This is a genomic window from Sphingobacterium sp. 18053 (assembly GCF_902706145.1).
In the GTDB taxonomy this organism is placed as follows: domain Bacteria; phylum Bacteroidota; class Bacteroidia; order Sphingobacteriales; family Sphingobacteriaceae; genus Sphingobacterium; species Sphingobacterium paramultivorum.
Genome location: NZ_CACSJW010000006.1, coordinates 173,014 through 403,699, shown reverse-complemented (window position 1 = coordinate 403,699; position 230,686 = coordinate 173,014). Strand labels below are relative to the sequence as shown.

At 39.1% G+C, this 230,686-nt stretch carries 183 protein-coding genes, 2 tRNA genes and 1 pseudogene (1 of these 186 cut by a window edge); 60 read left to right on the top strand and 126 right to left on the bottom strand.

What is annotated here, in order from left to right:
• Positions 1-810 carry the 3' portion of an amidohydrolase gene (locus GVK91_RS16850; RefSeq protein ID WP_159730367.1) on the top strand. Its footprint begins 540 nt before the window's first position, so the window shows 810 of its 1,350 coding nt (coding positions 541-1,350); its start codon lies off the left edge, out of view; its stop codon occupies positions 808-810.
• Positions 811-896: 86 nt separating this feature from the next.
• Here the strand turns inward: GVK91_RS16850 and GVK91_RS16845 are convergent, their stop codons facing one another.
• Entirely contained in the window at positions 897-1,934 is a 1,038-nt protein-coding gene (locus GVK91_RS16845) for an acyltransferase (protein ID WP_159730365.1), read from the bottom strand.
• Between the two features lie 215 nt (positions 1,935-2,149).
• Here GVK91_RS16845 and GVK91_RS16840 point away from each other — a divergent pair, with 215 nt between their 5' ends.
• From GVK91_RS16840 to GVK91_RS16830, 3 genes are read left to right on the top strand one after another with little or no spacing between them, the layout of a single operon-like run.
• Entirely contained in the window at positions 2,150-2,671 is a 522-nt protein-coding gene (locus tag GVK91_RS16840) for a hypothetical protein (protein WP_159730363.1), read from the top strand.
• A 21-nt stretch (positions 2,672-2,692) separates the two neighbouring features.
• On the top strand, positions 2,693-3,496 hold the full coding sequence (locus GVK91_RS16835; RefSeq protein WP_159730361.1) for a hypothetical protein: 804 nt from the start codon (positions 2,693-2,695) through the stop codon (positions 3,494-3,496).
• A complete protein-coding gene (locus GVK91_RS16830; RefSeq protein WP_159730359.1) occupies positions 3,471-4,898 on the top strand; it encodes a hypothetical protein in 1,428 nt (475 codons plus the stop codon). The genes GVK91_RS16835 and GVK91_RS16830 overlap by 26 nt, the downstream gene beginning before the upstream one ends.
• Here the strand turns inward: GVK91_RS16830 and GVK91_RS16825 are convergent.
• Positions 4,895-7,729, bottom strand: coding sequence for a collagen binding domain-containing protein (locus tag GVK91_RS16825; RefSeq protein ID WP_159730357.1), 2,835 nt, complete (start codon positions 7,727-7,729; stop codon positions 4,895-4,897). The genes GVK91_RS16830 and GVK91_RS16825 overlap by 4 nt on opposite strands.
• Before the next feature lie 85 nt (positions 7,730-7,814).
• Positions 7,815-8,426 (bottom strand): response regulator transcription factor, encoded by a 612-nt coding sequence (locus GVK91_RS16820; protein WP_159730355.1) that lies wholly within the window; start codon positions 8,424-8,426, stop codon positions 7,815-7,817.
• A 372-nt stretch (positions 8,427-8,798) separates the two neighbouring features.
• On the opposite strand from GVK91_RS16820, the gene GVK91_RS16815 reads away from it, so the two are divergent.
• Positions 8,799-10,736: an ATP-binding protein gene (locus tag GVK91_RS16815; protein ID WP_159730353.1), complete on the top strand. Its 1,938-nt coding sequence runs from the start codon at positions 8,799-8,801 to the stop codon at positions 10,734-10,736.
• Between the two features lie 37 nt (positions 10,737-10,773).
• Here GVK91_RS16815 and rfbA (GVK91_RS16810) read toward each other — a convergent pair whose 3' ends face one another.
• The 5 genes from rfbA (GVK91_RS16810) to GVK91_RS16790 all read right to left on the bottom strand — a co-directional run bounded on the left by rfbA (GVK91_RS16810) (position 10,774) and on the right by GVK91_RS16790 (position 16,338).
• Positions 10,774-11,631 carry a glucose-1-phosphate thymidylyltransferase RfbA gene (rfbA, locus tag GVK91_RS16810; RefSeq protein ID WP_159730351.1) on the bottom strand — a complete coding sequence of 286 codons (858 nt, stop codon included), beginning with the start codon at positions 11,629-11,631 and terminating at the stop codon, positions 10,774-10,776.
• Between the two features lie 30 nt (positions 11,632-11,661).
• Positions 11,662-12,519, bottom strand: coding sequence for a dTDP-4-dehydrorhamnose reductase (rfbD, locus tag GVK91_RS16805; RefSeq protein WP_159730349.1), 858 nt, complete (start codon positions 12,517-12,519; stop codon positions 11,662-11,664).
• A 6-nt stretch (positions 12,520-12,525) separates the two neighbouring features.
• Complete coding sequence (rfbC, locus tag GVK91_RS16800; protein ID WP_159730347.1) at positions 12,526-13,080, bottom strand: dTDP-4-dehydrorhamnose 3,5-epimerase; 555 nt, start codon at positions 13,078-13,080, stop codon at positions 12,526-12,528.
• A gap of 2 nt (positions 13,081-13,082) precedes the next feature.
• Entirely contained in the window at positions 13,083-14,138 is a 1,056-nt protein-coding gene (gene rfbB, locus GVK91_RS16795) for a dTDP-glucose 4,6-dehydratase (RefSeq protein WP_159730345.1), read from the bottom strand.
• Between the two features lie 199 nt (positions 14,139-14,337).
• Positions 14,338-16,338, bottom strand: coding sequence for a nucleoside-diphosphate sugar epimerase/dehydratase (locus tag GVK91_RS16790; RefSeq protein ID WP_235032943.1), 2,001 nt, complete (start codon positions 16,336-16,338; stop codon positions 14,338-14,340).
• A gap of 448 nt (positions 16,339-16,786) precedes the next feature.
• Between GVK91_RS16790 and GVK91_RS16785 the strand changes: the two genes are divergently transcribed.
• Positions 16,787-17,584: a tyrosine-protein phosphatase gene (locus tag GVK91_RS16785; RefSeq protein WP_235032942.1), complete on the top strand. Its 798-nt coding sequence runs from the start codon at positions 16,787-16,789 to the stop codon at positions 17,582-17,584.
• 5 nt (positions 17,585-17,589) lie between these two features.
• On the opposite strand, the gene GVK91_RS16780 is transcribed toward GVK91_RS16785, so the two are convergent.
• From GVK91_RS16780 to GVK91_RS16740, 9 genes are all read right to left on the bottom strand, one after another.
• Positions 17,590-20,370: a hypothetical protein gene (locus tag GVK91_RS16780; protein ID WP_159730343.1), complete on the bottom strand. Its 2,781-nt coding sequence runs from the start codon at positions 20,368-20,370 to the stop codon at positions 17,590-17,592.
• A 57-nt stretch (positions 20,371-20,427) separates the two neighbouring features.
• Positions 20,428-21,504, bottom strand: a complete 1,077-nt coding sequence (locus GVK91_RS16775) for a hypothetical protein (RefSeq protein ID WP_159730341.1) — start codon at positions 21,502-21,504, stop codon at positions 20,428-20,430.
• Positions 21,488-22,303: a molecular chaperone gene (locus GVK91_RS16770; RefSeq protein WP_159730339.1), complete on the bottom strand. Its 816-nt coding sequence runs from the start codon at positions 22,301-22,303 to the stop codon at positions 21,488-21,490. Before GVK91_RS16770 ends, GVK91_RS16775 begins: the two co-directional genes overlap by 17 nt.
• 91 nt (positions 22,304-22,394) lie before the next feature.
• Complete coding sequence (locus GVK91_RS16765; protein ID WP_159730337.1) at positions 22,395-22,976, bottom strand: hypothetical protein; 582 nt, start codon at positions 22,974-22,976, stop codon at positions 22,395-22,397.
• Between the two features lie 220 nt (positions 22,977-23,196).
• A complete protein-coding gene (locus tag GVK91_RS16760; RefSeq protein WP_159730335.1) occupies positions 23,197-23,724 on the bottom strand; it encodes a hypothetical protein in 528 nt (175 codons plus the stop codon).
• 235 nt (positions 23,725-23,959) lie between these two features.
• Positions 23,960-24,790, bottom strand: coding sequence for an AraC family transcriptional regulator (locus GVK91_RS16755; protein WP_159730333.1), 831 nt, complete (start codon positions 24,788-24,790; stop codon positions 23,960-23,962).
• A gap of 154 nt (positions 24,791-24,944) precedes the next feature.
• Positions 24,945-26,810, bottom strand: coding sequence for an acyltransferase family protein (locus tag GVK91_RS16750; RefSeq protein WP_159730331.1), 1,866 nt, complete (start codon positions 26,808-26,810; stop codon positions 24,945-24,947).
• Between the two features lie 160 nt (positions 26,811-26,970).
• Entirely contained in the window at positions 26,971-28,560 is a 1,590-nt protein-coding gene (locus tag GVK91_RS16745; protein ID WP_159730329.1) for a hypothetical protein, read from the bottom strand.
• Between the two features lie 29 nt (positions 28,561-28,589).
• Positions 28,590-28,778, bottom strand: coding sequence for a hypothetical protein (locus tag GVK91_RS16740; RefSeq protein WP_159730327.1), 189 nt, complete (start codon positions 28,776-28,778; stop codon positions 28,590-28,592).
• Positions 28,779-30,062: 1,284 nt separating this feature from the next.
• On the opposite strand from GVK91_RS16740, the gene GVK91_RS16735 reads away from it, so the two are divergent.
• Both GVK91_RS16735 and GVK91_RS16730 read left to right on the top strand, forming a co-directional pair.
• Entirely contained in the window at positions 30,063-30,236 is a 174-nt protein-coding gene (locus GVK91_RS16735) for a hypothetical protein (protein WP_159730325.1), read from the top strand.
• Positions 30,237-30,264: 28 nt separating this feature from the next.
• The gene (locus GVK91_RS16730) at positions 30,265-32,100 is read left to right on the top strand and encodes a hypothetical protein (RefSeq protein ID WP_159730323.1); all 1,836 of its coding nucleotides are present in this window, start codon (positions 30,265-30,267) and stop codon (positions 32,098-32,100) included.
• A gap of 456 nt (positions 32,101-32,556) precedes the next feature.
• Here the strand turns inward: GVK91_RS16730 and GVK91_RS16725 are convergent, their stop codons facing one another.
• Complete coding sequence (locus tag GVK91_RS16725) at positions 32,557-33,345, bottom strand: HAEPLYID family protein (RefSeq protein ID WP_159730321.1); 789 nt, start codon at positions 33,343-33,345, stop codon at positions 32,557-32,559.
• Positions 33,346-33,366: 21 nt separating this feature from the next.
• On the opposite strand from GVK91_RS16725, the gene GVK91_RS27645 reads away from it, so the two are divergent.
• Positions 33,367-33,501, top strand: coding sequence for a hypothetical protein (locus GVK91_RS27645; RefSeq protein ID WP_262886206.1), 135 nt, complete (start codon positions 33,367-33,369; stop codon positions 33,499-33,501).
• 18 nt (positions 33,502-33,519) lie between these two features.
• Here the strand turns inward: GVK91_RS27645 and GVK91_RS16720 are convergent, their stop codons facing one another.
• Positions 33,520-34,542, bottom strand: coding sequence for an endonuclease/exonuclease/phosphatase family protein (locus GVK91_RS16720; protein ID WP_200845646.1), 1,023 nt, complete (start codon positions 34,540-34,542; stop codon positions 33,520-33,522).
• A 340-nt stretch (positions 34,543-34,882) separates the two neighbouring features.
• On the opposite strand from GVK91_RS16720, the gene GVK91_RS16715 reads away from it, so the two are divergent.
• Positions 34,883-35,173, top strand: a complete 291-nt coding sequence (locus tag GVK91_RS16715) for a helix-turn-helix domain-containing protein (RefSeq protein WP_159730317.1) — start codon at positions 34,883-34,885, stop codon at positions 35,171-35,173.
• A gap of 6 nt (positions 35,174-35,179) precedes the next feature.
• Complete coding sequence (locus GVK91_RS16710) at positions 35,180-36,436, top strand: type II toxin-antitoxin system HipA family toxin (RefSeq protein ID WP_159730315.1); 1,257 nt, start codon at positions 35,180-35,182, stop codon at positions 36,434-36,436.
• A gap of 64 nt (positions 36,437-36,500) precedes the next feature.
• On the opposite strand, the gene GVK91_RS16705 is transcribed toward GVK91_RS16710, so the two are convergent.
• Positions 36,501-37,580, bottom strand: coding sequence for a mechanosensitive ion channel family protein (locus GVK91_RS16705; RefSeq protein ID WP_159730313.1), 1,080 nt, complete (start codon positions 37,578-37,580; stop codon positions 36,501-36,503).
• A gap of 800 nt (positions 37,581-38,380) precedes the next feature.
• On the opposite strand from GVK91_RS16705, the gene gldL reads away from it, so the two are divergent.
• Positions 38,381-39,193 (top strand): gliding motility protein GldL, encoded by an 813-nt coding sequence (gene gldL, locus GVK91_RS16700; protein WP_159730311.1) that lies wholly within the window; start codon positions 38,381-38,383, stop codon positions 39,191-39,193.
• A gap of 30 nt (positions 39,194-39,223) precedes the next feature.
• Positions 39,224-40,759: a gliding motility protein GldM gene (gene gldM / locus GVK91_RS16695; protein WP_159730309.1), complete on the top strand. Its 1,536-nt coding sequence runs from the start codon at positions 39,224-39,226 to the stop codon at positions 40,757-40,759.
• A 74-nt stretch (positions 40,760-40,833) separates the two neighbouring features.
• Here the strand turns inward: gldM and GVK91_RS16690 are convergent, their stop codons facing one another.
• The 10 genes from GVK91_RS16690 to GVK91_RS27640 all read right to left on the bottom strand — a co-directional run bounded on the left by GVK91_RS16690 (position 40,834) and on the right by GVK91_RS27640 (position 47,216).
• Positions 40,834-41,244, bottom strand: coding sequence for a hypothetical protein (locus GVK91_RS16690; protein WP_159730307.1), 411 nt, complete (start codon positions 41,242-41,244; stop codon positions 40,834-40,836).
• Between the two features lie 65 nt (positions 41,245-41,309).
• On the bottom strand, positions 41,310-41,870 hold the full coding sequence (locus tag GVK91_RS16685; RefSeq protein ID WP_159730305.1) for a CHAP domain-containing protein: 561 nt from the start codon (positions 41,868-41,870) through the stop codon (positions 41,310-41,312).
• Positions 41,789-42,175: a hypothetical protein gene (locus GVK91_RS16680; RefSeq protein WP_159730294.1), complete on the bottom strand. Its 387-nt coding sequence runs from the start codon at positions 42,173-42,175 to the stop codon at positions 41,789-41,791. Before GVK91_RS16680 ends, GVK91_RS16685 begins: the two co-directional genes overlap by 82 nt.
• Positions 42,176-42,203: 28 nt before the next feature.
• Positions 42,204-42,746 (bottom strand): DUF6266 family protein, encoded by a 543-nt coding sequence (locus tag GVK91_RS16675; protein WP_159730292.1) that lies wholly within the window; start codon positions 42,744-42,746, stop codon positions 42,204-42,206.
• Between the two features lie 85 nt (positions 42,747-42,831).
• Positions 42,832-43,476, bottom strand: coding sequence for a DUF6266 family protein (locus GVK91_RS16670; protein ID WP_159730290.1), 645 nt, complete (start codon positions 43,474-43,476; stop codon positions 42,832-42,834).
• Positions 43,477-43,847: 371 nt separating this feature from the next.
• Positions 43,848-44,153, bottom strand: coding sequence for a hypothetical protein (locus GVK91_RS16665; protein WP_153845434.1), 306 nt, complete (start codon positions 44,151-44,153; stop codon positions 43,848-43,850).
• A gap of 30 nt (positions 44,154-44,183) precedes the next feature.
• Positions 44,184-44,936 (bottom strand): LytTR family DNA-binding domain-containing protein, encoded by a 753-nt coding sequence (locus tag GVK91_RS16660; protein WP_159730288.1) that lies wholly within the window; start codon positions 44,934-44,936, stop codon positions 44,184-44,186.
• A 27-nt stretch (positions 44,937-44,963) separates the two neighbouring features.
• Positions 44,964-46,022: a histidine kinase gene (locus GVK91_RS16655; protein WP_159730286.1), complete on the bottom strand. Its 1,059-nt coding sequence runs from the start codon at positions 46,020-46,022 to the stop codon at positions 44,964-44,966.
• A gap of 82 nt (positions 46,023-46,104) precedes the next feature.
• Positions 46,105-47,010 carry a hypothetical protein gene (locus GVK91_RS16650; protein WP_153845431.1) on the bottom strand — a complete coding sequence of 302 codons (906 nt, stop codon included), beginning with the start codon at positions 47,008-47,010 and terminating at the stop codon, positions 46,105-46,107.
• Between the two features lie 80 nt (positions 47,011-47,090).
• On the bottom strand, positions 47,091-47,216 hold the full coding sequence (locus tag GVK91_RS27640; protein WP_262885289.1) for a hypothetical protein: 126 nt from the start codon (positions 47,214-47,216) through the stop codon (positions 47,091-47,093).
• 310 nt (positions 47,217-47,526) lie between these two features.
• On the opposite strand from GVK91_RS27640, the gene GVK91_RS16645 reads away from it, so the two are divergent.
• Entirely contained in the window at positions 47,527-48,150 is a 624-nt protein-coding gene (locus GVK91_RS16645; protein WP_153845430.1) for a hypothetical protein, read from the top strand.
• A 108-nt stretch (positions 48,151-48,258) separates the two neighbouring features.
• Positions 48,259-48,648 carry a hypothetical protein gene (locus GVK91_RS16640; RefSeq protein WP_153845429.1) on the top strand — a complete coding sequence of 130 codons (390 nt, stop codon included), beginning with the start codon at positions 48,259-48,261 and terminating at the stop codon, positions 48,646-48,648.
• Between the two features lie 44 nt (positions 48,649-48,692).
• Here the strand turns inward: GVK91_RS16640 and GVK91_RS16635 are convergent, their stop codons facing one another.
• The 4 genes from GVK91_RS16635 to GVK91_RS16620 are packed head-to-tail and all read right to left on the bottom strand — an operon-like array spanning position 48,693 to position 54,269.
• Positions 48,693-50,036, bottom strand: a complete 1,344-nt coding sequence (locus tag GVK91_RS16635; protein ID WP_194932856.1) for a RagB/SusD family nutrient uptake outer membrane protein — start codon at positions 50,034-50,036, stop codon at positions 48,693-48,695.
• Between the two features lie 28 nt (positions 50,037-50,064).
• On the bottom strand, positions 50,065-53,271 hold the full coding sequence (locus GVK91_RS16630) for a SusC/RagA family TonB-linked outer membrane protein (RefSeq protein ID WP_159730284.1): 3,207 nt from the start codon (positions 53,269-53,271) through the stop codon (positions 50,065-50,067).
• Entirely contained in the window at positions 53,264-53,890 is a 627-nt protein-coding gene (locus GVK91_RS16625) for a TlpA disulfide reductase family protein (protein ID WP_159730282.1), read from the bottom strand. Before GVK91_RS16625 ends, GVK91_RS16630 begins: the two co-directional genes overlap by 8 nt.
• A 1-nt stretch (position 53,891) precedes the next feature.
• Positions 53,892-54,269: a hypothetical protein gene (locus GVK91_RS16620; protein ID WP_159730280.1), complete on the bottom strand. Its 378-nt coding sequence runs from the start codon at positions 54,267-54,269 to the stop codon at positions 53,892-53,894.
• An 874-nt stretch (positions 54,270-55,143) separates the two neighbouring features.
• On the opposite strand from GVK91_RS16620, the gene GVK91_RS16615 reads away from it, so the two are divergent.
• Positions 55,144-55,629, top strand: a complete 486-nt coding sequence (locus GVK91_RS16615; protein WP_159730278.1) for a helix-turn-helix domain-containing protein — start codon at positions 55,144-55,146, stop codon at positions 55,627-55,629.
• A 309-nt stretch (positions 55,630-55,938) separates the two neighbouring features.
• Here GVK91_RS16615 and GVK91_RS16610 read toward each other — a convergent pair whose 3' ends face one another.
• Complete coding sequence (locus GVK91_RS16610) at positions 55,939-56,847, bottom strand: hypothetical protein (RefSeq protein WP_159730276.1); 909 nt, start codon at positions 56,845-56,847, stop codon at positions 55,939-55,941.
• Positions 56,848-56,954: 107 nt separating this feature from the next.
• The gene (locus GVK91_RS16605) at positions 56,955-58,586 is read right to left on the bottom strand and encodes a TlpA disulfide reductase family protein (protein ID WP_159730274.1); all 1,632 of its coding nucleotides are present in this window, start codon (positions 58,584-58,586) and stop codon (positions 56,955-56,957) included.
• 368 nt (positions 58,587-58,954) lie between these two features.
• Between GVK91_RS16605 and GVK91_RS16600 the strand changes: the two genes are divergently transcribed.
• The 5 genes from GVK91_RS16600 (at position 58,955) to GVK91_RS16580 (ending at position 66,373) form a co-directional block, all read left to right on the top strand.
• Positions 58,955-61,693 (top strand): TonB-dependent receptor, encoded by a 2,739-nt coding sequence (locus GVK91_RS16600; RefSeq protein ID WP_159730272.1) that lies wholly within the window; start codon positions 58,955-58,957, stop codon positions 61,691-61,693.
• 11 nt (positions 61,694-61,704) lie between these two features.
• Positions 61,705-63,057: a DUF4876 domain-containing protein gene (locus GVK91_RS16595; protein ID WP_159730270.1), complete on the top strand. Its 1,353-nt coding sequence runs from the start codon at positions 61,705-61,707 to the stop codon at positions 63,055-63,057.
• 155 nt (positions 63,058-63,212) lie between these two features.
• The gene (locus GVK91_RS16590) at positions 63,213-64,634 is read left to right on the top strand and encodes a DUF6850 family outer membrane beta-barrel protein (protein WP_159730268.1); all 1,422 of its coding nucleotides are present in this window, start codon (positions 63,213-63,215) and stop codon (positions 64,632-64,634) included.
• Positions 64,635-64,645: 11 nt separating this feature from the next.
• A complete protein-coding gene (locus tag GVK91_RS16585) occupies positions 64,646-65,764 on the top strand; it encodes a cytochrome-c peroxidase (protein WP_159730266.1) in 1,119 nt (372 codons plus the stop codon).
• A gap of 249 nt (positions 65,765-66,013) precedes the next feature.
• Positions 66,014-66,373, top strand: coding sequence for a hypothetical protein (locus GVK91_RS16580; RefSeq protein WP_159730264.1), 360 nt, complete (start codon positions 66,014-66,016; stop codon positions 66,371-66,373).
• A gap of 138 nt (positions 66,374-66,511) precedes the next feature.
• Here GVK91_RS16580 and GVK91_RS16575 read toward each other — a convergent pair whose 3' ends face one another.
• Positions 66,512-67,420, bottom strand: coding sequence for a DUF4625 domain-containing protein (locus tag GVK91_RS16575; protein ID WP_159730262.1), 909 nt, complete (start codon positions 67,418-67,420; stop codon positions 66,512-66,514).
• 241 nt (positions 67,421-67,661) lie between these two features.
• Positions 67,662-69,575, bottom strand: coding sequence for a nucleoside-diphosphate sugar epimerase/dehydratase (locus tag GVK91_RS16570; RefSeq protein ID WP_159730260.1), 1,914 nt, complete (start codon positions 69,573-69,575; stop codon positions 67,662-67,664).
• A 216-nt stretch (positions 69,576-69,791) separates the two neighbouring features.
• On the opposite strand from GVK91_RS16570, the gene GVK91_RS16565 reads away from it, so the two are divergent.
• Positions 69,792-70,892 (top strand): nucleotidyltransferase family protein, encoded by a 1,101-nt coding sequence (locus GVK91_RS16565; protein WP_159730258.1) that lies wholly within the window; start codon positions 69,792-69,794, stop codon positions 70,890-70,892.
• Between the two features lie 50 nt (positions 70,893-70,942).
• Here the strand turns inward: GVK91_RS16565 and GVK91_RS16560 are convergent, their stop codons facing one another.
• From GVK91_RS16560 to GVK91_RS16370, 39 genes are all read right to left on the bottom strand, one after another.
• Positions 70,943-71,896, bottom strand: a complete 954-nt coding sequence (locus GVK91_RS16560; RefSeq protein WP_159730256.1) for a sugar phosphate nucleotidyltransferase — start codon at positions 71,894-71,896, stop codon at positions 70,943-70,945.
• A gap of 162 nt (positions 71,897-72,058) precedes the next feature.
• Entirely contained in the window at positions 72,059-73,048 is a 990-nt protein-coding gene (gene gldN / locus GVK91_RS16555; protein WP_159730254.1) for a gliding motility protein GldN, read from the bottom strand.
• A 32-nt stretch (positions 73,049-73,080) separates the two neighbouring features.
• Entirely contained in the window at positions 73,081-74,379 is a 1,299-nt protein-coding gene (locus GVK91_RS16550; RefSeq protein WP_159730252.1) for an SUMF1/EgtB/PvdO family nonheme iron enzyme, read from the bottom strand.
• Positions 74,380-74,411: 32 nt separating this feature from the next.
• Positions 74,412-75,104, bottom strand: coding sequence for an outer membrane beta-barrel protein (locus tag GVK91_RS16545; RefSeq protein WP_159730243.1), 693 nt, complete (start codon positions 75,102-75,104; stop codon positions 74,412-74,414).
• A 207-nt stretch (positions 75,105-75,311) separates the two neighbouring features.
• A complete protein-coding gene (locus tag GVK91_RS16540) occupies positions 75,312-77,708 on the bottom strand; it encodes a polysaccharide biosynthesis tyrosine autokinase (protein ID WP_159730241.1) in 2,397 nt (798 codons plus the stop codon).
• A gap of 8 nt (positions 77,709-77,716) precedes the next feature.
• On the bottom strand, positions 77,717-78,499 hold the full coding sequence (locus GVK91_RS16535; RefSeq protein ID WP_159730239.1) for a polysaccharide biosynthesis/export family protein: 783 nt from the start codon (positions 78,497-78,499) through the stop codon (positions 77,717-77,719).
• 210 nt (positions 78,500-78,709) lie between these two features.
• Entirely contained in the window at positions 78,710-79,150 is a 441-nt protein-coding gene (locus GVK91_RS16530) for a WxcM-like domain-containing protein (RefSeq protein WP_159730237.1), read from the bottom strand.
• An 8-nt stretch (positions 79,151-79,158) separates the two neighbouring features.
• The gene (locus GVK91_RS16525; RefSeq protein WP_159730235.1) at positions 79,159-80,118 is read right to left on the bottom strand and encodes a glycosyltransferase family 4 protein; all 960 of its coding nucleotides are present in this window, start codon (positions 80,116-80,118) and stop codon (positions 79,159-79,161) included.
• Positions 80,119-80,151: 33 nt separating this feature from the next.
• Complete coding sequence (locus GVK91_RS16520; protein WP_159730233.1) at positions 80,152-81,054, bottom strand: NAD-dependent epimerase/dehydratase family protein; 903 nt, start codon at positions 81,052-81,054, stop codon at positions 80,152-80,154.
• On the bottom strand, positions 81,051-82,220 hold the full coding sequence (locus tag GVK91_RS16515) for a glycosyltransferase family 4 protein (protein WP_159730231.1): 1,170 nt from the start codon (positions 82,218-82,220) through the stop codon (positions 81,051-81,053). Before GVK91_RS16515 ends, GVK91_RS16520 begins: the two co-directional genes overlap by 4 nt.
• A complete protein-coding gene (locus GVK91_RS16510) occupies positions 82,220-83,797 on the bottom strand; it encodes an alginate lyase family protein (protein WP_159730229.1) in 1,578 nt (525 codons plus the stop codon). Before GVK91_RS16510 ends, GVK91_RS16515 begins: the two co-directional genes overlap by 1 nt.
• Positions 83,766-84,233 (bottom strand): serine O-acetyltransferase, encoded by a 468-nt coding sequence (locus GVK91_RS16505; RefSeq protein ID WP_159730227.1) that lies wholly within the window; start codon positions 84,231-84,233, stop codon positions 83,766-83,768. The genes GVK91_RS16510 and GVK91_RS16505 overlap by 32 nt, the downstream gene beginning before the upstream one ends.
• Positions 84,234-84,236: 3 nt before the next feature.
• Positions 84,237-85,373: a glycosyltransferase gene (locus tag GVK91_RS16500; protein ID WP_159730225.1), complete on the bottom strand. Its 1,137-nt coding sequence runs from the start codon at positions 85,371-85,373 to the stop codon at positions 84,237-84,239.
• 156 nt (positions 85,374-85,529) lie between these two features.
• Positions 85,530-86,690 (bottom strand): glycosyltransferase family 4 protein, encoded by a 1,161-nt coding sequence (locus GVK91_RS16495; protein ID WP_159730223.1) that lies wholly within the window; start codon positions 86,688-86,690, stop codon positions 85,530-85,532.
• Positions 86,691-86,743: 53 nt separating this feature from the next.
• Positions 86,744-87,916, bottom strand: coding sequence for an alginate lyase family protein (locus GVK91_RS16490; protein ID WP_159730221.1), 1,173 nt, complete (start codon positions 87,914-87,916; stop codon positions 86,744-86,746).
• Between the two features lie 56 nt (positions 87,917-87,972).
• Positions 87,973-88,908, bottom strand: a complete 936-nt coding sequence (locus GVK91_RS16485) for a glycosyltransferase family 2 protein (RefSeq protein ID WP_159730218.1) — start codon at positions 88,906-88,908, stop codon at positions 87,973-87,975.
• Positions 88,896-90,128: an O-antigen polymerase gene (locus GVK91_RS16480; protein ID WP_159730216.1), complete on the bottom strand. Its 1,233-nt coding sequence runs from the start codon at positions 90,126-90,128 to the stop codon at positions 88,896-88,898. Before GVK91_RS16480 ends, GVK91_RS16485 begins: the two co-directional genes overlap by 13 nt.
• A 92-nt stretch (positions 90,129-90,220) precedes the next feature.
• Entirely contained in the window at positions 90,221-91,729 is a 1,509-nt protein-coding gene (locus GVK91_RS16475) for a lipopolysaccharide biosynthesis protein (protein ID WP_159730214.1), read from the bottom strand.
• A gap of 53 nt (positions 91,730-91,782) precedes the next feature.
• The gene (rfbD, locus tag GVK91_RS16470; RefSeq protein WP_159730212.1) at positions 91,783-92,661 is read right to left on the bottom strand and encodes a dTDP-4-dehydrorhamnose reductase; all 879 of its coding nucleotides are present in this window, start codon (positions 92,659-92,661) and stop codon (positions 91,783-91,785) included.
• Positions 92,654-93,226 (bottom strand): dTDP-4-dehydrorhamnose 3,5-epimerase, encoded by a 573-nt coding sequence (gene rfbC / locus GVK91_RS16465; protein ID WP_159730210.1) that lies wholly within the window; start codon positions 93,224-93,226, stop codon positions 92,654-92,656. Before rfbC (GVK91_RS16465) ends, rfbD (GVK91_RS16470) begins: the two co-directional genes overlap by 8 nt.
• A 151-nt stretch (positions 93,227-93,377) precedes the next feature.
• Positions 93,378-94,268, bottom strand: coding sequence for a glucose-1-phosphate thymidylyltransferase RfbA (gene rfbA, locus GVK91_RS16460; protein WP_159730208.1), 891 nt, complete (start codon positions 94,266-94,268; stop codon positions 93,378-93,380).
• A 15-nt stretch (positions 94,269-94,283) separates the two neighbouring features.
• A complete protein-coding gene (rfbB, locus tag GVK91_RS16455) occupies positions 94,284-95,330 on the bottom strand; it encodes a dTDP-glucose 4,6-dehydratase (protein WP_159730206.1) in 1,047 nt (348 codons plus the stop codon).
• A 9-nt stretch (positions 95,331-95,339) separates the two neighbouring features.
• Positions 95,340-96,551 (bottom strand): UDP-N-acetyl-D-mannosamine dehydrogenase, encoded by a 1,212-nt coding sequence (gene wecC / locus GVK91_RS16450; protein ID WP_159730204.1) that lies wholly within the window; start codon positions 96,549-96,551, stop codon positions 95,340-95,342.
• A gap of 9 nt (positions 96,552-96,560) precedes the next feature.
• Entirely contained in the window at positions 96,561-97,682 is a 1,122-nt protein-coding gene (wecB, locus tag GVK91_RS16445; RefSeq protein WP_159730202.1) for a non-hydrolyzing UDP-N-acetylglucosamine 2-epimerase, read from the bottom strand.
• Positions 97,683-97,693: 11 nt separating this feature from the next.
• Positions 97,694-98,980: a nucleotide sugar dehydrogenase gene (locus tag GVK91_RS16440; protein WP_159730200.1), complete on the bottom strand. Its 1,287-nt coding sequence runs from the start codon at positions 98,978-98,980 to the stop codon at positions 97,694-97,696.
• 25 nt (positions 98,981-99,005) lie between these two features.
• A complete protein-coding gene (locus GVK91_RS16435; protein ID WP_159730190.1) occupies positions 99,006-99,512 on the bottom strand; it encodes an ArsR family transcriptional regulator in 507 nt (168 codons plus the stop codon).
• A gap of 202 nt (positions 99,513-99,714) precedes the next feature.
• A complete protein-coding gene (locus GVK91_RS16430) occupies positions 99,715-100,191 on the bottom strand; it encodes a hypothetical protein (RefSeq protein ID WP_159730188.1) in 477 nt (158 codons plus the stop codon).
• 270 nt (positions 100,192-100,461) lie between these two features.
• Entirely contained in the window at positions 100,462-101,460 is a 999-nt protein-coding gene (locus GVK91_RS16425; RefSeq protein WP_159730186.1) for a mannose-1-phosphate guanylyltransferase, read from the bottom strand.
• 6 nt (positions 101,461-101,466) lie between these two features.
• The gene (locus GVK91_RS16420) at positions 101,467-101,889 is read right to left on the bottom strand and encodes an adenylyltransferase/cytidyltransferase family protein (RefSeq protein ID WP_159730184.1); all 423 of its coding nucleotides are present in this window, start codon (positions 101,887-101,889) and stop codon (positions 101,467-101,469) included.
• A gap of 106 nt (positions 101,890-101,995) precedes the next feature.
• Positions 101,996-102,460 (bottom strand): adenylyltransferase/cytidyltransferase family protein, encoded by a 465-nt coding sequence (locus GVK91_RS16415; protein WP_200845645.1) that lies wholly within the window; start codon positions 102,458-102,460, stop codon positions 101,996-101,998.
• Between the two features lie 168 nt (positions 102,461-102,628).
• The gene (locus tag GVK91_RS16410; protein WP_159730182.1) at positions 102,629-104,149 is read right to left on the bottom strand and encodes a lipopolysaccharide biosynthesis protein; all 1,521 of its coding nucleotides are present in this window, start codon (positions 104,147-104,149) and stop codon (positions 102,629-102,631) included.
• A 296-nt stretch (positions 104,150-104,445) separates the two neighbouring features.
• Positions 104,446-104,967: a 3'-5' exonuclease gene (locus GVK91_RS16405; protein ID WP_159730180.1), complete on the bottom strand. Its 522-nt coding sequence runs from the start codon at positions 104,965-104,967 to the stop codon at positions 104,446-104,448.
• A 140-nt stretch (positions 104,968-105,107) separates the two neighbouring features.
• On the bottom strand, positions 105,108-105,869 hold the full coding sequence (locus tag GVK91_RS16400) for a glycosyltransferase family 2 protein (protein WP_159730178.1): 762 nt from the start codon (positions 105,867-105,869) through the stop codon (positions 105,108-105,110).
• A gap of 181 nt (positions 105,870-106,050) precedes the next feature.
• Complete coding sequence (locus GVK91_RS16395) at positions 106,051-107,139, bottom strand: glycosyltransferase (protein WP_159730176.1); 1,089 nt, start codon at positions 107,137-107,139, stop codon at positions 106,051-106,053.
• A gap of 3 nt (positions 107,140-107,142) precedes the next feature.
• The gene (locus GVK91_RS16390; RefSeq protein ID WP_159730174.1) at positions 107,143-108,225 is read right to left on the bottom strand and encodes an EpsG family protein; all 1,083 of its coding nucleotides are present in this window, start codon (positions 108,223-108,225) and stop codon (positions 107,143-107,145) included.
• A 53-nt stretch (positions 108,226-108,278) separates the two neighbouring features.
• Positions 108,279-109,346, bottom strand: a complete 1,068-nt coding sequence (locus GVK91_RS16385) for a glycoside hydrolase family 99-like domain-containing protein (RefSeq protein ID WP_159730172.1) — start codon at positions 109,344-109,346, stop codon at positions 108,279-108,281.
• 97 nt (positions 109,347-109,443) lie between these two features.
• Entirely contained in the window at positions 109,444-110,067 is a 624-nt protein-coding gene (locus GVK91_RS16380; protein ID WP_159730170.1) for a DapH/DapD/GlmU-related protein, read from the bottom strand.
• 111 nt (positions 110,068-110,178) lie between these two features.
• Positions 110,179-111,144: a lipopolysaccharide biosynthesis protein gene (locus GVK91_RS16375; RefSeq protein WP_235032941.1), complete on the bottom strand. Its 966-nt coding sequence runs from the start codon at positions 111,142-111,144 to the stop codon at positions 110,179-110,181.
• A gap of 113 nt (positions 111,145-111,257) precedes the next feature.
• Positions 111,258-113,786: an SLBB domain-containing protein gene (locus GVK91_RS16370; RefSeq protein ID WP_159730166.1), complete on the bottom strand. Its 2,529-nt coding sequence runs from the start codon at positions 113,784-113,786 to the stop codon at positions 111,258-111,260.
• Positions 113,787-114,149: 363 nt separating this feature from the next.
• On the opposite strand from GVK91_RS16370, the gene GVK91_RS16365 reads away from it, so the two are divergent.
• From GVK91_RS16365 to GVK91_RS16340, 6 genes are all read left to right on the top strand, one after another.
• Positions 114,150-115,043, top strand: coding sequence for a DUF5106 domain-containing protein (locus GVK91_RS16365; RefSeq protein ID WP_159730164.1), 894 nt, complete (start codon positions 114,150-114,152; stop codon positions 115,041-115,043).
• 3 nt (positions 115,044-115,046) lie between these two features.
• Positions 115,047-115,535 carry a S24 family peptidase gene (locus tag GVK91_RS16360; RefSeq protein WP_159730162.1) on the top strand — a complete coding sequence of 163 codons (489 nt, stop codon included), beginning with the start codon at positions 115,047-115,049 and terminating at the stop codon, positions 115,533-115,535.
• A 471-nt stretch (positions 115,536-116,006) separates the two neighbouring features.
• A complete protein-coding gene (locus GVK91_RS16355; RefSeq protein ID WP_159730159.1) occupies positions 116,007-116,921 on the top strand; it encodes an NAD-dependent epimerase/dehydratase family protein in 915 nt (304 codons plus the stop codon).
• 266 nt (positions 116,922-117,187) lie between these two features.
• Complete coding sequence (locus GVK91_RS16350; protein ID WP_120335714.1) at positions 117,188-117,457, top strand: PqqD family protein; 270 nt, start codon at positions 117,188-117,190, stop codon at positions 117,455-117,457.
• Positions 117,454-119,082, top strand: coding sequence for an ABC transporter ATP-binding protein (locus tag GVK91_RS16345; protein WP_159730157.1), 1,629 nt, complete (start codon positions 117,454-117,456; stop codon positions 119,080-119,082). Before GVK91_RS16350 ends, GVK91_RS16345 begins: the two co-directional genes overlap by 4 nt.
• 179 nt (positions 119,083-119,261) lie before the next feature.
• Positions 119,262-120,176 carry a hypothetical protein gene (locus GVK91_RS16340; protein ID WP_159730155.1) on the top strand — a complete coding sequence of 305 codons (915 nt, stop codon included), beginning with the start codon at positions 119,262-119,264 and terminating at the stop codon, positions 120,174-120,176.
• A gap of 240 nt (positions 120,177-120,416) precedes the next feature.
• Here the strand turns inward: GVK91_RS16340 and GVK91_RS16335 are convergent, their stop codons facing one another.
• On the bottom strand, positions 120,417-121,916 hold the full coding sequence (locus GVK91_RS16335; RefSeq protein WP_159730153.1) for a S41 family peptidase: 1,500 nt from the start codon (positions 121,914-121,916) through the stop codon (positions 120,417-120,419).
• A gap of 190 nt (positions 121,917-122,106) precedes the next feature.
• A complete protein-coding gene (locus GVK91_RS16330; RefSeq protein ID WP_159730151.1) occupies positions 122,107-123,387 on the bottom strand; it encodes a replication-associated recombination protein A in 1,281 nt (426 codons plus the stop codon).
• Positions 123,388-123,701: 314 nt separating this feature from the next.
• Here GVK91_RS16330 and GVK91_RS16325 point away from each other — a divergent pair, with 314 nt between their 5' ends.
• The 3 genes from GVK91_RS16325 (at position 123,702) to GVK91_RS16315 (ending at position 128,299) form a co-directional block, all read left to right on the top strand.
• Entirely contained in the window at positions 123,702-124,805 is a 1,104-nt protein-coding gene (locus tag GVK91_RS16325) for a lipopolysaccharide assembly protein LapB (RefSeq protein WP_159730149.1), read from the top strand.
• 207 nt (positions 124,806-125,012) lie between these two features.
• The gene (locus GVK91_RS16320) at positions 125,013-127,133 is read left to right on the top strand and encodes a carboxy terminal-processing peptidase (RefSeq protein WP_159730147.1); all 2,121 of its coding nucleotides are present in this window, start codon (positions 125,013-125,015) and stop codon (positions 127,131-127,133) included.
• Positions 127,134-127,468: 335 nt separating this feature from the next.
• Positions 127,469-128,299, top strand: a complete 831-nt coding sequence (locus GVK91_RS16315) for a universal stress protein (protein WP_159730145.1) — start codon at positions 127,469-127,471, stop codon at positions 128,297-128,299.
• A gap of 145 nt (positions 128,300-128,444) precedes the next feature.
• Here the strand turns inward: GVK91_RS16315 and GVK91_RS16310 are convergent, their stop codons facing one another.
• Positions 128,445-128,852: a DoxX family protein gene (locus GVK91_RS16310; protein WP_159730142.1), complete on the bottom strand. Its 408-nt coding sequence runs from the start codon at positions 128,850-128,852 to the stop codon at positions 128,445-128,447.
• 223 nt (positions 128,853-129,075) lie between these two features.
• Between GVK91_RS16310 and GVK91_RS16305 the strand changes: the two genes are divergently transcribed.
• Positions 129,076-129,906 carry a universal stress protein gene (locus tag GVK91_RS16305; protein WP_153845362.1) on the top strand — a complete coding sequence of 277 codons (831 nt, stop codon included), beginning with the start codon at positions 129,076-129,078 and terminating at the stop codon, positions 129,904-129,906.
• A gap of 41 nt (positions 129,907-129,947) precedes the next feature.
• Here GVK91_RS16305 and GVK91_RS16300 read toward each other — a convergent pair whose 3' ends face one another.
• The gene (locus tag GVK91_RS16300; protein WP_159730140.1) at positions 129,948-130,850 is read right to left on the bottom strand and encodes an LD-carboxypeptidase; all 903 of its coding nucleotides are present in this window, start codon (positions 130,848-130,850) and stop codon (positions 129,948-129,950) included.
• Positions 130,851-131,173: 323 nt separating this feature from the next.
• On the opposite strand from GVK91_RS16300, the gene metG reads away from it, so the two are divergent.
• Positions 131,174-133,243 (top strand): methionine--tRNA ligase, encoded by a 2,070-nt coding sequence (gene metG / locus GVK91_RS16295; protein ID WP_159730138.1) that lies wholly within the window; start codon positions 131,174-131,176, stop codon positions 133,241-133,243.
• 77 nt (positions 133,244-133,320) lie between these two features.
• On the opposite strand, the gene GVK91_RS16290 is transcribed toward metG, so the two are convergent.
• From GVK91_RS16290 to GVK91_RS16250, 9 genes are all read right to left on the bottom strand, one after another.
• A complete protein-coding gene (locus GVK91_RS16290; RefSeq protein ID WP_235032940.1) occupies positions 133,321-134,115 on the bottom strand; it encodes a GLPGLI family protein in 795 nt (264 codons plus the stop codon).
• On the bottom strand, positions 134,112-136,904 hold the full coding sequence (locus tag GVK91_RS16285) for an outer membrane beta-barrel protein (RefSeq protein ID WP_159730120.1): 2,793 nt from the start codon (positions 136,902-136,904) through the stop codon (positions 134,112-134,114). The genes GVK91_RS16290 and GVK91_RS16285 overlap by 4 nt, the downstream gene beginning before the upstream one ends.
• Before the next feature lie 218 nt (positions 136,905-137,122).
• Positions 137,123-137,563, bottom strand: a complete 441-nt coding sequence (locus tag GVK91_RS16280) for an Rrf2 family transcriptional regulator (protein ID WP_153845359.1) — start codon at positions 137,561-137,563, stop codon at positions 137,123-137,125.
• A 293-nt stretch (positions 137,564-137,856) separates the two neighbouring features.
• The gene (gene pafA / locus GVK91_RS16275; protein ID WP_153845358.1) at positions 137,857-139,500 is read right to left on the bottom strand and encodes an alkaline phosphatase PafA; all 1,644 of its coding nucleotides are present in this window, start codon (positions 139,498-139,500) and stop codon (positions 137,857-137,859) included.
• 141 nt (positions 139,501-139,641) lie between these two features.
• Entirely contained in the window at positions 139,642-142,443 is a 2,802-nt protein-coding gene (gene uvrA / locus GVK91_RS16270) for an excinuclease ABC subunit UvrA (protein ID WP_159730118.1), read from the bottom strand.
• A 569-nt stretch (positions 142,444-143,012) separates the two neighbouring features.
• The gene (gene typA / locus GVK91_RS16265; RefSeq protein ID WP_153845355.1) at positions 143,013-144,818 is read right to left on the bottom strand and encodes a translational GTPase TypA; all 1,806 of its coding nucleotides are present in this window, start codon (positions 144,816-144,818) and stop codon (positions 143,013-143,015) included.
• A 78-nt stretch (positions 144,819-144,896) separates the two neighbouring features.
• A complete protein-coding gene (gene kbl, locus GVK91_RS16260) occupies positions 144,897-146,087 on the bottom strand; it encodes a glycine C-acetyltransferase (RefSeq protein WP_153845354.1) in 1,191 nt (396 codons plus the stop codon).
• Between the two features lie 482 nt (positions 146,088-146,569).
• Positions 146,570-147,817 (bottom strand): ABC transporter permease, encoded by a 1,248-nt coding sequence (locus tag GVK91_RS16255; protein WP_088159803.1) that lies wholly within the window; start codon positions 147,815-147,817, stop codon positions 146,570-146,572.
• A gap of 154 nt (positions 147,818-147,971) precedes the next feature.
• Positions 147,972-148,397: a DUF2147 domain-containing protein gene (locus GVK91_RS16250; RefSeq protein ID WP_153845353.1), complete on the bottom strand. Its 426-nt coding sequence runs from the start codon at positions 148,395-148,397 to the stop codon at positions 147,972-147,974.
• Between the two features lie 386 nt (positions 148,398-148,783).
• Between GVK91_RS16250 and GVK91_RS16245 the strand changes: the two genes are divergently transcribed.
• Together GVK91_RS16245 and GVK91_RS16240 are read left to right on the top strand one after the other, a co-directional pair.
• Positions 148,784-149,125 carry a phage holin family protein gene (locus GVK91_RS16245; protein WP_153845352.1) on the top strand — a complete coding sequence of 114 codons (342 nt, stop codon included), beginning with the start codon at positions 148,784-148,786 and terminating at the stop codon, positions 149,123-149,125.
• Between the two features lie 264 nt (positions 149,126-149,389).
• Complete coding sequence (locus tag GVK91_RS16240) at positions 149,390-151,306, top strand: heavy metal translocating P-type ATPase (RefSeq protein ID WP_159730116.1); 1,917 nt, start codon at positions 149,390-149,392, stop codon at positions 151,304-151,306.
• 111 nt (positions 151,307-151,417) lie between these two features.
• On the opposite strand, the gene pgi is transcribed toward GVK91_RS16240, so the two are convergent.
• A complete protein-coding gene (gene pgi / locus GVK91_RS16235; RefSeq protein WP_159730114.1) occupies positions 151,418-153,088 on the bottom strand; it encodes a glucose-6-phosphate isomerase in 1,671 nt (556 codons plus the stop codon).
• A gap of 218 nt (positions 153,089-153,306) precedes the next feature.
• Here pgi and prfB point away from each other — a divergent pair.
• The 8 genes from prfB to GVK91_RS16195 all read left to right on the top strand — a co-directional run bounded on the left by prfB (position 153,307) and on the right by GVK91_RS16195 (position 167,526).
• A protein-coding gene (prfB, locus tag GVK91_RS16230) for a peptide chain release factor 2 (RefSeq protein ID WP_153845349.1) occupies positions 153,307-154,390 on the top strand; the annotation gives its coding sequence in 2 pieces (ribosomal slippage) (positions 153,307-153,366 and positions 153,368-154,390; 1,083 coding nt in all).
• Positions 154,391-154,843: 453 nt separating this feature from the next.
• The gene (locus GVK91_RS16225) at positions 154,844-156,289 is read left to right on the top strand and encodes a glycosyltransferase family 2 protein (RefSeq protein ID WP_200845644.1); all 1,446 of its coding nucleotides are present in this window, start codon (positions 154,844-154,846) and stop codon (positions 156,287-156,289) included.
• Between the two features lie 34 nt (positions 156,290-156,323).
• Positions 156,324-157,625 (top strand): nucleotide sugar dehydrogenase, encoded by a 1,302-nt coding sequence (locus tag GVK91_RS16220; RefSeq protein WP_159730112.1) that lies wholly within the window; start codon positions 156,324-156,326, stop codon positions 157,623-157,625.
• Between the two features lie 211 nt (positions 157,626-157,836).
• On the top strand, positions 157,837-158,379 hold the full coding sequence (locus GVK91_RS16215; RefSeq protein ID WP_120335693.1) for an RNA polymerase sigma factor: 543 nt from the start codon (positions 157,837-157,839) through the stop codon (positions 158,377-158,379).
• A gap of 139 nt (positions 158,380-158,518) precedes the next feature.
• Positions 158,519-159,628: a FecR domain-containing protein gene (locus GVK91_RS16210; RefSeq protein ID WP_153845347.1), complete on the top strand. Its 1,110-nt coding sequence runs from the start codon at positions 158,519-158,521 to the stop codon at positions 159,626-159,628.
• 237 nt (positions 159,629-159,865) lie between these two features.
• Complete coding sequence (locus GVK91_RS16205; protein ID WP_159730102.1) at positions 159,866-163,264, top strand: TonB-dependent receptor; 3,399 nt, start codon at positions 159,866-159,868, stop codon at positions 163,262-163,264.
• An 11-nt stretch (positions 163,265-163,275) separates the two neighbouring features.
• Positions 163,276-165,081 (top strand): RagB/SusD family nutrient uptake outer membrane protein, encoded by a 1,806-nt coding sequence (locus GVK91_RS16200; RefSeq protein ID WP_159730100.1) that lies wholly within the window; start codon positions 163,276-163,278, stop codon positions 165,079-165,081.
• A gap of 63 nt (positions 165,082-165,144) precedes the next feature.
• On the top strand, positions 165,145-167,526 hold the full coding sequence (locus tag GVK91_RS16195) for a PQQ-binding-like beta-propeller repeat protein (protein ID WP_159730098.1): 2,382 nt from the start codon (positions 165,145-165,147) through the stop codon (positions 167,524-167,526).
• Positions 167,527-167,722: 196 nt separating this feature from the next.
• Here GVK91_RS16195 and GVK91_RS16190 read toward each other — a convergent pair whose 3' ends face one another.
• Together GVK91_RS16190 and GVK91_RS16185 are read right to left on the bottom strand one after the other, a co-directional pair.
• The gene (locus GVK91_RS16190; protein WP_153845343.1) at positions 167,723-168,358 is read right to left on the bottom strand and encodes a carbonic anhydrase family protein; all 636 of its coding nucleotides are present in this window, start codon (positions 168,356-168,358) and stop codon (positions 167,723-167,725) included.
• Between the two features lie 82 nt (positions 168,359-168,440).
• The gene (locus GVK91_RS16185) at positions 168,441-170,030 is read right to left on the bottom strand and encodes a GrpB family protein (RefSeq protein ID WP_159730096.1); all 1,590 of its coding nucleotides are present in this window, start codon (positions 170,028-170,030) and stop codon (positions 168,441-168,443) included.
• Positions 170,031-170,901: 871 nt separating this feature from the next.
• Here GVK91_RS16185 and GVK91_RS16180 point away from each other — a divergent pair.
• The gene (locus tag GVK91_RS16180) at positions 170,902-172,206 is read left to right on the top strand and encodes a S41 family peptidase (RefSeq protein ID WP_159730094.1); all 1,305 of its coding nucleotides are present in this window, start codon (positions 170,902-170,904) and stop codon (positions 172,204-172,206) included.
• 422 nt (positions 172,207-172,628) lie between these two features.
• On the opposite strand, the gene GVK91_RS16175 is transcribed toward GVK91_RS16180, so the two are convergent.
• The 5 genes and pseudogenes from GVK91_RS16175 to GVK91_RS16155 form a co-directional block, all read right to left on the bottom strand.
• Positions 172,629-173,141, bottom strand: coding sequence for a DUF6252 family protein (locus tag GVK91_RS16175; RefSeq protein ID WP_159730092.1), 513 nt, complete (start codon positions 173,139-173,141; stop codon positions 172,629-172,631).
• Positions 173,142-174,215: 1,074 nt separating this feature from the next.
• Positions 174,216-174,398 carry a hypothetical protein gene (locus tag GVK91_RS16170; RefSeq protein WP_159730090.1) on the bottom strand — a complete coding sequence of 61 codons (183 nt, stop codon included), beginning with the start codon at positions 174,396-174,398 and terminating at the stop codon, positions 174,216-174,218.
• Between the two features lie 178 nt (positions 174,399-174,576).
• A complete protein-coding gene (locus GVK91_RS16165) occupies positions 174,577-174,720 on the bottom strand; it encodes a hypothetical protein (RefSeq protein WP_159730088.1) in 144 nt (47 codons plus the stop codon).
• Positions 174,721-175,016: 296 nt separating this feature from the next.
• On the bottom strand, positions 175,017-176,264 hold the full coding sequence (locus GVK91_RS16160) for a hypothetical protein (RefSeq protein WP_159730086.1): 1,248 nt from the start codon (positions 176,262-176,264) through the stop codon (positions 175,017-175,019).
• A gap of 146 nt (positions 176,265-176,410) precedes the next feature.
• A pseudogene (locus tag GVK91_RS16155) lies at positions 176,411-176,598 on the bottom strand (IS66 family transposase); the annotation flags it as partial.
• A 57-nt stretch (positions 176,599-176,655) separates the two neighbouring features.
• Between GVK91_RS16155 and GVK91_RS16150 the strand changes: the two are divergent.
• Complete coding sequence (locus GVK91_RS16150; RefSeq protein WP_159730084.1) at positions 176,656-176,841, top strand: hypothetical protein; 186 nt, start codon at positions 176,656-176,658, stop codon at positions 176,839-176,841.
• Between the two features lie 121 nt (positions 176,842-176,962).
• Here GVK91_RS16150 and GVK91_RS16145 read toward each other — a convergent pair whose 3' ends face one another.
• The 3 genes from GVK91_RS16145 to GVK91_RS16135 all read right to left on the bottom strand — a co-directional run bounded on the left by GVK91_RS16145 (position 176,963) and on the right by GVK91_RS16135 (position 179,997).
• On the bottom strand, positions 176,963-177,085 hold the full coding sequence (locus GVK91_RS16145) for an NADPH-dependent FMN reductase (protein WP_262886208.1): 123 nt from the start codon (positions 177,083-177,085) through the stop codon (positions 176,963-176,965).
• A gap of 217 nt (positions 177,086-177,302) precedes the next feature.
• A complete protein-coding gene (locus GVK91_RS16140) occupies positions 177,303-178,208 on the bottom strand; it encodes a leucine-rich repeat domain-containing protein (RefSeq protein WP_159730082.1) in 906 nt (301 codons plus the stop codon).
• 505 nt (positions 178,209-178,713) lie between these two features.
• Positions 178,714-179,997 (bottom strand): OmpA family protein, encoded by a 1,284-nt coding sequence (locus GVK91_RS16135; RefSeq protein ID WP_159730080.1) that lies wholly within the window; start codon positions 179,995-179,997, stop codon positions 178,714-178,716.
• Positions 179,998-180,263: 266 nt separating this feature from the next.
• Here GVK91_RS16135 and GVK91_RS16130 point away from each other — a divergent pair, with 266 nt between their 5' ends.
• Positions 180,264-181,106: a hypothetical protein gene (locus GVK91_RS16130; RefSeq protein ID WP_159730078.1), complete on the top strand. Its 843-nt coding sequence runs from the start codon at positions 180,264-180,266 to the stop codon at positions 181,104-181,106.
• Positions 181,107-181,611: 505 nt separating this feature from the next.
• Here GVK91_RS16130 and GVK91_RS16125 read toward each other — a convergent pair.
• Positions 181,612-183,057, bottom strand: a complete 1,446-nt coding sequence (locus GVK91_RS16125) for a S41 family peptidase (RefSeq protein ID WP_159730076.1) — start codon at positions 183,055-183,057, stop codon at positions 181,612-181,614.
• Positions 183,058-183,067: 10 nt separating this feature from the next.
• Positions 183,068-183,664, bottom strand: a complete 597-nt coding sequence (locus tag GVK91_RS16120) for a hypothetical protein (protein WP_159730074.1) — start codon at positions 183,662-183,664, stop codon at positions 183,068-183,070.
• A gap of 340 nt (positions 183,665-184,004) precedes the next feature.
• Between GVK91_RS16120 and GVK91_RS16115 the strand changes: the two genes are divergently transcribed.
• Positions 184,005-184,418, top strand: a complete 414-nt coding sequence (locus tag GVK91_RS16115) for an ester cyclase (RefSeq protein ID WP_235032939.1) — start codon at positions 184,005-184,007, stop codon at positions 184,416-184,418.
• A gap of 2 nt (positions 184,419-184,420) precedes the next feature.
• Here GVK91_RS16115 and GVK91_RS16110 read toward each other — a convergent pair whose 3' ends face one another.
• Positions 184,421-184,990, bottom strand: coding sequence for a Crp/Fnr family transcriptional regulator (locus GVK91_RS16110; RefSeq protein WP_159730070.1), 570 nt, complete (start codon positions 184,988-184,990; stop codon positions 184,421-184,423).
• A 701-nt stretch (positions 184,991-185,691) separates the two neighbouring features.
• Here GVK91_RS16110 and GVK91_RS16105 point away from each other — a divergent pair.
• Complete coding sequence (locus tag GVK91_RS16105) at positions 185,692-187,668, top strand: M48 family metallopeptidase (RefSeq protein WP_159730068.1); 1,977 nt, start codon at positions 185,692-185,694, stop codon at positions 187,666-187,668.
• 268 nt (positions 187,669-187,936) lie between these two features.
• On the opposite strand, the gene GVK91_RS16100 is transcribed toward GVK91_RS16105, so the two are convergent.
• Entirely contained in the window at positions 187,937-188,224 is a 288-nt protein-coding gene (locus GVK91_RS16100; RefSeq protein ID WP_159730066.1) for a hypothetical protein, read from the bottom strand.
• Positions 188,225-188,231: 7 nt separating this feature from the next.
• Entirely contained in the window at positions 188,232-188,492 is a 261-nt protein-coding gene (locus GVK91_RS16095) for a helix-turn-helix domain-containing protein (RefSeq protein WP_159730064.1), read from the bottom strand.
• Between the two features lie 118 nt (positions 188,493-188,610).
• Between GVK91_RS16095 and GVK91_RS16090 the strand changes: the two genes are divergently transcribed.
• On the top strand, positions 188,611-189,150 hold the full coding sequence (locus GVK91_RS16090; protein ID WP_159730062.1) for a GNAT family N-acetyltransferase: 540 nt from the start codon (positions 188,611-188,613) through the stop codon (positions 189,148-189,150).
• Between the two features lie 222 nt (positions 189,151-189,372).
• On the opposite strand, the gene GVK91_RS16085 is transcribed toward GVK91_RS16090, so the two are convergent.
• Both GVK91_RS16085 and GVK91_RS16080 read right to left on the bottom strand, forming a co-directional pair.
• Positions 189,373-190,599: a site-specific integrase gene (locus tag GVK91_RS16085; protein ID WP_159730060.1), complete on the bottom strand. Its 1,227-nt coding sequence runs from the start codon at positions 190,597-190,599 to the stop codon at positions 189,373-189,375.
• Positions 190,600-190,929: 330 nt separating this feature from the next.
• A tRNA-Glu gene (locus tag GVK91_RS16080) sits at positions 190,930-191,001 on the bottom strand.
• A gap of 140 nt (positions 191,002-191,141) precedes the next feature.
• On the opposite strand from GVK91_RS16080, the gene GVK91_RS16075 reads away from it, so the two are divergent.
• On the top strand, positions 191,142-193,658 hold the full coding sequence (locus GVK91_RS16075) for a family 20 glycosylhydrolase (protein WP_159730058.1): 2,517 nt from the start codon (positions 191,142-191,144) through the stop codon (positions 193,656-193,658).
• Between the two features lie 245 nt (positions 193,659-193,903).
• Here the strand turns inward: GVK91_RS16075 and nagB are convergent, their stop codons facing one another.
• Positions 193,904-195,859, bottom strand: a complete 1,956-nt coding sequence (gene nagB / locus GVK91_RS16070; protein WP_259255412.1) for a glucosamine-6-phosphate deaminase — start codon at positions 195,857-195,859, stop codon at positions 193,904-193,906.
• Between the two features lie 114 nt (positions 195,860-195,973).
• Positions 195,974-197,122: a methionine aminotransferase gene (locus tag GVK91_RS16065; protein WP_153845339.1), complete on the bottom strand. Its 1,149-nt coding sequence runs from the start codon at positions 197,120-197,122 to the stop codon at positions 195,974-195,976.
• Positions 197,123-197,194: 72 nt separating this feature from the next.
• On the opposite strand from GVK91_RS16065, the gene GVK91_RS16060 reads away from it, so the two are divergent.
• Positions 197,195-197,878 (top strand): peroxiredoxin, encoded by a 684-nt coding sequence (locus tag GVK91_RS16060; protein WP_153845338.1) that lies wholly within the window; start codon positions 197,195-197,197, stop codon positions 197,876-197,878.
• 153 nt (positions 197,879-198,031) lie between these two features.
• Here the strand turns inward: GVK91_RS16060 and radA are convergent, their stop codons facing one another.
• The 3 genes from radA to GVK91_RS16045 all read right to left on the bottom strand — a co-directional run bounded on the left by radA (position 198,032) and on the right by GVK91_RS16045 (position 202,531).
• Complete coding sequence (radA, locus tag GVK91_RS16055; protein ID WP_159730056.1) at positions 198,032-199,417, bottom strand: DNA repair protein RadA; 1,386 nt, start codon at positions 199,415-199,417, stop codon at positions 198,032-198,034.
• Between the two features lie 232 nt (positions 199,418-199,649).
• Complete coding sequence (locus tag GVK91_RS16050) at positions 199,650-200,810, bottom strand: dipeptidase (RefSeq protein WP_159730054.1); 1,161 nt, start codon at positions 200,808-200,810, stop codon at positions 199,650-199,652.
• Positions 200,807-202,531, bottom strand: a complete 1,725-nt coding sequence (locus GVK91_RS16045) for a serine hydrolase (RefSeq protein ID WP_159730052.1) — start codon at positions 202,529-202,531, stop codon at positions 200,807-200,809. The genes GVK91_RS16050 and GVK91_RS16045 overlap by 4 nt, the downstream gene beginning before the upstream one ends.
• A gap of 197 nt (positions 202,532-202,728) precedes the next feature.
• Between GVK91_RS16045 and xseA the strand changes: the two genes are divergently transcribed.
• Positions 202,729-204,015: an exodeoxyribonuclease VII large subunit gene (xseA, locus tag GVK91_RS16040; RefSeq protein ID WP_153845334.1), complete on the top strand. Its 1,287-nt coding sequence runs from the start codon at positions 202,729-202,731 to the stop codon at positions 204,013-204,015.
• Positions 204,016-204,057: 42 nt separating this feature from the next.
• On the top strand, positions 204,058-204,279 hold the full coding sequence (xseB, locus tag GVK91_RS16035; protein ID WP_075990493.1) for an exodeoxyribonuclease VII small subunit: 222 nt from the start codon (positions 204,058-204,060) through the stop codon (positions 204,277-204,279).
• Here xseB and GVK91_RS16030 read toward each other — a convergent pair whose 3' ends face one another.
• From GVK91_RS16030 to purD, 10 genes are all read right to left on the bottom strand, one after another.
• Positions 204,280-204,657, bottom strand: a complete 378-nt coding sequence (locus GVK91_RS16030; protein ID WP_153845333.1) for a hypothetical protein — start codon at positions 204,655-204,657, stop codon at positions 204,280-204,282.
• Positions 204,658-204,704: 47 nt separating this feature from the next.
• On the bottom strand, positions 204,705-205,349 hold the full coding sequence (locus tag GVK91_RS16025) for an MgtC/SapB family protein (protein ID WP_120335676.1): 645 nt from the start codon (positions 205,347-205,349) through the stop codon (positions 204,705-204,707).
• Between the two features lie 85 nt (positions 205,350-205,434).
• On the bottom strand, positions 205,435-206,148 hold the full coding sequence (locus GVK91_RS16020) for a pirin family protein (RefSeq protein WP_159730050.1): 714 nt from the start codon (positions 206,146-206,148) through the stop codon (positions 205,435-205,437).
• A 98-nt stretch (positions 206,149-206,246) separates the two neighbouring features.
• Positions 206,247-206,993 (bottom strand): aspartate/glutamate racemase family protein, encoded by a 747-nt coding sequence (locus GVK91_RS16015; RefSeq protein WP_153845331.1) that lies wholly within the window; start codon positions 206,991-206,993, stop codon positions 206,247-206,249.
• Between the two features lie 56 nt (positions 206,994-207,049).
• Positions 207,050-208,033, bottom strand: coding sequence for a DUF4973 domain-containing protein (locus tag GVK91_RS16010; RefSeq protein ID WP_159730048.1), 984 nt, complete (start codon positions 208,031-208,033; stop codon positions 207,050-207,052).
• A gap of 15 nt (positions 208,034-208,048) precedes the next feature.
• A complete protein-coding gene (locus tag GVK91_RS16005) occupies positions 208,049-210,106 on the bottom strand; it encodes a RagB/SusD family nutrient uptake outer membrane protein (RefSeq protein ID WP_159730046.1) in 2,058 nt (685 codons plus the stop codon).
• 11 nt (positions 210,107-210,117) lie between these two features.
• The gene (locus tag GVK91_RS16000; RefSeq protein WP_159730044.1) at positions 210,118-213,207 is read right to left on the bottom strand and encodes a TonB-dependent receptor; all 3,090 of its coding nucleotides are present in this window, start codon (positions 213,205-213,207) and stop codon (positions 210,118-210,120) included.
• A 13-nt stretch (positions 213,208-213,220) separates the two neighbouring features.
• Positions 213,221-214,687 (bottom strand): IPT/TIG domain-containing protein, encoded by a 1,467-nt coding sequence (locus GVK91_RS15995; protein ID WP_159730042.1) that lies wholly within the window; start codon positions 214,685-214,687, stop codon positions 213,221-213,223.
• A gap of 734 nt (positions 214,688-215,421) precedes the next feature.
• Positions 215,422-215,493 (bottom strand) — tRNA-Glu (locus GVK91_RS15990).
• A gap of 88 nt (positions 215,494-215,581) precedes the next feature.
• Entirely contained in the window at positions 215,582-216,856 is a 1,275-nt protein-coding gene (gene purD, locus GVK91_RS15985) for a phosphoribosylamine--glycine ligase (RefSeq protein ID WP_120335670.1), read from the bottom strand.
• A gap of 123 nt (positions 216,857-216,979) precedes the next feature.
• Between purD and GVK91_RS15980 the strand changes: the two genes are divergently transcribed.
• The 7 genes from GVK91_RS15980 to idi all read left to right on the top strand — a co-directional run bounded on the left by GVK91_RS15980 (position 216,980) and on the right by idi (position 225,485).
• Positions 216,980-219,664 carry a carboxypeptidase-like regulatory domain-containing protein gene (locus GVK91_RS15980; protein ID WP_159730040.1) on the top strand — a complete coding sequence of 895 codons (2,685 nt, stop codon included), beginning with the start codon at positions 216,980-216,982 and terminating at the stop codon, positions 219,662-219,664.
• Between the two features lie 36 nt (positions 219,665-219,700).
• Positions 219,701-220,465 carry an enoyl-CoA hydratase/isomerase family protein gene (locus GVK91_RS15975; RefSeq protein ID WP_159730038.1) on the top strand — a complete coding sequence of 255 codons (765 nt, stop codon included), beginning with the start codon at positions 219,701-219,703 and terminating at the stop codon, positions 220,463-220,465.
• A gap of 17 nt (positions 220,466-220,482) precedes the next feature.
• A complete protein-coding gene (locus GVK91_RS15970) occupies positions 220,483-221,166 on the top strand; it encodes a hypothetical protein (RefSeq protein WP_159730036.1) in 684 nt (227 codons plus the stop codon).
• 32 nt (positions 221,167-221,198) lie between these two features.
• Entirely contained in the window at positions 221,199-222,935 is a 1,737-nt protein-coding gene (locus GVK91_RS15965; protein WP_159730034.1) for a phospho-sugar mutase, read from the top strand.
• Positions 222,935-223,477, top strand: coding sequence for an NUDIX hydrolase (locus GVK91_RS15960; RefSeq protein WP_159730032.1), 543 nt, complete (start codon positions 222,935-222,937; stop codon positions 223,475-223,477). Before GVK91_RS15965 ends, GVK91_RS15960 begins: the two co-directional genes overlap by 1 nt.
• Positions 223,478-223,556: 79 nt before the next feature.
• The gene (locus GVK91_RS15955; RefSeq protein ID WP_153845321.1) at positions 223,557-224,870 is read left to right on the top strand and encodes a nicotinamide mononucleotide adenylyltransferase; all 1,314 of its coding nucleotides are present in this window, start codon (positions 223,557-223,559) and stop codon (positions 224,868-224,870) included.
• A 75-nt stretch (positions 224,871-224,945) separates the two neighbouring features.
• Positions 224,946-225,485 carry an isopentenyl-diphosphate Delta-isomerase gene (gene idi, locus GVK91_RS15950; RefSeq protein ID WP_159730030.1) on the top strand — a complete coding sequence of 180 codons (540 nt, stop codon included), beginning with the start codon at positions 224,946-224,948 and terminating at the stop codon, positions 225,483-225,485.
• A 75-nt stretch (positions 225,486-225,560) separates the two neighbouring features.
• On the opposite strand, the gene GVK91_RS15945 is transcribed toward idi, so the two are convergent.
• The 3 genes from GVK91_RS15945 to gcvP form a co-directional block, all read right to left on the bottom strand.
• Positions 225,561-226,388 (bottom strand): N-acetylmuramoyl-L-alanine amidase, encoded by an 828-nt coding sequence (locus tag GVK91_RS15945; RefSeq protein WP_159730028.1) that lies wholly within the window; start codon positions 226,386-226,388, stop codon positions 225,561-225,563.
• Between the two features lie 209 nt (positions 226,389-226,597).
• Positions 226,598-227,254 (bottom strand): hypothetical protein, encoded by a 657-nt coding sequence (locus tag GVK91_RS15940; RefSeq protein WP_153845319.1) that lies wholly within the window; start codon positions 227,252-227,254, stop codon positions 226,598-226,600.
• 211 nt (positions 227,255-227,465) lie between these two features.
• Positions 227,466-230,339, bottom strand: coding sequence for an aminomethyl-transferring glycine dehydrogenase (gene gcvP / locus GVK91_RS15935; RefSeq protein WP_159730026.1), 2,874 nt, complete (start codon positions 230,337-230,339; stop codon positions 227,466-227,468).
• Positions 230,340-230,686 lie beyond the last annotated feature (347 nt).

The window sequence follows — 230,686 nt, the reverse complement described above, 5'->3', positions numbered from 1 at the left end:
ATTGAACCGACATCCAAACTAGACTCTTTACATCATCTGCAACTGGCACTTGAAAACAAGAAAAATGGATTTGGAGCTGAATTGGTTGCTTTTCCACAACACGGTGTCTTCTATACCGATTCGGTACCTTATCTCAAGGAAGCGGCTAAAACCAATATTGATTTTATCGGTGGGGTCGATCCTTTTTCCATCGATGGCGCTATTGAAAAAACAATGGATTTTACGGTTCAACTGGCATTGGACAACAACAAAGGAATTGACATTCACTTACACGAGTCTGGAGAATCGGGTTTGAAAACTGTAGAATACTTAATTAATAAGGTAAACGAGAACCCTGTTCTCAAAGGCAAGACCTACCTCAGCCATTGTTTTGTGCTTGGTCGACTGGAAAAAGCCAAACAACAAGAAATGGCCGAGAAACTGGGTGCCGCACAAATCGGTATCGTTTCTACGATCCCATTTGGAGGGTTGATTATGCCTATTCCGATGCTCATGGAAAATAATGTTAAAGTCATGACGGGGAATGACAGTATTGTCGATCATTGGAATACTTTCGGAACAGGCAGCGTGCTACAAAAAGCTAATCTTGCAGCTCAGGTATACGGCCAGGCTACTGAATATGCACTATCCCGTATGCTGAAACTTGCTACCGCAGGCCCTACTCCATTGGATGACAAAGGCAATATGCAATGGCCAAAAGTCGGAGACAGTGCAGATATTGCATTCCTTGACGCAAGTTGCTCAGCGGAAGCTATTTCAAGAATATCGCCCGTAAAATCACTTATCTATCAAGGAAATCTTGTTTTCTAGCCGTAAGACAAGCCAATAAACGACGCAGGCAGAAAACATCTCCTATGAAAACCAGAAAGGTTCGGGGTATAATACCTTCGGACCTTTTATTTATATTTAAAACGCCTCATAATCCATGGTTCAATCCGATCGCTCAGGAAATAGGCAAGTGCGAGCATAAGCACTATAACAGCTGAAAGGAGCAAGTACTTATTGACATGCAGGTAAAGGTGATTAAAAATAATAAAGCCTATGTGTTGGTGGATTAAATACAGCGGGTAAGTCAACATGCCAATTTTAACAAATTTGGACGAATTGATCGCCTGCAGCTTTTTACAGGAAACCAGTAACATAAGCAGGTAAAACACAACAATGGAAGCCCCAATAATATAAGGGGAAAAATCACTGTGAAAAGTACGTTCCAACCAATGGATCCGACCTATAGCGCCATCGATGGAAATATACAAGCACCAAGGTAAAGCGACAAAATGCTGGACTTTTGGTCCATGCAGAAAAATCTGACAGAATATAATTCCCGCAATAAAATACGCACTCCAGTCGAGTAAAAAAAACTTGTGGAGCCCATCATAAATTTCCGAAGGCCCAACAAAAAAGCGTAAGCTGGACAATAGCAGCCAAAAATAAACCAAGTAATCCAAGCTTATTTTTTTAAATCGATTTAGAATTAGAAATAAAGCGATGATCAGGTAAAATTTCAACTCCACATAAAGTGACCAATAAGCGCCATCGACATCCCCCTGTCCCCATAGTTTTTGCACCATAGTCAGATTGACCAATAGTTGGGTAAATGTGACATGATAACGTGGTGCGCCCCAAAAATAAGAAACGATAAAAGTCAACAGCAAACAAATCCAATACATTGGATATAAACGCTTGAAACGGGAATAGCAGAACTTACGTAGCGAAAGATGTTTAATGGAAAAAGCGATCACAAAACCACTAATGATAAAAAATAAGTCTACCCCTAGATAGCCGTATTTAAAATATTCTCCGACTCCATCGAAACCCAATAGCGACATATTCCCGGCTGCATACCCCCGATATAAATAATGATATAATACAACGGCGGATGCTGCGATAAAGCGAAACAGATCGATTTGATAGATTCTTTTGGACTCGGACATTTGAGAGCAAATATACGCTGTTTCCGGAAAATTTTAAGGAGCAATATACTCGCTATATAACAGATGCCATATAACAGCTATTATTAAAAGACACCGGCAAAAAGCGCCTGCTCTCACTCAACTTTATAACATCATTATGTGACTTGTTTACATTGCATTTAGCGCGGTTGCTGAGTAACTTTACTAGAGTTTAATCCCATAAAATAGAGGAAATTATGAAAAAGAACCTATTTATACCCCTCATTGCACTTGCAGCCATATGTTTTGGACATCAAGCCAAAGCCCAAGTGACAGCGACCTCCCAACCTGTTACTGTAAATATCAACTTGACAGATGCTATTTCAATCACATTAGGCGCAAGCCCAACAGTCAATTTTGCATACACCACTGCGGCCGACTATACCGCATCGAAAACTGTTGAAAAAGCAGGCCACTTTACCGTCGTTAGCAATAAGCCGTATAACCTTACCGTTGTCGCCACGGGAGCATTTACACCTGCCGGAGGTCCTGCCCTAAATGTTGTAACAGTTACAGTTCCGGCAGCGAGTGCCAATGGAGGTACCCCAGTGGCGAACGTACCACTTAGCACTACTGCTGCATCATTGGTTACTAATTCAACAGCTTCTACAGGAGCAAGCTACACAGTGGATTATACCATAGCCAATCCTGCATCCCTGTTGAATCTTGGGGCATCTGCTTACAGTACTACGGTCACTTATACAGCGACGCAACTCTAATTAGAAAAATAATTTTCGCTTGTGAGATATTATTTAACATTATTAGTCCTTTATATCTGTAATACCCTGACCTATGGACAGGGTATTTCAATTTCTCCCTCCCGCATTTTTTTTACTGGCGAACCGGGACAGACAGTTTCTCAGGTGATTACTTTTAGCAACACCTCGAACGCTGAGCTCAATTTTGTCGCCAACTTGAAAGATTGGGACCGCGATTCTATTGGGGTAAAAAAATATTATTCTCCGGGTCAAAAAGAGCAATCAAATGCGGCCTGGCTTACGCTATCAGAAAATACTGTGCGCCTGGCTCCGGGGGAGACCAAATCGGTGAATCTTTCCATGACGATCCCCAAAAACCCAGCTCCGCAGCAGCTAAGCAACACCATGCTTTTTTTTACACAAGTGAAAGAACAAAAGGCCGCACTGCAAAATGGCCTCAATATGAACGTGCTTATTGAAGTAGGTATTCAGGTTTACCATACCCCTTCCGGATTAAATCCTGGAGATCTGGAATTCCTTGCTTTTGAGGACAGACATTTGATTCCGACTCAGACGGGTAAGTCTGTGCGCCGCATGGATGTACACGTTAAAAACACCGGACAAATTAACAAGGATGCATATGTACGTTTTGAGCTAACCAATACAGAAACGGGAGAGGAAATCCCTATTAAAGCCGTCGCTATCGCGATGCTCCCTAATTCGGGACAGTGGGTACAAATAGACCTTCCAGAGAAACTTGCTGCCGGCCGCTATCTTGCCGTTGCAATATTAGACGCGGGCAGCCAATATGATTTGAAAATTGCAGAGAAAGAAATTACATATTAAGCGGAATTTTGCGGTTTACTTCCTAGGCTTATTTAGCTTCTATGGGCATCGTACTTATGCACAGACGACGACTTCCATCACCTTACCTCAAGCGAACATACAGGCTAGAACCGACTATAATACGACTATTAATGCGGGGACCTATAACAGTGTCATCACCTTACTTCCTTCTTTTTCCGTAAAATCCACTGCAGCAAATTTTACCAGCACGACAAGTGGAAGCTTTCCGGCCAGTTTAGTGCACATGAAACTTTCGAGTATTGGCAGTCTTGTATTACTTGGGTTGGGCACAAATAATGAAGTCGCCCTATCAACTAGTGGCGGTGTACTCTATGCGGCTGTAGCTAGCGTCGCTTCGGGCGCGGTAACCGCCAATGCACGTATTGCTACTGCGAGCCAGACTTGGACTTCTGGGGTATTTACAGATGATGTCAGCTTTTACACGCAAGGATTATTGGCGGGGTCTATCTCTCCAGCAAGCTTCACGCTATCCATCACCATCCCCGGATTTATCAGTCCACCAAGCAGTATAGGAACAACCAATATAGCTGTAAACGATCTTAGTTTTTACCGTTCTGCCAATGGGATCAGCGCCAGTCAGGTAATACCAGTATCAAGCACCGTACCTTACGTCCCAAGTATCCGATCAAGCAGCGCTCAATTTAGTTTTAGTACAACCTTTGCCAACAACGCTTCGCCTGTTTCACCTGTCTCCACAGTGAGCGCTTCACTCAGTGGTGTCGCAACAGCAACCTCGGCCATTTTGTCGACCAGTGACCAAACACTTACAAGCGCTGCCGGAATAGCCGTTCCTGCCAACAACAGCAGTTCGATCACACATACGTACGCCATTAGCGCCGCATTCCTAAAAAGCAACTTTATACAAGCCGGAACCTATACCGCTCCCCTCACCTACACCTGGAACAAGTCGTCCTCGGCCACCTATCCTACAACACCGGTACAGGCGCAGGCTAGCGGAAATTTGACAATTGCTGTCAGCGACTTGGGAGAAATCATCGCAAATCAGCAGTCTGTTAATCTTCCTTTTACGACAACCAGTAATTATGTTAACGGAGTTAGTACGAATATGCCCACCCATATAAAACTGAGTAAGACCACGCCCTACAACTTGTATGTACGCGCCACTTCTTCTAGTTTTACCTCCGGCGTCAACAGTATTCCATTAAGTGTTTTGCGTATCGGTCCAATGACTGGTCAGACTGGAGTAAATACAGTCACCCTCTCCACAACAGCCCAACAACTCATTCAAAATGCAGACCCTGTCATTGATCGAACACTTGACATGCAATACAGCATTCCAGCATCCCAGACTAGTAATCTTTTTGGCAAACCAGCCGGCACTTATATCACGAATATCATCTATAGCTTTGTAGCTCCTTAAAATCTTTTAACACCGACTTTACGCCTTTGATCGCTGTATCGAAGGGAGGGCAGCTCAGTCAGTCCTTCAGCTTTCACTTCTGCTTCGCAATTTGAATTTTCAATAACAAAAGGCATTCCTTCCGTCTCAACCGTCAATTTGTAAAAACCTATAGGCAGATAGAAAACATATTCTCCCTCTTCGTTGGTTAATGTATTATATCTCTTGCCCTGTCTATCATTCGCGGTAATTCGGATACCACTCAAATCAGGCTTTGATTCCAGATATTTACTGGCGATTAGCTGCAGTTTACCCTTTGCGGACTTTGTTTTGATCAGTGGAATATCCATGGACTGGTTCTTGGTCAGTACAACCGTCGATGGTCCCTGAGAAACCCAACCTTGATGGTTTTCTGTTTGAATGGAAAAAGAGCCAGCTTCCATGTCAACAAACTTGACCCGCCCCTTTCCATCTGTTATGGCAGCTTCTTTTCCGATTCGAATCAACACAGATTCTACAAATGCCTCATCATCATCCCGGATTCCGTTGTTATTTTTATCGTCAAAACAGGTCAGCTGCAAGCGATAGCCCTTATAATGCCCCCTATGGCCAAAATTCTTTTCTATCCCTATTCGAATCTGTCTATTGTTAAACGAATAGCGGTCCAGGGGTTGCGGTTGCGGCGGATTTATTGGATCTGTTATAAACAGTAATTTCCCTTTAATAAACGTATAAAAAATATCTGCAGTGAGACTCCAGTTGTCCTTCATTCGCCAACGTGCATTCCCATTGATGGACAAATTATTGCTTCTCGAAAAGCCATAATAACTGTACATGGTCGCAAGCTGTACCTGTAAATTATGACCGAATGCCTCGAAGTGTGTGTTAGGTCCCAGTGAATACATCCTATAATTAGAATTGGCATAGGTAGCCAAAAGATCACTCAAATAATAGGGGTTGATCTGAACAAATGCATTAAAGCCGAAAAGTGCATTGTCGTAGTTACCCGATACACGTAATGAATGAAAGGGTGCAATGGGCTTTTCAGCTGTATTTTTGTAAGTATAACCATAGTCTGTTTGGAGCGAGAAACGATGGCTTTGCGTAAAAAAATTAAGGTCTGCAACAGTTCTTAAGGAACTGGACTTCCAAGCTACAGCAGCCTTTCCCAAACCCAACCAGCTGTGATAATCTGCACGCTGCTTCATCCAATAAGGCCTCAAATCAACATTTAACCTCCCTAATGCAGTACGATACCCCAGTTCATAAATTTCAATACGATTGCTGTTGTTAAAAAGGTAGTTCCTATCCCCAACTTGATACTTGGGTTGGTTATCCATAAAACTCATCCTGATCGATATGTTCTTGGCTTCATCCAGCGGAATGACAACACGTGAATCCGACTGCAGGAGTCCCCTTCTGAGCCCAACATAATAAGGAGAACTATAATAATTGATACTTGATACCTGCACTTCATTAAAGATTCCATTATAATTCACACCTGCGGCCAAACCGAATTTATGCCCTCCTGCGTCCAATTGTTCTACACTTGTCCCTGCTTCCCAAGTAAGATTTTGTTTTTCCGTCCAGTCATTGTATCCCTTTCCGCTAAGCAGATGGCTTCGGACATTTCGATAATTGTCTTTGCTGTGCAAATAAGCAAGGCTACTTTCTTGGTTTTTCTCGGATGTAAACGCATACTTTAGCCCCAAAACGCCACCCCCAGGCGAAAAATTATTCATCTGATTCCAAAGAAAATAATTGTTTTGGACAGCGTATACATTGATCGAACGCGATTTATCAAATTTATAGTTTGCTCTAAGTCCGCGACCATTAACATATTGATCAAGATTTTCGTAAATATTACCCGCTTTCAGCCCCCATTTTTCCGTTTGATAATTGAGATAAGTATCATACATATTAAGAGCACGTTGACTTCGAAAATAATCAACATTCATGCGATAGCTCAACGAGCTCTCTTTACTCAGCTCAAGATTTCCATATCCCTGCAGTTGATACACGGAAATATCCTGCCCCATATTGAGATAACGTAGGGCGATCATATTATTATAAGGCTGATTCTGCAAGTTCATGGCCGAACCGAACCGTTTTACGCTCCCTACTGTCATGATGCGAACCCGGCTCGATGCCAGTTGTTTACCACCCGCCTCGACAGCTATCATAGTCAGTTCTACATCAGTAGCTATTTTTTTTGTGCGCATACGAGCTGTAAATGTCAATAGCGATTGTCCGCCCGCAGCCAATGTTATTGGCAATGTTTCGCCGTTGATTTCCAGTTCGGAAGGAAGGTTGCCAAATTGCAGTTGAAATGTAAGTGGTATCAATCCCGTATTAAGTGCACGCACCAAAAACTGAGTTTGTCCAGTTGACTGATCAATAAAATACTCGGACAGCTCAGATTGAATCAGTAAAGCCGCTTGAACATCCAGTTTTGTATAGAAAACCTGAGGTGGCTGAATAATTAGAGTGGTGTCTTCCGAATTCAGTCCGACACTAAATTTTTGTATTGCATTCGAGATTGTCCGTCGATCAGTCATGTATTTCAGGGGAAACATTTTCGTTTCATGTGCCTTAAGCTGTATTAATGGTGGCAATTTGATCAGACCTTGTAAAGCCTTCGTATCATTGGACCGAGCAGTGAGTTCAACTGTTCTATCGGTGTAGTTCACAATGGTTAATTTGTTGGAGAATGTTTGGGACGAAGAGATTAGGATGGAATCGTACTCGAAATGGAAGGCAATATCGTATTGTTGCTGACTTTTCGCTATGGATAAGAAAAGAGCAGAGTAGCAGAAAAGAAACACAAACACTAAAAGGCTTCTTATTGGCATAGCATATCATTAAAGTAGCTATAAAAATCAGGCTAAATTTAAATAGATCGAAATTTAGGAGGTCACATGTTCATGTAATGAATTATTAAGCCGTCAATTGCGCAATCAATTCACCTTTACTATTGATCTGAAACTTTCTATATATTCGCTTGATATAAATACGTACCGTGTCCAACGAGATTGCATATTTTTGGGCAATCATTTTATAGCTAAGGCCTTCAATAATACCATTAGCGATCTGCAACTCGCGCGCAGTCAGCAAATTTTCGGATTGTTTGGCACTGAAGGCCTGTTCAATCAAAGCGCGATTAACAAAAGGGCTAATAAAAGAACCATTTCCCAATGTCATTGTTATCGCATTTTTTAAAGATTGGAGACATGTTTTCTTCAACATATACCCCACCGCACCTTGCCTAAAACAGCTACGCACCATCCTTACATCACAATTATTGGTCAGAACCAGTATTTCAGCCCTTGGGAACACGCTTTTCACCCTTTCGACAATTAAGCTATCCTGATGATCAATGTCGACAATCATAACATCAGGAACTTGATTGCGCCCTGAAGACGCAAGTGTATCCCGATCAAAGAGTACATGGATCGGGATTGTTGATTCAGCTATATTTTTTTCCGAGATGATTTTTTTTGTTTCCACCCGTTCTTGCTCATCCATGTCTATTATCCCAACTGTAATCATGATATTTCACATTTTAATTAAACTGAACACTATAAACCCTACCGATTTCCACGCTATTTAGAACTCTATGCTATCAATCTATTGTAATATAGACAAACCGATCCTTAAAATTGTTTCTAAAGAAAAAAAATAATCATAATAAAATTTAAGACGAAGTGAAATTAATCACTTTAGAAATGAATTTCACAATAATTTATATACTGGCCAATAAATAGATTAAATACGATTTATATAAATATAATTTTTATTATTTAGAAATCTAAATTTCTTCGACTGAAAATTAAATGTCACAACATCATATGCTATTCACAGCTCTACAAGTCGTGGTCCACACATTACTAAAAACTTAATTATATTTGAAAAAAAATCCCGATGGGTCGTCTATCTATCCTATTTATTGTTACTTTAACAGTGTTGTTTATCTTTCCTGCACATGGCCAAAATAGTGGTTGGGACAAGTTAGACAAGCAGCTGGCGGAAGCAAGCAGCGATTCTACACGAATATTGGCTTATTATAAAGTTGCTTCAGAAATTTACCGCAGTAATCCCCAAGAAGCACAGGAGATCGTTTCCAAAGGGCTAAACCTCATCAGCGAAAAGAAATTCGAACCCTTACAAATCGATTTATTAAATCTACAAGGTGTCATTTACCTGAAACTTAACAACTTCGATGAAAGTGTAAAAACTCATTTCAAGGTACTCAAAAAACGGGAAGAACGAAACGATAAGAAAGGGGTGATGCTTTCTTACCTTAACATAGGAAATGTTTTCAATAAAAGTTATGATCCCGACCAGGCCTTAAAATATTATCAACGGGCACTTGATCTCGCAAAGGAATTGCGCGACACTAGGAATCGTGCCAACATATCGACTAATATTGGGAATATATATGCCCAAAACGCCTTGAATGGAGAGAAGAAGCAGGATGTTGCCCATGCAATCGATTATTTGGTAAAAACGGTTGAATTCTGTAAAGCCAATGCACCCGAAGTTGACCTTTTCAATACCTACATTTTATTAAGCTATCTCTATCTCAAGGCAGATAAGCTCGAATGGAGTACATACTATACCGATCTTGCGATTGACATTACCGCGAAGAAAAAGGATCCTGTCGGCGAAAGTTATGCCCGCATCAATCGGGCGAACATTTACGTCAAAGAAAAGCGGTTTGATCTGGCCGCAAAAGAAGTAGCTCTTATCAAAAGTGTGATCGCAGAAAGCGGCTTCACAAATCTGACGGAAGATCTTCAGGGAGATTTCGATAAAATAGCGAAAGCGATCAAAGAGCAGGATGCACATTTAATACTGAGTGATCAGGATAGTTCGGATCGAAAGTTTCACGAAGATGCTGAGGTTTTACGCGTCCGTATTCGGGAAGAACTTCGAGAGAAGTATGAAAGTGAAAAGAAGGAACTTGAGAATAAAAACTTGTTATTAAAAAACGTGAGTGTAGAACGTGAAGCACATTGGGTAAAATTGATGTGGCTAACAACCTTTTTTATTCTTTTAATTATCTCGATTATGGTGTTGTTGTTGATCAGAAAGAATAGATTATTACGTGAAGAAAAACGGAAAGTCGATCAGCAGGCCACCGAGATCAGGCATCAACATGAAGAACTCCTCCATGCCGATCGGTTTCGATCCAGTATATTTTCCGTTGTGTCGCATGATCTTCGCAGCCCTATTGCGACTTTCCAGACTCTACTCTCTGTAGCAAAAATCGTAGATCTGCCAGCCAATGAAATCAAAGAAATGCTGCTCAACATTGGCTATCAGGTAGAAGTTGCTTCAAAGATGCTAGATGATCTTTTAGTCTGGTCCTCGCAACAGATGGCCGATGACAAACTCGAAATCCAAACAGTATATCCATTACAGGTGATAGAAGAATGTCAGCAATTGTTTGCGGATAGAATTCACCTTAAGAAATTAAATGTAACGATTGACATCTCTGCCGAATTGGCCATCAAAACAGATTTAAAGCGGTTTGAGTTTATTATCCGCAATATCTTCAACAACGCCATCAAATTTAGTCTCAGCGGAAAATCTGTTGTAATTGGTCAGCAGGAGAATCCCCAAAGCATTATTATCTCTATTCGAGATGAAGGTCTAGGCATGGACGCAGCTACTATCCGTTCACTTCAGGACAAGGGATTTCAAAAGAGTTTCGAAGGCACTTTTCATGAAAAAGGGGCTGGAATAGGACTTCTATTATGCCACGAATTTGCAAAGCGAATTAACTGTACAATTTCTATCGAAAGTACGATTGGGTTTGGAAGTACATTCTATATTCAGATATCAAAAAATGGATAGCTTAGTTTTGGTATGCATTCAAGTTTCATTAACCGGCTTATTTTATTCTCTTAAGATATTCACCGTAACCGGACTTACTCAGCGGAGCTGCTATCTTTACAAGTTGTTGGCGATCGATATAGCCCATTCGATAAGCTACTTCTTCTATGGCACCTATTTTCATTCCTTGCCGTTCTTCGATCACTTGTACAAATTGCGCCGCCTGCATCAAGGACTGAATAGTCCCGGTATCTAACCACGCTGTTCCTCGATCAAAAACACCAACTTTGAGTTTGCCTTGGCGAAGATATTCTTTATTGACATCCGTAATTTCCAGCTCTCCTCGTGAAGAGGGTTTTATACTTTTAGCAATAGCGACGACATCATTATCATAGAAATAAACACCGGGCACCGCATAGTTGGATTTAGGTTCTTTTGGTTTTTCCTCAATTGAAACAACATGCTTTGCATCGTCAAATTCAACTACACCATAGCGTTCCGGATCCTGTACTGGATATGCAAAAACGACTCCACCGTCTGGGTCAGCGCAGGATTGTAAAAGTTTGGACAACCCGGAGCCATAGAAAATATTATCGCCTAAAATAAGAGCAACTTTATCATTTCCAATAAATTCCTCCCCCAATAAGAACGCTTGTGCTAATCCATCCGGACTCGGCTGTTCTTTATATTCAAATCGACAGCCCAATTGTGTACCATCGCCCAGTAATTTTCTGAAATTCGGAAGATCCTGAGGCGTTGATATAATCAAAATCTCACGTATCCCCGCCAGCATCAATGTTGAGAGGGGATAATATATCATGGGCTTATCGTATACAGGCATTAACTGCTTGCTTACAGCCAGTGTTAATGGATGTAATCGTGTTCCTGAGCCGCCTGCTAAAATAATTCCTTTCATAGTACTTGTATTTAAATTGAGAACACTCTCTTAATTTTTAAACTCTTCGGCTAACATGTTAGCCAGACTTTTTTCCCACTCGGGCACTTCAACCGCAAAAGTATCCGTGATCTTTGATTTATCGAGCAAAGAATACTTTGGCCTACGCGCAGGTGTTGGGTATGCACTTGTGGGAATCGGGTTTACCTGACAATCAAACGAACGAAAATCACGTATCGCTACAGCAAAGTCATACCAAGAAACCGCCCCCTCGTTGCTATAATTATAGATGCCGGATTCAAATCCGGAAGAATCTGCAATTTTTAATATTGCAGCAGCAAGATCTTTTGCATAGGTGGGGCTTCCAATTTGGTCGTTGATTACATTGACTTCATCACGCTCAGCCATTAAACGGCACATCGTTTTTACAAAGTTTTTTCCGTAAGAGGAATATACCCAAGAGGTACGTATGATGATTGCTTCAGGACACCATTTCTGAATCGCCTGTTCTCCGGCCAGCTTAGTTTGCCCGTATACATTGATAGGTGCCGTTGCAGCCATTTCTGTTAAAGCCACATTAGATGTCCCATCAAAAACATAATCAGTTGAAATAGCGATAAGTCTTGTATGATTGATGTGGCAGTATTGTGCAATCTCTTCACAGGCTAAATGATTGACCAGATTCGCAGTCACCTGATCCTCCTCCGCTTTATCTACGGCTGTATATGCACCTGCATGAATAATGAGATCAGGTTGATATATCGCCAAGATTTCCTGTATGATCTGGATTTGATCCAACGGTAATTGTTTCCTATCCAAAAAATAGCACTCTTTTTCTGTATCCTCCAGCAAAAGATCTTTTAATTCTGACCCAACTTGCCCCGAAGCCCCTGTTATAACAATCCGCATATACTCTTAAATTAATTTCAGGCGTAATCCTTCAAAGGATTGTGCCTCCTGGTCTTTTTTTGAGAGAATCATTCGTTCATGGGGAATTTGCCAATCTATCGCCAATTGCGGATCTAAAGGATTTATACCATCTTCTGATTCTTTATGATAGTTATTATCACATTTATAGAAAAACACCGCATGTTCTGACAATACCGAAAAGCCATGTAAGAAACCTCTCGGTACAAATAGCTGCTTTTTATTATCAGCTGAAAGTTCTACGCTAATATGTTGTCCAAACGTAGGGGATCCTGGACGAACATCGACAGCGACATCCAATACGCTACCTTCAACAACACGGACTAATTTTGCCTGCGCATGCTCACCGCCTTGCAAATGTAGGCCGCGTACGACACCAAACTGCGATTTTGACTGATTATCTTGCACAAAGTGTGGCTTATAACCTAATATGGAAGTTAGTTTCGTTTCATTAAATGATTCAAAAAAATAACCTCTTTCATCCTCAAAAACAGTCGGTTCAAGTATAAAACAGCCCTTTAATTTAGTTTCCGTATACCTCATCCTTATGCGTCTTTGTATTGATTGTCGTAATATTTTTTATAATCCCCAGATGTCACATGTTCCAACCATTCCTGATTAGACAAAAACCAATCTATAGTTAACGACAGTCCTTCTTCAAAAGTTACTGAAGGCTTCCATCCCAATTCCTTATTGATCTTCGTAGCATCAATGGCATAACGCAAATCATGTCCCGGTCGATCTTTAACAAAAGTAATCAATTGTGCTGAAGAGCCCTTGGCACGATCCAATTTCTCATCCATTTGTTTGCACAGCTCCTTGATCAGATCTATATTTTGCCATTCGTTGAATCCGCCCACGTTATAGGAATCTCCATTTTTCCCTTCATGAAAAACGAGATCAATGGCTTTTGCATGGTCGATCACATACAACCAATCGCGGGTATATTTTCCATCACCATAAACAGGGAGTGATTTATTATTTAAAATATTATGAATACAAAGCGGAATCAATTTCTCGGGGAAATGATTAGGACCATAATTATTGGAACAGTTTGTCAAAACAATAGGCAAACCGTAGGTATCATGGTAAGCCCGCACAAAATGATCCGAACTTGCTTTGGAAGCTGAATACGGTGAGTGCGGATCATATTTTGTTTCTTCCGTAAAATATCCGTCGTTACCGAGAGCGCCAAAAACCTCATCTGTTGACACATGATGAAAACGTTTTCCTTCAAAATTATCCTTCCAAATTATCCGGGCCGCGTTCAATAAATTGACCGTTCCTATAACATTGGTCATAACGAAAGCCATTGGATCGACAATTGAACGGTCGACATGGGACTCCGCTGCCAAATGGACTATGCCATCGGGCTGATATTCTTGAAAAATAGCCAATACAGCATGTTGATCTGTAATATCTCCCTTCACAAAGGTATAATTGGGCAAATGCTCTATATCCTTTAGATTCTCCAGATTACCCGCATAGGTCAAAGCATCCAGATTAACAATCCGATATTCGGGATATTTTAATACAAACTCACGTACAACATGCGAGCCTATAAATCCTGCTCCTCCAGTAATTAAAATTGTTTTATTCATATAATGACTATCGAATGTTTAGGCCATTGACCTAGGAATGATGAATTCACCAAATAGTTCGCTAAAATTAGGATGATTTTTGTTAATTGACAAGTTTTAATCCTTGAGTAAACATAATCATTAAAAAAAACCCTCCAAAAGAGGGCTTTTAATTTCTTATATTTCAATTAGCCAACAACTTAGCTGATTTATACTCAGATTATAAAACATTCTTTACTAAAGAATAAACTGGCACCTCTGCCGGCGCCTCATCCAGCATTTCTATTTCTTCCTTCCCCTCCTGTACATCCAGCACTTCATATTCTGAATTTTGAGATTTAAACTCTGGAACAATCTGTTTCATTCCGGCGACAAGCGCCATAAAATCTGGCAGTTGGGTGTCCGCATCCAAAATCTGCTGACAGATCGCATTAATGCGCTGCGCTTTAAGGGGCAATTCACCGTGATTTACTTTTGCGATCATGATCTTTGGATGGTGCGTCTTTACTGTATTCTCATTGTTTGCCAGCAGTTCTTCGTATATCTTCTCTCCTGGGCGCAATCCCACAATTTTGATATCAATATCTTCAGGGTAACGGTAGCCTTTCAATTTAATCATGCGTTTAGCCAGATCAATAATCTTAACAGATTTTCCCATATCGAATACAAAGATCTCGCCTCCTTTTCCCATCACACCGGCCTCCTGAACCAATTGACACGCTTCGGGTATCGTCATAAAGAAACGGGTAATTTCAGGATGGGTCAGGGTTAGCGGTCCCCCTTCTGCCATTTGCTTCTCAAAAAGCGGAATCACAGAACCGTTTGAACCAAGCACATTTCCAAATCGGGTAATAATAAAACTCGTTTTGGATTTACCGCTGCAGCTGCTCACATAAATTTCTGCCATACGTTTGGTTGCTCCCATAACATTGGTTGGGTTAACAGCCTTATCCGTAGACACCATGACCATCTTTTTAGTTCCATATTGCATACAGAGATCCGCCACATTTTTGCTACCCAATACATTTGTCTGAATAGACTCGTACGGGTTAGCCTCCATTAGAGGAACGTGCTTATAAGCAGCTGCATGAAATACCAAATCGGGCTTGTATTGCGCAAATATCCGCTGCATAAAGGCATAGTTACGCACATCACCTACCACGCAGTGCATCTGCTCAGGTTGTGTAGCCTTAATCGATTGTTGGATATCATATAGCGCCGACTCGGCTTGGTCTAACAGAATCAACGCCTTATAATGACGTCTGGCGATCTGGCGGGCCAGCTCCGAACCGATAGATCCAGCAGCACCGGTAACCAGGATCACTTTTTCTTGCATTTCTTCTTCGATCTCGGGGTGATCCAATTTGATTGGCTTACGACCCAATAAATCTTCAATCTTCAATGGCCTGATTTCACGTTTGGCACCTGAATTAAGTAAAATCCTGGCCGAAGGCATAATCTTCAATTCCAGTCCAATATTTTGGAACCAATCCGACACATATTCCAATCGTTCGGGATCGTTGTTTTCAACAGCAATAATAACCTGCGAAATCTGATTTTTTTCAACAAATTCTTTTGATATTTCTGTAATATCACGAATTTTCAATCCTGCAAGACGCTTGCCAATACGCGAGATCTTATCTTCCACAAAAGCGACAACCTGATATTTGATACGCTGATCTTCTTTTAACAAGGAATAAGAAACCAAGCCCGGGCGTGAAGCCCCGAAAATCAGTACATTTTCACCTTTCCGAGCAGGTAAAAAAAGATACTCATAGATGGTGCGATAAACGACGCGCGCGCCCACCATAATAACCAATAAAATACAAGCCTGCATGGTCAAAACGCCATAGGATAAGCGAAGATAATCACCTGCCACCGTACCTTTCTCAAAAACAGCCTTGATCAAAAATGTGAGCACCATTAAAATCACATAGGATGAAGCCACTGTTTTAAAGATTTTGATCGTATCACGAATTCCAGTTTGTCTTACAATACCCTTAAATGTATTGTAACAAAGAAAAGCAATAAGATAAACAGGAAGTACCAAGACCACCTTTTTCAACATCAAAGCTACGTCAAATACTCCTCTGAAGTTGTTAACAACATAATTTGAAAACACATAACTCGCAAACACAAACCACATATCGATCAATAAAATAACCCATCGCGGATTGTCCTTTCGAAGACGTCGTCTTAAATCTCCCAGAGAACCCATCATAAATTTCACTTTTTTATTTTTATTTTTTTATAATCCTTTATTAAGGCTTTTGCCTTAAACCCAGTATATATGGCTTTTGCAATAATTGTAAGAGAACGCCAAGATACTTAAAATTTAACAAGCAATTAAACAATCTCCTAAAATATCAATAACAAAAACCTATTCTTTGTTATTTGTCCACTATGGGGGGACAAGCAAGTATTATACCGAAACTGTTACAAAGGCAAATTAAAATATAAAAACATAAACAAAATTACGTGCAAGATTGTTCCGCTCAAGAATGCTTTACTCAAGCTATACATCCATTCCGATAAACAAAAAAACTGGCATATTGTTTGTAAAGTTCTTTTGGGGATATGAATTTCAGATCTAAATGCCAGCACCATCATATATTGAACACCAACAAAAGCACATGTCCCTTTTAATTTAGTATTTTAAAATCAACATTATGGGCTTCTTTAGCAATTTGTTCGGTACCAATAAAAAATCATCTATCAGGCCTTTGGCACAACTTGAGTTCCTGGAAGTGGACATGCACAATCACTTACTACCCGGTATTGACGATGGTAGCACTTCTGTACAAAACTCGCTCACTTATATTGATGGGTTACAACGATTGGGATTGAAGAAGTTTATTTGCACGCCACATATTATGGCGGGTGTTCATCCCAATACCAAATCGAGTATTGAAGAAGCACACAGCAATCTCGAAAATGGCCTGAAGAATATTGGCAGCAAGGTTGAAATTTTCGCAGCGGCTGAACATATGATTGATGACGGACTTTCTGATCTTGTCCGGGATAATGAGCTTTGTGTTATACCTGGAGGCTATGTGCTTATTGAGATGTCCTATTTATCCGAGGCGAAGGCTCTTTTCCATACCATACGAGACGTTCAAAAACTAGGTTATAAGCCCGTTCTAGCACATCCGGAACGATACAATTATTACCATAGCAATTTTAATATCTATAAGCAGATTAAAGATGCAGGCTGTTTGCTCCAACTGAACCTGCTATCCATCAGCCGTTATTACGGTGTCGACGTCAAAGCAATCGCGATGACTTTATTGAAATCAGGTATGTATGATTTTGTGGGCACTGACCTTCACCATGAAAAACACCTCAAAGCCCTTACGGATATTGCTGAAAAATATCCCGTACGAGAAATGTTAAAAACATCCCCCATTTTGAACCAGTCATTGTTAGATCATATCAGCGATGTCAAGTCTCAGCATATCGCCGGATAGGAAACTTATTGTCCAAAGCGCTTGACATTGACCTTTTTTGACTTCACTTTTAAAACAAAAGGCTCAAGGACCAAGTCGGCATCAAGTTTCACCGTTCCCGATTGTGCCTCTTGATCTGTAAATACGTTTATCGGGAAGCTCGCATTATCCAAATAGAAACTATAGGCACCCTCTGGTAGACCAGACTCAAAATGTCCATCCTTATCCGTATACATTTCGATGATCCTTCCGTTCCTGTCTTTTGCCAACACTTTGTAAATATCTAAATTCAGATCAGTCTCCAAGCTAAGCCCTTGGGTATACTCGACACGAACAGCTCCCTGTACCATTCCACCGCGCTGGAGCGGAACCTGGATTTCTAGATTTGACCGCTGTATCGCGATCTCTTTCGAAACCGCCATATACTGTCCCTGCTTTGGCGAAAAAAACAAGTATGATCCATATGGTAATTTTTTAAAGGAAGCATATCCTGCTTTATCCGTTACAAACAAAACCCCTTTTACCGTAAAGCTATGGTCAACCATCGGAATATCCCCTTGATCAAATATTCCATTAAAATTTTTATCATAAAAACAGAAGACACGTAAATTCCCGGTCTTGATTACTGGACGATCAAGATTTGATCCTTTTAAGTTTTGTCGAACACCAATCCGTAAATTATTGAAATCATAGTTATATCCTGTTTTCATGACACTATAATTGTATTGAAAAAGTCCTGTAAGCAAAGTGTTTTTTAGCACACGATAATTTACACTCGCATTCCCCCCAAAACTATTTCCATAACTGCTACTCAGATTCGCCCGGGCATTGGCCGTCCACTGTAATCTCTCCTGCAGCAACGTACCGCTTACACGGGGTCCTAAAGAAAAACGATTTCCAAATGAACGTCCTATTAATAGTGCACTCACCAGATCCGAAATTTGAAAAGCACCCTGCTGATAAGAAGCTGAAAGTCCCAGACTCTTATAGTTGTAATTTAAATCTGTCCGCACCGCAAAAAGCCCAGCAGCTTGATCGGTCATCGACACAAGCCCTGTCTCAGTCGTTACATTCAGGTTGTGCTGTAGGTTACGCGACCGCACATTCACAGTTGACAATAGTCGCCATGAGGTTGACTTCAGTTCACGGGTACCTGCGGCAAACATATAGGTTCCAATCTCGCGATTATAGTTTGGCAATACGGATAGCGTCACAAATGAACTCAAGGGCATATACATACTTAAATCCCATCGGGAAGATTGGCTTGCGTAATTGAGAAAATGTGTATTTAGATAACTTGGGTTATACCGGTAAAAGGTATAGCTTAGTGCAGCCGATAACTTACCCCAATTTCGATTTAAACGTTCGACAAACTGCAAAGAACCACGACGATTACCTGTATAATAAGGAGAACTATAAAAATTGTCTGAGCTAAAACTCCATTTGGCAAAACGCTGGTCCATTCGCATACCCAATGCCCATGAAGGCATGGATGAATCTGGCCCTACTTGTCGACCGTTTTGGCTTTGAAGTCCAGCGGCGACAAAACCGCGCAGTACCGTGTTACCTGCATATTTTTGTTTCAGAAAGTCAAAAGAATTTGCCCAAAGCAAACTAGTTGTACTATCTAATCCATTGCGATCGTAGAAGATTTGTCCTTCATAACGCCGGTGCTCAAGTTTATTTTCGGCCAGCACTACCTTTCCAAAAGCTGTATAACCGGGATCCCTGGAAGAGCTGTAATCCAGCAGGTCCACAGCCCGCTGTAACAGGCCTACTGTAAAATTGGCGGCACGGACCGTATCAACATGGTCAAATTTGATTCCTCTTCCAAAAGCCGAAGCCTCCATACTTTCCTGCAAATTTCCGACCGTGTAGGTATTGTTCCCTTTCTGGAAGGCAGCAAAAGTATTGCTTAACGTAGGCCGGTCCATTCCACCGTTTTTGGTCAAATAAGCACTATATCGAATCTGTCCATTGGCCAGACGATACTCCCCCTCCGAGCGGAAATAAAAAGCTTGTTGTTCGCCAAGCAGATTATCGAGCTGCAAATCAAAAAAATTACGCGAGTATGCGGCCAAATTACCTCGGTTGTCAAATAATTGCTGGTAATTTCGATCTGCCGCAATATTTGACAATAGCACCGATAGATTCCCAAACACATCGCCATTATCGTATAGCCCCGTGATATTGAGCGTGTATTGCGCCCTGTTTAACATAAATTTCTCCACAGCAAAACGGAGTATGAAAAGCGTATCACGCCCTGCCGAAAGGAAAAGGTTTTCTTCCTTAAATTTGGTATTTCCGATTCGATCCGGGGAGGAAAACAGGATTTTGATCTGCTCATCCGTTGTCCCATTATTTATAACCCGTGTCCGGATAAAGATTGAGTCGCCCACATGCTTCAAATACTGCTGTTCCGAAACATCCTGCAAGATTACTGCTTTTTTAGGTGGCACATCGATAGCCATTGTCTTATTGTCGACCATATTACCCTGTGGATCCCGAAGCTGAACAACTACTGCCTGCCCCCTGAGCTGTGCAGGTGTCTGACTTTGTAAACGTTGGGTAATAAAGCGTTTTTTTCCTGCGGGTACAGTAAACGTTAAACGATCCGAACCAAGAGCGCGTAAACCTTGAGGCAAGATCAAGTTGATTTCTCCAGTAAAATCCTTTTCACTCGTGTTGACCAGCTGCAGATCAATACTATTGAGACCTGCTTCCAAACGGAGCTGATCAGGCAAAATCAGGTGCACAGTTTTTTCCTGCTGTGCCCAAACAAACTTGATCAACAGCAATAACAGCACGAAGACTGTAAATCTAATCTTATGATAAGAGCATTTAAACACGCGATGGAGATCAAACTATTGTGGAATCAATAAATAGAGGAGGGACACACTATAGCTTCCTGATTTAGAAGCCGACACCTGATCAGCGGTAAGATTCGCTTTATACTCTACATTAAACGTTTGCGCTTGCTTTTTATCCATCGAGGCCGCCGATACCGCCACCTGCTCTTGCGTTGTTAAAAACACTTTTGGATTAGATTTTATCCTATTTAATCCTGTTCCAGCAGTCAACCGAAGCGATAGTACCGACAACGGAAGTGTACCACCACCATTGCGGACAAGCTCACTGTCAACCGACTTAACACGGAGCTCGTAGTCCGTGATAGAGTTCACGCGGATTGCATTTGCAACCAACGAACTAACTCCCTGTATATAATCTTTTTGTGTCGAAAACTGTAATGTGGCATTAGCGGCTTCCGCGGCAACCTCTAGACTATAGTCGGGCTCCATATCGACCATTCCACCATCGGTAAGGCGGGGAGGCAATTGCATTTCATAATTAATTTCTTGCGTTCCCAAAACTTTTCCACTTTCGCTATACAGCGTAAACAACAAGGGAATTCGGTACTTCAGGTAGGTATACTGATCCGGACTCAGATAATCATCCAGATATTTACCTTGAGCAATGGTCAAGGCACTATAAAGCTGATATTGCAGATAATAATTTCCATTGGAACTGATGGGTTGTTTCGCCCGATTAATCAACAGCACATCGTTACTATTTTGCAAAATAATCGGAGTCCGGCTTGCACCGATCCCATCTAGGCGAAAATTCGCATCATTGTTGTCGCCGGTCCACCGCAGACTTATTTTATCTACGGGAAATGTATTTCCACTACGGTTCTTTCCCCCAGCAATGGTACGTATTGGTGCCAGTAAACGGACCGCGAGAGACCAATTTTTCTCGTTCACGTTGAGACCATTCAGGTCAAATTGGAATATATTAAAGCGATCCGGCGTTGTTTTACCCAAATAGGACGTCACTTCGAAATAGTTATCCGACCAGACTGAAAACCGCAATTGCGCAACAAGAGGCATGGCTGAAAACAGGCCCCAAATTAAGAGTACTCCTATTTTAGTTCTTTGCCACATGTTTAAATTCCAATTCCGCGATCTTCACCACATCCTGATCGCCATAAAATGCCAATACTGAAACAAGGTAATTCCCAGATTTCAACGATTTGGGAATTGCAATATATTGTTTACGCTTATCTCCGGGCAGGCAGTAAAAATTAAGATTGTCCACCACTTCCTTTTCGCCAGTTTCCTGATTTAAAAACTCGGCACGCAACCTTCCTTCCAGCCAGATATTTCCGGTCACATCGTAACTGACCTCCAAAAACTGTCCAACAGAATCCACATCTTTATAAACTAGATTCGTAATTTCAAGATCTGGCGCTTCCCTTCCATTGAAACGATGATAAACCTTCACACCGGAGCGTACCGCCAAACGGATATTAGCCCCTTCCTGTTTTTCTCTTGCTCTAGGGTTCAATTGCGTGACAAAGAGCATTGCTGTATGAATTGGCACCTCGGCAGTGAATTTTGCATCCTTAGGCACCTGCATATTCAACTGCAATCGTTTTGATTCACCGGGTTTAAGCGAGAAATACGATTCAGATACCGACAGCCAGCTCGCACAGCTTGTTGGCAGTGTCCCTTTTGGGCTCAGCTCATTATCACCAACGGCTGAATATGACCAGTCTTCAAAAGAAACACCCAATTCGAGTGTATAATCTTTACTCGGATTTGTTACGTCAACATATTGTGTTTGTGCCTGTCCGGCATCGCCCACAAAATATAATCTAGGCGGGCCAACAGTCAATCCCGTTTGAGCAAAAGCTATTGTAGCCGTAAAAAGTAAGGAAAATGAGGCAATCAGGTTCTTCATAAAAATACAATTTGGGATAAAAATACATAAAAAAGCAGGTATCTTCCGATACCTGCATCTATATGATTTTCATAGCGTAGTATAGGACCTACTAGTTTGCTGCAATAGTGTATACCACATCGATGGTATATTTTGCTTTTGTATCCTTACCGCCGTTACCCAACAATTCTTTAACTGTAGCTTCATTAAGTGGTTTACCAATGTATTTTACATCCAATTCTTTGTTCAATACAGAAGATTCCGCTGTACTTGTGCTTCCAAAAGGACCAAACTCCATGTTCACATCTGTGGGAGCAGACATTCCACCCACTTGAATTTCAACTAATTTTTTAGCATCATAACTATTAACACCATTTCCAGCTACTTTATTGAACTGACCGTTGGAAGACAATGTTGCTTTTATTTTGTAACCAGAACCTACCGAAGATACTTTCAATTGTTTTGTAATCGATTTACTTACCCCATTTGTATAGTCAGATGCCTTTTCGTATTTCAAGGTTACTTCGTCATCATAACCAGAAGTCGGCTGACCTTCTGATCCAGCACCGCTACCAATTTCAATAGACTGAAAAGGATTCAATTCTACATTCACTTTTACTTTTGCTTGTGATTGAGCGTTAACTGCTGTAACTGAACCGATGATTGCTGCTGCGAAGAAAATAATTTTTTTCATTTTGTTTTTTTATAATTTAATATGACTTATTCGTTATTATTTATCCTTTTTGGACAACACAAAAGTACAGCAGGAAATGAGGGAAAAAGTATGAATTTAAACCCGAAAAGTATAAAAAAGGGAATGCGTAAAATGTTGTAGCTGTACAGCTACAAAAGCCTGTAGCGTGATTACTACAGCACGGAGTGTCTACGGCAAAAGAATTGAATTTAGGGGAATATTATCTTGTTTCGATGCTATAAAGAACATCGTTTGTAAAAGTAACCGTGTTATTTTTCTCTACATATTGCATTAAGCCATCAGCTCCAGGCCCAGTGTAGGTAACATCGAACAGTCCATTGAAGGTGGGTGAATCTGAAGAAATGATCGTTTCCTTATTTGTAGAAAGGATTCCACTAGCTGTATTTACCGCTTGTCCTATATTAGTGGTAGTAGCTTTAACACGAATCAATGGCGCGGGAATTTTTTCTGTTTGCGCTTGGCCGAGTTTTACAAAGTCCTGATTGGCCAATTTGACCTTAACTTCATAGCCCGAGGTACTAAATACGGAAAGATGTGCTTTTTGGACTGACTCAACACCATTTTGATAATCTGTTAAGGTATGGTAGGCCAAGGTAACGGTCGATTGATCTGGATTAATGACAAGGTGCTGTACATCATGGAGCTCAATGTTCAATCGCACACCTGTCTGTGCGGAGGCTGTGCCACCCAAAAAAGCCAACCCCAAAATCAATACTACCTTTTCCATATCCTAATAAACTGTCCTCTTAATGGTCCTATGAATCATCTCTAATATTCATGCTTATCCTGAGCACCTATGAATCTTTAGCAATTTTGACGCCAGAAGAACATGAATTTTCACAATGTTGATATTTCATACACTTTCGTTGTTCTACTATAAATATACCTTTTATAAAAAAAACGAAAGAATAAGAACAATTCTTTTTAATAGGAAAACATGTATTATTTTTAATACAGAAAGGTTATTGTTGCCAGCGCTTGCGGTATTCTGTCGGCGTCAGGTTTGTTTCTTTCAAAAAGAAGGTACTAAAGTTATTCACGTCTGCATACCCTAATTCCCAAGCTACTTGTTTGATACTGAGTGACGACTCCACAAGAAGCTTTTTACTGACACGGAGCAATTCCTCGGTGATGAGCTCTTTGGGCGTGGTACCCAAGGTTTCTTTGGTGAGATTGGTCAATTTTTTACTCCCAATATTCAGCTGATCTGCGTAAAAGGCCACTTGTTTTTCTGTTTTCACATGCTTTTCGACCAGATCCTGAAAACGTCTCACCAAGGAAACTTCTGTACGCTTACCTAGTAATTCTCCCGATTGCTTGTCTTCCGCATAAATCGCCGCGAGGAGCACAATCTGTTTCACAATGTTATGTGCCAAGTCCCGATAAATTGCCTGATTGTAATTCTGCTTGGAAAGCTTCAGCTGCATGCCGACAAATTCATAATAAGTCGCATACTCTTTGGGCACACTGAGTATTCTATAGGTATATTCATTTTTGTTAAATGATTTGAAGTTGCGAAGGAAGGCGGTGTCGACTTCGGTGCGTGCAAAAAAGCTTTCCGAGAAATAAATAATCAAAAAGGCACGCTGTTCACTTTGATTTGCATCTATCGTTATTCCGCGAGGAATCAAAACCAGACTATATTCCTCAATCTCCGTCGTCTGTTTATTAATAAGCATGCTGCAGCCACCATTTGATACAAAAAGAACGACAAAGTTTTCCTTGGCCGTTGCATCCCTAATTTCCGAAAAGTCTTGCTCTAAACCAATTACCCGATGAACTCCAAATTCCATAATTAATATTTACGACATGTACTGCCTGAAAAAAGTTTCACTTGCTTAGACAGGGAGCAATTTAGCAAATAAATCCTGAACATAAAAAACACGGTTCATATTGTATACAAACCAATGATCCGGCAACAGATAGCCCCAGCAGAGGAGTCTCTTTTTAAAAATAGTTTTTTTGCTTAAGGTACTTGGTCACCTGACTGGCTCCGGCAGGACTGAGATGATGTGTATCAAACATATAAGGCCCCCCCAAGCTATCGCTGTCATGCATCAATTCTTTCAGCTGATAAATATCAATATAACGTCCCTTAGGAATGATTGTCTTTAAGTATGAATTTACCCGAGCACCAACAGGATTTACATAATGACTTTCATCCAAAATTTTATCTGTTTTCATCTTCAAAGCAACTTTGTGGTATGGAAGCAAATATTCTTCTGTCTGTCCGATAAAATAATAGTCCAAGCCATACTGTTCAAAAATACTTAGCATCTGTCCGACGCCCTGTCCGATCTCCCCTTTTGTATAATTCATCTCTTTGTAAGGATACATGAGCCAATGCACCGAAATAAAGACTCTATCGATATGCTGGTAATTTTCAGGAAGGTACTTTTTATAAAAATAGCGCCATAAATCGACCGATTTGCCGTAGCCCCTAGGATTAGGAAAGGGAAAGGTAAGACTAAGACTAATCTCCTGTAATCTCTGGTTCTTATTCAACTCTTTTCGAAAAGCGGTCGAAAGCTCTGCCGCATGGCTATCCCCCATTAATAAAATATTCTGTTTGGTAGAATCAATCGCCAAACACTGATCAGCATCAAAGAAATTGTAATTTTTACTATCTGTGATATAGCAATTACAGGGATTTAGATGCGTATGCTCATCGTATTCAAAATAATTAGCATATTCTGTACCTAGTAAACGAATCCGCTCCCATAAGGGCCATTTCGCACCAAGATACAACAAAACAGCCAATCCTGTCAAAGCAGGGAAAGCAATCCTCAAAGAACGCACGTTCATCTGTTCTTTCTTTTTTTCAACCCAATAATAAGATAGCGAAGCGAGCACGACAGAAAGCAGCAGGGGCACGACTATACCGAATTTGTATGGAAATGCAAATTCATACTTTCTATATAAAACATAGACAGGCCAATGCCAGAGGTATAATGAATAGGAAATATTCCCCAAGAATTGAATACCACGATTACGGAGCCAGGCCAATTCCTTCGCCAACCCAAGAATAAGTGCCGTTGCCAAAGTCGGCAATAGCGCAAATACAGAGGGCCAGGGATATTTTCCTGACGACCAGCTTATCGAACAAATCAATAGTATTAACAATCCATACAATAAAACAGAAGACACGCGATTCAAAGTCCTCCTAATTTCTTTCGTATATAAAAATGCGAGTCCGCCTAGCATAAACTCCCAACCTCGGGCTGGCATCAGGTAAAAGGCATAATCTGCCTTAGTCGTTAGCCAGTACATACATAGAAGGAAAGAAAGTAAGGTCAATCCTACATAGATAAAACGGAATTGCAAAAATTTATACAGATATACCTTTCGAAGTGCAAGGAGCAGCAATGGATACAGCACATAAAATTGCATTTCCACCGCCAGAGTCCAGGTGTGAAGGAAAATATTATCGACTGCTTCCGGGGAAAAATACCCCCCAGAACGAAGAGCATAATAGATATTGGAGAGAAAGGATAGCCCTAGACCAATATATTTGGCATTTAACCTAAGATCCGAAATAAAGTAAAAAAAAGGGATAAACAGCAGCAGACAGACACTTACCACTAACAAGGCCGGTACAATCCGCTTTATACGTTTTTCGATGAATTTCTTGTACGAAAACTCATCTTTGTCCATGCCAGATAGCAAAATCTGTGTCATCAGAAAGCTCGAAATCACGAAAAAGATATCAACACCAATAAATCCACCGGTGAAACCTGGGATTTCATAATGGTATAGCAACACCGCCAAAACAGCTATTGCTCTTAATAGTCCAATATCGTAGCGAAAGGTCATCTGGTCGATCCAATATGATGGATCGTCTAATTTAGGAAAACATTCCTAAAAAACCTGATGCAGCGATAGCATAGGCTGGAGCAGAAACAAAAAATGCATTCCCCAAACGGAGGAATGCATTTTCACCAAATTTATTATCCAAATAAATTATAATTTTTGCTTAGTTTTTCACACAACGGATTTGTGAAGCTCTACCTTCCGGATTAGCAAATTGAGCACTAATATATGCCGGTTGCGCAGTACCATCTCCTGTTTTATAGAAGGCCCAATGTTTAAAGGTTCCATCTACATCTTTAACAACATATGATCCTTCGCTATTATACGTCCAAGTTACACTTGTGTCGTCATTTGAGTAATAGCCCATAAATGGGAAGAAAACATATTTATCTCTATTTACACCCGGATTATGACTACCACTGCCCGCTGTACTAACGCCGAAGAACACACCTTTAATAGTATTAGCAGTGCCGTTGTAGTTATCTTGCCATCTTGAAGGAGGATTTCCATTTGCAGCAGCGGTGCTATTTACTAAATTTGTAATCTCAGTTGTCGTAGGCAATCTCCATGTACCTTCAGTTTTAACCAATGCACACGGGTCCCCTCCGCGCGCTCCCGCTGTACCATTAATTACATCACTTGGTTGTTGATTATAATTTATTTGATCTGCACGTACGACTTTTGGTTTTATGCGGTCAGAAAACCAATAATTTCCTGCGGAGTTTTTAGCACCAAAGCTATACGTGCCCGTTGACGGATCATACTCCAAGTTACCATCAGACCAGACTTCTCCACCAGCTTCAATACCCTGTTTAGCACCTAGATTTAGCTCCAATACATATTGAACACCTTTTTTCAAAGTCAAGCCAGTTAATGACACATTTCCTGCTTTATTATTGATTGTTACATTCGCCAATTTCACTTCACCAGCACCATTTGAATTATCAACAGCGATCATTACAGGACTGCTTGTCCAAGTCTGTGCTGCTGCCTGCGTTGGGAAAGTAAAGCCTTTTGCTGCAAGTTCAGCTCCAAAAGTTACAACCCCTGTCCCCTCATCGAATGTATAATTATAGTTTGGTTTAACTGTACTACCGCTGATAGCGTTAATTGTACGGCCACTACCCGCATCAAATTTCACAGTCACCTCAGTAAGTTTGTGTTTCAATATCACGTCTAGCGTATTATTACCGACAGTTACTGTCTGTTCAATAACTTGTGACAACGGATCTTTATCCTCCCCTGTCGCAGCAGGATTACCATAAGCTGAAACAACAAACTTATAATTTCCGGGTTCAAGTTCAAACTGATTACTTTTACTACTTACACCCTTAACTGTCTGCACCAATGTTTCATTATTAGCATCAATTTTTTTATACGCACGAATGGTGTAGTCACCATTAAAAGCTACAATCTCTCCAGCACCAGTTGAACTTGTCGCGGCCTTAGTTGCAGAAGCACGCAATGCAGTCCCTTGAGAAGCTTTCACTTCTGTCAAGGTAGCTCTTACGACAAGATCCTCACCAAATGGAACTGTCACTTGCTGCACTGTTGATGTTGCAGCACTGGAACTACCGATTGATGCTTTGGCTAATTTAGAACCACCTTCTGGCCCAATACCGTTCATTTTAACATTGACAATTGCTTTTCCTGTTGATAATTCAGCTGTATTATTATCCTTTTGACAAGAAAAGATAAACATGGTCATCGCCGTCATGAGCGATAATAAAGTTTTAGTATTTTTTAGTTTCATAACTAATTAATTCGATTGAAAAATAAATTTTAGTCCCAATATTCATTACTCACTTCATGAGACTGTGTTTCTCTGCTTTCCCATTGCTGTCTTGCCCCAGGATCTACCGAAGCAGCCGCAATACCATATTCCAATTCAACTTTCTGTGCATGTAGGCGGGGTGCCTCATAAACCAATTTGCTATTTGAAATAGCGAAGTTTTCTTTGTTCATTTTCATTTTTTATATTTTAAAATACGCTAATTTTTATTTAACCACACGATTATATTACACAACTAAAACAGTTATACTGAATTGATAAAGAATTGATTAAAACAAAATAATATGACACTCCTTATTCAGAAGCTGCACGAAAGTAGATAATATTTGGATTTTGATACAGGAATTTGAGCAGTGTTTCTTTTCCTGTAGCGAAGCCACTACAAGAGCACTCAAAACGCACAATTTCTAAGACATTTATATGACAGTAAGAATGAAATCTATCATTAAACACCAAAGAAGAAAAGAAAACAAAAATTGACTTTCAATTGGTTCTTTCAAAAAGAACCAATTGATGAATTAGACAATTATTAACATATAATATTAAAAGAAAATGTATGAAAAGGATAAAATAAATACGAGTAATTTTAACCAGCAACCAAGCACCAATTATAATCTTCTAAATATATTATTAACAAAAAATCAAATCTAAGCATATTTAAGCAATTAAAGCCGCTTAGCTATTCTCGCATCAATTCAAATTGATTGCACATACAATTTACTATACAGAGAAATAACATTAAAGTTAAAAAAGCAATCAAATAAGCACTAATAATTGGAAATAATTGACTAAAAACCAATACACATATAAAAAAATTACAACACACAAAGCAGGAGGAAACTAAAAAAAACAGGACGAAAGATCACAAACATTAAGAGAACAACAACCATTCACATAACACATAAACAGAGTTTAAAAACATTCATCATCAATCAAAAATTGACCAGAAAAATACCACTGTTCAAACATATTAATTATAAAACAATTAATAATCAAAAAGAATTTTTAACAAAAAACAAAAACAAAACATAAGTTAACTTGTTAGAGGAAATACCAAGATGATAATTATAGCTATAAAACTTAATAATCAAGCTTTTAAAAAAAAATAAAACAGAAGACTAACAAAATATCGATTATAATTATTAAATTTAAGAAAGCACTTATTTTAAAAAATTTTACATTTTTTTTTGCACAAGTTGATATTAAGTCTTAATATTACAATATAATTCAGAAAAGTATTGCTAGCCGATAACAGCATAAAGTATTAACAATTAAATCAGAAACACACAAACAGATAAAATAAATATCAAAAACACATTCGTGAGTACAGCATTACTTGTCTATACGCAAAGACAAAGCTGTTCAGCAACGATTGTATTTTTGAACATGAAAAAGGGTTAAAATTGTCCATTAAATTTAAACCCCACGCTGGCGACAGCGTGGATTATCCAAATAATATTATCATGAATAAGAACGCAAAAAAAATGTACATTGCTCCGTCCATCGTGGAGCACGTAGTTGAATTGGAACAAGGTATTGCAGCAGCGTCACCTACAGGAAATGCCGCACCAGGCGCACCAAATCTTAATGAAGAAGAAGGCGCAGGCGGTAGTGGGTGGAACACTGACAGCTTCTAATCAATTACCTTAATCAAACAATTCAATTATGAAAACAACCAATAACAATTTAGCGAGCAAGTTTGCTCTTGCAGCATTCTTAGCGCTTGGTACCTTGGCGGTGACAAGTTGTAACAAGGATAAAAATCAGAATGGCCAGGAAGTCCCATCCGATCAAAGCCAGCTAGTCGTTCGTATCGCTGGCATCAGTGACGGCGAAAGCACGGTCAAAAAAGCAAGTACATCTACAGGCAAATCTAGTAGCAATTCAATCGAACTGGTACAATCCAATGGCTTTGATGCCATCGTAGCAGTAGACAACAACGTGCCTTCCAATGATGCTTCTGCATTCTCTCCAGCGACATTAAGAGCGTCAAACGGGCTAAAGGCTGCTACGCCACTAGGATCTACGACCACATATCGCTTATACTTATACAAAAACAATGGCGGCACCTATACTTTCACAAAATCTGTGCAGTTTACCCCTGGATCAGAAGCTCCGATTCAGGTGCCTAACGGATCTTACAAATGGGTAGCTTTATCTTACAACAACACAGATGCAATACCAGATGGAGATGCATCCAATAATCTTGTATTGCCACAAAACAAAGATGTGCTTTACGCAACGTCAGGTGCAACAGATATCACCATTAATAGCAATACAGCTCCCTTGAACATCACTTTTAACCGCCTTTATTCCCGAATCGCCATCGAGGTTAACACTTTAGGTATGTTTGCACCGATAAACTCAGCTACTATAGCAGTTACAGGTCAAAATGCAAAAGCAGCAACTATTAATCTGGCAACTGGCGCGCTGACAGTAGCGGCATCCGGCGGAACACCGGCACTTACAGAAGTGAATTTCACAAATCTTGATGGCAATGCAGCCAGGAAAATTGCCTACTATTATACAGCAGACGAAACCACTCAAAACTTATCTGTTTCTGTAACAAATCTAAAGATTCAGCTTGATAACAATACGGAACGAACCTTTGGCACAACCACACTTACACAAAACAAAGCGATTACTCCTGTACGCGGTAAAAATCACCGTTTCTTAGTAGGTATTACAGAATCTGCATTAACGTTTGGTTCTGGCGCGGGATTGGCTCAATGGTCAAGATCAAATTTGTACTATAAACCAGGTGATGCTACACCATACCGTTTTTACCACACCAATCCGCAGACAAATGATCCTAACAGTTTCTTTTCTTTCGGAGCCCATCTTCCACGTGTATTAGCAAGTGCAAATGCGGCCGTAGACGCTTGTTCACTCGTTTATCCGGCAGGCCTCTGGAAGACACCTACCGCTGCACAATTAGGCAATGTTATTTCTCCCGCTTCACTTGGCGGCCTATTGGGCGATCTTGGGTTAACAAATGTCGCTGGAATTGACCTTTTGGTAGGTGTTCAGGATGCATTAGCAGGCCAGGTACCAAACTCAACACCAGCAGCTACCTATTCTGAATTTACGCCTACGGCCGGGGTCAACCTTTCATATGGAGCAGCTGCTTCATCAGTAAATAAATTGCGCTTCAACTATAATGGCTATATGAACACATTAGGGGTAATAAATAACTTGATTACTCTCGAGCTAGGGAATACTTATGGCAAGTATAATGCATTCTGGACAAGTGAAAACTTAATCGGATCGCCTATCATCAATCTCGGTGTAAAATATCATCTAGGCCATACAATTGATCCATTAATCGGTAGCGACACTTACAAAGCGTATAGAACGACAAGCCTTTTGAGCGCAGGTCTTCTCGGAGCAGTAAGCGTTATCAACTCTCCATTAATGAACATCCGCTGTGTACGTGATGCAACATGGGCAGCAAAAAGTGCAGCAGCGAATTATGAACCTATGCCAGTTTATCCGAACTAATCACAGGTTGATCGTCTTCACTTAACTATTTTAGTTAAATAAAAATAACAAACAAGAGTCGTTTCTATGAACGGCTCTTGTTTGTTACATTCGTGCAACCCCTAAAGCAATTTTTAACAAGGCCATCTTTACATAATTACTAGAATTTCTAAATTCGTTCAAATCATTCTTATGCAAATTAGCCATATACATGCCAATTAAAAAGCTAAAAATTTATAGCCCTTCATTTACACAATAAATTTTCGCAGAACTATAGCATTCTTTTTCCCGGAAATTTTCATATTATTTTTTTACTTTTGGCCCGTCAAGTCATTTTTTTTGCGTTCGACTTGATAATATTAATGGATATAATGGGGCGAAGGCGTTCGCCCCATTTATTTGTTTCATTAGACCGTCACCGATTATCTTTCTTCAAGTTGCAAAAAATAATAAAACAAGACCTTCATTTGATTTACCTTATAGCTGATAAATTAATCGCCAAAATGAGCTAAGAGCCTTTTCACGCCCGCTAATTGGCAGTCCCACCGCCATACCAATAGCCAATTTGCTGCTCAGTCCCAGCTTGATCTGAGGATGCAAGACAGTCTCAATATGCTCAGAAGCAATTCCCTGATTGACCTCAACACCGATAAAGTGATCTGTCTTCGGTATGGTATAATGAAATGAGGTATTCATTTGCCAGACCATATCCATCTTGCATGAAGCATAGTGATAAGTGAATTCCGGCCCTGTATAAATCAATGTATGCCAATTACTTTCCCAGTTTTTGGCGGCTATAAAAAATGGATTAAAAGCTGTACCTCCATCCACAAAATTAAAGATCTGCGTATACCCAACAGCTAAAGTTGTCGCATGTTTTTTTGAAACATAAAAAGAATATTGCGAAGATAAACGCAACCTTTCCAACTGATTGCTCGAGGACACATTAGCCATGCGGCTTTTTGTATAGGCAAAATCAGTTTCCGCTTCTAATCCCAATCGATCTATAGGTGCAAATTCATATTCTAGGAGGTAGCCAAATTCATCAGCCGTGTGCATCCTTTTAATATCAGCACCGACATTAAATTCCTTCTCCCCTTTCCGCGCGCCAAGATCCCGTACAAGATCATTATATAAAGGTTCGGCATGATGAACCTTATCTGACAGGGATCTATTTTCTTGCGCAAGAGCGACGACCGAACAAGTTATAGCACATATAAATAAACATGCGTGCAAGCACCGAGAAGTAAGTTTATTGTTTTCCATATACAAACCTCCGTCTGAAATATGGAAAGACTTGGGAATGGAAAGACGAACTGGTCAACTGCTGCTCCGGGGAACCCTAAGTCTAATATTTCCAATAATGCCCTCGGCTATTTTTCCGTAGCCCCTGTTAAGGAATATGAATTGCTGATTCCGTAAAGGATATCGATAACTTTATCAATTCCGATTATCACTTTCTTCCTTTTTTCCATCAGCAATCATCTCGTTGACGTCGGCCATATCCCCAGCTTCCAAATGTTCAATATCTTCAGCCTGCTCTTCGGAGTAGCGATCGATAAAGAATGTACAGCCCATCGGAAAATGATCGGACCCAACAGAAGGATAAATAAACAGCTTATCGATAAATACGGTCGGACTATGAAACAGCAGGTCCAAAGGCACTCTGAAAAACCAATAATTGGCATGAAAAGTCGATAAAATCCCTCTACCAATGCGTGCATCGATCAATTTGCTGGTTTTCTTGAACAAGAGCGAAGATTTGGCCCAGGCCACATTGTTAAAATCCCCCGTGACAACCACGGGCATTTTATAATCCCGTACCCGTTTGGCCACACTGAGCAGATCGCCATCCCTTTCTTTGGAATTCTCCTCTTCAGTCGGACTTGGTGGCGGCGGATGAACAGCAAAAAAGATAAAACGATGTCCATCGGCGGTTTCCAGTTCTGCTTCAATACTCGGAATATCATCTGCAACAAAATAATGCACCTGACATTTGTTAATCTTCAGATTGGTATAAAAATGCATACCGTAGGTATTGTCCAGCGTTACCTTCTCAAAATTAGGGTAATCGTTTTCCAGTACACGTAAGGCTTTTTCCCATGCGGCATCACTTTCCATGGTCAAAAAAATATGCGGCTGTTCTTTTTGAATCAGGTCAATAAAACGATCATAAGCCGTATTGAATTGCAGCACATTACAGGAGATCACTTTGATACTATCAGATGCATCTTGGCCCTTTTCATATTTTTCGCGACGCCAAAATTTGGTGTAGCGTATCAATATATAGGCATGGTATACAATCAGGGCCAGCTGTACAGCCTGCAACCACCATATCCATGAATCTTTCCCCACGAGATAAAAACCCATTGCCAATGCCGGCACCTGAAATACCAGCAGCTGCAACTTGACAAATTCAGCTACCCGAAAAATCCAATGTTGGCTTTGGATAAAAGGTAACACACTCAGTAAAATTAATAACCCTGAGAAAACAGTATAGAAAATCAGCATATCGTTCGCGCAAACATTTTAAACAAACTTAAACAAATTACGGTTATTTTCAACAGACCATCATCTATCAAGCGCTCCGCAGTTATTACATACCCTATTGCATGCTCTCCTGATAATCCACCCTTGTTCTGGCTAATGCATTTGGAAAGTTCGTGTGGATATAGGCAATCATCTGTTCACGGATAAAACAGCGTAAGTCATAAAATAAAAACCAAAGCTAAAAATACTTAAAACGATTGTTATTTCAATCATTTTAAGTATTTTTGTCTATAATATCGAACAAATATAATATATGAGTTCTAAGAAACAAATCATTTTCCCGAAGTTAACCAAACTTATGGAACAAGTAGGCGAAAATATAAAGTTAGCAAGAAAGCGTCGTAAATTAACAACTATTCAAGTTGCAGAGCGGGCTGGAATTGCACGTTCAACCTTATACCTTATTGAAAAAGGAGATACAAGCGTAGCATTTGGTGCATATTTAAATGTGCTCCGGGTATTGGGGCTACAAAATGATGTATTGCAATTAGCAGCAGACGATGATTTAGGAAGAAAACTACAAGATCTCGAATTATTAAAGTAGCAATCAATGGCAGACAACAAATTTGATATATACGTATATGCGCACTGGAAAGGGATGGCGGAACCTAAACTTATAGGGATACTTTCAGCACACTTTGCTAAAGGTAAAAAGGCATTCAGTTTTGAATACGATAAGATATGGTTGAAATCGGAACAACTTCAAATCTTAGACCCTGAAATACAGTTTTTTTCAGGAACACAATATGCTAGCGAAAAAGGAAACTTCGGTATATTTCTAGACAGTATGCCTGACACGTGGGGGCGAACACTAATGAAAAGACGCGAGGCTCAATTGGCGAAAGAGCGTGACGAAAAGCCCCCTTTTTTGTATGATATTGATTATTTATTGGGGGTCTATGACGAGAGCCGTATGGGAGCATTACGCTTTAAAACGAGTAAAGATGGCCCTTTTTTAGATGATAATAATCAAAAGCCAACTCCTCCCTGGTCATCGGTCAGAGAGCTACAGCATGCCGCTGATCGGCTGGAAAATGACAAAAGCAACGACGATTTAAAAGAATGGCTGACTATATTGATGGCCCCCGGATCTTCATTGGGAGGAGCCAGACCTAAGGCTAATATTTTAGATGATAATAATGAATTATGGATTGCCCAATTTCCCTCTAAAAACGATATTTTTAATAAAGGAGCCTGGGAGTTCTTGTCATATCAACTCGCCATTGGAGCAGGTATAAAAATGGCTCCATCCAAAATGGAAAAGATAGCTGAAAATTATCATACCTTTTTTACTAAACGATTCGACCGTGAAAAAAAAGATCGTATCCATTTTGCTTCGGCAATGACTATGACCGGCAATAATGAAGATACAATTCGTGACAATCCTGCGAGCTATCTGGAAATTGCAGAATTTATACAAACAAATGGAACAATGATTGAAGAGAATTTGCAACAGTTATGGAGAAGGATTGTTTTCAATATTGCGATATCCAATACCGACGATCATCTACGAAACCACGGTTTCATTTTAACAGATGAAGGCTGGATTTTATCTCCAGCGTACGACTTAAACCCCTCAATTGAAAAAGATGGTTTATCATTGAATATCGATATGGAAAATAACGCGCTGGATTTTGATCTAGCGATAAGTGTGGGCGATTTTTTTAGACTGGACCAAACCCAAATGAATAGTATTGTAGCAGAAGTGCTGGAAAGCGTAAATCAATGGGAAAATGTTGCAGATAAGATTGGCATATCAAGAGTAGAAAAAGAACTAATGAGTAGAGCATTCAAAACACATTTCTAGATCATCCATCACCAATACCTATCATTTTCAATAGACCATCATTTATCAAGCAATCCTCAGCTACTCAATTTTTTTCTGAACCCTCCTGATATTCCAGCCTTGTTTTGGCTAATGCATTTGGAAATTTCGAGTGGATATAGGCAATCATCTGTTCACGGATAAAACAACGTAGGTCAAAAGCCTGACCCGAATTGCGGCAACTCATCAGGCATCGAATCTCCATGGTACGCTCTTTAAAGTCAGTTACCTGAAGGACATTTACTTTACCATCCCAAAGTGGGTGTCCGGTTAATAAAGTCGTTAATTTTTCACGCAATTGTTGCACAGGAACGGTAAAATCTGTGTAGATAAATACGGTCCCCAATATTTCGGAAGTCGTGCGTGTCCAATTTTGGAACGGCTTTTCTATAAAATAGGTGATGGGCAACACCAATCGGCGTTTGTCCCAAATATTGACGACAACGTAGGTCAGATTGATTTCCTCCACGCGCCCCCATTCCCCCTCGACGACCAAGACGTCATCCATACGTATGGGTTGCGTAAAGGCAATCTGAAAACCAGCGAGGAGATTTCCCAAGGACTTCTGTGCAGCAAAACCGATGATAATACCGCCGACCCCTACTCCAGTGAGCAGGCCTGCACCTATTTTCTGCATGCTGTCAAAACTTAATAGGATAATCGCCAGGGAGATCACGATGATCAGGGTGACCACGACTTTTCGGATAAAGACGATTTGCGTCCTGATCTTTCGTTCGCGCAGGTTATTTTCCTTGTTGATATCAAAACGATGATAGAGGTAATCTTCAAAAACCTTGATCCCCTGTATCAGCACAATGGCAAAAAAACTGACCAGCAAAAGTTCATTGGTTTTGCTCACCACACGCAGTGTGCGTTCGTTAAATTGGGTAAAAGGCAATAAACTGTTAAAAACAATCAATGGTATAAACACACTCAGCACACGGTTAAAACGTCTGACAAAGGAACGGAATAAGCTATAAGATTCCTGTTGGATGGCCTGTTTGCGCAAAAGTGGTATAAAAATCAGCTTGATCAGGAAGCCGATCAAAAATGAAAATAGAATTAATGCAATATTCCAGAGCCATGCGGGCCATTTCTGTGAAAGTTGAATTAATGTTTCGTTCATCAAGCTGTTCTTTTTTTGTATTTAAGATTTGTTTCTTATTTAAAGTATAACTAATAAGCTGGACTAACGTTTGTTTTAATTTGAGAAAGATTGAAGGAATAGTGAAGAATACATTTATTATTTGCCAATCTTAGATAAGCACTGATCGCCGCCAAAAAAACATCTATCGAACAAATATTCACACCTTCCATACTATTAAACCAACACAAAGACGCTATTATTAATAAACAACAACAAAAACATCAAAAAAACACCTTTATATCAGAAATAAACAGAAAGCAAATACAATAAAACATTAAAAAATGACATAAAAACAAACTAAAAAAGGAATAAAAACAGATTTTTATTTAAAAAATTTGATAAAAAATAGATAAAAATTGAAAATACAATAAAAAAAGCATATATTTACAGCACCTAGATAGGTTTATAATTGGTTATTTAAAGGTTTTCATTCTCCCCGACTGAAAACCTTTTTTTTATTTTATATTTAACCATCAAAAAATGTGTTCTTTGAACATTCTCCAAAGCAAAATACAATCAATCTCTAGCAAATCACCAGAAATATGTCCAAGAACTTGATCCCCTTAACTTAAATTCTCAGTATCTAAATATTTTGCTAGTGATGAATAGCCTTTTGGTATGTTTTTTGAGCCTACAGAGCCAATTGTAGGCAAGAAACAACTTATGCACATCATCTGGACGATATACTATAGAAAACACATTTTCCGTTCATTAATGATGTATATTAGTTAGAAGCATAAGCTTTCCAAGAAAAATTAAACCAAAACATAGAGATAACAATGAGCAAGAAAAAAGACAATTCTAGATGGCTGAATGTGGCCATATCCTGGGGAGCGAGTATCGTCATCATCGGGGTACTATTTAAGATTCTACATATCGGCGGCACCACAGCCAACTATATGATCGGAATCGGTTTAGGAGTAGAAGCCTTCCTTTTCTTTTTAATGGGTTTCAATCCGCCAGCACCGGAACCAGACTGGACCCGGGTTTATCCTGAATTGGACGACAATTTTAATGGCGAGCTTCCACAAAGAGGAAAAACTGTTGTTGCCCAACCTGCAGGTCCATCGGCCACAGCCGCTTTGGATAAGATGTTTGCCGATGCCAATATTGAACCCGCAAGCATTGAAAATCTCGGTCGTGGCCTACGTGATTTTAGTGAAAAGGTATCCGCCATCAATAAACTTTCCGATGTTTCACTTGCGACAGAGGAATTCACGAATAAGCTCAGAACAGCAACTTCAAAATTTGACAACCTGAGCCTAGCGTTTGAAAAAGCTTCGCAAAACCTAGTCGCCATGTCGAATACCTCTGGCGATACGTCCAATTACCACGAACAGGTAAAAAGTCTAACAACCAACCTAAGTCAATTGAATGTAATGTACGAACGTGAATTACGCGATTCGGCCTCACATTTACAATCGATGAACAAGTTTTATGAGAACCTAAGCTTTACCATGCAGAACTTCAACGAATCGCTGGACGATTCTAAAGCATTTAAAGATGAAGTGGGCCAGCTAGCGAAAAACCTCAATGCCTTAAATGCCATTTATGGCAATATGTTGAGCGCGATGAATCAACCGCGTGTGTAATTAATTCTTGTATCACTTAAATCAAAAACAATGGCATTAGGAAGAGAAACTCCAAGACAAAGGATGATTGGCATCCTCTATCTGGTCTTGCTCGCCTTATTGGCGCTCAATGTACCGGATTCCATCTTGGATGCATTCAAAAATATCAACAACAGTCTCGAAACATCCAAATCGAATGTCAGCACAGCGGTTCAACAACTGTTCTCCGCATTCGAAAACACCAAATTAAAGGAAGAGCCGGCACGCGCCAAACCAATCTACGATAAGGCAAAAAAAGCACAGGCTATCATTGGGGAACTCAATCAGTATATTGGTTCCTTAAAAGAAGAGTTCGTTAAACAAGGCGGTGGATACGATGAAGAAAAGGGTGATCTGGCACAACGTGAAAACGAGGATATCTCCCCCAATCTCATGATCAATGAGAAAAAAGGAACCGTCTTAAAAGACAAAATCAATACAACACGTACCAAACTATTGGCCCTACTGACACCTGAAGAACAAAAGATGGTTTCGTTCTCTTTAGAGGCTAAAGATCCAGAGAAGTCTGTAAACGGCAAAAAATCCTGGGAAGAAATTAATTTCGGTAGTGGCACACCTTTGACCGCAGCGATGACCATTTTAACTAAAATTCAGACCGATGCGCAGAATGCAGAGTCCGATGTGGTTAAGCTTATCTTGGGCAAAATGGATCAGGCCGTTGTGAACTTAGACAAATTTGCAGCGGTTGCTGTTGCTCCGACCTCCTATTTGGTCCAAGGGCAACCTTATAAAGCCGAAGTATTTCTGACGGCATCCGATTCCAAATCTGAACCGGCCATTTCGGTTAATGGATCATCGCTTCAGGTGGTGGATGGAAAAGGTGTTTATTCGATCAACACCAGTCGCGAAGGTATCTATACCTGGACCGGTGTGATTAAAGTCAAACAGACAGACGGGTCTTATAAAGAATATCGTACCCCTGTACAGACCTACCAGGTTGCGCGTCCTTCAGCGGTCGTATCGCCAGACAAAATGAATGTACTTTATATCGGTGTGAACAACCCGATATCGGTATCAGCTCCGGGTACTCCGACAGATAAAGTGCGGGTGAGCATGAGTGGCGGCAGTATTTCTAGTGCCGGCGGTGGTAAGTATAATGTGAAAGTAAGTTCTCCGGGTACAGCACATATTTCGGTTTCGGCTGAGGTAGCACCAGGAAAAACACAGACATTGAGTTCGACAGAATTCCGTGTGAAACGGATTCCAGATCCTATTGCCAAGTTTGCTGGTAAAACAGGCGGATCAATGGCTACCGTAGCACTTAAAGCACAAAATGCATTGTTTGCGAAACTGGATAACTTCGATTTTGATGCTACTTTCAGAGTCACCAAATTTACCATGATCATTGCCAAGCCTCGTGCGGATGCAATCGTGTTATCGACTTCGGGCGGGCAGTTGAGTTCAAGCATGTCTTCAGCCCTCAATGGTATTGTACCTGGCACACGCGTCATCTTTGACAATATCGTCGCTGTAGGTCCCGACGGAACTTCCAGACAGCTCAATGCAGTTGCGCTGACCGCAAATTAATGTAACCGACCTACATCTACTTAACAAGCAAATGCCCCTGCATAGAAACAGGGGCATTTATAAAAAACGAAGGCCTACTTTCTTATCCTTTTCCAAGCCAGATAGCCCAGCCCTACCAAAATAGCCATCAGTACAACGACGATCAAAATCAAGGATAACCAATCTTTTTCCCTTTTCACAATCAAATCAGAAGCCGCTGCCTCCTCGCTGTTTGCCCGCTGAAGCTGCAAATTCTCTTCAGTTCGCTTTATGTTCGACTGCTCTGCGAAAAGTCTTCCTCCCTTAGCCCATAATCCGCTATCTGAATGAAACCATAATGGACTGTCCGTACTAAAATACCAATAGGAAGATAAACTATCCTGCTGTTTCTGATGATAGGCCAGATCCCAATGTTCATATTGACTATAGCGCTGCGTGGATTTCTGTTCCAATTGCTTTTTCCCCTGGAAGACGCTGCAGCTGATGACTACAGCAGTGCTTATCATGAAGAGGAAAAAAATTAGGCTTCCAGCTACCGAAATTTTGTATTTATTCATTGACAGTGCCCTCCTCAATCGATCCAATTTGCAATGGCATAAATGGTTGTAAGGGGCCGCCGCCGTGATTCCACCCGGTCGTGGCTATTTCCTTCTACCGAGATCAACATCGGGCCATCAATTGCTTTGACTAGCCCTACATGATGGATACGTTTCAATTGGCTGCTATAGATCGCGAACAAATCGGCTTGCCGCACATCTCCTTCCAATAACTGCGCTTTGCTATAACGACGCGCTTTGGGAAAGAGCGCGGGGCTCCATGCACTGCGCGGCATTGAAAGACCAGCCTGACCATAACACCAGCTGGCAAATGCTGCACACCATTCATAACCCTCACCTAGGCCTACATAGGCAAGGTATTTGGAAATCTCCGGTCCCTTATTTTCACCCCCTGTCTCCCTTACACCAATTTCATTCACTGCAATTTCATCGATCTGCCGCCTCAGCAGATCAGTTTTACGCACACGAGCATAAACATTGTTACACCTTCCGTCTAAAACAGCATTTCCAGTAGCAGGAGAAATGCAAAGAGCAATAGAAAGAAAACCGAGAAATAAAGAATGGATTGTTGCCATGAGTTTAATTGATTAAAGTGATAATAAATATCCTGTCTATAATATTTGAAGGGTCTCCAGAGGTATTCCAGCAACCAGGTGCAGCAACAGATAAAGACCATTCCGGTCATTAGCCCAAAATACAACAGGGACAGTACCCCCAGATCAAGCGCTGCTGATGCCGGGTCGAAAAATTGCAAGATACTTCCAACAAAAAGGAAAATAATGACCAATAATATGCTTGCCATACCGAGCAGGTACTTGGGCTCGATTGGCAGTTTTTGTGTTAGACTATACCATGGTCCTTTCATTTCTACACTGTTCATAGTGATATAATTTAATGATAGAAAATTGTTATACGTTTCCCGCATATTGACTGCGCGAATAGCGGTTTCTATTTCGATCGCGCACCAAGACAAAGACATCAAGCCGGACATTTTGCATGTAATCAGGCAGTTCGAGTCTTAAGCCTGAACTCGAGCGCGTAACCAGCATCTCATTACGTATAGCAACTCCTGCAATCGGATCATAAGCCACCAACAGCAGCTCATCATCGTGGTTCAAGGGCGTGATCTCACCACCGTCGAAATCTAGCCTCAATGCATCATTTTCCAGCATAATATCTTCTACCTTTATCCCCTGTACGGAACCATCGGAGAGCAGAATGAAAGCTGGATCAACATATAGCTCTGGGTAGTCACCTTTGACCGCATATTTCATCGCATGCGCCATCGCTAGGTTGCGTGCAGACAGATGCTTTGCTTTTTCCCGGCGTACATACTGTTCAAATCCATCCTTAATGACCGATGCCAGCGGCTTTAGATATTGGCTCGCCAGATAAAACTTTTGTTGCGTCAGCAGCATGCCTATTGTCTTATTTTGTTTTCTTTTTTTCATCTAAAATTGTACTACTAATAATAACATACATTTTTTCCTTCCAAAATCTGCCAGGGGCACAGTTACCCCTGGCGATTATTCCAGCCTAGGCAAGCATTATTTCACCGAGATAGCTGCTTCTGCTGATTTTGGTCTTTGTCCGGTCGGACATAAAGTACCAGATATGCACGGCGTCACCCAACAGATGCTCAGGCACTCCAAATGTGACCGTTCCATCTTGCCTTTTCGGCACTGTTGGCGAAGTCATGAATTCATCCTTTGCCGGATGGTAGCAGATCACATAAAACAGATCGTCTTCTTTGGTTTGGTAAACATCGTTGATGCCCGTCGACCAAACCACTGTAATGACATCTGCATCAAAACCAGCTTCTACTGTTCCGCCGCCACCATAGATGCCATCCGCAATTCTGATCTTGCTATAGTCCAAGCTCAGATCAGGATAGACACCCTGAATAGCCAGATCCTGATTCAGCTGAAAAGCATAGTTGAGCGGAGTGAGACGGTCTGCCTTTTTCTGGCCAAAACCGATTTTTAGAAAGTTATTAATCGGCAGCAGAAAACGCATCAGTGTCTTAAATCTTGCCTGCACGATGAGCTGTGCTTCCGTATAAGGTTTGTTGCTCTTTTTAGCGAGCCCTCTGATGTAGTTGATGCTCTTCCAGCTGGCACCAATCACTGAGCCGGCCTTACCACTGAAGCCCCCATTTGCTCCGTTTACAATTGTTCCCATTTTTAAAAATTTTAAAGATTAAAAAATAAATCGCCAAGATTTTTATACCGGTATTTTTGCTTGACAGAACAAACATAAAGCATTCATAAACAGAAAAATATAGGACAGAATAGATTGTCCGACGCTTGTCCGAAGGTTGCCTATCAATTGTCCGAAGACCGCCAAAAGCCAACGCCAACGCCGCTGCACAGACCATTGACAGGGCTGCTTATGACCTGGGTTTGAGGTTAACCTACCAGATACCGACAAAGCCCCTAGTTCCGACCTAGTTTAGTAGGTAAACACTAGGTCTAAACTAAGTGCAGGCTAGGGATATCAGCGAACAAAGGCCATGGAAGATGCGAATAAAGGCATAAGCAGGTGTGAGGCTCCTAGCCATTTAAGTAACGTTTGAGCCGGAGCACGTCGTCAAGCTTAAAATACTTTTTGCCCCCTTTATCGCGCTGGTACACCTGAATAAGGCCTAAGTTTTGATACCGCAGCAACGTACGGTCCGATACGCCTACGGTGTCTTTGACAAATGCTGCATCACGAAGTTCGACAGTGGTATCCGCTGTCTGAAAGCTATCCTGTATTGCTCTTTTTAATACTTGTATTTCTGTAAAGAGTATATGTAAAGCCTGCAAGAGATGCGCATCTGTCTTACGGCCTATATTGTTAAACGAATCTTTTCTCATATTTTTAATTGTTTATAATGACAAATACGCTTATCCACCAAGGATATTGGAGTTAATGAAGCTAAAGAAGTCTGCATACAGTTTCTTATCACCTACAGGAAGTGTTTTTTTCGTCCCTTCAGTCATCAAGACACCGCCGACCCCATAGCTGTAAAAAAAATTGATATTAATTACAATGCTCTGATGGCATTGCTTAAACCATCTGACCGGCAATCGCCCCAATACTTCCCGCATGGTACTGCTGCAGCTGAGTGTTTTACCCCCGATCATGTGAAATTTAACCTGGCCATTGGTACTTTCCACATAAACAAGTTCTTTCATACGAACCTCCGTACGCTGATAACGCACCGGCCCTTTGATCATAAAATAATAGGTATAATTTTCCAGTGAATCGTGATCAGAGAGTGGGATCAATTTAGCGAGCGCTTCATCCACCCGGCGCAATGCGGCATAGAAACGACTCTTAGACACGTCTTTGAGCAGCACATCAACGACACCGAAATCATATCCCGGATCCTCGTATTGGCGGTGTGCTGTATAAAGAATTGTTTTTAGATTTGAGCTGGGCAAGGTTCTTAAAAAATCAAAAGCGTTGGTCTTCCCTAATTCGACATCAAGGATCATAAAATCCACTTTGTTGGCACGCAGAAAAATTTTGGCATCCTGCGGATCGCTAAACGTTTTGGCAATCTGCACATAGCCAATCTCTTCGACCATCTCAAGCAGATGGTCGATATGCGGTTTCTGGTCATCGATGATGATTCCAATCCATATTCTATTCATATTTTCCGTCATTTTTTGTTCCTTTAATTATCTGTAGCGCTGCACACTTAGCATGAGTTCATAATGATTAGCGTCTTGATGTTCTTCCATCGAAAAATCCGCTCCAAAGAGATATTCCATGCGTATTCTTATGTTCCGAAGTCCTACATCGTGACTTGGCATCATCTGAGGTCCGCTTCGCTTTTTATTTTGAATCGTAATCCGATAACCGGCATTACCGACAAGAATGTCGATTTTGGCTGGGTGATCTTTATCCCACAGGTCCGCATGCTTAAATAAGTTACCAGCGAGCGTCTGCAATAATGTAGGTGCAATACTAAATCGCATCAGGTTACCCGAGCAGGAAAGATTTATGTAAAAAGGATTTGATTCGACTTTCTCCTGTATGGACAAGTACTGCTCCAGTGCTTTCACTTCATCCGCTAATAAAATATGGGTTGCCCCCTCCACGTGATGAGCCTCCATATAGAATTTCATTAAGCGATAAATTTCCGAAAGCTGCATACCCAACTCAACATCATATGGGTCTACCTTATTTTTTAAATGGCTAAAGATATTCGCCATCATATGCGGATGCACCTGTGCAGATAAGGTCGTATATTGAAAAGATTTCATCGTTGATTCTGCGGCGAGACGTGCGTTTACAGCTTCAAGCTTATCATCTGATTCACGAAGCTTACTCTTATAGTAATAATAGCCCACCGCCATCACCGTATAATTACTATGCATGACGAGAAAGGTCTGAATATACTTCGCCCAACTAAAAGCGTGTTTAGTTATGACATACCTATTATTTATAATCTCCAGTCCAAATCTTCCATACAATTCATAGTACACAATCAGGGCGGAGATTAGATAAAATCCGCTCATCAATAGCACAGTTCCAAGTATATGACCCTGATCGAAAATATATATCAAGATCAGATATACCGCATAGAAGATGACGGCACAATAAAATACGGTGATGAAGGAAGCTCCCAAATTCAGTCTGGAATTGCCCAGTGCATTTACCGCAAAAAAATAAAAACTATATCCTATCCAGAAGTAGCAGTGCAACAACCACTTTCTTTTAAAGAACCTATTCATATTATTGGTTTATATTGATAACCTAAAGATAATTACAACATCATATTTAGACAAGTGTTCCGATATATTTCTACTAAAATCGTTACAGGGGATAACTCAGGTAAGTAAACTTATCAAGCAGCAACTGTTTCTCTTTCATGCTAAATGAAATTATACGATTAGTTGCCGGCCAGGTTGCTACATCCGAGCTTGGTGACATGATTTTGTGTAGGTAAAGCCAGGCCTCCCAGGCCTCCGGATATTCTAATAAGGTTTCCTCAAAATCTTCATAAATGATGCGGCTAAAATAGTCCTTAAACTGCCTGGCGCTCGGAAACCAGTTTTCAAACCAATGACTCAATTCACAAATAACAATAGGCTCATTTTCTGCCGCTATTTTGGCAATTAAAACTGTTATATTTTTTTGAAGCAAAAAAGCCATACTTAGAATCCCATGCTTTATCTTAATGCTGCCATTTAGAAAAGGGATTTCGCTTAATTTTTGCGCCTGGAAATCTTTTGCGGCATTTACCCCTCCATCAAGGTAGCAGAATATATGATACCCAAGATCCATCTGCTGCCGTAACTTAAAGAAAAGATGTGGATCCTCGGCTTCCAGAAATACAACTTGTTTTTGCCAACGGTCACCGAGCAGAGCGGCGTAATGCTGTGACTGCTGCAACATGACTTCTTTAGCCACAGGAATACAAAGTTTATAGCCGCGCTGAACCAAAAAGGCAGGGACGGCCCGATAGTAGCCAAAATGAAAACTTAGAATAAATTGAGCGCGCTCCGGAGAAATCCAATAGGTTTTGTCCTCGAGCAGAAATTTAGTGGCGTCCGTTTCTGCCTGCCGCCTTGAGAAATTGATCGCCGCACGGTGTAGATTTTGCTGGATATCGAGCTGATGGATACCCAAAAGATGTTGCACATTGGCCGAGAAAAAAACAAAGTCCCGCCAGTCCTTTTCGGTGTACCCGTTCATGGCGGCTTTCCAAGTAAATTGCATATAAAAATACGTTAGGGTTAATATTGGGAATATGCTATGCCCAAGGATAAGGCACAGCATACTCAATTATTATCATGTTCTTAAGGGAAAACGATATTGCATTTCCCTCCATCTTCCTCTTCATCAATACCTAACATGAGGTCAGTGATGGTCAGAGGTTGTGGATTATATAGACCAAATTGGGCCAATAGTGTTGTTATTTCCACGTTGTTTCTCGTAAAAAATAAAACCATAGGCTGTTCTCGCAACAGCTTTACGGCTTCAGGCACTGAAGACTGTGGATCGATCGGGAGTAAAAATTCAACTAATAATTGGAGAGCTAAAGGACATCGCCTTCATCTGCCATTTGGTTCCTAAACTTTCCATTTTGTCGATAATTTGGGTGGCAAAAGAGATTTTTCTAGAGGCAAAAGGCCTTATAAGGGTAGTTTCTTCAATGATTTTAAATCATCGTAGTTTTGTTAGCGCAACATATATTATTGACAGTAAACCAGATAAACCAAAAAAAACTTTATTATGTCAATTAAGCATAACACTAAGGCGGGATTCAAACTATTATTTGATTTTTGGGGGAAATATCACACAATAGATCATTTTCACTATCAGTGGGCAAAGGACAACCTCAAAGTCAAGATCGTCAAACGAGGCGAGCAACTCAGTCCAGTTAACCTTCATTCGGAGATGACCTATTTTGTCGCAAAAGGCCTCCTGGCTCGGGTCGAAGAAAACAATGAAACCGGCAAGCGCAAGATTATGAGCCTGGCTATTCCGAACATGGCTTTAATGACGACCAATCACCTATATACACATCATCTACACAGCGGGCATATTGTGGCACTCCGTTCGGGAATTATTATTGCGATCCCACACCCGGTACTACGCCAGTTTCAGGAACAGGAAAAATCTATTGATACGCTAATTGATGTACTGAGCAATAAAAAGAAGAGGCAGCTGATTTTACTTAGACAGGCCAGCTTGGGCTATTCTCCTTTTGAGCGCTACCTTAACTTTACCCGGTTGTTGCCCGAAATCAAAGCTGCGACCACTCAAGTCGAGCAGGCAGATCTGCTCGGCATTTCCCGCCACACGGTGCAGCAGGCCCAGTATTTTCTGCTCACGGGCAAATATGCTCAAAAATAGCTCCTATAATACAGGCCTATATCAGACTTATTTTGCGTGCAACTTTGTATAAGGAGCTAGCGAAAGGTGCTGGCTTTAATAAACATTTTATAAACTAAATTTTTTGCCATGGCAACAAAAAGAAACAGCTGGCTACGTGCCGGCACATTAGCAGTATTAGGATTGGGGCTCGCTTATGGAGCGCAAAGTTTCACAGAAAAAGAAGATGTGAAAATTGAAAACAAAGTATCAAAATCACTTGAAGATCCGACTTGGTATAACAACGAGCTGGTCAATTCAGATCCAACCAATCCAGCGAATTATGCTTTGACGCCTAAATTTGAGTGTGGTGATGATGACCAGGAGATCTGTTCCATCAAAGCACCAGACAACGGTTCGGGTAAGCCCGATATGTCGCATCAAGTGTCTCCCGGCGTAACAGTGGAGGATCAGATTGAAGATGCTGTATCCACCTCCAACACCAACACTACTGTGCAAGCATTTCGTTCCAATCAGTAAACAGAAAAGCAGGCTTTCCATTAACGGAAGCCTGCTTTCGTTTCTCACCGTGGGTTTTGTTCAATATTACTCTGACTAATCACTTCCGTCGGAATAGGGTATAGGTAACGTGCGTCGTTAGCCGGTAGCTCATACCGCTTTGTCTCCCCATTGGCCGTAACCTCCCGTACCAGATTTACGGCATGGTCCGGTTCTAGGTTTAATCGCTTCAGATCCGACCACCTTACACCACGAAACAACATTTCCTTGCGGCGTTCATTGAGAATAAAAAGCAATAAATCTTTCGGATCTGACAATTTTAATTCGGTAAATGAACCCTTTCGAATCCGATTTTCCAACAGTTTATTCATATCTACCAAGGCTTCTTCAGTAGCTCCTAGACGGACATTGCATTCTGCCCGGATCAGAAAAAGCTCATCATTGGCAAAACCTGCAAAATAAGTAGCCGAACGCCCAGAATAGTAGCCTTTGAAAGCATATTCTGTTGCATTCACGGATTTAAAATAAATGAGTTTACGGAGATCATTAGCATCAAATAGGTCATATACTTCCATGGGTATTCTGGCCCGACTGCTGTTCAGTGCAGCGCTTCCCGAAATTGTTGATCCATAGTAGATCATTTCTACATTTTTTGGCGTGATGGGGTAATTAAGCTTAGCATCAATAGTATTAAAATCCATCAAATCTGCATTTATTCTCAGGCATTCATTGGCATAATACCGTGCTTGCTCATAGTCTGCAATACTCAGATATATTCTTGCCAATGCGGCATACGCTGCTCGTTTGCTCGGTCTATTAATCTCAGCGGCCTGATCCCTCAAATATGGGATTGCCCCTTTGATATCATCAATAATCTGTTTGTACGTTTGATGTACCGTAGCACGTGTAACAGGAACATTAAAATCGGAAGTCAACCGTATCGGCAGCCCAAAAGGGCTATCCACAACCTCATTATAAAGCGGGCAATACAACTGAGCCGCATAGAAGTGTGCCAGCCCACGGACAAATAGGGCTTCGCCTTCAATATCTTTATTTTTGATTGGCTGCAGACGCTCAACACCTTCCAGCACAATATTGGCGATCATAATGGTATTATAACAGGCTCTCCAATAGGCGACATCCGTTGTGATCATTTCTTTATCCCATCGATAAGCCTCCTGAAAACTGGCCAGCATATTATTATAGGTATCATTGTTCAGATAATAGTCATCTGTACCCAGCTCAATCAGTCCCGGATAATAGAGATTGATCTGAGACTCAAAGTCCAAAAGTGCTCTTAAGTCCTCTTCCTTGTCGGGAGTAGCCGCAGATAACTGTGGCTTTTCGTCCAAAAATTTAGTACAAGACTGGCAGCAAAGGCTCCATAGAAAGATGCCTATCCACATCATATTTTTCATTATAATTCCTCCCTTTCTGTTAAAAATGAATTGATAACCCCAAGCTATAATTTCGCGCAGGAGGCATATTGTTAAAATCGGGGTCTATGCCCCATTTGTTGGCTTTCCATAGCAGCGCTACATTGTTGGCAGAAGCATAAGCCTGTACGGGAAACTTACGCATGAGCAGCCATTGATATTGCAAACGAATATCCTGCAAGCGTATAATATCCCCCCTACCAATATTGGCTTCCGAGTAAGCATAGAAATCATCACGGTTTGAATTGGCCGGATAAGTCATCGATGGAACGGTTGTTTGCGATTCATCTCCCGAATGCTGCCACCGTTTGGCATAATCTCCATGTGTGCGCCAACCATTGAAAAGATCAAGGTACCGGATTGTTTCCTTTTGGAAGAAGTGGCCAAACTTGTAAGCGATATTGACACTCAAAAGCCAGGATTTCCAAACAAAAGTCTGGTTGAGCGATCCGTAATATGGCGGGATTCCCGAACCTTGGTACACCAGATTTTGGATAGAGTCTGCCAGGATTTTGGTATAATCCTTAGAAATAGCGCCTTGCAGCGATCCCTGCGGATCGCCATTTTCAGGATCAAGTCCCATAAAGCGGTAAGAGAATACAGGATAAAGCGCCTTACCTTCGACTGGAGAAACATTTCGCCCAGAATAAGCTGTAAAGTTCAAAGCACGCCAGGTACCGCCATAATATTTGTCTACTTTATCCTTGTTGATTGTAAATAGCACCTTCGCGTTCCATTTAAGGTTTCCATCCAATATTTTTGCATTGAGATCAATATCAATACCCCTTCCCGAAGCAATAGCCACATTCCTTCGCACAGTACTAAAACCATAAGTCGGGTCGATGGGATCCGAGGCAAAAAGATCCGTTGACTTTTTAAAATAAGCATCCGCGGAAAGTACAATACGATTATTAAACAAGGAAGCATCTAACGCTACATTGAACATGCGGACATCTTCCCATCGGAGCGATGGATTGGGCAGCAAAGAGACGATGGCACGCGGAAAAGTACTGACATCTGTATTTAGTCCCGACATATAACTGATAATAGGCAAACTGGTGGTCATACCACCCGAATTACCACTATGCCCCAATGTAGACCTCATTTTCAAGCTATTAACCATTTTATTCTTCGGGAAGAAAGCTTCGTCCGACAGCTTCCATGCTAGTCCAGCCGACCACAAAGGATTCCATTTGTTGTTGGCATTTACTCCGAACAGGTTAGAGGCATCTTTCCGGCCGCTCACCGAAAAGATATATCGTCCCCTGTAAGTATAGGAGGCATTCCCAAATAGCGATACATATCGACGCATTCGTTTATCAAACCCGTTTGTATAGGGAATACGGCTCAATCCACTCAGACCATCATAGATCGGATAAGCACTTATCGGATCTATCAGTTGGCTATTGTACAGATTTTCATCAAAACCATAGGTTGTAAACAGGCTGCTTTCTTCCGTACGTGCCGAAACTTCAGCGCCGCCAAAGAAATTCAGTTCATGTAGGTCACTCCATGTGTGTGCAAAATTGAGCTGTACTCTTCCTTTATGGCTGGTAAAATCATTGTTTCCATTGGTCAGTATCCCTCCCAACGGCACAATCCGTTTTACCGTCCCATTATCGATCTGCGTAAAACGGTTGATCAGATCCCGCGTGAAGAAAGACTCCTGTCCGCGTAAGGTTCGATTCGCACCCAATTGACCTTCAAAGCCGTATTGGCCAGTAATCTCCAGACTATTCCACAGCTTGACCGACAGCTTAAGCCCTGCGTTCCAATAATTGGTATTATTATTGGCTCTGGATGTACCAAATTCGTCCAAAGGTCGATAAAACCAGTCCAGCAGCCCCTCATTGCGCGTAGCTACGGACTCCATATACCTAAAATTATATTGTGATGGAATCGCCAGCGGATTTCCGGCATCATCCATCAACTGTGCGTAAGGATATAGATTTGTCCTACCTCCGCCAACACCTATTGGATAATCAATGAGGTCCGGATTATAGCTATTCTTCATATTGGAATAAAGCAGGTTGCTCTCCAGCCTAAAGCGTTTCCAGAAATTCAGCTGATAAGTTCCATTGATCACCAGCCGCTGATTATTACTTTCCCTTTTGCTGAGTGTATTTCTATCGTAGCCGATCCCTACTCGGTATCCACTCTGCTCAGCACGACCAGATAGCACAATATTATTTTGGCTTAAGACACCATTGCGATAGACGTAGCGAAGCAGGTCTTTTCGATAATCCTGTGTCTTATATTTTTCGATATGCGCATCCATTTCCTCTTGCGAGACCAGTCCTTTGGAAAGATCATACAGGCCGTCTACAACTGGAGAAACAATACCCCTATTCGAATTTGTACCATTCAATATGGTATTATAAAATCCCTTGTCAAAAAGCATTTTTTCGACATCGATAAACTCTGCCGAAGACATTTTAGGTAAATACATCAGGTCAGGTTTTGCGGCAATGGTCAGATTGGACGAAAAGTCCACCGCCGTTCCTTTCTGCTTATTATGATTTTTGAGTTTAATCACGATAACGCCATTCCCGGCTCTTGCCCCCCAGACTGAGGTGGCTGCCGCATCCTTAAGCAGCGTAACGGTCTCCACATCATTCGGATTAATCGCGTTTATATCACCCTCAAAAGGCAGATCATTGACAACAATTAGTGGTCCCATGAGCGCACTGGAAAGGGTATTGATACCACGAATATTGATCTGATTGGTACCATCGCGCCGATCCATCTGCAGAGCTGAAAAATTCCCTTCCAAGCGGTCAAGAATATTGCCCGATGATAGTCTCTGCGTTATGATCTTATCATCTACCTGTGCAAAAGCCCCGGTAGCACGGTCTTTGGGAATGCGCTGATAGCCTGTCTCGACCATCACCTCCTCGAGCTGATTCGTTTTCTTGGTAAGAACGATCCAAAAGTTCCTATTTTTGGATTCAGCAAGCGCCAATACACGCGTTTCATACCCCATGTAGCTGACAGATAGCCGTTCACTAAGATCAGTCGCTGGTACTTTAAACTTTCCTTCGCGATCTGTCCTCGTTTGCATCTTTGTTTTCAACAGCGTAATGCTTGCGCCGGCAATTGGGTGGGTTGACTCATCTACTACCGTTCCAGTATAGTTGTGCTGCGCTTTTAATTCCACCTGCAGGAAGCATAATGTAACGCACAGCGCATAAATTAACCATCTATTCATAATTACCTTGCCCCCTCAACAAGTCGATTACATCATCAATCTGTTCTTTATTTACGAATGTATGACCTGTAATTGCCAGCACGGTACCGCGTGGCGAGATCCATACATATCTCGGGATTGATGCATGCGGGAACAAGCGTATCAAGTATTCATCATCATACACCGTAGGGAGCACACTTCCACCTATCCGGGATAAGGTTTCCTTATAGGTCTTTTTAATTTTTTGGAGGTCATCCCTACGATGTTTGGTATTGACAAGGACTATAGATAACGTATCTGCATACCGTTGGCTCAGCTTCTCCCCTTTTGGCATCTGAGTGAGACACATTCCGCACCATGAGGCCCAGAAGTCCAAGATGACCAGCTTACCTTTCAGATGTTTTAGATCTGTAGTGATTGACTTGCCATTCGTGTAAACTTTATACTGTCGGGTATAAAAATCTTCGGGAACCCGATCGCCTACATTGATCGGTGCAACTGCAGGAAGCCCATTGGCCCCGCTGTCCTTGCGGGGCGTCTGAGCAGATAAACTAAACATAGAAACCAAACACAGCAGCATCGCTCGTGCTCGTTTGCTCTTAAAAGCTTTGTATAAATTGTATAGTGTTGATTTCATCATCTTAAGGTTTTGGTTGGTTAATGGATTGAAAAAAATCGTTGATTTTTTTGGTCAGCTGGAGTTCCTTCATATTGGCTTCCAGAGTTGACAGTTTTAATTGGGTTGTATCTAAATGGCGGCTATGCGTCAGGAAATACGCCATCAGAGCACGCAGAATATCCGACAAAAACAACGTTTGCTGTAGAGCCTCTAATTTGCTTTCGGCATCTGTCCCGAGTGTTTTACATTTCAAATCCAATGCGAAGAGGTTTTCGCGTATTGTGGCTAGCGGATAATTATCCCAAAAGTTTTCGATACATTTCAATGGATCATAACTGTCTTCATGGATCTCATAGAATGGCCTATCAAGACGCAGGAGATCTTCATAAATGGCTTTCATGTGTTTAGTTTTTAGCTGTGACCATAGCGCATAGCTCTCCCTGTCCGACCGAAATCAGCTTTTTGTAGGAACCTTAATGGACTCAGGTCACAGCGGTGAAAAAATAAGAAATAGGTTATCGGGCGCGGTGCAGGACAGTTACACGTAATTTGATAGAGACGATACCGCGTCCGTTGGTAAATAAAAAACCGACCTTTTTTATAGAATTTCTATAATAGTATTTTTCTCAAATCTTTGCTTTTGAAATCGGAAACCCTTACTTTTAAAGTGCGAAGATAAAAGAGATGGGGGCTGTTCAATTTAGAGCGTAGATATAAAGAATAGGCCGGCAAAATCAACAATTGGTATGCTATAAATAGGCTATTAAGGCTTTTTTATATCCATTCGATACCCAGGGGATATCGGCCACTGTTGATTTTAAGCTTTTAAGAAGCTATTCAGGTGGGCAGTATTTGTTCTTGGTGAGCAGTGATACTGCAAGCTCGTTAAGCTGATCCTTGATCTGCCGTCGTTCTGTAAATGTTCTTAGCTCTTTTGATCTCATAATCTTACAATTTGGTTAACAAAAAGAGTCTCAAAGGGGAAGTAAGACGCAAGCATCTATAAATATAAAAGAGGCAAGCCCCACTATCTTCCACTGAATACGAGGTACGACGAATACCCATGACGCAGTTTCCAATAGGGGAGCTTGCCCCTTCCTTTTGCGAAAATACAAAAAGCACAGGGGGTTCGCAAACCCTACGTCTCGCGTCATTGAAATTTCGTCGTTTCCGTATTCGAGACTAAATCAGATTAACTGATTATAAGGCAAATATAAAAATAAAAATCAATATTAGTCCTATTTGAGACTTTTTATTTTAAAAAACGAATAAAAATGGCTGATTATCAACTAAATAAACTGGAAGAATTCTTCAAATATATTTTATCCATACTTAAGAAAAAGATTAAAAATAAATCTGAATTAAAAAATAAGTCTAAAGAAATATCAAATCTTCTTAGTGAGAGCTCTCCCAAACTAGATGGCAGAATCTTTCATAAGACCTTGATTTTTTTAGGAGAAGATATTGATACTTTCTGTAACAATTATTTTAATAAACATGAGGGCCATATTTTAGCGAGTCTAAAAAAGAATGAAAACTTATTTCACGATTTGATCAATCCTTATATAAATAGCCAGAATCAAATTAGTGATAGCTCTAAAATTATTGCGAAGAGATTTAATAGACTTTTCTCAGGAGAACTTAAAGAGCTATATGCAGATGAAATATATGGCCTTTCTAAAGCTCTAGCGTGCAAACCAAGTCAACTCTTCGACTACTTCTATGGCGAGGGAGAGCGTCCAGTAATTGGATTAAACTAAGAAAGCTCTTCACAAAAAAAGGAAAAACAAACATCAGAAAGATATTTTTAATTTTTTCAATTTCAAAAAAATATTTCTATATTGAATAAGCTGGTTGAAATATACCAAAATCTAGCGAAGCGGCTTAATCTATTAGGACGCTTTATTATTAACGATAAGATTTTTTCATATATTTAGTTTAAAAAGGCACTCCTCTTTTATCAGCAATGAAAGGGGAGTTTTTTAAAGGACAACACAGTTTAAATGAAAAAGCCACTCCCTTCCGGAAATGGCTCAAAATAAATATCTATAAACTTTAAAAGTATTTGATTACAGCTTTTCGATCTCCTCAATAGAAAGGCCTGTTCCTTTGGCTATATCAGCTATTGCAATACCCATTTTCTTAAACTCTAGTGCAATGGCAATAGCTTCCTCGCGCTTACCTTTTTCAATGCCTTTCTGAATTCCCTTTTTTTCCGCTTTATCTAATAAATATTCTTGAGTGCCCATAGTATCGCTCCTTCCTATTTTTGTTTTTATTTCTTTTTCAAATATACCCAAAACTTCCTCATTATCAAAACTTACGTAGTAAGTTAGGAAATCATATAGCCCTTGCCGGGTATCCTTATCCATATCTCGATTTAGCATCTCGTCATAAAGATCATGCTTAATAGCTTTCAGACCTTCGTCACTTATTTTCTTATTCTTGATAGCCAAAAGAGCAGTAAGGACAATCACTGAAAATGGATTCTCATTTGCTCGCAAAACCGACTCTTCCTGATCCATGATCTTGTAACTGTTAAAATCATAGCGCAATGACGTGCCCATAAATTTTTGCCTATATACCGCTGGCCGATAGCCTTCATTTTCATCTGCCAAAATTGCAATTGCAGTAATTGGAACTTTGTAACGATCCCATATTCTATAAAAATAGTGAAACATGCGCTCGGCCAAATCGCCATTTCCCTTGCTGCTCTGGATCTCCACATGACAGAGCACAAACTGTTCGCTCCCGTCATTTAAATAGACTTTGACGAGCTTATCGACATAACGGACTCCCTTACCGTTGCTTTCCGGAGGGAATAATTGCTCAAACTCTTTGTCAAGATAATCAAAGGGTCTGCTCAAATCAAAAACAGCATCTGCATCCGGAAAAATAAATCGTAGAAAATGCGAAAATGTTTGCTCCAAAATAGATTTCCACAAGGGATCATCTATACGCCTTTTTCTTGGACTCATAATTATTTATCAACTGGTTAACAGTACAAAGATAGGAAACAACAATATAAAATACTAATATAATTAGTATTTTGATTTAAAAAGTAAAGTTATTATTGCACACCGAATTAGTTGATCCCTTGCATCTGTTGATACGTAAAAAGCTGTGGGTAATTTTTTGGAAGTTCAGTTGTCAGATTATGCATTTGGAAATTATCACTTCTAATTCTACCATCAGGATCCATCAGTACATACCTCGGAATTCCGTTAAATTTAAATAATTCGCGCAATGCTCTATATTCATCGGCAGAAACCCGATAGGATTCAAACATGCTATTTTTAACGATATAATCTTTATAAAACTCCATATCTGGAGTTCCATCGACGTCGGTCACAAAAACAAACGCCAAATTCGGATTATCTTTGAGTTTTAAGCGTTTCCCTTGCGACGATTCAATACCGGAGCGGCATGGGCCGCACCACTGTGCCCAAAAGTCCACAACAACGACTTTACCACGGTATTTATCTGTCATGCTCTTAAAGATAGCTGCAGCATCAGTAGGAGGCAGCAAATAGCCGTTTTTGGATTTCTTCACCCGTTCAGCCAGTTGGAGCGCTTCATGCCTTAAATCTCTATTTTTTAACCCGGCCAATAATTGTTCTGTAGTTTTTGTTATCCCTGCTGTATCAGCTGCACCATTTAATGCAGACTTCAAGGTACGCAATTTGGCAACTTCGGAGACCAACGTATTGGCTATCGTTGGGTTAGATTTTTGATTTGCCGAATCCAATACCAAATATAAATTCCCTTTACGTTGACTATTTAAGGCATCATAATAGACATCACGACTAAATAGTGTCGAATACTCAAATCGGTTGATAAAGGTTGAAAACTCATCCTGCACCAAAATAGCTGGATCATTTAGGTCTAAGCGAGCTATAAAATTAAAATAATCACTGGGTAGCGGCTCTTTTAGGAAGGCATTTGTAGGATTGTTCCTTAGGTAATTCTTTCGATACATTTGCAGATCCATCAATTGCACTGCATACATGAGCGCAACTTGCGTATGGACCAGATTTTTTACTTTTGGTGAAAAATCTGTTTTCTTTAACCGCCCCTTTACTTCATTTTGTACCGAATCCCAAGCTGTCAAGAGTTGCTTTTTGATTTCTGAAATTGGTTGCTCTTTCAAACTACTTTCCATACCCTGATAAAAGGCACGGAGGTTATTTCCCCAATCAAAGCCTCCGAGCTGCTGATTCTCGGCAGCAAGAGGACCTTCAAAACCCATTAATGCTAAATTTTGATCTGCTGTAACGCTAAATCGCAACGCTAGCGTTTGTCCCGGTTCGATATAAAATTTAAATTGGTCATTTTTAAAAATAATGTAACTAGTTTTCGGATTCGTAGCCAAGAAGCTCGCCTCAAAACGACCATCAGGATAAACCTGTACGGTAGTCGGATAATCTTCACGAGTCAGCTCATTACTGCTATAAATAATACCACTTGTAAATTCTAATGCAGGACTATAACCTTCGATAAATCCAATTAGACGTACAGTATCAAATTGGAAAAAATTGTCTTTATACGACACTAGATTTTTTTTCACTTGAGCATTAGACAACTGTTGCATTATCCAGTCATTTGGATCGATTTTAAGCGATTTTTCAACTGATGATTGAGCTGTAGCAAATGATAAAAAGAAAAAAGAAAAAAAAGAAAGCAATGAAAACTTCATAACTAGGCCACTGGTTTCCATAAAGTTAATCATTTATTTAGACAACAACGAATAAAATCGTTAATGTGTGAAATTTGCCGAATCATAGAAATAAACCAATTTATACCCCAATTTGGTATAAAAGATTTCATGAAGACCCGTATCATTTATTTTTAAATAAATAACAAAATCTTATCGATATTGAAACGAGTTATGATTACGGAAGTTCCAAATCTACATAGAACTGAGTTTTTTGCATATTTCGCTCATAAATAAGCAATATTCAGGAAGATGTTAATTAGATTGATTAAAAATAATTTTAAAAAACCTTTTTTTTAAAGTATTTTTGCCACTGTTCATCATTCGGTTAAAAATCACACAAACTGGATTTTGCGTTTTTCTACGTACTTATGAAAAAAAAATTGACAGTATTTGCGCTATGTGGAATGGGGCTAATGGCTGAAGCTCAGGAACGATTTTATGGACTAGTGAAAGATGAGCACGGACTGCCGCTACCCTTTGCATCAGTAACGCTTCTAAATAACAATACCAGCTACATGTCCGATCGATCGGGAAATTTTGATTTCGACGTACAAGCCCGAGATTCTATCCGCATCAAAGTTGTTTATCTCGGTAAACAGTCCGCTACCCTCAATTTCCCGCGCGAGCAACCTCCTGCGCGAAAAACCATTGTCCTGCGTGATCTTTCTCTCAAGCTAGAAGAAGTCAATATCTTACCAGATGTTAATGACAAAGGGCGTTCAAATTCTTCCATCCAGATTGATCGGCAAGCTATCGATCAGCTGCAGGCATTTAGCCTCGTGGATGTCATGAATGCATTACCTGGGAAGAAAACAGTACCACTGGACTTAAATAGTCTATCGACACTCACCTTACGGGGCGGTGGACTTTCGGGAAGTGCATTTGATCTCAATAATTCACAGGGAATTGCCATTATTATTGACGACATGAGACTATCCAATGATGCCAACTTACAGACCCGCGGACTTTCCCGTGGAGGCCTAAACGGAAGCACGATCACATCCTATGGCTATAGAGACAGCTATTTCGGCAATAAAGGAGTACAAAGCTATGATACACCTTTTCAAGGAATTGATCTGCGCGATATACCCGTCAATAATATTGAAAAAATAGAGGTCATCCAAGGTATTGCCCCTGCCCGTTATGGAGAAGTGACCAATGGCGCTGTTATTGTCGATCGGCAGGCCGGTAAAAGTCCCTATGTTGCCAGTTTTAACATTAACGGCGGTTCTACAAGCAGCTCCATAAGCAAAGGATTTTTATTATCCCCAAAATGGGGTGCTTTAAATTTCAGTACAAACTGGACCTACAGCAATGCTGATCCAAAAGATAAAGTGAAATCCTTTCATCGCTACTCCCAGAGCATGCTTTGGACCAATGTTTTTGGAAAAGTAAAAAATACACTCTCTTTTGATTATACAGGACGAAACGATAGCAGACGTCAGGATCCGGACGACAATTCACTCCGATCATCCAAGTTTACCAACAATACATTTTCTTTCAATAATAGAATGGGTATACAGATCGGGCAGACATGGATGAAAAACCTAAAGGTCAACAGCAGCATCTCATTGGGAAAACAGGAGTCCTATGCAAGCTATGCGATAAACCGGGGGCTTACACCGATTGCTTCGCTGGATACCACGGGAATTTATGAAGGAAAATATGTCGTTTTATCGACCATGACAGAAGAGCTGATTATTGGAAAACCAGTTACTGCGGCGATCAATCTATCAGCCAACGGCGAGGCACAATCAGGTGAAGTACAGCATAATTTTAATTATGGCATCAGTTTTAACTATTCTAATAACGGGGGCCAGGGCGTGGTATCTGACCCAGAAAGGCCACGCCTGATAGGTAGCAATCAGCAAAATCTGAGACCCTATTCTTTTGAATATATTCCTTCGTCCAAAAACTGGAGTGCCTATATTGAAGATCAGGTCAATATAACTTTGGGGAAACGCACGCTGTCTAATCAAATCGGGCTACGGTATGATGTACAGAACGGCTATGGTACCTTGCAGCCTCGCATTAATTCACGCTTGCAATGGAACAAGCACTGGACCTTTACCGGAGCATTGGGCATCGCCAGCAAAGCCCCTTCACTCGCCCAGCTCTATCCCGGACCTACCTATATTGATTACGATCTTATCACAGCAAGTACAGGAGGCGTAGACCCCTCGCTTTACCTCTTGTATACCGATAAGATACAGATTGACAACAGCAAACTTAAACCCTCCAAATCTTTGCAGATAGAATTCGGTGTGGTACATAATAACCGCTGGTTTAACTCGTCCCTCTACGCCTATTACAAAAAAAACAGCGCTGGTTTTTATGCGACCACCAACCTTCGCCGATACGAGCTACCCCAGTATACTGTTTGGTTAAACGAAACAACCAATAAGTTTGAATATGCACCTACAGGCGCAACTCTTGTCACCGGTGGATTTATAGACCATCAGCTGACTAACGGTCTGAGTTCTGAAAGCTACGGCTTTGAATGGTATTTATCAACGCCCAAAATTCCAGCTATAGCAACCTCCTTTTCACTCAACACATCCTATAGCTATACCAAAGCGACCAATGCCGTTAATGAGGCTGTCACACCGGCAAATAGGATCTATTTTGATGACAACCGTTACATCAAAACCTTGTATTACGAGCCATCACGGGAATCCGCTAAATCACTGCTATCAAAATTTAACACGGTTACGCATTTTTCCCGTATCGGATTCATTATCAATTTTTCATTGGACATCAACATACTAAACCAGAGCAATACCTTGAGCAGCTCGGATCCTGTAGCCTATCTAACCGATAACATACGCTACCACAAACTGACAGCTGATGAAGCCAATACTGCACCTTTCAATACCCTCATACGGCAAACCAAAGACAGTAAAAAGGTAAATACACCTTTTGTATACACAACGATGAACATGGGATTTGAAAAGGAAATTCGCAAAAATTTTCGGGTTAACATGCGTGTATACAATCTTTTGGACCTTCGTCCTTATAAGCTCACTACACTTGATAACGGCATCGACAACATATTCAACCCAAATACCAAACCAAGCCTAACAATAGGCACAACATTAAAATTTTAACATACAACAACATGAACAGAAACCTTATCATCATCGCCATGCTTCTTTTGACTGTCGTAATTGGCTGTAAAAAGTCGGAAGACGACCGCGTCCAACCCGTTTCGCTCAACTTAACGATTCAGGCTCAAGAAGGCGATGTTTCTTTTGACGTTTCAAAATCTACCGTCAAAATTACCAATCGCTCCACCAGCGAAGCCTATAACGCAGAAGGGGCTACTTCAGGAAAAATAACGTTCGCAAACATCACACCCGGTTCTTATGACATCGCTGCTGTACTGGTCGTCAGTGCACAGGAATATACGCAAAAAACAGGGGTTTACACCGAAGAAGATGTGACATTTAATGCCGCTTTGGAGCGTTTGGATGTTAGTTCCAATACAGAAAAACAACTAGATCTGGTCATTGGTAAAGTAGGCAATTGGGTATTCAAGCAAATCTACTATGCCGGATCTGACCCCAGCAAAGGAGCTATATTCAGAGACCAGTTTTTAGAAATTTACAATAATTCAAATACTTTGCTATATGCCGACAGCCTCTACATTGGTCAGGTCGAGGGGAAAAACAACAACAACTCAGGCCAATATTTTCAATCTGGGAGCAATCAATATGACTGGAGCCAATCTATTGGTATGACTGTAGGCGCAGGATTAGACGCCAATAACGACTATGTCTACGCCAATACACTATTTATGGTACCAAGTGATGGTACGGGCAAAAAGTATCCCGTTCAGCCAGGGCAGAGCATTATCATTGCTGCAACCGCAATTGATCACACCAATTCTTACGCCGACAACAACGGAACAAGCGTGATTATTACCGACCCCAATTTGACCGTGAATCTCTCCAATGCCGACTTCGAAACAAACTTAATCAGTTATTTAGGCGGTGTACCTTATAAATATGATATAGACAACCCAAAAGTTACAAATCTAGATGTTGCCTATTTTGTATCAGGAAACGACATGGTGTTGAACGCTTTGGGTCGCGATGCCTATATCCTATTTAAAGCCAACCAAAATTTGCCTGCGGTAAAAAATCTGCCGGCATTTGCTACACCAGATCAGCGCGAGATAACTGCTACCACGAATAAATACCTCCAGATTCCCGTCAGTTATATCGATGACGCTGTAGAAATCATGCATCCGACAGAGAGCAAACGCGTACCAAAACGCCTCCCTAACGTATTGGATGCCGTTCGCACATTTGTTCCGGCCGGGCAGTATTCAAGCCAGTCTTTGGTGCGCAAAACACTCAAAACTGTCAACGGACGTCGTATCTTAAAAGATACCAATAATTCCAGCGAGGACTTTGGTTATTTGAATAAAGCAGATGTATCCAAATCTGCAAGTTCTTTTATTGATTAACATATTCAATCATTGGGACAGCTGAGGCTGTCCCAATATTTTTTGTTATGCGCTATTTCAGCTTTTTATTTTTGTTGTGCTGCTGTAACTTGACTCTAGCACAAAAAAACTATCATTCAGATACCGTTCTGTGGCAGCAGGCAGGTACACAAACAATGCAATATCTCTTTGATCATACTGTTTTGCTACAAGATACCACCCGAAATAATTTTGGAGATATCTCAGTTTATTATGACTTGAAAAACCAAAACTACCGCAGCAGCCAGAAAGCCCAAAGGACTACTATTGCAGCCCTCGAAGCCCGGGGAATCAACTACCTAACGGACAAAATAGTCGTATCAGGTAGGTTCAGTTACGCAAAATCCTGGGAAGACAGTCTAGCCTATTTTTTAGGCGGATTGGACGACAATCGTATTCCAGGCTATTTTTACACGCCAAAAGCCGGAAAATTTGAACGCCAGACCTATGATGCCCAAGCACAATTGGGTTACAAGCTAGACCAGCATTGGCAAGCCGGTATACAGGCCAACTACACACATCACTGGGCAACACGATCAGTAGATCCCAGAATGGAGCATTATAGCATGAAATTTCTATTAAAACCAAGCTTATCGTATGTAAGCGGCAGCCAGCAGCATTTTTCAATCACGGGTATATGGGGCTACGGTAAAGGAAGGACAGATCTTTCCTACAAAAATCAGAAATTAAATCAAGGTATCTCCTATCCCGAATATCACTATTTTTCAAGTTTTGGATATGGCTCAATCAAAGCACTTGATTCCGCATCCATTCAACAATACGATCGCTATCGCGGACTAGAATTAGCGGGCACATTAAACAAACCCCAATGGATATTATACTGGGCCGCAAGTTATTTACAACGCAAAAACGAGAATACAAACGATGTACGTCATCTGCAAGACTATCTGGTTAAGCAGACGTTCGACCTTGATCAAATTGCTATAGATCTGCTCTTTCGGGACAAACGCGTCAACGGTAATCTCGTACGTTTCAGATTAACCAATGAGAGTGGACAGGATGGAATTTATCATAAAGGAAGCAATTACTTCTTGACGCGCTGGAATAGCAGTCTGCTTTACAGTAAAGCGTTTTCGTCACTCACCAGCACGCCCAAGGAAGTTGGTATTTCTATAGAAAGTCTTTACGACAAACGCGACGATGCGCTTACAGCACTCGCAGAACGAAGCTGGATAGCCCTTTCCTTGCCCTTATCTTGGACAAAAATCGGACAATCTAATGATCGGTTTCGATTACAGTTTACCCCTTCTTACCGACTTAAGTTAACAAACAGTCTACAAATACCAAGCGGTCAGTTGAATTCATTTACAGCAGGTATTGCTTATCCCGAATTCTACTATTATGATACCAATGTGCTCGGCATACAGACAAGGCTATCTTATCTGACGAGCAAAATATGGCGTACGGCAAGGACCTCATTTTTTGTCGATTTCCAATTTGAAGCTTCAGACAACTCAAGCCCAAAATTAATGGAAGGCACAACAGCCTTTCGCGGCAAAAATACGAATTTGCGCATGGGAGTCAATTTCTATTTATAAAAGAGAGAATAATGAATAAAAGTATTGTGTTAGTAACGTTGGCATTAGGAGCGATTCTTTCCTCCTTTGTCTATTCACAGCAAGAAGAATTACGTCAGTTATACACGCGACCTCTAGGGGAATGGCCGATTCCCACCATTGACCCCGGTGTAAAATGGACAGAATTTAAATCACTTCCAAAAGTTGATTCAACCTATTTTGCCCTTATGGAACGTCCCGATGTCAAATTGGGTAAATTATTGTTTTTTGATCCTATCCTGTCCGGGAGCAATCAGATTTCCTGCAGCAGTTGCCATAATCCGCAAACCTCATGGGCAGACAAACTAACGGTCCCAGTCGGCAACGACCATATCGAGGGACAGCGCAACACGCCTTCCCTGTTAAATGTTTATGCCCGTAAAGCCCTGTTTTGGGATGGCCGTGCAGGTTCTTTGGAAGAGCAAGCATTAGGGCCCATAGAGGCCCATCACGAGATGAATATGGACCTCACAAAGCTCATCCCAAAGCTTAAGTCCATCCCATCCTATAACAAACTTTTTGAAGCAGCATTTGGAGAAGCTGAATATTCGATGCCCGAAGTACTAAAAGCCCTGGCCGCATTCCAGCGTACACTTAGCAGCAGAAGGAGTCGATTTGACGAATTCCTGGATGGCAACTATAAGGTTTTAACTGATCAAGAAATCCGAGGTCTACATCTTTTCCGTACCAAAGCCCGTTGCATGAATTGTCATAATGGACAGTTTTTCACGGATAATTTATACCACAATATAGGCTTGACCTATTACAAGCGAAAGTTTCAAGATCTTGGACGTTATGAGATAACAAAAGATCCAAATGATGTCGGTCGCTTTCAGACACCGTCCCTCCGAGATGTGATGAATACCGACCCATGGATGCATAACGGATTATTTTGGAATATGACCGGATTATTAAACATGTACAACAGTGGAATGCAAATGAATTCAGCAACAGCCGAGCAGAAAGCAAAAGATCCACTTTATCCAGTCACAGATCCCTTGATGCAGCCCCTGCATTTGAGCAAGTCAGAGATCAAAGACATTGAAGCTTTCTTGCACGCTATTACTGCAACAAGTTATCGCATGAGACGCCCAGAGAGTTTACCTCGTTAAAAGTATGGGCTAAAAAGTAATGATTTGTGCTTTGGTTGTCGGTGCTAGCGCTAGTGTCAGCGGAGATTGCGATATATCAAATCACAAAAGTAAAGTTGTTTTAACCTGGAACAAAGGCGCTTCAAATAAAGTCGAGATTTAACGGTATGTTGAATAATACAAGAATAGAGTAGCTCTTGTCAAAAGGATGCCTCTTCTGAATCGGAGGCTCTTATCGATATTGAAACGAAAGATGCTGCCTGGACGAAATTGAGCATCCCGGGACAGCTTAGAGGTACATCGGCTATTTACGGTAATATTGACGATACCTTGGTGGTAGCCACCATTCGACAAGTCCGATTTTATTATGAAATCATCGACAAAGAATATGGACGCCCTTTGATGCAGCCAGATAAACTAGTAAGAGTCACTGATAAAGGCGAACAGAAGCTCGATTTTCCTTTCCGTCGACAACTGAATTATATTTACCACGACAAAAAAAACCGACTTTACATTGGTGCTGAAGGAACACGTTTTGAGTGGACAATTAAAGGCAATGAGCGTACTTATCCAACTTCTACCGATACAGCGATCATTTACATCAGCAAACTCCCTATTAGCGCACAATGATATAATTAGCTATACCACCAGTCGCAATTCCTTCAAGTAAAACCGCTAATTCACCATGCTTACATAGCAATTATTAAAAAAGTAAAAGCCTTCCTTTAATTGGGAAGGCTTTGATATATTTAACTGGGCAAATATCTTCTAATACGAAATAGTAATCGGAATAGACTTAATAGTACTCATATTAAACGTGGTATTTTTATATAATATCACGAGATTATACTGACCAGATTGCCATTGTCGGTCACCGCTAATCTGACTGCCTAAACCATCTTTCTCGGCACCGATTAGAATATCATCACCACTTATCGTACCATTGACTAACTTATAGGTATTGACTTTTGATGCTGGCCCCAGATCTTTATGCTCCACTTTAGAGATAATGATAGCCTTCGTCAAATCAAGTTTATCAACCGTTTCAGGAAAATGATTCAGCGTTCGTCTGATCAATGCCGTATATAAAATACCATCCCCTTGGATCTGCTTGATCTGTGCACGTGCCGTAAACTTATCTCCTTTTTTGAAAACCAATGGATTCTCTACATAGGTATTCATATAATATACCATATCATCGTTTCGGGAGAAGATATCACGGTCCACAATCGGGTCAACAGGCATATTAGCCGCATCGAAGATCTGAAAATCTTCCTTTAACTCAAGCTTTGATCCATTAACATCGTTGACGATAAAGAAAAAATCAAATTTACCCTCAGGCGCTTCCACTGGAATGGTAAAATGCTTATGCACATTGGCATTTTTTAATCCTGTAAACTCTTTCCAAGCAATTTCCATTTTCCAGGGCGATGAGTTCGTCAGCCCAGCCTTCGGTAAAATTTTGACTTGAACGGACTCGATTTTATCTCCGGCCAGAATATCCGCATTAAAATGGAAATCCCGCCCTCGGATTGCTTGCTTATTATTGGCATAGCCAATTTCTACGTTTTCTGCTTTTGGTGAAACAATCTCGGTTGTCTCCCCCTCTTTTTTACAGGATACAAAAAGCTCGGATACGAGCATAAATGCTAGGATAATTTTTATGGGTTTGATCATATAGTACAGTTTTTATTAATGCAATACAGTTGCAAATATAATAAAACCAACACAAAAGCAACATAGTTGTATTAAAACAACTGTCTTAACTTTTTACTATTGCAAAAAAAGCTGGAGATAATGGAGGCCTAGCATTCATAAGGGATGAGGCCATGCTGGCACAGAACCCGGGATATTAAAATTGATAATAAAAAAAGCCAGTCTGCGATTGCTCTCGCAGGCTGGCTTTATTGTGATAGACTTACTTATCCAATGCTATAAAAATAGAATTCTGAGAACGAAATTCTGGTACGATATCTTTAACCAACTGTACTAATTTCATTTTATCATCATTCGGATCAGCTGTTTTAGCCAGTGCACATAGTTGCTCAATTCGCGCTTTTTGCAATGCGAGGTCTGGGGTGTTGACCTTTGCAATCATAATCTTCTCATGATACGTCTTTTCGGTATTCTCCCCATTCGCCAGAAGCTCTTCAAAAATCTTTTCACCTGGACGAAGGCCTACGATTTTAATATCAATATCTTCGGGATAATTGTAGCCTTTTAAGCGGATCATCTGCTTCGCGAGATCCATAATCTTAACAGGTTCGCCCATATCAAAGACAAATATTTCACCGCCTTTACCCATTACTGCAGCTTCCTGTACTAATTGACAAGCCTCAGGAATAGTCATAAAATAACGGGTGATATTCGAATCGGTAATCGTTAAAGGCCCCCCCTTCAGCATTTGCTTTTCAAATAATGGAATTACCGAACCATTGGATCCCAATACATTGCCAAAACGCGTGACGATAAAATTGGTCTTGGAGTTTGTATTCACCGTCGATATAGCAATTTCAGCTACACGTTTGGTAGCCCCCATGACATTGGTCGGGTTCACTGCCTTGTCCGTGGAGACCATAACAAATTTAGATACACCGTACTTATCTGCCAGCTTCGCTACATTATAGGAGCCCCATACATTTGTTAAAATTGATTCGTATGGATTTGCCTCCATCAAAGGTACATGTTTATAAGCGGCCGCATGAAAGACATATGTCGGTCTGTAGAACTGAAACAGTGTATCCATAAAGAGAGCATCCCGGACATTACCCACTATAAATACACAACGTCCAAAATTTGCAGATGAGCTCAACTCCTGTTGAATATCATACAAAGAAGATTCCGCTTGATCTACCACAATAAGTTGTTTTAAATCGGTATGAGCGAGCTGACGAACCAGTTCTCCACCAATAGAACCTGCTCCCCCCGTCACCAATACGATCTGCCCCTTCATCTCTGCAGCAATAGCAGGATTATTCAGGTCGATTGCTTTACGTCCCAGTAAATCCTCAATCCGTAAACTGCGTATTTGTCTTGTCGCGACCTCGCCCGCCATCAGCCGTGCTGTATCTGGAATAATTTTAACAATTAATGGGATTGGTTCGGCCAACTTAAAGACCTTGCTTAATCTTTCGGGAGCTCTATTATCGACTGCCACTATAAGTTCTGCCGCATTTCCATGTCTATCGACAAATTCTTTATTCAATTTATTAATATCATGGATTCTGAAGCCTTGAATTCGATTACCAATACGATGCGGATTATCGTCCATGATCGCTACAATCCGGTATTTGTTACGCGAAGTCGTATGGATAAAGTGGAAGGTCGTATTTCCCATATTTCCTGCGCCAAACAAAATAACCGGAATACGGTTGTCTTTGTTGCCCCACATCAGCTCGTGATATAATGCCCGATAAAGCACGCGACTAAAGGTCATTCCAAAACCAGCTATTAATGCATGGAAAAGTAATTGAGTATCGGAAACAGGAAAAGAGACATTTAAGAACGAAGGTTGTGTCCACTCTAATATTTTACATACAAGTACTGATGAAAAATAGGCCATCCCAATCGCAAATACCATACGTTGTAATTCGCGAATGCCAGTTTTATGAACAACGCCCTTAAATGTGCCCATAGTAAGAAAGCACACTAAATATAGGGTAGATACTAGTATTAACTGTATTCGCATCGCGCCAATTTCCACTCCCCCCCGATGTTTAAAAATCAAGACATAGCTGGCAAGAAAGGCCACAACCACTATCATCATATCCAATAACAGAATGATCCAACGCGGTTTGTTGATGGACAAACCCTCCCTCCATAAATTACTCATGTAAAATTAATTAAAGTTCCCTTTCACGGCTTAAGTGATTGCAAATTTACTAAATTATTAGCTACTTATCATGCAAAGATTCTGCCATTATTAATTCATTCTAGGCAAAGTTGACTGGAGTTCCGTAATCTTAAATATCACTTTTTTATTGCAGCCAGATCGCTAAGCATAGTATATTAATCATTATATTTGATCAACGTGTATTTGTAAAACCAAATGAACAATCAACTAAAGGGTATATTTTTTCAATTGTTACGCATGGGTCTTTGGGGAGAAGGTAAACTCACTTTGACCCAATCGCTGACATCAGACGATTGGTCAACCATTCGAAGATATGCTATTAATCATACCGTTGAGGGAATTATTTATGATAGTTTCCCCTTTCTGGAAGAACAACAGCTTCCACCACAAGCACTTCGGTTAAAGTGGGCCGTACGGATGGATCAGATCGAGCGGCATAATGAAAAAATGAATGAAGTGATTGCTGAACAATTTGTTCTTTTAAGCGATAAGGGTATCCATCCTATATTACAAAAGGGACAGGGGGTAGCCTCTTATTATCGAATTCCCAATCACCGTATAAGTGGTGATATTGATTGGTGCTTTGAAGCCGATGGATATACAAAAGCGCGTAATTTTTTAAAAAACAATCACCCAAATTTTCAAGATACTGCAGGATTCAGCCTGGAATATGACTGGAAAGGAATTCATATAGAGCATCATAAAAGAACATTTGATTTCCGAAGTCCCCTAAAGAAAAATTATCTAAGAAAGTTATTGTTAGACTATAAGTATAAACAAGAAACGGTCAAAATCAATGGTATTTCTGTTCGTTTATTGGCACCAGAACTTCAACTTCTTCAGGTCAATGTCCATATTTTAAAACATTTGATCACTTATGGAATAGGTTTACGTCAGTTTTGTGACTCGGCACGTTTATATTATAGTGTGTCAACACAAATTGATCCAACGGCTTTAGGATATATCTATCAAAAAACTGGAATTTTGAGATGGATACACTTACTTCATCAGATACTTGTTGAATATTTGGGACTGCCAAAAAGCTCGCTCCCATTCCCTTATCCCGAAAGCATAGATGCCGATTGGATGCTGGAGGAGGTTTGGTATTCGGGCAATTTCGGCGTACATGATGATCGATTTGAAAATAGTAAAAAATCGAAGCACTTTGCAATGCCAGATTCTCCCAAACGTTTATGGCAAAATTTCAAACGTTATGTAAAATATGCCCCCGAAGAAGCGATTGCTTTTCCATTAGTCCACACTTATTCTAAGTTTTTAGGGAAGGACAAAGATTAAAGAATAAGCATATCCTCTTTTAATTAAGAAGATATGCTCAAACTATTAGTTTAGAAGTCCAAATAAATACTTTCATCCACCACTTTCTTTTCTAGCCACAATCGTTGTGGGTAATGCCCTTCGGAGATCAACTGTTCAATACTCTGTTGCACTTGCCGTTTGTCCTCTTTATACGTCACACCAAACCATTTTGCATCAGTAGGCAGTACGAAGAAATTCGCCAATCCTTGTTTCACCATATAATCAGGTAAATCTGGAATAAAGAATTCTGATTTTGGATTTTCATGATTTTGCTCTACAAAAGTTGGAAAAAGTGCACGAGCGATTTCAAATATCCGAGGTGTGAATCCCCAAAAGTTCATTGACACTCGAGTATTGTCAGGTAATATCGTTTCGATCTCTTGCTGTTCGAAGACAATATCGGCATCTTTTCGGTAGATGTTCGTTCTTTCTGTAACACTTTGTAAATGATTATCCTCATTCACTTCACATATACCACGAGACACATAACCGAAATCGGAAAGTGTATTACCTACTTCAAACCCCACTAATGCCATCTGTTGATCAGTAGCCTGTTCCCTAAGAAAAGAGGCCATTTTTTGGAATGCATCGTAACCATAAAAATCATCCGCATTAATCACACAAAATGGACCATCTACTGCTGACTCTGCACTCATCACAGCATGACCGGTACCCCATGGCTTCTGACGTTCGACAATACGATTTACGCCAAACTTACTGAGATCAAAATCCTGATAAACATAGGTTACCTCAATAGTGTCCGGTAATTTATCGCCCACATTACTTCGCATTATGTCCAGAAATTCTTCCCTAATTACAAAAACTACCTTCCCAAATCCTGCGCGAATCGCATCATAGATAGAGTAATCTATTATTTTTTCACCAAATGGCCCAAAACTCTCGACTTGTTTTGCTGAACCATAACGGCTTGCCATCCCTGCAGCCAAAATAACTAGAATTGGCTTTTGCGTGTTATCTTTCATTTTGTTTAATTGTAAGTGATATCTCTGATTGGTATTAAATCAATTGTCATCAATATTAATACCAGCCTCTGCATTTTTCATATTAATAAATCATGAATTTTAAAAACAAAAGCGAGTGTTTCTATTGAAATAGAGACACTCGCTTTACAAACGCAGGGTACACTATAATTTCTCTTCTGTCGTTTTTTTATTTTCCGATTGATTACCCTCCAATTCTTCAGCCTTAACCCCTTTTGGATTACTCCATAGTTTTTTCTTATAGGCATCCAATTTCTCCTCTACTTTCTTTCCGTCTAATTGTTGTCCGCCATTTTCAGTTTCTTTGAGATTTTGCAACATTCCTGGAGATGACTCACGTACGATGCTACTAGCAAACTTATTCTGAACAAAGAAGTCATCCATTGTCATATCATAAAGACCTTTATCTGGGTCAGAAATATCTACTTGTATCAAACTATAGCGCAACTGAGGAAAATAAAGCCAAAATGCAGGAGTAGCACCTACCGATTCTGCTAGTTCCGCTGAAGTCGTTATATTCATCAAAGGAGCTACACCAATAATCCGTGTTTCCAATCTACTGCGCTGCTTATCAAAAAAGATATCCTCTTTAATTCTAAATTTGGTCACACGAGCTGGATCAAACTCATTCAATGCCATTTTGGAATCTATTTGATTTCCCTCTCCGTCGAAGATTGGGACAAGTACGCTATCCGCAAATCGGGCCATTCCTTCCTGGGCACTTAGTCGGCCTTTGAAAGAGTCATCATCTGGACTATAAAGAGATAGTTTTCCTTTTTCAATTGCTTTCATAACAACCTCTATTAAGGAATTCCCCGGGATCGCTAGAATATTATTTTTTTCATCTTTGAGATCGATATCACGCCAAACGCGTTTATAAAAACGGATATTCTTTTTATTTACCTCCGGATAAGCAAAAGGAACAGCGTCTTCCATATTATTTGCCTGATAGAATCCATCGGTCAGTGGAATTGTGTCCTGGATGACTTCTCCTGACGTTACAGGAGTAGTTGAATTGACATTATTTAAAATGTTCTGATTTTTGGGCACCGTATCTATCGTTGTCTCTTGTTGAGCAAACAATGACCCAACTCCAAAAGTCATCGCTACTATCAATACTATTTTTGTTCTCATTGTTATCGATTTTTGGGTTCTAAAACAGCGGGTTAATACTTACGTGTTTTGCTCTGTACCGTAGGCATTTCAAAAGCAGACATCACACAACGGAAACCGATATAAGAATGCGGTTCGTAGTCTACGGAATAATTGCGTGTTTCACTATTTAACTGCTCTCCATTATCTTTCCAAGATCCACCGCGTACCACTTTCCGCTTCAATGCATCCCCATCTCTAGCATCCGCATCATATAAGAGAGCTGGATTTAAGTCGTTGACAAATACAACGGCGGAGGGACTATAAGCATCCAAGGTCCATTCCGACACATTACCGGCCATATTATATACACCAAAAGCGTTCGGCATATAAGATTTTACAGGAAGAGTAAAGGTAGCTCCATCACGCGAGTATGTTCCTTCACCTTGTTTAAAGTTGACAGCCAATTTTTTCTTACCTTCTGTTCCATCAATAGTCATTCGTGAACCTGCGATGGTATCCTGGGGATCCAACTTGCCAGAAGCCGCATATTGCCATTGCGCTTCTGTTGGCAAACTTAAGCTTAGCTGATAACCGTTGAGATAAGAATTTTTTAATACTGTTGCCGCCATCTCGTTGGCCCGCCAGTCAGTAAATGCGCGCGCTTGTCTCCAAGTGACACCTACGACGGGATAGTAATCGAAAGAAGGATGTGTAAAATAATTAGCGTCTAGGGATGCTAACTGCGCATTCGGAAAATCTTTTGTCCAAATGTCTTCAATAGGCATCACCGCTACAGTATCAGTCACATATTTATTTTTAACATTACCTTTTGATTGAAGATAAGAGAAACGATATTTTATAGCCTCCGGGTTTAGCGCCCGCCTATTTCCTTGCATTTCAAGCATAGGCGCAATACGCTCTTGAATGCTTGGGTCATTGCTTTTCCATATCGGAGATATTTTTTTGACCTTTGTCCAATTGATACGCTTTTGGCCAACCTGTTCACCTGCAATCTCCAAGAAATACTGATCATCATTGAGGTAATCCGTTACAGCCACAGAATCTGCTACCCAATTTACGAACTCACGGTATTGTTTATTAGTTACTTCTGCTTCATCGATAAAAAATGCACTCACACTCACATTTTTCCCCACGTTACCACTATCTAGCGATCCTTTGAAAAGAATTGTACCGGAAGGTACATAGACCATGCCAGGAGGCGCCGGCAGTTTCCCACCTTTAAAGGCATTAACTTTTGGAGCCTTATACATGGCAGAATTAGATTTACAAGATACAAAACCAATCAGGATAGCTAAAGAAATTAATCCTAGCAGCCGATTGCCATTGGCCCATTTAGATATGTTTTTCATTTGTTTATTTTTGACTAGCATATTTGATTGACTTAGTTGCGGTTAAACAGCGCATATTTCACACCTAGGGATACGAATCCGTATTGATCGTTATTTTTATTTTTGATTCCATCCAGGTTATCGTTGAATGTCAAGGTATGTTGATAGTTTACGTTGATAGCCCATTGAGGACCATATAGTGTACGACCAAAAGGAATATCAACACCCACATTGAGTGGCACTACAAAATGGATTTCGCCCAACTTGTCAGCAAGCTCTCCACCATTGGACGCTAAATAATTTGCGTAGAATTGTGATATATGTCTATTAATTCGGTTTTTTACAAGCCCTGCTCCCGCTCCAACATAAATATTAGAAAGAATACGAGATAGCGTATTTGCTTCTAGGGTATAATAACTATAGTTATTCGTATTATCTAGAAAATGTCCCAAACGTAATTTACCATTAATATTCCCAGCGAAATAACGGTTTTTAAAATCACTATCGTAACCGTTTCCAGCTAATTTCCCTTTCTCCCCATGTAAACCCACCGAGATATATGGTGTAATCAAATAATCCAGTTCTCCGTAAAAAGCAAATTTAGATTCTACATTTCCCAAATCAGTTAAATTGATCGTCGAGCCCGCACCAGCCCCAATACTAATCGGACGTGAAAATTGGGCTGAAACAGATCCTATTGATAATAGAAATAGACCAACAAATGTGTATAAAAGTTGTTTTTTCATTGATATAGTTTATTTATAAGAGCATATGTTTAATATAAGTATATTCGTTTTTAATGTATTAAAAATCTAGGTAGCTTTATTATTCGACTAGAATCTCTGTTATTGTTCAAAATTGTTTAACCGAAATAATTATTATAAAAAACCCCAAGCCGACTATCCGACTTGGGGTTCCACAACAATAAGGCCAAAATTTAGATTAAAGTGGCATTATTTTATATTTAAACGATCTTTGATGTCTTGCCATACTTTTGCTATTCCGGTTTTCTTCTTACCTTTATCACCATATCCATATCCGTAACCATAACCATAACCATAACCGCGAGCAAAATCAACATCATTGACTACCGCAGCCAAGTTCTTCAATTTGCCATCGACATACAACTCACGAGGTACCTGCAGCAAGCGCTTGTCTAAATAATTGACACGAGACACATATAATGTTAAATCAGCATTGTGAGCAATTAATAAGGTATCGGTTACCAAACTTACTGGCGCAGTATCTACCAAAACATAATCATAATGTTCACGTGCATATTTAATCACATCATCGAAGTGCCCATTCATTAATAGCTCAGCAGGATTTGGCGCAATATAACCTGAGTAAACCACGTCAAAATCATAATTCCCTGGTTTTTTGATAATAATATTGTCAACATCCATATCGGGGTTAATCAAGAATTGTGTAATTCCCACATTGGTATGTTGCAAATGGGATAAGCCAAGGTAATCCAATACTTTAGGACTCCGAATATCTGCACCAATCAAAAGCACTTTTTTTCCAGACATGGATAAAATCTGAGCAAGATTTGTCGTCACAAAAGACTTTCCTTCACCAGATATTGTTGATGTTACAAATACTACTTTTGAAGAATTTTTGTTATCTGCCCCAAACATAAAATTCATATTGGTGCGAAGAATACGAAATGCTTCTGCTAGTGAGGAACGATCATTTAAATGTACGATGGTATCTTCTGCAGTAGGGATTTCACCAAGCACCGGTATTTTAACAATATCCTCGATATCTTTACGCGAATGGATTTTATTATCCAATAAAAATTTCAAATATAGAACAGCAAGAGGTATTAACAAGCCCAAAATGACTGCTCCGAGAAGTACTATCATTTTACGAGGTGAAACAGGCACTCCATTTCCATAAGCTGCATCTATAATTTTCAAATTATCCGGTGTAGCAGCAGCTTTGACTTCACTTTCTTCTCTTTTCTGTAAAAGAAGAAGATACAAAGACTCTACGATTTGCTGTTGACGAGAAATCTTTTTGAACCCTTGTTCTTGATTCGGAATTGCGTTAATACGACCACGAATCTCATTCGATTTCTGAAGAAGACTATTTAGAGACAACTGAGTCACACTTTTATAATTCTGCAGTGATTGTCGAATATTTTTATCATTTTCAGCAATATTCTCATTCAGTGCTACTACAGCTGGGTTTTTATCAGAAGCTGATTTTAGTAAATCATCCCGTTCCAAGACGAGCTTATTATAAGCTGCTATCGACGCTGCAATGGATGCATCCTGTAAACCAATATTGGAAGGTAATAGCTTACCCACCGTTTGATTTTTAAGATGATCATTCATATAATCAACTAATTGCAACTGCATACGATATTCCAGCACTTTCTTATCATTATCTGTAGCTGTATTTAAGAAAGCACTTGCTTCGGCAGCCATGTCCACCATGGAATTTGAAGATTTAAAATCAGCCGCTTGCTCATCAGCACCAGATAAATCTTTGGAAATTAACATCAAGCGTTTGTTAATAAAATCTGATGTCGCTCGCGTTGTCCGCAATTTATCTTCAGTCAAATCATTATTGTAAACTTCTATTAAACTATTTAATATTAATTCTGCCTTTTTACTTAATGTTGAAACCATCGCAAAGTTTACGATATAGGATTGCATTTCTTTACTTGGTACAATAGTGACTGCTGAGAGATTTGCATCGACGGCCCAATCTTTAGGAATTACCGAAATTCGATAATTAACATCACTTTCGATAGGATTATCCAAATTACGTTTAAATACAATTGTATTTTTACCAACTCTTGCTGCTTTATCAAAAACAACACTAACTTTTTTATTATTAGAAAGATCAATTACTTGGAGCTGTTTATCACTTAAAAACTTGATGTCGAGCCCAAAATTCAAAGTATCCTGATCGCCTAAAGGTTCAATTACAAAAGGCATATTTTTCTCCAACACCTCCGTTAAACGTATATTCCCTTTTACTGAATAAATAATATTTAGATGGTGTTTATCAACTACCTTTCTCATCAACCTTCGAGATAATAGAACCTGAATTTGGTCGGTTACGAAGGCAGATCTACTTCCTCCTAGTCCTATTGAACTACTCAATTCTGCTATACCAGCCAATTCGCCGGCAGATGCGCTTTTCTCATCTTTCAAGAGGATTTTTGCTGTAGTATTGTAACTCTTTTGGGCATAACGCAGATATAATACTGATATACCAAGGAGCAATATGACCGATAGTACAAACCACTTCCAATAATAAGCATACTGCTCAAAGAGTTGACGCAAATTGATTTCCTCTTCTTGATTTTCTTTTATGTGTATTGGTTGTTCCATTGCTATTGTTAACGTGTAAGGACAGATATTACGGTTATTAGTAAACTGGCAACTGAAATAATAATATTTGAGTTAGCGCCAAGCTTCGAATTATTAATTTGGGCTTTATTTGGCTCTACATAAATCACATCATTCTGTACCAAATAATAGTAGGGAGAATTTAGGGTTTCCTGTTTTGTCATATCCAACCTATGTATGGTCTTTTGTCCATCTATTTCTCGAATAAGCATCACGTTATTACGGACGCCACGAATAGTCATATCGCCAGCCATTCCAAGAGCATCTAAAACAGTAACGCGTTCCGTTGGCATAATAAATGCCCCCGGCCTCGTAACCTCGCCTAATACCGATACTCTAAAATTATTGAAATTTATATTAACACCAGGATCTTTAATATAAACAGTCAACTCAGAACGTATTTTCTCTATTGCCTCCAACCTTGTCATACCAGCAACATGGATTTTACCCAGCATCGGTAAAATTACCTCACCATTTTCATCAACCGTATAAGTTGGTCGAAGTGCAAGGTCAACTTGTTGCGTCATATTCGTAGGAGTCATAGTACTTATTGGATTGAAAGCAGCAACTGCTTTAGGATCCGCTGCCGTGACTGCTATTGTCAATATATCCTGTGGCTGAATTTTAGGTATATACTGTTGATAATTGGTATTTATGGTTGACGAATCTGGTTGCAGATATACCATATTCTTGCGAGAACCACAAGAAGAAAAAAGCATTGTGTACATTACCAAAATACATAAGCTTAAACCACACGTTGAAAAAAATTTCATACACTATATTACTTTACTAAACTATATCGATTATTTAAATGACAAAAATATTTTATATTAAAATCTTAGTAAAAGGGCGTTTCTAATATTGATTAAGGTCCGCCGTCAGATTGACAAAATTTATGCCCAAATTACAAAACATAATTAAATTATCATTTTTTAATTGAGCAAATCATTTTAAACACCTCAAAATAAATGATTTGAACCATCTTATTTTACACTATTAGAAGCATGTTGAAGATTTACAAAATAATCTAAAGACCAAGTGTAATCATCATATTTGGCATTATCTACCCCATAATCTGCAAATACTAAAAGTTCACTATTCGGCTCAACAGCCTGAAAAGCTGTCCCATACCCCGAAGGCACATGTAATACCTGTTGGTCTAGAGCATTTAAAATACTTTTCTCTATAGGGCAATTGGGTGAAGGACTGTCCCAATCGTCTATTTTCACAATATCTACACAAAAAGAACCTGACAAAACATAAAACCATCGCTGCTCTATCCGATGTGCACGCCAACCACGGATTAAGGTTGTATCAGCATTCTTAATGATATAAAAACGCTTTACCAACTTCATATCAAAATCGTTGACAAATCTGATCTGTCCCCGATGATCCTTAGCGACTCCGCCTTGTATTGTTTCCATTATTTTTTCTATTTATTTACGAACTTTCTAATTGCCCAAGTTTTTATTATTAGATATAAAATACTCAACCCAGACAAGAGCGTCAATGCAAAAAACCACTGAAATGTGGTGTCATAAGATGCGACCTTAATAACGACTAAACCAATTATTATTTGAATTATCCCGTACATGAATGAAATCAACAACTTATTCATGCCCGCTTCATTACCTAAAAACTGATAAAGATGAGAACGATGTGCCTCAAAAATATTTTCCTTCAAATACAAACGGCGAATAATAGTCCAGACCGCGTCGATGCCATATACAGCGAGAAAAAGAAAATATATCAAATTACCTGTTTTTAAAATTAAGGTTCCTAATGCAAAAAGTAAGATGAAGGCAATAGCCACGGAGCCCACATCACCAGCAAAGCACTTGGCTCGTTTCCTAAAATTAAAAAATGCAAAAACTAATATTCCTAGCATAGTATAAGCCAATAAATCCTGTGCTATAAAAGACATTCTATAGTTGACAATCATCAATAAAGCCCCGACAGCCAAACTATAACAAGCAGTGATCCCGTTAATACCATCCATAAAATTGTAGGCATTAATCACCCCCACTACAACGATAAACAGAATCAATAGATAATACCAAGGCATTTCAAATACATCCAACTGGTAAGCCATTAATAATACTGAGGAGAAATGGATAAACAAGCGAATTTTATTGGAAAGGGTAAAAATATCATCTAGAAAAGAAACAACAGACATCATGGTAAGTCCTAAGAAGAACCAAGGATACTGAAAGCCAGATTCAATAAAATAAATAAAAGCGGCCAGATAGAATATCACACCTCCACCGCGCAAAGTGATTGCAGAATGCGAGGAGCGTTCATTGGGTTTATCAATAATATTAAAACGATCTGCAATACGAAAGTAAAGCAATTCCAAAATAAATAATATGATGAATATAATAATGTATGTCATTTGTTAACTTGTTATCCTAAATATAAAATACACCTATCCTCTAAAAGATTTAATCGTTTTTGACAGTCCTTCTTTAGCAGTTACAGGTAATTTACTAATTTTCAGCACCTTTTTTATTTTTTCGTTAGATACAACATAAGATTCTGTTAATTTTTTCAAACGCTCCGAATTCAAAGGCAAAGGCAAGATATCTCCGATTTTCACAATCCCTTTTATGATTTTCTCCCATATATACCATAATTTCGGTTGCTTTTTTAGGGTATCAGCAATTAAGGAGACTAGTTCATTGGTTGATAAAGCCTCATTATCAGCAAAATTATAAATTCCAGAAGACGCGTCCTCCTTTAGCAACAACTGACTGATAAAGAAATTTAAATTATCTATGCTTAAAAAAGAGCGTTGATTATTAAAAGATGCCAAGGGCCAAGGAATACCTTTTTCAACGATTTTATATAACAAATTCAGATTTCCTTTATTTCCTGGTCCATGGATCATACATGGTCGAATAATGAATAGGCGTTTCCCCACAGATAATTTCTGGCTAAGCAAATATTCTTCAGCTTGCTGCTTCGACTTTCCATAAGGAGTAAGAGGATTAGCTCTTACATCCTCTGTCAATATACCATCGACTGTATCCGCAACAGCCTTTACAGAACTGAAATAGAAGAAGTCCCTTATATCGGAATCCATAAACTGCTCGAACAGCGCAATTGTTAAATCACGATTTATCTTAAAGTATTCGTCTGGTGCTGATGTATTGGAAGTATCATGTGCTTTACCTGCTAAATGGATAATTGCTATCGCATCGGTATCCATTTTTGTTCTCCAAAAAGGATCACGCAAAGACAATCCCTTTACCTTTGCATTTTGCCCCTCCAAATAAGCAGCAAGGTTCTTCCCTACAAAACCTGTTGACCCCGTAATGATAATTTTCATAAATATTCAAGCATTGAGGAAGCCATTTCCTTGTTAATTGCAGTACGTCTAAATGTATCAATAAAATGTTGTCTTCTACCTCTCATATAACTATAGTTCTGTAACTGTTCCACCATACCATTTACATCGCAGGGATTAAACAAAATTTTATTTTCTATATTTTCAGAGATAAAGCTATTTGCATAACCACCTACCCCGGCAATCATAGGTTGGGGAAAACAGGCAAGTTCGAATATTTTTGAAGGCAAAACTTTTTTAAAAGCATCATAATCGTTGAGATGCACAAACGTAAAATCACATTCTTCGTACATTTTTATAAGTTCATTCCTTTTGACTGGAGGGAGAAACTTTACATTGTTTAGATTATAAGCCTTCACTTTTTCTATCAACCTATTCTTTATTCCACCATCCCCGACAATTATAAATTCGTAGCCATCACCCAATATCTTCGCTGCATCTGGAACAATCTTATCCAATCCCTGACCTTCCCCTAAATTACCCGCATAGAGAATTGTTTTAGGGTGAGCTGCGACAATATCTTCTTTGGTCTTATTTTCGATAAAGATATCGTCAATTCCATTTGTATAATAACTAAAATGTGTTGTATTATATGAATTAAAATAAGGTTTAAAACCAGCTGATATTAGATTAATATGGTTGGCATAATAGAAAGTTTTCCTTTCTATCTGTTTGACAATAGGTAATGCAAGAGTTTTTATAAATTTATTTTGTAAAACATCCTGTAGTGTATCGTAGAAGATATCACGAATATCCAGATATAGTGGAGCCTTTAATTTCTTAGCAATGGTGTAGCCTAGATATGCCGTAAACATCCTCGATGAAGAAGCTATAACCAAATCATACTTTTTTCCCTTTACTAAACTTTTTACCTTCTGATAATATGCTTTGAACGATAGTACTTGATCCTTCATACCACTTTGATGTTTAGGTATAGCTACACGTGTAATTGTATAATTATCCCTTTGTTCAAACTCGGGAGCTTCTGCCTCAAATGAACTATACCTATTTGGAAGCGTTGTAATTACATCTATTGTCGCCTCCCCCTGAGCTTGTGCAGCCAACTCTTTCACTAGCGGACTATTCCGAAATGAACCTGCACAGAGATCAGGTTCGAAGTAAAAAGTTAGATATAATATTTTTTTCATTATGAGCTTTTAAACAAAATTTTAGTTGATATTTCTTTTCTAAAAGAAACCACAAATCTTTTAGCTTTTTGATACTTATTATATGATTCTGCATATTCATAATCTTCAATGGTGACAATATTGCCTCCTACAAAGACAACTGTTATTACATCATCTATAATAAATTCATTATCATTAATCTTTACGAATTTCCTATCTGGGTGTAAATGAACATATCCTTTTGCATCACAATCCTTAGTTAAATAATCACTAATTTGAATTTCAGTTTCTTCAAAAATAAAACTGCGCGTATGTATAATTCCCAAATTCTTATAGCCATCATGACTAGCTATATATTTTGTATTTTCATCCTTGTGGATTGTAGTTTTCGCCCGATTTCCTACACGAAACCCTCCCCAAACATCAGATTGATTTATATTATTTACCTTTACAGTATTATGTGCCTCAGTGGATCGTTCTAAATTCCTTCTTGCTCCAATTTGATAGGTAGATGTGCCTTGCTCAACAAATAAAGGCTTGCCTTGGCAATATAAAATGAAACTTAATGCATCTGCGTGAGCATGACCTGGCTGATAAGAAGCTCCGATTTGTCCCAAATCTAATTTAATTTCATAATTTTCATTTACAAAACTTCTATATCCTGATTCTCCTAAAGGTATATCTTCTGATTTTATACTAAGTGTATCGGCATATTCGTTCAATGTCTGAGTACTAAAAGTAATGTCTTTCGCAGCATCGTTAAAAAGAGGAAAATCACCATTAGTAAATTGAATTTTGTTAGCCCAAGAACACATTTTAAAAGCGATGTCTTTACAAAAAGAAAGAAATTCTTGCTTTTGATTATTATACCTACTATACCAATCTATTAATTCCAAAACTCTATAGAGAATAATGTTATGATACATGGGGCTAAGTTCGAAATGAGCTCCATCCTTTAAAATTTGCTCGTTTAACTGCTTTTTTAGGATCATTATAGCTTTATCCCGCCAAACTGTATTCTTAAAGAAAGCTCCTCCCAAGCATAGAGCAAAAGCATTCTCCAAAAGATGGTTCCCCAATATATGATACTCCAAATTATTGCTCAAAAAACTTAACTCCTTATAAAGATAATTAAGAACTTTTTGATCTTTAATTTCATTCGTTCTAAAAAACCTAATAATATTGATTGCTCTTAAAGACACAGGATAAGGTTCTAAATTTCTCTTATTTTCTAAACTGTAATCATAAAATGCATGTAAGAGGCTTAATTTTTCGTCGTCGAACAAATTCCTCTGAAACAAATAGTCAAAATATTCTAAATTATAACACCATAATTTCCCAAAGTCCAAAAAATTCCAATTGATATTATTTCTAAAGTCCTTTTCTAAATTCAAAAACACAAAGTGTCCACCTCCAAAATAATTCTGCTTGATAGATTTATTATTAAAGAAAATAATAGTATCATCAATTTCAAATATCTCTCTTTCAGTATTGACCATCTTACTTAATTTCAATCTATTATTAAACTGCCAGTACAACTGTTTAATTTTTAAATGTCTTAAAGTATTAGCTATCTGTTTGAATTCTGTCAATCTCATAATATTTATAGATTCTGTTTTGAGCTATTATTCTAAATGGATTTCCAACCACGGTACAGTTGTCAGGAATATCTTTATTAACAACTGTATTTGATCCTACAATAACATTATTTCCAATAGTTATTTCTCCAAAAATTACTGAACCGGTACCTATATATACATCATTACCAATTTTTGGAACTTTCTTATCACCAAAATTTCTACCAATGGTAACATTCTGCGCTATAGTTACATTATCACCAATTATAGTATTGTGATGTATAACAACTCCCAAGCCTAAATAACCAACTTTAAATTTGCAACCAATTTTAGCAGAAGATGGTATCCAAGTAGAAAAAGTAATCCTATTGATCGCCGAGATTATAAGACCAATTGTTTTAAAACCTTTTCGGTGAAAAAAATTCCCTATACGGTAAAGCGTAACTGATAACGACATTATTTATTTATTTTTTAATGAATAGAAAATACTCTCTACAAACTTTTCATAATATTTATCGAAAGTAAAAACTTCTGTTATTTTTTTAAAGGATGAGATTGCCATAGAATTTCTTACAATAGGATTGTTATAAAGGTACATGACTTTTTCTTTTAGAATTTTCTTATCCAAATTCTGAATCACGTAACCATTATCATCATCAACTAGATCTAACTCTGTTCCATCAGCTTTTCCTGTTATAATCGGCAATGAATTTATCATACCATCACATATGGCCAATCCTCCTAAGCCTGGAAGCACCATTAAATGGCAATTTTTTAAAACTCGACTCGCACCTTCATTAATCCTGCCGTGGAATATGTAAAAATTTTTATCTATATTTTGAGTCTCGATATAATTATGTAAGGTTGCTTCATGGGGACCGCTTCCAATTATATGTAAGCGAAATCTATCTTTTTCTAAATTTAACTCATTAATTACGTCAAATACTAACTCTAAATTTTTCTCAGCAGTAATAGTACCGATAAATGCAATATGAAAGAAGTTATCTTTATTTAGTATTTCGGTATCATTATATTTTTGAATTTCTTCTAGTTTTTTGTTTGTGTCTAAAACATTAACACCGATAAATATTTTATCTCGATCGATGCCTCTTCCAAAAAAATAATTGTATCCTTGAGTACTATAAGTAAATATTGCATCGCTACGCTTTTCAATAAATAACTCCCATTTATTTATAAATTTCCTAAAACCTTTATATTCCTTATTTTCTAACTGGCCTAAACTCCACCATATAAATTTCTTTTTAAATAACTTTGAGTAAACAAACGCAATTGTAGAGTTGAAAATTGAAGAGGAACCTTCTGAAAAAACCACATCAGGGTTCAGCTTAATCAATTTAAAAATCAATAAAGGCCAGATAGCAAAACTATTTTTTCCAATAGATAATCTAAATTCTTTTATAATTTCTCTGGCAAAAGAATATTCTGATAAATTTGTATTCACCAATTTAGTTCCCATTTTTCCTTTACCATAATAAAGGACAAAGTCAAACTGAGCATCATTTGCTAATTTTTGATACAATGGTGCTCTATAATGCATTATAACCTGATAAAGAACTACTAACTTAATATTTTTCATTAAAAATTTTTATTACAAATGATTAAAATGCAAATTCAAAAATAGTCGAGTATACTTAAAATATTATTCAGTGAAAAGACGAAATCCTAAGATTATATAGTTGCCGAATTTCTATTTTTCACTTTGTTAAAACTAAATCTCAAAATAATTACTCTATTATAATTTATATAAATCATAATAACTTTGTGAAATTTTAGCCCATTGAAATTCTTGAGCTAGTTCCATTGCTTTATCGCCCATTTCTCTCAAAATGAATGAATCCCTTCCAATTAATTCAAGAATTTCAACAATTTCAGATTCGGATCGGTGATCTATTAAAAATCCTTCCTGACCTTGAGTTACTATGCCATCTACCCCTGTATTTTTACATGCAATTATTGGCAACCCTGATGCCATCGCTTCAAAATAAACTCTTCCTAACGATTCTGGATAACTTGGCATAATAAATAAATTGTATTGTCGTAACTTGTATGGAAGATCATCATTATTTATAAACCCCTGCAGATGAATTTTATTTTCTAAACCAAATTTTTTAATAAGTTGCTCCAAAGATTCCTTCTCTGGTCCATCTCCATAGATATCGAAGATATAATCATATTTAACTTTTTTCAGTCCCCTAATTACTAAATCTATATTTTTGAGTTTTAACAGCCTAGAAACGGTAATCAGGCGAATTGGAGCTGTAATCTCTTTTCTATCATGCTTAAAAGCATAAAAAGATTCTTTAACACCGTGAGGAATAAAAGTAATATTATTTTCACAGACCTTCTCACCGTCTACTATTTGTTTGGAACTTATAGCTATCAATGACTTTGCTTTGTCCAAATTCAATTTTACCAAACGATCCGGTGTATCGGTGAGCCCCCTTAAAGTAATTATATATGGAATGTTATATTTTCTACTAAGCTCTCTGGCTATAAATGCATCGACATCAGAATTTTGCGCATGCAAAACAGTCGGTTGGTATTCTTGAATTTCTTTCCTTATTCTTTTCCTATGCATATACAAACTCACCTTAATCAATAGATCTCGAAAAAACACCCTTCTTGGTAAAAGAAGAACGGGTAACAAAAACAAATTTCTTCCTCTTAAATTAAAATCACTTTTTTTCCCTAGCTCATAATAGGATCTCCACTTGGTTGATACTCTCGCTAATAACCTGTTGGCAAATGGAAATACAAAAAAATATTTAAATGAAACATCAGTATATCTTGATACAACCTCTTCTTCGGTAACCAACAAAATATCATTCTCAGTCTTCTTATGTTCTATTGCTGGAACAGGAAGAATTCCTGTAATTATAAGCACTCTAGCCATATAAATTCTTTAATTAACACCCTAGCTCAATAAATATATTTTATATAATGCTATTATTTACTACGTGAAGTAAGTATTTCTAAATAATTGTCAAACCTTTCGACAGAAAATCTGACAGAATTTTCATCCTCATTTTTCATCATCGCTCTTCTAGGAGTAGTAATACCTCCCTCTGAACTATAATTCCAAACCAATTTACCTGTTTTATATCGGTCTAGCCATTCAAATGCTTTTTTTAAGCTTTCTCCCTTAGGGCCATTATAATTAAATAAATCGAAGCCCAATTTTTTACCAATTTCATCTAATTCATTAAAAGCTTTCAAGTTATATTTCAAATACCCCAAAGGAGTAGCCCTTCTCAATTCATCTTTCATTTCTCCTTGGTTTGATATCTGATCTATAACTCTCTGATAGGCTTCATTTTTAAAAATTCTCGTCGCTCTTTTTCTATCATTTAAAAACATAGCAATATCACATCTAAGTAGAGTGTAATAAGTTCCTCTATTATTTTTATGCAGTGCATTTATCTTACCTTTAGGACTTTCTTCAATCCATCCAAGAAAATCTCCAAACCAACTATTTAAGTTTCTACTTAACTCCTGTGAGAAATTTGGGGATGATTTCATAAGCTGAATACCTTCCAATACTTCGATAAACATTACCGCTTCCATTATTGATCCACCAGTTTCATTTTTTCCAGGAGTTACCTGTGAAAAATTAAAATTAGGCTCCATTCTAGTTTTAGGATCTACAAAAAAGCAATTCAAAAGCGTAGTAGCCCACAAAACGTACTTTTCGTCATTCGTATAAAAATATGCTAATCCCAATTGAAAGATATCGCGATTTAACCCTTCTAACATTGGTCGGTCCGAAATTTTTTCGTTATAAGGATTTCTCTTTCCGTCTTTGAGAATATAAGGTAGGCCATTTTTTGTTTTAGGATTCGGCCACATATACCCATGATAGCTTATAAAATTATTTTTGCTTATTCCGGGTAAACTTGCTCCATTATACGTAACAGAATATGTTTTTCTATTTGTTAATATTTGATTACTTCTTTTTACTAGCTCTCTTTTTGCATCAGCAATTTTTTTTACATTAGTATCTTCTTCTTTCAACTGACTTAGCTCCTCAAAATTTAGAGTGATTGGAGAAATACTTTGACCATATCCTTTTACATATAAAAGGAGTATAATTCCAATTAAAAAGATTATTCTATTTTTCATGTCCTTATCATCTAAAAGTTATGTTCTATAATTATTTAATGTAAATGGAGTAAATACTAATCCAGTTTTAGCCAATTATGACTGCGATCTTTATTTATCTTCCTACTATATCTTATTTTCGAAAACTTTCTGATAAAAGTTACATAACTTGTAAATAATCCAGCAAAATCACTCAACTTCAACTTCAAAAGTAAAAATACTGCAAGCTTAAAATTGGACAAATGCATCTTGAGCCTCGTTTTAGTTAGACTACCTATATTTTTATTAATATCAACATACTCATTTAACAATTTTGCGGTTACGGCATTTTTTTTAAAGACACTAACATTTCCTTTTCTTTCTCTATCATGGTGAATAAACGCACCAGTAACAAAAGCAACTATCTCCTTATTATAAATAACCCTTTGGCAATAATTATTATCCTCCCCGTAGTGAAAGAATATAGGATCAAATCCCCCAACACGCTCGATAATTTCTTTTGTAAGCATCCATGCGGCTGCGTTTATTTTAGGAACTGAGTAATAATCCTTTAAATTATTTAGAATAAGGTCACTAACATAGTCAATATTAGAAGTATTCAAAACGCTGTATGAAAAGTAATTAAAATCTAATAAATTCCCAGGCCCATTTAAATGAATTGGTGAGGCAATCGCAATACCGTATTTATCCTGTACTTCTACAAGCCTACTAACAGTATTTGTATGGACCCAAGCATCTTGATTTAGAAGAAAAAAATGAGTTCCACCGTTTTTATAGGCATATTCAATCCCTTGATTATTTGCTTGACCAAATCCTCTGTTATCACTGTTCGCAATTAGGTAAGCATCAGGATAATTCTCTTTAATATATCTGACGGTTTCATCATTTGAACAGTTATCTATTATCACTGGATACAGCTTCAAAGATGAATTACGCAGACTTCCTAAGCACTTGTCCACCCATTTCATTGCATTATAGGTTACAATTATGCAATATACTTTTACATTTTCCATCTAATCATCTTATTTGTTTGAAGATATTTTGAAATTAAAATTATTAAAATTATAGAGACAGAACTTTCTGTTTTCCAGAAGCTATAATAAAACAGTCCGTGTAAAGGGATTTGATATAAAACTCCTAAAATTAAGAGATCAGAAAGTGTGAAAAGTTTCTTCCCCATAAAACGTCTAGCGATTAGAAAATATACAATAGAATATAGCAACATACCTCCCAAACCAGTATCGACAAAAATATCGCCGAGAAAAGTATAAAATATACCAATATTCATTCCTGTTTTGTACAGAATCAAATCTCTATATTCATTTAAATCAAAACTCCCAAATAATAAGCTTGAGGTTAAAGGGAATATACGATAAGACGTATATTGATGAAAATCTAGATTTTCAAAGAAATAACAGAAATTCAGATAGGATTGTCCAGCATATGTAATTAAGAAATTCTCTGTTTCGCCACCATGAGCAACTGCAGCTCTACCAATAGAAATAAATATTAAATAGCTAGCAAGTAAGCCTAATGTTACTAAGGACACAATTGTAATCAACTTTTTCTTTCTTTTGGACAAGTGAGACCAGAATAATACTAGACAAAAAATAAACGTTAGCACCCAGTACATCAAATTAGTCCTTCCTCCAACTAAGAGACCTAAATAAATTGCACTTAACGATGAAATTAATAGCAAGACCTTTAATGTGCGTTCTTTTTTTATAAAAGAATATGCATAAAAAAACATTATTAAAACTGTATAACATAAACCTCCTAACCATTTTAATAGAGAGTGGCCAATATGCTCAATTACATTATAGGAGGTAAAAACACTCTCATCTTTATACATTGCTATCCTTGTATCGACTAAACCAAAAGCCAATGCCTCTTTTATCTTAGTAACCAAAAAGATGCAACCAATAATCAATATTATACTTAAACACCTGCCCACTAAAATAAAACGTCTTAAAAATACAGTATTACTATTAGGCTCAATTATAATATTCTTTTTGAAAAACGGTATAAAATAAAAAAGCAATAAAACACAAAATACTATACTGGACACCAAATTCGCATACTGGTATTCCAGATTACTTTGCGAATTATACAAAATAATAGAAAAAAATATAGAAAAAGTATAAACACCAATTAAATAACTAGCTATTTTGAATTGTTTAGCTCTTGCTATAAAAAATAAAATAACAAAATAACAAAATACTACATATATCATTCGTATTGAATTTATTTGTCCAATAATGAAAAATTAATTATATACCAACTTAACCTTAATTCTCTAATTAATTTCAAGTTCGGTTTCATAAATTAATTGGATTTACTTAAAGAAACCATATTTAATAACGTTTTTCTATGTTTTCCTTTTATCAATAAAAACCATACAAACATAAACATAGTTATTCCCAACGCTCCAACTTTTATTAATATTGTAAACCATATTGATCCAGTTATATACCCTGATAAAAAATTTATGATAAAACATAATCCACCAAAAAGAGCCCATACAGGAAAAACTGTTTTGAAAAAAACAGTTTTAGTATCAATTTTAAATTTATTCGGTAAAAAATAAATATAATAAAATAATGTATGTACCAATTCGTGAATGGCGAATCCTATCACTACTCCACCAACTCCATAAATTGGCACAAAAATTACATATGCTCCAATTGCTAATGCCATAGCAACGGCTCCCATTGTAGCAACTGATTTTAACTTCTTCTCAGTAAATACCACAGAGGTCATTACGTTTCTATGACTAAGGAGTAATGTTAATAACCAAAGAATCATCCATGGTGCAAGTTTAACATATTCTATTCCTACGTATATAGTAAATATCTCTTTTATCCCAATGATTAGCATGAACACTATAAAACTTAAAACAATCGTTACATATCTAGTACCATCATTTACAATTCTATTGATACCTGCCCAATCGGATTTTACAGCCATCTTTGTAACTATGGGTAGTAAAACTTGCATAAATGAGCCTGAAAGAATGGTTACTACGGACACAATTGTGTTCATTATATTAAACTCTGCGACAGCTCCAGGTCCAGATATATTACCCAGTATAAGAGGACGAGAATTAAACGCCAAAAATTGAAAGATACTAAATGAAAAAATGGATAAGGCATATGGGTAAACTGACTTAAACATATCCTTGTCATAAGAAAAGTTAAATTTCAAATTTGGAGCCATTTTTCTTGCTTTCAAAACCGTTAAAGGTAATATGATCGTCGCCAAGAAAATATAACCGAAAAAGTAGAATTCAATGGACGTTTTAAATAATACTGTTATAGCCAGAATTATAAATTGCAATAATTTTAGAAAAGTGCTACGTTTTTTTATCCAGTTTATAAGATCGTAAGCCCTAATAAACTGATCAAAACAAGATGAAATCCAAGAAAATGTAGCATTAATAGCTAGGATCCACAATAGATTTCTCAATGTAATAGCTTGTTCAGGAGAAACTTTAAAAAAAGTGTCCGCAAAGAAAGACAATCCAAAAAGTATTACGGTATTTAATAATCCAAGTGTCAGATAAAAAAGATGGGTTAAACTGAACAATTTTTGGACATTATCATCTTCTTTCTTAGCAAGAAACTCAGAAAAAAAACGAACATTAGAATTAGTCATACCCATATCCAATAGATAAATATAGACATTAACTGATAAAGCAATTCCAATAAGGCCATACTCTTCTTTTCCAAAATAACTAATAAGGAACGGAACGGACGCTATCGAATAAAGGATACTTACAATATTGTTAATAATAGTCCATGCAACGCCAGAAATAATAACTTTCCCCTTTCCCATCTTTCAATTTTTGAAATTTATATTGTTTTGATTTGTTTAACTTTATACCAATTCTAGTTTTTGTCGCGATCTGCAATATTTCTAACACATCTAGCTACCGATTCCCTCCAATGAGGTATTTCTATATCTAATATTCTCTTAATTTTGGTTTTATCCAATACTGAAAAACTTGGTCTAGATACTTTACTTGGAAATTCATTAGAATGACAAGGATGTATTTTACAAACATGTTCAAAACTTTCGTTTATAGCCAATGCAAAGTCGTACCATGAACATACACCTTCATTTGAAAAATGATATATTTGGTTTTTAAACGCTGAACTATTTTTGTCTATAATAATAAGAATCACATTTGCTAAATCTTTAGCATACGTAGGTGTCCCGACCTGATCAAAAACCACATTGATAGTTTCTCTTTCTGCAGTAAGCTTCTGAATCGTCTTTAAGAAATTTTTACCATACGAAGAATATAGCCAAGAGGTTCTAAGGATAATATATTCACAACCTGAGTCTACTATCGACTTTTCACCGTTTAATTTTGTTTCGCCATAAATCCCTAAAGGATTTGTGCAATCTATTTCGACATAAGGGATATTGTTACTACCATTAAAAACATAATCAGTTGAAATGTGCATTAATAAGGTATTTTTTTCTTTGCAGACTTCTGCCAAATTTCTAACACCTATATGATTAACAAGATCGGCCATCTCTCTATCATCTTCTGCTTGATCTACATTCGTATAAGCAGCACAATTAACAACTATATCGATTTCATTACGTTCCAAATAAACTGATATTTCCGATTTATCAGTTATATTCAATTCACTAGCATCAGTGAAAAAATACTTGTTTGCATGTTCCCATTTTTCTGAAAGTTCTCGTATTTCACAACCTAGTTGCCCGTTTGCACCAGTAATAAGTATATTATGCATAAAGATTTTCTGTATAATCAAACAAATAATCTGAATCCTTTAATAAAGGATTTTTTATGTCTTTAGTAGAAAGTATTATATCATCTGTAGGAATCTGCCAATCAATTTCTAACATTGGGTCGTTCCATAATAATCCACCTTCAGATTGAGGAGCATAATAATTATCACACTTATATTGGAAAATGGCCTCCTCGCTTAAAACAACAAAACCATGGGCAAATCCTCTAGGAATGAAGAACTGGCGTTTATTTTCTTCAGAAAGTTCTACAACTATATGTTTACCAAACGAAGGTGATCCCTTTCGGATATCTACGGCTACATCTAGAACCTTTCCTTTTACTACTCTTACCAATTTTGATTGAGCATCAGGAGCTTTTTGAAAATGCAAACCTCTTAGAACCCCATAAGTTGATTTAGACTCGTTATCTTGGACAAAACTTGTTTTTAAAACATTCTTTTCAAATTCTTTTTGAGAAAAAGATTCAAAAAAATATCCTCGCTCATCAGCAAAAAACTTTGGTTCGAGAATTACAGCTCCTTCTAATTCTGTTTGTATTATATTCATCTCTGATTCTTCTTATTTAAAGTTCTATTTTAAAATAATTTAAAAAAAATATGCCAAGCAACTTTGATCTATATAAAGAGTTGATATCCCATTTCTGATTCATCAAGCCTGGCTTCCAACACAAAAAACACCTAAAACTATCTAGTCATTATTAATCATGTAAATCTTTTAACTTTAAAATCTTCAATAAATATTGTCCGTACTCATTTTTTTTCATGCTTTCTCCCATTTCTCTAATTTTTTCATCATTTATCCATCTATTTCGCCACGCTATTTCTTCAAGACAAGATATTTTAAGCCCTTGCCTTTTTTCGATCACTTCTATAAAAGTAGATGCTTCGGACAAAGAATTATGAGTACCCGTATCCAACCATGCAAAACCACGACCAAATAATTGAACTTTGAGTTCTTCTTTTTTTAGAAAACGCTGATTTACAGATGTAATTTCTAATTCACCCCTTTCCGACGGCTTGATTTGCTTAGCTATCTCTACCACATTATTAGGATAAAAATACAGGCCGACTACGGCATAGTTTGATTTTGGAACAGCTGGTTTTTCCTCTATACTGATCACATTCCAATCATTATCAAACTCTGCAACACCGTAACGCTCTGGGTCATTAACATAATAGCCAAAAATTGTAGCTTTTTGGTTTATATCGGCATCAATAACTGCTTCTTTTAACATAGCTGGCAATCCATGGCCATAAAAGATATTATCCCCCAGAACTAAACAAACACTATCATCCCCAATAAATTCCTCGCCGATGATAAATGCTTGTGCCAATCCATCAGGTGATGGTTGTTCAGCATACTGGAAGCTCACTCCATAGTCTGATCCGTCACCTAACATGCGTTTAAAAGCTGGTAAGTCCTCAGGAGTAGAAATGATTAATATATCCCTAATTCCCGCTAACATTAAGGAAGAGATAGGGTAATAAATCATTGGTTTGTTATAAACCGGAAGTAACTGCTTACTGACCCCTTTAGTAATAGGATATAATCGCGTGCCGGATCCACCAGCTAATATAATTCCTTTCATAACCCTGCTCCTCTATTATTGGTATTGTTTTTCGTAGTAATTTTGATATTCTCCAGATGTCACCTGATCCAACCAATCCTGATTTTCTAAGTACCAGTCTATTGTTCTTGATAACCCCTCTTCAAATGTAACTGATGGTTGATACCCAAGCTCCTTATTAATCTTCGTCGCATCAATAGCATAACGAAGATCATGGCCGGGACGGTCTTTAACATAAGTGATCAGTTGAGTGGCTTTGCCTTCTTCTCGTCCCAACTTCTCATCCATTTGTTTACACAACTCCTTGACTAAATCTATATTCTGCCATTCATTAAAACCTCCAACATTATAAGATTCTCCTAATTTTCCTCTATGAAAAACCAAATCAATGGCACGTGCGTGGTCAATCACATAAAGCCAATCTCGCGTAAACTTTCCATTACCATAGATAGGTAATGGTTTATTATTTAAAATATTATGTATACAAAGTGGAATCAGCTTCTCTGGAAAATGATTTGGTCCATAATTGTTAGAGCAATTTGTCATAACTATAGGTAAACCATAAGTATCGTGATATGCCCTCACGAAATGGTCTGAAGATGCCTTCGACGCCGAATAAGGCGAATGCGGATCGTAAGCAGTTTGCTCTGTAAATAATCCTGTATCACCTAACGTACCATAAACCTCGTCTGTAGAAACGTGATGAAAAAGCTTCCCGGAAAAATCTTCCCCCCAGATCTCTTTTGCTGCATTCAGCAGATTTACTGTACCAATCACATTTGTCATCACAAATGCTAAAGGATCAGAAATTGATCGATCAACATGGGACTCGGCCGCAAGATGAATAATTCCATCTGGCAAATACTGTTTGAATATATCCAAAATATGCCCCGCATCCGTAATATCTGCTTTAACGAAGGTGTAATTTGAACACCCTTCAATATCTTTTAAGTTTGCCAAATTACCTGCATAGGTTAAAGCATCCAAATTTATAATTTGATAATCTGGGTATTTTAAAACGAATTCACGAACCACGTGTGAACCAATAAATCCAGCCCCTCCAGTTATAACGATAGACTTCATACCAATAACCTATTTATTTGTCACTCCACAGAAATCAAGAACAACTTTTCCTTCTGCAATTTCTAACGTCTTAAATTCGTTGTGTGCGACCAAGAAAACTATAATATCAGCTTTAGCAATGGCATCCTTGTAATCCGTCAGTTTGAAAACCTTATGTTCGTGAACATTGGGCTCAACAATATACATATCAGCATCTCCTGAATCCTGCAATACACGCTCTGCAATGTGGATAGCTGGTGATTCTCTTAAATCATCAATATTTGGTTTAAAAGCTAAGCCCATAATTGCAATCGAAGGTTGACGACCGTACTTGATTTCGAACTCCAATCGTGCCGTTTTTACTTTTTCAGCACACCAGAAAGATTTATAATTATTTGTTTCTCTAGCCTGTGCAATCATACGTGATTCCATCGGAAAGTCTGCCGTGAGGAAGTAAGGGTCAACCGCAATACAGTGCCCACCAACTCCACACCCAGGCTGTAAGATATTAACACGCGGGTGTCTATTAGCCAAACGAATTAAATCCCATACATTAATGTCCGCTTTGTCACAGATTAATGAAAGCTCATTGGCAAACGCTATTTGAGAATCTCTAGATGCATTTTCAGTCAGTTTACACATCTCAGCAGTACGTGCATTTGTCGGATGCAGTTCTCCTTTTACAAACTGACCATAAAATGCTAATGCCTTTTGAGTAGAAGCCTCATTTACCCCACCAATAACACGGTCGTTATGCACCAATTCGTACATGACATTACCAGGAAGAACACGCTCTGGACAGTATGCCAATGAAATTTTCCCTTCCAGCTCAGGGCGTTTTGAAAAAATCAAAGCCATCATCTTTTCTGTTGTTCCAACAGGCGAAGTTGATTCGATTACATATAAATCTCCTTCTTTCAACAATGGTATAATACCTTCAGTTGCTGCCTGAACATAAGAAATATCAGGTTGATGGTCGCCCTTAAATGGCGTAGGAACAACCACTAAATAAGTATCAGCCTCAACAGGTTTTGTATCTGCCTTTAAGAATCCTTCTGCCACAGCTTTCGCTACGGCCTTATCCAAATCGGGTTCAACAATATGAATTTTACCTGCATTGATCGTATCCACAACATGTTGTGAGATATCTACCCCATGCACAGCGATGCCACTATTTGCGATTAATGCCGAAGTAGGCAATCCAATATATCCTAAACCTACGGTTACTACTTTTGCTTGCATTGATATGATTTAATTTAAGTTTTTAATAAAGTTAACAATTCTTTCACAGGCCTTACCGTCTCCGTAAGGGTTGTGCAATTCACTCATTTGTTTATACCGATCAACATTACTCAAAAGGTCTTGTGCTTCTTTCACGATCTTTTCCGTATCAGTACCAACGAGGATAACGGTACCAGCATCAACTGCCTCGGGTCTCTCTGTCGTGTCACGCATAACCAAAACCGGCTTTCCAAGACTCGGCGCCTCTTCTTGTACACCGCCTGAATCTGTAATAATTAGATATGACTCATTCATCAACCATACAAATGCAGGATAAGCCAAAGGATCGATCAAATGAATATTGTTCACATCTGATAGGATCTCATAAACAGGTTTCTTCACATTTGGATTCAAATGTACAGGATAAATAATCTGTACATCTGTATTTGACAATGCAATTTCCTTTAAAGCCTGGCAAATATTGATAAAACCCTGACCGTGGTTTTCGCGCCTGTGCCCTGTTACTAAAATCAATTTCTTCGCAGGATCAACCAGGTCTTTCAAACGATTGATCTCAGGATTATCTAAATCCTTTACACGGCTCGAGCTTTCAAATAAAGCATCAATAACAGTATTACCCGTAACTAAAATGCCGGAATCTTGAATATTTTCACGCAATAAATTCTGACGTGACGCTTCAGTAGGAGCGAAGTGAAAATCGCAAATACGCCCAGCAACCTGCCTGTTGATTTCTTCAGGAAATGGCGAACGCTTATTATGTGTACGGAGCCCAGCCTCAATATGGCAAACCTGTGCTCCGGCATAGAAAGCGGCGATGCTAGATGCCATAGTAGTAGTAGTATCGCCGTGTACATAAACATAGTCTGGTTTAAAATCTTCCAACACCGCTTTCATTTCAGTGATAATATCAGCTGTTAATGAATAGAGATTCTGATTCGGCTTCATTAAGTTCAAATCATAATCAGGCTTAATATCAAAAAACTCTAATACCTGATCCAACATCTCACGATGTTGAGCAGTAACACATACTTTTGTTTCAAAAGAGCTGTCTTTTTGGAACTCTTTAACCAAAGGAGCCATTTTAATAGCCTCAGGCCTAGTACCAAATACAATTAAATTCTTAATTTTCATAAATATAAATATTACAATCTAGCATCAACAAGTGATCTATCCAAACAGGCTTTCAGATCAAATACAACAGAATTATCTTTCTTCAGAGATTTTAGATCTAATGTCAAAAATTCATTATGAGAAACTGCTACAACTATGGCATCGTATTGATTTTCAGCATTAATCTCATTTAAAATATCGACACCATACTCATGTGCTACCTCTGTGGCCGCAGCCCAAGGGTCATATATGTCAACATCCACACCATATTCCTGCAACTCTCTGTAAACATCTACAACCTTAGTATTACGAACGTCAGGACAATTTTCTTTAAATGTGACCCCAAGAATTAATGCTTTGGCTCCACTAACAGAAATTTCCTTCTTAATCATTAGTTTGACCACCTTTGAGGCGATAAATTCTGCAACGGAATCATTCACGCGACGACCTGATAATATCACATCTGGATGGTAGCCTAATTGAGTAGCTTTATGAGCTAAATAATAAGGGTCTACCGATATACAATGCCCGCCAACCAATCCCGGTTTATATTTTAAAAAATTGAATTTAGTGCCTGCAGCTTCAAGTACGTCATTAGTATCTATTCCAATACGGTCAAAGATCAACGCCAACTCATTAACAAATGATATGTTGACATCGCGCTGCGCATTTTCGATAGCCTTTGATGCCTCTGCCACTTTAATGTTCGCTGCTTTGTGCGTGCCGGCCGTGATAATGGTTTTATAGAGTTGATCAACTTCTTCAGCAATCTCCGGAGTGGATCCTGAGGTTACTTTTTTTATCGTCGTCAACGTATTAACTTTGTCCCCTGGAACAATACGCTCGGGAGAATAGCCAACAAAGAACTCTTTATTGAAAGTGAGCCCCGAATACTTCTCCAGAATCGGCACACAATCTTCTTCTGTACAACCAGGATAAACAGTAGATTCATAAATAACAATATCTCCTTGTTTTAACACCTTACCCAGCATTTCAGATGCCTTCAGCAAGGGCGTCAAATCGGGCGCATTATAACGATCTATTGGCGTTGGAACCGTAACGATGTAAATTTGGGCTTCCGCAAGCTCTTCAAGACTATTTGAAGCCCTATAACCTGTTGAGAAATTATTTTCTTTCGCTTGTTCCAATGCAAGATTCAGTTTCTCCAAATCAGCTTCTAAGGTCCTATCTTTTCCAGAATTTAATTCCTGCACTCGCTCTTGATTAATATCAAAACCAAGTACTGGAAAATATTGAGCGAACTCTATAGCCAATGGCAAACCAACATAACCTTGACCAATAACTGCTATTTTTTTCATTTATTTCTTTTTTATATAACGAGCTTTATTTTACAGAATATAGAATGATCCGATGTTTTTCGGGCAAATCTGTTGTATGTAAAACAATTGTTTTCTGCAACTTTTTCCCAACCTTGTCCGCTAACAGCAATAAATATGCCTGATTTATATTTTCACCTAAAATTAACACATCAATTTTTTCAGAATCTATCCCTGCAGCATAGTCGCCAACCAAACTAACTTCCTGAATATCTCCTGCTTGTTGTAGTATATTATCTACAATTTCATCAATTCCCAAATAAGTATGAATTAATTTTTGAAGTGGTTTAAACAAGGAGTGTTTAATATTAGCCCGATATAATATTCTATTCTTCGCTGTACTTTTTTCTAAATACCCCGCCTCGGACAATTGGTTCAGTTCCTTTCGTATTGCATTGGTTGATTCCTGAAACTCATCAGCAAGGCCGCGTAAATGCGATTGATTACTCGCCGATACAAAAAATTTGATCAGTAATTTCAGTCGGGTCTTGGAAGTAATCAATGAATCCAACATTGGTATAGCTTTAGATTGAGTAACAAAAGTACTCAATCTAATTGATTGTTGCAAATTATTAAATTGTTAACACACGATAACAATGGCATTTCTCATTAGGCATCCACGTGGAACATTAGTTTAAATAGACTCAACTACAGACACCTCGATAAAGAGGCGCCTTAAAAATGAATACACAAAATTCTAGATTTATCGCAAATGATCACACGCTCACACCTTGGTAAAGATCGGTAATGGATAGTGTTGTTGTAAAAAGTTCAGGTTTACTCTGTTCAAAATTCATGACACCAGAAATACTTACCCGCCCTCCTTTCAAGTCTTCTAGCCTTGAGCCTCGTTTGACTACTTTAAATCGCACCGAAACATCAGATATCGCCCCTTTTTGCTGTTCAAATGGCACAACGAGAATCTGTTCTAAATTAACGTTTAAAGCGGTATTAAGGGGCTTCACCTTCCGTATAACAATATTCTTTAGTTTGTCATCATGTCGCTTGGCCTTGAAAACAAACACCCCACTCTTAACATTGCGATCACCGCTATATTGCCCTGGTCGATCTTGGAACATGTAATTAACGGTCATATCAACCCTTCGGCTAAACCGTTGCTCCAGTTGTCTTTTCCGCATCAAAAAATAAATGGTGATCAATACTAAGATAGAAAGCGTTATAGCAAGTGTCATAAGAATATGTTAAAATAAATTTAAATGGCTTTTTAATTTCGGTATACGATTCCGATTACATTCAAATATAGTCCAACAGCTTCTTTTATCATCAAAATCTACCAGGGACAAACAAGGGACATTTCACAAAAACCTAATAATCAACAAAATACAATACATTGTTTTATTATTAACAAATAGTTCTTTTGAAAAATAAATTAACAAAAAGATGAATTTGGGTTAAGGGAATATGAATAGGGAGCGCACAATTACATCGCCCCCTGAATGATTTTAGTCAATCAATTTGGATTGATGACGCTCAAGCGTGTTATATATTTTTTTGACATCTTGGGATTTCTCTTTCTGCAAGACCAGAATGGCATCTTTGGTGTGAACCAGAATACTATCGCGTAAGCCAACAAAAGCAGTGTAGACATCTGTACCAATGACCATATTGCCATTTTCATCCACAGGGTGTCCTGTTTGCTTTAAATAATCGTACATCGATTCAAATGACCCTAAGTCCGACCATTGAAAACTAGTCGCTACAACCCTAATTTTTTTGGAACGTTCCATTACGGCATAATCGATGGAAATCGAAGGAATCTCTTTAGATAATTGTAAATCTAATTCACCGTCCTTCCGGTGCTGCCAAGCATTGAAAGCAGTTGCGTACACTTTAGGCTCGAAAGTCTGCAATTCGGCAAGCAACGTATCTGCCCGAAAACAAAACATACCCGAATTCCAGAGAAAGTTACCGCGCTCTATAAAATCCTCCGCGGTATCCTGATTTGGTTTTTCTCGAAAAGATAGCACCTTGTCGTCCTTATATTCAATATAACCGTACCCCGTCTCTGGGCGGGTCGGCTGTATACCAAATGTAACAATGTACCCCTTGTTAGCCTTTTCTATCCCAGCTTTGATCGCTTCAGCATAAGCATCCTCGCCAACAATCACATGATCTGAAGGTGTTACAATTAAAATATCATCGGGCTGAGCAGCAAAGGCAGCGAAAGCAATAGCGGCAGCTGTATTTCGGGGTGTAGCCTCCACAATGTCAATATAGTCTATCTTATTGTTTTCCATGACTTCACGGCTCAGACTATGGTTGTCACAGTTCCCTACAACAATCACTTGTTTGCAAAGGGATTGATTACGCTTAACCGTCATCTCAAACAATGAGCCATCCTTAAATAAATCAAGGTATTGTTTAGGGTAGCTTTTACGTGAAAGCGGCCATAATCGACTACCTACCCCACCCGTCAAAATAACATGTATAATACTGCTCATAATATATTAATGTTTCTCTGCTTCTTTATCAGCAACAACTCTTCGTAAACCTGCGCTTGAAAAACGATGTGTGCGCTTGTTGTAATAGATTTCGATATTTTCTTCTACACAATATAACCGGCCTGAAAAATCAGTGTCGCGATATTCCTCACCAATAATACGCATATTGATAGGAAGAGCTTTGATCATATCAATTAGATCTTGCTCGGTCTCGTATGGAATAATTTCATCCACATAGCGACAGCCTTCCAACTGAATATAGCGTTCTACAATAGTTTGTGTTGGTTTTGCTTTTTCCGGGAAAACTTCTGAAGGGTCGGTATTGAGCCCAACAATTAAATAGTCACAGTGTCGCTTTGCTTCCTCCAACATCATAATATGACCGGCGTGCAATAAATCAAAAACACCGAAAGTAATTCCAATTTTCATCGTATAATTTATCCTTTAATGACTGATGAGAGCTCTCAGGCTCGGTTTCATCTAAATATCTTTTTTATAGCTGAGAGAGCTCGCAAGCTCGGTTCACCACAGCTGTTTAAATAGATTTTAATACTGTCTCTTCCCCGGAATCGGCATCCGCTACTATTTTACGAAGCCCTGAGCTGGAAAACCGATGGTCCCGACTATTAAAATACAATTCAATACCTTTTTCTTCACAATAGGCTCTTCCCGTAAAATTCTTTTCACGATATTCGTCGCCAACAATACGAACATCTATCTTAAAGGACCGAAGAATATCTTCCAAGTCTTGTTCCGTTGCATAGGGAACAATCTGATCCACATATTTACAGCCTTTGAGCTGTATATAACGTTCGACAACCGTTTGTGCGGGTTTATTTTTCTCGGGACGATCCAAAGTAGGGTCGGTCTGAAGACCACATATTAAATAATCGCATTGTCGTTTTGCATCCTCAAGCATCTTAATATGCCCGGCATGCAACAGGTCAAAAGCACTAAAGGTAACACCAATACACATGTCTTTAGCAGGTATATTTATCATAATCAAATCGAATTTAAATGAATAGAGAAATTACGTTCGTCTATCAAAGATAAAATATATTAGTATAACACCATACAATCACTTTTCGTTCGTTTCATTTTAACATTTATGCAAAAAAACTGAATCAATAATGGCCGATTCCTCCTGTGACCAATACAAAGTCTTTCCTTATTTATTATCCCTAAATCTAGACATCAAATCTTTAAAACCCGAAAGTTTTAAAGGTATGTTACTTAATTTAAAAAGATAAAAAATGCAGCAAAACACTGCAAAAACCGAGGAAATAGCAATATAAAAAATACAATGAAAATAAAGAGTCTGAGAATAAATAAAATAAAAAGATACAAACACAACTAAGCAAATGACAAAAGGAACAACGGTATAATTGACAAATAATTTATAGAATCCATAATCGAATAGTTTTCTTAATGGAAAAAAAAGATAAATATAAGCGCCCAAATTTATGACGATCCAAGAATAACCAGCCCCCCTAAATCCAAGAACATGTATAAAGTAATACAGTAGTGGAACTCCCATGGTAATTTGAAATACACCTTGATAAACAGTATATTTGGTTTTACCAAAAGCTAAAAGGGCATAATAAAACAGCAACTGCATTGATAAGAATACTGTACCAACTATTAATGTGCGGGCCAAAAACTCCATATCTTCCCTATATCCTTCCTCGATTCGATTACCTAGCCAAAACCTGAAAAGATCTGAAATATAGAAATACAACGAGAAAGACACTATGAAAACGATAACATTTAGTATATAATTTGATATTCTGAATAGACTTTTCAACCCATCCATATCTCTTTCGGAAACTAATTTTACAAAAGTCGGAAACAATGATGTCGCTAAGGGCATACCTAATAATGTAGGGGATTGGGCAAGTGAAGATGCCAAAGTATAATAACCAAAGACTTTTAAGGTAAATAATGAACTTATCAGTATTTTGTCCATTTGCGTATTAACAGCGGAAATAATGGAAATGAGACTCATACCACCTATATAAATTAGAATATGTTTTGGAAGCTTTACAAATTCTAAATACAATACTTTTATTCTTTTTATAAAATAAGACAATACGCTATATCTCAACAAAAACACATAGCCTACGTTACAGATAATCTGCCAGAAAAAATAACTATATAAACTATTTGAAACATATCGAAGGATAATAACTACCACACCTGTTCTTAACAAAGCCCAAAAAAATTGATACATATTCGCTCTAGCCTGATACCCCAATCCGAATAGTGCACCATAATAAAGCGAAGAACATAGATGAAAACTCACACCAAATGATATAAGCATAACATACTTTGTCAAATCCTCAATCGGAAATTTATCGGTTTGCAGCCAGTGAACGGCAATAAAATTAGAGGTCAATAATAATCCTAACAATACAGTCCCACATATGATGAAATACTTCTTCTCAACTAGTTTAAAAACGGAATACTTATAACCATCTGAAAAAGAAGCTGAGAACTCTTTAATTACTGCTGAAGACAGTCCTAAATCAGCTAGACTGATGATACTAAGTACAACAGTATAGAAGCTAATAATGCCATATGCCTCAACACCTAGTAACTGGATGTATAATGGAACAAAAAGATAAATTGATAATATTCCCCATAATTTGTTACCATAGTTGGTCAATACATTTAAAACAGTTGATTTCATGCCAGAATTGCAGTTAGCTTAAAATATTTTACGGAATCTACTAGTGATGCACCCCATCCAATATATTGAATTTCTCCATATTCTTCGTTGTCAATATCTTCGGTAAAATTTAATAAATTCATGCTATCTATATATCAGTGAATATAGTACTTTACTATATTTTAACCTTCCCCTAAACTGCTTGAACTATTATAGATCATCTTTCTAGGCTGGACTAATAATAAAATACGATTAATAAACAGGCAATCTACGATTAACAAGATAGTTCTCAATAGTTAAGATCAATCGCCTTAATATTATGCCATGGAGCGAACATCAATATGCCTTAAGTATAAATTGGCACAAGCTCGTGCATCAGACAGAGCTTCATGATGGTTTAGCTCTATTCCTAACACTTCACAACAGGCATTTAATCGCGCTGGCTTAAATCCTTTACCTTGATAAATTCTAAATGTACATTCCCATTTCTCATTTAAACCAAGGCTATCGTAGGATAAATTATAATAACTCATAGTTTTTCGTAGCACACCACGATCAAACAACTCATTATGGGCTACCATAAGTCTATTATTGATAAATGGAAAAATTTGGGGAAATAGATCATTAAAAGTCGGTGCGGCAACAGTATCTTTTGGCCTAATCCCATGAACTCTAGTAGTTTGCCACATATATTGATTATTCGGGGGCTGGATAAGTGAATAAAATTCCTCAACAATCATCCCGTTCTCAACAACTACAAGCCCTATAGCACAAGCCGAATTCTGATTGGCAGTCGCTGTCTCGAAATCTATTGCGGTGAAATTTAATCCTGATTGCATGATCACTCCTTCTAAAAGTCGCAGTAAAATTACTAATTTTAATTTAATAGTATACGCCCTATAACTCCACTCATTGCACGTATTCAAAATTTTTCTCAGTTAAGCATCGTTATAATTAATGTATTCCCAGCGTTCCTTATCTATTTAACAAATTTGAGAAAAGATCTTATTAAAGTATGAGTCAAAAAATAAAATGATGAGAGTAACGATAGACCCTCATTCTCTCTAAAAATTCGCCAGACCCACTTGATAGCATTTATCTTATTTGATGAGATTGAACCTTCTCTAACTCTATATAACATCTGTATAGTCCCGGTATTTCTGGCTTCTCTACGCGTTAACCTTAAAACTTTAAGCCAAAGAGCATAATCCTCGTGGCCTTGTTTTTCGAAATAAAATTTTTCAAGCTTTTTCGAATCAACCAAAACCGTCGAGCAGGCCAAAATATTACCTTTTAAGAGTCCAAAATATTCAACCTGCCGTGGAGCTCTAATAATTCTATTTCTTGAGTTTCCTTGCTCATCAATTTTTTCATAGTCTGAATAAACAATTACAGCCTGTTCATTTTGTATTAAGCTGAGTTGCTCCTTCAATTTTGATGAGAGCCAAATATCGTCGCTATCTAAAAAAGCAATAAACCTGCCCCTTGCCGAACGGATTCCTAAGTTCCTTGGTTCCGCAGGAGATCCCGAAGGTTCCTTCGTTTTTAGTACTTTAATACGAGCATCTTTATGACAATAATCCATCGCGATAGAATAAGTTCTGTCAGAAGAGTGATCGTCAATTATCAATAGCTCCCAGTCTTCATAACTTTGGCTCAGTACGGATTCAATACTATATCGAATAAACCTTTCCACGTTATAGGAAGGCATTATAATTGAAACCAAGTTATTCTTCTCCATTTATCAATTTTAATCTATTTATCTTTATACCCAACGAAATTGTTATTGTAATAACTATTTCCAAAAGGTCCAATCCCTGCAATATCCACGCCGACAGGGGCAACTTTTGATTTTTTTCGCCTTAGCTCCAAATCCCCTACAATATTTCAACTTAGATATGCTACCTCGCCGCACCATCAAACTATCTTAACAAACTTTCGAAGGAATTAACCAATGTAGATTCGTTATCTTCCCAGTTTCTTTTGCCTTTAAAGTTCCCTAGGTTTGTTTTATATTTATTGATTAATTCAGGATTGGAAATTGCATCAGCGATTAATTTTCTAATTGCCTGCTGATCATAAGGATTAACGGTAAATCCAATTTCTTCATGTTTTACCACATCTGCTAAACATGTATCAGTTGCAAAAATCCCCGGTCGACAATACTTAAAACACTCATAAAATTTATTTGAAATAGCGTATTTCACATTATAGTCAAGCGACGGATAAACCGCCCAAACCAGATCGGACACTTCATATATATCTCTAATATGGTTATACTCATAGCTACCGAAAATCTTTACTTGAGTATTATCACTTGTATATGCTTTAAGCCGAGCGAAATCGGGTCCATCGCCCCAAAAAAGCACTTCTACATCTAGCCCTACAATGGAATCAACTAAATTTTTCATCACGTCGAAATATCGGACTGTTCCAATGAATGAAATTTTCAATTTGTCACTTTCATAGAAATATTTCTTCTCAATCAATGCATTTTCAGTAATCGGAAGATTTTCAATAACAACTTTTGAACCACTGAAAAAATCATAACGCTGTTGAAAAAAACGTGATGCGAAAATGATAAGATCTGTATTCTTTAAACTTCTTTTTTCTAACGCGTCCAAAATTTTACGTACAAAACTGCTTTCCGCGGTAGGTAAATCTAAGTTCTCATAAACTAACTTTTGATCTTTTGACTTCAGTAGGCTACATAGCAATAGCATATCCCAATGTGAAGCAATTAAGATCTTGGGTTGTAAAGAAGCATTTATTCTTTTTAAATAAAAGAAATAGGAAAACAAAGCAATAAGCTTTTGTAAAGGATTACCGTAGGCGGCCTTCTTTTCAAAAACATGATATTTAATGTCTTTGTCATCTATATCGAATCTTCCATCCCTATTCCAGGCAGCAATATGTACCTCACTCTGGTTCAGCCGTTTTCTTAGACTTTCAACGATTCGAATATTTCTGGTATTGATAGGGTAGCTTGAATCCACTAATAAGACTTTCATAATTTATTGAAACAAGTAATTTTTATAATCATAATAGTCCTTTAAACTATCGGTATGCAGGTAACGATAAAGTAAAACGATTCCGTATAAGAATAAACCGGTAAGCAAGATCAATCTCATTTTCCGTGTCCGGCAAAAACTTATGAGGATTGGCACGATAAATATCTGAAACTCTCTATATATATAAGACAATCTATGAGAAAGTATATCGAAATCATTAAAAATCAAACTCAAAACAATTCCAAGAAAAAATCCATTTCGAAAGAAAATATACAATTTCTCATCTCTTATAAGATCTTTTTTGTTAATGGACGTATATAGAAACAGGATTCCAATCCGAAAAATCAGCCCAATACTAAGCCCTACCTTCTTTGTGTACTGACTATCGGCAACAGACATATAGGAATTTAAACGCATTTTTATAATCGATTCAGGCAGAAAATTTACCATCGTTTTAGTAAATGAGATGTTCAGGATCACCATTAAAGCTAAAATGGAAACAGAAATAAAAATAATTCTATTATTAATATTAAATGAAACCAAATAATATGCTGGAAGAAATACAAGTGATGATGCATGGATTGTCGCAGCAAAAATTACCAATAATAGAAATGGTATGATCTGCCGTCGCATTATAAATGGGATAGTTAAATAGCAGACTCCCATTGCAAAACCCTGTCTGATCCCATCAAAATCACGTTCCAAAAACATCCCCACAAAATACAATAAAAGAGAAGCAAATAATAAGGGTGAATATTTATGAAAGATATAATATTTAAAGCAAAAATTAACAAAGGAAAGTATAAACCAGAATCCAACAAAACCAAAGCAGAGGTTTTTAAACAACTGCATAATATAGATGTATCCAACCTCTACACCATTGACGTTCATTATCGACCAGTTCATGGAATTATTGTAGTAATACCGATAAGTACTATAATCTGTCCCTACGTTATATTTCAATCCAGAAAACAAACAAAAAACGATGAAGCTCAGAATATAAGCCAAATATTTTTCATTGGTCCAATCGAATACTTCTAAAATACCCAAAAAGAAAAGAAATGATAAAAACAGAAGGAACTCCATAATTAAAAACCTTTTAGCATCAACTTAACTCACGTAAAAAAATGAATTTTAATTTACACCTTGTCACATTCACTTTTTAAAACCTTAAGATACTCTTTCCCAAATCTAAGATCAGGTTCTAAATGGTTTCCTTCTCCCCATTCATTCCATGATTTTACAAAGGCAATCCTATGCTCAGCAGGCTTATCTTTGATGGTGTCAAAAACTTCTCGGACATGTTTTCTAAATAATTCCGGAGTTGAATTGTGTAGAATATAAGCTCGTTTACCGCTTCTTGGCGAATGATCCCAATTTGGAATAATTGTTGGTATACAATCCAATTCGCGGTCTTCTTCGCCAGAAAAATTTCTACTTGCTACTTCATAATCATATACATTGAGAGAGCCAAATAGTTTACTATATCCCTTAGACAGAATATTTACTTCCTTCCTTCTATAATCATAAAGCCGCACCACATTGATTGCATCAAATCCCATTTCCAGAATCAATGATTTTTTCTCGATTTCTATCGTTTGACCTACAAAATAAAAATCACCCAGTCCAGCCTCCGCTGCTAGTTCCCGCCAATAACTGATAAATTCAGCGGCATCAGGTATAAGCTCTGGCTTGTAAATCATAAACAAAGGTTTATCGTCCACACGTATATACCTTGAGTCTTGAAAAGCTGGTAGCATTTCTTCAAAATGCATTTTATAATCTGCTTTTCCGGGGTAAGTTTGCTCCAACAAAATTTTATTTTTTGCGCCATGCCATACACCGCTCCACGTTTCATTTGCCCATCCTAAACAAAAAGGAAAATCTGGGCACCCTGTTTTTAGTACCTCATCGAATACCCGGTCTAAAATTCGTTTCCCATTGCCAAACCAGTAATGCCAATAACAAAAGCCTTCAATTCCATATTCCTGTGCCATTTTAGCTTGTTCCACTCTCGTCTCAACTAATCTAAGATCATAATAGCCCAGGTCTGCGGGAATCCGTGGTTGGTAGTGATCTTTAAACAATTTTTCAGCTTTTCCAACGTTGGTCCACTCTGTGAAACCTGGCCCCCACCATTCATTATTCTCTTTCGTCGGATAAAACTGTGGTAAATATGAAGCAATTAACCGTATTTTATTTTGCATTTTTCAATAACTCTATTAAATAATTAAAATTCTTTTTTAAGGATTTAGAGAATCCCGTATCTGTCCGTTGAATTCCCAGGATTTTTTTTAAGGAGCCTCAAATCTCATCCAACCTCCTAATAATCTTGGCTGGATTACCTCCAATTACACAATTATCTGGAAAAGTCTTCGTAACTACTGAATTTGCACCAATAATACAATTATCTCCGATGATGACGTTAGGCAAAATAACAGCTCCCTCACCAATCCAAACATTGTTTCCTATTATAACTGGTCCTTTTGAATAAAGCTTCCTATTTGAAGGAGGACAATCTAATTCATCAACTATGACCTTGCCATGAGAATGATCACTTATATAAACTTTGCTTGCAATAAGCACATTACTTCCTAAAATTACTTTATTAATTGCGCAAATATGACAATCTTTCTGAATTGACACATTATCACCAATAATAATCTGAGGAGCAAATTTTTCCCCTAGATAGCTGTCAAAAGCATCAAGCCGCAAGCGTTGATCACAATTAAAGCCCTTTCCAATTTTAATATAGCACCCTCCCGTCAAATACATTGGAAAACGAATTAGCGCTGTGTGGCTTGAATCAAACTCATTGCAGATCCAAAGCGTATATATTTTATCCAATTGTCTTTTAATCGATTTGAAAAAATTCAAAGTAAAAACAACATGGAACATACAAACAATAAACTTTATTAGTTTCAACATAATAGATACAAAATATAGCACCTGAACCGTTAATTAAAATATGGTTTGGAATCTCAAGAAATCGTATTAGTTGTTTCAATCTTAATATCAACAACTATTAATGTTATTTTTTCATGCTTGGTTCATTATACCGATAAACAGTTTTCGTATTAAAAGAAAAAACACAATCAAGAATCCTGAAATAAATGCTCCCAATAGAATTCCTTTTAAGTTTCCTATAGCTTTTTTTTCTAACGGATAAATTGGTTCATCAACCTTTTGAATAAGTGGAGACTCCTGCAATAATCCCAATTTTGCTATTTCCAGATTCTTTACCAGTTCAGCTAAGATAGCTTTATTTGTTTCGGCAGAAACCTGAGATCTTTGTGTTGGAACTAAACGTTGTGCCTGTCTAGTGGGATTCAGATTTGGTGTCGCGTCAATAGTAAATGCCGCAACGCTAATATTTCTATTCATTTCAGCACGAACAGAATCTGTTTTCCTCTGAAGGACACTCACGTTCTCCAAAGCCTTCTTGGTTTTCGTTTCTACATAAAACTTATTAACCTGATATACAAGACTTTCGTTAAACTCTTTAGAAAACACCTCATCTTCCGATTTAACATCGACCTTCACAATTGACAATTTTGCATCAAGCTTATCAATCACTAAATTATTTTTATTGATCTCAATTGTTGCCTGATTTAGAATACTATCTTTTGCTCTTTGTAAATTCGCATTGTTATGCGCTTTAAACCGAATGTCTAAAAGCTCTGGATGCCTTTCCTTCCACCGGTCTTTTGCTTGACTCAATTCCAAATATCGATCCAATAGGATTATTGAACTATCGCTTTCAGATGGCATCAAAAGAGTTGCTTCAATCATTTTCCTTGATTTATATAGCTCCTGTAGATTATCTCCCTCAAAAATCCCAGCATCCCCCTTTCCTCCAATATCTATACCTACAAGTGCTGCCATACTAGCGTACTGTCCTAATGCACCACCTTTATTCGGAGACTCCAATACAAAAGTGGTTGTAGCCGTGTATATAGCTTTCTTAGACTTAGCATAAAAAAATCCTGAAAGACCACCAACCAAAACGACCGGGAGTATAATATACCGTCTTGAAACCAAATAGTTAAACCATTCTTTAATCTTTAAAATGAGATCCTTTAAAGTTATATCTTGTTTATTTCTAGTTTCAATCATATCTACTTAAACAAACTAATAATAATAGCCAACGTAGAGGCAATACCAGTACCTATTCCTATCCAAGCTTGTGAACTTAGCTTTTCCCTAGGAGCGCGTTTAGGAACCACAATTTCAGCTCCGGGTTTCACATCAGGATACCCGCCATCCTTTCCCTTAACAGCACCATTTGCATATTGAACAAAAACACGTTTCTTCAATGCATTGTCAGTAAATCCTCCAGCCTGATTTACATAATATTTTAAGCTTTTACCTTTAACATAGACAACGTTGTTAGGATTCAAGACCTCTCCCACAACTTTCACCGTTTCCAATTCCTTCGGCACATTGATAATATCGCCGTCCAAAACCAGAAGGTCTCCCTTTTCATACGGCTTCTCTAAAATTTTATTCAATTCAATACCTACAAGGTCACTCGGCTCAATTTCAGAAGCCGACATTCCTTGTTGCGACACCTTTGCCAAAGCGGCACTTTTTGCTTTGGAGCCATCATTATTCTTGTCAGCATCTTTATCTAGACTAGAATCTTTTTTATTACCATCTTCGTCGAAGTCGCCTTTTTCCAGTTCCTTCTTCAAACGCTCTTTTTCCTTTTTCTCTTCTGCTTTCAATTTAGACATTCCTGTACGTTTCAGAGAAGCTCCTTCCGTATACGCATAAGGAGTTAAACCACCAGCACGCTTGATCACGTCAGAAATACGCTCATCTTCACGTGAGATCGTATAAAAACCGGGATAAAGTACTTCGCCTTCGATTTTGACCTGACGTTGGGTACGGAAACCGGCATCCCCCAAAATGGAGATAACATCATAGGGCTGCAGCGTTAGGTTAGGATCTGTGAGGACACCATCTTTAATATCCACCAAAATAGTCTTCGAAGAGCGATGGTCGGTCACATCTAAGTTTTGTATGCGTCGAGCAATTTCTATCCGTGCATTTTTAGCCGCTTCGGTAAATCCACCCGCTTTTTGGATGATATCGCCCAATGTAGCATTGCTCGCAAATGGGAAATCTCCAGGAAAACGTACCTCTCCCTGAACAGTAAATTTATATTCGTCCCTTAAATCAAAAATGGACGAAATCTCAATCTTATCTTCTCTTTTGAGCGGAATATCTGCTGCAGTGCCGGCCAATATGTCACGTACATTGAAATTGATCAGTTCGGAGGTATTATCAGCTTTTAAACGATTAATTATACCACGTTCCAAAAAGGCGTCTTCGCGTACGCCATCAGCCATTTCCAATACCTGTTTTAACGTCATCCCTGATTCTAAACCAAAAATACCCGGACGAAACACCGCGCCTAAAACACTGACACGGTTCGCGAAACGCTCCAATATAGGTTCTACAATATACTGATCCCCGCCTTTGGGTGTATAATTTGCAAATTGATCGGCATAAATGTCCTGTATACTGCGTTCCCGGCCTGTTGTTTGAAGAACTTTAATTTTGGCACTATAGGCATTTTCTGTAAAATCTCCAGCATAGCGCAAGATATCCAATAGTGATTCGCCTGCCACCGTTTCAAAAATTGCGGGACGCTTGACTTCGCCTTCAAACTGCACTCTGGCACCGTATACGGGTATATGAATAATATCCTGATCCTGCAGACGGATATTTCCCTGTTGTATGCCATTCGCCAAGAAATCATATACATCAATCGTGCTCACCACACGATTACCGCGAATCACCTGAATTTTACGATAAGTTCCGTTTTTATTAGGCCCTCCAGAGGCATATAACGCATTGAATACCGTCGCTAAAGATGGTAAACTATAGGTTCCAGGTTTCGTCACGGCACCTGTCAACGTCACGCGAATGGTGCGGATATTGCCAATATTAACGCTCACCAGGGTTCTTCCCGAACGTACCGCAGGATAAGTCCCACTCAAACGTTGCTCAATCTTGCTTTTTGCCGCCGCTACAGATAAACCTGCTACATTGATTTGTCCGACATATTCCACTTTAATGGTTCCATCTGGACTTACCGGAAGCTGATAGGATGCTTCATTATCTCCTGTAATATCTAACAAGATTTCATCGTCTGGACCAATAATATACGAACTTGGGGTGGCCATACGCAAATTTGGCTCAAAGGTAGTCGCATTATTTCTAAAGAGATCGGAGCCAAATATTTTAAGCTTTCCTTCTTCATTTTCGACGGAATCACGTTTATTTGACTGTTTACGCTGTAACGAATCAGTATTGGTATAACCGTCAACCTGACGACCATTACTGCGGCTATTAGCTGTGCTATTTGTCCTTCCTTTTAATTGTTCAGGTTGCTGCTTCTTGCGCTTAATGGTAGCCAAACGTTCCTTGAGTTTCTGAACCTCAACAGCAGATACACCCTGTGCACGCGCAAAACCATCCAATTGGCTTTCATCATAGCCCATTAGTGCCGCCTGTTTCACATATTGCTCAATCTGAGCATCACTTAGATTATCAACTTTTATATTGGCAGGGTTGGTCTGAGCCTGTACAGTGCTCACAAATCCTGCTATACATAACCATAATATTATTCTTTTCATTCGATACGTCGGCATTTTGCCGCAAAATTAGTAAAACTATTTAATTAAATGGTTTGAAAATTTACTCAATGAAGGCCCTAATTTCCATCTTTATCTCATTTAACCTATTTATCTGGGGGATTCATCAAATTTTCATAACGTATTTATAACAGCATTCGCTACTTACTAACTTTAAATTATATATATTAAACACTTACTTCCCTTTCTATCTCGTCACCTTATTCTGAGTCAGTTTCAAGATACTAGGAGATTATTCCCTAATCTCCTAGTATCGTCAATAGAAAAAGCTACATAATAAGAATATATTCGTTCAAGTAGAATCCTGAAAGTTTTATTAACTTCGTAAAGTTAAGCATAAATTAAATGAAAAGTCCAATCTTTAGCTTTTGGCTACCCATATGTGTAGCAATCCTGTTTTGCTGTTCTTGTAAGGATAATACAAAAAGTAAACAGCAAAATGAAAAACTTCTGATTACTGCAGACAGTACTTTATTACATTTCTGGGATAAATTTGACATGAAGGATACCGCCCAGGTAAAAAATCCTGAAAAAGGGGAACAACAGCTTGCTGATTTTATTCAACTACTGTCACAAAATCCTGATTCAGCCACAAGGGATAAAGCTGTAGATCTGATGTTGGACAAAGCAAAAACCAATCGGACAAGCTTTGATTATTTTATTAAACAATACGAGCATTATTTATACGAAGGCAATTCGCCTATGCGCAATGATATACTCTACGAATCGGTATTACGCTATCTGATCAAAACAGATTTGCTTTCAGACCTTGAAAAAGAAGCCTATAGGCCTACGTACAAATTGGTACTTCGAAATAAAGAGGGACAAGCCGCCGAAGATTTCAGTTATGAACTGGCAAATGGCAAAAAACAAAAGTTATCAGATACAAAAGTAAAATATACTTTCTTAATCTTCTACGATCCGGATTGTTCACATTGCAAAGAAACCATCCATCAGCTTCGTGATACGCCACAATTGGTACAGCTCTTTGCTCAACTTCAGGTGCAGGTAATCGCCATCGATCCTTGGGGTGACCGCACGAAATGGAAGAACTACGAGTCACAACTGTCTGACAAATGGATCAACGGTTTTGATGCTGAGAGCAAAATATTGTCTTTCAATTTATACGATCTCAAAGCCTCACCCACGATTTATCTCTTGGATGAAAACAAAAAGGTATTATTAAAAGACACTTATTTGCAGCAGGTCATTGATTATTTTGTAAAAACCAATTCTTAGTTGATGTCTGAAAACACAAGCGACAACAAAACACGGGTTATTTCAAATGAAGACTATTTTGCCGAGGTGCAACGCATTCTTCGTGAAGGCAAGGAGGTCCGTATACGCGTGAAGGGGAATAGCATGCGTCCATTTATCCGGGATGGAGATACCGTATTATTGCGGGCTTATCAGGGGCAATCGCTTGCTTTAGGCAGCAATATACTAGCCAAAGACAAGGGTAAATTTGTCTTTCACCGTTTTATAGGTAAAAAAAATGACCTATATATATTAGCGGGAGACGGAAATCTCGTACTCCGCGAATATGTCGGAGCAACGGACATCATCGCCATTGCTTATATACATTATCCACAAGTTGGGGAAGACGCCATTAACATTGACCGAACTTGGGCAAGGATACTTGGACTGGGCTGGTATCACACTCGCTTACTACGTCGCATTCTTACCAAATTAAAATTGATTAATTCCAGCAAGAATAGATCAAATAAATAATTCACTTAAGTCGTAGGTAAGATTCTTCAAAAAATAAATAGCTCTTTTAAAACAGTCGGATAAAAATCTAGATTCAAACGCACTAACTTTTGAATAAAAGACCTCTTTCCTATTTCGCTATTGAAATAAAACGCTAAACTTTAAAAAAATTAACATTAAACTGTAGCAATTTAGATAGAATTAACGTTGAGTCAATAAAGATAAGTAAATATATGTATATTTGCACTAATTACTCTAGCTCGAATTATGAAGAAAGTTTTTTACAAGGGTAAAATATCCTTTAAATCAACAAATGTTTCTCCGCGCTCAACAAAGCCATAACACCTTATTTAAAAGATACTTACAACTTAACTTAGCACTAATAAACTAGTTAATTGATCTTTTAAAAGATTCATAATTCGCAGCAGCAGATAATTAAATATATTTATTTAGCTATATAAATATCATAGAGAAAGAGTTAAGGGTATTAAGATGAAAGTATTAATTTTAGGGGGAAGTCGCGGATTCTTAGGGAGTCATTTAAAGAAGAAGCTCAAGGATCCAATTCTATGTGAATTTGTTTCCATGAGAAATCTGGACTGGTCAAGGGACAATTTTCCAACAGATTGTATCATCAATTTAGTAGGAAAAGCCCACGATTTTACGGGTAAGGCAACGGAAAAAGATTTCTTTTTTGCAAACTTTGAGTTGGCAAAAAAAGCGTTTAACATATTTGCTGCCTCTCAAGCCAAGTTATTTATTCATATTAGTTCACTGGCAGCTATCGAAGAAGTCGAGTCTGCAAAATCGCTCTCGGAAAATACAACCTATAATTCTGTCACTCCGTATGGAAGGTCCAAACAAGCTGCAGAAGAATGGTTAATGAGCCAGGAGCTGCCTTCGGATAAGAAATTAATTATTTTACGTCCTCCGATGGTGCATGGTGCTGGTGACAAAGGCAACTTAAAACAGTTATTCTCCATAGTCAGTAAAGGGATTCCTTATCCATTAGTTCGATTTAAGAATAAACGCTCTTTTCTTTCCATCGATAATTTTTGCTTCTTTATCGAACAAATTCTTTTGCAAAACGAAAAATTGAGTTCAGGCATCTACCATCTATCCGATGATGAAACTTTATCTTCAAATGAAATTGTGAAAATCATGAAACAGGAAACGGGGTTGAAAGTCCCGTGTTTTCCGCTACCAAAGCGAATCATTTCCTTCCTATCTAAGCTAGGAGACCATACTAGGGCGTTTCCATTAAATACATGGCGCTTAAAAAAAATGACAAGCACTCTTGTAGTTTCAAATAAAAAAATAAAGGTTGCTCTGGAGATAGAACGCTTGCCCAAAACAGCCAAGGAAGGTCTGCGTGATACCATACGTGCATTAAAGGAACAACATTAAAATTATTTCTTTTATTATTTCATTATGGACTTATGGTGGCAACCATATATATAAGCCATTGTATAGCGTATGAAAAAAGATGAAAAATTGTGTCTTAATACGATCAATTATATTGTATTTAAGACACAATTTATTTATGTTTGATAGGATAAGGAATTGATGAAATTGCAGACTATTTGCATTTAATAGCTCTTTCATGCAATTTAACAGCAGGCGACCTGTAAAAAAGCAAATCAAGTTTAACTTGTTAAAGATATTTAAAGCTTATGAAATTAAGATCAGATTTAGTTTTGAGAACAATAGGTTCAGATCATTTGATCGTGGACCCCAGCCAGGATATGGTTGATCTATCAACAGTATATACCTTGAATAGCTCTGCAGCATGGTTGTGGGAACAACTCAAAGGAAAAGAATTCACGATTGACACTATCGTTGATTTACTTTGTGAAAATTATGACGTGGACATCGAACAGGCAAAATCCGATGCAGAAATTCTTCTTCAAGACTTCCAAAAACAGGGATTATTGGAAAAATGAATAACAATAGCCTGAAGCAACACCTGCGCTGGGCTTGGTCAATCACCCAGGGATACCGAAGCAAACTGTTCCTTTATTTCATACTGGAACTGATATGCATTGGCCTTTCCCTCGCTTTTGTCTTTTTATCCAAAAAGGCTGTCGACACGGCCACATCTCATGGGGATTTACCGCTGAAATGGCTGCTTATTGGCATCGTGGGAAGTATTGCCTTAAATGTGGGCATCAAGGGGTATTCTGGTCGCATGATGGAACAGATCAAATTGATGCTTACGCTCCAGCTCCAACGAACGATGCTCGACGCGCAAATGCTCTCCGTTTGGCAATTAGTCAAAAACTGGCATACTGGCGATATTCAGATCCGCATCCAGACGGACTGTGAGGAAGTCGCCAATACCATCGCCAATACATTCTTGTCTTTTATATTGACCACAATCCAGCTATTGGCCTCAGTCGGTTTTCTTTGGTATATGGACCCGATGCTGGCACTGATGATCCTGGCCATATCCCCACTTTTTGTGTTTTCAAAATTGTATTTCCGCAAGATGCGTAAGCTTAGCAAGGAAGTCAAGGAGGAGGAAAGCAACTTTTCAAAGGTGCTGCAGGAAAATCTTCGTTTTCGACTCCTCATTCGGGCGATGGGAATCTTCCCTAAAAGAAGAGAGAAACTCCTAGCGAGCCAGCATCAATTATTATTGTTGAAAATACGCCAGCTCAACTTCTCCACATACACTCAGGGAGCCATGAAAGTAGCCATGAATGCCGGTTATTTAATCGCTTTTATCTGGGGGATCTATCGATTACAGGCGGGGCAGATTTCATTCGGAACAATGACCGCTTTTCTACAATTGGTAGCACGGATTCAATCGCCAATCCTCGCACTGATTGCTTATATCCCAGGCTTTGTACGCTTCCGGGTATCTGCAGATCGCCTATTGGAATTGCAAGCTGGAGAAATCGAACCACAGGTAACACAACAGCGTCTCCATGAGACACAGGAGCTTCGGATCAGCGACCTCTCCTTCCGTTATGAAGATAAATGGGTGTTACAAAATTTAAATCTTTCCTTAAAGGTGGGTGAGCCCACCGCTATCATCGGACCGAGTGGAAAAGGAAAGACAACATTGATCCGCTTACTGCTGGCATTGCTAAAAGCTGAAAAAGGACAAATTAGGCTTTTAGATAAGGATGGTGAAAGAGAGTTAACGGCCAGCCATCGGATCAACCTCGCTTATATTCCGCAGGGAAATTCACTATTCAGCGGTACCATTCGTGAGAATTTACTCCTTCATGTCAAAGAAGAAGGGGCAATGGATATGCAAAAAGCACTTTGGCTTGCTTGTGCGGAATTTGTATTTGACCTACCCGACGGAATTGATACGGTCGTCGGTGAATCTGGCATTGGCCTATCAGAAGGGCAGGCACAACGCGTTGCTATTGCCCGCGCACTCATGCACGACGGTGATATATGGCTCTTCGATGAGGTTACTTCCGCATTGGATAAGACGACATCGGATACGTTAATTCATCGACTATTGGAACATGGAAAGCACAAAATCTGCTTGTTTGTAACACATGACCTCCACCTGGCCGAAAAATGCCAGCAACGTATTTATCTCGACTAATCCTAATTCGAGCAACATAGTGGATCAATAAGACGCATATCGGCACAATAGCCAAATGAAAAGAAGTAGCTGACAACAGCTATGAAATAAAAAGAAATGACCGGCAGATACTTAAGTCTGAATTTCTAACAAGTTTTTAAAAGACAAATCGGGCGAGCCCACGAAATAATTATTTAAACATGAATTTGACGACATCATCCGAATTATCCCAGACACGCTACCGCATCGCGGAATTAATACTGGAGTTTAATCATCCTGCAGATTATCCTATAGCCCAGCTTCTTCCTTCGTTTCGCGACTTCCAATGGCTAGACCCCACCGACAAAACAGACATTAGTATCACTGTCAGTGTAGCAAAAGCACCGATACCTGAGGATATGGGTATACTTCGGACAGACGAGTCCATTGCATGGGGAGATCGATTTCGTTTTTATGAAAAAGAGGATACTTTCATCACAACAATCAGCAACGAACAGGGCAATGGGATCTGGTACCTCCAAAGTGACCGCAACTTTGAACGTTCTTTACTTTATGTTCCTGCAAGCACAGCGGATGAACAGGGTGGCGTTATTACCTGGATGGCGATGATGATCTTTGGGCAAGCCAGCCTGCTGCATAACACCATCATGATCCATGCTTCTGTTGCAAACCACGCCGGCAGAGGTGTAGCATTTTTAGGCAAGAGCGGTACCGGTAAGAGTACACATAGCCGCCTTTGGTTAAAACATATCCCAAATACCTCTTTGCTCAACGACGATAATCCAGCTATTCGAATAACCGATGAAGGTGTATTAATTTATGGAACACCTTGGAGCGGCAAGACGCCGTGTTATAAAAATGAACAACTGCCCTTACAAGGATTCGTTCGCTTGCAACAGGCTCCTAAGAATGAGTTCGAATGGCAAACTGGACTTAAAGGCTTTATCGCTTTATTGCCGAGCTGTACTTCCATACGTTGGAACAAGGAATTATTTTCCAACATGAACACCATTTTGGAAAAAATCATCGCTCAGGTTCCCGTTGGCTACTTAAAATGTTTGCCAGATGCTGCCGCGGCAGAACTGTGCCATTCTTATCTTTTTTCGAACGAATAAAAGGGATCAGATTCGTACTTTGTTCGTACCTGCTTCGGATGCGCACAGACTTTGACCCGATATGCAACAGACCTTGACCAGATCCCGAACAGAAATTATCTGGTCAGCATCTGCACAAAGTTTCTACACGTATTGATCAGCCCCGAACGCTGTCCGAACACAAGGCGAATAAAGCTATAAAAAAATCCCCCAAAGGTCTTGATGACAGATGGGGGATTTTTTATTATCAATGTTTCTTGATTAACGTTTCTTGATCATGCCACGGTCTGGTCGTATATTAACCTCGCCTTGGTCAAGCGTGCGGTAGCCCTTTCGGCTTACTGCATTGATAGAAGCTTTGGTGGTAATACCCGGTGCAGCATCGTTCAATGCTGTCGCCAGCATGGTCTCCTTCTTATCGCCTACATCGACAAACACGTAATCTGTTATATTGCTTTTATCTGGAACCAACCCATCCCAATAGTCTGAAAAATTCGCAGAATTCTTCAGAAGAAAGGAAACTGGCCAGAAAGATACCTTCTTTTGGACAACCTGTTCAAAAAAGCCTACAGGTTTACCGTATGTACGCGCACCAGAGGCTATGATCTGCACTTGCAGATAGGGCTTGAGCACATTAATTAACATTTCCGCTGCCGATGCTGTACGATCACTCACCAGGAAATAAACTTTACTCAAGTTCAGATTGCTCTTGCCTTCAAACTTGGTATCCTGAAACATTTTATTGATGCTCGGTGTCGCTTTAATATAATCGTTCACCTCATAGGTTAGCATCAGCTTTCCTTTCGTAATAGCTCCCCCAATTTTATCGGCAACATAAGCGGAAGCGTCAACATAACCACCGCCATTGTAGCGTAAATCAACAATTAAACTTTTAACCTGCTGAGCCTGGAATTTATCAAAAGCTGCATCAATCTTTTGTTGATTGACATTATTATTCTCAATTTCCTCAAAAGATGATAAAGCGAGGTACCCAACATTATTTCCATTATACGTGTAGATCGAATCTTTATAGATCGGGTCAATGGTATAACCATTCGCGTATGTAAGATCTTTGGTCGTTGTTGTCCCGTCTTGATGTTTCACTTGAAGTTTAAGTGTACCAGCGTCCAAAGCAGCATTCAGCTTATTCATCATTTTGTCCCGAGCACTTGCATCATTAATCGAACAACCAGTCGTCGTACAGGTGACGGCGATAGAATAATCAGAATCACCGTTGACTGCCGTAATAAAATCGGAACGCTTAAAACCTGCCTTTTGGGCCGGAGATCCGCCTTCTACAAAATAAATAATGGGCTGTGCCGTTTTTTCATCTTCCGTGCCCAACTGAACATAGATGCCGTACCCATCGTTCGTATCCATCTTAAGCCTGCCAGAAGCGGTTGTTCCGGTGTTATATCCATCTAGCCCCAACATATAGGAAAATCGGTCAAAGACTCCATTTGGATAAGCCGTATGTGCTGGCGTCATCTTCTTCAGCGCATCGAGCACCAAATCTGCTGAGCCATATTTATCCGTGAATTGAGAAGGATCACTGGTATAATCAGGAATGGATTTATCCCAAAGTGAATATAACTTATAATACTTATAGATATCATCCTTGATCAGCTGCGCTTCGGTGCGCTCCACTGGTTCCGGCTCGGGCTCGGGTTTAGGATTATCCTTTTTGCAGGAAAAGACAAAAAGTCCAGTCAGTGCTATGGTGGCCAAACGTCCTGTTTGTTTTAAAGGCTCTAAGTTCATAGTTGAAACATTTGTAAAACAAACATAAATAATTTAAGTTGATCCGCAATAAAAAAAACACGCTAACTATGGAGAGTGCCAGCGTGTTTACTACCTATTGAAAAACGTTATGAGAACAAGCAAATCCATTAGATCGTTTTAACAAAAGTCAAAAATACTTTCTATGCTTAGTTTTTCAAGACATATTGATTTAATACTTATATTTCTCTTTCCATTTGTCCCTTAAACTCTGTCTCAATTTTTCCTCCTGCGAATTTTGCCCAGGCTCATACAATTTGACTCCACTGATTTCTTTGGGAAGAAATTCCTGAACGACAAAATTCCCTGGATAGGCATGTGAATATTTGTATTCGGCGCCATAATTTAAGTCCTTCATCAATTTAGTCGGCGCATTGCGGATATGCAGCGGTACAGACAGATCTCCAGTTTGTTTTACCAGGGCCTGTGCCTTATTGATTGCTTCATAGGAAGCGTTGCTTTTAACTGAAGTAGCCAAATAGATAACCGTTTGCGAAAGAATGATACGTGATTCGGGCCATCCAATGACATTGACTGCCTGAAAACAATTGTTTGCCAACAACAAGGCATTCGGATTGGCATTGCCAATATCTTCAGAAGCTAAAATCAACAACCTCCGTGCAATAAAGGATGGATCCTCCCCGCCTTCGATCATCCGTGCAAGCCAATATACTGCTGCATTCGGATCAGACCCGCGGATTGATTTAATAAAGGCCGAAATAATATCGTAATGCTGTTCACCCGCTTTATCATAAATGGCCATATTTTGCTGTACCTGCTTCAATACAAAAGCATTTGTAATTGGCTCTTTGTGCAATACAGCAGCATTCACAACCAACTCGAGAACATTCAACAATTTACGTGCATCGCCACCGGACAACCGCAACAAGGCCTCATATTCTTCTACAACAATAGCTTGTTTCTGTAAATATTCATCTTCATGTAATGCTTTTTGAATTAATCCAATCAGATCTTCTTCCGAAAGATGTTCCAATACATACACTTGGCAACGCGAGAGCAATGCGGAAATGACCTCGAACGATGGGTTTTCTGTTGTTGCACCAATCAGTGTCACAAGCCCGCGTTCAACAGCCCCTAAAAGTGAATCTTGCTGCGACTTGGAAAAACGGTGAATCTCATCAATAAATAAAATGGGTTGATCTTGGTTGAAGTTCATCAACCGTTCGGCTTTTTCGATGACTTCACGAATATCTTTCACCCCTGCCTGAATTGCACTTAATGAAAAGAACGGCCGATCCAGCTCTCTTGCGATCAGCAAGGCCAAACTTGTTTTTCCGACCCCGGGAGGTCCCCACAAAATCATGGATGGAATATTTTTTTGCTGGATCGCATGGTAGAGTACTGCATCTGGGCCCACAATATGTTGTTGTCCCACATAATCACTCAATTGCCGCGGTCTAAGTCGTTCTGCTAATGGAATTCGTGTCGCCATAACACAAAGTTAAAAATTAAACGGCACAGCGACTAAATATTTTAGCTTTATTCATCCAAACTCTTCTATTATGAGTTCTGCAAAGCGATAAGCATCAAGCTTTCACAAACATAGTTTTGAGGGTTATCATTCGCCGTTCGATATTACTTTAACATTTTTTCACACAATTTTTCGTCATATTTGCTCTATTATATATGTAAATTGCTTTTGGCAGAGCATAACCAAACGTACAGGTTTATCGAATCAAGTAGTAGATTGCTCAAATATGTCCTTTAGCTAAATTTATGTAGACGTTAATAATAACGTAATATTTTATGAGAATGACAAAATACTGGATTTCTATATTTACCGCTTTGGCTGCATTCATGAATATACCATGTCAGGTAATCGCACAGGATGCCGCCAAAGATTATACTGGCGCAATAAAACAATACGATGCTACCTTTAAAGGTATCGGTCCAGAGGTCTATTTTTTACCACCTCCAAAAACAGCCAATGAAATACTAGCAGAGCATTATGCCGACAAGAAGTCTTTCAGCAAAGAAATTGCCCGGCAGCTCCTGCTCCAGCGTCTATTATTGCAACTGCGGAGTACCAATAACTTGGGCCATTTTCAATATTTGATGAACCCCATGCCTACTGCGGCAAATAGCTGGGATAGTGCTATAGAGACGCAAACAAAAGCTGAAAACTGGATTGCTGGCTATGCGCTTGCCAATGAAGCAGCCTTATTTTCAATTAAAAATAACGATAGCAGCAATGCCTCAAAATTTTTATATCAGGCGCTTTCCTTGGCAAATCGTACCGATAACAGGGATGATATTGCTACAATTAATATGAACATCAGCAATTTCCAGCTGTATCGTGGAGACTTTGTACGTGCTGAAGAGAGCGCACAAAATTATCATACCTATGCCATGAAGAGCAAAAGCTATGCAGACCAAGCCAACGCCTGGCTTTTAATTGCTATGGCACGAGCCGGTCAGGGAAATTATAAAACTGCCGAGAATAATATTATCCGCAGTGCGATCCCTTTACTCAATAAGGCCAAAGCCTATGAGGGGAAGATTTTTGCATGGGAAATGCTTGCTGAAATTTATTTTAAGCAAAATAAATTTACCGAGGCTCAGTGGTTTCTGCTACAAGCCCGCGACTTGGCCAATGCAAAAAAACTGAGTAGCGAGCTCGCTGAAATCGAATACTTGCTGGCCTCCTCCAAGCAAAAAGATGGTAATTATAAGGTGGCGATCAAAGAATTTGTGCAGGCCGCTGAATTGGCTTCAGATGAAAATAACAAACAGCTCTCACTCGCTATATTGGATAAACTAGGCGAGGTCTATCTTGTGCTAAAAGATTATCCATCTGCTGATCAGACCTACAAAGCCTATACACAGTTAAAAAATGAATTGTACAATTGAAACATTTAAAACAATCTACCCCTTCTATTGGTCTGTTGAAAGAGCAGTCTACAAAGAGATTTTAAGCTTTTTGTAAATATTGAAGGATAAATCAAATAAATTTTTAGATTCTGCGATAATGTGCTACGAATTTCACTAAATTTAGCACGCTCATCAATAGGAGCTGAATATTTTTTAAAAAGAATGATTATTAAAACCGTCGAAAATATGTTTAGGAAACTCATATTTGCACTTTTTGTTGTATCCATTGTTTCTTGTGGTTCAAAACCACGAGTGGCGCTTCCTGATGATGGAGGGCTTAAACCAAGCACACAACATCAAATTATCGCTAAAGAAGTCTCGGGATTATTGGAAAATGCGAGCTACAAAAAGGTCAAAATGAATGATTCGATATCGGGTATCATATACGATAATCTAATCAAAACTTTGGATCAAGGAAAAAATTATTTGCTTCAAGCGGATATTGATGAATTTCAAGCGTACAGAAACAATCTTGCGCAGGATATCAAAAATGGAGATCTTTCTGCTGCATTCCATATTTTTAATGTCTATTCAAAGAGATACCTGGACAGAATGCAATATGCGCTTTCAGAAATCGATAAGAAACAGGATTATACGAAGGATGAGTATTACCAACCTAACCGTGAAAAATTAGGCTGGTTCAAAACAGCAGATGAAGCCAACGACCAATGGCGTAAACGCGTAAAATACGATCTGCTCAACTTAGAAACCGCGAGTGGTAAATCGACCGACAGCGCGAGGACCAAACAGGTGGAAACACTAAAAAAACGCTATATCAATTTGATCTCGCAGGCAAAGAAAACCAATGCCAACGATGCTTTTCAAGTGGTCATGCAAGCATTGACAGATGCTGTTGACCCACATACGTCTTATTTTAACCCATCATTTGCACAGGCCTTCAATGAAGGAATGGCCAATACGTTTGAAGGAATCGGAGCACGACTTGTCGTCGACAACGAGGCCGTAAGCATCTTCGAAATTATCCCTGGTGGACCAATATTCAAAGACAAGAGCATTCATGTCAATGATAAAATCATTGCTGTAGCCCAAGGAAAAGATGGTGAATTCGAAGACATTATTGGCTGGAGACTTGATGCAGCCGTAGCAAAAATCAAAGGTCCAAAAGGAACCATTGTTCGCCTGAAAATTATACCTGCTGGTCAGCCAATGAACTCTCATCCGCGCATTGTATCTTTAGTACGTGAGAAAATCGTCGTTGAAGAAGAGTCTGCGAAAAAAGAGATTATGAACGTCAAAGGTGCCGATGGAAAAACGTACAAAGTGGGTATCATCAATATTCCGAAGTTCTACATGGATTTTGAAGCTTACAGAAGACGCGATCCAAACTATAAGAGCACAACGAGAGACGTTAGGTTAATCTTAGACACCTTGAAACAAGAAAAAGTAGATGCTGTGGTTATCGATTTGCGATTCAATGGTGGCGGTTCCTTACCGGAAGCAATTGATTTAACAGGTTTATTTATCGATAAAGGTCCAGTTGTACAAGTAAGAGACACCAAAAATAACATCGATGTCGAAGAAGATAAAAACGCGGGTGTATCCTGGGATGGTCCATTGGGCATCATGATCAACCGCTTCTCGGCTTCGGCTTCTGAAATCTTTGCCGGTGCTATCCAGGATTATGGAAGAGGTATTATCTTAGGATCTCAAAGTTATGGTAAAGGAACAGTACAATCGGCAATCGACATGTCACGCGTTATCAGCCCGACCAGCCGCTTACTGTTAAAGGCCTCAGGTGAAAAAGATCCAGATACCCCAGAAGGTGCTCCTCAATATGGACAGATCAATATCACACTAGGTAAATTCTATCGTGTAAACGGTAGTAGTACACAACATAAAGGGGTTACACCAGATATCGTATTCCCTTCGCAGTTCTCCGCAGAGAAATTTGGCGAGAGCTCAGAAAAATCAGCGCTCCCTTGGGATCAAATCCAATCGAGCAACTTCAAAAAAGTAGCTGATCTAAGTGCTGTTGACAAAAAATTAGAAGCGATGCATGAGGCACGCATTAAAACCTCATTGGAATATAAGTATCTAAAAGAGGATATTGAAGAAGCTCAAAAAGATGAGGATGTTAAAATTCCATTGGAACTAAACAAATTCAAGAAAGAGAAAGATGACAACCTCAAGAAAAATAGAGACCGCATCAACGCCCTATTGAAATTGCAGGGTAAACCAGCATGGGAGGAAGGTAAATCCCAACCTAAAATCGATCTTGACTTTGTGAAAGATGAAAGTGCCAAAGTGATGACCGATTATATCATCAACTTTCAAGCAAAAAAATAGAACGTATTCTCTCTCTAAAAAAAGGCAACCGTAATCCCGGTTGCCTTTTTTTTTCTGAAAGTGTCTGATCTTATTGGCCAGAAAGAACCTTCAGTTCGCTTTCATCGCTGTTGGAGTCTTACGAAGCCATGAAGGTTTTATGACACTCATCACAATAGGAAGAGTTTAACATTAAATTCACGTTTTCTTTGTAACTTATCGCTACATTCATTGTTTTAGTAATATACCGGTACTGCTTGAAGTCCGAATGATTCCCATAGCTCATACGCTAAAGATTTTGCAGGACAGGATGCACCAACCAGGTTATAGAAGTTAAACGTATAAAAAAGAACATCATGAAACGGATCCTCCTGTTAACTGACTTTTCAGAAAATGCTCTTCTTGCAGCAAAACAAGTTGCGCTGTGCACAGAAGCCTGGAAAACTCAAAAGGTTATTATCTACCATACTTACAATAGTGTTACCATTGTCAATAACGAACCTATTGTCATTGTCAATGATGAGGTAAAAGAGACCAAAGAGAAAGAACTGACACAATGGTTTGACCAAATTAGATTATTGTTCCCTCCACAAGTGGAACTAACGCATCAGATGGAAGATGTTGATCTGCCATTGGGAGTCAATGACATGTGTAAATCGCACGACATTGACCTTGTCGCATTGGGTATCACCGGACAAACAGGTTTTGCTAAGATCTTGGTCGGAAGTAATGCCATTACACTGATGGACATCTGCAATAAGCCCATGCTTATCGTTTCCCATAAGGTAAATCCTGCAGTCCCCAAAAATGTGTTGGCTACAACCGACCTGAAAGAGGTAGACAGAAAGCTGGATTTATTCAATTTAGATCAGGTTTTAGATACTTTCAATGCACAATTGTATGTTTTGAATGTTGCTAAAAAAGAAGGTTCAGCCGCAGATTTGGCACAGGAATTAAAGCATCTCCATGAACGCCTGGACAAATATCATCCGATTTATGACTACATCAGCCATGATGATATTGCACTAGGTATTGAAGAATATGCCAAAGAGAAACATATTGATCTCATACTTTCATTCCATAAAAAGCAAGGACTATTAGCGAGCCTATTCAAAACAAGCATTTCTAAGAAAATAGCCTGGAATGGCGCTGCCAACTTACTGGTTATTCCCATGGATAGATCCTAGAAATCTGTGCTTTGTAAATATCAACAACGATGGACTCGTTGTCCAACAGAAACAAATTATACGACAAAACGCCGCAATTTAGAATACATTGCGGCGTTTTTGTCGTATAATTCTTCCTCTGGGAAATCTCTTACCGGGGAGTCTCTTATTTCTTGTCAACCGAATGTTTACCCGGCCCAATAAGGATAAGTCCTAAAAACACAAAGCAAAGCTCAATCGCATGTGATGCACCAGAGATACCATCTCCTTTAGAAAGATGCATTAATCCAGCGATAACCATCGTAAATGCAAGCAATAATGCCGCTGGTCGGAAAAAGAGCCCCAGCAATAAAAATAGGCCCCCAACAGTTTCGGTCGCAGCTGCCATAAACCCCCAAAAGGTAGGCATAAAATGAATACCAATATTACCCATAGATTTTCCTACACCTGCCCAGAGCTCAGGACCGCCCTGTAATTTGGGCAGACCGTGCATGATCATCATCACCCCAAGTCCAACACGCACGACCAAAAGTCCCGTATCCCTATATTTACCCAATGAATTCCAAATTGCCATAAAAAACGTTTAATTTATTAAAACTTGAATTACCGATCTCCCTAAATTAATGAAATTATTTAAATTGAACAGCTCACAGCACTCACCATAATAAATAAAGCTATTGCATTTATAATACTTAATGCGTAATTTGATGACTATAGACCCGATTATAATGCTTGGAACGGCTAAGACAGCGTAAAAAACCTTAGCTGCGGATTATGGATCAACAAATAACTAAAGGATGAAAAACCTACTCTTGTTAACAGACTTTTCGGACAATGCCTATGCTGCTGCTCGATATGCCGCACAATTAGCTCCACTTTGGGGCATTGAAAAAGTTGTCCTATACCACACATACGAAGTAATCCCTACCGTAGGTACTGAACCTGTTGTCATCAGCAATTCAGAAATCTTGGAAGAAAAACAAAAAGATCTCAATACCTGGCAACAGGAACTGATGTTGCTTTTCCCTGAGGGCATTGCCTGGAAATCAGTTCTTGAGGAATATGAACTTAGCTATGGTGTAAACCGTACCTGTGCTGAGGAGGACATTGACCTTGTTATCGTCGGAACTGCAGGTAAAAGCGGCTTAAAGAAACTGCTTCTTGGAAGCAATACCCTCAAGCTGATCGAAAATTGTCACACACCATTACTGGTGGTCCCCGCACGAGCAGAATTTCGGGTACCCAAAAAGATGTTGATCGCCACCAATCTAAAAGAGGTAAAACTAAAATTAAACCGTCTCCTGGTTAATGCTTCTGAAGTATTACGTAAAAGTGAGGTCTATGTCGTCCATGTGACCAAAGAAGATCCGGCAAATAAAGCCGTTAATGCAGAAATAACAGCCATGCAGGATTTACTGGCACCTTACCACCCAATCTATAGCTATATCCTCAATGCAGACATTGCTTCAGGAATCAACCAATACATCAACGAAAATCATATCGACATGATGGTCACTTTCCATCGGGACAAGGGCTTATTAAGTCGAATTTTCAATACGAGTATAGCGCAAAAGATGGCCTGGAAGAGTCAGGCTGCCATGATGGTCATCCCTGTACATTCGGGATAATCAACCAATAAATAAAACAATGAGATTCTGTTCAGCTTCCCCTACAAATAGGTTAACTGAACAGAATTTACTGTTGTATTCAAGGCTACTTTTCGCCCAAATACCAGGGCGTGATTATCATCAATATGCCCGGCAGGGTAGCCAAATGCTACCGGAAAATCATATTCTTTAACTATATCCCACACAATTTCCTCTACACGCTGCCCAAAAGCAGGATCATTGTCTTTCATAGCAGAAAAGCCACCTACAATTAGACCATTCAAGTTTTTTAATTTCCCCGCGCGCTTCAATGCCCTTAGCATTCTGTCTACGGAGTAATAGGCTTCACCTACATCCTCTATAAATAAAACTTTATTTTTGTAATTGACATCCGAATTAGAAGCAAGTACAGATAGTAAGATTGCTAAATTTCCACCGACCAATTTTCCTTCGCCTTTACCCCCACGATTGGGAAATAACGTTTGCTCGTAGGCAAAATCCATATTATGGCCAAACAATGCATTTTTTAAAGTTTCCAACGATGCTTTTGTGCCTGTTTCAAAAGACTTTGGCATCTGTCCATGTATTGTTGCAATTTTATAGTTCCGTTGAATATGACTATGCAATACGGTAATATCGCTAAAACCCACCAACCATTTGGGATCTTTTTCAAAGCTTGAAAAATCTATCTGATCGACAATACGAACACAACCGTAACCTCCGCGCGCGGCAAAAACCGCTTTAATCGACGGATCATCCAGTGCCCACTGCAGATCGGCAGCGCGTAAATTGTCATCTCCGGCAAACTGATGGAACGATGTCCCAACAGTCTTCCCAACCACAACTTCCAGCCCCCAGTTCTCCAATGTTTTTATGCCAACATCAATAGAGCCTCGTATAAAACTCGCAGGACAAACGATAGCTACTTTATCGCCTTCTTTCAGAAAATCAGGTATTTTGGACATCTTTTTTATCGCTAATGATCAAACATAAGGACCTCTCCATAGTAGAGTCCAGTTATAAATTTACTTGATATATTGTGCTTATATGTACAAATAAACGTAAATTTATCTAAGTTTTCTACCGCTATTTTGAATAATATTTCTACGATAACAAGCTGTTAAATGGAAGCGCATTTTAATCAAGTTGAAACAATCGTAGAAATGAGCCAAAACAAGAATTCAAGAATAAATTGTTCGATATGACACGCATTTATATTGCATATAAACAGCAATTTATCTAAGTTTGCCAAAGAAAACAAGTACACACTTTAATATACTTTCAAGCATTGAGTATTCTAGATAAAAAACGTTATACCATCACATCGGCATTACCTTATGCCAATGGTCCTTTACATATTGGACACCTTGCTGGAGCTTATATCCCAGGGGATATCTTTGTCCGCTATTTGCGTCTGAATCAAAAAGATGTAGTCTATGTATGTGGTTCAGATGAGCATGGTGCGGCGATTACCATCCGTGCAAAAAAAGAGGGCATCACCCCACAACAAATCATTGACAAATACAATAAACAAATCAAAGAAAGCTTTGAGGAGTTTGGTATCTCTTTCGATATATATCACCGTACATCGGAGCCCATACATCACCAGTTATCGCAGGATTTCTTCTTGAACCTTTACAACAAAGGTGAATTTGTCGAGAAATTTTCGGAGCAGTACTACGATGAGGAATACCATCAGTTTTTGGCCGACCGCTACATTACGGGAACTTGTCCAAATTGTAAGTCCGAAGGCGCTTATGGTGACCAATGTGAAAAATGTGGGACATCACTTAGCCCAACAGATTTGATCAACCCAATTTCAACATTGAGCGGAAAAACGCCAGTTTTGAAAGAAACGAAACATTGGTACCTACCTTTGGATAAATACCAGCCTTGGCTTGAAAAATGGCTGATCGAAGGAAAGAAAAATATCCTTAAATCCAACGTTTTTGGCCAATGTCAATCTTGGCTTAAATCCGGTTTACAGCCGCGTTCAATGACAAGAGATCTGGATTGGGGCGTTGATGTACCTTTGGCTGAAGCAGAGGGTAAAAAACTATATGTTTGGTTAGATGCACCTATCGGTTATATCTCAGCAACAAAACAGTGGGCTTTAGACCATGGTAAAAACTGGGAAGACTATTGGAAAACCCATGAAAACCCAGCAGACGATTCTACGCTGATCCATTTTATTGGAAAAGATAATATTGTTTTCCACTGTATTATTTTCCCGGCGATTCTTCATGCACACGGCGACTATATTTTACCAGAAAATATTCCAGCCAACGAATTTCTTAACCTGGAGGGCGATAAGCTGTCCACGTCTAGAAACCATGCGGTTTGGTTACATGAATACCTACAGGAATTTCCTGATAAGCAGGATGAATTGCGTTATGTATTGACATCCATATTACCGGAAACTTCGGATGCAGAATTTACATGGAAAGATTTCCAAGCTAGGATCAACAATGAGCTCGTTGCTATTTTTGGAAACTTTGTCAACCGTGTCTTGGTACTTTCCCACAAATATTTTGATGGCAAGGTATTGAACGGCTCGCCACTAACAGCTGTAGATCAAGCGGTACTGGATGAACTAAAATCATACCCTACTTCTATCAAATCGTCTTTGGAGCAATTCCGCTTCCGTGAGGCATTGGCAGAATTTATGAATGTAGCTCGTCTGGGCAACAAATATCTTGCCGATGAGGAACCATGGAAAATCATTAAAACAGATGAGGAACGTGTAAAAACAATCCTAAATGTAGCGGCTCAAATCGTTGCCAATCTTGCCGTTCTTGCACAACCGTTTTTACCAAAAACAGCTATCAAATTATTTGAAATGCTTAATTTTCCACAAGGGAACTGGAACGACGCAGGTTCGGATGCATTGATCCAAGCTGGACACCAATTGGGTGAAGTGCAATTGTTATTCGATAAAATAACCGATGAACAAGTCGACTTCCAGTTAAACAAACTTGCTGAAGCAAAAGCGAAAAACTTAGCCGATAATGCCAAGGTTACTCCTGCAAAAGAAAATATTAGCTTCGATGATTTTGTTAAAATGGATATCCGTGTCGGAACCATTGCCGCTGCTGAAAAAGTTGCCAAAACCAAGAAGTTGTTAAAATTGACGATAGACACCGGCTTAGATACACGCACTGTCGTTTCGGGTATCGCAGAGTTCTTCAGTCCTGAGGAGATCGTAGGCCGCCAGGTATCCATCTTAGTCAATCTTGAGCCTCGTGAAATAAAAGGAATTATGTCACAGGGAATGATCCTTATGGCCGAAGACGCTGATGGTCGATTGGATTTTGTCAAACCCGATACAACAATTAAAGTCGGAAGTACGGTACGTTAATATAAGACCTACCTCCTTTTATACAAAAAGCCTGTTCATACGAACAGGCTTTTTTATCATCTCGACCGCCTACCCCCCTAAAAGAGTATACTCTGCAAACGCTTCTTAAACGCCTTCTCATCCATATAATCATAGACGGTATCTTTCAGTTTTTTTATGATCTCTGCCCTGGATTCCGCAACAACTTTTTTCTTCTTGGTCAGCACGTTGGAAAATGCGGTATTGGTAATCTCCACCTTTGTGGCAAACATATTTACATTCATACTTGGGATGGATATCCCCATCACTAAGCCCGGGAGTCCGTGTATAAGTTCAGGACCACCGGAGATAGGGATTTGCCCCGCAAAAAAGGCAACCACATAGACCGAATCTTGAATAATTCCGTTGGCTCTTCTGCAGTCATATCCCGCAATATTCCGGTATTCATCGGTATACTTCCATTTTACAGTAGGCAATGAATCTTTAAGCAAGAGCTGATCATCTCCAAAGGGGAGCAATTTTAAGAATTGCTGATTCTGGAAATTAATGTATGTTTTTGAATCCGGGAGAATAGAATTATAGTGAGTCACATTACGATAATTTGCGGGATAATCTTCCTGCACCGTTTCAAACAGGGTTTCATTATCGTAAAATTTCAGGATATGATGGGTCACAACCTCCGTAGGACCATTTTTCACGGCATTGTCGACCATCAGCTTATCCCAGGTATCCAAGTCTGGCTTGCTCAGATAATTCCGTTTTAAGAAATTCTGCACATGAAACTTCCGTTCATAAGTCACCGTTCCGCTGCTCGGAAAATACGCGTGTTGTGCATGGGCTACTCCTGAGCTCAACAATAATACCCAGACCATCAACTTTATATACTTACTCATTTGGCATCTCCTTTCATTGTTGTAAAATTGTAGATTACTTTTAGCATTCCATAACGACGCAGTACATCGTTGCTGGTCTGGATAAATGACGTTCCGTTTTGATAACGATATACGCCGTTATTTTTATTTAGGATATCATTGACAAATACCTGCGCTTCCAAAGACTTATCTTTCAAGAATTTCTTAGAAATATATCCATTCATATTGATAATATTAATGGACTGTAATGTCTTTGTCGCAGCTTGATAATTTTGATCTGTAGACAACGAAACTTTAAAATCTTTTGGCAAATAATAAGTGAACTGCGAATAAGAACGGAATTTAAACGTTGTACGGTTCAATTCGGGTTGTAAAAAAGAGCTCATTTGCTCGACGCCAGGCATCAACGAGATGTAAAAGTCCATCTTATTTGCTTTATATCTATTAAAGCCTATTTCTGGTGTTATACTCTTTGTCTGATTTCTATTGAGCTTTGGTTCTTCGTTATACGATGATAAATAACTAAATTGGCTATTATACTGACCGTTGACACCGATATTCATTTTCAATCCCCATTTCTTTTGTAGCACAAAACTGTAAGATCCACTACCATAAATACGCCAATTATCCTTATCAATATTAACATAGGAAATTTGTTGTGTACCCTCGTCCAGGTTATAGCGTACATTGGTATTGATATTCTTCTTACCCTGATCTGCGCTCGCATAAAAATAGAATCCCTGGTCTTTCAACTGCTTATAACTATTGTAATTAATCGAATAGGAGTTGTTAAACCCTGCTTTCAGATTTGGATTATCCAAATATTCCACAAGCGGCTGTGCGTTTTGCTTTAAAGGCTCGATCTGTGTCAACGAAGGTTGTGCCGTACGTCCACTATAACGAAATCCAATGTTTTTACTCTTCGAAAGTTTATAGTTCACCGAGACGTTCGGGTTGATAGAAGTCTGATTGCGCTGCAATGTTGTATTGAGGTTGTTATACGTTCTCTTTACATCCTCAAAATCAACTCTATTGCTTAAATTGACAGTTAAACTACTGGTTTTATAATTCAGCGAGGTGTTAATACCATTTTTCAAACTGGAAAAATCGAAATCATTTAATAGATTTTGATCCAGGACAGTGTATTTACCTGTAGCAGGATCTTTATCGAATGACTGATTAAGTGTTTCCGAGTTGTTACTATTAAAAGAATACCCTACTGCAGCTGTCAATCTTTTGGAAAGGGGCTCCGAGTACGTCACAGAAGCGGCATAAGCATTATTTGTAAGTTTATCATTCTTAAATTGATCAATTACAGTCTTATTTCCCGAACTTTCAAAGTAGTTCTCAGAAAAATATTGCGTTTTAGAACTATTTTTATCCGTATTGGCACTGACATTAAAAGTAACAGATCTACGCTCCTTTTTAAAACGACGGGTTAGCATCGCATTCACATTGAACTTATCCTGATCACTATTTAGATCCGTGTTTGAATTAGTTTCTGTAATCAGTGTTCCGTCCAGTTTACGTTGGTCGGCTTTGGAGTCTGATTTACTATCGCGATTGGACTTGGTATATCCCATATTGACCGTCAAATCGGATAGTGAATCTAACTTTAAATCATACCTTAAATTTGCAATATTTGCCTGCGTTTCGGTTTCTGATGACGTCACATTATTATCTACCTGTGCACGTTCAGGAAGGTTATTCTGCGCGTTGTATGTACTTGTATTGTTGACATTGATCTGATTCCGCTTAAAGTTTGCATTGATCTTATGCTTATCATCTTTGGATTTGTCGGAATAACTTGCTCCCATGTTTATGGCCTTAGGCACTCCACCACCGTAATATTTACCGTCCCATCCCCCATCAGAACCATCACCGCCACCAGAAATCATAATACCACCACCGTCCATCATCTGTACATTGCTACTTCCGCCCACACCATATTTTTGGCTATCTTCAAATCCTAGTCCGACCATTCCATCATTGGCCAGAATACCATAAGCAGCAATTTTCTGCGATCCCTTAAACTTATTGAGCATGACTTTTCCGCCATAATATTTATCTGTACCAGCTCCCGCAACAGCTTGGCCGAACATTCCTTTTTTCTTATCTTCTTTAAGCTTAATATCAATTGTCTGCGTTCGTTCACCATCATCTACCCCTGTACGTACGGCAAGATCTGATTTCTTCTCATAGACCTGTACCTTGCTGACCATATCTGACCGAATATTCTTGGTGATCAGGGTTGGATCATCCCCAAAAAACTCTTCCCCATCAAGCAATACTTTTTTTACTTCCTTACCTTGAGCGATGATCTTGCCTGATCCATCCATCGTAATACCCGGCAATACCTTCAACAGATCCTCTACTTTAGCATCCTTCTCTACTTTAAAACTACCGGCATCGTATTCGATGGTGTCGCCTTTAATAACTACAGGAATTTTACCATTCACCTGAACCTCCTCCAATAGTAGAGCTGCTTTGGATAGCTTTACAATACCAATATCTAAATCTTCGGCAGCCACATGGATATCCTTTACCAAGTCAGCATACTGCGGATAGGAAACCACCATTTTATAGGTACCTGTGTCGAGATTAGCAATTTGGAATGTTCCATTTTCCTTCGTCCGACCGAATTTAACCAAAATCGAATCTTTGGGACTGAGCAGCGCGATTGAAGCCTGATGTAGTTTTGCAAGATCTTTGATATCGGCCACCGATCCCACAAGTTTATGTTGTGCATAGGACTTGGAACTCAGGACTGAAAATAAAAGAAACAAAACTAGGGAATAGGTTAGTTTCATAAAATTTCGTTTATATATTGTCGAGGTAAATATATAAATGTTGCTACGGAAAATTCGTAAAATAATGTTAAATAATTATGTAATTAATAAATGAAACTTGAACCGCTCAAATAAAACACGATAATTCACGCTATATCAATAATTTAATCTCATAAAAAAAAGAGGCGTAACTTATTTGTTACGCCCCAGTATAAATAGAAAAATATATTTTATTTCCTTTAATCTACATTTAGGTTCAATTCTTTTTCCTTATTGATTAAATGGGCAATACTTGTATCATTTAAAATCTGCAACATGGCATTTCTTACCTCAACAAAGGTATCGCGTATGCCACAGGCATGTTCTTGAGTACACTCATCACATGATCTGTAGAAGTTTAAGCTCACGCAGGGTAACAAAGCGATAGGTCCATCAATCAGGCGCATAACCTGCGATAAGAAAACATCTTCGGGAGCCTTATTGAGGCTATAACCACCTCCAGCGCCTTTTTTGCTATAGAGAATTCCGGCATTTCGCATTTCAAGCAGAATTTGTTCCAAGAATTTTTTTGGAATATTCTCCTCCTGTGCAATCTTCACGATTTGCATAGGCTCATTGCCGTAGTTACGACCAAGCACCATAAGTGCCTTTATTGCATATTTTGTCTTTTTGGAAAGCATAATTTGTTAACCCCCTGTTGAATTGCAAATTTACGTTTTTTATTCAATAGAATAAAACCGCCCTAATTTCACGTATGTATCATCTGTATGGGCGCAAACTGTAGTTCACATCTTGCCCACACTGCAGTCTATAATGCGTCGAAGATATGCTATTGCTATCCATGATCACCTACGATAAACTAACTATTTGTTTATCTAAAAAATAACCTTCGGATTTAGTTTATCCATAAGGATTCTACTACTCCGAAGGTTGTCTGTGTTGTTAAAACTTAATGAGCGTACGCTCTGATCTCTTATTGTCCCAATACCGCCGTGATCGGTTTTCCGATACTGCCATTAGGCTCGGTAATGTGTAAGAGCGACGAAATTGTCGGTGCGATATCGACAATATGCACCTCTGTATTAGATACTCCGGGTTTAATTCCCCAGCCCATAAATACCAAAGGAATATGGGAATCATAACCAGACCAGGTACCGTGTGTCGTACCGGTCGAACGAGGCGTACCGTCGTACCATTGTGGCTCACAAACGATCTGGATTGAACCGCTACGCTTAAAATTGTAGCCATTGATCATTTTTTCACGGATAGGCGCCGGAATCATCAGACTTTCCCCCTTTTCCATATCAGCAACATAAGCGACGCCTTCTGTATGGCGAAGCTCACGAATGATGGTCTCTTTGATTTTATCACGATCCAAGTTCAAAGAATCAATCAATTGATTATTTAAGTGCACCTGGTAGTTCATCATACTTTTAACAAGCTTCTCTTGTCCAAATTTCTCTTTAAGGGTTTTGTTAAGTCCTGTGATAATCTGACGGGAGTAGAAATAACCGCCATTTCCTTTCATATCCATAAAGAACCGAGAGTTATAAGAAGCGCCATGATCTGCTGTCAGGAAGAACGTGTAGTTACCCTTGCCCACCGTCTTATCCAGGTAGTTGAAGAAATCGGCAAGCTGTTTATCGAGCTGCAGATAGATATCTTCAATCTCCACTGCTGTCAATGAGTAACGGTGCCCCACATAATCTGTTGCGGAAAGACTCACACAAAGGAAGTCGGTATTTTTAGTTGGGTTATTTCCCATCTGCTCATTTTTGATTGCTTCCATAGCTAGATCCAACGTAAACTGATTTCCCATTGGTGTGGTTTTGATCAGCTCATAGCCTTCGTCTTTCATTAGCTTGGAAGTCGCACGCGGCAAAGTCGGCTTTTCTTCTCCAGGGTACTTACCTTCGTAGATGTTATCATCTGCAATACTGTTGGCAGCATAGGTGCTGATATCATACATTGGTTTCCAGTCGCCTTTCAGGTATTTCTCGGCCAATTTTTTCTTGTTGAAGTCCACCACCCATTTTGGCAGTTTATCCATGTAGAAATTAGAGGTAATCCAATCACCTGATTTTGCTTCAAACCAATACGCTGCATCGGCAAAATGTCCCGCCGGCAGAATACCGCCACGGTCTTTGATTGCAATACCGATCACTTTGGATTTAAAGTTAGAAGCGAGCTTCAATTGGTCCGTTACGGTCGATGCAAGCAAATTGCGTGGAGACTGCTGCCCTTCCTTGGCTGTAGTACCTACACCAATGACATTGTCGTCCTGCGTACAGTACATATTCTTGCCCGTCTGTTCCTCGATCCAGTCATTGCCTGCAATACCATGTATGGAGGGAACCGAACCTGTATATACCGAACTGTGCCCAATGGCTGTGTATGTCGGAATATAATTAATCAATGTATTTTCACAGGAGAATCCTTCTTTCAAAAGTCGTTTGAAACCATCATTTCCATATCGATCTGCAAAACGATATAAATAATCCCAACGCATTTGATCCACCATCAGGCCGACAACCAATTTTGGTCTTTCCGGTTGTTGCGCCATGGACGAAAGCGCCGCTATTCCAAGGACGACACTTAAAAAAAATCTTTTAATCATAATCGTATTAAGTATTGAAATATTAGTTTTTTATTTACTGCATAGTATTCTATCAGGCCTTAACAAAAGGAACAATAAATCGCAACTTATTGGCAGTCCAGTTGCCCTGATACAGATTACTTCACTTCGCTAAAGTAGGATTTAATCTCTTAAATGTGCCTTTAAAAATTGACCTGTATAAGAATCTTTACAATGGATAAGTTCTTCAGGAAGTCCCGCAAAGACTAGCTTTCCACCTTTATTGCCACCCTCAGGACCAATATCGATGACCCAATCTGCCGATTTGATCATATCCATATTGTGCTCGATCACCAAGATACTGTTTCCTAAGGCAATCAGTGCATCAAATGATTTCAATAGCTTTTTAATATCCTGAAAGTGTAAGCCCGTCGTGGGCTCATCAAAGATAAAAAGTGTCTTCTTGCTGTTATTTCCCTTAATGAGGAAGGAAGCCAGCTTAATCCGCTGTGCTTCACCACCAGACAATGTACTTGACGATTGTCCGAGCTTAACGTAGCCTAGTCCAACGTCCTGTAAAGGCTGCAATTTCGCTAATATTTTAGGCTGGTCTGCAAAGAATACGATCGCTTCATCAACACTCAGCTCGAGAACATCTGCTACCGACTTGTTTTTGAAGTGTACATCAAGCACAAATTGTTTAAATCGTTTGCCTCCACATGCCTCACAGGGCAAAACGATATCGGCCATAAATTGCATTTCAATTTTAACTTCGCCTTCGCCCTGACAAACATCACAACGTCCACCTTCAACATTAAATGAAAATGCCGCAGGTTTCAATCCAGCAGCTTTGGCCGGTGCCTGGTTGGCATATAAAGCCCTGATTTCATCCCAGGCTTTCACGTAAGTCACCGGGTTGGATCGCGAAGAACGACCGATCGGGTTTTGATCGACCATTTCAACTTGTTCGACTTGGGTAATATCCCCCTCGATCGCATCATAGACCCCCGTCTGCTCACCGGAGTAATTGCCTATCGACTTCTGCAGTGCTGGGTAAAGGATACGTTTGACCAAGGAGGTCTTACCTGATCCGGAAACACCCGTTACCACAGTAAACGTATTCAATGGAAATTGTACATCAATCCCTTTGAGGTTATTCTCATGGGCTCCTTTAATGGTAACACTATTGGACCATGGACGGCGTTTTTTGGGTACCTCAATCTGGCTTTTGCCACTGAGGTATTGACCCGTAAGGCTCTTTGTATCTTTCAGAATCTGCTGATATGTACCCGCGAAGACCATTTCGCCGCCATTGATCCCGGCTTCCGGTCCGATATCGATCAGGTAATCAGCCGCCTCCATCATCTCCTGCTCATGCTCGACCACCACCACTGTATTACCAACATCGCGCAGAGATTTCAGCACAGAGATCAGGCGCTGTGTATCACGTGGATGAAGTCCAATACTTGGCTCGTCCAACACATAAATAGAACCTACGAGTGAACTTCCTAATGAAGTTGCCAGATTGATCCGCTGTGATTCCCCTCCAGAAAGGGTATTCGATAGCCGGTTCAAGGTCAGGTAACTTAATCCAACATCGCACAAAAATTGCAATCTATTATTAATTTCAGCAAGAAGTCTTTTGGCAATGACAAGTTCATTACCCACCAGCGGTAAAGTTGTAAAGAATTCCAAGGCGTCCTCCAGCGGCATCAAAACGATATCGGTGATAGACTTGCCCCCTACTTTCACGTAAGTAGCATCTTTACGTAATCGGGTCCCACGGCAGTCCGGGCAATCTGTCTTCCCACGATAGCGAGACAACATCACACGGTATTGAATTTTATAAGTCTGCTCTTCAAGTTCCTGAAAGAACTGTGTCAGGCCGGTAAAATATTTATTTCCCGTCCACAGCAACTCTTTCTGTTCAGCGGTCAGATCCATGTATGCACGATGTATTGGAAAATCAAATTTCAGGGAACTTTTAACAAGCACTTGTAACCACTCGCCCATTTTCTCCCCTCTCCAGGGTGCTATTGCGCCATCGTAGACCGAACGGCTTTTGTCTGGAATAACAAGATCAGGGTCAATACCAATGATCTTTCCATAACCTTCACATCGGCGACAGGCACCATAAGGATTATTAAAACTGAAGAAATTTGGTGTAGGTTCTTCAAATGTTATTCCATCAAGTTCAAATTTATGGGAGAAATGATGTCTTTGACTATTTTCCTCCATATAAAGCTCCCCCTTACCTTCGAAAAAACCTGTTTGGACAGAGTCAGAAAGTCGATTGACTGTATCATCGTCCTGTTCAATGCGAACCCGGTCGACGACAATAAGCACTTCACCATCCTGAAGGTCTTTATTGGCGATGGCCTTATCATCGATAATAGCTTCGATCTTCTGCATACTATCCCCATAGACGACACGCACAAAACCTTTCTGCAACAAGAGAGATAGCTCTTCTTTGAGTTTACGTCCATGAGAAGGAATAAGTGGCGCGAGAAGCGTCAACGTTGTCCCCTCTTCCAAATTCAAGGCAAAATCCACCACTGAACTCACACTGTCTTTGGTCACCTCGCGACCAGATACAGGAGAAATTGTCTTTCCGATTCGGGCATATAACAATTTCAGATAATCATAGATCTCGGTGGATGTTCCTACCGTCGAACGGGGGTTGGAAGTAATGACACGTTGCTCAATGGCAATCGCGGGAGCAATACCTTTGATGTAATCCACCTCCGGTTTATTCATCCGTCCCATAAATTGTCTTGCGTACGAAGAGAGACTTTCGACATAACGCCGCTGTCCTTCGGCATAGAGCGTATCAAAAGCCAAGGAGGATTTTCCTGAGCCCGACATTCCAGTGATAACAACTAATTTATTTTTAGGGATATCAACGTCAATATTCTTTAAGTTATTAACTCTTGCTCCCTTTATCTGAATATATTCTTTTGGAGTGTGCTCCACCTGTTTACTCATAATAATCCTTATCTCACACAAAGTTACGTATTCTTGGCTGATTATATTCCTGCGAATTAAAAAGCAATTCGGTTTTCTATCACCTGAATTTCAAAAAACAGGAACTGTTCCAAAGTCGGCAAAATTTTGATGAAAGGCTTCATACACGGCAACAGGTAAATCTGCGACCAGTTATAAATTGAAATACACCAAACAATTTAGTTTCCCAAGCAATTATTATTTAACATTTTTTGTTTTTCGATTAATCCTTCCAAAAACAATACAGTCCTATAGGTGTTATATCTGTTATAAGCGTGTAGCATTTTTTGCAGATAGCGCGTTTAAAAAACAAATAAAAATAAGAAAATGGGGTATTCAAGTTTACAACACACACAAAACGAGAATATTTCATGGCCATTAAAATTAAATAATTGCATATATGAAAAAAAATATATTTCGAGTAATCGCGCAGCAGAGGTAAGAACAAAAAAGTAAACCGCTACAGTTATTTGGTGAACCAAATATCCATGCAATAAAAAAGCCCTCGAACAATGTTCGGGGGCTTTTTTTATATCGCGTTCCGCTATTGACTATTGGAATTTCTTCGCGTTTACTTTACGCTCATTTTCAGTCAAATAGATTTTACGCAAACGGATAGACTGTGGTGTAACCTCAATGTATTCGTCAGCTTGGATATACTCCATAGATTCCTCTAAAGAGAATTTAATCGCTGGTGCGATACGTGTGTTATCATCTGTACCCGAAGCACGCATATTTGTCAATTGTTTACCTTTAACGATGTTGATCGTTAAATCATTATCACGGATATGCTCACCCAAGATTTGACCTTCATAAATATCCACACCTGGATCAACGAAGAACTTACCTCTGTCTTGTAACTTATCGATAGAGTATGCTGTAGTTGTACCTTTATCTAAAGAGATCAATACACCGTGCAAACGTCCAGGGATTGGTCCTCTCCAAGGCTCGTAACCTTTTAAACGGTGCGCCATAACAGCTTCACCTGCTGTAGCTGTCAACACGTTGTTACGTAAACCGATGATACCACGAGAAGGAATTTCGAACTCAAGATGTTGCATTTCACCTTTCGTCTCCATCACTAAAAGTTCACCTTTACGTTGAGTTACTAGCTCAATTACTTTACCAGAAACCTCTGCAGGCACGTCAACTACCAACACCTCGATAGGCTCACATTTTTTGCCATCAATTTCTTTTAAGATTACCTGAGGTTGACCTACTTGTAGTTCGTAACCTTCACGACGCATTGTTTCGATCAATACCGACAAGTGAAGGATACCACGTCCGTATACCAACCAAGCATCTGGAGATTCAGTAGGAACGACGCGTAAAGCCAAGTTCTTTTCTAATTCTTTTTGTAGACGATCGTGGATGTGTCTCGAAGTAACCAATTTACCTTCTTTACCGAAGAAAGGCGAGTTATTGATGGTAAACAACATGTTCATTGTTGGTTCATCAATGCTGATAACTTCCAGTTGCTCCGGATTTTCGAAATCTGCAATTGTATCACCGATATCAAAACCTTCGATACCAACTACGGCACAAATATCGCCACATTTAACTTCTTCTACACGACGACGGCCTAAACCTTCGAATGTATGCAATTCTTTAACACGTGATTTCACGATCTTGCCATCACGTTTTACCAACGAAATAGGTTGACCTTCTTTGATTATACCACGCGCTACACGACCGATGGCAATACGTCCTACGAATGTAGAGTAATCCAACGATGTGATCTGCATTTGTAATGTACCTTCAACAAATGGGGAAGGTGGGAAATGACTGATGATAGCATCTAATAATTCAGACACATCTTCTTTCTTTTCTTTCCAATCTGTTGACATCCAACCATGTTTGGATGAACCATATAATACAGGGAATGCTAATTGTTCTTCTGTCGCATCTAGGCTAAAGAATAAATCAAATACATTCTCGTAAACCTCTTCAGGACGACAGTTTTCTTTATCGACTTTATTGACAACTACCAACGGTTTCAACCCCAGGGATAATGCCTTTTGTGTAACGAAACGTGTTTGTGGCATCGGACCTTCGAACGCATCCACAAGCAAAACAACACCATCAGCCATTTTCAATACACGCTCAACCTCACCACCGAAATCGGCGTGACCAGGTGTATCAATAACGTTAATTTTTACGCCTTTATATTCAACAGAAACGTTTTTAGCGACAATAGTAATACCGCGTTCACGTTCTAAATCATTATTATCCAGAATTAAATCACCTGTACCATCATTGTCTCTAAAAAGATTTGTGAAGTGTAAGATTTTGTCTACCAACGTAGTTTTACCGTGATCGACGTGAGCGATAATCGCTATGTTTCTAATATTTTGCATCTAGCAAGTAAATTTGTTTTTAAATTCAGGGTGCAAAGATAAACATTTTGCACCATAAATTTTATAACTATGTGTATTTTATTTAATTACACCTAATTCTTTACCTACTTTAGTAAAGGCGGCGATTGCTTTATCCAGGTGAGTAACTTCGTGTCCTGCCGAAATCTGTACACGGATACGAGCTTTTCCCTGAGGTACAACAGGATAATAGAAACCTATTACATAAATTCCCTCATCCAACATCTTGGATGCAAATTCCTGCGCTAATTTCGCGTCATACAGCATCACAGGCACAATCGGGTGGAAACCTGGTTTGATATCAAATCCAGCAGCCGTCATTTTTTCACGGAAGTAGATTGTATTTGATTCCAATTTATCACGCAATGCAGTTGTCTCGCTCAGCATGTCCAAGACCGCAACAGAAGCTCCGGCAATTGCTGGTGCTAGGGTATTCGAAAATAAATAAGGACGTGAACGCTGACGTAACAAATCGATGATTTCTTTTTTACCGGAAGTAAAACCTCCAGAAGCACCACCTAACGCCTTACCTAAAGTACCTGTAATGATATCTACACGATCAATTACATTGAAAAGCTCGTGTGTACCACGTCCAGTTGCACCGATAAATCCTGTACAATGCGACTCATCGATCATCACTAGCGCCTGGTATTTATCCGCAAGATCACAGATCTGGTCTAATGGAGCTACAGATCCATCCATCGAAAACGCTCCATCTGTAACAATGATTTTATGCCGAGCACCGGATGCGGCCTGTAATTGCGCTTCCAGATCAGCCATATCCGCATTTTTATAACGGAAACGTTGTGCTTTACACAAACGAACACCGTCAATGATAGAGGCGTGATTTAATTCGTCGGAAATGATTGCATCTTCGGCACCAAATAACGGCTCAAACACCCCGCCGTTAGCGTCGAATGCTGCCGCATATAAAATAGTATCTTCTGTTCCGAGGAACGTAGAAATTTTTGCTTCTAATTCTTTATGCACATCTTGGGTACCGCAGATGAAACGTACGGAAGACATTCCATAACCGTGTGTATCAATCGCTTTCTTAGCAGCTTCGATTACTTTTGGATGTGAAGAAAGTCCCAAATAATTGTTAGCACAAAAATTGACAACTTCCTGTCCTGTGCTTACTTTGATGTCTGCTCCTTGTGGAGTAACGATCACCCGCTCTTGTTTATACAATCCCGCTTCTTTGATTGCTTCCAATTCCTTTTCTAAAACTGGTTGTAATGTATTGTACATAATTCGATTTTATTTTTTTATACAATATTACAGTTTTTTCATTGGAATAAGTTGCTTTACCTTTCGAGAAAAGGGCTATTCACGGAGAATTCACCCCAAATCAATGATTTGGTAACATTAAACCGATTGCATAAAATTCCTTTTTTCGATCGATCTACTTTTCCTCTTGCTTTGATAGCGAGCAACTGGGCGACAAGCCCTAGACATCTTCGACCTGTAAGCAGGGTGCATGCGCGGTGTCTCAATGGTAAATCCACCTTAAAAAGGTGGACTCAACGTGGACTCAAGGTGGACTCATTGTACTTGCAGTCCGAAGTTGGTGTAACCTTATCTCAACTTTGGTCTCTCGCATTTTAGCTGAAAAGCGCCGGAATTTTAATAACAGACAGGAGCGAAAGCTAGCGGATTTAAGCTATCGCATAACAAAAGGTCTTATCCATAAAAATTTCGTGAAAATAGAGCGGTAGGCGCTCCAATGTGAATTACTCGTAACGAAGCGCGTCGACTGGATCCAGTTTAGATGCTTTTGAGGCCGGGTAATAGCCCGATAGCATACCGACGAGTCCACATACCGCGAAACCCAAAATAATCGCTCCCCAAGGTATAATAAAAGATGTGCCGAGCTGCAGCGCCAGAATATTACCAATCAAAATGCCTATAAAGATCCCGGCGACACCTCCAATCATACAGATCACAATTGCTTCCATCAGAAATTGCTTACGTATAACACTTGGTGTTGCACCGATTGCCTTACGAATACCGATCTCTCGTGTACGTTCAGTGACCGAAACTAGCATGATGTTCATCAATCCGATTGAAGCTCCCACAAGGGTTATAAAAGCAATCACGACCGCTCCCAAAGTAACCATAGCCATATTTTGCATCAGCATCTGGGCAACCGCATCTGATTTGGTGATTTCAAAATCATTTGACTGCCGTGATGCCAATCCGCGGATATTTCTAAATACGATTGTAGCTTCGCCGATTGCCGCTTCCAATCGCATGGGGTCATTGGAAGAAACAGTGATCACATAGGAAGGCTCGGTACCCTGCATCACTGCCCTAGCCTTGATCAGGGGAATAAAGCAGGCTCTGTCCCCACCCATCCCGGCAGAAGAACCTTTACTTTTTAAAACTCCTATCACCAAATAGCGGATATTGTTAACAGTAATAAACTGTCCTATTGGATCAATAATTTCGTTGAATAGCATTTTACTCACTTCACTACCGATGATGATGACGCCACTACCTGTTTCAACCTCTCGCGTAGAAAAATTACGGCCTTCGCTGACAACATACCCTGATGTCTGCAGATAATTTTCATCTGTCCCGATCAGGCCGATATTAGGGTTTGTCTTTTTGGATTGATATTTTGCGGTTGTATTCCAACTCACATTGGCACTGATTGATGTCAACGCATTAAAGTGAAAATCCTGTCTGAATCTTGCAGACTGTGCGTAAGTAATATTAGCAAAGACTTTTGAGCGAGTCCCCTCATTACCGATCCGAACATTCAATCCCCTGTTGCGTATGTTGAAGGAATTTGACCCCATCGACGAAAAGGAATCTGTCAGCGAGTTTTTCATGGCATCAATCGAGGTCAATACCCCTATTAATGCCATCATCCCTATGGCAATGATCAGTGCTGTTAAAAATGTCCGCAGCTTATTCCCTACAATGGACTGTAGTGCAAGCTTGACATTTTCAACATAAGACATCTTTACGGCCATAGAGCTGGTATTTATAATTTGTAGGGATGAAAATACTGTAATTCCAGCACAAAACCAAAAAGGCAATTTACTTCCTAGAAATAAATTGCCTTTTTGGTGGAATCTGACCTATCCATGCAAGCGGATTATTTTGATTTTGCAGCCATTTTCTATCTTAATTAATTCTTTTCCATGTCTCGGTGCGTCCAAGCAAGCTCACACCCACATAACCTCGGATATCAAGCTTATCGCCTTTTAAGGTCATCTTGCAGCTATACGTTTTGCCCGACTTCGGATCATAGATCTTTCCATCAACATAAGTATTGCCATCTTTATCAAAATTGGTCAAGATTTCGAGTCCCTGTACATTTCTACTCTGCAGTGCTTTATCTGGATTTTTTATATCTTTCTTCGGCTGACCGGCTTCATTATTTGGAAATTTCAGCCAATAGAGCTTGCCAAAAAACTTCTCGCCTTTCTTGTAAATTTCAACGCGACCTTCGCCACTTGGGTTTTCCCACTTTCCGATGATGGGATCTGTTTGCGCAAATAATGCTACTGTAGTCAGCAGCATTATGAATGACATCATAATTTTCTTCATGGGTCTATTATTTTATGAACTTAATTCTTTCAATTTCCGCCCTATTGTCAATATGATCGCTTTTACCCCCCCCCAAACACTCCTATCAATCCATTTCTACCATCAGCAATCGCCCCACTTAACGAATATAATGACTGACCACCAAATAACAATAGCATCATAGCTTCTGAATAAATATACAAAATATTTACTATGCTTGCATATATTTTTATTTCTAAAACTGCTCATCTCCAATCGGACGGCCCGCACTAATCCACGCCAACGGCCCATCAACGCCCATTTCTCCAGAAGACTTAAATTCATAATCTAAACAAAGTTTGGCATCGGGTTTGCACGATAGTTATTATATTATTACTTTATTTACTCTTTATAAATTAGCACATATTATGAAATTTATTATTAGTCTTTTACTTACTGGTGTAGTCGTCGCAATTGCATGCTGGATTGTCCCCGGCGCTCACGTTGCCGGATTCGGTTGGGCTATCGTTACAGGACTCGTCATTGGATTTGTCAATGCGACTGTGGGATCGATTTTAAGGTTATTTACATTCCCGTTGAATTGGCTTACCCTTGGCCTGATTTCCTTTATTATTACCGTATTGATGGTCTTGTTATCAGATTCACTACTCGGCTCCAAATTTGATGTAGATGGATTCTGGACCGCTGCGCTGTTTGCCATTGTCGTTGCCATATTGGAAATGATTATTGGCAGTACTTCGAAAGATTAAAAATACATTCATAAAATAGCAGCGGGCGTCCGCATCAATACATGTGGACGCCTTTTCATTGCTCAGCGATTGCCACCCTTTCTTGCCGACATCATCTTCCTTTACTGACAGCATCTGTCGTTTGAAAAACAGATAGTTTACTGTTCCACTTCCTTTAAAATAATCGTCTAAAATAATCATCCTTATGGGTGAGTTTATCCTCATTTCCCTCGCTTTTTACAGCAGAATTCGCTAAATTTAATTCTTTAAAAGAACCGCTGATATATGTGCGAACACAACCACGAGCATAACCATGACACACAGGAGCACGGCCTTCCAACAAAGGAGCATCCTTGGTGGATCGCTCAAAGTAAGCTCCTCATGGCCCTTGTCATTCTACTTACTTTACTCCTATTGAAATATGCTTTTAAGATCAGCCTTCCCTTTGGCATCAACTTGACCTTAAATAGCATCGCCTATCTTCTCGCGGGAATCCCCGTTATTCAAATGGCATTGCGCAAGGCAAGTCGTGGCGATATTTTTAATGAATTTTTTTTAATGACCGTTGCAACATTGGGAGCTTTCGCCATTGGAGAATTTGAAGAGGGCGTCGCGGTCATGGTCTTCTATCAAATCGGAGAATGGTTTCAGGATACTGCCGTCGACAATGCCAAGAAATCAATCAAATCCTTATTGGATATCCGCCCTGACACAGTAACGGTCATACGCAATGGGCAGCAACAGCAGATCAATCCTAAAAATGTTGAAATTGGCGAAACTATCCTTGTGAAAGCAGGAGAAAAAGTGGCTCTGGATGGTAAATTGAAAACAGAAAAAGCGGCATTTAACACTGCTGCTTTGACTGGGGAGAGTAAACCCGATACAAAATATTCCGGTGATGCTGTTTTTGCAGGTATGATCAATTTGGAAACAGTCGTTGAAATCGAGGTATCCAGCGTATTTGAAGATAGCAAGTTGAGCAAAATTCTCGAAATGGTTCAGGATGCCACTGCACGAAAATCCAAAACTCAGCTGTTTATTGCTCGATTTGCCAAAATATATGTCCCCATCATCTTTGGGCTTGCGCTCTTGGTCCTTATTGCACCCCTATTTTTTGTTCATGACTATAATTTTAAGGACTGGTTCTACCGGAGTTTAGTCTTTCTGGTGATCAGCTGTCCCTGCGCCCTGGTCGTTTCCATTCCCCTGGGTTATTTTGGCGGTATAGGCTTAGCTTCCCGAAATGGTATATTATTTAAGGGCGGGAACTTCCTCGATGCCATCACTTCAGTCGATACCGTTGTCATGGATAAAACGGGTACGCTTACAGCCGGTGTCTTTGAGGTAACCGAAGTTTTTGCCGTCAATGGAGATCCAGAGGAATTATTGAACTATGCGAAAGCCATTGAGGCACATTCAACACACCCCATTGCGAAGGCGATCGCCAGTTATCATCCCGGCAGTGCTGCATTTCAGGCTGAGAAAATCCAGGAAATAGCAGGCCACGGACTTTTCGCCACTGTTAACGGAAAGCACACACTCGCGGGCAACAGCAAGTTACTGGACAAATTCGATATTAGCTATCCGGCAGATCTAAGGCAAATGGCATACTCCATTGTATTACTTGCCATCGAAGGTCAATATGCGGGTTATATTACTGTTGCGGATCGAATTAAACCAAATGCCAAAGCTGTGATCCAAGCCATGCATGCTCAAGGTTTGTATACAGTTATGTTATCTGGAGATAAAACAGCGGTGGTAGATGAAGTCGCCAAAGAACTTGGACTCGACAAAGCCTATGGCGATCTTCTTCCTGAGGATAAAGTAAGCCATGTACAGCAGCTGATTGACCAAGGACGCCGCGTTGCCTTTGCCGGCGATGGCGTAAACGATGCTCCTGTAGTTGCCTTAGCACATGTAGGTATTGCTATGGGCGGACTGGGAGCTGATGCAACCATTGAAACTGCTGATGTTGTGATCCAAAACGATGAGCCACACAAGATTTTGTCGGCCATAAAAATTGGAAAAATAACCCGAAGTATTGTCTGGCAGAATGTCATCCTGGCGATGGGAATAAAAATCATTGTTTTGATCCTCGGCGCCGGAGGCATTGCAACACTTTGGGAAGCGGTCATTGCTGATGTGGGGGTAGCTCTTCTGGCGATTTTAAATGCCATTCGGATCCAGCATAAACAAGTTTAAAAACGAATCGATCATGCAATGCCCCAAAAAAGCACTGCCCCCAAAAAGTTAGTCACTTTCTGAGGGCAGTCCTGTTGTATCAAGGATCTCTTTTAGATCCTAGTTATAAATTTAATCCCGCCAAGCTTTATAGGCATTGATCAATCCATTGGTAGAAGAGTCATGACTCGTAACCGTATTCGCGTCACTTAATTCCGGAAGGATTTGATTGGCCAATTGTTTACCTAGCTCCACACCCCATTGATCAAAACTATAAATATTCCAGATCACACCCTGCACAAAAATCTTATGCTCATAAAATGCGATAAGTCGTCCTAAAGTACGTGGTGTCATTATTTTGAACAGGATTGAATTCGTCGGGCGATTACCCTCAAAGACTTTATAGGCTTTAAGCGCTTCTATTTCTTGGTCCGATTTGCCTGCTTTCTTGAATTCAGCAACTACTTCTTCCTCCGTTTTGCCATTCATCAACGCCTCAGTCTGTGCAAAAAAGTTGGACAATAGCAATTGGTGGTGGTTTCCGATCGGATTAAGACTATTGGCAGGGGCAATGAAATCACAAGGTATCAATTTGGTTCCCTGGTGAATCAACTGATAGAAGGCATGCTGCCCGTTCGTACCCGGTTCACCCCATATAATCGGTCCAGTCTGATAATCCACCTGTTGACCATTACGGTCAACATATTTGCCATTACTCTCCATATCCCCTTGTTGGAAATACGCAGCAAAACGGTGCAGATATTGATCGTAAGGAAGAATAGCATGACTTTCGGCCTGGAAAAAATTATTATACCATACCCCAAGCAAAGCCAATATCACGGGAATATTGGATTCGAAAGAAGTTTCCTTAAAATGAACGTCCGCATCGTAGGCACCTTTCAAAAGGTCCTCGAAATTATCAAAGCCTATTGCCAAGCTAATTGAAAGACCTATAGCAGACCATAGGGAATAACGACCGCCTACCCAGTCCCAAAACTCAAACATATTTTGAGTATCTATTCCAAAGGCACGTACTGCTTCTGTATTGGTGCTCAACGCGGCAAAATGCTTAGCGACATCCTCCTGAAGGGCACCACTCGCCAAAAACCAGTCTTTGGCTGTATGGGCATTGGCCATCGTTTCCTGCGTTGTGAAAGTTTTTGAGGCAATCAGAAACAAGGTTGTTTCAGGATCCACAGCTTTCAATGTTTCAGCAATGTGTGTACCGTCTACGTTGGAGACAAAATGTACATTTAAGCGCGTTTTATACGCTTTTAATGCTTCTGTTACCATCACAGGACCTAGATCTGAACCACCGATACCGATATTAACCACATCTGTAATTTCTTTACCCGTATATCCTTTCCACTGACCAGATATAATCTTTTCCGTAAAAGCTTTCATTTGTGCCAGCACGCGTTTAACGTCGGGCATAACATCTTTTCCGTCCACATAAACGGGTTGATCGGATTGATTTCGCAAAGCGGTGTGTAATACCGGTCTGTTTTCGGTCACGTTGATGCGCTCACCGGAGAACATCGCTGCTATCGCATCAGCAAGACCACATTCTTTAGCCAACTGGACTAAGAGCACTTTTGTCTCTTCGGTAATCCGATTTTTGGAGTAATCCAAAAGTATATCTTCGAAAGCGATCGAGAACTTCTCAAAACGTGCGGGATCTGCGGCAAAAAGTGCACGTAAATCTTTTTTTTCGCTATTGCTAGATAGACCTGATAATGAATCAAAATGCTGCGCTAGATTCTTATAGGCCTCAGTCTTTGTAAAATTAATTTTTGGGAACATACTGTTTTTACTGAAATTATTTGTTTTAAACATCAATAAGAGCCTTCGGTATTTCTATACTACATATCGTGTAGATCTTTAAATGAAGGTTTATTCCGTTGACAATACCAAAACTAAAAAAAAAAGGTCAAATTATCCCTATTTGGCAATCTATATTGGGCGCGAAGTTATTCGATAGAAGCACGAATTTATTAATTAAAATTTCTACTTTAGCGGATATGACAAAAGAACAAATTCAAGACTTGAGGGATCGTGTTACTTCCCTGAGGAGGCATCTTTGACATCGATGCACGCAAAGAAGAAATAGAAAGAGATCAAGCTATTACGCTTGAAGCGAGCTTTTGGGATGATTCCAAAGCTGCAGAAAAAATACTCTTGGCCATAAAAAACCAAAAGGTATGGACAGACCACTTCGACGAAGTTGCAGCGGCGGTTGAAGACGCATATGTCATGTATGAATTCTTCCAATCTGGCGACGCGAGTGATAAGGAAGTGGACGACCAATATAAACTAGCTTTAGCGCAAGTCGAGGAACTCGAATTCAAAAACATGCTTAGCGCCGAAGAAGATCAGCTGGATGCAATTTTACAGATTACAGCTGGTGCCGGCGGGACTGAAAGCTGCGACTGGGCTGCCATGCTGATGCGTATGTATATTATGTGGGGCGAGAAAAATGGGTATAAAGTGACCGAACAAGATTCGCAGGAAGGTGACGTTGCAGGTATTAAGAGTGTAACATTACAGATATCAGGCGATTTTGCTTATGGCTACCTTAAGGGAGAAAACGGTGTACACAGGCTCGTTCGGATTTCTCCGTTTGATTCCAATGCAAAACGCCATACCTCTTTCGCGTCTGTTTATGTCTATCCTCTGATCGATGATAATATTGAGATTGATGTTAAGGATTCGGAAATCGAATGGGACACGTTCCGCTCAGGTGGTGCAGGAGGTCAGAACGTAAATAAGGTGGAAACAGCTGTTCGATTACATCACAAACCTACTGGCATTATTATTAAAAATCAGGAATCCAGATCGCAATTGCAAAACAAAGAAAATGCGATGCGCTTATTGAAATCACAGTTATATGAGATTGAAATGCGTAAACGCCAGGAAGCTTCCGCTGCTATTGAAGGCAACAAGAAGAAAATAGAATGGGGATCCCAAATTCGAAATTATGTCCTACATCCTTATAAGTTAATTAAAGATTTACGGACCAATTACGAAACATCCAATACACAGGCTGTGCTGGATGGTGATCTAAATGATTTTCTAAAAAATTATCTAATGGAATTTGGCGGATAAAGACGATTCCAAAACTTGATGATATTGAAGACGTTCTCTTTTAGAGGCGTCTTTTTTTTTGCACTATCCCTTGCTTTTTTTATTTGGCTTAAGTTGATTTCTTCACCTGACCCATTGCCCCCTTTCCAACACAGTTTGTCACAGAAATTGTCAATTTCTCTTAACAATCAGCAGGCAAATGTTAAAAAACCTTAAAAGTCTACTGCCCATATCGTTATTATATTTTAATCAATTTTTATTACAAAATACAGTTAAAAAACTGAAAACAAACAACTTGCGTAACGTTATTTTGTATCAAGAACGTTACAATTTGAGCAGTCGGGTCATTTTTGGCACAAAATAAAGGCATGTGTTTTGCGTTTATGGATTCGTAATATTTTCATTACAAATGATACCGATTGCGGCATCGATTAAATATAGAATGAACGAATGTATATCTAAAATAGAACGGTTATGAATTACATGAAAGAAAACTCGATCGTATCCAAGCAGATGACCAAACAATGGAAGCCTGCTGTATATGATGTAAATGCAGGAGAAAAGCGATCTGATAATACAGTGAGCAAAAACGAGGAAAGCAACTTTGGTCCAAAAGAATATGGTATTTTTGGAGTGACTTTTTTTATACTATTTGCGTCAGTTTTTGGCGTATACATGCTTCAGCCAGATTTTGATGCATTACGTTTCCAACGTTTAGACAGCATCGGCGGAACATTTCTGATCGCCTTAGGTATATTTTTAGCTGCTATCGCCGTTAGCTTTTTGATTTTTTTGATTGTACTACATCGTAAATATAAACCCATCGCTTCTGTATCGGACGATGAGCTACCTACTTGTACGATTATTGTTCCAGCTTATAATGAAGGACAGTTAGTCTATGATACCTTACATAGTTTGGCTAGCAGTGATTATCCGGAGAAGAAACTTCAGATCATCGCCATTGATGACGGTAGTAAGGACAATACCTTTGCCTGGATACAACGTGCCAAAATGGAATTGGGCGATCGTGTTGAAATTTATCAGCAGCCCAAGAATATGGGTAAGAGACATGCTTTGTACCGTGGATTTAAGTTAGGTACGGGAGAAATCTTTATTACGGTTGATAGTGATTCTATTGTTAAAAAGGATACTATACGTAATATGGCGAGTCCTTTTGTAACAAACAAGGAATGTGGAGCTGTTGCGGGTAATGTGCGCGTATTGAATAATAAAAAAGCGATTATACCTCGTATGTTGAATGTTAGCTTCGTATTCAGCTTTGAGTTTGTACGTTCTGCGCAAAGTATGTTGGGTACGGTCATGTGTACACCAGGAGCCTTGTCCGGCTATCGCAAAGAGGCTGTCATGAACTGTTTGGAGGATTGGATCAACCAGACTTTTATGGGGCAACCGTCTGATATCGGTGAAGATCGCGCGATGACCAATATGATCCTAAAACAAGGTTATCATGTGTTATTTCAATCCAATGCATACGTTTATACCGACACTCCTGTACGTTACAAAAATCTGTACAAGATGTTCATCCGTTGGGAACGAAGCAATGTGCGCGAAAACATTGCGATGAGTCAATTTGCATTTAAGAATTTCCGTCAGGGACCTAAATGGGGGGCACGTATCTTATTGCTTATGCAATGGAAAAAAGTATTATTGTCTTATCCAATGATGTTTTTGATGCTGTGGACAGTATTTCATTATCCATTGATGTTCTTAAGCTCAACGTTGGTCGGTATCTTAATATTTTCCAGCATCCAGGCCTATTTCTTTGCTTCTAAAAACTCCGACGCCAAAGAAGCTTTCTGGGCTTATAGTTACAGTATATTTTATGCCTTCAGCTTATTCTGGATTACACCGTATGCGATAGCGACAGCTGGACGCAGAGGTTGGTTGACAAGGGGTTAAAATTAAAGCAAAGAACGTATATTTACAGCTATATATGAGAGATTTTAAGGTAAAAAAGATTGCCATCATTGGCCAAGGATATGTGGGATTGCCATTAGCAATAGCATTTTCCGATTTTTTCCCGGTGATTGGATTTGACATAAATAAAACACGTATTGAAGAACTTAAGCAAGGGCTTGACCGCACCCTAGAAACGGATCAAAAAGAGTTAAAACGGGCGCGAGATTTATTCCATACATCTAACCAAAGCAAAGGTTATGATGCGAGTAATTCTATAGCTGACATTGCAGATGCAAATGTCTATATTGTAACTGTCCCAACTCCGATAGACCGTTATAATTCACCAGACTTGTCCCCCTTGTTAAAAGCTTCTAAAATGCTTGGAGAGCTTTTGACAATAGGTGATTTGGTGATCTATGAATCTACTGTTTATCCTGGTTGTACTGAAGAAGAGTGTATACCTGTTTTGGAGAGTTTCTCGGGATTAAAATTTAATCAAGATTTTTTTGTTGGCTATTCACCAGAACGCATTAATCCAGGCGATAAAGTAAATTCACTTCAAAAAGTCATGAAGGTGACTTCCGGAAGTACGCCTGAGGCAGGATTGGTGGTAGATGGACTTTATAAAAATATTATTGAAGCCGGGACACATTTGGCCCCCTCAATCAAAGTTGCCGAAGCTGCCAAAGTGATCGAAAATGCTCAGCGTGATGTAAATATTTCCTTTATGAATGAGCTCGCGCTAATCTTCGACCGAGTGGGCATAGATACACAGGACGTGTTAGATGCTGCAGGTACAAAATATAACTTCCTTCGTTTTAAACCGGGTTTAGTCGGAGGCCATTGTATTTCTGTAGACCCTTATTATCTCGCTCAAAAAGCAACTCAACTAGGCTATCATCCCCACGTCATTTTATCTGGCAGAGAGGTGAATGATCAAATTGCTTCTTTCATTGCTTCAAAAGTTGTTAAACTGATGATTCAAAAAAATATCAAATTTGAGGGAGCCAAAGCGCTGGTATTAGGTATCACATTCAAAGAAAATTGTCCAGATATTAGAAACAGCAAGGTCATTGACATGATCCATGACCTCCAAGAGTTTGGATTAAAGGTAGATGTCTACGATCCATGGGTAAATGTAGATGATGTGAAATCACATTTCAATCTCGATCTATTGTCATCTCTTCCTGAATCTGCAGATTATGACAGCGTTATACTTGCCGTTGGACACCGAGAATTTTTACATTTGGATCTCAACAACTTAAAAAAGAACCCATCCGTTGTTTTTGATATCAAGGGCATACTCGACCGAAAATCAGTAGATGCCCGTCTATAAGGACTTTATTTTGATTACATCGGTTACTTTCTCAGGTCTTGATCTACTTAAATTTGCAACAAGTAGATCAAGATTTTTGTTACCTCGTATTTTGTGCAATCGTTTGATTAAAAAAAACATTATCATATTTTTTGTTTTTAATACTAACTTAACACCACAATTATAAATTTGGCCTAAATTAAACTAAGGGAGTACACAAATTGCGGTAATTATGGAACAGTTAGATGACACCGTGCTATTCGTTGGGATTCAAGCCAATGACCGTCATGCTTTTTCGGAATTAGTCAATCGCTATTCTGCTATACTTTTTCGATTTATACAGCGCCGTGTTTCCTGTGTTGAAGACTGTGAAGATATCCTGCAGGAGGTATTTGTCGCCCTTTGGAACAATAGACACAAAATAAACATTGAGTCCTCCCTCTATCCGTATCTTTTTAAAACAGCCAAGTACAAAATCATTGACTGGACTATTCATGAACAAAGGAAAGTTGTCCGTGCTGAAAACCTCTCCAAGACCTTTCAAACACAAACTTTAACCACGACATCTGAAGAAGAACTATTGGCAAAGGAACTCGCTGTGCTTATCGAGCAAGAAATTGACAAGATGCCTTCAACAATGCGATCTGCTTTCTCGCTTAGCAGAAAAGAATCCATGTCCATTAAAGATATCGCCACGGAACTTGCACTATCAGAACAAACCGTAAAAAACAATATCTCCCTGGCTTTAGGCTGGCTCAAGCTTCGATTTAAATAATAAATCCGCTAGACGAACTTGTGTCATGCGGTCTCATTTCCCAATACCTCACAATTTAAAAACACTGTAATACAGTAATTTATATTTTTTTTGATTTTTCTTCGGTACTTCTCTTCGCATAAGGGGATTATAGGTTTGTATGAAGGAACAAGAATCATCAGATCAAGCCAAAGCCTTGCTTAAAAAATACTTGGAAGGCCAATGTACAGCTGCGGAAGAACAACAGGTACTCCGTTGGTTTTATACATTGGACCAATCCGAGAACGAGCTGTCAGTGAACGAAAATCCACCCGACCTGGCATCACGTATCAATGCAAGATTAGATGACCAACTATTTGATGAACCCGCACCGCTCAAACGAATGAGCTGGGTACGATCTAAATGGATGGTTGCTGCCACGCTTATCGCCATTTCGGGGTTTAGCTTCTGGTTCTATCAAAAATTGTCCTCACCAGCACAAATACCGCTTACATTGGCTGCGGAGGTTCGTTCCCACAATAAGACTTTTCACAACGACATCCTTCCGGGAGGACATTATGCAAAACTTATAACACCGACAGGAAAAGAGCAGCAGCTCGCAGATCCATTTGTCCAACAGCATAATTCAACGACAGCTATAGCTGGGAAAAATTTCCGTGTTGATGTACCCAAGGCCGGCACTTATATGGTCATTTTAGAAGATGGTACAAAAGTATGGCTCAATTCGCTCACTCAACTTTCTTATCCAACACATTTTGAGGCAGATCAACGTCAAGTTACATTAACGGGAGAAGCTTATTTTAAGGTCGCTAAGGATGCCAGCCGACCTTTCCGCATCCACGCCAATGGCACAACAATCGAAGTATTGGGCACCACATTCAACGTCAACGCGTATCAAAATGAAGTGTCCACTTCACTCGTAGAGGGAAGTGTAAAAGTTCTTAAAGAGGGCAAGCAGACAATTATTAAACCCGGTGAGCAGGCGACAACATTGGCGAATGATATTCAGGTCAAAGTAAGTGATCTAGCGAAAAATACAGCATGGCAGCGTGAAGAATTTTATTTCGACGGCAGCAATTTCAACGATATCACGCAGCAAATTGCACGTTGGTATAATGTTGAATTTAAAAATATCGAAGCCATCACCAACGCTTCTACCTACAAAGGCTCCATAAGCAGAAACAGCAAGCTTTCGGAAGTATTGGAGATCCTTGCTTTAGCGACAGGGCGAAAATTCGACATCAACGGTCGGAACGTAATCGTGCAATGAAATTGATTATCTACCTAAAAAATACATCTATGGCATAAACATCGACTTATCGCCTGGCAATAACAAAAGAAGGGGATGTTGACGCATCCCCAGTTAAATCCAAGGCTTATTTTACTGATTACCAACAGAAATTTAAAACCTCAAAAATCATTCTAATTTATGAATTTTTTTTCTCCAATGAAAAGGCAGGAGAAAACACGGGAATTCCGGGTTCCTCCAGCCTTTAAAACTTTATGTATGATAAAGTTAAGCACTCTTTCTTTGCTTTCCCTTGCTTTGGGAGCACATGCCTCGGGAAATGCACAAACAGTTAATCTCTCCTTGAAAAAAGTAAAGGTTGAGAAAGTTTTACAAGAAATTTCTAAGCAAACAGACTTACGATTTTTTTATGATGAAAAACTGCTGAATAATCTGCAGCCCATCAGTGTGGATGCAAATCATGCTTCCATTTCACAAGTGCTATCCAAAGCACTTAAAGGACAGAATCTAAGCTATCAGATTCTCAACAACACCATTGTAATTTCCGAAAAACAACGTACAGATTTCGAAATCACAGGTACAGTTCGCGATTCAAAAGCAGCACTTGCCGGTGTAACGGTGTCTGTAGAGGGAAATTCCGCATTATCTACAAAAACAGATGCCAACGGACATTTTTCGCTTCGGATACCCGAGAAAGCAGTATTGGTATTTCAATATATGGGCTACACAACAGAGCGTGTACAGGTGGGAAATCAACGCACATTAAATGTGACTTTACAAACGAGCACATCACAATTAGATGAGGTGGTGGTCGTTGGTTATGGTACACAACGGAAAATCAATTTAACGGGCGCCGTTGACCAGATTTCCGCTAAAGAAATTGAGAATAGACCGGTCACCAATCTAGGTGCTGCCCTACAAGGTTTGATCCCAAACTTGAACATCACCAACGCGAGCGGTAATCCTTCGCAAAGTGCAAAATTCAATATCCGCGGTATCACATCAATCAATGGTGGTGAGCCTCTTATATTAGTAGACAACATTCCTGTCACTGGCGATGAGTTAGCAAGACTCAATCCAAATGATTTTGAAAACGTATCGGTCTTAAAAGATGCGGCCTCAGCTGCAATCTATGGAGCTCGTGGAGCATTCGGTGTAGTTCTTGTAACAACCAAATCTGCCAAGTCCGAAAAACTTCAGGTAAATGTAGGAATGAGCACCCAATGGCGCACCACAGGCAAATTGCCTGAAATTGTCACAGATCCACTTACCGTGATGCAATATAAACACGATGCAGCTTACCCATTATATGATTTGTATCCGGATGCCGTACGTGAATATGCGAAAAAGCTTCAGCAGGATCCGAGTTTACCCAACACCATCCTAGACCCCACAAATCCAGAGAAATGGGCTTATTATGGTCAAACCGACTGGATGAATGAAGCCTATAAAAAACTGGCTCCAACCAACACGCTCAACTTGAGTTTGGGTAAAAGAACGGACAAATTAAGTTACTTATTTTCTGGAGAATACTACAAGCTCGACGGTGCGCTAAAATATGGAAATGACAAACTTAACCGTTACAATGTCCGCAATAAAATGGATATGCAGGTCACTCCTTGGTTGAACTTCGGAAACAATACGGTACTAACAAGCCGTCAATATGAAGCGCCAGTTTTCATGGGCGGTGATTTCTTTTGGAATGTAAACCGTACCTCATCTTTGGATGTTCCAAAAAATCCGGATGGCAGCTGGACGCAAGCAGGTGCTGGCCTTTTGGGACTATTACAAGAAGGAGGACGAAGAAAAGAAAATATCAACGAGTTCCAAACAACATTCAATGCCAAAGCAGATCTGATCAAAAACATATGGACAGCTAACGCAGATATTACTTTCCGTCGTTCCTTTGGTGTAACAGATGGGTATAATCGTCCTGTTCAGTACAAGACAGGGCCGAATGCTACGCCTCAATATGCAGGTGGAACTGTACCTTCCGCATATAAGCAGCAGGAAAACACCCGATATGATGTAATCAACGTGTATACACAATATACGCAACAGTTTAATGACCACCATGTAAGTGCCTTAGTCGGTTATAACCAAGAATATAGAAATACCGAAACAAATTACGCCCTTAAAAATGGTCTTTATTCGGCTGACATACCATCCATCGGTTTAGGTAGTGGAGCGACAACAGTTACCCATAATATCGACGATTATGCACTGCAAGGTGTATTTTATCGTCTGAACTATGATTATAAAGGGCGTTACCTTATTGAATCCAATGGCCGTCTGGACGGTTCTTCACGCTTTCCAAAGGGTGACCGCTGGGGATTTTTCCCATCGGTGTCAGCAGGATGGGTACTTTCTGAAGAGCAATTCTTTAGTCCGCTCAAATCTGCGATCAACTTTTTGAAACTAAGGGGCTCTTATGGACAATTGGGCAATCAAACCGTCTATGATAAAAATATGAATCCACTCAGTTATCCTTATTTGCCGTCTATGGCAGTGGATACCGACATTCCTAGACTTATTGAAGGTAATCGCCCAATCTCCCTTTATCCACCATTGGTCGTGGCCAAATCCTTAACATGGGAGCGTATTTCAACAATCAACGGAGGTATTGACTTTAATCTACTCAACAGTCGCCTAAATACGACATTTGATATTTACAAACGGACCAATGAGGGTATGCTGATCCCAGGAAGAACTCTTCCGGGTGCTTTTGGTGCCGACGCACCGAACTTCAATGCGGCCGACATGAAGACGAATGGCTGGGATCTACGCATTAGCTGGAAGGACAAGTTCGACCTAGCTGGATCGCCATTCCATTATAACGCTACATTTACACTGGCAAACAGCAAAGCTACAATTACCAAATTTGATAATCCAACGGGCGATATTAGACAACATTATGCCGGACAGCGCATCGGTGAGATATGGGGTCTTCAAGCAGATGGTTTCTTCCAAAATGAGGATGAGCTAGCTAAACTGAATCAAACCGACGTAGGAACGGACGATCAACAATATAAATTCTATGTTGGTGACATCAAGTTCAAGGATATTGCGGGCGGGCCAGATGGAGGACCTGACGGTAAGATCACCAAAGGAAAACAAACGCTTGCTGACCATGGTGACCTCAAGATCCTCGGCAATTCAGAAATTCAATACCCATATAGCTTAGACCTTTCAGGTTCATGGAAAGGCTTTGACCTACGTGTATTTCTTCAAGGTGTAGGAAAAAGAGACTGGTATCCACCGGGAAGCCAAATCTATTTCTGGGGAATTTATGCGCAACCCTGGACAAATGTGACCAAGCAAAACTTAGACCATTGGTCTCCAGATAACAGAGATGGGTATTTTCCACGGATAAAATCGTACAGTGCGGAAGATAACGGAGAAGAACTCGGTATGCCTAATACACGTTACTTGCAGAATGCAGCCTATTTAAGGGTAAAAAACATCACTTTCGGCTATAGCCTTTCGCAGAATTTCACAAAAAGAATTGGCTTACAGGCCGTACGCTTCTATGTAAGTGGTGAAAATTTATTTGAACGCTCAGGGCTCAAAGTAAACATAGACCCCGAAGCCTTAGGCAGTACAAGAGTATATCCTTTCCAACGCACTTATGCCTTTGGATTAAATGTTAAGTTTTAATACGCATATTCATGAAAATATTTCACTATACTACACTAGCGTTGTCTTTATCACTATTGACAATAAGCTGTAATAAAGACTTTTTGGATCGTAGCAACAAGACTGCTGTGACAGACCAAAACTTCTTTAAAACGCCGGAAGATCTCAAAACCTATACCAACGGCTTTTATCGATTCATTGGCGGATCATATGACGACATCTTCTCAGATAATATCGGTGGATTCACAGGAAGCAGCTCAACCAACAATATGCTCCGTGGTACACTTACACAAGGCAACGCATCTGGCTGGTCGGATGAATGGAAAAATTTACGCCGCATCAATTATATGATGGATCACCTTGGTACTGTAACCGGCGATCAAGCACAAATAGACCATTACGTTGGAATTGCCCGTTTCTTTCGTGCCTACATCTACTTTAATTTAGTGCGCGATTATAACAATGTTCCTTGGTATGATACGGCTTTGGGCGCTGAGGACGAAGCCATGTACAAAGACCAAGATTCTCGCGAGGTTGTTGTTAAACATATTATGGAGGATCTTGAATTTGCCGCAGCTCATATCAGAGAAGATAAAGTAGCCGGTAATTTCAAAGAACGTGTCACACAAGGCGCTGCATTAACACTGTTAGCGCGCATTGCCTTACACGAAGGAACATTCCGTAAATACCACGAGGAGCTAAATTTACAAGCTTCTGCAGATGAGTTCTTAAAAAGAGCAGCTTCAGCATCCCAAGAAGTTATAAATTCTGGGAAATACAAAATTCATAACACTGGCGCCAAAGAAGTTGACTTTAGAACATTGTTCAGCAGCAACAATCTCTCTTCGAATACAGAAGCGATTTTTATCCAAAAGAATGATCGTTCACTAGGTATTGCAAACAATTCACACACGGTATTGGACTGGCAGTGGGCATTAAGCGGAGAATTGATGGAAGAATTCCTAACAGCTGACGGAAAATCGTTTACATCGACTCCGGATTACAAAACGAAAACCTTTACGCAAATATTTCAAAACAGGGATCCCCGATTGGCTGAAACCATCATGCCAGCTGGGTTTAAGACTGATCCGAATAACCCTACGGCTTATTTAATAAAACCTAGTTTTGGTGGATATCTACAGATTAAATTCTACCCTAGAGATCCTGCTCTCCGTGGTGGTTGGGACGCAAACTACACCGATCTTCCTATTATGCGTTATGCCGAAGTATTGCTTATCAATGCTGAAGCGAAAGCTGAATTGGGTACGCTTACACAAGCTGATCTGGATGCAACCGTGAATGTTTTACGTGGACGCGTCGGTGTACCAGCCTTACTGTTAGCAACGGCCAATACACAGGTAGACCCTGTTCTTGCGGCACGCTATCCGAACGCTCAAGGAGCCAATAAAGGAGCCTTGTTAGAAATCCGTCGTGAACGCCGTGTTGAACTTGCCTGTGAAGGTTTCCGCTTCAACGATGTGCTACGCTGGAAAACAGGAGACTTGCTAGCCGTTGCCCCGCATGGAATCTACGTCCCTGCATTAGGCGCCATGGATGTTACCGGTGATGGAAATCCGGATATCGCCATTCTTGAAAATGAGAAAGCAACAGGTCCAATCGACCAGTTACCGGATGCTGTAAAAACCAAACTCGTAAAATATTACCTCGATGGAGGTGCATTTTACCTCAGCAATGGTACTTCGGGGTATATTATGATGACTGTTGACCAAAAAAATAAGCGGTCATTTGTCTCCCCAAAATACTATTACAAACCAATCCCATTGGGACAAATAACATTGAATCCCAATCTAAAACAAGCCTTTGGATGGGATAAATAGTTAATAACCTTATTCACTTTTTGCTAGCTCTGAAACCGGAGCTAGCTTTTTTATTTAAACAACATGAAATTACTCAAATTACTTGCCTGCTGCCTCCTTCCGATTCCCTCCCTTTTTGCACAACAACGTGTCGGCCGGGTTTTTGAAGATCAGAATGCGAATAACCTGTTCGAACAGAACGAGAATCTCCTAGGCGGAATCACAGTATCCGATGGCTATGATGTGGTAAAAACCAACAGAGACGGAACATATACACTGCCCTATAACCCCAATGCCCGCTTTTTGTCTGTCACTGTACCCAGTGGTTACAAGACTACGAAAACACATTACATTCCATTGCGCGCGGATGCCAAAAATCTAGACTTCGCTTTAGTCAAAGATGCGGTCCAACAAAACGATTTTCTACGCTTTATCCAAATTACGGATACAGAAACGCCGCTATACGGACCTTGGATTGATAATGTCAGAAACTACGCCAAGCAACAGCGTGCAAGTCTGATCATGCATACCGGAGATATCTGCTATGAACCGGGCATGCTTTTTCATGCCAAGCAGGTCAACAGTGAACTCATGGGTAGACCGACTTACTATACCGTCGGCAATCATGATCTTGTCAAAGGTGAATATGGCGAGAAGCTATTTGAAGATCTTTTTGGACCGACTTATTACTCATTCGACGCCGGGCCGGCTCACTTCGTCGTTACACCAATGCCAAATGGCGATTATAAACCCAGCTACACCGCTGATCAGATCATAGCTTGGCTCAAAAAAGATCTAGCTGCCATGGATAAATCCAAGCCCTTGATCTTTATTAACCATGACTTCTTTGTAGGGCCTGACTTTGTACTTAAAGGAGAAAAAGAACAGATCGATTTAAAGCAATACAACCTTAAGGCCTGGTTCTATGGACACTGGCACAACAATTTCGTCTTTAAACAAAATGGTGTCTATGTGGTTTGTTCCAATGCCCCTAACAAAGGTGGTATTGATAATTCTGCCGCACAGTTTGTTGTCGTCGATATTGACAAACAAGGTATCAAGAATATCAAGCCGATCTACACAAACCTACGTGATCACGTCCAATTGGTACGGCCCGTGGGCAATCAGTCGTTAAATGCAGACCAAACGCTGCCTATACTGGTCAACGCCTACGATAGTGAGCGACAAATACAGGGCGTAGACCTCACAATATCCGCACATGAGACCGGAAATCGCATAAGCTCAATTGCGCTGAAAGCCTCCGGAGATTGGACATGGCAAGCAAATGTTCCTTTCCAAAAACAAAATCACAAAGGACAATACGATGCACTTATCACGATTCGCTACGAGAATGGTGAACAGACCCTAAAGAAAGAAACGTTTAGCCTCGCGCCAGCAGAAAATGATAAGATCAAACTACAGTGGTCCACTTCAGTCAATGGAAATATCTGGAAAACAAGTCCTCTGGTTATTGGCGATAAACTTTTTATAGCCACAATGGATGATGGCATAGGAACCAGTCATGCAATCAAAGCCTTGGATAGACGGAGTGGAAAAGTATTATGGTCTCTGCCAACTATAAATTCCATTAAGCATAAATTACGTTTCAGCGATGGTATATTGTTGGCCACTGATGTTGAAACCAATGTCTATGCGATAGATGCAAATACAGGCAAAATCCTGTGGACAAAGAAACCTTCGGCTCCAAGTCTCCCGACCTTTGTTTCTGGCGCTGCGCTTGACAACGGGATCTATTATACTGGATTAGGAAAACGAATGTCGGCAATTGATATCCATACAGGCAAACCGTTATGGGAAGGTGTAGAACCGTCAGGCGGAGAAGCTACTCCAGCAGAGCTATCGGTTGTCGGTCAAGTTCTTTTAGCTGGATACAACTGGAATGCACTCTGTGCTTCTGATATCCATACCGGAAAACTGCTCTGGAAACGTCAGGAAGATGGTTTACGTTTTAGAAGTGGCGGGATAACAGCTCAAAAGGATTACATCTATACGACCGGCCTCAATGGCATCTTTAAGATCGATCTAAAAACGGGAGAAATCTTACAGAAGAGCATTAAAACCGACGATTTTAAGGTGATGACTGCACCAAAGATCAGTGAAAACCTTTTGGTTATGCCAACTTCCACCAACGGAATAAAAGCCTATGATCTACAGACTCTGGAAGAGAAGTGGCATTTTCCCACAGGAGAAGCGCTTGTCTATTCTTCTGCATACAGTAGTCCTGACAACCATAAACTGGTCGGCACAGTTGAATCAGCAGTCATTGAAGTCAAAGACAAGTTAGTTTTTGGTGCTTCAGACGGCTATGTCTACGTCCTTAATAAAGCAGGTAAACTCTTATCAAAATTCAACCTGGGTTCGCCTATATTTTCAGACATCACAGTAGATGGCGATTTGATTTATGTTGCTGATTTTGCGGGAAATGTTTCCTGCTTTAAACTCTAGTATTTATACATAGAACAAAAAAGGGAGGTGCTAACTTTAAAATGAGTTAGCACCTCCCTTTTTCTTTTATTCTTAAGAAGTGTACACCCCATTCGACTTATGATCAGCGAATCTTGGGATACCTAATCTTACCTAAAGTAAGGTAGGGTTGTCCATCTTCTATAACCGACAAAACCTGTGCGTCAGTTTCTACAACTTACATCCAACTTACGCTACCAGTTTCAACGTCATAGTTTGCACCAACAATCTTAATTTTACCCTCTTCTTCAAGTTTACGGAGCGTTGAGCTTTGTCTGCGAATGTCACGGATCGCATGTTTAATGTTCTGTTGATTTAGCTTCTCAAGCAACACACTGTTTTTAGAAGAACGTTCTTCCCCTTGATCGATCACCTCATTAATGATCGGGTCGAAATGGTTAATCAAATGGTTTAGGTTATCCATTCCCATGCCCTCGATCTGTGCTGCATCCAATCCTCCTTTTAATGCTCCACATTTGGTATGCCCTAGAACGACAACAAGTTTAGAACCTGCCACATTACAACCAAACTCCATCGAGCCTAAAATATCCTGGTTGACAAAATTTCCGGCGATCCGGATACTGAAGATATCGCCCAATCCCTGATCAAATATAAGTTCAGCTGAAGTACGGCTATCGATGCAGCTTAGCACCACGGCAAATGGCCATTGTCCCTCACGCGTAGCGTTCACCTGTTCGAGTAGATCGCGGTTAGCTTTCAGATTATTAACAAAGCGCTGGTTTCCCTCCTTCAGGAAATCTAATGCTTTTTCAGGTGTAATCGTCGATTGTGTTTCGTACGTATGTGCCTTCATAAAATTTTATTATTTGGAATATTAAAGGTAAAATTAATACGTTACATTTTAATTACCAATAGGACAAAATACCTGTAATTTCTTATATAGCCCCAGTGACTTCGTTCTTTGTGTAATAATCCATCCAAGCTTTAATTCTTCCGACAAACATTTTAAGATAGTTTTCTGTCAAAAATATGTTGGACCAATCAAATCTTTGTGCCTGTACGCCAAGATAAAAAATAAAAATAGAAGCGCCTGCTTTTGGTATTAAGCTGAGCTCTTTTTCAGATAAAAATCTATTGCTCTGGTATCCACGTAAGAAGCTTTGCATTTTTAATTCATACTGCTCTTTATCTGATTCTATGAAAAACAGTTGTTTGCAGAAATATCCAACATCCAAAATTTGCCATCCATTTCCACAAAAGTCAAAGTCAAAAATCGTAATCTCCTTTTCGTCTGTAACGGCCATATTATCATACCATATATCCATATGTATAATTCCGGTTTTCGTATTATCAAAATCTGAATTTTGAAAATTTTCTCCAAGCTCCCTAATGAATTCCATTTCTGGCAAGTTGTCTGAAAAGAATTGTTTTAAATACGCATAAGGTAGTTCTATAAGAGACGTCTTATGATAAGATACTCGGTTAATGTTCTTGTTTTCGGTATGGTTGTGAATATTTGCCATTAGAGAACCTATTCGAAAACAGGTTTCGTTGTCCATAAATCGAATTTTCTCACCTTGAGCAAAGGAAAAAAGTACAACGTATCTGATTCCTTCAGGAGCATTTATTTCTTGAATGAATGCTCCGTCTTTATCTTCAATTGGAAAAGAAACACTTAAATTTTTATTCTTCAATGATTTCAGAAGTTCAAGCTCTTCAATAATTTCGGTTTTTGACCTCCAGTTATGACTATAAACTCGCAAAACGTATTTCGTTTCGGTATTGGAAAGAAAATACGTGTGATTCATTCCTGTTCTGAATAGGGTACAATTGTATTTGTCGTCTAGGCCATATCTATCTTTCACAAAATCTCCTAATTGTTTGGCAGAAAGAGTAGAGGCTATAACCGGAAATGTTGTCATTTTTTTAGTTGCTAAATTTATAGTTTCGTTAATGAAGGATGTTTTTCCGAGTACATACGAGCCGCGGTCATTTCTGAATTTAGATGCTAATTCAAGTTTTAACTCTTCGTATTCCTTTGCCCGTTTATTATTAGAATTTAGATAATCCCGAAAGTCAATTTGCGCCCACATTGCATTGTCTTTTGGGCACATGTGAATATGGAAAATTTGTTCGTTCTTTCCATCAATGTTATATCCTTTTCCAAATGTTGAATATTCCGCTATATTTTCTCTTGAGGGAACTTTAAAATGTGAATAGCCTAGTGCTGAGAATTCGTCAATTAGTTCCTTGTTGAACAATAATTCTTTTGGAATCTCAATTATTATATCAATATAAGGTTTAGATTTGATTGAGCTGATAGCTGTACTGCCAAAATGTTCTATTCGTAAAATCTTTTCTTTTCCGATCTTACTTAAAATCCGTTGTTTTTCGGCCGTAAATATATTTTTCCATTCAGGATTATGATCAACTAATTCGACGGGAAAAAGTCTATTCCAATCGTCCTTTTTCAATTCTGTTAGGCTCTTTTTCATTTTAGTTATTGCTGGAATTATTAACTGCATTAAGGTTTTAAGTGAATCGTGTAGCTAGATAAAATGCTTATGACACCCTTTTTTTCCTGGAAGTTCGTATTGGTTTTGTAGATACTAAAAGACAAAAAAAGCTTACAATATGAATTGCAAGCTTTTTTAAGTTTTAATCTTTCGATCTGTAGCCCGTAGGGGAATCGAAATCGATTCATAACATACTGACTTTCAATGTCTTTATGTAGTTTATATTCTATTACTCACTGAATCACTCACTACATTTTGTTTTACTTACTAGCTGCAAAACTCATAATGCAAAGATAGCAAAAAGGACTTCAAATGCAATGCCCTACTAGCTAAAACACATTAAAATTTTAAAATAATCTTATAATCAATAGACTATTCTTTTTCATTTCATTCTAAATTCAGTCAGAATTAGTCCTAAGTACTTCTTAAAAAGGTTCACAAAGACCGCTATAATGGAAAAAGTAAGATCAATTGCTACGTGTTAAATCATTATGGTATTTTTCACTGTTTGCAATAGTTAGTTTGCTCCCCTATATTTCTATTTTGTTGAGACAAGTTTTTTGTTCTAGTGTCACTTTGTTGAATATTATCCAACTCTCCAAACTTGGCAAAGATAGATGCTTTAAGAGAATCTTTGGTACCCAGGCAATATTAAATTAATGTTATTTAAGAGTTTAATCACTTGACTATTTACTATTAAGCACAATAAAGATATTCCAATAAGAGATCTCAAACTTGAGAGCCTTAATCTTAATTGATGTTTATTAAGAAAACAGAAAACGAATCAAATGGTGTTTCCTGCACACATTAAAATAACTACGTTCATTATATTGGTCTAGAGATCGCACCTAAGTTATTTATAATCAAATTTTTAAAAAAGATGCATTTACAATATAAGTTAAAAACGTACTTGCTCATGATCAGCCTGATTGTTTCTTTAAATGGATATGCCCAGCTCAGCGAAGAGCAAAAAAAGCAAACCATCAATTCAACAATTGAGATTCTTAAGGTTAAATATATCTCACCAGATATCTTACCCAAACTTGATAGTACGATTTCTGGGAATTACACTAAAGGCAAGTACGATACGATATCAACAGGCAATGAATTTGCATTTCGCCTAACACGTGATCTACAGGAAATCACAAGAGATCAGCATTTAAAGATTTTGTATAAACAAACAAACAAAACAGATAACCAAGGGATTATAAAAAGAGAATTATCAAGAGATCAATGGTTGAAAAATCTAATGATCGAAAATAACTACAGCATCAAGGAGAAGGCTATCCTTGAGGGAAATATTGGGTATGTTAGTATTCCGCTTTTTGGACCATTGAGAGATTGTGCAGATACCTTAATTGCTGCAATGAATTACGTGAAAAATACTAAGGCTTTGATTATAGACCTTCGGGATTGTAGGGGAAGCCTTGATGAAAACACGATACCATTTATTTTTAGCTATTTCTTTAAAGATCCGGTTCACATCGATAACTTTTATACTCGGGAAACGAACACCTTAAAGCAATTTTGGACTTACGGTTATGTACCGGGAAGTTTGTATGTAGATAAACCAATTTATGTGTTAACCAGTGGAAAAACTTTCTCGGGGGGAGAAGCTTTCGCCTATAATCTTCAGCAGCTGAAACGCGGGGTTGTTGTAGGTGAGCTAACAAGGGGGGGTGCAAATCCATCTGAAATGCAGAAAATAAATGCTAATTTCTCCATCACAGTTCCTTACGCAGCTAGCATAAGTTCTGTTAGTAATACAAATTGGGAAAATACAGGTGTTAAACCGGATATAGAGGTTAAATCTATTCTTGCGCTATACGAAGCCAACTCATTGGCATTGAAAAAATTACTTTCCTCTTCAGAAAATCAATCGACTACAGTTGAGTTAGAAGCAGCGATCCATGGATTAAAAAAACCTGTTCTAAGAAAAGTTACTTTTCAATTAGAGGGTTTTAATGAAGCGAAGGAGGTGGCGGTCGCCGGAACTTTTAACTCTTTCAGCAGAAAAAGCTTTTTATTAAAAAAAGTCAAGAATAAATGGATTGGCGAAACAGAAGTTGAACTAGGTCATTTAAGCTATGTTTTTGTCGTTGACAATAGAATGATAAAAGATCCAAAAAATCCTAAAACAGTTACTGAGAATGGAAATGAAAATTCTTATATTTTTGTAGAATAATAGCAAGAAAGCTCCTTTCCACCCCCAATCAGTTTGACACTTAGCAATTCGATCAATAGACTGAAAAAACAATAAACTAAGCATCAAATCTATTAGCAATTTACTCCTCCAGTAGTTTCTTATTATTTAAAACACCTCGGTGATCTTTTTTACAGCTTGCAAAGTAAATACTTACTTATGATTTTATTTTGTATTGTCTTGCTGTATATTGCGGAGAAGTTGACCAAGGCATATTCTCATTCCAGATTCTATTTATAAATCTGTGATTATGGTTTTATTGCTCTCCATATTTTTTAATATTCTTTTTATTTTAGGCGCCTTTTTTAGCGATACTCCCTAAAAATTTAGCTAAACAGGTTTTTATTTCAACTGCTAAAAGGGTATAATATCGGTTAAATGCGGGTCTAAATACTTTTTATTATTTATGCTTTTCTTCGAAGTTTAAAGTTTCCAGTCACAAGCTTTCCTGATGGCGAACAGCCTGATGGTGCGTAAACTTGGGCAGAAAAATTACCTTTTATGAATCCGCCAATGGGCCCAAAGGTCTCAATAATTACTTTTCCTTTGCCATATTGAACGCCGGGTTGATTACAAATACTGTAAAAACTTTGAAATATTACTTGTGACTGATTTGACTGGCTAACCATAATGGACGATTTTCCTTCTTCAGCATTACTTCCGATTTCATATTCGCCTGCTTTAGTGGCATTAATACTTAGCGCTATTGCTCCATTTTTGCCTGTTCCTAGGATATTTAATGCTGTTCCTAGCAGTGCAGCATCCATGGAAATACCTGTATTGCTCAGACCGTTAAACTCCCAACTGATATATTCTTCGGGAAGAAGTTCAATTGGGGTTTGTACAATTACCATTCCGCTTGTTCCAGCACGGTTAGGATGTTGTTTGTCCACCATTCCCTTTATATTCGCACCCACAGCTATTGTTGAACCGGTCGTGATGCTTTCTGGTGCTTTATATTTGGTTTTTAATATTCCTGCCGGAAGTTCTTCCTTCTCATTTCCAATAGTTCCCGGACCATTTACGAACCAGGTGTTTCCTGTAATTTTTGATCTATCATATTTTAACTGGCCATTGGAAATGTATCGATAAAATATAACAATACATTTGCTTCCTGCCCTGCGCTGAGGGTGTTTTTGTCTGTAACTACATTAAATACCCTCTCAATAAACCAATCGCTAAAATGTCTGGTGTTAAGAGATAAAGTCTTGATTGATTTATCTATAGTTGTTTCCATTTGACGATAGAAATAACCGTTCTTATCCTGGTAGGTTAAGTATAAATAATCCTCAGCAGATCCAACGCAATCCTCATAGCTGTATTTAAAATTGATTTTTACATCTTTTTGGAAGATTACGTTTTCTGGTCCCAAACGAAAAGCAGCCCCTGTAGCTTGATCTAAATTCTTATCAATCGACTGTATAGTAAACTGGGTATCCCCATTAACTGCACCCGCAGGGATTTCGATAATTATATTTCCATCGGTTGAAGAAATTGAGCCTCCAGCTGTGCCTATTACTTTTGCAATTACGGGGCCGGACGTTTATGAAAGCGGTTTTTGTAATGGTTTGGATTCCAGATCAGGAGGTGAAGAGTTTTTCTTACACCCAGCAAAGGTGCAGACTAACAGGAGGAGGATTTGCAAATATTTTGAAATGCTTTTCATAGGTAAATTATTAAATTTTTTAATTGTCTACGCGTATAAGAAATGTAGTTTCACATGTTCCGAAAGTATTAATCATTAAATTCAATTTTTGCTTCTATGAGCTGAAGTTCGAATTGTCTTTGTGATTTATTCCCTCGAAATGATCATATAAATAACTCTTTCCGATTGCAAAAATATTTTCTTAAACATAGATTCTCAACTAAAATAGACGTAACGCTTACAGAGAGCTTCTCCTTGTTTAATTTCGTCGACAAATGACTAAGGACGATCTTTCCGTGATTTCTAAAAGCTATAGATAAGCCTCCTTTAATTTAACTATACTTAATTAATCCCTAAACTGGCTAAGCCAAGTGGAAATTGTATCCAATACTTTAACGCTAATCGTTTCCGGAATATCTTTAGCTTCTTCAAAAAGACCCGTTTTAGAAGACTGCATTAAATGGCTCACTTCTGGAAACACAACTAATTTTGATTTTGGATTAAAGTTTCGTTTTAGCGATTCCTGCATTATTCAAATAACATAAAAACAATTAATTATTCTTGGATGCAAGTACTAGGAAAAAAAAATTATACTAAAATCGCACCCGCTAGTTTATATCTGCCTAAAATAAAATGATATTCACATATTATCAGATTTCAGAAACACGGAAATACATTTTTCACGATGAATCTTTAGAACAATAATTTTATCTAGACACAGACAACTTCAAAGCATAGCTAAGTAGATATCCAAACAATAATGCCGGAATATCTTTAGCGGCCATCCCTTCTTCATTAGTGGCACGTACGAACAGGCCAATAACCTGGAAACCTTCCATATGTTTTTTCATTTTTGTGTTTATTTCTGCAAATTTTAAAATCAATTGTGTCAGCCCTATGGCAGCCGCCAAAAAATTAGACAAAATGCGATGGACATTGACCCAAAGTGGGCGCTTTAACCGTGAGCCTGACTGAGGAGCATCCAATCGATCCTATATAAAAAGAGGAAGAAGTACCATAAATGAAAACTGATCTCTGAGAATTCAACATTTGAAAATGTCCTTGGAGAGGGGTACGAATAAAAACAGCAAAAAAGAGGGTGACCATGATTTATGATACACCCTCTACTATGTCTAAACTACTAAGATCAGGGATTAAACTTCACCCTGAAAGTGCCTTTAATATCTTCGAATATCCTTTCACATGCATTCGGCCACCATTGATACAATGTGCCATTGAATTCACCTTCAATATACCCGTTCTCAAATTTGGTCACCTTAACCATACTTTGTGCGCTAAATATCTGCAATCCACCACACGCCCTATAACTATAATATATTGGAACACCCGGTTTGTGCATGTTAAAATATATAAGTGAATATTTATCCGGACCATTAAGATCGCCGAAGTCGAATTCTCCAATCTCCTTCCTATTGACTACAATGCCAAGGTTCAAACCACCATCAACGTAAAACTGTGGCATACTTTTCGCCTGATCATAGTATTTAGTTACGATCTTGTCGCTGCCTACAGTGTATTTCTCCCCACCGAACGTCCAACTAACAAAAACATCTGGTACCAACTCAATATCGACAAAGCCAATATAGAAACCTGTTTTTTGAGGGTCAGTGTAATCATTTATCACAAGTTGTATCTTGGACACTGCCGGAGAGTTAATCTCAGCTGGAGGAACAAAGGTTGCCGTTCCATCCTCTCTTCTTACAATATCCCCAGGTCCGGCGACTACCTTCCACTCATCTACAACGCTATCGGTAATTTGTCCGGCAACAAGCAAATAATCTTCTGGATTCTCTGGATCCGTGGCAGTAGTTAATAATATGCCTCGAACAAGAGATATCTCATTGGCAGAAACCACCTTTTTTTCTGATTCTAAAGTTAATTCTGAATAAATCGTCCAATCGCTGAAGTGCTTCGTCTTTACTATGATCTGTTTGTTCGCTTTCTCAAGTATTATACTCTTAGGCGAATGCCAAGTACCCTTTGAATCTTGATATGTTAAGCGTAGATGGTCCTCAGATTTCCCTTTCAACATGGTTGCATCATATTTCATACTAATCTCAACGTCCTTTTCAAAAGCGACATTTTCTGGCAAAAGACGGTAAACCTTTCCTAGACTTCCCATTCCAAATGTATTTGAAACCTCTTGTATGCTAAATGAGGTTTCAGACTTAATAGTTCCGGCCGGGATTGTAATCGCTAATATCCCACCAGGAACCTCAATCGAACCACCTGACGGACCAATCGTTTTTTGGATCAGCGTATTCGGTAGCGGTATGCCCTGGTCGGTTACTAATGGTTCTTTATTGAGAGTTTCCCCAGGCTTGTCCGGTTTACCTTTTTTACATGAAGTAAATGTAATGGCAATGATTAGCATTGCGAAAGTTTTCAAATATAATCTCATAAATCAATTAATAAGTTATACAAACTTATCGAGGAACATTATTGGGTACGAATAACAAAGCTTTATGACTAGGTTACATCGACGGAAGACAGTATCCAGCCTATGAACTCTATATTTGATTAACCAATTATGTTTTTAAAGTTCTGCGGATAGAGATCTTTAATTTTTTGTGGTTTATTTCCAATGTGTATTTGAGCCATTTGTGTGGATTTACATTATGTTTCTTGCAGATTGCAAAGAAGGAATAGATCATGGCGGACCTTTGGGCTGCATCGTCGCTTCCCGCGAGGAGATAGTTTTTTCTTCCCCGGTTATGCAAAGCTAAGCATAACTCGGGTGAGAGTTTGAGAAAAAAGAAGTAAAATTGTCAGGTCTTCAAGATGAAGAACCTAAACCCATTTTCGAGGGGTCAGTATGCGCATTACAGCGGGCAGCATTAACAGAATATCCAGTTAAAGAGGTTTTGATGAAAGAGTATAACATCTCAGAATCAGCTATCAAAACCAATGGCAAGGGTATCTCACAGCCTACTATTCATAATAATCAATAATAAAACGAGTACTGGAAAAGTACAAAACAGAAGGGTAGAATTTATTAAGCTTTAAAGAACCCTTTAACCTTTCTTTAATTTGGGCGCAATAAGCCAGAGCAATCTTTCTGATTTTTCTGGCTTATTTTGTAACTACTGTAATTATTCCAACTGGTTTATCTGAAAACACTGTCGTAGAAATGCACCATTCAATAGAATTCTTTAACCCGCTAGGGATGCTGAAAATATATTCTGGTAAACAGATAATTACGCCAATTTAGGATTTGTTCAAACTTTACACCTTAACTTGCCAAATATTATTAAAAATAATTAAGGAGAAATTGAAACAATTGAAATAAAACTTGGCGTTATCTCATAATCAAAATATCGTTCAGAGATATTTAAAAATTTGATTTTTCAACAAAAGACTTGCAGTTATGCACTAATTTAAGGCTTTAAACTTCAATCATAATAATTATGGCTTAGACTTCCCCTTCCATAACTAAAACCCCTTTTTCCTTTAGTTTACTTATCTGCGCCTCAGGAACAGGATTTCCTATTAAGTTGACAAATTTCAAATTGTCTAAGTTCAATATTGGTGAAATATCGTTAATCTGATTGCCTGACAAATCAATTACTGTCAATTCAATTAGATTGCTTAGTGAGTCAATATAACCGATTTGATTGTTAGCTATATACACTTCCCGCAAATTCACTAAATTCCATAAATCTGAAATATCAGACACCATATTCTCTGATAAATCAAGAATCTTAACATGTAGACAATATTCGATACCGTCTAATGAGTCCATCCCTCTATTTACCATTTCAAACTCTTCAAAATCTTCAAGATAATAAGGAGGAAATTCAACTGCTACATGACCATATTCTCGTATCTTGATCAAATTATAAAAAGATTTTTCAAATTCGTTCGAATCAAATTCAGAAGAGTAAAACTCTTCTGAATCATTGTCAAGCATTAATTCAAAATCACTATTATTATCGTCATTTTCGACATCCCAAACATATTCTGGATGATAATCAATATCTTCCCCAATAGCTATTTCAGTTACACTTTCAATATCAGAAATAAGGAAAATGTGTGAGTATGTAAGAAGTTGAGTGTAGTCATTTATTTCAAAAAGATCTTGAATACTTTTTCTATATACTTCACCCTTATCTGGGTGGTACAACATAATTAACTTAGAAAAACACTTTGCATCTTTTTCTTCAGTTATAGGGACATATTTTGAAATTCGATTTGAAACTTCCCTGATCTTGCCGTAGTTTTTATTTTTGTAGAGTGATATTAAGTTCGCGGTTATACGATTTAAGTTCACTTCTGAAAACGCATTGATTAAATCATTGTATAATTCTTGAATATTCATACAGAATTTAGATTTGTTTTATTCACAATAATAAATTTCCACTAAAAAAGCCCAACTTCAACTTACTCAATAAGACATTTATTTTGTAGCAAAAATATATAATTTATATAATTTTCTTTGGAGTTGTTATTGTTGTGTTCTTCGACTTTAATCGTCAGACATACTGATACAATCGATATATAACAACAATCATAACAATACCTGTATATTTCGAAGAACCAGTTTTCAGCGAAATCTCTACTCTTATATATCAATTAATAAATTATACAAACTTATCGAGGAACATCATTGGGTACAAATAACAAAGCTTTATGACTAGGTTACATCGACGAAAAACTAATAATTAACGACTGATAACTTGCAGAAAATGATCATAAACTATTAAACCGTTATGTCAGGCAACCAAAGTGGATTATATATTAACTTCTCCAGCCTCTAATATTAAAGAAATCTTTCAATGCCCTCAATTTTCCAAGTCATTTTGTTTTGATATAAAACAACAAAACTACATTTTTATAAATTCCACTCGCCTGTTCTCAGATTTTCCTGTAGGTGTAGTATTACTAGCAACTGGTTCTGCTGCACCCTTGCCATCAGTGAAAAGTAAACTTGCATCTACATCAAATTCCTTGCTGAGAACAGTTTTAACTGAGATGGCTCGTTTCTTTGATAATTCAAGATTTGAATCAGCATTGCCATCTGTATCTGTGTGCCCTACTATCTTGATTTTCGCTCCTGAGGATTCCTTAATCACAGATGCGATTTCTTTAATTAACCCCATTGATTCAGGCTTTATCCTATCTGAATTGCTATCAAATAGAATTCCGTTCGTTACAAAGTTTTCTCCCTCAAGAAGTTTTGAACGCATATCCGCCATACCAGCTGCTACTCTTAGATTAGTTATAAAAAATGCTGGATACCCCTCTCCCGTCTTTCCTCCAACAAACAACATTTGATTGTAATTTGCCGGAAAAGCTGCAGCAGTTGGAATATCCAAGACTTTCTCTGCATTGTACCAAAGTCTTACTCTTGTCTTCTGTATAGATATGGCGACATGTACAACAGAACCGTAATTGCTTTGAAAGCCTTTAAGGAAGATTTTATCAGATAAGAGTTTTTGTTTCGCATTCTCACGCGAGTCAAGCCTAACTACAGCTTTGTCCCGATCGAAAGAATTGCTAAAATAAAGGATGTTTTTTAGTGTGTAATTATAGCTATCCAGTCTCTTAGCCTTATCACCACGATCAAATAACTCAAACTTAAAACCTGGAAATACAGCACTTGAACGTGTCGATAAATTTACGACAAGGTCAAATTCAACCGTAAAATTTTCAGGCAGTTTCATTGTTGGTGAGAGCATATTTCCGGAATTGAATTGCAGCCATTTGTTATCTTTTCCTTCCAGCTTGACGACTTCTCCTGAGCCTGTAGTAAACCACTTCATTGGAAATTCACCGATTGCATCCTGCTCAAAGTTATCAAAAAGAATGATTTTTTCTCCTGGGATAAAATCATATCTAGAATAAGAGGATGAGAGTTGTTTGGTAGATTTTTGAGTTTCATTGTTATCCAAACTTCCATTTTCAATCTTCTCACCGTTACCTTCCTTGCTTTTCTTTGACTGATTTCCATCGATGACCTTTTCTGCCTTCTGAGTACTTTTTTTAATTAACAAATCGCTGCCTGCATTGGCAGCCCTTTCGCCTAAGCGTTTCAGAAACCCTTGACCGCTGGCACTAACTGCAGTTACCTGAAGTGCAATTATCACATAAAATAATCTTTTAAACATTTTTTAGGAATTTTAGGAAATTAATTTCCTTCAAAATACCAGCTTATTGCTTCTAATTAAAAGTGATGAATACAGAGTACATCCCAATACAGGCAGGATGCGTTGTATAGTAGTCTGATGCACAATATCAACTTAAAGTAGTTTTCAGTCTACTAAAAGAATGATTTTATCTCCGTAAGCCTACAGTCTGTAGACACCAATTCCCTTTCTCTAAAAATAACTGCTACAATAACTGATATTCGCATCATATTCATTCAATATGGGAAATGACTAAATTAACACTAAAAATGGCACTTTCGCTCATGTTGGGTATAGTGTATCCAAAGATATCCTTTGGCCAGAAGGTCTTAATTACAAAGGAAATTGTAAAATACGAAATTGACTTTGCCCTACAGGCAGCAAATCATGGATTAAAATATGCCTTTGACAATAACATGGATCCTGCAGGAGTACTTGTCTCAGGTACAACAATTCTTAATGGACTCAAGGCATACGCCAACGTAAAAACAGATTCATTAGAACTGTTATCCTGGAAGCCTTCTTATGCTGTGAGCAATAAGGCCGGTGATTTTGGTTTTACTACTGGCCCATACCTCTATTTTAATAACCGGAAGTCGGATCCGATTGCCAGTGGAAATTATTTTTCCATATGGAGAAAAAACGGGAATAAGATTTTTAAAATCCTATTTGATGGCGGAATAAACCATGGATCAGTAAAATTAGAACACCAGCTTGCAATGAAGCATGAACATATTACCTACGGGCAAGTAACGACATCCACATCAAAAAAAGCTACTTCACCTCCGCAACTTAAGGATACCGATGAAACCTTTGAATACCTTGATGATAATGCTATATTTCTAAGACCTAATCTTCCCATAACAATTGGCAAAAATCATTTTAAGGAAATACATAAAATCTCCAATATGGTATTGATACCTAAAGGACATGGATTTGATAAAAGCAGTCAATTTTTCTATTGCTTTGGTAATCTGTCGATAAAAAAAATAGAGCCCAATATCAATACTTTAAAATACCCTGGTTACTATGTCCAAGTTTGGAAATACCATGATGGATGGAAAATCATCGCGGATGTTGTTCAACTTTAACCAACACAATAGGTTTCTGGTAGGTTTTTTAATCTTTTTTTAATACCCAGAGCCATAAAAGCAAAGAAACATCTGGAGTACAACAAATTAAATCGAAAAGTAGCCAGAGTAAGGCAAATCAATTCCTTTAAAATATTGGTTGAAAAACCTCAAATTCTGAACTGAAATAATATCTGTTACCAACAATGCTAAAAACACAGAGTATTGTAAATGCCTACTTCATAATATTTTCATAGGCATTTCCTTGAAACAAGCGTATAAAACCAGTGGCATAGCCAACTCAGTACATCTACTAATATTACTTTGTCATCTACCTAATTAAAGTTCAAAAGCGGCGGGAAAAAGTAGTTGAAAAGCAGCTGACCAATTAGTTCTGTACTTGGATTCGTGGCCACGAATACTCTGAAAATTACCACGACATATAATCAACCACGCAACTGGTAGTTTTATTTCGAACCCTCAAAACAAAAACAACATCAAGTACACATCATAAAACAAAATGATACTATTTCGCCAAATCAAGTGCTTTTTGAAAAACTACATCTTTGTTGCTGAGTATCTCGTTGATGGTAGGAAGAACTGAATAGTCGGGTAAAACCCCTCTATTAATTTTATTTTTTTCATCAAGGTGCATGTAGTAACCTAGAAGAGGAATATCAAGTTTCAGCTTAGTGTTGGGTAAACGCACCAATGCAAATCCACCACTTGAATCTCCGCCAACTGCACCACCAGTCTCGTCTCCGATAAATATTCCACGGGATGTTTCCCTCACGATTGCACAAAATTCGGAAGAGACAGAAAAAGTACGTCCATTTTGTAAAATAAAAACTCTCCCAGTAAAGGCTTTTGCTTTAGGTTGTTGCATTTCTAATCCTTCCTTCTGAGTAAAATGATATTCATCTTTCACCTTTACTATAAATTTTTTAAGATATTCGAATTCCGGCGGAAGGGCTGCGTGCTCAACAAAGGAAAAATTTCCATCACTCGCAACTACAAATTTACCATAATAACGAAAGGGTGATTTAGCTAAGTAGGAAAAGAGTTCGATCCCCATGGCATCCATTCCACCTTCATTATTCCGAATATCGATGATTAATGATGAAATATTTTTTTTCTGAATATCTTCAAAAGCATTTTGAAGGAAACCACTTAACGTCGGCTTATTTTCAAGGTTCCTGAATACACCAATACGCATCATCGCAGTATGTTTGTTAGGATACGAAATTTCCTGACGTTCATCATATTTTTCTTTTGGAATATCTGTCCTTCTTACTCCAGGTACAGTAATAGTACCTTGACGACCTTCGCTATTTTTAAAGGTAATTTTATAGAACTTCGATGGACCAATAAATTCAGCGTAGTAACCGGAGAAATGAAGTGACAGCTCAGCATATTTTGCACTGGTTATTCTGGCATCAGCAAAAATGCATTTCATTAACTTTGATGTGACTTCCTTCATAGGCTTTCCATTTATACTGAGAATTTCTGAACCAAGCGGAATAGCTAATTTGGATACATAAGAACTATGAAGAAACGACTTTCCCTGATGAAAATATAAATTCATAGGGAGGTAACCAGATTCAAAAAAGGCATAATGATCATCTGGCTTCCCTTCTAGATGAAGCTTGGTATGTCCATCCCCTATATTTGCTAGCATAGGACATAAAAGCCTATAAAAATCCAAAACAGTCATTCGGTTGGTAATACTTTCTTCAATTTTTTTGAAGTCCCTAGCAATTTCACTCCGGCTATTATAACGATAGAGACCAGGGTGAGCTTCCATAAGTGCTGCTTTAACAACATTGAGGTCTTGCGATATTTCATGCTTAGTAAAGTATTGTGAAAAGGCTATCTGATAAGATAACAATATCAAAATAAGAGTTGATAGGTAATTTTTCATATTTTTTCCGTTAAATAAATTTATCCAAAACTGCAAGGTAACGTGGCTCATATCTTCACTTTTAATCTTCAGGAAAGTTACCTGAGGAAAAAATTCTATCAATATAATTGCTCATTAACCGTTTTAACAAGGGATAGTCTTTACAAAAGACATCAAAATTTTGCCAATCTAATTTATAGACATCCTCAGGAAAAATATGATTGAAATCAATATTTGAATAATCGGCTAATGAGCTAAGAAGGATAACATGAAATGACCCACTGGTATGATTATAATCTTCAGAAGAGAAAAAAAAATCAATTACACAGGTAAAAAGCACTTCAAGAGACGTAAGAGCACATGTAACACGATAAAAGTCTTTGACTCCTCTCATCTCCGACACTTCTTCGCTAAGAGACAAAACCTCATCAGCCATTCCATTCAGCATGAGTTCCTTATTTTCTACTCGATCCACCTGTATACCTGGAAGTATAAGTTTTCCCAAAAAATCAAATGCATTCTGAATACACTCCTTTGCCCCATTCCTATCTCCCACATTGCCGGGAAAACTGTCATCTAACCACTTTAAAATTAACTTTTCGTTTTCCCTAACTACCAGGTACAAAAACCTGAAACGTTGTTCATAGCCTAAGGCCAAAAATTTTCTTTGATGTCCCATCTTTATGATAATACTTGCATATAAAGTTTAGCAAAAAAGAAAATGAATACAATTAGTGGTTACAAACGGCAGTTCTCTTAAGATGAAAAGCACAATAAAGACGCCGAAATGTAAACTCTTATTTAAAAAAACTGACGACCTAGACTTTCATACATTTATAACAAAGAAGTTTTAAAACAAAGTTCCATCATTATCCATTTCCCTATTCTATTACCCGGGAAGAGGTAATACCATTTTTCTATAAAATCATGTTTTAAGCATTATTTTGTGTCATATGACACAGGCGTTTATCAATTGTCTACAATATTTTTGCAAAGAAAATTTAACAAAAAACATTAAAATGAATAAAACGATCGTTATAAACTTTATCGATAAAATCTGGAACAAAACAGATATTTCAGAAATTCGAGACTATTTGACCGATGACTATATTGATCATTCGCTTCCCATCGCTTTACCCAAGAATTGGGAAGGTACAGCAAAATGGATAGAGACAACAAGCGGATCCTTTCAACATCAAACAGTTATTGAGGATATCCTCTGTGAGGACGATAAGGTATTCATGCGAATTTCCATGAAACTAAAACACACTGGGTTATGGAGAAGCCATCTACCAAGCGAAAAGGAAATTACAACTAGGGGCTACCGGCTATTTAGAATAGATAGTGGACGAATCGCTGAGCATTGGGCTACAATTGACGGCAGTGAGATTGAAGTTGCTATTATTGGAACTGGACATGGGTGCAAGATTTAAACTCAGATTCCTTTCCTAATCCTACAGATTGTTTTTCTGGAAACACCCAGATATGAAGCGAGCTGGCTTAACGATATCTTTTGAAACAACTCAGGTTCCTCCATAAGTAGAAACTGGTAACGTTCTTTTGGCGTGTTGAGTCTATAGATATTGGCCAGTCGCTCTTGGGATATAATAATCCGCTCCAAGATATCTCTCCCAAAAACTTCAATTTCTCTTGACATCACATATAGAGAGATAAGCTTTTTTCTGCTTATTTCGAATACAACTGAAGCTTGCATGGCAATAAACGAATACGAAGATTTGTCACCAGTGCGCAGGCTTTCAAGGTTTGTAAAAAACATATTTGGGAGAATGAATCCCAGATTTACGATTTTACCGTCGTTATTTTGAAAATTTTTCATCAAACCCGTCGCCAGAAAAAAGACAGATTTACAGGTTTCCCCTTGAGTGAGTATTATTTCATTTTTTTTGAGATAATGAATCTTTCCAGACGAAAAAAAAAGCTGTTTAGATTCGTCTCCCAGATTCTGAAAAGAGTCAATTTCTTCTAGTATTTTACTTATGCACATTTCCGTTATTTTTTAGAATTAACTCCATAAGAAACTATTTTATCCTTTTTACAGGCCGCAAAAAACAAAACACCTCCAAGGGCAGTAATTGGTTGTGTCTTTTTCATTCTTTTTTTAAACAAAAAAAATCTTTTCTTTTTTTGCATCAAAAAAAATCGACAAAGAACATTATTTAATTGACATACGGCAATTTGAAATATCATGCAAACATTTTCTACAGAGTTGACTATAAATATATTTTTTGACAGGATCAACTGAATTCCATATGTCATCTGCAAAAAAAGCTAATGTTTTCACCCTAGCGGCCTCTAATACTGGATCTCATTGAAATGACTGACTAAAGCCTAGCACATCTCATCATATAAGGGAAATAGATTTTTAACAAAAGCCAATGAAGATTTTAACTAAAAAACATATTTAAACTATAAATTCAGTCACCTGTCGACCATGTGGCTAATTATGTCGTCATAAATTGTTCGACTTCAATAACTTGAGGATCTTGGTTGCAAAAAACATTAATTAAAATGCAGAGCAAGTTTATATTATCATTCTTTTACATATCCTTATTAGGACTGTTACTCAATTACTTGCCTACAATGGGGCAGACAACGAAGCCTACTCCCGAGCAAATTAAGCGGGCAATGGAAATCGCAAAAAAAATTAAGGCTCAAGGTGGACTAAAGGGGAAAGACGCCGAAGAATTGGCAGAGGAAGCCAAGAAAATAATGAAGCCATTGGGTAAAACGGTATTGAGCATCCCAAAGAAAATAAGTAAACCATTTCCTAAGATCGTCTTAACAGCTATTCAGCGCAAGGCATTAAAAGGCGAAGACTTAAAAAAATACATCATCTCGCTTAACGCCTTAATTCTTAACAGTATGGATTCCTCTACAAAAAAGCTCGTTCAAGAAATCCTCGCGGATGCAGATCTTGATAATAAATCGCTTTTCGAATTAGGGATGTATAGTTATCTAAATGGGGCTTTGCAGGAAGGATCAATACTTGTTGGGACTTCACTTACTAGGGATATTAGCAATGACTTTAATGCAAACAGCTATGCAGGGATTTTGATCAATGCGAACTGGTCAGCACAAGCAATGCCAATCTGCAGAGGCCTACTCTCAAGCTATCCAGAAAATGATCTGGTACTCAACAATATCGGTCAAGCTTTTATTGGCATTGGTGAACAGGATAGCGCTATGGTATACTTAAGAAAATGTCTTAAGCAGAATCCTTCCCACCCACAAGCTAATAACACTGCTGCTTTGATCTCCAAAGAGAAAGGGCAAAAGGAAAAAGCAGTTGAGTATGCAAAAAAAGCAGTTGAAAATGGCCTGATAGACGGCTCCATGGATATCATAGAAGAATTTGATAAATCGGGAACAGCCTATGATTTTTTTGCAAAACCTAAAGACCTTCCAGATTATTTCAACATATTTAAAATTAAAAAACCCATGCATCAAAAACGAGTTGAGGATGAACAGCTTGTAAAGGCCGAACGGGCGGCATTCAAGTCTGAAATAGACAGGATGCGTGGAGAACTCTCTGAAATAATCCGTAAAGAACAAGAGCTGGGCACAAAACAACTCAATGAGCGAATACAGGATCTTCAGAAAAGACTTTTCGCTGGTGAAAAGTTAGATGTGAACCTTGGCAACCCATGGTTTAAAAAAGCAGGTAGAATATTTTCCAATAAATACATCCAAGTAGATGTGCTTAAAGCTATGATGCGAGAAGAAGAACAATATACCGCAAAAATTGCAGAATTGGAAAATGAATACGACAGGAACGAATCAAAAATTTACAAGGATTTTGCAGAAAAAAAAGCCCAATATGTTTGCAATGGTGAAGGGACGAGTAGCGGGTGCATAAACCTAGAAAGGCTTGCTGCAGAAGAGTGTAAGGCTATCAAAGAACTAAGGAACAGATTCTTGGTTAACTGTGCCACTGTCGCTGAAAGCTATGATGATAAACAGATTCATTGGGCAGCAGAAAGGTTTTTCTTTCAATCGAAATGGGGTTATCTTCTTGGACCTAATGAACATCTGGCAAATGTGAATTATTATAAATATGCGGATGAATACTTAAAAAACATCAGCAAGATCATGACAAATTATAAGCCAAAGGCACCCGCATGCGAAAATCTGGAAGCTGAGCTCAAAAAATTTACTTTTGCAGAAATAACAGCACCGAAATGCCCCATAAATGAAACAATAAACCTAGGATTGATAGCATTGAAGAGTAATTGTAAAGAGACATCAATAACGCTATCTGGAAAAAAAAATAGTTCACTTGAAAAGTACAAGATTCAGTTCAAACAAAATCATCAAAAGGCTCAGAACTCCCTTGCGATAATCTATGTAGTTAGGAAAGATGAGGTCAAACTTTCTGAACCGATAAAGAAATTTATGAAAGCAGATGTTGGCGTAAAAGTTGAGCTGACCGTTCAAGGTTTTCTTTCGTGGTCCAAAGACAATGTCTGGGATGCTGGAGCTAAGGGAATGGCAACAACCTCCATATGGGCATTTGATACCCTATCCGGACATGGAGGAAATATGGAAGCTACTGCGGAGATAGGCTATTCCTATCAGGCGGGTCTAAATGGTGATGCAAAACTATTAAATGGCTTTCTTGCTCCAACCGCGGCGTCCCTTCCCGAATTTAACTATAAGCCATAATCTGAAAAAATTAATTTGATTGCCCCCACCGTCATTTTCAAACAGAATTTAATAAGCTAACCGATAATGGCAATGGGGGCAATGTAATATCGAAAAGGTGAGAGTAGTTCACCATGATCTATTAAAGTCGTATACATTTTACTGTTTTCAAACAAAGTTGTCGTTGCATGTTTCGATACCAGCGTAACCAACATGTAACCAATAGAAAATGAACACATTGTACAAATATAAAGATAGACCTCACTAAGTGTTTTAGATCCAAAGTATGTTACAACAACGTAATCCTGCTGCCTTTATAGCAATTATAAGTAGGTTCGTATTTTAGATATCCAACGTCAATCATTTTTTTTATGCAAATATGATAAGTGCTGGTGGAGGCAATCTTGCTCAGCTGCATTAATTCCTTTCTACTAATCCTGAAGGATGCAATGCATTGCTGGTTTTGCCAAACATAGAGCAATGCCATATACAAACTAAGTTGAGTAGTATTTAACCTAGGATCCTTTGCTGCTTTAGAAATATAACCCGCAAGTAAGTTTTTTTGTGATCTCTGCATGTTAAAACTATTTTTTATTCAAAGCTTTTACGACATCATCGTATTTATAGAAAAAAAGACTACCCACCTTTGTAAATTGCAAAGTGCCGTTGATCCGCAGATTTTGTAAAGTACCTGGAGAGATGCCCAACATCTTACGCACGTCCCGGCTTCTGAGCCATTGTCTGGAATCCGGCTCAGCAAGCTTTAACAGACCACGGATCTCCGTTAAAATATCCAGTTTAAATTGTTGTAAATCGTCTTTGGTAATGAATTCAATTTGTGCCATAAAAATTGTTTTAGGACACAAAACTGAAAATCTGACGAAACAGTATTTCACCACTTTTAAAACTTGGGTACGCTTTTTTAAGGAGAATAAGAGATGCTTTTATATTTTTGCTATACCCATGATGAAACCAATCTACTATGAAACAGGCGATCTGTTCATCCATCCCTTCAGGCCGGAAGACATGGAAAGATTTGAGCAATTATCCGGTGATATTTTCTCGATCTTATCCGATGACAACACGCTCAAATATATCCCAAGTAAGCGACTCCACAACCTAGAAGAGGCTGATCTATTTTTAAGAACTATGATCATCAACTACTATGCTGGATTGAATTATATCCACTTCATCACTGATAAAAAACAAAACAAAGTCATTGGACTCATTGATCTAATCTCACCACAAGTGGCAAAAAAACATTATCAGCTGGATGAATATCCTTTTTTCATTGAATTTTACTTGGGTGCCTTCGCTATTGGCTGTTATGTGATGACAGAAATCCTTCCTCCGGTAGTTGACAGTATTCTCAACCAGGGCATTCCAAGGATTGGAGCAATTATCAACCGGCAGAATATTGCAGCAAGAAAAGTTCTTGAAAATGCACAATTCACCTACAAGGCAACATTTGACCATCTTCAGGATCTATATGAAGTTACCTGAAGCCTCGGTTTGACAATTAGACCAGGATATTGATTCTAATAACATCGATAGTTTAGTATGCAAATAAGTCAATAGAGAAAGATCTCTGATCAACGAAGGATCTTGATCTTCTCATAAATAATAAGTAAATTTGATTTGAGAGCGTTAATTTAGAACGGGGATAAATCTTAGGATTTAACCCCTTGTTCTTTTTTCTGTCTACCAATCTTTATGCTAATATCCTTAAGTAATCGCATATTTTTCACGGACAGCAGCCGTATCTAAACTCACTTTAACATCTACAATTTTCGCATAATGTTGTGTCGTTGTCAATAATGAATGACCTAACATTTTACCTACAGTTTCAATCGGAACGCCGTTACTTAACATTACTGTCGTTGCAAAAGTGTGCCTGGCAATATGAAAAGTAAGTACAATAGCTATTTCACACAGGTCTGCAATTTCTTTCAGATAGGCGTTCATTTTCTGATTGCTCAATACTGGCAGAACAAGAAAGCCATTGGCACATGGAGGGTAATTTCTGTATTTTTCAATAATAGCAATCGCAGGTTCCAGCAAAGGCACTCGTGATGACGACCCATTTTTCTTCCTGGTAGTTAATATCCACTGCTTTCCATCAACCCCTTTTACAATCTCGCTCTGGCGCAATTTTTTAACATCTGCATAAGATAGTCCAGTATAGCAGCAAAAAATAAAAATGTCTCTTACCTGGTCAAGCCGAGGTATTGTGATGACCTTTCGTACCATGTGATCCAACTCCTCTTGTGTCAAACATTGACGTTCCTTTGGCTTAACACCATTTTTATATTCAACAAATGGGTTATGATCCAACAATCTGGTCTTTATGCAAAAATTATTCACTATCTTTTTTAAATGTTTGATATACTTGGCTACAGATATTTGTCCGATCCTCAAAACCGTTTTTAAGTAATGTGAAAAACCATTTATGAAATTAAAGTCCAACTGATGAATTGTCACATCCTCCGTTGAGTAGCGAGCATTAATAAAAGCAGTTAAATGGTTATGTGTAGTTTTATATCCTTTTAATGTGTTTTCCTCAAACTCAATCCCGAGTAATTCTTCCATCTGCTTGTTGTGCAGGGAAAACAACTCCATGAGCATCGGAACCTTAACCTTAGGTTCATTACCAGTGAACTTTTGCTTTAGCGTAAAAGCGGTAATCTCTTTACGCTCTTTGGTTAGCAGGGTATGGGCTTCTTCGACTTTCTTTTCCCATTCATCGAGGTAGATGTTTAAAAGCTTAGTACTTTCTTTAGAGCCTTTCTCTCGGTTAGATTGACTGCACCAGCGCCCCGGTTCACATTTACGTCCGGTTGATACTTCTTTGCCCTCACCATTTATGGTGATCCGCATGTAGATTGGTGCTGGACCTTTAGTCCATCCTTTTGGCTTTTTAAGGTAAAAAAGCACGCTGTAATTTGTTTCCATAAAACAAGCTTAAATTGTGAACAAAATTAAGCTTGCAGCCAGGAGTAAATCAAGATGCAGTTTATTCGAACACCCTATATTACAATCCCTTAGTTTCACTACGTAAGTGAAACCGGTTCATTTCTCAATAAGGAATAAGAGTTCGATTCCCTATGCAAAAACCTCATTTCTGAGGAGCTCCAATGAGTAATTTTTATCGTTTCAGACTACTCACTGAATTACTCACTGGAATTATACGAATTGGTGAATAAAATGGTGGTCGCCGAAAAACACAAAAGGCTGTAAATCATAGATTTACAGCCTTTTGATACGTTTTGACATTGTGTCCTGTAGCCCGTAGGGGAATCGAACCCCTGTTTCAAGAATGAAAATCTTGCGTCCTAACCCCTAGACGAACGGGCCGTTTTCTGTTTCGGTGTGCAAATATAGAAATATTTATAAATGTGTCAAAATTTTCATCTTTTTTTTATTCATATTTTTTAAAATAGATCATAAACCCCTCTAGAATAGCTATATTTAGAGTCATTGAAAAAGTAACCAACATGACTAATTTTAAAAAAATCAAAAAACCGCTACTCTATGCCGGACTAGGCTTGGCTTTATTAAGTCAGGAAGCCTATGCCCAGAAATCGAGTGCTATTGCAGATCAACTGCAACTCACCTGGAAGGTCAAAGACGGACAGAATATCCGTAAAAATCCGGTATCCACCCTAATTTTAAAAAACAAGGGAAAAAGTGCTGTTCAACTTAACGATTGGAGCCTCTGGTTTAATTTTATTCGATCTATTGATCCCGATAAGGTCGACAAACGTTTTGCGATAGACCACCGAAATGGAGATCTCTTTCAGGTTAGCTTTAAGAAAAATAACTTTTTATTAAATGCGCAAGACACAGTCCACATCGATTTTATCACGACTGGACTGGTCAATTATACGGATGGACCAATTGGTCTATACCTAAAAAATAATAAGACTGGGCTTGCAACAAATATTTCGGATTATGCTGCGGTTAAAATTGCTCCCCAGTCGGAAGCTGAAAAAAAAGATTACTTTGCTTATAAATACGACCAAAATAAGCTGGTAGAGGGTGCAGTAGCACAGCATATCATCCCTTTACCAAGCAATATCAGCATCAATAATAACGAGAAATTCAACCTATCGACAGATACAAAACTGTTTGTTGACCATGAATTTGCTAGCGAAGGAGTCTTTCTGACAGACTTCCTGAACAGCTATTCAGGCGTTAAGCTAGCAGCTTCATCCAGTCCACAAGGCGGCATTGAAATTGTCAAAGCAAACAACTTAAAGCCCGAATCCTATCACTTGACGATTGGTGCTAAAGGTATACGAATAGAGGCTTCTGATAAAGCTGGTGCATTTTATGCCATACAATCGTTAAAATCGTTGATCAATCACAGTCAATGGAATAAAGCCACAAAATCGATCACATTACCATACGCTAACATTGAAGATAGCCCGCGCTATGGTTACCGTGGATTTATGCTGGATGCTGCCCGTAATTTCCATAGCAAAGCCGAGGTTTTAAGAATATTGGATCTCATGGCTTCTTACAAGTTGAACAAGTTCCATTTCCACTTCATTGACGACGAAGGTTGGCGATTGGAAATTCCGGCCCTACCCGAATTAACGGCTATCGGAGCCAACCGTTCGGCTAATTTTGAAGATGGAAAGGCAATACAGTCTGCTTATGGATCTGGCTCTACGGCTAAACCGCATCAATTCTACAGTGTTGCTGACTATATCGAAATTTTAAAGTATGCTCAGGCAAGACATATAGACGTCATACCAGAAGTAGAAACTCCTGGTCATGCCCGCGCAGCGATCAAAGCAATGCGCGCGCGTTTTGCACATTACTCAAAACTTGGTGATAAACAAAAAGCGGAGGAATTCCTGCTTGACGATGCAGAGGACAAATCTGTTTATAATTCTGCACAAAACTGGAATGACAATGTCATGAACCCTGCCCTACCTTCAACCTATCACTTCCTGAGCAAGGTGATCGATGAAATCAAAGCGATGCATGATCAAGCTGGAGTTCCGTTGACAATTATCGATTTGGGAGGCGACGAGACGCCAAGTGGTGTTTGGGAAAAATCGCCAAAGGTATTGGCCTTTATGAAGGAAAATAATATCGCCAATGTACTCGATGTATGGCCACTGTATATTACCAAAATTAATACCCTTGTTCAAGAAAAAGGGTTGACGATGTCTGGATGGGAAGAAATGGGTATGCGCAATAAAGGAAAAGGCATGGTTGTAAATGCCGATCTAGGAAAATCCGGCATCCACTTGAATGTATGGAACAATCTCCCTGGCCAAGGACAGGAAGACCTCGCTTATCGATTGGCAAATGCAGGATATAAAGTTGTTTATACGAGTGCTGCAAACAACTACCTGGATATGTCTTGGGACCGTGATTTTGCTGATCCAGGACACAGTTGGGTCGGTACGGTTAATCTGAATAGAACTTATTCGTTTTCTCCTGAAAATTTCTTCATCAATCTGCGCAAGGATGACACCGGAAAAGATCTTAGACCTGAGGCATACACCAATAAAGAACAGCTTACAGCGGAGGGGAAGAAAAACCTCCTCGGTATCAAAGGCGCCTTATGGGCAGAAAAGGTATCTACTGACCAGCGTCTTGAGGAAATGATATTTCCACGTTTAATAGCGATTGCTGATCGCGCGTGGGCACCCGAACAAACCTGGGAAAAAGGAAATTCTTTTGACGAGGCCACTTATCGTAAATCGTATACCTCTTTTATCAAAAAATTAGGCGAGGATGAATTGAGAAAACTGGATAGGATAAATGGAGGCTATACCTATCGACTTCCTAAAATTGGAATCAAGAAAGAGGGTAGCCAACTCCTTATCAATACCGATTATCCTGGTTTCAAAGTCTATTACAGCGACAACGGCAGTACGCCAACATTGAAATCCAAAATAGTGAACGGTCCAATACCATTCCAAACTGGGAAAAAATACTTATTTAAAGTATTTGATGCCAAAGGACGGTCAGGTGATGTGATCAGCTATTAATTCATTGGAACGCAAAATGATAAACGCTATTGGCGTTGACAATAAAAAAAAGCTGCCTAAAATAACATCAGTCACTTCAAAAATCGACTGTTTGAACTGGCACTTAAGCTGATAAAGGCAAAATAGAATAAAAATAGGGCTGTCCAATTTCTTTGGGCAGCCCTATTTTTATAAGTCCTAAATTTTTTAAGTGGCTCAGGACTTTTTATGTCGTCAGACAGTTATTTTATAGTCAGACAATTATTCTAGTCAAATTTCCATCTTACGAACGCTTCAATAGCTTCATAATTTGCAAGACCTAATTGGTCATATAAAGCTGCGGTTTCGCTTGTACGGTCTTCAGCACGTACCCAGAATTCACGTGGATCATCTCCAGGGAATACAGGTAAATCTTTCTGAGACTGGTGTTTGAAGATGGCTAAACGTTTGCGATAAACTTCTTGTGGAGATAACGGAACGGCCATTTGGATCTCGTGGATTGGGTATTCATGCCATGCTCCTCTGTATAACCATAACCAACAATCTTTGGTCCACTCATCTGTTTTGCTCAATCTGCTCAATGCTTCAAACAAGATATCGAAACATACTTTATGCGTTCCATGTGGATCCGCAAAGTCACCCGCAGCAAATACCTGATGTGGTTTTACATGGCGCAACAATTCCATTGTTTGTTGAATATCATCTTCAAAAGATACATTTTTCGAGAACTTCTGTCTATCATAGAAGGGTAGATCCTGGAAATGGATATTTTCATCGGGCAAACCAACTAAACGAGCTCCCGCGATCGCCTCACCCTTACGGATCAATGCTTTGATTTTACGGACAAGTTCAGTATCGATCTGATTTGGTTTTTTTGTTGCAAAAATTGCTCTTTCCTCATCATAAATTCGACCGATCTGAGAAGCTTCCGCCTCTGCCCCTATTTGTTTTGCTAAATCTTCAGCAAACTCCAGATAACGTACGACATCATCATCCCAAACAGCTGTATTACCACAAGTTTGGTAAGCAACATGGACATTGTGTCCTTGGTCTGCCAGACGAATAAATGTACCCCCCATCGAGATGACATCATCATCAGGGTGTGGAGAAAATACAATTACATTTTTCTTCGCTGGATTGGCACGCTCAGGACGTTGTGAATCGTCAACATTGGGTTTACCTCCTGGCCATCCCGTGATCGTATGCTGAAGTTCGTTGAATATACGGATGTTGATATTATATGCCGGACCGGTCTCTGTAACCAACTTGGCCATCCCGTGTGCATTATAATCCTCGTCGGTAAGTTTCAGGATTGGTTTTTTGATCTCCAAAGCTAACCAAACGACTGCTTTTTTAATTAACGAAGGTGTCCAGGTAACATCTTCTGCCAACCAAGGAAGATCAAAACGTGTCAACAATGAAGCAGCAGCTTCATCAAGAATAAATTCAACGTTATCTGATAATTGAAGATAAGTTGCAGGAATCTCTGAGGAGATTTCACCTTCAACTGCTTTTTTAATGATCTCAGCCTTTGTTTCGGTCCAAGCCATTAAAATAATCTCTCTTGCTTTGAAGATTGTACCTACGCCCATGGTAATCGCTTTTGTTGGTACATTTTCTTTTCCACCAAAAGCACGGGAAGCATCGCGACGGGTTAAATCGTCCAACGTTACTACACGTGTACCTGAGTTAGGGGCAGAACCTGGCTCATTAAATCCGATATGGCCTGTACGGCCAATACCTAATAATTGAATATCTAAACCTCCTGCTGCTGTAATCTTCTGTTCGTAAGCCTCACAGAATGCATTTACTTGATCAGAAGCTAAGGTACCATCTGGAATATTTACATTGGCCGCATCAATATCTACGTGTTCGAACAAGTTTTTGTTCATAAAGGTCACATAGCTCTGATCAGCATCAGGTTGCATAGGGTAGTATTCGTCAAGATTGAAGGTAATCACGTTCTTAAAGCTTAAACCTTCTTCTTTATGCAAACGAATCAATTCTTGATAGACTTTTACCGGTGTGGCACCGGTAGCAAGGCCCAGAACAGCTTTCTCACCTTTCTCTTGCTTTGCACGAATAATTTCAGCAATACGATTTGCAACGTTTTTCGAAGCTGAATTTTGATCTGGATAGACGCTCACAGGGACTTTTTCGAAGCGCGTTTCTTCCAATAAATTTAATCTAGCCATTTTATGGGTATGTTGATAAACGTGAATTACAAATTTATAAAATTAGTACCTCAAGTTGAAGTAAAATTTTAATAAAGTGGTTCTTTCTTAGCGATATTTTAAATAAAACCTTTTAGCTATTCTTTTAGGTCAATAATACGATTATACCTTATTCAAAATCTCAACGGCTTTTAATAGCGTTTCATCCTTTTTAGCGAAACAGACCCGCAAAACTTGTTGATTTGTCGCTTCTTTATAGAACGCTGAAAGTGGGATTGTTGCAATTTTGTGTTGTCTAGTTAACGAACAAGCAAATTCAAATTCCTTCTCCTGACTGATTGCACTATAATCTATATTAAGGAAATAAGTTCCTTCGCAAGGAAGAATCTTAAACCGGGATCCCCTTAATCCATCCTTCAACAAATTCCTTTTCCGCTCAAAAAAATCCGATAGGCCTTTGACATAGCTTATATCCTCCAGATATGCTGCGATAGCGAATTGCATGGGTGTATTTACGCTAAATACATTGAATTGATGTACTTTTCTAAATTCTTGAGTTAATTGCGGCGGGGCAATGCAATAACCAATCTTCCAACCCGTGGTATGCAATAACTTTCCAAAGGAAGCAATAACAAAACTTCGCTCCCGCAAGGTGGGTATTTCCAGTACCGATTGCGGCGAAACACCATCGAAAACAATATGCTCGTATACTTCATCACTCAACAACAGTGCGGTGGTACTTGCCAGCAAATCCCCAAGTTTAATCAGTTCTTCTCGACCCAGTACTTTGCCTGTTGGATTATTTGGATTATTGATGATGATTAAGCGGGTTTTGGAATTAATTAACGTAGCTACGTAATCCCAGTCAATCTGAAAATCAGGAGCCAATAATCGCACGGGAACAACCTTACCGCCAAATAATTCGATAGTTGGCGCATAACAATCGTATGCCGGTTCAAAGATAATAACCTCATCTTGTGGTCTAACAACTGTGGCAATAGCTGTAAAAATTGCTTGTGTACCGCCAGATGTCACAGTAAGCTCCGCTGTTGCATCAACCGCCACGTCATAAACTTCACGATATTTTTTAGCGATAGTATCACGTAATGCCTGTGCTCCAATCATTGGCGCGTATTGGTTATGTCCCTGTTCCATTGCCTTAGAAACCAATTGAACCAACTTCGGATCTGTCTCAAAGTCAGGAAAACCTTGCGACAGATTTAAAGCTTGCTGCTCGTTAGCAAGCATCGTCATTTTGGTAAAGATCGTCGTGCCGACATGTGGAAGTTTAGAAGTTAGGTTGAAGTTCATTTTTTGACATTTTATTAATCTACTAAATTAGTGGATTTTCTTATATTTGTAAATATATATAAGAATAATAACATGATAAAATACATCACACTACTTTTTTTAGTTCTGCCATTCTTTGGTTCTGCACAAAAAAAAGAACTTACCAAAGAGGAGTATATTGCCCGTGTCAAAGCTTCTCCAGATTCAATCTCGACATTGGTTGACTTGCGTAGAGTTGGAGGTTATGACCCTGTATACCCCGAGCTTCAGGCGCTTTATAATACCTTGAGTAAAAATGTCAAGAATTCAAGTGAAGGAAAAGAGTTTCAAGATTACTTAAATACATTGGAAACGGTTCAAATTGGAAAAATAGCGCCAGCGTTTACGCAAAATGATACCACTGGTACCCCTGTAAAGCTTTCGGACTTTAAAGGAAAGTATGTTCTCCTTGATTTTTGGGCATCTTGGTGTCCGGATTGTCGTGTCGAAAGCCCAGATCTTGTAAAAACATACCAACAATTTAAAGGTGAAAACTTTGAAATATTGGGTATATCCTTTGATAAGGATCGCAATTCTTGGATTAAAGCCATCCATGCAGATAAATTGCACTGGCGTCATGTTTCGGATCTCAAACGTTGGCAAAATGATGTCGGAACATTATACGGCGTAAAATCTATTCCACAGAATGTACTGATCGATCCCAATGGGAAAATCGTCGCCAAGAATTTACATGGTGATGCTTTACGCGCGAAATTGAAAGAAGTCTTGAAAAAGTAAACTATAGACGATCCATAAAAAAGACCATGTTTTAGTAAAAGCATGGTCTTTTTATTTTTATTCTTTGAAGAACGCCATTTTTCTGAAAAAATCTATTTTAAGATGATCCCAGTAAATTAGGATATTAAACGATTGATTGCCCCTTTTTCTCCCTTAGCCAAACAAAGCACTGAAGATGTCCTCCAATTTGGCAACCGGACGAATGGCAATATTATATTTTTTAGCATCCAATCCTTTGGTATTGAATTTAGAAATAAAAATACCATCAAAGCCCAGCTTCTCTGCCTCCTGTATACGCTGTTCAATGCGATTTACGGCCCTTATCTCACCCGATAAACCAACCTCACCGGCAAAAGTCAGATTGGATCGAATCGCGATATCTTGTTGTGAAGAAATAATTGCAACAACAACAGCCAAATCGATCGCAGGATCTTCAACACGCAACCCACCGGCAATATTCAAAAACACGTCCTGTGCACTTAACCTAAAACCAAAGCGTTTCTCTAAAACAGCCAGCAGCATGTTTAATCGCTTCGTATCGTAACCTGTAGAAGAGCGCTGAGCAGTTCCAAACGCCGAATTACTCACCAGAGCCTGTACTTCAATCATCATAGGGCGCACTCCTTCAAGCATCGCCGCAATGGAAACGCCACTAACAGGTTCATCGCGCTGGGAAATCATAATCTCCGAAGGATTTGACACCTCCCTCAATCCCGAGCCCTGCATTTCATAAATACCCAGTTCTGAAGCAGATCCAAAACGATTTTTTACGGCCCGTAAAATCCGGTATACATGATGACGATCACCCTCGAATTGAAGCACCGTATCCACCATATGTTCTAAAACCTTGGGGCCTGCAATAGATCCGTCCTTGGTAATATGCCCTACAATAAAAACTGGTGTACTGGTTTCCTTTGCAAACCGAAGCAATTCTGCGGTACATTCGCGTACCTGAGAAACCGAGCCTGGCGCCGATTCAATTTGTGAGGAATGTAAAGTCTGTATAGAATCTATTACAATGACATTGGGCTGCACCGTCTCGATCTGCTTGAAAATATTTTGAGTAGATGTCTCGGTAAGGATATAACAATTTGCTTTAGAAGATTGTGACAATCGCTCTGCCCGCATCTTAATTTGCTGTTCACTTTCTTCCCCAGAAATATAAAGTGTCTTGACTTGTGGGATCGATAAAGCGAGCTGTAACATCAACGTAGACTTCCCAATACCGGGTTCGCCTCCGATAAGTACCAATGATCCCGGAACAATACCACCACCAAGAACCCGGTTAAACTCCTGATCTGGAGTCAATATCCGTAATTCATCCTGATAGACGATTTCGTGGATGATGGCAGCTTTATTCGCTCTTTTCGTACTTCCGCCTGTGGTGGAACTACGCCATTCGGGCACTTTTGAGCTCGATTTTTCGACGACTTCCTCAACAAAACTATTCCATTGCTTGCAAGAAGGGCATTGCCCCATCCATTTGGGAGACTCGTAGCCACAGTTTTGACAGAAATATGCTGATTTTGATTTTGCCATGTTACGAAATTACAAATTTATAGCTGTTAAAGGTGTAATATCATGCCCCGTACGTATTATATTACCCAAGATATTACGTAAGGACTGATCAGCCTTTCCATAATGTTACTCCTATGGCGGCTTAAGTCAATACAAAGTATTACTATATACCGCATCACTACTTTAGCAATACCTCAACAATACTGCATGCCTACTGGAACCTCACTGAAAAGCCTTAAAAAAACCGAAGTGTTTATTCTTCATTTTCTTTTAAGATCCGCAAAAAATTTTGTCCCATGATCTTCCCAACATCCGTTTTTGTATAACCTCTCTCCAACAGCGCTTTGGTCAGTAGTGGAAATTTAGAAACATCTTCCAGACCTTGGGGTGAGGATTCTATGCCGTCGAAGTCCGAGCCTACAGCAACATGATCAATACCCACTTTTTTGACCAAATAGTCGATATGATCCAATAATTTCGGCAGTGGAGCATCCGCTTGCCGTTGAAGTTCTTTTGGCAACTTTTCATACATAGACCAAGTACTCAATTTTGTATCCCCGTTATCACCAAATTTACCCACATACAAATCCTTAAGCCTTGTTTCATAGGCTGGATCCAAAAAACCTGAATAAAAATTGACACCAACAACGCCCCCATTTTTTTTCAAAGCTTCCAATTGTGCATCTTTCAGATTGCGGAAATGTGGACATAATTCATAGGCGTTGCTATGGGAAACCAAGATCGGTTTGGTCGTTATCGCCAGCACATCATAGAAAGTCTGCTCTCCTCCATGCGACAGATCAACCATCATCCCTAATTCGTTCATCTTCTGGATAATTGCTCGACCTTTTGCCGTCAACCCTTTATCCTTGGGATTCATACGACCTGATTCCATTGCAGCACAACTCGCCCAGGACAAATTGTAGTTCCAGGTCAAAGTGAGGTATTTGGCACCACGCTCATAGAGTCGCATTAAATGATCAACACTTCCCTCAATCATATTTCCGCCTTCAACCCCAATCAAAGCGACTATTTTTCCCGTTTTTAAGATTGAATCGATGTCACGTGAAGATTTTGCCAAACTTATTTTATCGGTATTTGCTGCAATCATCTTTTCCAATGCATCTATCTGGTCATTGGCGTGCTTAAATGCCCCAGATTTCCACTTCGCATCATCGGACCACACAGCAAATACCTGCACATCTACGCCCCCTTCCCGCAGTCGAGGTAAATCAGTAGCCCCCGTACTTATTCGCTGGCCGATATTTTTCCCCTGGAAAATGGATTCGTATATCACATCATTGTGTCCGTCGACGACCACCAAATCTTGGTGTATCTGTTTATAGTCTTGACTATATCCAACATTGTTGAGTGTTGTCATTGCTAGTCCAAGTAATAGCAGGCCTTTTATCATTTTTGACTTTCATTGATCGTTTCATAAATAGCATCCTGAATCCTGCTTCTGATATTCAGATCCAACAGCCTAGTGCTCACCTGAGGATGTACGCGATTAGACAAAAAGATATAGATCAGTTGATTTTGTGGATCAATCCAGATACATGTTCCTGTATAGCCTGTATGACCAAAGACCGAGCTATTCGCTAATTTAGATGGATATTCATTTTTTGGGTTTGGATCCCAACGGTCAAAACCTAAGCCCCGACGACTGCTTGTCGATTGCCTGGAGGTAAATAAATCTATTGTTTCGGTTTTAAAGTAGCGCTCCCCCCCGTACTCTCCTCTATTCAATAACAGTTGACCATAGATTGCCAAATCATTTGCTGTAGCAAATAATCCGGCATGCCCGGCAATACCGCCAGCCATTGCCGCACCCTGATCGTGGACATAGCCTTCTAGCAATGTTTTCCGAAAAGAGGTATCCTGCTCGGTAGGAACAATTTCATCCTTTGCAAAACGTTCTCGGGGAAGGTAGCCAGCACGCGTCATCCCCAATGGCCTGTAAAAGTTCTCCTGCACATAATCTTGCAGAGGTTCAGCGGTCTGATGTTCTGCAACTTCTTTCATCACGTACATACTGATATCACTATACACATAATTTCCAGTGGGTTTTACAGGTGATTTTAGCATCTCGGGCCACATGACATCGCGGTAATAATTGTTGAGAATATAGCTATTGTCGGCCATTTTCACTTGATGGTTATCATCGCGCGCTGAAACAACGTCTCCAACTTTCAGATATTTATAGAAGGGAATAAAAGGTGTAAATCCTGCTTCATGCAACATCACGGAGCGAAGCTTGATATCCTTTTTATTGGTATACTTTGCCTGCCATAGGTAATGTCCCATGGTACTATCCAAATTAATAATATTCCGCTCGGTAAGACGCATAATTACAGGAGTAGTACCGGCAATCTTACTGACAGATGCGAGATCAAAAATATCAGTTGTTTTTGTGGGAATATCTTTGGAATATGTGTGAAATCCGTAAGATTTCTCCAAGAGTACTTGTCCGTCTTTCACGATCATGACAACAGCTCCCGGTGTTGCTTGCTTATCGATGGCTTCTTGCGCAATAGCATCAATTTTCTTCGTCAATTTGGTCAGGTTCAGATTAGAACTTGATGCAGCTCCATATTGCAGCCTTGTCTGTGTGGTTTTGACATGACCGGCGGTTATAGGAATCCCACCAAAAATAGACATTGCCATCTGACGCTGTCCAGTCTCTGAAAAAGGAGCAAGTAATTCGATCAAATCAGACTGTGGATGCTCCGATAAACTCTTTTTGTTCTTTTCATTTTCAAAAAAATGACAAAGGATAACTTTTTTATTGTTTAATACGGCCTGCTTCAACTGTGCTAGACAAGCTGCATCTAAGTCATCTTCCTTTCCAGCCACAATAATGGTGTTATAATATTTGATGTCCTCATCAAATTTATTAAAATCAAAAACTTTAGTGTTTGCATAACGAGCCAACTGTTCTGTGAACATCGCATATTTTGCAGCGTTAGGAACGACAACTGCAATACGAAGTTGATCCAGATTTTCTAAAGGTAGCAACTGATCGAGGTTATTAAACAGTATCGTTTCGTTTTTAATCGTAGACTTATATTGAGCAAAGAGGGGGCTAATACAGAACAAACCTGCAAATAAAGCCCCAAAAAATCGTTTTTTCATTCTGCTTTTATCGTTTTTTAGGTTCTATCAAATAAAAATACGAATTAAATAACGAAGGAATATGCTCGCTCGAAAAAAAATCAATTTTGTTACTCTACTTGACGATGTGAGTTAATAAAATTCTTTCATCCTTTGGCCATAGCGTATTCAACCATCCCCCGATTGCATCATGAAGGTTTTTTCTGTAAGTTTGACTAATGCCAGAATTGATTCAAGATAAAACAATATTTTCCTTGCTGGAAGTCAGCCGCAGTATCCAAAAGACACTTGCGGAGCGGTATAAGAGTTTGTACTGGATCAAAGCCGAAATGAACAAGCTCAATCATTATACGCATTCTGGCCACTGTTACCCTGAAATGGTTGAAAAACAGGATGGTAAAATTGTCGCTGAAATTCGGTCCATCTTATGGAAAGCTGATTACAATCGTATCAACAACAATTTTCTTAAAGTCGCCCAAGAACCTTTGCGAGAAGGGATTACGATGTTATTTCAGGCAAGTATTTCCTATGACCCCATGTACGGATTAAGTTTGCGCATTGTTGATATTGATCCGACTTTTACCTTAGGTGAACTTGAAAAGGAGAAGTTAGACAGTATTCGAAAGCTGAAAGCAGAGGGCATATATGAGTCCAATAAATTATTGGGCTTTCCGGTGGTTCCTAAAAGATTGGCGATTATTTCAGTAGAAACAAGTAAGGGACTTTCTGATTTTTACAAAATTATTAATCAAAACCCATGGGGTTACCGCATAGAATGCACGCTCTTTCCGGCATTATTACAAGGAGACAAGTCAGTACCTTCTATTATCAATCAGCTTGCAGTTATTGCTGAAAAAATCGACACGTACGATGTCGTCGCCATCATACGTGGAGGGGGTGGTGAGGTTGGGCTTTCCAGTTATAACAACTACTTATTGGCACGTGCTATCGCTATCTTCCCAATCCCTGTATTGACAGGCATTGGACATTCGACGAATTACACGGTTAGCGAAATGGTCGCCTATAAAAACGCGATCACTCCCAGTGAGCTAGCCGATTTTTTGATTCAGAAGTTTCATAATTTTGCGATTCCGGTTGATAAGGCAGCAGAACGTATACAGCAGCTCATTCTTACCCGATTTAAAGAAGAGCATAATATGCTATCTCAACTGGCAACGCATATACAATGGATCGGGAAGAGAGAAATTCAGTCCTCGAGGGCGGCCATTCAGCAATTTCAACACGATCTTAACGCGTTGATAAAATTGCGGTTCTATGAGCACAAAACGGCTTTGGCCCATACCGAACGAATTATTCAGCTATCTGATCCAATTAGGCTATTGAAACAAGGTTTTTCAATTACTAAGGTTAACGGAAAACTACTGCAGTCGGTGACACAAGTGTCTCCAGGCGATGTGATACAGACGATACTCGAATATGGCGAACTTACCAGTACTGTAACGGATAAATCGCCGACAGAAGGTTTGGATGCGGACCAGGCTTAATTTGGCCATCGGTACACAAAATTTTAAAGAAAGCATATCATAATGGAACAGAATTATACCTATACAGACGCCTTTAACGAGTTGCAAACAATCGTAAGGGAAATTGAAAATGGCACAACAAATATTGATGAGCTCGCTGGAAAAATCAAGAGGGCTTCCGACCTCATTCAAGTCTGCAAAGCCAAGTTAACAGCGACAGAGGACGAGGTAAACAGTTTATTACAGAAAATATCCCCTGCTCAGGAAACGGATGATGACGAATAGTTAAACCAAACGACAAGGCACATCAAGATCCTCGGTAAAATAATAACTGGCACATAAGCGGTGGTAACCATCTGCTATGATAAGTTTCCCGTTTGCCCGAACCAACAGAATTGGAGATAACTTTTCCTTCTTCTTGATCTTTCTTAGATTTTCCTTGACGTGGCGATTGGTATCAGGAAGTAGCGGAAGTGCACTTGCCCGCAAAATATCCTTGGATTTCTTTTTTATCGTAGTTGCTCGTCTAAGTTTGTCAACAAAGGCCTTACATTCTTCCGGAACAAATAAAAGCTCCAAATAATCGTAAGCTGCGGGGAAGTCATGTTCCTGGGGATCCGCTAACCAAAAAGCCTGTCCTTTTTCAATTTTAACTGTACTCATAATATAGCTATCATTTCCTAATACATTTCAGCTCATCCTAAAGCTTGCTAATATTGATAAGCCACGACCTGCCTATCACGGCGTACCGTTTCTACAAACTCCCGATGTTTGGTCACATTTCCCGTCAATCGCCATATGGTATTCAAACTTTCTTTGTTATAGCGTTGACTTACAATGACTGCCTTAAAACCCATCCTTCTGATTAACTGCTCGGTATGTTCAAAATCTGCCTCAGATGAGGTCTGCAGTTCATAGTCTTTTATTTTGTGATAATTGTCAATATAGGTTTGTAAATACGTTAACAATGCCAAAATAGCCAAAACCAACCCTACACCAATAAACGCTAAAAATATATATCCGGCACCAACACACATGCCCAAAGAAGCTGCAGCCCAAATTGTCGTAGCGGTCGTTATACCACTTACTTTATTGTCTTCTTTGAAAATCACACCTGCTCCTAGGAAACCGATACCAGTAATAATGTTTGCCGCCAATCGATCTGGATTTGCCAATCCAATTTTTAATGAAAGAATAGTAAAAAGACAAGATCCAAAGCTCACCAATATAAACGTCCTCAAACCCGCGGATTTATTGCGATATTCACGTTCAATCCCAATCAGCAGACCTATTAAGACTGATAACATAATAAGTAAAACGTCACGCGATTCAAAAGGTTGTAATAGGTTATCCATGAGTTTATTTCTTCTTCATCCAATTTAAGAAAAATAGGGAGATCTATCAAATGACCTCCCTATTAAAGAATAGCTTTTCTTCGACCTAATACATTGGTACTTCAATTAGCAGTAATGATGTATCATAGTAAGCTTCAATCGCTATTTTTTCTGTTTCGTATAAACCAATGGCATCCCTTCTTGAAAGCATTTCATTTGCTACAGCGATCTTTCCTTCCAAAACAAAAAGATAAAGCCCATTTTGCTCCGAATGAACAGTATATTCTATCTTTTTACCCGCCTCTATGTCTGCCAAGTTAAAATATGCATCCTGATGTATATGTACAGCATTGTGATCCATTTTATCCGGTGAAACAATCGTTGCAAATTTATTGTGCCGATCTAATTGAAGGTAGGATTTCTGATCGTATCTGGGCTCTAGCCCTATTTCGTTGGGGATTACCCAAATTTGCAGAAATTTAACAGCATCCTTCTGATTGCTATTAAACTCGGCGTGCTGCACCCCAGTACCTGCAGACATGATCTGCACATCTCCTGTTTGGATCGTACGGCCATTGCCCATACTATCCTGATGTGCCAGTGCCCCCTCCAGTGGTATGCTAACAATTTCCATATTGTCGTGTCCATGCCGATCAAAACCTTGACCACCTTCCACCTGATCATCATTCAATACCCTCAGGGCACCAAAATTCATCTTTTCGGGATCAAGATACTGTCCAAAACTGAATGAATGCGCACTTTTCAGCCAGCCGAAATCGACGTGGCCACGATCACTTTCCCGATGTATAATCTTTTGCATGTTGTCCTCCTTACTGCATAAGCTTCTAACTATCAAGGACAAAACCCATACCAACAGGAATATAAACCCAAAATCTGACAATTTGTCAAAAGAGAGGACTATAGTGGCTTTAATTTATCTGGAGCAAGCGAATGAACGAGTGCACGTGCGAGAATTCTATTCGGGTCTATGACAATCATCCCATTGTAATCCCGTTCAGGGATAGCCAAAGGTAACTCTGCACAACCCAAAATAATGACCTGCGCTCCTTTCTTTTTCAGATCATCCATGACCAACAATAGATCTTCCCTTGCTTTATTCGCGATCGGTACCGGTTGGGCCTTTATTCCATAATCCTCATCATAGATTGCATTATTTACCTTCTCTTGCTGCGATCCTTCTGGCTCGACAACAACGAAACCTTTTCGAATAAATGCTTCCCGATATAAACTGCAGATCTGCTCTCCTGCGGTAGACAAAATCCCGACTGTCGTGTCGGGATAGTTTTCGTCTACAAATCGGACAGTCTCATAGACGATATGCAATAGCTTCAACGTGCTCCCCATACGAGCCATCTCATCTTGAACAACAGAAAAAATCGGTTCTGCATGTGCCGTATTGGACGGAATCGCCGCAATGGTCGCTCCGGCCATTTCAAGTTGTCTTAAAATTGCAGCGATAGCCTTACCGGGATTGACATTGGATTTATCCAATAAATACGCCGTTCGGTCAGAGATCAAATTTGGACATGAGAATAACAAGAGCGGCAAGTGTTCCTGATCGGATCTTGCCGCCGTCTCATCTATAATTTTCTTCGTAATATCCAAGCCGCCATAAGGGCCTAGTCCACCTACTATTCCAATCATAAAACTATTTTTATATCATAGATATAACCAATAGTCTTACAAATGGTTTGTAGAAATTACCATTCTATCGCTTGGTCCTCGTCAGGAATCTGCGTATTCAATTTTCGTTCTAAAGTGAGAGATCCTGCGACTTTATAGCGGATTGGCACATTGGGAATCATCGTATAGTCTGTAAATTCATAATCGATATTATTGATCGTAAGCCAACGCCATTTCAAATAGGGCCGTACTTTATCCATTGCTTCTGACATGGTATAACTTGCATCTTTATTCACAACAAACTTAATATTAGGATTATCCGAACGAAAAGTCACTGTACCTGTTTTGGTAAAGGTTGCATATATTTTGTAATTCCGCCTATCTTGTCGTTCTTCGTCAATATTTCCTGCATAGAAAAAAACAGTATTTTCGTCGACGACATAACTCCGGATTTCGCTTTTCACGACAGGGGTTTCATTTTCTTGACCTTCCATCCTCGTTAAAAGCGCAGATCCAGAATAATTTCCTGAATAATCGTTGAATGGATTAACGCGAAGTATTGCCTTCCTGTAATACTTTCGCGGATGCCCTTTATAATTTGCTGAAGGATCATCCATAATCGTCAGCGGTAATACCCATTTTTCAGTCATATCAATACCCTTTAAAGAGAAATCTATGGCCAGCAAGCTCGTATTTTCGCCCGCATTGATATTAACGGTGTTAGGAAACGAATAATAATTACTGCTTAATTGTTGGTAATAAAAATCTTTCCGGTTTTGAAATCGTTCAAAATTTAGCACATTTAATGTATCGGCATCCAGTGCAACCTGAACTGCAAAATTTGATTCGTTTGTCGTTGACCCACTTACAATCAAAGGCTGTAAAAATGTGCTCTTAGCAGCATCCTTATAGCGAACATAAATATTGGAAACTCCGTTGTTGTCCAAAGGAGCCTTGAAAGAAATATAATGTTCATATTGTTCTTCTTTCCATTCATCATTGCAGGCTCCAAAAATGAAGGTTATCAGCAATAGAAAGAATTGTATATATAACTTGTTCATAAGACATCTATTTGATTAATCGTTATAAGTCCATCCCGGATTTTGTGTTAAGTTTTTGTTGCGTTTAAGTTCGCTATGACTAATTGGCCAAAACCACATTTTGTCGGCAAAAGTGGTTTTTAAAGCCCATACCGCAACTGGCTGATGAAAAAGATCCCGATCTTTTTGATTCATGAGAATATTACAGCCATAGATGGGCAAAGCCTCTTCAACAGGAGCATCCATCCAACGACGCAAATCATAGTAACGTTGTCCCTCTCCCATAAGCTCGATAAAACGCTCGCGCTTCAAGGTTTTTCTAAGCTCGACTTTACTACTGTATACATTTGCACTATAATCTGGCACGCCACCACGAATCCGTACAGGCTGTATCCCCTTTTTCATCTCTGCAATATCGCGGCTGATTGTGTAAACACCGCCTCGCCAAGATGGAATACTGTAGGACCCACCCAGCTCATTTAATGCTTCTGCATACATAAGCAGAATATCCGCATAGCGAATTGCTGGCTCTGCTTTCGGTACGATACGAGCCATACTTCCCCCTTCATAAGTATCATTGGGATGGACAAACTTTTTAACACCGAAACCTGTGCGAAGCCAATAAGCATTGGACGAGTTAAACCCATTGCCCCTGTCATTATCGCGATAATAGAACACCTGCTGGTTCCGATTACGCTCTTGTGTTTCATTCAACAGCGTCCAGAAACTACCATTAAAAGCAACAGAAGCATAAAAACGAGGTTCGCGATTCGCATACTGCAAAGAGACTCCCGGGCGCAAGGGTTTATATTTTCCCTTGTCATAATCTTCTTGTGATACATAACCACCCAAGCGATTTGAACCATTTCCACGGCCTATTTCTTTATCCATTCCCGGTACATTCAAACCATTATCCATATAGTAAGCATCTACAAGCTTTTGCGTCACCCCATGCGTGTTCCATCCCGTTGCCGAGCGAGGAAGCTGATGGGCAACCATGGCATCAATCCCTTCGTTCTCCTGATTGGTACCACGTGTGAAGATTAACTCAGGATTTCCAGAGGCTGGCAACGTACCGTCAAATACCTGTGCATAAGATTTAGCCGGATCGATATTTGCCCAGCCATCGGGCCAGCTCTTTTCTGAAAAATTATTGTCTTTTGGTGGTACTACTGTAGCATCATTTCCTGTTGTTTGCAATCCTGTCCAATACAATTGATATACCCCTAGTTCCATTACATCCCGTGCCGCCGCCGCTGCTTTAGCCCACTTCTCTTCGTTATATTCCGCAGACAGCAAACGTTTTCCTTTATTATCAACCAACCTCGCCCCAATACTTGTATTATTACCATTGGCCAGCGGGCTTGCTGCATACAATAAGGCTTTAGCTCGCGTTGCCAAAGCTGCACCTACACTCGGCCGGGCAGAGCCATCTTGGCTTCTTTTCATACCCAAAGCCGCCATTTCTTTTGCCGCCAATAACATTTCATTACCGATATAATTAGCACATTCTTCATATGTATTACGTGGAACCGCCAAATTATCATAGCTATCTGTATAGTCTAACCCCTCATCTGGTAGCACGGGAATGGGGCCATATTTACGAAGCAAAAGCCAGTAGAAATAAGCTCTTGCAAAACGTGCCTGCCCGCGATAGTCCGCAATTTCAGCAGCAGACATTTCAGTATTCATATAGATATTCTGAATAAAGGTGGTTGCATTCCGAATCCCACGGTAGCATTGCGCCCATGTTCCCTGTTTATCATTCTCCGTATACAGGCCCATCTTAAACATATTGTAGGACAGTTCATTTTTTGATGGATCATAATCTTTATCGCGATCACCGAAGTACATGTCATCTGCAAAACAATGTGGAGTAAGCCCTTTACTCGCCACATCGGCATTTTCACCTTTGAATTCTAAAAATACATTTGCTAACCATTCTTCCGAATAGAGCTTACTTTTAAAGACTTTCTCCGTTGTGAGGCGATCCTTGAAATATTGATCAGACTTTAAATAATCCTTTGTACAAGAAGAAATGACGCCTGTGCCAAGCAGAAGCATGAATACAATATATAATTTCTTATTTTTCATTTCTTTAAATTTTATAGGTTAACATTGACACCGAAAGTGAACGATTTTGGCAATGGATAATCTTCTCCCCTTGGGCTTGCCAATTCGGGATCCCATAATTTGAATTTTGACCAAGTCAGGAGATTACTGCCAATTACAAAAAATCGAATGCTATTTGCCCGGATACGATTGGCCAAATGTTTGGGCAAGCTATAACCAATATCCACTGTTTTAAGTCGAAGATATTGACCATTACGCAGCCAAAAGGTAGACTCCCGAAAATTATTCGGATTAGGTCCATAACTAAGGCGAGGATATGAAGCATTTGGATCTTCTGTTGCCGGATTTCCAGAAATATCAGCTGCAATCCATCGATTATCGCCCATGCTACCTTTCATTACTTGCCCCCACTCGCCTTCGCTAAAGGCATATACAGTCTTTCCATAAGTAAAGAACGTGGATTTGCCTGCACCTTGAAAATGCACACTAATATCCAAATTTTTCCAGCTTGCCGACGCCCCCACACCATAGATTAGATTGGGTCTTCTAGTTGCACCGACAGCAACGCGATCGCCATCATCGATAACGCCATCACCATTCACATCTTTGTATTTAATATCGCCGGGTTGGTAGGTTCCGAAGGTTTGTTTTGGACTATTGCGAATGTCATCATAGTCTTTAAAAAGCCCCAAAGAGATCAATCCAACAGCTTGATCTACACGGTAGCCTTTTTGATTTTGATAACCATACACATTATTTTCTTCATCGATCGTCGTAATTTCATTTTTACTGTAGGTAATATTGCTTCGTCCTGTCAGATTAACTTCGCCCAATTTTCCCTTGTACTCCAAACGTCCATCGAAACCACGTGATTTAACCGCTCCCACATTTGCCCTTGGTGTACTTTCCAATCCCACCAAGCTTGGCAAATACCTACGTTCCATATAAATGCCGGTCCGTTTTTCATCAAAGAAATCCAAGTTGGCGATAACTTTATCCTTAAAGAGGGCGAGATCAAATCCCAGATTCTTCTTGACAGCCATCTCCCAGGTCACATATGGTGAAGCAACTTGACTATACCTTAAACCCGTATAATTCCGATCAACACCATAGTCTCCCCATTTGTAAACACTAGAAATACCAGAAATTGTATATAAATACGGAAAGCGTTCCAGGTCATTCCCAATTTTAAGCTGATCGTTCCCCACTTTACCCCAAGAATAACGAATCTTGAACATGTTCATCCAAGGCATATTTTCCTTGACAAAAGTTTCTTCGGAAACATTCCACGCTCCTGAAAATGCAGGGAAAAACCCATACTGCTGACCAATGGCAAAGTTCTCTGATCCATTATAACCGAAGTTAAAATCAACAAAATAACGCGATTTCCAATTATAGGTTACGCGACCAGCCATCCCTTGATTACGTCTTGCTATACCATTTTTTATATCATCGCCGAGATCTACTGTTTTTACAAGAGCATCGCGTGTAAACCGGGCAACCGCTCCGATATTATGATCACCAATATTTTTATCATAATTGAACATCATATCATAGAATTCGCGTCGGTCTCCTTTGGAGAAGCTGTACTGATACATTTCTCGCGGATCTGATATATGTCGGTAAACTATTTGGCCGTTTTCATCTCTTGCTCGTTCAGCGAGCCATTGTTCCGGCCATTTTCGTCGCTCAATATTGTTCTCGTTAAAAGTGTCGTAGCCGACAATGCCTCGAAAACGAAGACCTTTGGTGATAAAATCAAAATTCTGTTCAAGAGTAATATTTGTCTGCACTTTATTTGTCCAGTTCTCATTGAAACCAGTCTGTGTTGCCACGACCCACGGGTTTGTCATATTACCTTCGCCGATAGCCGGAACCCGACCATCTGAATACATAATTGGAGTTCGTATGGGCGAATACCCAAAAAGTACGCCCCAAAAGAAGTCATCACCAAGCCCCGGACTATTTCGTTTACTCAGGTCGCCCGCCACACCAACCTTAAGCAAAGTAGATTTGGTCACATTGATATCCGTATTTAAGCGATAGTTCCAACGTCTAAAATTTGCATTTGTGTTATAGTCTTTACGTAGGGCTTCATCTGTTTTGTACATCCCACCCTCATCAACATAACTTCCTGAGACAAAATAACGTGCAGTTGGTCCGCCGCCACTTAAATTTAAATTAGCACGGTAAGTCATCGCTCCTTTTTTGAGCAATAGATCTTTCCAATTCACATTCGGATAAAGATCAGGGTCGAGGCCCAATCGTAAGATTTCGAGTTCCTCGGGTTGGTAGACTGGGGCATTGTTTCGTGTAATACGTGCTTCATTAAGCAGGTTTGCATAAGTTACACCGTCCTCAAATTCGGGCGTAATGGTACGTGTATTGTAGATATTTTCATCTTTCAGGTTAATGCTAATTTTCCCTTCTTTACCATGTTTGGTTGTGATTAAAATAACACCATTGGCCCCCTTAGACCCATAAATAGCTGTTACAGCCGCATCTTTAAGTACAGTAATGGTAGCGATATCTTCGATATTGATATCATTGATATCTCGTTCAATATTATCAACCAGCACCAGTGCAGCGGTTCCACCGCCAAAAGTCGAGATCCCACGTATCCAAAATTCAGAAATGTTCTTACCTGGTTGACCAGACTGCATCATAGCCATCACCCCAGGGACATTTCCGGCGAGAGCATTTGTAATGCTGGATGTAGGATTTGATTTCATGGTCTCCACATCTACTGTACTTACAGCTCCTGTTAAGGTGAGTCTTTTTTGTGTACCCGTACCCGTTACAACAACCTCATCTAACACACTCGTTTCCGCTTCCAGCAGGGTTACGTTGACTGTCAAATTATCTTTTACCAAAACCTCCTTTTTTTGATAGCCAACAGAAGAAAAAATAAGGGTTTTATAGCGATCAACCTTGATTTTATAACGTCCATTATTATCGGTTACCACGCCCCATCCCGGAGCATCTTTTACCGACACGCTCACACCAACCATCGGTGTCTTCTGAACATCGGAGACAAGGCCAATAACCTCCACGCTTTCTTGGGCCATGGTTAGGCCAATTACCGTGAGCAGTAGCGTACATAGCAGTAATAATCTTTTCATAATTCTTTTTATTTTATTGGTTTTGGCTAGCTTGATCCATCTCTTCCAGCGCAATCTTACGAATACGACGATTGGCTTGATCTCCAATATAAAACGCACCTTCAGCTTCATCATAGGCAATACCTGAAGGGCGATCAAAACGTGCTTCTAAACGTAGATCTCCATTGACATAGCCATAAGGATTACTATTGAGACTAGAACTTCCCCTACCTGCAAAGGTTGTAACACTTGCTTCAGGGGTTAAAATCCGAATCGCATGATTCATCTGATCTGTAAAATAGAAATCATACGCGTCATTCTTACCCGCATCAACATAGGCTTGATTTTTTACAAATACACCTTGATAAGGATTATTTAGGCGCGCTGAAGAGCCTACGCCATCTTGATAACCATACGCTCTAATTTGACCACATACGAGGTAGGGCTGTGTAAATCGTTTCTTTTCCCAGTTGTAGTTTACACGGAGAATATAGCCTTGATTAATGACAACGATATAGGCGTAGTTGCCCGTTGGATGAATGAAAATCTTGTACTCCCATTGTGGATCATGCACCACAAATAACGTTTCATAATCTTTGACACCTAAACCTTCACTAAAGTATTTATTGAGGTCAAATCGAAAAAATTGACCCTTTTCATAGCTATTGAAATACATTTCTCCATTCACCGGATGGATTGAGGCGCCATTACACTGTTTATAAGTAGTTAGAACTTCCCTATCCTGCCAATTTTTGTCACGCGATAAGCGATATGTTGCCCGGTCATTCTCGCCGCCGCGATCCTCAGCAATAATCATATACTTCTTATCTAAAGTAAAATCAACACTACGTGGACGATCAAAATCCGAACGTTTTTTCGTGATGGTACTATCCTCAAAATTGACAAGGTATAATCCATTATTATTGTCAAAGGTCATCCAAAGATGCTTAGGATTGGCAGGATCAAACTTCATAAAAGAAGGCTCCCAAAACCCGCTTGCCATTTTATTTTCGTCTGCGTCCTTGAATTTCCCATCTCGCCAGGGTTCATCGCCACGCGCATTTCTGTAGCCCGCTAGTGTGGACACAACCATCTTGCGTTGATAATCGAATATTTTCTCAGCCTTACCTACAACTTGCTTGTCCTGATTACCGACGCGGACCTCAATATCCCCCTTAAATGCCTGTTTAGGTACAAGGCAATACAGAGATTCTCCTAAGGCATTGACAACGACAGCCTGTTTTCCGCCGATAAAGACCGCTACATTCTTCGGGTCATTACCAAAGTTTTTACCGTAGATTACTAGACGTTGACCTACCCCGCCAGATGATGGGGCAAAGTCAGATACAACCACAGGTTGGGAAGGATCAAAAGGGATCCCTTCATTTACACCGATAGGCTTATCATCTTTACAACTTACAACGCTTAAACTTAGCCCGACAACAGCCAAGATTAATCCATACAATAGCCAGCTAAAGCTCGCTGCTTGTTTAGTTTTCATAAGATATTATTATTGGTTAGAATTTTATTTCAACAACTTTACTATAACACCGTCAACGAATCCCAGATTCACCGATTTTGCGATATATTCCTTAAAATTTCATTAACATTACTGCTATTTATAGGATAGTTTTAGGACGAACGGATCGATGCTCGCCCTATTATTAGGCGAACGCTTTGTTTTAATTTCCACATAATTGGTTATTTTTATATAAAGCTAAATGGTATTAGCTATCTTAAGCTAAAAAAAGACTTTATGACAATTGCTTCAAAGTCTTCTGGTTTTTAAAAATTACTTTTCTCCTTATTTTCTATTTTAAACTCACAATAGCTGCCGACCTTAACGGTTCCCATTCCCACGCTCTACACTATTTTTTCTTCACAAAGAAAATGGACGAATGATTTCTGATTTGACTTTCTAAATGCTTCTCTAAGGTTTTCTTTCTATAATTGATTACTCAAATTTAGGGATTGTAAAGATTCTGATACTATAGAATTATCTCAATAAACTGCTTATTTGTATCACAGCAAATAAAGATGACCACATATTTGCGTACACGCCACTTCTTGGATATTATTTTGAAAAAAGGTTAGCATGTGAAAAAGCATTTTGCTTTGGCTGACTGGAGAATTAGCCAGCTATTCGGAGGTCTTATGGATCAAGCCGCATCAGTTGCTGCTCGTTTGGGTTCAAACAAAAAAACCTGCAAAAATATTTGCAGGTTTTATCTTTTGTAGCCCGTAGGGGAATCGAACCCCTGTTTCAAGAATGAAAATCTTGCGTCCTAACCCCTAGACGAACGGGCCTTTTATGCAACTCCAATAACATTGTTGTTTTTGGAGTTGCAAATATAGATCTTAAAATCAGTATTCCAAAAAAAAAATTAAATATTTTTTAAATAAGGTCGAAACCGATATCTCTTCTGAAGTATTTCCCTTCAAAATATATCCTTCCAGCATCTGCAGTTGCCTGTTGAAGGGCTTCAAATAGCGTATCTTGCAATGTGGTAACAGCAATTACACGTCCACCTGCAGTAACAATTTTACCATCCACCTCCTTCGTACCTGCTTGAAACACGATAGATTCTTTGACATTTTCAATATTAGCGATCTCTTTTCCCGACTCGTAATCTCCAGGATAACCTCCCGCAACCAACATAACCGTTACGGCTGTTTTAGGAGATACCGTATACGAACGTTGATCCAAATTGCCTTGTGCAACACCTTCCAGTAAATCCAATAGATCCGATTCAATACGTGGCAATACGGATTCAGTCTCTGGATCTCCCATACGAACATTATACTCGATGACATAAGGTTCCCCTTCTACATTCATCAGACCGATAAAAATAAATCCTTTATACGGAATACCATCTTTTTTAAGTCCTTCAACTGTCGGTCTGATAATACGCTCTTCTACTTTATTTAAAAATGTCTCATCGGCAAAAGGAACCGGAGATATCGATCCCATACCACCCGTGTTTAGGCCTGTATCACCTTCCCCAATACGTTTATAATCTTTTGCAGAAGGAAGCACTTTATATGAATTACCATCTGTCAAAACAAAAACAGACAATTCAATTCCTTTTAAGAATTCTTCAACAACCACAACTCGGCTAGCTTCTCCAAACTTTGAATCTGCAATCATCGCTTTTAGCTCAGCTTTAGCATCTTCCAGCGTCTCACAGATCAACACTCCTTTGCCTGCAGCTAAACCATCAGCCTTAAGCACAATCGGCAATTTTTGCGTTTCAAGATAAGCCAATCCATCTTCCAACGATGTTGCATCAAACGATCTTGAAGCGGCAGTAGGTACCCCATGGCGATCCATAAATTGCTTTGAAAAATCTTTTGAGCCCTCCAATTGAGCCCCCTCCTGTTGAGGCCCTATTACCGGGATATTTTTTAAATCTTCCCGATTTAAAAAATAATCATGAATACCTTTTACCAAAGGTTCTTCGGGACCGACGAGCACCATTTGCACGTTATTCTCCAAAACGAAGGAAGCAATAGCAGCAAAGTCAGTAACTTTAATATTTACATTCTGACCATACGCACCTGTTCCAGCATTTCCTGGAGCAATAAACAATTGATCTAAACGTGGACTTTTCGACAACTTATAGGCGAAGGCGGATTCACGACCTCCTGAACCGATTATTAGGATATTCATAACACAAAGATATTTTTTTTATGCTAATTTTAAGGTATCAGATCGTTTAAAATGAGACTAATATTTTGATTTATAAATTGATTAAAGGAAAATATTTTCTAATTTTCATAAAACATTAGTCATATGTACGTTAAATTACTGCTGTTAGTAAATTGCCTCCTATTCGCTTTGTTGGCGTCGGCCCAGATCGATCAGACGTTGCAGAAACTGGATACTTACCATAGCCAGCACATTAAGGAAAAAATCTATCTCCATTTGGACAAAAATGATTATTCGGCTGGAGAAACCATCTGGTTTAAATTATACTGCACCACCGCCCCTTTTAATTATTTGAGCAACATTAGTAAAATTGCTAATGTAGAATTGATTTCTCCAACCAATAAGATCATTAAAAGTATCAAAATTCCAATTACACTCGGTCTAAGTATAGGCGACTTCAATCTGCCGGACACCTTGGAAGAAGGCTCATACCGCGTTAGATCATTTACCAGATGGATGCAAAATGACTCTGTGGCCAATTTCTATGAACGCGTTATTCCGATCACAAATGGCCGATCCGATAATATCATGACGAGAAGTGAACTCGTTAAAAACGGAACAGAAAACTTGTTCCAGGTTAATCTCAAAACCATTCAGGGAGCCCCACTGATTGATAACAGCATCAGTTATACCCTACAACCGAACAACAATAAAGAGAAATCCGGCCGATTAAAATCGAATGATAATGGAACAGTGGCGCTGGAATTGAAAGATGACTTTAAAGGCGGAACACTGTCTTTACAATTTATTTCTCTAGATAAAAGACGTATTCTCAAAAGTTTTGTTATCCCCGATCCAAACAGCCAAAATAGCATTCAAATTTTTCCCGAAAGTGGCGAACTGATCAACAACATATTATCCAAAACAGGGTTCAAAATCCTTACTCCTGCTGGATTGGGAAAAAAAGCGAAAATAACCGTGGTGGAAGAAAATCAAACGACTATTGCAGACTTTGAAACAAATTCACTGGGTATGGGAAGTATCCCACTCGTCTTACAGACGGGAAAAAAATACGTCGCTACAGCCCTTTTCGAAGATGGGTCTTCAACAAGTGCTTCTTTACCCCCTGTACAAAATTCCGGATATGTTCTAACGGTAAATTCAGTACTAAAGGATAAGATTGCAGCACAACTATCCGCGACACCGGATCTGGTCAACGGCAAAGATATATATCTGGTCGCCCAATACAATGGCCTTGTCTTCCATGCCGCTAAGCAGAAATTAAATGGAACGGAGATCCTATTCAATATCCCTAAAAAAAACCTACCTTCTGGAGTTTTACAATTATCCATCTTAACAGAACAAATGGTTCCTATAGCAGAAAGATTGGTATTTAATTACAATACGACATCGACCTTACTTCCTGTCTCCGTAGAACTCAACAAATCCAGCTTCACAACACGCGATAAAGTGATGGCAAATCTTTCCGTCAAATATGACGATAGTGACACCACTAGGTTTGCTGCGCTCTCCGCATCAGTGGTAAACCTCAGCAAGGTTGATTCCACGACAGATCGCTATTATTCATCTATTGTCTCGGAGCTACTATTGAAATCTGATCTTCGTGGCTTTATTGAACGCCCCAATTATTACTTTGAGGATTTAACAAACATTAAACTGACTGAACTGGACAATCTTATGTTGATCCAAGGTTGGCGCAAGTTGGACTGGAAGAATTACACAAGTACATCAACTACTTCATTCCTTCCTGAAAAAGGACTTACGATCGCTGGGACCATCAAGAAAACGGCCCGAAAGGCTGTAGTTCCAAATGCCAAAGTAACGCTGATACCGACGAGCAATATGTTGCTGAGTGTAGATACGCTGACAGACAATAATGGGCGATTTTCATTTGACGAACTTTTATTTGCAGACAGTGTCAAGTTTATTGTGACAGGTGATGGCCCTAAGGAGAAAAAAAGAGTTGATATTGTTATAGACAACCCGCTCACCCCCCTTCCAAATACGAGTAAAGATCAACCCTTGCTGGTTAACGACATCAATACCACGCTGCTTACACAACTGAAAAATAGCCAACAATTCCTTGGCGAATTGGAAGCTGCGGGCATAATCCAAAAGAGCATTCGGTTGGAAGAGGTACAGGTCAATAGAGTACGAACAAATAAAGCTGACAAGAACTCCAGAAACCTCAATGGACCAGGAAATGCCGATCAGGTCATTTCGGCAGAAGACCTTTCCACTTGTACGACACTGGAGCAGTGTCTTGCGGGTCGATTAGTTGGTGTCATGTTTCGAAATGGTGTCCCTTACAGCACAAGATCCATGGGGTTAAATGGCGGAAGTCCCATGCAAATTGTTCTTGATGGGATGTATATTGAAGCTGATCAAATTGATATGATCAATGTCGCCGATATTGCTAGTATTGAGGTTCTCCGCAGCATAGGCAACACGGCCATATACGGCAGCTACGGAGGCAACGGTGTTATCGTTATTACCAGTAAATCGGGAGATGCCATCTCCTCATCTTATACCCCTACAGGAATTCTAACGATCACGCCAAAAGGGCTATATGTACCCCGAACCTTTTTCAAGCCCCAATATGATGCAACAATCCAACATAAGCTTACACGCGATCTACGGACAACAATCGCATGGGAACCAAATCTGATCATACCAAAAGATGGGAAAACGCATTTCGAATTCTTCACTTCTGACGAACCTGGGACTTACAAGCTAACCGTTGAGGGAATAAGCATGGATGGCAAGATAGCTCATCTTGAGTATTTAATAGAGGTAAAACCACAATAGCAGTGCAAACAAATCGTTAAATTTAAAGACAAGGTTATGGAACATATTAAAACCAAAATAGAAGATCATATTTTAAGTATTTTCCTCGACAGGGGAAAATCAAATGCCATCGACACACAGCTATTGAAGGAACTGATAGACACTTTAGAATCTTCCCAGCAAAATGAAGCCATTTATGGTGCAATATTGATTGGCAAGGAAAACTTCTTTAGCGCAGGACTGGATCTAATTACCTTATTCCAATACGATGAAGAACAGATTCGGGAATTCTGGAATTTATTCTTGGAGGCGACATCGCTACTGGCCGCTTTTCCAAAACCAATAGTTGCCGCAATATCTGGTCATAGCCCTGCTGGGGGCTGCGTACTGGCGCTCTGCTGCGATTATCGCATTATGGCCGAAGGGAATTTTGTGATTGGCCTTAACGAGATTCCAGTCGGATTAATCGTCCCCGAAAGTATATTTCAGCTTTACGCATTTTGGATCGGAAAACGGAATGCTTATCAGAATTTACTCGAAGGTAAATTGCTTTCTCCTGTAGATGCAAAAACACAGGGGCTTATCGATGACATTGTTCCCGCTAATATACTCTTCAATACCGCAACAAAAAAGATAAAACAGATCACGCAGTTCAACCAAAAGACCTGGCAGACATCCAAATTGAACTTCCGAAAGGAAATAATCCTTAAATTGCGCGAGAATAGAGAAGAGACAATCCAGCGCATCCTCGAACAATGGTGGCTTCCGTCAACGCGCTCTATTCTAAAGTCAATCATTGAAAACTTGACTTCAAAGAAGTAATATTAAACAAAATCATCATGAGAAATCTCTTTTTCTTTATTCTTATTTGTCTCACTGCAAGCACGATCTCCTGCAGAAATAGTAAAAAAGAAGATAAGGCTGTAAAAATCGTACAGGATTCAATTCCTGTGGATACCCTACAAAAACGTGACACGACTGAAAAGGAAGTAAAGAAAGAGAACTCCGAAACGCTGGAGGAAGTACTGGAGAAACTTGCCAAGGCATATTCAGAGCAGGACAGTAAAATAATAAATTCCTATATACATCCCAAATTGGGAATTTATATTATTTATCGTCCAGGCGCGCTAGACTCTTATGTACACCAAAACAGTTTTAATTTTTCTAAACCCGTACCAGAATACCATTCTTATGAAAAGTTAACGTACAAGGGCCCATTGAAGGCCGGAAAACTACCTATTTTTGATTGTGGTACGATGAAGTGGGATAAAGCCGGATTCTATTATGATAAAAAGTCCCGCCCCAATGAATTATCTCAAACAGCAAAGTTCATGAATGAAATTCTTGACGCCAAAATTAATAACACTGAATTACAGCGACTAAGAAATATAGAATCCAAAAGTTATAGAGCCATTATGACCTCCAATGAGCACGAAGAACCCTTTGTTTTTCATGTGACAAAAGAGGGAGAAAAATGGTATATTACAGTCATAGACCGCGCTTATGCCGGATGTGATGCATAATATGTTGTACATTTTAGCCAAACTTAACGATAATGAAAAATTTAGATAAAGACATACAAAAGAAAATCGAAGATTGGTTAACCCCAAGTTATGATGAAGGAACTCGAAAGTCAGTTCAGGATTTAATCGACAATAATGAGGAGACAGAACTTACAGATTCTTTTTACAAGGATCTCGAGTTTGGAACCGGTGGCTTAAGGGGCATTATGGGTGTCGGCTCCAATCGTATGAATAAGTATACGATCGGCAAAGCCACGCAAGGATTAGCCAACTATTTAAAGAAACAATTCCCAGATCAGGAGATTAAAGTAGCGGTATCTTATGATAGCCGCAACAATTCGCAGGCTTTTGGCCAACTGGTTGCCAACGTGTTTGCAGCCAACGGCATCAAGGTACATCTGTTCACCGCATTGCGCCCGACCCCAATGTTGTCGTTTGCCATTCGTCATTTCGGCTGTCAGAGCGGTGTTATGCTAACGGCTTCACACAACCCAAAGGAGTATAATGGTTATAAGGCTTACTGGAACGATGGCTGCCAGCTGACTGCACCTCATGATAAAAATGTAATCGACGAAGTAAATGCAATCAGCTCAGTTAGCGCTATTAAATTTGACGGGAATACGCAAAATATCATTCCTGTCGGGGAAGAAATCGATCAGCTCTATATCAATGCCAATAAAACATTAAGTATTCATCCGGAAGCGGTAAGGGCTCAAAAAAACTTGAAAATTGTTTTTTCGCCGATACATGGTACCGGAATTACGATTGTTCCTAAAATGCTAGAAGCCTGGGGATTTGAAAATGTTTCAGTCGTTACTGAACAGTCCACGCCTGATGGCAACTTTCCAACGGTAATCTATCCAAACCCCGAAGAGGAAGATGCAATGGCCTTAGCAAAGAAAAAAGGGGAAGAAATTGATGCTGACCTTGTATTGGCAACAGACCCCGATGCCGATCGTGTAGGAATCGCCGTAAAAAATAATAAGGGACAGTTTCAACTGCTCAATGGTAATCAGATCGGCAGTTTATTGATATATTATGTCCTCAGTGCAAAAAGTGAACTAAAACAACTCGGATCGAATCCATATATTGTAAAAACAATCGTAACCAGCAATTTACAAGCCGATATCGCAGATCACTATGGTGTAACGCATTATGAAACACTGACAGGCTTCAAATATATTGGTGAATTGATTACCAATCTAGGTGATTCAGCACAATATCTTGTGGGCGGAGAGGAAAGCTATGGTTTCTTGGTCGGCGATCTAGTGCGTGACAAAGACGCTCCAAACGCTTGTGCTTTCCTAGCCGAAATGACCGCCTATTTCAAAACAAAAGGAAAAACAGTTTACGAAGTTCTATTAGATATCTACAAAGAATTTGGCTGTTATCAAGAAAAGCTCATTTCCCTAACTAAAAAAGGAAAGGCTGGTGCCGAAGAAATTCAAGCCATGATGAATGGCTTACGTCATAATCTACCAACCACACTCGGTGGAATAAAAGTCAAAGAAATCAGGGACTATCAGCTTTCCCAAATCACAGATATGAGTACAGGGGATCGAAGAGCGATCTCATTGCCGAAATCTGATGTATTGCAATTTATAACAGTAGATGGCGATGTGATTTCTGCTAGACCATCGGGAACGGAACCCAAGATTAAATTTTACTGTTCTGTAAAAGAAAGCTTAAAGGATACCGCTGATTATTTCGATGTACAAACTATTTTGGAAGAGAAGGTTGACCGTATGATGAAAGATATTGTAAGCTAATGGAAAAATGGAAACTACTATCCTCTGAATATATCTGTAAAGAGCCTTGGGCTACACTGCGCAGAGATACCTGTGAGCTTCCGGATGGACGGATCAATGACCATTATTACGTACTGGAGTATCCAGATTGGGTAAATATGATCGGAATTACTGAGCAGAACGAACTTCTAGTCATTAAGCAATACCGCCATGGAGCAGGCATTATTTCATTGGAGATTCCCGCAGGGACAACAGAACCAGGAGAAGATCCTAAAAATGCTGCTGTGCGTGAAATGCTTGAAGAAACAGGCTATCAATTTGATCAGATTGAAGAAATCGCCACGCTTTATGCCAACCCGGCGACAAGTGGCAATATTACCTATACCTATCTGATGACGGGGGGTAAAAAAGTTCAGGAACAGGCATTAGATGAACATGAAGAAATCGATGTTTATCGTATACCTCTTGAAGAAGTAAAAAGCATGTTGCTGGACAACAAATTCAGTCAGGCACTACATGCTAGTGCGCTATTCTATGCTTTCAACAAATTAGGCTTGTTATAAAACAAGCCTAATTTTATTCTGTTTTTTTCATTCATACTTTTAATTTTCACTAGCATGTTGATTTTTGTACCTTTGCATCATGGCAAGAGAAATTTTTGAAACCAAGCGAAAGGCCCTGAAAATAAATCTAAACCCAGAGATTTATGGAACCTTTGCAGAGATCGGTGCTGGACAGGAAGTCGCGCGTAACTTTTTCAACGCAGGAGCAGCATCAGGCACAATTGCTAAAACAATGTCAGCTTACGACATGGCTTTCAGTGATGCAATTTATGGTGAAGAGGCTGATGGTCGATATGTCAGCAGAACACGTTTAAAGAAAATGCTCTCCCATGAATTCAATCTTCTTACCCAACGACTTCATGGCGATAAATACTGCAACAAAAAATTCTTTGCCTTTGCAGATACCGTAACAACCCTCAATTTCACCAAGACAAATGAACCTCACGGCTGGATCGGACTTCGCTTCCAACATGAAGTTGGAGGCCCGACAAATGATATCATTGTCCATGTAAGACTGCTAGACAGCGACAACCAATTGCAACAAAAAGTTTTAGGTATAATTGGTGTAAACCTATTATTTGCGGCTTATTATTATACAGACAATGTGCAGACCATGATCGAATCATTGGTCGATAACCTTTCTGTTGGTTCCGTTGAGATTGACCTGGTTAAATTAAACGGGCCTCTATTTGAAAACGTCAACCAACGCCTAATCAACTTATACCTGATTGCAAAAGGATTTGCTAAAGCCGCAATATTCCAGCCTGATGGTAAAGCGGTGCAAATCAAAGATTATCTGTACAAAAAGAACATTATTTTACTTCGTACCAAATACCGTCAGAAATCCCTTCCTAACTTTGATCTCTTCAATCTTGCCGTTGAACAGTTCAAAAAAAATACGGGTGCAACCGACACAGACACCATTGTATTAATTGAGGTCCTGATGGGAAATGTGTTGGAAGATACGCATGAAATTACAGATGAAGACCTGCAAGAATTTGCTTCTAGAGCTGACGAACTATGTGCGACAGGCAATAATATTATCGTTAGCAACTTTAGAAGAAATAATCATTTAGCAGAGTTTATAAGCAACTTTAAGCCTAAGAACATTGGAATTGCAACCAACGTTTACAATTTAAAGAACATTTTCAATTCAGATAATTATAATAAAGAGTTATACACCAATGAACTTCTTTCCTACATCTCGGGGATGTTCAATAAAAATGTGAAACTCTACGCATATCCTTATCTCTTGAAAAAAGAAAATAAGATTATTACAACGCACAATATGCCGGTTTCTGAAGAAGCCAAACCTTTATTTGAATTCTTAATTAAAAACGGCTATATCATAGATATTGAAAATTACGATGAGAAATTTGTAAAAACCGTATAAGCAGATCGTCTTCAAAATTTTAATTTATTATATAGCCCAATTTTCCTAAATTGGGCTATATTTATTTTGTGCCTTATGAAGCAAGAAAATGTAATACTGGTTGACAGCAATGACAGGATGATTGGTAGCATGGAGAAATATGAAGCCCATGAAAAGGGGCTATTGCACCGTGCTTTTAGTGTATTTTTGTTCAATGACCAAGACGAATTGCTCCTGCAACAAAGAGCATTAAGTAAATACCACTGTGGCGGACTTTGGACCAATAGCTGCTGCTCGCATCAGCGCCTGGAAGAAAGTAACGTAGGCGCCGCCAAAAGGCGCTTAATGGAAGAATTAGGAATTACAGCTACAGCTCTTCAAGATGTCTTCTCGTTCGTTTATAAAGCTCAATTTGACAACGGACTTACGGAGCATGAATTCGATTATGTCTTATTCGGAAAATTTAATGGGACTCCAGAAATTAACGAAGAAGAAGTTGCCGCAACAAAATACATGAATCAACGGGAAATTCAAAATGAAATACAACACTCACCCGAGCAGTTTACCCCCTGGTTCAAACTAATCTATCAACGTGCGTTTGATACTTACTTTAGTATATATAAAAACAAATTATAACAATCTTATACCGTGCAAAAAAAGATCCTGCCTTTTAAAAAGCAGGATCTTTTTTGTCTTTAGTTTAGCGAATCGCTATAAGAATTTTTTATAGATGGAATACAGAATTTTAAGATCATTCTCACTCATGAACGCTGTATTTACGTCCTGCTGAATGTAGTGAATCTTAAATGCTTTTATTGCCGCATCGAGATTACTTACATCGTAACCGATAATACGTAATGCCATTTTCGGGTTAAAGTCTGCTGGAGGCACCTCTAAATAGTCCTCATACCAAAAGCCGAATCCTTGATCAGCCAGTTTTTTCCATGGGAAACGTGACGGATCGTTTTTTCGGGTTGGTGCCAAATCCATATGTCCAATAAAATTTGCCTGCGGGATTTTATAGGTCGTTTTTAAATAAGTCAACAACTGCGTCAAGGCGTTTATCTGGGCATCAGTCCAAGGATCAGTAGTCCCATTATTATCCAGCTCAATACCAATGGAAGAAGAATTGAGGTCCGTATCATTGCCCCATTTCCCCAAGCCCGCATGATGTGCACGATAGAGGTCATTGACCATCTGCACGACTTTTCCATCCCTACCTACCACATAATGGGAGCTCACACCTGCTTTCGCGGAATGAAATGTACGGATGGTCTGTCCCAAAGAATCCTGTGCAGTATGGTGAATGACAACAAAATTTGGTTTACGGATGCCAAAATTAATCGAGGCGATCCATTGTTGTTCCTTGACATTCACCTTCTCCAATTGACCGGTGACAGGCGATTGTTTATAGAGTTTTGAAAATTCTTTTGCTTGCTTCTTATATACCTTTTCAGTCTTCGCGTATTTCCCTCCCGCACAGGAAGCCAATAATGCTGTTGCGACACAAAGATTGATGGAAAATTTTAGTATCTTCATATTGAAATGTTTCAGCACAAACTAAGGTAAATTTGCCAACAAAAACAAATTTATTAGCTCCATCCTATTGTTAGGTATAATCTCCAAACACCCTTTTCTTATACATTGCGGAACAACGCCGCCTGCTTTTAAAAAAAAGCCCAAACCAATGTTTGAGCTTTTTCCATGTCAACTATGCATTTCCTGCTTAACTTAAATTACATTTTTTATTATTTCAGTGCGCTGAGGTTCAATTTTGACAAAAACCCCTTCAGCTCGTCCAGGCTATACCCATTTCCTCGGAGGGTAATTAGATAGCGGTCTTTCTCGAGATAACTTATCTCGGAGCTTTTTGCCGTTGAGCCTTCCACTCCTTTGCTATCCGTTGTTTTTGCCCGTTTACCTTCAAATTCGCCAGTTTTTTCTATTTCAGTATCTGTAATTTTCTCTGAATCTACCATGAAGCCCATTTGCGCCAAACCCACGATTGCCGAAGCAGTCTCGCCCGCGCCATCAATGATATTGACTTTAATTTCCTTCTGGTTATCGACAGTATAAGTAGCCTCTCCAGATACAACTTCTGCCCCGTACATTGATCCGCCAGAATAGGAAGTTCTTTTTAAACCATCTAAGCTTTCCGGTAAAAAAGCTTTCAACTCTTCCGAACTTAAAGGTTTCTCGGATTTAAGTTTGGCTTGAAGGTCTTCCAATTTTTTTGCCCCATCACTCAGATTACCCAAGTTGGATACTCCTTTAACCACATCCGAAATCCCAGTCTCTTTCTCCTTAGCATCTTCGCCGCCTCCACTGGATTTGCTGTTGCCGCAGCTCGCGACCAAAAGGCCCAGTCCTAAGAGAACAGGCATTACTTTCCATTGTCTTTTCATGATTATCAGTTTTAATTAAAACGCTAAAAAGAACAAAATAATATAATTAATCTAAATTTTAAAATCTGTTCGCATACGATCTTTAGACCTTAAAGCGCGACCTAAATTTCTACCTGTCACTTGTTTTACTCAGGTACTGCCGAATGGGACTGCGCTACACAAAAAAAGGCCCCTATACCAGTATAGAGGCCTTCCGTTATAACTACCGATATTATGCTTCGGCGTATTCTTCAATTGAAGGACACGAACAAATCAATGTACGGTCACCTTGAGAGTCGTTCACACGACCTACTGAAGGCCAGAATTTACGTTCTCTTACATACTCCAATGGGTATGCGGCAGTTTGACGACTGTAAGGTCTGTCCCACTCATCTGCTGTTACAACCGAAGCTGTATGTGGTGCATGTTTCAGTACATTGTTAGCTTGATCCACGTCTCCTGCTTCAACCGCAGCGATCTCTTCACGGATAGCAACTAATGCATCACAGAAACGATCCAATTCAGCCTTAGACTCCGATTCAGTAGGCTCAACCATCAATGTTCCTGCAACAGGGAAAGAAACAGTCGGTGCGTGGAAACCATAATCCATTAAACGTTTTGCAATATCTGCAACCTCTATACCGAAGTTTTTGAATCCACGGCAATCTAAGATCATTTCGTGTGCACAACGTCCGTTAGTACCTGAATAAAGTACTGGATACGCATTTTCTAAACGAGCTTTAATATAGTTTGCATTTAATATTGCTGTTCTTGTCGCATTTGTCAAGCCTTCACCACCCATCATTGAAATATAAGCGTGGGAAATAAGCAAGATTGATGCTGAACCAAATGGAGCTGCAGAAACAGCTGAGATACCCTCTTCACCAGAAGTCGAAACCACTTCGTGGTTAGGTAAGAAAGGAACTAAGTGTTTTGCAACACCGATAGGTCCCATACCTGGACCTCCACCACCGTGAGGAATACAGAATGTTTTATGAAGGTTCAAGTGACAAACATCGGCACCAATATGCCCTGGGCTTGTCAATCCAACCTGTGCATTCATGTTCGCACCGTCCATATAAACCTGACCGCCGTTTGCATGAACAATTTCACAGACTTCAATGATCGACTCTTCAAATACACCGTGTGTAGAAGGATAAGTCACCATCAGTGAGTTCAAGTTTGCAGCATGTTCAGTCGCTTTTGCTCTTAAATCTGGAATATCGATATTTCCTAATTCATCACATTTCACGACGACCACTTTTAAGCCTGCCATAGAAGCAGAAGCCGGGTTGGTTCCGTGTGCAGAAGCAGGGATCAAACAGATATTACGTCCATGATCACCACGGCTCTCATGGTAAGCACGGATAACCATCAGACCAGCATACTCGCCTTGTGCTCCTGAATTTGGTTGGAAACTCATCTTCGCAAAACCGGTAATTTCAGACAACCAATCGTTCAATTCACCGATCATTTGCATATATCCAGAAGTTTGATCTGTCGGAGCAAATGGATGTAAACCGCCAAATCTCGCCCAAGTAACTGGCACCATTTCAGCTGTAGCATTCAATTTCATCGTACATGAACCCAATGGAATCATCGAGTGGCAAAGCGATAAATCTTTTGCTTCCAACGATTTGATATAGCGCAACATCTCATGCTCAGAATGATAGCTATTAAAGTTTGGATGTGTTAAGTAAGCAGAAGTACGTACTAAATCGGCAGGAATTGAAGAACCTAAATTCTCTTCTAATGCATCGAAATCTACGTCATTCAATGTTTTACCTTGAATTTTAGCAAATACTTTGACAATCGTTTTAATATCTTCGTATGTAGTTGTTTCGTCGATAGCAATTGAAACTTCCGAACCATTATAATAGAAGTTTAATTCGTTATTTAATGCTTCAGATTTCAAAGCACCAGCATGAGCACCTAAGCCTACACGTAGTGTATCAAAATAAGCTGCATTCAATTGCGTATAACCCAAGGACTGTAATGCTTGATCCAACAGATTGGCCAATGCATTGATACGTGATGCTATATTTTTGATTCCTTCTGGGCCATGGTACACGGCATAGAAAGAAGCCATAATCGCTAAAAGAGCTTGTGCAGTACAAATATTTGAAGAAGCTTTATCACGACGGATGTGTTGCTCACGAGTCTGCAAAGCCATACGCAATGCATACTTGCCATTTGAATCGGAAGTAACACCAATAATACGACCAGGGATATTACGTTTAAAGCTGTCGCGTGTCGCAAAATATGCTGCATGAGGACCACCAAAGCCCATCGGTACGCCAAAACGTTGTGAATTACCAACAACAACATCTGCACCCCATTCTCCCGGAGGCGTTAACAATGCTAAACTCATCAAATCTGCCGCAGCACATACTGTAATATTCTTACTGTGAGCCGTAGCTGCAAATGATTTATAATCAACAATAGAACCATCCGCTGCAGGATATTGAACAAATACAGCAAATACATCATCTGTTAATTCTGATTCAGCAATAGCCGCAATTTTAAGTTCAATACCAAAAGACAAGGCACGGGTCTTCAATACATCAACCGTCTGCGCATAGGCATTGTCCGACACCAAGAATACATTAGCATTTTTATTTTTCCGAGCTGAATAAAGCATAAACATGGCTTCAGCTGCAGCCGTAGCTTCATCTAACAAAGAAGCATTTGCAATTTCTAAACCTGTGAAGTCACAAATTACAGTCTGGAAGTTCAATAAAGCTTGTAACCTACCTTGTGCGATCTCCGCCTGATAAGGTGTATACTGCGTATACCATCCTGGGTTTTCAAATACATTTCGTTGAATTACGCCCGGAAGGATTACATCGTAGTAACCTTGACCAATAAAAGATTTAAAAACTTTATTTTTCTCAGCGATTTCCGCAATACGCTTTAAATAGGCTACCTCAGACAATGCTTTAGGAAGATTTAAAGGTTTTGGAGCACGAATTTGAGAAGGGACCGTTTGGTCAATAAGTTGGTCAATTGACGAAACGCCTAATTTAGCCAACATTTCATTCGCTTCAACTGGACTTGGGCCATTGTGGCGACTTTCGAATTTTTCTTGGAAGTGTATATTGCTCATGTGTGCAAAAAGTTAACGCTTATAGATAGTTAGCGACATAATAATTAGGCAATTAACTCTCTTATAAACAGTCGTTTTTTGGATGAGCAAAGATAGCAAAATAAATGACTGAAAACGAAGCAAAAAAGTGGATAAAAAGTCAGTTTTACTGAGCTACTGAAATGCAATCGATTGTCTTTGTCAATTAATTTTTGGAATAACCTCAAACATACAGATTGTTCATTATAAATATAACAAACAATACAACAATCGCTTGCTACAATTTTAAAAAAACACAGGGTTATCTGTTATTTCACCTACGCATTTCTTTCATTACTTCACTATTCTTTTTTGCAATGCCAATGAAT

Coding starts and splice junctions, on each gene's coding strand:
- GVK91_RS16845 (WP_159730365.1), bottom strand. CDS start 1,934: ATGTCCGAGTCCAAAAGAATCTATCAAATCGATCTGTTTCGCTTTATC.
- GVK91_RS16840 (WP_159730363.1), top strand. CDS start 2,150: ATGAAAAAGAACCTATTTATACCCCTCATTGCACTTGCAGCCATATGT.
- GVK91_RS16825 (WP_159730357.1), bottom strand. CDS start 7,729: ATGCCAATAAGAAGCCTTTTAGTGTTTGTGTTTCTTTTCTGCTACTCT.
- GVK91_RS16820 (WP_159730355.1), bottom strand. CDS start 8,426: ATGATTACAGTTGGGATAATAGACATGGATGAGCAAGAACGGGTGGAA.
- GVK91_RS16815 (WP_159730353.1), top strand. CDS start 8,799: ATGGGTCGTCTATCTATCCTATTTATTGTTACTTTAACAGTGTTGTTT.
- rfbA (WP_159730351.1), bottom strand. CDS start 11,631: ATGAAAGGAATTATTTTAGCAGGCGGCTCAGGAACACGATTACATCCA.
- rfbD (WP_159730349.1), bottom strand. CDS start 12,519: ATGCGGATTGTTATAACAGGGGCTTCGGGGCAAGTTGGGTCAGAATTA.
- rfbC (WP_159730347.1), bottom strand. CDS start 13,080: ATGAGGTATACGGAAACTAAATTAAAGGGCTGTTTTATACTTGAACCG.
- rfbB (WP_159730345.1), bottom strand. CDS start 14,138: ATGAATAAAACAATTTTAATTACTGGAGGAGCAGGATTTATAGGCTCG.
- GVK91_RS16790 (WP_235032943.1), bottom strand. CDS start 16,338: ATGATGGGTTCTCTGGGAGATTTAAGACGACGTCTTCGAAAGGACAAT.
- GVK91_RS16785 (WP_235032942.1), top strand. CDS start 16,787: ATGGGCTTCTTTAGCAATTTGTTCGGTACCAATAAAAAATCATCTATC.
- GVK91_RS16775 (WP_159730341.1), bottom strand. CDS start 21,504: ATGTGGCAAAGAACTAAAATAGGAGTACTCTTAATTTGGGGCCTGTTT.
- GVK91_RS16770 (WP_159730339.1), bottom strand. CDS start 22,303: ATGAAGAACCTGATTGCCTCATTTTCCTTACTTTTTACGGCTACAATA.
- GVK91_RS16765 (WP_159730337.1), bottom strand. CDS start 22,976: ATGAAAAAAATTATTTTCTTCGCAGCAGCAATCATCGGTTCAGTTACA.
- GVK91_RS16760 (WP_159730335.1), bottom strand. CDS start 23,724: ATGGAAAAGGTAGTATTGATTTTGGGGTTGGCTTTTTTGGGTGGCACA.
- GVK91_RS16755 (WP_159730333.1), bottom strand. CDS start 24,790: ATGGAATTTGGAGTTCATCGGGTAATTGGTTTAGAGCAAGACTTTTCG.
- GVK91_RS16750 (WP_159730331.1), bottom strand. CDS start 26,810: ATGACCTTTCGCTACGATATTGGACTATTAAGAGCAATAGCTGTTTTG.
- GVK91_RS16745 (WP_159730329.1), bottom strand. CDS start 28,560: ATGAAACTAAAAAATACTAAAACTTTATTATCGCTCATGACGGCGATG.
- GVK91_RS16740 (WP_159730327.1), bottom strand. CDS start 28,778: ATGAAAATGAACAAAGAAAACTTCGCTATTTCAAATAGCAAATTGGTT.
- GVK91_RS16735 (WP_159730325.1), top strand. CDS start 30,063: ATGAATAAGAACGCAAAAAAAATGTACATTGCTCCGTCCATCGTGGAG.
- GVK91_RS16730 (WP_159730323.1), top strand. CDS start 30,265: ATGAAAACAACCAATAACAATTTAGCGAGCAAGTTTGCTCTTGCAGCA.
- GVK91_RS16725 (WP_159730321.1), bottom strand. CDS start 33,345: ATGGAAAACAATAAACTTACTTCTCGGTGCTTGCACGCATGTTTATTT.
- GVK91_RS27645 (WP_262886206.1), top strand. CDS start 33,367: ATGGAAAGACTTGGGAATGGAAAGACGAACTGGTCAACTGCTGCTCCG.
- GVK91_RS16715 (WP_159730317.1), top strand. CDS start 34,883: ATGAGTTCTAAGAAACAAATCATTTTCCCGAAGTTAACCAAACTTATG.
- GVK91_RS16710 (WP_159730315.1), top strand. CDS start 35,180: ATGGCAGACAACAAATTTGATATATACGTATATGCGCACTGGAAAGGG.
- GVK91_RS16705 (WP_159730313.1), bottom strand. CDS start 37,580: ATGAACGAAACATTAATTCAACTTTCACAGAAATGGCCCGCATGGCTC.
- gldL (WP_159730311.1), top strand. CDS start 38,381: ATGAGCAAGAAAAAAGACAATTCTAGATGGCTGAATGTGGCCATATCC.
- gldM (WP_159730309.1), top strand. CDS start 39,224: ATGGCATTAGGAAGAGAAACTCCAAGACAAAGGATGATTGGCATCCTC.
- GVK91_RS16690 (WP_159730307.1), bottom strand. CDS start 41,244: ATGATAAGCACTGCTGTAGTCATCAGCTGCAGCGTCTTCCAGGGGAAA.
- GVK91_RS16685 (WP_159730305.1), bottom strand. CDS start 41,870: ATGGCAACAATCCATTCTTTATTTCTCGGTTTTCTTTCTATTGCTCTT.
- GVK91_RS16680 (WP_159730294.1), bottom strand. CDS start 42,175: ATGAACAGTGTAGAAATGAAAGGACCATGGTATAGTCTAACACAAAAA.
- GVK91_RS16675 (WP_159730292.1), bottom strand. CDS start 42,746: ATGAAAAAAAGAAAACAAAATAAGACAATAGGCATGCTGCTGACGCAA.
- GVK91_RS16670 (WP_159730290.1), bottom strand. CDS start 43,476: ATGGGAACAATTGTAAACGGAGCAAATGGGGGCTTCAGTGGTAAGGCC.
- GVK91_RS16665 (WP_153845434.1), bottom strand. CDS start 44,153: ATGAGAAAAGATTCGTTTAACAATATAGGCCGTAAGACAGATGCGCAT.
- GVK91_RS16660 (WP_159730288.1), bottom strand. CDS start 44,936: ATGAATAGAATATGGATTGGAATCATCATCGATGACCAGAAACCGCAT.
- GVK91_RS16655 (WP_159730286.1), bottom strand. CDS start 46,022: ATGAATAGGTTCTTTAAAAGAAAGTGGTTGTTGCACTGCTACTTCTGG.
- GVK91_RS16650 (WP_153845431.1), bottom strand. CDS start 47,010: ATGCAATTTACTTGGAAAGCCGCCATGAACGGGTACACCGAAAAGGAC.
- GVK91_RS16645 (WP_153845430.1), top strand. CDS start 47,527: ATGTCAATTAAGCATAACACTAAGGCGGGATTCAAACTATTATTTGAT.
- GVK91_RS16640 (WP_153845429.1), top strand. CDS start 48,259: ATGGCAACAAAAAGAAACAGCTGGCTACGTGCCGGCACATTAGCAGTA.
- GVK91_RS16635 (WP_194932856.1), bottom strand. CDS start 50,036: ATGATGTGGATAGGCATCTTTCTATGGAGCCTTTGCTGCCAGTCTTGT.
- GVK91_RS16630 (WP_159730284.1), bottom strand. CDS start 53,271: ATGAATAGATGGTTAATTTATGCGCTGTGCGTTACATTATGCTTCCTG.
- GVK91_RS16625 (WP_159730282.1), bottom strand. CDS start 53,890: ATGATGAAATCAACACTATACAATTTATACAAAGCTTTTAAGAGCAAA.
- GVK91_RS16620 (WP_159730280.1), bottom strand. CDS start 54,269: ATGAAAGCCATTTATGAAGATCTCCTGCGTCTTGATAGGCCATTCTAT.
- GVK91_RS16615 (WP_159730278.1), top strand. CDS start 55,144: ATGGCTGATTATCAACTAAATAAACTGGAAGAATTCTTCAAATATATT.
- GVK91_RS16610 (WP_159730276.1), bottom strand. CDS start 56,847: ATGAGTCCAAGAAAAAGGCGTATAGATGATCCCTTGTGGAAATCTATT.
- GVK91_RS16605 (WP_159730274.1), bottom strand. CDS start 58,586: ATGGAAACCAGTGGCCTAGTTATGAAGTTTTCATTGCTTTCTTTTTTT.
- GVK91_RS16600 (WP_159730272.1), top strand. CDS start 58,955: ATGAAAAAAAAATTGACAGTATTTGCGCTATGTGGAATGGGGCTAATG.
- GVK91_RS16595 (WP_159730270.1), top strand. CDS start 61,705: ATGAACAGAAACCTTATCATCATCGCCATGCTTCTTTTGACTGTCGTA.
- GVK91_RS16590 (WP_159730268.1), top strand. CDS start 63,213: ATGCAATATCTCTTTGATCATACTGTTTTGCTACAAGATACCACCCGA.
- GVK91_RS16585 (WP_159730266.1), top strand. CDS start 64,646: ATGAATAAAAGTATTGTGTTAGTAACGTTGGCATTAGGAGCGATTCTT.
- GVK91_RS16575 (WP_159730262.1), bottom strand. CDS start 67,420: ATGATCAAACCCATAAAAATTATCCTAGCATTTATGCTCGTATCCGAG.
- GVK91_RS16570 (WP_159730260.1), bottom strand. CDS start 69,575: ATGAGTAATTTATGGAGGGAGGGTTTGTCCATCAACAAACCGCGTTGG.
- GVK91_RS16565 (WP_159730258.1), top strand. CDS start 69,792: ATGAACAATCAACTAAAGGGTATATTTTTTCAATTGTTACGCATGGGT.
- GVK91_RS16560 (WP_159730256.1), bottom strand. CDS start 71,896: ATGAAAGATAACACGCAAAAGCCAATTCTAGTTATTTTGGCTGCAGGG.
- gldN (WP_159730254.1), bottom strand. CDS start 73,048: ATGAGAACAAAAATAGTATTGATAGTAGCGATGACTTTTGGAGTTGGG.
- GVK91_RS16550 (WP_159730252.1), bottom strand. CDS start 74,379: ATGAAAAACATATCTAAATGGGCCAATGGCAATCGGCTGCTAGGATTA.
- GVK91_RS16545 (WP_159730243.1), bottom strand. CDS start 75,104: ATGAAAAAACAACTTTTATACACATTTGTTGGTCTATTTCTATTATCA.
- GVK91_RS16540 (WP_159730241.1), bottom strand. CDS start 77,708: ATGGAACAACCAATACACATAAAAGAAAATCAAGAAGAGGAAATCAAT.
- GVK91_RS16535 (WP_159730239.1), bottom strand. CDS start 78,499: ATGAAATTTTTTTCAACGTGTGGTTTAAGCTTATGTATTTTGGTAATG.
- GVK91_RS16530 (WP_159730237.1), bottom strand. CDS start 79,150: ATGGAAACAATACAAGGCGGAGTCGCTAAGGATCATCGGGGACAGATC.
- GVK91_RS16525 (WP_159730235.1), bottom strand. CDS start 80,118: ATGACATACATTATTATATTCATCATATTATTTATTTTGGAATTGCTT.
- GVK91_RS16520 (WP_159730233.1), bottom strand. CDS start 81,054: ATGAAAATTATCATTACGGGGTCAACAGGTTTTGTAGGGAAGAACCTT.
- GVK91_RS16515 (WP_159730231.1), bottom strand. CDS start 82,220: ATGAAAAAAATATTATATCTAACTTTTTACTTCGAACCTGATCTCTGT.
- GVK91_RS16510 (WP_159730229.1), bottom strand. CDS start 83,797: ATGAGATTGACAGAATTCAAACAGATAGCTAATACTTTAAGACATTTA.
- GVK91_RS16505 (WP_159730227.1), bottom strand. CDS start 84,233: ATGTCGTTATCAGTTACGCTTTACCGTATAGGGAATTTTTTTCACCGA.
- GVK91_RS16500 (WP_159730225.1), bottom strand. CDS start 85,373: ATGAAAAATATTAAGTTAGTAGTTCTTTATCAGGTTATAATGCATTAT.
- GVK91_RS16495 (WP_159730223.1), bottom strand. CDS start 86,690: ATGGCTAGAGTGCTTATAATTACAGGAATTCTTCCTGTTCCAGCAATA.
- GVK91_RS16490 (WP_159730221.1), bottom strand. CDS start 87,916: ATGAAAAATAGAATAATCTTTTTAATTGGAATTATACTCCTTTTATAT.
- GVK91_RS16485 (WP_159730218.1), bottom strand. CDS start 88,908: ATGGAAAATGTAAAAGTATATTGCATAATTGTAACCTATAATGCAATG.
- GVK91_RS16480 (WP_159730216.1), bottom strand. CDS start 90,128: ATGATATATGTAGTATTTTGTTATTTTGTTATTTTATTTTTTATAGCA.
- GVK91_RS16475 (WP_159730214.1), bottom strand. CDS start 91,729: ATGGGAAAGGGGAAAGTTATTATTTCTGGCGTTGCATGGACTATTATT.
- rfbD (WP_159730212.1), bottom strand. CDS start 92,661: ATGCATAATATACTTATTACTGGTGCAAACGGGCAACTAGGTTGTGAA.
- rfbC (WP_159730210.1), bottom strand. CDS start 93,226: ATGAATATAATACAAACAGAATTAGAAGGAGCTGTAATTCTCGAACCA.
- rfbA (WP_159730208.1), bottom strand. CDS start 94,268: ATGAAAGGAATTATATTAGCTGGTGGATCCGGCACGCGATTATATCCT.
- rfbB (WP_159730206.1), bottom strand. CDS start 95,330: ATGAAGTCTATCGTTATAACTGGAGGGGCTGGATTTATTGGTTCACAC.
- wecC (WP_159730204.1), bottom strand. CDS start 96,551: ATGCAAGCAAAAGTAGTAACCGTAGGTTTAGGATATATTGGATTGCCT.
- wecB (WP_159730202.1), bottom strand. CDS start 97,682: ATGAAAATTAAGAATTTAATTGTATTTGGTACTAGGCCTGAGGCTATT.
- GVK91_RS16440 (WP_159730200.1), bottom strand. CDS start 98,980: ATGAAAAAAATAGCAGTTATTGGTCAAGGTTATGTTGGTTTGCCATTG.
- GVK91_RS16435 (WP_159730190.1), bottom strand. CDS start 99,512: ATGTTGGATTCATTGATTACTTCCAAGACCCGACTGAAATTACTGATC.
- GVK91_RS16430 (WP_159730188.1), bottom strand. CDS start 100,191: ATGACACTTGCTATAACGCTTTCTATCTTAGTATTGATCACCATTTAT.
- GVK91_RS16425 (WP_159730186.1), bottom strand. CDS start 101,460: ATGAGCAGTATTATACATGTTATTTTGACGGGTGGGGTAGGTAGTCGA.
- GVK91_RS16420 (WP_159730184.1), bottom strand. CDS start 101,889: ATGAAAATTGGAATTACTTTCGGTGTTTTTGATTTATTGCACGCCGGT.
- GVK91_RS16415 (WP_200845645.1), bottom strand. CDS start 102,460: ATGATAAATATACCTGCTAAAGACATGTGTATTGGTGTTACCTTTAGT.
- GVK91_RS16410 (WP_159730182.1), bottom strand. CDS start 104,149: ATGAAATCAACTGTTTTAAATGTATTGACCAACTATGGTAACAAATTA.
- GVK91_RS16405 (WP_159730180.1), bottom strand. CDS start 104,967: ATGCAATCAGGATTAAATTTCACCGCAATAGATTTCGAGACAGCGACT.
- GVK91_RS16400 (WP_159730178.1), bottom strand. CDS start 105,869: ATGGAGAAGAATAACTTGGTTTCAATTATAATGCCTTCCTATAACGTG.
- GVK91_RS16395 (WP_159730176.1), bottom strand. CDS start 107,139: ATGAAAGTCTTATTAGTGGATTCAAGCTACCCTATCAATACCAGAAAT.
- GVK91_RS16390 (WP_159730174.1), bottom strand. CDS start 108,225: ATGGAGTTCCTTCTGTTTTTATCATTTCTTTTCTTTTTGGGTATTTTA.
- GVK91_RS16385 (WP_159730172.1), bottom strand. CDS start 109,346: ATGCAAAATAAAATACGGTTAATTGCTTCATATTTACCACAGTTTTAT.
- GVK91_RS16380 (WP_159730170.1), bottom strand. CDS start 110,067: ATGTTGAAACTAATAAAGTTTATTGTTTGTATGTTCCATGTTGTTTTT.
- GVK91_RS16370 (WP_159730166.1), bottom strand. CDS start 113,786: ATGAAAAGAATAATATTATGGTTATGTATAGCAGGATTTGTGAGCACT.
- GVK91_RS16365 (WP_159730164.1), top strand. CDS start 114,150: ATGAAAAGTCCAATCTTTAGCTTTTGGCTACCCATATGTGTAGCAATC.
- GVK91_RS16360 (WP_159730162.1), top strand. CDS start 115,047: ATGTCTGAAAACACAAGCGACAACAAAACACGGGTTATTTCAAATGAA.
- GVK91_RS16355 (WP_159730159.1), top strand. CDS start 116,007: ATGAAAGTATTAATTTTAGGGGGAAGTCGCGGATTCTTAGGGAGTCAT.
- GVK91_RS16350 (WP_120335714.1), top strand. CDS start 117,188: ATGAAATTAAGATCAGATTTAGTTTTGAGAACAATAGGTTCAGATCAT.
- GVK91_RS16345 (WP_159730157.1), top strand. CDS start 117,454: ATGAATAACAATAGCCTGAAGCAACACCTGCGCTGGGCTTGGTCAATC.
- GVK91_RS16340 (WP_159730155.1), top strand. CDS start 119,262: ATGAATTTGACGACATCATCCGAATTATCCCAGACACGCTACCGCATC.
- GVK91_RS16335 (WP_159730153.1), bottom strand. CDS start 121,916: ATGAACTTAGAGCCTTTAAAACAAACAGGACGTTTGGCCACCATAGCA.
- GVK91_RS16330 (WP_159730151.1), bottom strand. CDS start 123,387: ATGGCGACACGAATTCCATTAGCAGAACGACTTAGACCGCGGCAATTG.
- GVK91_RS16325 (WP_159730149.1), top strand. CDS start 123,702: ATGAGAATGACAAAATACTGGATTTCTATATTTACCGCTTTGGCTGCA.
- GVK91_RS16320 (WP_159730147.1), top strand. CDS start 125,013: ATGTTTAGGAAACTCATATTTGCACTTTTTGTTGTATCCATTGTTTCT.
- GVK91_RS16315 (WP_159730145.1), top strand. CDS start 127,469: ATGAAACGGATCCTCCTGTTAACTGACTTTTCAGAAAATGCTCTTCTT.
- GVK91_RS16310 (WP_159730142.1), bottom strand. CDS start 128,852: ATGGCAATTTGGAATTCATTGGGTAAATATAGGGATACGGGACTTTTG.
- GVK91_RS16305 (WP_153845362.1), top strand. CDS start 129,076: ATGAAAAACCTACTCTTGTTAACAGACTTTTCGGACAATGCCTATGCT.
- GVK91_RS16300 (WP_159730140.1), bottom strand. CDS start 130,850: ATGTCCAAAATACCTGATTTTCTGAAAGAAGGCGATAAAGTAGCTATC.
- GVK91_RS16290 (WP_235032940.1), bottom strand. CDS start 134,115: ATGAGTAAGTATATAAAGTTGATGGTCTGGGTATTATTGTTGAGCTCA.
- GVK91_RS16285 (WP_159730120.1), bottom strand. CDS start 136,904: ATGAAACTAACCTATTCCCTAGTTTTGTTTCTTTTATTTTCAGTCCTG.
- GVK91_RS16280 (WP_153845359.1), bottom strand. CDS start 137,563: ATGCTTTCCAAAAAGACAAAATATGCAATAAAGGCACTTATGGTGCTT.
- pafA (WP_153845358.1), bottom strand. CDS start 139,500: ATGATTAAAAGATTTTTTTTAAGTGTCGTCCTTGGAATAGCGGCGCTT.
- uvrA (WP_159730118.1), bottom strand. CDS start 142,443: ATGAGTAAACAGGTGGAGCACACTCCAAAAGAATATATTCAGATAAAG.
- typA (WP_153845355.1), bottom strand. CDS start 144,818: ATGCAAAATATTAGAAACATAGCGATTATCGCTCACGTCGATCACGGT.
- kbl (WP_153845354.1), bottom strand. CDS start 146,087: ATGTACAATACATTACAACCAGTTTTAGAAAAGGAATTGGAAGCAATC.
- GVK91_RS16255 (WP_088159803.1), bottom strand. CDS start 147,817: ATGGCCGTAAAGATGTCTTATGTTGAAAATGTCAAGCTTGCACTACAG.
- GVK91_RS16250 (WP_153845353.1), bottom strand. CDS start 148,397: ATGAAGAAAATTATGATGTCATTCATAATGCTGCTGACTACAGTAGCA.
- GVK91_RS16245 (WP_153845352.1), top strand. CDS start 148,784: ATGAAATTTATTATTAGTCTTTTACTTACTGGTGTAGTCGTCGCAATT.
- GVK91_RS16240 (WP_159730116.1), top strand. CDS start 149,390: ATGTGCGAACACAACCACGAGCATAACCATGACACACAGGAGCACGGC.
- pgi (WP_159730114.1), bottom strand. CDS start 153,088: ATGTTCCCAAAAATTAATTTTACAAAGACTGAGGCCTATAAGAATCTA.
- GVK91_RS16225 (WP_200845644.1), top strand. CDS start 154,844: ATGAATTACATGAAAGAAAACTCGATCGTATCCAAGCAGATGACCAAA.
- GVK91_RS16220 (WP_159730112.1), top strand. CDS start 156,324: ATGAGAGATTTTAAGGTAAAAAAGATTGCCATCATTGGCCAAGGATAT.
- GVK91_RS16215 (WP_120335693.1), top strand. CDS start 157,837: ATGGAACAGTTAGATGACACCGTGCTATTCGTTGGGATTCAAGCCAAT.
- GVK91_RS16210 (WP_153845347.1), top strand. CDS start 158,519: ATGAAGGAACAAGAATCATCAGATCAAGCCAAAGCCTTGCTTAAAAAA.
- GVK91_RS16205 (WP_159730102.1), top strand. CDS start 159,866: ATGATAAAGTTAAGCACTCTTTCTTTGCTTTCCCTTGCTTTGGGAGCA.
- GVK91_RS16200 (WP_159730100.1), top strand. CDS start 163,276: ATGAAAATATTTCACTATACTACACTAGCGTTGTCTTTATCACTATTG.
- GVK91_RS16195 (WP_159730098.1), top strand. CDS start 165,145: ATGAAATTACTCAAATTACTTGCCTGCTGCCTCCTTCCGATTCCCTCC.
- GVK91_RS16190 (WP_153845343.1), bottom strand. CDS start 168,358: ATGAAGGCACATACGTACGAAACACAATCGACGATTACACCTGAAAAA.
- GVK91_RS16185 (WP_159730096.1), bottom strand. CDS start 170,030: ATGCAGTTAATAATTCCAGCAATAACTAAAATGAAAAAGAGCCTAACA.
- GVK91_RS16180 (WP_159730094.1), top strand. CDS start 170,902: ATGCATTTACAATATAAGTTAAAAACGTACTTGCTCATGATCAGCCTG.
- GVK91_RS16170 (WP_159730090.1), bottom strand. CDS start 174,398: ATGCAGGAATCGCTAAAACGAAACTTTAATCCAAAATCAAAATTAGTT.
- GVK91_RS16165 (WP_159730088.1), bottom strand. CDS start 174,720: ATGAAAAAACATATGGAAGGTTTCCAGGTTATTGGCCTGTTCGTACGT.
- GVK91_RS16160 (WP_159730086.1), bottom strand. CDS start 176,264: ATGCTAATCATTGCCATTACATTTACTTCATGTAAAAAAGGTAAACCG.
- GVK91_RS16140 (WP_159730082.1), bottom strand. CDS start 178,208: ATGAATATTCAAGAATTATACAATGATTTAATCAATGCGTTTTCAGAA.
- GVK91_RS16135 (WP_159730080.1), bottom strand. CDS start 179,997: ATGTTTAAAAGATTATTTTATGTGATAATTGCACTTCAGGTAACTGCA.
- GVK91_RS16130 (WP_159730078.1), top strand. CDS start 180,264: ATGACTAAATTAACACTAAAAATGGCACTTTCGCTCATGTTGGGTATA.
- GVK91_RS16125 (WP_159730076.1), bottom strand. CDS start 183,057: ATGAGCCACGTTACCTTGCAGTTTTGGATAAATTTATTTAACGGAAAA.
- GVK91_RS16120 (WP_159730074.1), bottom strand. CDS start 183,664: ATGGGACATCAAAGAAAATTTTTGGCCTTAGGCTATGAACAACGTTTC.
- GVK91_RS16115 (WP_235032939.1), top strand. CDS start 184,005: ATGAATAAAACGATCGTTATAAACTTTATCGATAAAATCTGGAACAAA.
- GVK91_RS16110 (WP_159730070.1), bottom strand. CDS start 184,990: ATGTGCATAAGTAAAATACTAGAAGAAATTGACTCTTTTCAGAATCTG.
- GVK91_RS16100 (WP_159730066.1), bottom strand. CDS start 188,224: ATGCAGAGATCACAAAAAAACTTACTTGCGGGTTATATTTCTAAAGCA.
- GVK91_RS16095 (WP_159730064.1), bottom strand. CDS start 188,492: ATGGCACAAATTGAATTCATTACCAAAGACGATTTACAACAATTTAAA.
- GVK91_RS16090 (WP_159730062.1), top strand. CDS start 188,611: ATGATGAAACCAATCTACTATGAAACAGGCGATCTGTTCATCCATCCC.
- GVK91_RS16085 (WP_159730060.1), bottom strand. CDS start 190,599: ATGGAAACAAATTACAGCGTGCTTTTTTACCTTAAAAAGCCAAAAGGA.
- GVK91_RS16075 (WP_159730058.1), top strand. CDS start 191,142: ATGACTAATTTTAAAAAAATCAAAAAACCGCTACTCTATGCCGGACTA.
- GVK91_RS16065 (WP_153845339.1), bottom strand. CDS start 197,122: ATGAACTTCAACCTAACTTCTAAACTTCCACATGTCGGCACGACGATC.
- GVK91_RS16060 (WP_153845338.1), top strand. CDS start 197,195: ATGATAAAATACATCACACTACTTTTTTTAGTTCTGCCATTCTTTGGT.
- radA (WP_159730056.1), bottom strand. CDS start 199,417: ATGGCAAAATCAAAATCAGCATATTTCTGTCAAAACTGTGGCTACGAG.
- GVK91_RS16050 (WP_159730054.1), bottom strand. CDS start 200,810: ATGATAAAAGGCCTGCTATTACTTGGACTAGCAATGACAACACTCAAC.
- GVK91_RS16045 (WP_159730052.1), bottom strand. CDS start 202,531: ATGAAAAAACGATTTTTTGGGGCTTTATTTGCAGGTTTGTTCTGTATT.
- xseA (WP_153845334.1), top strand. CDS start 202,729: ATGCCAGAATTGATTCAAGATAAAACAATATTTTCCTTGCTGGAAGTC.
- xseB (WP_075990493.1), top strand. CDS start 204,058: ATGGAACAGAATTATACCTATACAGACGCCTTTAACGAGTTGCAAACA.
- GVK91_RS16030 (WP_153845333.1), bottom strand. CDS start 204,657: ATGAGTACAGTTAAAATTGAAAAAGGACAGGCTTTTTGGTTAGCGGAT.
- GVK91_RS16025 (WP_120335676.1), bottom strand. CDS start 205,349: ATGGATAACCTATTACAACCTTTTGAATCGCGTGACGTTTTACTTATT.
- GVK91_RS16020 (WP_159730050.1), bottom strand. CDS start 206,148: ATGCAAAAGATTATACATCGGGAAAGTGATCGTGGCCACGTCGATTTC.
- GVK91_RS16015 (WP_153845331.1), bottom strand. CDS start 206,993: ATGATTGGAATAGTAGGTGGACTAGGCCCTTATGGCGGCTTGGATATT.
- GVK91_RS16010 (WP_159730048.1), bottom strand. CDS start 208,033: ATGAACAAGTTATATATACAATTCTTTCTATTGCTGATAACCTTCATT.
- GVK91_RS16005 (WP_159730046.1), bottom strand. CDS start 210,106: ATGAAAAATAAGAAATTATATATTGTATTCATGCTTCTGCTTGGCACA.
- GVK91_RS16000 (WP_159730044.1), bottom strand. CDS start 213,207: ATGAAAAGATTATTACTGCTATGTACGCTACTGCTCACGGTAATTGGC.
- GVK91_RS15995 (WP_159730042.1), bottom strand. CDS start 214,687: ATGAAAACTAAACAAGCAGCGAGCTTTAGCTGGCTATTGTATGGATTA.
- purD (WP_120335670.1), bottom strand. CDS start 216,856: ATGAATATCCTAATAATCGGTTCAGGAGGTCGTGAATCCGCCTTCGCC.
- GVK91_RS15980 (WP_159730040.1), top strand. CDS start 216,980: ATGTACGTTAAATTACTGCTGTTAGTAAATTGCCTCCTATTCGCTTTG.
- GVK91_RS15975 (WP_159730038.1), top strand. CDS start 219,701: ATGGAACATATTAAAACCAAAATAGAAGATCATATTTTAAGTATTTTC.
- GVK91_RS15970 (WP_159730036.1), top strand. CDS start 220,483: ATGAGAAATCTCTTTTTCTTTATTCTTATTTGTCTCACTGCAAGCACG.
- GVK91_RS15965 (WP_159730034.1), top strand. CDS start 221,199: ATGAAAAATTTAGATAAAGACATACAAAAGAAAATCGAAGATTGGTTA.
- GVK91_RS15960 (WP_159730032.1), top strand. CDS start 222,935: ATGGAAAAATGGAAACTACTATCCTCTGAATATATCTGTAAAGAGCCT.
- GVK91_RS15955 (WP_153845321.1), top strand. CDS start 223,557: ATGGCAAGAGAAATTTTTGAAACCAAGCGAAAGGCCCTGAAAATAAAT.
- idi (WP_159730030.1), top strand. CDS start 224,946: ATGAAGCAAGAAAATGTAATACTGGTTGACAGCAATGACAGGATGATT.
- GVK91_RS15945 (WP_159730028.1), bottom strand. CDS start 226,388: ATGAAGATACTAAAATTTTCCATCAATCTTTGTGTCGCAACAGCATTA.
- GVK91_RS15940 (WP_153845319.1), bottom strand. CDS start 227,254: ATGAAAAGACAATGGAAAGTAATGCCTGTTCTCTTAGGACTGGGCCTT.
- gcvP (WP_159730026.1), bottom strand. CDS start 230,339: ATGAGCAATATACACTTCCAAGAAAAATTCGAAAGTCGCCACAATGGC.